This is a genomic window from Actinomycetota bacterium (assembly GCA_030019255.1).
Lineage (GTDB): Bacteria > Actinomycetota > Geothermincolia > Geothermincolales > RBG-13-55-18 > Solincola_A.
Genome location: JASEFK010000001.1, coordinates 1 through 170,719, shown reverse-complemented (window position 1 = coordinate 170,719; position 170,719 = coordinate 1). Strand labels below are relative to the sequence as shown.

General features: G+C 63.9%; 154 protein-coding genes, 1 tRNA gene, 1 other RNA gene, 1 pseudogene and 1 riboswitch. Of the genes and pseudogenes, 15 read left to right on the top strand and 142 right to left on the bottom strand.

Annotated features, from left to right (window positions below; translation table 11 throughout):
- The 34 genes from QME84_00785 to pdxS all read right to left on the bottom strand — a co-directional run.
- Positions 1-2,259, bottom strand: a 2,259-nt coding sequence (locus QME84_00785; protein ID MDI6872811.1) for a DUF4388 domain-containing protein, incomplete at its 3' end; no start/stop codon positions are given.
- A gap of 293 nt (positions 2,260-2,552) precedes the next feature.
- On the bottom strand, positions 2,553-2,951 hold the full coding sequence (locus tag QME84_00780) for a roadblock/LC7 domain-containing protein (GenBank protein MDI6872810.1): 399 nt from the start codon (positions 2,949-2,951) through the stop codon (positions 2,553-2,555).
- A gap of 58 nt (positions 2,952-3,009) precedes the next feature.
- A complete protein-coding gene (locus QME84_00775; GenBank protein MDI6872809.1) occupies positions 3,010-3,384 on the bottom strand; it encodes a roadblock/LC7 domain-containing protein in 375 nt (124 codons plus the stop codon).
- 54 nt (positions 3,385-3,438) lie between these two features.
- On the bottom strand, positions 3,439-3,792 hold the full coding sequence (locus QME84_00770) for a roadblock/LC7 domain-containing protein (GenBank protein MDI6872808.1): 354 nt from the start codon (positions 3,790-3,792) through the stop codon (positions 3,439-3,441).
- A 468-nt stretch (positions 3,793-4,260) separates the two neighbouring features.
- Complete coding sequence (locus QME84_00765) at positions 4,261-4,530, bottom strand: 4Fe-4S binding protein (protein MDI6872807.1); 270 nt, start codon at positions 4,528-4,530, stop codon at positions 4,261-4,263.
- Positions 4,531-4,550: 20 nt separating this feature from the next.
- Complete coding sequence (locus tag QME84_00760) at positions 4,551-5,861, bottom strand: nickel-dependent hydrogenase large subunit (protein MDI6872806.1); 1,311 nt, start codon at positions 5,859-5,861, stop codon at positions 4,551-4,553.
- A 59-nt stretch (positions 5,862-5,920) separates the two neighbouring features.
- Positions 5,921-6,808, bottom strand: coding sequence for a hypothetical protein (locus QME84_00755; GenBank protein MDI6872805.1), 888 nt, complete (start codon positions 6,806-6,808; stop codon positions 5,921-5,923).
- A gap of 3 nt (positions 6,809-6,811) precedes the next feature.
- Positions 6,812-7,300 (bottom strand): hypothetical protein, encoded by a 489-nt coding sequence (locus tag QME84_00750; protein MDI6872804.1) that lies wholly within the window; start codon positions 7,298-7,300, stop codon positions 6,812-6,814.
- A 212-nt stretch (positions 7,301-7,512) separates the two neighbouring features.
- Complete coding sequence (gene mltG / locus QME84_00745; GenBank protein ID MDI6872803.1) at positions 7,513-8,487, bottom strand: endolytic transglycosylase MltG; 975 nt, start codon at positions 8,485-8,487, stop codon at positions 7,513-7,515.
- Between the two features lie 199 nt (positions 8,488-8,686).
- A complete protein-coding gene (ruvX, locus tag QME84_00740) occupies positions 8,687-9,115 on the bottom strand; it encodes a Holliday junction resolvase RuvX (protein ID MDI6872802.1) in 429 nt (142 codons plus the stop codon).
- Positions 9,108-11,756: an alanine--tRNA ligase gene (gene alaS / locus QME84_00735; protein ID MDI6872801.1), complete on the bottom strand. Its 2,649-nt coding sequence runs from the start codon at positions 11,754-11,756 to the stop codon at positions 9,108-9,110. The genes ruvX and alaS overlap by 8 nt, the downstream gene beginning before the upstream one ends.
- Positions 11,757-12,078: 322 nt before the next feature.
- Positions 12,079-12,462 carry a DUF948 domain-containing protein gene (locus QME84_00730; GenBank protein ID MDI6872800.1) on the bottom strand — a complete coding sequence of 128 codons (384 nt, stop codon included), beginning with the start codon at positions 12,460-12,462 and terminating at the stop codon, positions 12,079-12,081.
- 12 nt (positions 12,463-12,474) lie between these two features.
- On the bottom strand, positions 12,475-12,861 hold the full coding sequence (gene nifU, locus QME84_00725; GenBank protein ID MDI6872799.1) for a Fe-S cluster assembly scaffold protein NifU: 387 nt from the start codon (positions 12,859-12,861) through the stop codon (positions 12,475-12,477).
- Positions 12,862-13,164: 303 nt separating this feature from the next.
- A complete protein-coding gene (locus tag QME84_00720; protein ID MDI6872798.1) occupies positions 13,165-14,526 on the bottom strand; it encodes a replication-associated recombination protein A in 1,362 nt (453 codons plus the stop codon).
- Positions 14,527-14,591: 65 nt separating this feature from the next.
- Positions 14,592-14,770: non-coding RNA, 6S RNA (gene ssrS, locus QME84_00715), on the bottom strand.
- Between the two features lie 355 nt (positions 14,771-15,125).
- On the bottom strand, positions 15,126-16,013 hold the full coding sequence (gene ispH / locus QME84_00710; GenBank protein MDI6872797.1) for a 4-hydroxy-3-methylbut-2-enyl diphosphate reductase: 888 nt from the start codon (positions 16,011-16,013) through the stop codon (positions 15,126-15,128).
- 44 nt (positions 16,014-16,057) lie between these two features.
- Positions 16,058-17,827 (bottom strand): aspartate--tRNA ligase, encoded by a 1,770-nt coding sequence (gene aspS / locus QME84_00705; protein MDI6872796.1) that lies wholly within the window; start codon positions 17,825-17,827, stop codon positions 16,058-16,060.
- 146 nt (positions 17,828-17,973) lie between these two features.
- Positions 17,974-19,272, bottom strand: a complete 1,299-nt coding sequence (gene hisS, locus QME84_00700) for a histidine--tRNA ligase (GenBank protein MDI6872795.1) — start codon at positions 19,270-19,272, stop codon at positions 17,974-17,976.
- Positions 19,273-19,448: 176 nt separating this feature from the next.
- On the bottom strand, positions 19,449-20,081 hold the full coding sequence (locus QME84_00695; protein MDI6872794.1) for an MBL fold metallo-hydrolase: 633 nt from the start codon (positions 20,079-20,081) through the stop codon (positions 19,449-19,451).
- Complete coding sequence (locus QME84_00690; protein ID MDI6872793.1) at positions 20,063-20,422, bottom strand: hypothetical protein; 360 nt, start codon at positions 20,420-20,422, stop codon at positions 20,063-20,065. Before QME84_00690 ends, QME84_00695 begins: the two co-directional genes overlap by 19 nt.
- 111 nt (positions 20,423-20,533) lie before the next feature.
- Positions 20,534-20,983 (bottom strand): D-aminoacyl-tRNA deacylase, encoded by a 450-nt coding sequence (gene dtd / locus QME84_00685; protein ID MDI6872792.1) that lies wholly within the window; start codon positions 20,981-20,983, stop codon positions 20,534-20,536.
- A 79-nt stretch (positions 20,984-21,062) separates the two neighbouring features.
- Entirely contained in the window at positions 21,063-23,225 is a 2,163-nt protein-coding gene (locus QME84_00680) for a bifunctional (p)ppGpp synthetase/guanosine-3',5'-bis(diphosphate) 3'-pyrophosphohydrolase (protein MDI6872791.1), read from the bottom strand.
- A gap of 557 nt (positions 23,226-23,782) precedes the next feature.
- On the bottom strand, positions 23,783-24,979 hold the full coding sequence (gene secF, locus QME84_00675) for a protein translocase subunit SecF (protein MDI6872790.1): 1,197 nt from the start codon (positions 24,977-24,979) through the stop codon (positions 23,783-23,785).
- Positions 24,979-26,367 (bottom strand): protein translocase subunit SecD, encoded by a 1,389-nt coding sequence (secD, locus tag QME84_00670; protein MDI6872789.1) that lies wholly within the window; start codon positions 26,365-26,367, stop codon positions 24,979-24,981. The genes secF and secD overlap by 1 nt, the downstream gene beginning before the upstream one ends.
- 265 nt (positions 26,368-26,632) lie before the next feature.
- The gene (yajC, locus tag QME84_00665; GenBank protein ID MDI6872788.1) at positions 26,633-27,010 is read right to left on the bottom strand and encodes a preprotein translocase subunit YajC; all 378 of its coding nucleotides are present in this window, start codon (positions 27,008-27,010) and stop codon (positions 26,633-26,635) included.
- A 41-nt stretch (positions 27,011-27,051) separates the two neighbouring features.
- Positions 27,052-28,176 carry a tRNA guanosine(34) transglycosylase Tgt gene (gene tgt, locus QME84_00660; protein ID MDI6872787.1) on the bottom strand — a complete coding sequence of 375 codons (1,125 nt, stop codon included), beginning with the start codon at positions 28,174-28,176 and terminating at the stop codon, positions 27,052-27,054.
- Positions 28,177-28,248: 72 nt separating this feature from the next.
- Positions 28,249-29,307, bottom strand: coding sequence for a tRNA preQ1(34) S-adenosylmethionine ribosyltransferase-isomerase QueA (gene queA, locus QME84_00655; GenBank protein MDI6872786.1), 1,059 nt, complete (start codon positions 29,305-29,307; stop codon positions 28,249-28,251).
- Between the two features lie 300 nt (positions 29,308-29,607).
- Positions 29,608-30,228 (bottom strand): epoxyqueuosine reductase QueH, encoded by a 621-nt coding sequence (locus QME84_00650; protein ID MDI6872785.1) that lies wholly within the window; start codon positions 30,226-30,228, stop codon positions 29,608-29,610.
- 210 nt (positions 30,229-30,438) lie between these two features.
- Positions 30,439-31,491, bottom strand: a complete 1,053-nt coding sequence (gene ruvB / locus QME84_00645) for a Holliday junction branch migration DNA helicase RuvB (GenBank protein ID MDI6872784.1) — start codon at positions 31,489-31,491, stop codon at positions 30,439-30,441.
- Positions 31,492-31,727: 236 nt separating this feature from the next.
- Positions 31,728-32,327 carry a Holliday junction branch migration protein RuvA gene (gene ruvA, locus QME84_00640; protein ID MDI6872783.1) on the bottom strand — a complete coding sequence of 200 codons (600 nt, stop codon included), beginning with the start codon at positions 32,325-32,327 and terminating at the stop codon, positions 31,728-31,730.
- Positions 32,328-32,523: 196 nt separating this feature from the next.
- Positions 32,524-33,063, bottom strand: coding sequence for a crossover junction endodeoxyribonuclease RuvC (gene ruvC, locus QME84_00635; protein MDI6872782.1), 540 nt, complete (start codon positions 33,061-33,063; stop codon positions 32,524-32,526).
- Positions 33,064-33,076: 13 nt separating this feature from the next.
- Positions 33,077-33,832 carry a YebC/PmpR family DNA-binding transcriptional regulator gene (locus QME84_00630; protein ID MDI6872781.1) on the bottom strand — a complete coding sequence of 252 codons (756 nt, stop codon included), beginning with the start codon at positions 33,830-33,832 and terminating at the stop codon, positions 33,077-33,079.
- Positions 33,833-33,855: 23 nt separating this feature from the next.
- Complete coding sequence (pdxT, locus tag QME84_00625) at positions 33,856-34,452, bottom strand: pyridoxal 5'-phosphate synthase glutaminase subunit PdxT (GenBank protein ID MDI6872780.1); 597 nt, start codon at positions 34,450-34,452, stop codon at positions 33,856-33,858.
- Between the two features lie 255 nt (positions 34,453-34,707).
- Positions 34,708-35,592 (bottom strand): pyridoxal 5'-phosphate synthase lyase subunit PdxS, encoded by an 885-nt coding sequence (pdxS, locus tag QME84_00620; protein ID MDI6872779.1) that lies wholly within the window; start codon positions 35,590-35,592, stop codon positions 34,708-34,710.
- A gap of 814 nt (positions 35,593-36,406) precedes the next feature.
- On the opposite strand from pdxS, the gene QME84_00615 reads away from it, so the two are divergent.
- From QME84_00615 to QME84_00600, 4 genes are all read left to right on the top strand, one after another.
- The gene (locus QME84_00615; GenBank protein MDI6872778.1) at positions 36,407-40,042 is read left to right on the top strand and encodes an SNF2-related protein; all 3,636 of its coding nucleotides are present in this window, start codon (positions 36,407-36,409) and stop codon (positions 40,040-40,042) included.
- Positions 40,043-40,065: 23 nt separating this feature from the next.
- A complete protein-coding gene (locus QME84_00610; protein ID MDI6872777.1) occupies positions 40,066-40,641 on the top strand; it encodes a hypothetical protein in 576 nt (191 codons plus the stop codon).
- Between the two features lie 197 nt (positions 40,642-40,838).
- Positions 40,839-41,243 (top strand): HEPN domain-containing protein, encoded by a 405-nt coding sequence (locus QME84_00605; protein ID MDI6872776.1) that lies wholly within the window; start codon positions 40,839-40,841, stop codon positions 41,241-41,243.
- Positions 41,209-41,547 carry a nucleotidyltransferase domain-containing protein gene (locus tag QME84_00600; protein MDI6872775.1) on the top strand — a complete coding sequence of 113 codons (339 nt, stop codon included), beginning with the start codon at positions 41,209-41,211 and terminating at the stop codon, positions 41,545-41,547. Before QME84_00605 ends, QME84_00600 begins: the two co-directional genes overlap by 35 nt.
- Before the next feature lie 225 nt (positions 41,548-41,772).
- On the opposite strand, the gene QME84_00595 is transcribed toward QME84_00600, so the two are convergent.
- The 48 genes and pseudogenes from QME84_00595 to QME84_00360 all read right to left on the bottom strand — a co-directional run bounded on the left by QME84_00595 (position 41,773) and on the right by QME84_00360 (position 91,382).
- Positions 41,773-42,747 (bottom strand): M48 family metalloprotease, encoded by a 975-nt coding sequence (locus QME84_00595; protein ID MDI6872774.1) that lies wholly within the window; start codon positions 42,745-42,747, stop codon positions 41,773-41,775.
- 333 nt (positions 42,748-43,080) lie between these two features.
- Positions 43,081-43,644: a LemA family protein gene (locus QME84_00590; GenBank protein MDI6872773.1), complete on the bottom strand. Its 564-nt coding sequence runs from the start codon at positions 43,642-43,644 to the stop codon at positions 43,081-43,083.
- Positions 43,645-44,029: 385 nt separating this feature from the next.
- Positions 44,030-44,665, bottom strand: a complete 636-nt coding sequence (locus QME84_00585; protein ID MDI6872772.1) for a LysE family transporter — start codon at positions 44,663-44,665, stop codon at positions 44,030-44,032.
- A 10-nt stretch (positions 44,666-44,675) separates the two neighbouring features.
- Positions 44,676-45,638, bottom strand: coding sequence for an inositol monophosphatase family protein (locus QME84_00580; GenBank protein ID MDI6872771.1), 963 nt, complete (start codon positions 45,636-45,638; stop codon positions 44,676-44,678).
- A gap of 17 nt (positions 45,639-45,655) precedes the next feature.
- Positions 45,656-46,900, bottom strand: coding sequence for a glycosyltransferase family 4 protein (locus QME84_00575; protein ID MDI6872770.1), 1,245 nt, complete (start codon positions 46,898-46,900; stop codon positions 45,656-45,658).
- Between the two features lie 156 nt (positions 46,901-47,056).
- A complete protein-coding gene (locus QME84_00570) occupies positions 47,057-48,025 on the bottom strand; it encodes a phosphatidylinositol mannoside acyltransferase (protein MDI6872769.1) in 969 nt (322 codons plus the stop codon).
- A gap of 203 nt (positions 48,026-48,228) precedes the next feature.
- Positions 48,229-48,876 carry a CDP-alcohol phosphatidyltransferase family protein gene (locus QME84_00565; protein ID MDI6872768.1) on the bottom strand — a complete coding sequence of 216 codons (648 nt, stop codon included), beginning with the start codon at positions 48,874-48,876 and terminating at the stop codon, positions 48,229-48,231.
- Between the two features lie 106 nt (positions 48,877-48,982).
- Positions 48,983-49,324: a cupin domain-containing protein gene (locus tag QME84_00560; protein MDI6872767.1), complete on the bottom strand. Its 342-nt coding sequence runs from the start codon at positions 49,322-49,324 to the stop codon at positions 48,983-48,985.
- 51 nt (positions 49,325-49,375) lie between these two features.
- A complete protein-coding gene (locus QME84_00555; protein ID MDI6872766.1) occupies positions 49,376-51,106 on the bottom strand; it encodes a proline--tRNA ligase in 1,731 nt (576 codons plus the stop codon).
- On the bottom strand, positions 51,103-52,254 hold the full coding sequence (gene ispG, locus QME84_00550) for a flavodoxin-dependent (E)-4-hydroxy-3-methylbut-2-enyl-diphosphate synthase (GenBank protein MDI6872765.1): 1,152 nt from the start codon (positions 52,252-52,254) through the stop codon (positions 51,103-51,105). Before ispG ends, QME84_00555 begins: the two co-directional genes overlap by 4 nt.
- A 2-nt stretch (positions 52,255-52,256) precedes the next feature.
- Positions 52,257-53,357: a site-2 protease family protein gene (locus QME84_00545; GenBank protein ID MDI6872764.1), complete on the bottom strand. Its 1,101-nt coding sequence runs from the start codon at positions 53,355-53,357 to the stop codon at positions 52,257-52,259.
- 127 nt (positions 53,358-53,484) lie between these two features.
- Complete coding sequence (locus QME84_00540) at positions 53,485-54,681, bottom strand: 1-deoxy-D-xylulose-5-phosphate reductoisomerase (GenBank protein MDI6872763.1); 1,197 nt, start codon at positions 54,679-54,681, stop codon at positions 53,485-53,487.
- Positions 54,624-55,088 (bottom strand): SDR family NAD(P)-dependent oxidoreductase, encoded by a 465-nt coding sequence (locus QME84_00535; protein ID MDI6872762.1) that lies wholly within the window; start codon positions 55,086-55,088, stop codon positions 54,624-54,626. Before QME84_00535 ends, QME84_00540 begins: the two co-directional genes overlap by 58 nt.
- 419 nt (positions 55,089-55,507) lie before the next feature.
- Positions 55,508-56,389 (bottom strand): phosphatidate cytidylyltransferase, encoded by an 882-nt coding sequence (locus tag QME84_00530; GenBank protein ID MDI6872761.1) that lies wholly within the window; start codon positions 56,387-56,389, stop codon positions 55,508-55,510.
- A 1-nt stretch (position 56,390) separates the two neighbouring features.
- Positions 56,391-56,948: a ribosome recycling factor gene (gene frr, locus QME84_00525; protein ID MDI6872760.1), complete on the bottom strand. Its 558-nt coding sequence runs from the start codon at positions 56,946-56,948 to the stop codon at positions 56,391-56,393.
- A gap of 76 nt (positions 56,949-57,024) precedes the next feature.
- Positions 57,025-57,780, bottom strand: a complete 756-nt coding sequence (pyrH, locus tag QME84_00520) for a UMP kinase (protein ID MDI6872759.1) — start codon at positions 57,778-57,780, stop codon at positions 57,025-57,027.
- Between the two features lie 125 nt (positions 57,781-57,905).
- Positions 57,906-58,511 (bottom strand): translation elongation factor Ts, encoded by a 606-nt coding sequence (gene tsf / locus QME84_00515; protein ID MDI6872758.1) that lies wholly within the window; start codon positions 58,509-58,511, stop codon positions 57,906-57,908.
- Between the two features lie 51 nt (positions 58,512-58,562).
- On the bottom strand, positions 58,563-59,363 hold the full coding sequence (gene rpsB / locus QME84_00510; protein ID MDI6872757.1) for a 30S ribosomal protein S2: 801 nt from the start codon (positions 59,361-59,363) through the stop codon (positions 58,563-58,565).
- Between the two features lie 252 nt (positions 59,364-59,615).
- Positions 59,616-60,389 carry an RNA polymerase sigma factor WhiG gene (whiG, locus tag QME84_00505; GenBank protein ID MDI6872756.1) on the bottom strand — a complete coding sequence of 258 codons (774 nt, stop codon included), beginning with the start codon at positions 60,387-60,389 and terminating at the stop codon, positions 59,616-59,618.
- 90 nt (positions 60,390-60,479) lie between these two features.
- Positions 60,480-61,385, bottom strand: coding sequence for a tyrosine recombinase XerC (locus QME84_00500; GenBank protein ID MDI6872755.1), 906 nt, complete (start codon positions 61,383-61,385; stop codon positions 60,480-60,482).
- Positions 61,386-61,517: 132 nt separating this feature from the next.
- Positions 61,518-62,723 (bottom strand): DNA-processing protein DprA, encoded by a 1,206-nt coding sequence (dprA, locus tag QME84_00495; protein MDI6872754.1) that lies wholly within the window; start codon positions 62,721-62,723, stop codon positions 61,518-61,520.
- Positions 62,713-64,260, bottom strand: coding sequence for a YifB family Mg chelatase-like AAA ATPase (locus QME84_00490; GenBank protein MDI6872753.1), 1,548 nt, complete (start codon positions 64,258-64,260; stop codon positions 62,713-62,715). The genes dprA and QME84_00490 overlap by 11 nt, the downstream gene beginning before the upstream one ends.
- A gap of 200 nt (positions 64,261-64,460) precedes the next feature.
- Positions 64,461-65,033 carry a hypothetical protein gene (locus tag QME84_00485; GenBank protein ID MDI6872752.1) on the bottom strand — a complete coding sequence of 191 codons (573 nt, stop codon included), beginning with the start codon at positions 65,031-65,033 and terminating at the stop codon, positions 64,461-64,463.
- Between the two features lie 213 nt (positions 65,034-65,246).
- Positions 65,247-65,618, bottom strand: a complete 372-nt coding sequence (locus QME84_00480) for a YraN family protein (protein MDI6872751.1) — start codon at positions 65,616-65,618, stop codon at positions 65,247-65,249.
- Between the two features lie 32 nt (positions 65,619-65,650).
- Entirely contained in the window at positions 65,651-66,280 is a 630-nt protein-coding gene (locus tag QME84_00475; protein MDI6872750.1) for a ribonuclease HII, read from the bottom strand.
- A 13-nt stretch (positions 66,281-66,293) separates the two neighbouring features.
- The gene (lepB, locus tag QME84_00470) at positions 66,294-66,926 is read right to left on the bottom strand and encodes a signal peptidase I (protein ID MDI6872749.1); all 633 of its coding nucleotides are present in this window, start codon (positions 66,924-66,926) and stop codon (positions 66,294-66,296) included.
- Between the two features lie 99 nt (positions 66,927-67,025).
- Complete coding sequence (gene rplS, locus QME84_00465) at positions 67,026-67,373, bottom strand: 50S ribosomal protein L19 (protein MDI6872748.1); 348 nt, start codon at positions 67,371-67,373, stop codon at positions 67,026-67,028.
- A gap of 221 nt (positions 67,374-67,594) precedes the next feature.
- The gene (gene trmD / locus QME84_00460; protein MDI6872747.1) at positions 67,595-68,323 is read right to left on the bottom strand and encodes a tRNA (guanosine(37)-N1)-methyltransferase TrmD; all 729 of its coding nucleotides are present in this window, start codon (positions 68,321-68,323) and stop codon (positions 67,595-67,597) included.
- A 318-nt stretch (positions 68,324-68,641) separates the two neighbouring features.
- The gene (gene rimM / locus QME84_00455) at positions 68,642-69,160 is read right to left on the bottom strand and encodes a ribosome maturation factor RimM (protein MDI6872746.1); all 519 of its coding nucleotides are present in this window, start codon (positions 69,158-69,160) and stop codon (positions 68,642-68,644) included.
- 6 nt (positions 69,161-69,166) lie between these two features.
- Positions 69,167-69,397 (bottom strand): KH domain-containing protein, encoded by a 231-nt coding sequence (locus tag QME84_00450; GenBank protein MDI6872745.1) that lies wholly within the window; start codon positions 69,395-69,397, stop codon positions 69,167-69,169.
- A gap of 22 nt (positions 69,398-69,419) precedes the next feature.
- Positions 69,420-69,692 carry a 30S ribosomal protein S16 gene (gene rpsP / locus QME84_00445; GenBank protein ID MDI6872744.1) on the bottom strand — a complete coding sequence of 91 codons (273 nt, stop codon included), beginning with the start codon at positions 69,690-69,692 and terminating at the stop codon, positions 69,420-69,422.
- A 49-nt stretch (positions 69,693-69,741) separates the two neighbouring features.
- A complete protein-coding gene (gene ffh / locus QME84_00440) occupies positions 69,742-71,070 on the bottom strand; it encodes a signal recognition particle protein (protein ID MDI6872743.1) in 1,329 nt (442 codons plus the stop codon).
- A gap of 158 nt (positions 71,071-71,228) precedes the next feature.
- Positions 71,229-71,423: an MjaI family restriction endonuclease gene (locus QME84_00435; GenBank protein ID MDI6872742.1), complete on the bottom strand. Its 195-nt coding sequence runs from the start codon at positions 71,421-71,423 to the stop codon at positions 71,229-71,231.
- 3 nt (positions 71,424-71,426) lie between these two features.
- Positions 71,427-72,680 (bottom strand): annotated as a pseudogene (locus tag QME84_00430) (DNA methyltransferase).
- A gap of 318 nt (positions 72,681-72,998) precedes the next feature.
- Entirely contained in the window at positions 72,999-74,552 is a 1,554-nt protein-coding gene (locus tag QME84_00425; protein ID MDI6872741.1) for a PAS domain-containing sensor histidine kinase, read from the bottom strand.
- A 725-nt stretch (positions 74,553-75,277) separates the two neighbouring features.
- On the bottom strand, positions 75,278-76,567 hold the full coding sequence (gene ftsY / locus QME84_00420) for a signal recognition particle-docking protein FtsY (protein ID MDI6872740.1): 1,290 nt from the start codon (positions 76,565-76,567) through the stop codon (positions 75,278-75,280).
- 367 nt (positions 76,568-76,934) lie between these two features.
- On the bottom strand, positions 76,935-80,483 hold the full coding sequence (gene smc, locus QME84_00415; GenBank protein ID MDI6872739.1) for a chromosome segregation protein SMC: 3,549 nt from the start codon (positions 80,481-80,483) through the stop codon (positions 76,935-76,937).
- Between the two features lie 661 nt (positions 80,484-81,144).
- Positions 81,145-81,984 (bottom strand): DegV family protein, encoded by an 840-nt coding sequence (locus QME84_00410; GenBank protein ID MDI6872738.1) that lies wholly within the window; start codon positions 81,982-81,984, stop codon positions 81,145-81,147.
- 329 nt (positions 81,985-82,313) lie between these two features.
- Positions 82,314-83,051, bottom strand: coding sequence for a ribonuclease III (gene rnc / locus QME84_00405; protein ID MDI6872737.1), 738 nt, complete (start codon positions 83,049-83,051; stop codon positions 82,314-82,316).
- A complete protein-coding gene (gene plsX, locus QME84_00400) occupies positions 83,048-84,055 on the bottom strand; it encodes a phosphate acyltransferase PlsX (protein ID MDI6872736.1) in 1,008 nt (335 codons plus the stop codon). The genes rnc and plsX overlap by 4 nt, the downstream gene beginning before the upstream one ends.
- A gap of 63 nt (positions 84,056-84,118) precedes the next feature.
- Positions 84,119-84,295, bottom strand: a complete 177-nt coding sequence (rpmF, locus tag QME84_00395; protein ID MDI6872735.1) for a 50S ribosomal protein L32 — start codon at positions 84,293-84,295, stop codon at positions 84,119-84,121.
- 194 nt (positions 84,296-84,489) lie between these two features.
- A complete protein-coding gene (locus QME84_00390) occupies positions 84,490-85,065 on the bottom strand; it encodes a DUF177 domain-containing protein (protein MDI6872734.1) in 576 nt (191 codons plus the stop codon).
- A 450-nt stretch (positions 85,066-85,515) separates the two neighbouring features.
- Complete coding sequence (locus tag QME84_00385; protein ID MDI6872733.1) at positions 85,516-85,998, bottom strand: ATPase; 483 nt, start codon at positions 85,996-85,998, stop codon at positions 85,516-85,518.
- Entirely contained in the window at positions 85,999-86,508 is a 510-nt protein-coding gene (coaD, locus tag QME84_00380) for a pantetheine-phosphate adenylyltransferase (protein MDI6872732.1), read from the bottom strand.
- Between the two features lie 16 nt (positions 86,509-86,524).
- Complete coding sequence (gene rsmD / locus QME84_00375) at positions 86,525-87,100, bottom strand: 16S rRNA (guanine(966)-N(2))-methyltransferase RsmD (protein ID MDI6872731.1); 576 nt, start codon at positions 87,098-87,100, stop codon at positions 86,525-86,527.
- 135 nt (positions 87,101-87,235) lie between these two features.
- Positions 87,236-89,368 (bottom strand): ATP-dependent DNA helicase RecG, encoded by a 2,133-nt coding sequence (recG, locus tag QME84_00370; GenBank protein MDI6872730.1) that lies wholly within the window; start codon positions 89,366-89,368, stop codon positions 87,236-87,238.
- A 38-nt stretch (positions 89,369-89,406) separates the two neighbouring features.
- Positions 89,407-91,005, bottom strand: coding sequence for a DAK2 domain-containing protein (locus tag QME84_00365; protein MDI6872729.1), 1,599 nt, complete (start codon positions 91,003-91,005; stop codon positions 89,407-89,409).
- Between the two features lie 20 nt (positions 91,006-91,025).
- Entirely contained in the window at positions 91,026-91,382 is a 357-nt protein-coding gene (locus QME84_00360) for an Asp23/Gls24 family envelope stress response protein (GenBank protein ID MDI6872728.1), read from the bottom strand.
- Between the two features lie 144 nt (positions 91,383-91,526).
- On the opposite strand from QME84_00360, the gene rpmB reads away from it, so the two are divergent.
- Positions 91,527-91,715 (top strand): 50S ribosomal protein L28, encoded by a 189-nt coding sequence (gene rpmB, locus QME84_00355; protein MDI6872727.1) that lies wholly within the window; start codon positions 91,527-91,529, stop codon positions 91,713-91,715.
- 54 nt (positions 91,716-91,769) lie between these two features.
- On the opposite strand, the gene QME84_00350 is transcribed toward rpmB, so the two are convergent.
- From QME84_00350 to QME84_00300, 11 genes are all read right to left on the bottom strand, one after another.
- Entirely contained in the window at positions 91,770-92,798 is a 1,029-nt protein-coding gene (locus QME84_00350) for an aminotransferase class III-fold pyridoxal phosphate-dependent enzyme (protein ID MDI6872726.1), read from the bottom strand.
- A gap of 4 nt (positions 92,799-92,802) precedes the next feature.
- Positions 92,803-93,033: a hypothetical protein gene (locus tag QME84_00345; protein ID MDI6872725.1), complete on the bottom strand. Its 231-nt coding sequence runs from the start codon at positions 93,031-93,033 to the stop codon at positions 92,803-92,805.
- Between the two features lie 232 nt (positions 93,034-93,265).
- Complete coding sequence (locus QME84_00340; protein MDI6872724.1) at positions 93,266-93,508, bottom strand: hypothetical protein; 243 nt, start codon at positions 93,506-93,508, stop codon at positions 93,266-93,268.
- Between the two features lie 12 nt (positions 93,509-93,520).
- Positions 93,521-93,928, bottom strand: coding sequence for a hypothetical protein (locus QME84_00335; GenBank protein MDI6872723.1), 408 nt, complete (start codon positions 93,926-93,928; stop codon positions 93,521-93,523).
- A 6-nt stretch (positions 93,929-93,934) separates the two neighbouring features.
- Entirely contained in the window at positions 93,935-94,210 is a 276-nt protein-coding gene (locus QME84_00330; GenBank protein MDI6872722.1) for a hypothetical protein, read from the bottom strand.
- Between the two features lie 324 nt (positions 94,211-94,534).
- Entirely contained in the window at positions 94,535-95,092 is a 558-nt protein-coding gene (gene yfcE / locus QME84_00325) for a phosphodiesterase (protein MDI6872721.1), read from the bottom strand.
- Positions 95,089-95,925 (bottom strand): bifunctional hydroxymethylpyrimidine kinase/phosphomethylpyrimidine kinase, encoded by an 837-nt coding sequence (gene thiD, locus QME84_00320; GenBank protein ID MDI6872720.1) that lies wholly within the window; start codon positions 95,923-95,925, stop codon positions 95,089-95,091. The genes yfcE and thiD overlap by 4 nt, the downstream gene beginning before the upstream one ends.
- A gap of 40 nt (positions 95,926-95,965) precedes the next feature.
- A complete protein-coding gene (thiL, locus tag QME84_00315; protein ID MDI6872719.1) occupies positions 95,966-96,946 on the bottom strand; it encodes a thiamine-phosphate kinase in 981 nt (326 codons plus the stop codon).
- Positions 96,947-97,253: 307 nt separating this feature from the next.
- The gene (gene thiC, locus QME84_00310; GenBank protein MDI6872718.1) at positions 97,254-98,567 is read right to left on the bottom strand and encodes a phosphomethylpyrimidine synthase ThiC; all 1,314 of its coding nucleotides are present in this window, start codon (positions 98,565-98,567) and stop codon (positions 97,254-97,256) included.
- Positions 98,568-98,634: 67 nt separating this feature from the next.
- Positions 98,635-99,297 (bottom strand): thiamine phosphate synthase, encoded by a 663-nt coding sequence (gene thiE / locus QME84_00305; protein MDI6872717.1) that lies wholly within the window; start codon positions 99,295-99,297, stop codon positions 98,635-98,637.
- A gap of 126 nt (positions 99,298-99,423) precedes the next feature.
- Positions 99,424-100,215: a sulfide-dependent adenosine diphosphate thiazole synthase gene (locus tag QME84_00300; protein MDI6872716.1), complete on the bottom strand. Its 792-nt coding sequence runs from the start codon at positions 100,213-100,215 to the stop codon at positions 99,424-99,426.
- A 272-nt stretch (positions 100,216-100,487) separates the two neighbouring features.
- Positions 100,488-100,583: riboswitch (TPP riboswitch) on the bottom strand.
- Between the two features lie 613 nt (positions 100,584-101,196).
- Here QME84_00300 and QME84_00295 point away from each other — a divergent pair.
- Positions 101,197-101,547 (top strand): DUF1844 domain-containing protein, encoded by a 351-nt coding sequence (locus QME84_00295; GenBank protein MDI6872715.1) that lies wholly within the window; start codon positions 101,197-101,199, stop codon positions 101,545-101,547.
- 65 nt (positions 101,548-101,612) lie between these two features.
- On the opposite strand, the gene QME84_00290 is transcribed toward QME84_00295, so the two are convergent.
- The 15 genes from QME84_00290 to QME84_00220 form a co-directional block, all read right to left on the bottom strand.
- Complete coding sequence (locus QME84_00290; GenBank protein ID MDI6872714.1) at positions 101,613-101,837, bottom strand: hypothetical protein; 225 nt, start codon at positions 101,835-101,837, stop codon at positions 101,613-101,615.
- Positions 101,838-101,841: 4 nt separating this feature from the next.
- Positions 101,842-102,408: a tetratricopeptide repeat protein gene (locus QME84_00285; protein ID MDI6872713.1), complete on the bottom strand. Its 567-nt coding sequence runs from the start codon at positions 102,406-102,408 to the stop codon at positions 101,842-101,844.
- Between the two features lie 19 nt (positions 102,409-102,427).
- Positions 102,428-102,502 (bottom strand) — tRNA-Arg (locus QME84_00280).
- A gap of 50 nt (positions 102,503-102,552) precedes the next feature.
- Positions 102,553-103,575 (bottom strand): MBL fold metallo-hydrolase, encoded by a 1,023-nt coding sequence (locus tag QME84_00275; GenBank protein MDI6872712.1) that lies wholly within the window; start codon positions 103,573-103,575, stop codon positions 102,553-102,555.
- Positions 103,572-104,072 carry an HNH endonuclease gene (locus QME84_00270; GenBank protein MDI6872711.1) on the bottom strand — a complete coding sequence of 167 codons (501 nt, stop codon included), beginning with the start codon at positions 104,070-104,072 and terminating at the stop codon, positions 103,572-103,574. Before QME84_00270 ends, QME84_00275 begins: the two co-directional genes overlap by 4 nt.
- Before the next feature lie 234 nt (positions 104,073-104,306).
- The gene (locus QME84_00265) at positions 104,307-104,948 is read right to left on the bottom strand and encodes a DUF3786 domain-containing protein (protein ID MDI6872710.1); all 642 of its coding nucleotides are present in this window, start codon (positions 104,946-104,948) and stop codon (positions 104,307-104,309) included.
- Positions 104,949-105,065: 117 nt separating this feature from the next.
- Positions 105,066-105,905: a 7-carboxy-7-deazaguanine synthase QueE gene (locus QME84_00260; protein ID MDI6872709.1), complete on the bottom strand. Its 840-nt coding sequence runs from the start codon at positions 105,903-105,905 to the stop codon at positions 105,066-105,068.
- A gap of 243 nt (positions 105,906-106,148) precedes the next feature.
- Positions 106,149-107,480: a class I SAM-dependent methyltransferase gene (locus tag QME84_00255; protein MDI6872708.1), complete on the bottom strand. Its 1,332-nt coding sequence runs from the start codon at positions 107,478-107,480 to the stop codon at positions 106,149-106,151.
- A 201-nt stretch (positions 107,481-107,681) separates the two neighbouring features.
- Entirely contained in the window at positions 107,682-108,269 is a 588-nt protein-coding gene (locus tag QME84_00250; protein MDI6872707.1) for a DUF366 family protein, read from the bottom strand.
- Between the two features lie 31 nt (positions 108,270-108,300).
- A complete protein-coding gene (gene queC / locus QME84_00245) occupies positions 108,301-109,005 on the bottom strand; it encodes a 7-cyano-7-deazaguanine synthase QueC (GenBank protein MDI6872706.1) in 705 nt (234 codons plus the stop codon).
- A 95-nt stretch (positions 109,006-109,100) separates the two neighbouring features.
- Complete coding sequence (gene queD / locus QME84_00240; GenBank protein ID MDI6872705.1) at positions 109,101-109,505, bottom strand: 6-carboxytetrahydropterin synthase QueD; 405 nt, start codon at positions 109,503-109,505, stop codon at positions 109,101-109,103.
- Position 109,506: 1 nt separating this feature from the next.
- Positions 109,507-110,271: an acyl-CoA dehydratase activase gene (locus tag QME84_00235; protein ID MDI6872704.1), complete on the bottom strand. Its 765-nt coding sequence runs from the start codon at positions 110,269-110,271 to the stop codon at positions 109,507-109,509.
- 126 nt (positions 110,272-110,397) lie between these two features.
- The gene (locus QME84_00230) at positions 110,398-111,405 is read right to left on the bottom strand and encodes a 2-hydroxyacyl-CoA dehydratase (protein MDI6872703.1); all 1,008 of its coding nucleotides are present in this window, start codon (positions 111,403-111,405) and stop codon (positions 110,398-110,400) included.
- A 296-nt stretch (positions 111,406-111,701) separates the two neighbouring features.
- Positions 111,702-112,871 (bottom strand): acyl-CoA dehydrogenase family protein, encoded by a 1,170-nt coding sequence (locus QME84_00225; protein MDI6872702.1) that lies wholly within the window; start codon positions 112,869-112,871, stop codon positions 111,702-111,704.
- A gap of 103 nt (positions 112,872-112,974) precedes the next feature.
- Positions 112,975-113,766: an enoyl-CoA hydratase-related protein gene (locus QME84_00220; protein ID MDI6872701.1), complete on the bottom strand. Its 792-nt coding sequence runs from the start codon at positions 113,764-113,766 to the stop codon at positions 112,975-112,977.
- A 583-nt stretch (positions 113,767-114,349) separates the two neighbouring features.
- Here QME84_00220 and QME84_00215 point away from each other — a divergent pair.
- The 3 genes from QME84_00215 (at position 114,350) to QME84_00205 (ending at position 118,679) form a co-directional block, all read left to right on the top strand.
- Complete coding sequence (locus QME84_00215) at positions 114,350-116,020, top strand: Na/Pi cotransporter family protein (protein MDI6872700.1); 1,671 nt, start codon at positions 114,350-114,352, stop codon at positions 116,018-116,020.
- A gap of 104 nt (positions 116,021-116,124) precedes the next feature.
- On the top strand, positions 116,125-117,105 hold the full coding sequence (locus QME84_00210) for a DUF523 and DUF1722 domain-containing protein (GenBank protein MDI6872699.1): 981 nt from the start codon (positions 116,125-116,127) through the stop codon (positions 117,103-117,105).
- Between the two features lie 212 nt (positions 117,106-117,317).
- Complete coding sequence (locus QME84_00205; GenBank protein ID MDI6872698.1) at positions 117,318-118,679, top strand: deoxyribodipyrimidine photo-lyase; 1,362 nt, start codon at positions 117,318-117,320, stop codon at positions 118,677-118,679.
- Positions 118,680-118,852: 173 nt separating this feature from the next.
- Here QME84_00205 and QME84_00200 read toward each other — a convergent pair whose 3' ends face one another.
- The 14 genes from QME84_00200 to QME84_00135 all read right to left on the bottom strand — a co-directional run bounded on the left by QME84_00200 (position 118,853) and on the right by QME84_00135 (position 135,323).
- Entirely contained in the window at positions 118,853-120,919 is a 2,067-nt protein-coding gene (locus QME84_00200) for a L,D-transpeptidase (GenBank protein MDI6872697.1), read from the bottom strand.
- A gap of 649 nt (positions 120,920-121,568) precedes the next feature.
- Complete coding sequence (locus QME84_00195; protein ID MDI6872696.1) at positions 121,569-122,621, bottom strand: L,D-transpeptidase/peptidoglycan binding protein; 1,053 nt, start codon at positions 122,619-122,621, stop codon at positions 121,569-121,571.
- A gap of 636 nt (positions 122,622-123,257) precedes the next feature.
- Positions 123,258-124,097: an FAD/NAD(P)-binding protein gene (locus QME84_00190; GenBank protein ID MDI6872695.1), complete on the bottom strand. Its 840-nt coding sequence runs from the start codon at positions 124,095-124,097 to the stop codon at positions 123,258-123,260.
- Positions 124,094-125,119, bottom strand: a complete 1,026-nt coding sequence (locus tag QME84_00185) for a 4Fe-4S dicluster domain-containing protein (GenBank protein ID MDI6872694.1) — start codon at positions 125,117-125,119, stop codon at positions 124,094-124,096. Before QME84_00185 ends, QME84_00190 begins: the two co-directional genes overlap by 4 nt.
- A 12-nt stretch (positions 125,120-125,131) precedes the next feature.
- Complete coding sequence (locus QME84_00180) at positions 125,132-126,115, bottom strand: 4Fe-4S dicluster domain-containing protein (protein MDI6872693.1); 984 nt, start codon at positions 126,113-126,115, stop codon at positions 125,132-125,134.
- Positions 126,109-126,549: a hydrogenase iron-sulfur subunit gene (locus QME84_00175; protein ID MDI6872692.1), complete on the bottom strand. Its 441-nt coding sequence runs from the start codon at positions 126,547-126,549 to the stop codon at positions 126,109-126,111. Before QME84_00175 ends, QME84_00180 begins: the two co-directional genes overlap by 7 nt.
- Before the next feature lie 3 nt (positions 126,550-126,552).
- Positions 126,553-128,586, bottom strand: coding sequence for a CoB--CoM heterodisulfide reductase iron-sulfur subunit A family protein (locus QME84_00170; protein MDI6872691.1), 2,034 nt, complete (start codon positions 128,584-128,586; stop codon positions 126,553-126,555).
- 94 nt (positions 128,587-128,680) lie between these two features.
- Positions 128,681-129,646: an electron transfer flavoprotein subunit alpha/FixB family protein gene (locus QME84_00165; protein MDI6872690.1), complete on the bottom strand. Its 966-nt coding sequence runs from the start codon at positions 129,644-129,646 to the stop codon at positions 128,681-128,683.
- Complete coding sequence (locus tag QME84_00160) at positions 129,647-130,441, bottom strand: electron transfer flavoprotein subunit beta/FixA family protein (protein MDI6872689.1); 795 nt, start codon at positions 130,439-130,441, stop codon at positions 129,647-129,649. It lies immediately after the preceding gene.
- A 60-nt stretch (positions 130,442-130,501) separates the two neighbouring features.
- Positions 130,502-131,638, bottom strand: coding sequence for a (Fe-S)-binding protein (locus tag QME84_00155; GenBank protein MDI6872688.1), 1,137 nt, complete (start codon positions 131,636-131,638; stop codon positions 130,502-130,504).
- A gap of 188 nt (positions 131,639-131,826) precedes the next feature.
- Positions 131,827-132,216 (bottom strand): cobalamin B12-binding domain-containing protein, encoded by a 390-nt coding sequence (locus tag QME84_00150; GenBank protein MDI6872687.1) that lies wholly within the window; start codon positions 132,214-132,216, stop codon positions 131,827-131,829.
- A gap of 48 nt (positions 132,217-132,264) precedes the next feature.
- Positions 132,265-133,902 carry a methylmalonyl-CoA mutase family protein gene (locus QME84_00145; protein ID MDI6872686.1) on the bottom strand — a complete coding sequence of 546 codons (1,638 nt, stop codon included), beginning with the start codon at positions 133,900-133,902 and terminating at the stop codon, positions 132,265-132,267.
- 69 nt (positions 133,903-133,971) lie between these two features.
- Entirely contained in the window at positions 133,972-134,481 is a 510-nt protein-coding gene (locus QME84_00140) for a cob(I)yrinic acid a,c-diamide adenosyltransferase (GenBank protein MDI6872685.1), read from the bottom strand.
- A complete protein-coding gene (locus tag QME84_00135; protein MDI6872684.1) occupies positions 134,478-135,323 on the bottom strand; it encodes a zinc ribbon domain-containing protein in 846 nt (281 codons plus the stop codon). The genes QME84_00140 and QME84_00135 overlap by 4 nt, the downstream gene beginning before the upstream one ends.
- Positions 135,324-135,595: 272 nt before the next feature.
- Between QME84_00135 and QME84_00130 the strand changes: the two genes are divergently transcribed.
- Entirely contained in the window at positions 135,596-136,471 is an 876-nt protein-coding gene (locus QME84_00130) for a 3-keto-5-aminohexanoate cleavage protein (protein MDI6872683.1), read from the top strand.
- Between the two features lie 289 nt (positions 136,472-136,760).
- Here the strand turns inward: QME84_00130 and QME84_00125 are convergent, their stop codons facing one another.
- Together QME84_00125 and QME84_00120 are read right to left on the bottom strand one after the other, a co-directional pair.
- Positions 136,761-138,293: an NAD(P)/FAD-dependent oxidoreductase gene (locus QME84_00125; protein ID MDI6872682.1), complete on the bottom strand. Its 1,533-nt coding sequence runs from the start codon at positions 138,291-138,293 to the stop codon at positions 136,761-136,763.
- 527 nt (positions 138,294-138,820) lie between these two features.
- The gene (locus QME84_00120; protein MDI6872681.1) at positions 138,821-140,755 is read right to left on the bottom strand and encodes an acetate--CoA ligase; all 1,935 of its coding nucleotides are present in this window, start codon (positions 140,753-140,755) and stop codon (positions 138,821-138,823) included.
- A 307-nt stretch (positions 140,756-141,062) separates the two neighbouring features.
- Here QME84_00120 and QME84_00115 point away from each other — a divergent pair, with 307 nt between their 5' ends.
- From QME84_00115 to QME84_00105, 3 genes are all read left to right on the top strand, one after another.
- Positions 141,063-142,061, top strand: coding sequence for a CoA-transferase (locus tag QME84_00115; GenBank protein ID MDI6872680.1), 999 nt, complete (start codon positions 141,063-141,065; stop codon positions 142,059-142,061).
- 5 nt (positions 142,062-142,066) lie between these two features.
- Positions 142,067-142,834 (top strand): CoA-transferase, encoded by a 768-nt coding sequence (locus QME84_00110; GenBank protein ID MDI6872679.1) that lies wholly within the window; start codon positions 142,067-142,069, stop codon positions 142,832-142,834.
- 472 nt (positions 142,835-143,306) lie between these two features.
- The gene (locus QME84_00105) at positions 143,307-145,871 is read left to right on the top strand and encodes an MEDS domain-containing protein (GenBank protein MDI6872678.1); all 2,565 of its coding nucleotides are present in this window, start codon (positions 143,307-143,309) and stop codon (positions 145,869-145,871) included.
- Between the two features lie 212 nt (positions 145,872-146,083).
- Here QME84_00105 and QME84_00100 read toward each other — a convergent pair whose 3' ends face one another.
- The 15 genes from QME84_00100 to QME84_00030 all read right to left on the bottom strand — a co-directional run bounded on the left by QME84_00100 (position 146,084) and on the right by QME84_00030 (position 161,857).
- Complete coding sequence (locus QME84_00100) at positions 146,084-146,770, bottom strand: acetate--CoA ligase family protein (protein ID MDI6872677.1); 687 nt, start codon at positions 146,768-146,770, stop codon at positions 146,084-146,086.
- A gap of 293 nt (positions 146,771-147,063) precedes the next feature.
- The gene (locus QME84_00095; protein MDI6872676.1) at positions 147,064-147,942 is read right to left on the bottom strand and encodes an amidohydrolase family protein; all 879 of its coding nucleotides are present in this window, start codon (positions 147,940-147,942) and stop codon (positions 147,064-147,066) included.
- Positions 147,943-148,096: 154 nt separating this feature from the next.
- The gene (locus QME84_00090; protein MDI6872675.1) at positions 148,097-149,209 is read right to left on the bottom strand and encodes a saccharopine dehydrogenase NADP-binding domain-containing protein; all 1,113 of its coding nucleotides are present in this window, start codon (positions 149,207-149,209) and stop codon (positions 148,097-148,099) included.
- Positions 149,210-149,471: 262 nt separating this feature from the next.
- The gene (locus QME84_00085; GenBank protein MDI6872674.1) at positions 149,472-150,089 is read right to left on the bottom strand and encodes a TetR/AcrR family transcriptional regulator; all 618 of its coding nucleotides are present in this window, start codon (positions 150,087-150,089) and stop codon (positions 149,472-149,474) included.
- A gap of 301 nt (positions 150,090-150,390) precedes the next feature.
- A complete protein-coding gene (locus QME84_00080; GenBank protein ID MDI6872673.1) occupies positions 150,391-150,618 on the bottom strand; it encodes a hypothetical protein in 228 nt (75 codons plus the stop codon).
- A gap of 727 nt (positions 150,619-151,345) precedes the next feature.
- Positions 151,346-152,482 (bottom strand): acyl-CoA dehydrogenase, encoded by a 1,137-nt coding sequence (locus QME84_00075; protein ID MDI6872672.1) that lies wholly within the window; start codon positions 152,480-152,482, stop codon positions 151,346-151,348.
- 175 nt (positions 152,483-152,657) lie between these two features.
- On the bottom strand, positions 152,658-153,848 hold the full coding sequence (locus QME84_00070; protein MDI6872671.1) for an acetyl-CoA C-acetyltransferase: 1,191 nt from the start codon (positions 153,846-153,848) through the stop codon (positions 152,658-152,660).
- Between the two features lie 113 nt (positions 153,849-153,961).
- Positions 153,962-155,110, bottom strand: coding sequence for an acyl-CoA dehydrogenase family protein (locus tag QME84_00065; protein ID MDI6872670.1), 1,149 nt, complete (start codon positions 155,108-155,110; stop codon positions 153,962-153,964).
- A gap of 541 nt (positions 155,111-155,651) precedes the next feature.
- The gene (locus QME84_00060; protein MDI6872669.1) at positions 155,652-157,148 is read right to left on the bottom strand and encodes a class I SAM-dependent methyltransferase; all 1,497 of its coding nucleotides are present in this window, start codon (positions 157,146-157,148) and stop codon (positions 155,652-155,654) included.
- Positions 157,149-157,213: 65 nt separating this feature from the next.
- Complete coding sequence (locus tag QME84_00055; GenBank protein ID MDI6872668.1) at positions 157,214-157,441, bottom strand: hypothetical protein; 228 nt, start codon at positions 157,439-157,441, stop codon at positions 157,214-157,216.
- Positions 157,442-157,915: 474 nt separating this feature from the next.
- On the bottom strand, positions 157,916-158,389 hold the full coding sequence (locus tag QME84_00050; GenBank protein ID MDI6872667.1) for a Zn-ribbon domain-containing OB-fold protein: 474 nt from the start codon (positions 158,387-158,389) through the stop codon (positions 157,916-157,918).
- A 4-nt stretch (positions 158,390-158,393) separates the two neighbouring features.
- Positions 158,394-158,915 carry a Zn-ribbon domain-containing OB-fold protein gene (locus tag QME84_00045; protein ID MDI6872666.1) on the bottom strand — a complete coding sequence of 174 codons (522 nt, stop codon included), beginning with the start codon at positions 158,913-158,915 and terminating at the stop codon, positions 158,394-158,396.
- Between the two features lie 11 nt (positions 158,916-158,926).
- A complete protein-coding gene (locus tag QME84_00040) occupies positions 158,927-160,090 on the bottom strand; it encodes a thiolase domain-containing protein (GenBank protein MDI6872665.1) in 1,164 nt (387 codons plus the stop codon).
- 16 nt (positions 160,091-160,106) lie between these two features.
- Positions 160,107-161,258 carry an acetyl-CoA acetyltransferase gene (locus QME84_00035; protein MDI6872664.1) on the bottom strand — a complete coding sequence of 384 codons (1,152 nt, stop codon included), beginning with the start codon at positions 161,256-161,258 and terminating at the stop codon, positions 160,107-160,109.
- A gap of 107 nt (positions 161,259-161,365) precedes the next feature.
- A complete protein-coding gene (locus QME84_00030; protein MDI6872663.1) occupies positions 161,366-161,857 on the bottom strand; it encodes a gamma carbonic anhydrase family protein in 492 nt (163 codons plus the stop codon).
- 691 nt (positions 161,858-162,548) lie between these two features.
- Here QME84_00030 and QME84_00025 point away from each other — a divergent pair.
- Positions 162,549-163,283, top strand: coding sequence for a zinc ribbon domain-containing protein (locus QME84_00025; GenBank protein MDI6872662.1), 735 nt, complete (start codon positions 162,549-162,551; stop codon positions 163,281-163,283).
- Between the two features lie 105 nt (positions 163,284-163,388).
- Here the strand turns inward: QME84_00025 and pcrA are convergent, their stop codons facing one another.
- Positions 163,389-165,578, bottom strand: a complete 2,190-nt coding sequence (gene pcrA, locus QME84_00020; protein ID MDI6872661.1) for a DNA helicase PcrA — start codon at positions 165,576-165,578, stop codon at positions 163,389-163,391.
- Between the two features lie 570 nt (positions 165,579-166,148).
- On the opposite strand from pcrA, the gene QME84_00015 reads away from it, so the two are divergent.
- The gene (locus QME84_00015) at positions 166,149-167,387 is read left to right on the top strand and encodes an acyl-CoA dehydrogenase family protein (protein ID MDI6872660.1); all 1,239 of its coding nucleotides are present in this window, start codon (positions 166,149-166,151) and stop codon (positions 167,385-167,387) included.
- A gap of 78 nt (positions 167,388-167,465) precedes the next feature.
- Here QME84_00015 and guaA read toward each other — a convergent pair whose 3' ends face one another.
- Positions 167,466-169,007: a glutamine-hydrolyzing GMP synthase gene (gene guaA / locus QME84_00010; protein MDI6872659.1), complete on the bottom strand. Its 1,542-nt coding sequence runs from the start codon at positions 169,005-169,007 to the stop codon at positions 167,466-167,468.
- A 135-nt stretch (positions 169,008-169,142) separates the two neighbouring features.
- Positions 169,143-170,303: a GuaB3 family IMP dehydrogenase-related protein gene (locus tag QME84_00005; protein ID MDI6872658.1), complete on the bottom strand. Its 1,161-nt coding sequence runs from the start codon at positions 170,301-170,303 to the stop codon at positions 169,143-169,145.
- Positions 170,304-170,719: the final 416 nt, after the last annotated feature.

Sequence of the window (170,719 nt, the reverse complement as noted above, 5' to 3'; positions counted from 1 at the left end):
CTCCGCGGGGAGGTCCTCGAGCATGACCCTCTCCAGGACCTCGGCTCCCGCCCCGGCCTCCCTCTCCTCCGGCCGGGCCTCCATCCCCAGGCCCGCACGGGGGGTCTCGGCGACGGCCTCCGCGTTCACCGCCTCCTCCGCGGGGAGGTCCTCGAGCATGACCCTCTCCAGGACCTCGGCTCCCGCCCCGGAAGGAGTGGCCTCCTCCTCGGGAGCATATCCCGTTCTTCTCTCCAGCTCCTCGAGGGGTATCCTCACCGTCGAAGCGCTCTTCTCTCCTTTCGGGCCGCCCAGACCGGCCAGGATCTCATCCAGGCTCCGTTCGCTCATCGCGCGGAGGGAGACTTCCTCGGAAGGCGCGGAAGTCACGGCGGCAGACGCTTCCTCTCCGACACCGGTCCCGCGAGCGTCCTCCACTTCTTCCTCGGCGGGTTTTGATCGGGTACGGAACGTGCTTCCCAGTATCCTGGAGGGATCCAGCGCGGGGGTTACCGGACCCCTTATGGTGAACGGTTCCTCTGTCCTTTCCCCGGAGGTCTTCCTGAGGTGGCTCTTCCATTCCTCGGGAATCTCCTCGGGTTCCAGCTCCGGTATCTCCTCCTCCCTGGCCAACCTGGCTATCTTCCCGTACTTTTTCTCCAGGTAGGCTCTCTTGGCCGCCCGCGCCTCGGCGCTCTCACGGGTCATGCGTTCCAGTGTAGGCGAAGGCCTCTCCAGCGGAGGGAAAGGCCTCTCCCCCGGTTCCTCCAGGCCCACCCCTTCCGGCAGCAGGGCGCTTATCTTCCGCTTCAGCTCCTCAAGCTCCGCTTCCTTGCTCTCGATCTGAAGCGCCTTTTCCGCCTCCTCGCTCTCCTCCAGGGCGGCTTTCTTCATCTGCTGGATGACCTGCTCCTCCCTTTTCCTTTCCTCCTCCAGGAGGCGCAGGGAGCCCTGTTGGGCACCTACGTCCGCGGTTTCAGGTCCGGGAACCGCTTCGGTGGATACCCCGGCGATTTCCTCCTCGATGAGTATCTCTCCCTCGGAATCCCCGCCGATCTCTATCTCCAGGGGCTCGATCTCCACCGCTTTCGGAGGTCCCCCGGGGACTGCCTCCTCTGGGGACTCCTCGGGCTCCGTGCCAACCTCCATCGCGGCTCCCGACTCCATCACCACGGAAATTTCGGGTGGAAGCGCGGGCTCTTCAACGGCTTCCTCCAGGACGACCGCCTCCGGTTCGGGAACCGCCTTCTCCGGGGCCTCCTCCGCGGCCGAACGGTCCATGACCGTGCCTACCGTCTCCTCGACACCCGTGACCGGTCGGCCCTCGAGGACCTCCTCCCTCTCAGGCACTGGCGTGGAGGCGAGTGAATCGGTCACAGCAACCCCGGCGGGAAGGGCCCCTTCCTTCTCCGTCCCGGAGACAGCTTCCTCGGGAGCGGAGATCTCCTCCAGCTCGGGAAGCTCCTCCAGGGGTGGTACCTCCATGACCCTCTCCTCGCCCCCTGCCGCCTCCAGCTCTCGAGCCAGCCTCTCCAGGCGGCTTTCGGCCTCCTTCTCTTCGCGATCCGGGGTGACGTTTTCCAGCAGCCCGGAGCTGATTAGCCCGTAGAGGATCTTGCACGTGTGCAGGGTGCTCATGCCGGTCAGTTCCACTATCTGGCGCACCGTCTTCTCGCCGTCCACGTGGGTCAGGACCATCCACTCCTCGGGAGTGAGGCTTATCTGGGCGGCTTCCCTGCCCTGCATGGAGGTCATCTTGAAGACCGCGTCGAGGTTGGGGATCTTCTTCTCGATGCGGTTCCACTCGTCCAGCCGACGCGAGCCCTCCATGATCAGCTCCTCGGTGCTGATGGAGAGCCCTATGTCCTCCTCGGGAAAGACCACGCCCGGCTGGAACTCGAACTCGCCATCCGTCCAGCGGAGCATCTCGAAGACGGCGTCCTGGATCTGCTCCTCCACGAAGACTTCCAGCTGCTCCTTGGTGATGTAGCCCAGCCTTATTAGGAGCTGGCCCAACCGCTGCCCCCTGGCGGTGGTCTTCTGCAGCTCCAGGGCCTCCTCCAGCTGGGCTCGGGTGATGATCCCCGCCCCCAGCAGTTTCATGCCCAGGGACTGCCTTTTCCAGTTGGTGGTGGCGAAGAAGACCTCGCCGTTACGGAAGCATATGTAACCCCTGGCCTGCCCTCGGATGAGGTTGAGGGTACCGTTCTTCTTTCCAAAATTCAGGAGCTGAAACAGGTCAGGAAGGCTGAAATCCTTTAAACTTCCTTTTAGAGCCATGGCTCAACTCCTCTCGCCGGATTATCCCTGATCCTCCGGCGATACCGTTTCCGAACTTTCCAAGTGATCATCCATTTATATTTATTCGTACAACGTTGCCCTTTTGATAACTCCCCTTGCCGCCAACCCACCTCCGGTTCGCTTCCTCTTTCGGATTGTCCAGGAACCAAGGGGACGTGTTTCCCACCAGGAAGGGAAACTCCCTCCATAAATAACAATATATAACCGATGCCCCTTTTCTGCTTGCTCCCCTCGGCCGCCCCCTGCGGGCTTCGCCCGCCCATTTATTCGTATTATTCGTATTCGATGCGGAACTCGGACTTGATTATCTCGGCGATCTTTTTCGCCGCCCCCTTGACGTCGTAGAGCACCAAGCCCAGCTTGCTCCCCTTGCGCACCAGGGCTGTCAACACCGCGTCCTCTCCCGCGGCCATCAGGAAGACGTATCCCTCCTTGCCCTCCACGAAAACCTGGGCCAGCTCGCCCCGCCCCAACTCCTCCGAGGTCCTCTCCCCCAGGCTGAGCAATGCGGCGGACATGGCGCCCAAGCGGTCCTCCTCCAGGGTATTGGGAAGCACCGAAGCCATGACCAGACCGTCCATGCTCACCACTGCAGCCGCGTCCACCTCCGCGGACTTGGAAACCAGCTCGCTCAGCGCGCTGCGCAGCTTTGCCTCCCTTGATTCTGCCAAGTATCCGACCTCCCGAAGTGACTACGATCTCCTGCCTTGAATTTTTCGGGCCCCGGCTTCACTGGAACAGGGCGGAGAGTTCCTCCGCCGTGCGCTTAGCCTCCATGAAGACCACTCCCAGCTTGGCCTCCGGCCTCACCAGCAGGGACAGCAGGGCATCGGGACCGCAGTGCACCAGAAGCAGGTAACCCTGGTCCCCCTTTACGTAAACCTGCTCCAGGGAGCCGCGCTTCAGGTCCCGGGCGGCCCTCTCGCCCATGCATAGGACAGAGGCGGAAAGGGCGCCGATCATCTCCTCGTCCGCCTCGTCGGACATGTCCGAGGCCAGGGCCATGGCATCGGAGCTTATGAGCACCGCCGCCTCTATCTCCGGCAGGTTGGACCTCAACTGCCGGAGCACGGAGTTCATCTTCTCGATGCGGTCCGATACCAAGTCAACCTCCCGTAACGGTTTGTATCCCGCCGCCAGGCTTCAGTCACCCACGGGTCACAGAGAGCTTTCGATGACGGGAAGGAACTTGCGGATGTCGTACCTCGCCTTCCCCAGGTTGGCTCCCGCGGGCAGGATGGATACCAGTATGGCATCGGTTCCCACCGCGCTCATGAGGATGGCGCCCTTCTCGAACTCGAACATGGCCTGGGACATGGGGCCCTGGGCGAGCTCCAGCCCGATAACCTCTGCGGCCCCCAGCGAGCTGGGGGCTATGGCGCCCACGGCCTCCAGGTGGGAGGCGTCTTCGCCCGCGGTTTCGATGATGAACCCGTCCCTTCCCACCACCAGCGCGGCCCGAACCGTACCAGTGGCCACCAGTTCCTCCAGAACCTTCCTTAGATCGGGCAAACCGCACCACCTCCTGCCCCGGGAATAACCCTCTTAGGCTCCCGTCAACCTTCCATCCGTTTTCTCCTTCACGGGTTCGTGGGGTCTAACCGAACCCGGAAGCCCCCCGTGTCCGTTAATACTGTTGTTTAATTATAGTAAAGTTAACTTCTTACTCCAATGGTTAAGTATCGACATTTCCACCTTTTTCTTAACGAGATGGCCGCCTCATTTCCGTATTTTATCCCTATCTTCACGCCCGAGGTAACCTGGGCACCCCTCGCCGTCTTCCGTGTCACCTTCCGTGCCGCCGAGGCCCTGCCCCCGACGTGCCCAGGCTCTACCCCGGCCGCAAATCGACGCCAAAGCGCCTCAAGCCCCCGGCGCCTTTCTGCCCTCGCCTTTGCCTCCGCCCGGTCCCGCTCCCTTTCTCGCTAGCCTACCGGTTCTCCGGTGAGGCTTTCAGGGTATTCCGCGCCGGCATCGCCCTCAATAGATGACCTCCTCCTTGCTCCTGGCCCTCGGGTCCACGTACCCCTCCCACCGCCTTCGGCCGTCGACGGTCAATGCCTGTGAGCGGCATCCCTCCACGCAGGTAAGGCAGGCCAGGCAGCTGCCTGGATTTACCACCCGCGGTACCCTTTCCCCCTTCTCGAAGACCGGAAACTGGGTCCCCCGCGTCTGCGGGCAGAGCTCCACGCATTCCCAGCAGCCTATGCACCGGGCCTCGTCTACGACTATCCGCCGTCCGTCCGCCATCCCGGTCCTCCTCCCGGCAATCAGTGCACCCCGCAGGGGATGCAGGGGGCGTAAGCCCTCACCACCATCTGCAGGACGTCGGCCACTTTCTCCCCGCCCTCCCTTCCGGTGCCGGCAAAGGCCTCCGCCAGCGACCTCTCCAGGCTCCGGAGGTTGAACTGCAGGGGGGAGACGATGGAAAGCCTTTCCACCAGGCCATCCTCGCCGAGCTCCAATCCGTACACCAGCCCCCCTTCCGGGGCTTCAAGATATACCCGTGCCTTCCCCGCCCCCGGATTCAGGTTCTCGCCGAGTGAGCCCTGGGACGGCTCCCTCAAGAGTTCGAGCATCCTCTCCCAGGCATGGATCATCTCCAGCATCCTCAGCGCGTGGGCCACCATGGGATACCGCACCGGGAAACCCCAGGTCTCCTTCACCTCGGCCAGCTCCTCGTCCGCCCTGGGGGTACCGTAGCTCCCGTTCACGTTCAGGCGCGCCAGGGGACCCACCCGCAGTTCCTCCGCCCCCTCCAGGAAGGCATAGACCACGTGGCCGTGGACCGAGGGTTCCTCGCGCAACCTCTCCCCCAGATCTTCCATGGGCTGCGGGGCCACTCCCTCTACTCCGGGAACGTACAGCGCTGGTCCACCCCCGGTTATCTCCATTCCACCCGGATAACGCATGGCTAGATAGGAACCGTCGATGCTTCCCGCCGTCCTCACCGTCTCCTCGCTCCTCCTCAGGAGAAGTTTCACCAGCCTGGCCGTCTCCAGCAGGAGGGGCTCCCCGGACCTCAGCTTGTCCGCCAGCCTCTCCCTGGACTCCGGCGGGAGGTCGCGGACCACGCCCCCGGGCCGGAAGTTCACCCCGTGCACCGGCGTCCCTCCCGCTTCGCGAAGCACCGCGGTACCCAGGGATTTCAGGGACATCAGCCTCCTCACCACCTCCTCGTCCACGCGGTAGATGCTCACCAGGTTGCGCAAGCCGGGATCCGAGGAGGGGAACAGGAGGTCGGGCAGGCTGTGCACGGAAAGCGAGACCGCGTGGCGCTCGAAGAGCTGGGCCCAGAGTGCCAGTTCGCGCAAGGACCGGGCCGCGGGAGGCGCCTGCACCCCCAGAGCCCTTTCCACCGCCAGGCAGGCGGCCGCCTGATGGAACAGTGAATCCGGCCCGCAGATCCGGGAGACCAGGGGCACCAGGTTGTCCACGTATACCCCCCGGGCCATCATCTCGAAACCCCGGTATCCGAAGGCGGAGAACCGGGCCCGCGGCGACGAGCCCTCCTCCGTCTCCACCCTCAGGGAAGCGTTGCCGTATATCCTGGTCAGTGGCTTTATAACCAGCTCGGCCATATCCTCAACCGCGTCCTCTCATCTCCCATGGACGATCCTTCTGCCACCTGAAAACCACCTTACTCCCCCAGGCGGTGCAGGTAAGGGGAGGTTCCTCCTGAACGGCGCCTCCGCAGCAGCGGTTCCGCGAGGCAGAAGAGGTAATAGGTGTGGGCGGGATCGGGCACCTCGGCCCTGATCTCCTCCTCCTTCCTGCCCGTGGCCCTGGCCAGCCTCCTCGACGTCTCCGCCTCAACGTCGGCGCGCTCCAGCACCCGTCCGGCGGGCCCCCGGCATCCCCGGCAGGGAACGCCCATCCCCGAGGGGCAGATCGCCCCGCAACCGTCCCGGGTCAGGGGGCCCAGGCAGATGAATCCGGATTCGAGGAGGCATTTCCCGGGCTCGCCCGAGCCGTCCGTAAGACGCCGCGGCCCGGGCTGCGGGAGGGGCGGTGAGGTCACCGGACATTCCGCGCATACCGTCGCGCCCTCCCTCGAGAGCCGGTCCCCCGAGACCGCCGCCCGAAGAAATCCCTCCATGAGCGCGGCGGGAGGGGGACAGCCGGGAAGATAGGCATCCACCCGGATGAAGGAATCAAGGGGCAAAAGCCTCTTAACCCCCTGAGGCCCGCCCTCGAAGGCGGTGTCCCCGAAGCGAGATTTGATAAGGCGGTACTCGGGATAGAGATCCGCCAGCCCCTGGACCCCGCCGAAACAGGCGCAAGTCCCCAAGGCCACCACGCGGTCCGCCTTCTCCCTGATCTCCCGGGCCCGGAGGAAATGCTCCGTGTTCCTCACCGTGCCCTCCACCAGGGCCAGGTCGGCGTGGTCCAGCTCCTTCCGGTCCATGATGAAGGGGGCGTACACCACCCGGTTTTCTCCGATGAGGCCGTAAAGGTACTCCTCCAAGCTGAGGAAAACCATCTGGCACCCCAGGCAGGAACTCAGCGAGAGAAGGGCGATGTCCATGTCTCACCCCAGGGTAGTCTTGAGGACCACCAGGCAGGCCCCGGGCCCGGCGTGCTGGGTGTGCAGGTCCACGCGGCGCCCGAAGATCTCCTGCAGCATCCCGGCGGCGTAACCGTGCACCGCCTGGCAGGCCACACCCCCGAGAGGAATCCCCGAAGCCAGGCAGGAGCGGCGCAGGGGGCATTCCTCGAAGAGGAGCCTCACCAGCATCTCCTCGGCCTCAAAGACCCAGTAGTCCTCGTCTTCCTGATTCTTCCAGAGGGAGACCTTCCACACCTCTTCCCGGCCCGGGAATACCCACCTCAGGGCGCGCTCCAGGTCCTCCGTGCGGTCGTGGGCGGCGGATTCCCTCTTCCCCAGGTCCTTGCCGGCGAAATACATGAGCTGGGCCGTGGACCTCCCGGTCACCTCCCCTCCGGCCTGGTCCAGGACGGCGAGAACCTCGCTCAGGGCCCTCCACCTGCCGGTCAGTATGTCCAGTTCCTCTTCCATCCTCACCCGCCCTTGAGACCCGCGCTGCACGGCGGCCACCCTCGCGGCGGACCCTCGACGCCTCTTCCCCCGCGCAAGCCGCCCCCGACCCTTTCCGCCGCTCCCCCGTCTTCCTTCAATTATTAAACATGAAAGGCCTCATGCGCGCCACCGGGGACCTGGTGGAAATTGCCATACGGGACCGGGCTTCCGGGAGAGCTCGAGCGGGCTGCCTACTTGCGCTGCACCTCTTCCTTGACCCTCAGGAACTCCTGGTAATCGGCGGTGAAGAAATGGCCCCCGCCTCCCGTGGCCACATAGTAGAGGTAGTCCACGTCCGCCGGCTCCAGGGCCGCCCTGATACTGGCCAGGCCCGGGCTGCAGATGGGCGCCGGCGGCAGCCCCTTGTGGAGGTAGGTGTTATAGGGGGAAGGCGTCTTGAGGTCCTCGTAGGTGAGCACCGCCTTCCATTCCGGCAGCGCGTACTGCACGGTGGCGTCGATCTGCAGCAGCATCCCCAGGCGCAGGCGGTTGTAGATCACCGCCGCCACCAGCGGCCTTTCTTCCTCCAGCGCCGCTTCCCTCTCGATGAGGGAAGCGACGATGATCACCTGGTAGGGGGTCACGCCCAGTCTTTCTGCCCGCGACCAGTCCAGCCCCGCCGTCTCCACCTGGAACTGCCGGAGGAGGACCTCCACCAGCTCCCGGGGAGCGATATCCGCGGGCAGCTCGTAGGTCTTGGGGAAAAGCAGGCCCTCCAGGTTCCCCTTCTGTTCCTCGGGCAGGATCTCCAGCTGGTAGTCGCCCGCCGCGGCAGCTTCCAGGAATTCTCCGGCCTCCATGCCCGTCGCCCGCGCCGCCAGTTCCGCCGTCTGCTCCACGGTGAGCCCCTCGGGGATGGTCAAGCGGACCTGGTAATTGGGTCCCGCCTCGAGGATGGAGAACACCTCGCCGTAACGCATGCCGGGGTATAAGAGGTAATGCCCGGCCCGGAACCTCCCCTGCCGGCCCTGAAACCAGGCCAGTATCCGGAAGAGGGTGGCGGAGGTGACCACCCCCTCCGCATGCAGCTTCTCTCCAATGGAGGAAGCGTTCTCGCCCTCCTCTATGACCACGCGTACGGGTGTCTCTCCACGGGTGGGACAGAAGTAATGGCGGAAGAGAAGGATTCCGGCCATCAGCAGGAGGACCGTCAGCGCCGCCAGCAACGCGTATTTCCTGCGGTGGTGAGCCACCCGGAACGCCCGCGCCCCGGCTCTTCTTCCCGGAAGCGCGCCCTCCGCATCCCCTGAAGGGCGCGGCATTGCTGAAAACCGCGGCGTTTCCTTCTCCCCCTCCGGCGGTGGCTCCTCCGCGGAGAGGATCCCGTCATCCTTGGGGATACCGTCTCCGGGTCTCTCCGGGAAATTACTCATCTCCTTCCGTCTCTCTCCCTCTTCTCCCGGCATCCAGATAGGACTGCAGGATGACCGCCGCCGCCTGGGCGTCCACCTTCTTGCCCCGTTTTAGGCGTCCCGCTTCCCGCAGCCTCTTCTCGGCCTCCACGGTGGACATCCTCTCGTCCCAGATCACCACGCGCAACCCGGCCAGGGAAGCGAGCGCCTTGGCGTAGGCGCGCACCCTTTTCGCTTCGCTTCCCTCGTGACCCCGAAGGGTCCGGGGGAGCCCGAGGACCACCGTGTCCACCCCTTCCCCGGCCCTTTTTTCCACGTAAGCGCGCAGCTCCTCGGGGGGCATTCCGGGCAGGGTCTCGAGGGGAAAGGCGTATATTCCCAGCGGGTCGGAAAGGGCCACACCTATGCGGCGCCTTCCGATATCCAGCCCCAGGCTACGCATGGGTTCCTTCCAGCTTCCGCCTTATCTCCTCGCCCACTGCGCGCAGGGCCTCCTCCGCCCTGTCCACCCGGGAACCTCCCCCTACGGCCATGTCCGGGCGGCCGCCCCCTCCGCCTCCCAGCAAGGAGGCGCCCCTCCTCACCAAGTCCACGGCGCTCAAGCCCGCCTCCACCAGGTCCCTGGACAGGTTCACCACCAGGCCCACCTTATCCTCCCTCACCGAGGCTATGGCCACCGCCGCTGCGCTGCGGCGGGCTAAGGTCCTCTCCGCCAGCTCCCTCAGCCCCTGGGCGTCCAGCCCGGGGACCTCCGCCCAGAGCAGGCGCCTGCCGTTCACCTCCTCCTCACGCCAGGCGCCGCTTCTCTCCGCCAGGGAAGAAACCTCCTCCCTCTCCCTCCTCTTGAGCTCGTTCTCCAGCTCGCGCAGGCGCTCCCGGAGGCGTTCCACCCTTTCCGGGAGCCTGTCCACTTCCACCCGCAGCGAGGAGGCCATCTCCTCCAGGATATCCTGCCTCCGGCGGAAGAAGCGGTAAGCCGCCGTGCCGGTGAGCGCCTCGATCCGCCGCATATTGGCCCCGATGCCTCCCTCGCTCACCACCACCAGGAAACCGATTTCTCCCGTCCTGGCCACGTGGGTGCCCCCGCACAGCTCCCGGCTTATGTCGTCCACTTCCACCACCCGCACGTACTCACCGTACTTCTCCCCGAAGAGGGCCACGGCGTCGATGCTCACCGCGTAATCGTAGGTGGTCACGTAGGCGCGCACCGGGTAGTCCTCGATTATCAGGCGGTTGGCCAGCTCCTCCACCCGCTGGAGCTCCTCCCGGGTCAGGGGCGCGTAATGCGTGAAGTCGAAACGCAGCCGGTGGGGTTCCACCAGGGAACCGGCCTGCTTGGCGTGTTCCCCCAGGACCTGGCGCAGCGCGTAGTGGAGGATGTGGGTGGCGGTATGGTTGCGGCGGATGGCCAGCCGCCTCTCCCTGTCCACCTCCGCCTCCACCGCCTGTCCCACCGAAAAAGCGCCCCGCCTTATTTTCACCCGGTGGGAGGTCAGGCCCTGGGCTGGATGATAGGTGTCCATCACCTCCGCCTCCCCGGAATCGGAACGGATGACCCCCCGGTCCCCTACCTGTCCTCCCTTCTCGCCGTAGAAAGGCGTGCGGTCCAGGAAGAACTCCACTTCCTCCCCTTCCACGGCCTCCGCCACGGCCCGGCCCTCCCTGACCACCGCCACCAGGCGGGCCCTCTCCGCGAGGGTCTCATACCCCGTGAAGAGGGTCTCCCCGTAGTTGTCCAGCACCTCGCCGTAAATCTCCTGCACCTGGGCGGCATATCCCTCCTCCACCCTTGCCGCCCGGGCCCTTTCTCGCTGTTCCTCCATCAGGGTCGCGAAACCCTTCTCGTCCAGGGAAAGGCCCTGCTCCCGGGAGAGCTCCCGGGTGAGCTCGAGGGGGAAACCCAGGGTGTCGTGGAGGTGGAAGGCCACCTCCCCCGGGATGGTATTGCCGCCCCTTTCCCGCAGCTCCTCCACCGCCTGTTGGAAATAGGCCAGTCCGCTGCGCAGGGTCTGGGTGAACCTCTCCTCCTCGCTGCGCACTATGGAGGCGATGAAGGCCCGGTTCTTGACCAGTTCCGGATAGGCCTCTCCCATGGTTTCCACCACCACCTCCACCAGGTCGGGCAGGAAAACGCGCTCGATGCCCAGGAGCCTTCCGTGACGCACGGCGCGCCGGATTAACCGGCGCAGGATGTAACCCCGGTCCTCGTTGGAGGGGAGTATGCCATCGCCGACCATGAAGGTGAAGGCCCGGGAGTGGTCGGCCACGATCTTCAGGGATACGTCGCTCTTCTCCTCCGCCCCGTACCTCACCCCGGAAAGGGAGGAGACCGCCTGGAGGACGGCGGCTAGGGTGTCGGTCTCGAAGTTGTTGGGCACCCCCTGCAGCACCGATGCCAGCCTTTCCAGGCCCAGCCCGGTGTCGATGTTCTTGGAGGGGAGGGGGTGCAGCTCGCCCTTCTCGTCCCTCTCGAACTGCATGAAGACCAGGTTCCACAATTCCAGGTAACGGTCGCAGTCGCAGCCCACCCGGCAATCCGGCCTTCCACACCCGAATTCCTCCCCCTGGTCGTAGATGATCTCCGAGCAGGGGCCGCAGGGTCCCGTGGTGCCCATGTCCCAGAAGTTGTCCTCCTCCCCCAGGCGCACCAGGCGCTCCTCCGGGATTCCCACCACGTCCCGCCATATCTCGTAGGCCTCGTCGTCCTCGCGGAAAACGGAGCAGTACATCCGGCCGGGGTCCAGCCCCATCTCTCCTACCAGGAATTCCCAGGCCCAGGGTATGGCCTCGCGCTTGTAATAGTCCCCGAAGCTGAAATTCCCCAGCATCTCGAAGAAGGTGAGATGGCGCGCGGTATGGCCCACCTTGTCGATATCCGTGGTGCGCACGCATTTCTGGCAGGTGGTGGCCCGGGTGAACTCCGGTTTCTCCAGCCCCAGAAAATAGGGCTTGAACTGCACCATTCCCGCGTTGGTGAGCAGGAGGGTGGGGTCATCGGGGATGAGGGACGAGCTCTTCACCACCCGGTGACCCTTCTCCCGGAAGTACTCCAGAAACTTCCTCCTTATCTCCCCGCTCTTCAAGTCCTCCTCCCTTTCGCCTCGTGCGTCCCGACCAGGGACCGTCTCCACCGGAGGCGACCGGCTGACTCCGCTTCCGGCCCGTTCCCGTCCTTCCGCCCGCCGGTCACTGCAGGCGCACGAGGGTCCGGGCCATGATGGCTTATTTTATCCGATAGCGCACCCCGCCCTGAACCCTGCCAGCGGCTTCCGGGGGAAAGCTCCTCCGTGGGGACCACGCCGTGGAAGGCAGTGCTCTAAGCCTCTTGGCCGTGCCAGGGCGTCCGCCGGACTAAAGACCAGGATCCCTTTTGTCCGTGGGGTCTTCACGGTTCTCCCGCCGGGATCAGACCTCCCGGGCCTCTCCGTTCTCCCCGCCGCCTCCCGCCCGGGAGAGATTCCCCAAGGCCCTGCGGGCGCCGATTCCCAGGCTCAGGAACCTGACCAGCGGCGAGCTAACCAGCTGCTGGGCAGCACTGGTCATGGAGTCCAGCCTGGATGCCAGAGACTCCACCGCCTCCAGGACCCCGTCCACGTATTCCATCTCCCGGTTCACGTGGTCCATGGTGGTCTGCAGCTTGCCCAGCAGGGGGAGGGTTTCCCGCCGGATATCGTCGAGTATGCGGTTGGTCAAGGCCATGGTGCGGGATAGCTTCCAGGCCACCGTGGCCAGGGAGAGCATGAAGAGGGCGAAGGACGCGGCACAGATCAGGGCGGCTACTCCACCCAAGGATGGACCTCCTCAGCCTTCACCGCCCCGTCCCTCCCGGCGGGAAAGATAATCCCGAATGGCGGCCTTTATGCCGTCCGCGGCGAGGTTAGAGCAGTGCATCTTCTCAGGCGGTAGGCCATCCAGCGCCTCCGCCACCTGTTCGTCGGTTATCCGCAGGGCCTCCTCGATGGTCTTCCCCTTGACCATCTCCGTGCCCATGCTCCCGGAGGCCACCGCCGCACCGCAGCCGAAGGTCTTGTACTTGACGTCCACTAGGCGGCCGTTCTCCACCTTGATATAGACCTCCATCATGTCCCCGCAGACCTCGCTGCCAACTTTTCCCATCCCGTCGTAATCGGGTATGGAGCCCACGTTGCGGGGATTCTGGAAGTGTTCGATGACCTTGTCGCTGTACATCTTCTCGCTCCTGGTCAGTTCTCCGGGCTTTTCGAGGATAGCACCCGCTCATTCGGGGTGTCAACGAAACCGGGAGCTCACGCCCCCCTCCCGTGTGTCTTGCTCGTTTCGCCGGGATGAAAATGAGTTCAATCGATCTTTTTCCATCTGCCGGTGATTCCTGCAGGTTCGCAGCATCGTCATTGGTAACGGGGAGGCGTCTTCTTTAAAAGCCGGCCGTTCCTCACGCGGCTCCGGGCGAGAACCCCGGTGAGCCTTTCAATTCTCCCCGCATAGCCCTTTCTTTACGTGGAACCGGCCTCCTCAATCACCTCGAGGCGGATTATGGTCCTCTCCTCTCCCGGAACCCTTCTCCCTTTTCCGCCTCCTCCACTCCTCCACCATGCGGGCTTCCTCTCCCGACCCCCCGGGTCGGTAGAACTCCCTGTCCTCCATCCCCTCCGGGAGATAGGACTGCTCCACGTAGCCGCCGGGGAAATCGTGCGGGTAGAGATAGCCCTTGCCATGCCCCAGGGCGGACGCCGCCGGATAATGGGCATCCCGGAGGTGGGCGGGTACCGGGGGGGTCATGCCCTCGGCCACCTCGCGGTCGGCGGCGGATATAGCCCTCAGCGCCGAGTTGCTCTTGGGGGCCAAGGCCAGGTACAGGGCGGCATGGGCCAGGTTGAGGCGGCATTCCGGCAGGCCCACGAACTCCACTGCTTGAGCGGCGGCGGTAGCCACCTGCAGGGCCCCGCTGTCCGCCAGGCCCACGTCCTCGGAGGCGAAGATGACCATGCGCCGGGCGATGAAGCGCGGGTCCTCGCCGGCCTGGAGCATGCGGGCCAGCCAGTACACGGCGGCATGGGGATCGGAACCCCGCAGGGACTTGATGAAGGCGGAAATGATGTCGTAGTGGGCGTCGCCCCACTTGTCGTAGAGCAGGGCCTTGCGCTGCGCCGCCTCCTCCGCAGCCCGCAGGTCAACATGCCTTCGTCCCTCCCTCTCCCGGGAGAGGAGGGCGGCCGCTTCCAGGGTGTTCAGGGCTACCCTGGCGTCCCCTCCGGAGATGCGCACGATATGCCTCAGGGCCTCCTCGTCCACCTCCAGGCCCAAGGATCCCAGCCCCCTCTCGCGGTCCCGCAGGGCTCTTTCCAAGATCTTCCTGATCTCCTCCTCCCCCAGGGGGCGGAGGCGGAAGACCTTGCTCCTGGAGACCAGCGCGGAGTTAACCTCAAAATAGGGATTCTCCGTGGTGGCCCCGATGAGGACGATGGTGCCGTCTTCCACGGCGGGAAGCAGGGCGTCCTGCTGCGCCCTATTGAAGCGATGAATCTCGTCGATGAAGATGATGGTGCGCTGCCCGTGCATGGCCCGCCGGTCCTCCGCCTCCCGGATGAGCCTGCGCACCTCGGCCACACCGCTCTCCACCGCGGATATCTGCTGGAAGTGGGCCTGGGTCATGCGGGCGATGACGGCCGCTAGGGTCGTCTTCCCCGAACCCGGCGGCCCCCAAAAGATGGCCGTCTGGAGCTGGTCCTCCTCCAGGGCACGGCGGAGGTAAGTTCCCTCACCCACCACCTCCTCCTGGCCCACGAACTCCTCCAGGGTACGCGGCCGCATGCGGAGGGCCAGGGGTGCCTCGGACTCCCTCAACTTCTCCCTCGCCGCCTCGAAAAGGTCCATCACCATCCCCCGCTGTCCCGGGAATTCATCTGTATTATCAACCCATGGGCCCAAAAAAATAAATCGGACCCCACCTTGCCGTCTGCGCCGCTATCTTGAACCTGCACCCACGCACGTGGGCACCTACCGCGGGTCTCCGTAGTCCCCCACCCGGGTTGGGGGCATTACGTCCACCGGCGGAAAGCGGTTCCCTTTATCGAAGTGTTGGCTCAACGATAATCCACGGCGCACAACGCACAAGGTCGAGCCCGACAACCGCTGTTTACATTTTAGCATAAGGTTAAGGAGTCGGGATATGTGTCCATCAATCTTCCGGTTGCCGGACGGGACGACTATCGGTGGAAAAACGGTTTCCGGTGTTCCTTTGGTCACGAAATCCGCATCGCGTCTCTCATGCGGTCCTCGAGGAGCATCGACGGGCCGAGTTCCCGTTTCTTTACACGGCGTTGAGCCCACACCCCCTACCGGATGGCGGTTCGAAAAGCTGGAGCCTCATCATCACAAGATCCTCGGTGTTCCCGGGAAAAGAGACTCCGCCAACTGATGGTCATGGTCTTGAGGCCCGGGGAAGGGACTGCCGGAGCGGCACGGGTACGGGACTAACGGGAGGCCAGCAGGCGCCTGACCTCCTCCAGCCTCTCCCGGGGCGTGGAGGCTCCTCCCACCACCGCCGCCCGGGAGACCCCTTCCAGGACGGAGAGGTCCAGCTCCTCCGCGGTCTCCACCTTCACGGTCCGGGCACCCGCCGTCTCGCAGATCTTGCGCAGGAACTCGGTGTTGGAGCTGTTCCTTCCCCCCACCACCACCACCAGGTCGTGGGCCAGCGCCAGCTGCAGGGCCTCCGCCTGGCGGGCCAGGGTATTGCGGCACAGGGTGTTTATGAGCTTCATCTCGCTCACCTCCCGGATCATCTCCGGGACCTCGGTTATCAGGCCCTCCACCAAGCTCCGGAAGGTGAGCAGGTCCACGGTGGTCTGGGCGATGATACCGACCTTCCTCACCATGCGGGTCTGCCCTTCCCACCACTCCTTCAACTCCTCTATCTCCTTGATGACCACGGCGTCCCGGTTCACGTGTCCCAGGATGGCTTCCACCTCGGGATGCTCACGGTTACCGACGATGAAGAGGTGGTACCCCTCACCCACCAGGCGCATGGCCGCCTTCTGGGCCTTCTTCACCGTGGGGCAAGTGGCGTCCACCGTCTCGGCACCCAGGTCCGCCAGCCTCTGCGCCAAGTGGGGCGGGATGCCGTGGGACCTGATGATCACCCGCGAGCCGGCCAGCTCGGCCGCCTCCCACTCTTTCGGGTCCTCGGGAAGGACCCGCAGGCCCCTCCTCTCCAGCTCCTCCACCACCTGGGGATTATGGATGATGGGGCCTACGGAAAAAGCCGGCCTCTCCGGGTCCCGCAGGACCTCCTTGGCCATACGTATGGCCCTCCTCACCCCGGGACAGAAGCCGGCGTACCTGGCCAGGGTTATATCCATCGCCCCTCCCTCGTGCCGGAACCGATCGGCGGACCACCCGCCTTTCAAATCGGCCGCAGGCGCAGTTCCCTTAACTGCTGGGGATAGACGGCATCCGGGGCTCCGGTGAGGGGATCGGAGCCGGACTGGGTCTTGGGGAAGGCGATGACCTCCCGTATGGACTCCCTGCCAGCCATGATCATCACCAGCCGGTCCAGCCCGAAGGCTATCCCCCCGTGGGGCGGCGGGCCGTAGCGGAAAGCTTCCAGCAGGAAACCGAACTTCTCCGCCGCCTCCTCCTCGGAGAGGCCGAGGATGCCGAAGATCCTGGATTGCAGTTCCGGGTCGTGGATTCGAATGCTCCCCCCACCCAGCTCCACCCCGTTGAGCACCAGGTCATAGGAATCCGAGGTCACCTCCAGGGGCCTTTCCTCCAGATATTCCAGGCACCCGGCACTGGGGGCGGTGAAGGGGTGGTGGTTGCTCTTGTAGCGCTTCTCCTCCTCGTCCCAGTCGAAGAGGGGGAACTCGGTAACCCAGGTGAAGGCGAATCTCTCCTCCGGAGGAGGGGCATAACGTTCCGCGCAGTAGGAACGCAGGCCGGCGAGGACGTCGTTCAGTTCTTCGCCCCCGGCGGCCAGGAGCAGCACCTCGCCCTCCTCCAGCCCGGCGCTGCGTACCACGCCCTCGGTCTCCCGCGAGGACAGGAACTTGGCGGCGGGGGACTTCAACCCCTCCCCCTCGCGGACCATCCACACCAGCCCGCCCGCTCCCAGGCGGCGCGCCTCGTCCACCAGCCCGTCCAGCTCGCGCCGGGCCGGTGACCGCATGCCCGCTACCTTGAAGCCCCTTACCTTCCCCCCGGCCTCCAGCACGGAGCGGAAGACCTTGAACTCCGTCTCCCGGAAGAGGGGAGAGAAGTCCCTCATCTCCATCCCCCACCTCGGGTCCGGGCGGTCGGTCCCGTATCGTTCCATGGCTTCCCTCCAGGTCAGCCGGGGGAAGGGAACGGCGAGCTCTACTCCCAGCACGGACCGGAAGAGGTGGGCGAACATCTCGTCCATGAGGGACATCACGTCCTCGGGGTCCACGAAGGACATTTCCAGGTCTATCTGGGTGAACTCCGGCTGCCGGTCGGCGCGCAGGTCCTCGTCCCGGAAACAGCGGGCTATCTGGAAGTAGCGGTCGAAACCGGCCACCATCAGCAGCTGCTTGAAGAGCTGCGGGGACTGGGGAAGGGCGTAGAACTTGCCCGGCTGCAGGCGGGAGGGGACCACGAAGTCCCTCGCCCCCTCCGGCGTGCTCTTGGTGAGCATGGGGGTCTCGATTTCCAGGAAATTCCTGGAAATCAGGAAATTGCGCACTTCCTGGGTCACCCTGCTGCGCAGCACCAGGGCCTCCTGCATGTCGGGACGGCGCAGGTCCAGGTAACGGTAGCGGAGGCGCAGCGTCTCCTCCACCCCGCTTCCCGGCTCGATCTCGAAGGGTGGGGTGAGCGAGGAGCTAATGACCGTGACCTCCTCGGCCATGACCTCCACCTCTCCCGTGGCTAGGCGCGGGTTGACCGACTCCGCGGGACGGGCGCGCACCACCCCCCGGCAGGAGAGGACGTACTCGCTGCGCACCTGACGGGCGGTGGCATGCGCCACGGGACTTACCTCCGGGTTGCAGACCACCTGCACCAGGCCGGTTATATCCCGCAGGTCCAGGAAGATGACCCCCCCATGATCCCTCCTGGTCTGCACCCAGCCGTTGAGGACCACCTCCCGTCCCACGTCCGCGGGACGCAGCGTGCCGCAGTAACGGGTCCTCTTCTCCCAGCGTCCGTCCTTCATATCCTCCATGTCCTTCCTCGTCGCCGTCTTAGGTTTTTCGCCGTTTCGAGACCCGACCGACGATGACCATTACCGTGTCCATGCTCCCGACCGGATGTTTCCATACCGCGCCTCGCGCTGACCCCTTCGGGTTTATTTTCCCGCCGTTACCTCCCCAGCCTTTCCTTTACCGCCTCCAGCCAGCGGTTCCCGCCCGCCTCCAGCCTCTCCTGGGCTCCTTCCTCCAGGTCGCGCAGGGTCAGGTAATCCCCCTTGAGTTCGTCCTCTCCCAGGATCAGGCAGTACCGGTAACCCTGGCGGTCGGCCTCCTTCATCTGGGCCTTGGGGCTCCTGTCCATGTGGTCGAGGTCGCAGCGCAATCCCTCCGCCCGCAGCCCGCGGGCCATCAGGAAGGCGCGCCTCCGTGCCTCCTCCCCGATGGCCACCAGGTAAACCCCTTCCCGGCCACCCTCGGGAAGCACCGGCCCGGCGTTCATCACCCTCTCCAGGCCGACGGAGAACCCCACCGCGGGGACGGGCTCCCCTCCCATCTCCTCCACCAGGTGGTCATACCTCCCCCCAGCGGCCAGGGCATTCTGTCCGCCCAGCTCTGGGTCTTGGAACTCGAATACCGTCCGGGTGTAATAGTCCAGGCCCCTCACCAGCCTCTCCTCGCGGGAGAAATCCACCCCCGCGGCGCCCAGGATTTCCTCCACCGCGCGGAGATGCGCCCGGCAGGCCCCACAAAGGTAGTCCCCCAGTCCGGGAGCCCCGGCGATCACCGGGGCGCATGACCTCTCCTTGCAGTCCAGCACCCGAAGGGTGTTTACCTCCATCCTGCGGCGGCAGTCCGGGCAGAGCTCCCCCGCCCTTCCCTCGAGGTAGCCTCGCAGGGCCTCCACGTAGGCCGGACGGCAAGCCGCGTCACCCACGCTGTTCACCACCAGGCGGGAGGCGATGCCCAGGGAGCCCAGGAACTCGTGGCAGAGGAGGATCACCTCGGCGTCCGCGCTGGGGTACGGGGAACCGATGAGTTCCACTCCCAGCTGGTGGAACTGGCGGTATCTCCCCGCCTGGGGCCGTTCGTGGCGGAACATGGGACCGCAGTAATAGAGCTTCACCGGCAGCCCCCCCTTGTCCAGGCGGTGCTGCACGAAGGCCCTGGCCACCCCGGCGGTGGCCTCCGGGCGGAGGGTCAGGCTCCTGCCCCCCTTGTCCAGGAAGGTGAACATCTCCTTGCGCACGATGTCCGTCCCTTCCCCCAGGCCCCGGGCGAAGACCTCCGTGTATTCCATTACCGGAAGGATGATCTCCCGGTACCCGTAGGCGTGGAAAAGCCGGTGGGCCAGGTCCAGTACCCTGCGCCACCGCTCGCTCTCCGGCGGCAGTACGTCCTGGGTTCCCCTGGGAGCCCGGAAGTCCGCGCTATTCCTACGCCGCGCCTTCTCTTCGCCCCACACCTTCATCCTCTCCCGTCTCAAGGCCCCGCGTGCTGCAGCCCTTGCCGACCGCGTATAACGTCGGGGCGCGGTCCGCTCCCTGCGACCCCGCGGCGGCCGTCCTTTGACTCAACACACCGTTTCCCCGCCACCTCCTCTCGGAACCTGGCGTCCTCACCGCCTCCGTCTCCCGCCCGCCCGGTTCAACCCAGCCCCATGAGGAAGGGGTTGTGGGCCTTTTCCTCCCCCAGGGTGGTGGCCGGACCGTGTCCTGGTAGAATGTGGGTGTCGTCGGGAAGGTCCCAGACCTTCTCCCTCACCGACCGCAGCAGGGTCTGCAGGGACCCTCCCTTGAGGTCCGTGCGGCCGATGGAACCCTGGAAGATGAGGTCGCCGCAGAAAAGGTATCCCGGGAGGTAGAAGCTGACCCCACCCCGGGTATGGCCCGGGGTGTGCAGTACCTTCAGGGCCAGCTCCCCCACGCGGATAATGTCGCCGTCATTCACGTAGCGCACCTGCCGGGGGCGGGTGGCCATGACCCCTCCCACCAGCCCCACCAGCCTGGTACGGGGACTGGCCAGGGCTCCGGCGTCCTCCTCGTGGATGAAGACCGGGGCTCCCACGGCGTCGCTCAGGGGGCCGGCCCCCGCCACGTGATCCACGTGGCCGTGGGTGCAGAGGATGGCCACGCATTCCAGCTCGTCCTCGTGCAGGCGGGACACGATGGACTTCACCTCCCCCGCCGGGTCTATCACCGCGGCGGGCGAACGCACGTCCGACGCCAGCAGGTAACAGTTGGTGGCCAGCATTCCGATGGTCAAGGTCTTGAGATACATGTATCCTCCGCGTCCCGCTCTTCTTCTTCCGGAATGGTCTCCTCCGGAATCTCCGGAATCCCTTTTTCGACGGCGTGGTCGGTAGAGGGCCTTCCCGCTCTCCGGCGATCGACCTGCCCAGGCACGCGGCCCGGGGTCCGGAATCTCTTCTTCGCCGGTCCATACATGATATCCCATGTTATCCCAAATATCTCAACCCTTGGCCGAGTTTCCCGTAAAAAGGGCCGGTAAATTCCGCCGTTCCGATGGGGCTTATCACAAAAGGAGCACCTCGCTTCAACCTTCACCGGGGAGCTGGTGAGCAGGGTTACCGGGCCATCGTTTTCCGGCGCCGCCTTCATGGGCGTGCCCGCCAGGCTTCAGGGGAGGCCCGGCATGAGGAGGAAAAATCCGGTACTTGGATGGAGGGGGTATGGATGAAATCTCGAGGTATCAAGGGCAGCCCGGCGCCCCTAATCCTTCCGCGGGGACTCGATGAGCAAGGTCACCGGGCCGTCGTTCACCAGTTCCACCTCCATGTGGGCGCCGAAAACCCCCCTGGCAGGGGGGAACCCGGCGTCGGCGAAGACCTCGCAGGCTTCCTCGTAAATCCTTTCCGCGACCTCGGGTGGTGCCGCCTCCACGTAGCTGGGCCTCCTCCCCTTGCGCACGTCACCGTAGAGGGTGAACTGGGAGACCACCATCACCTGACCCCCCTTCTCGACCAGCGAAAGGTTCAGTTTGCACTCGTGGTCGTCGAAGATGCGCAGGTTAACCGTCTTGCGCACGATGTACTCGATGTCCTCGCGGGTATCCCGGGTAGAGATGCCGAGGAGCACCAGCAAACCCGGCCCGATGGAGGATACCTCCCGTCCATCGACCCGCACTGTACAGCGAGATACCCTCTGGATAAGAGCCCTCATCCCTCCTCAGCCTCCCGTTTCCCCTCCACACTAAAAGGCTCCGGCTTCCGCGAGATCATCCCCGAAGGGCGAGGCCCCTTCAGGCCCCGGGGATCACGCGGTAGGCGCTGAATACCGAATCCACCTTGCGGATGTTGCGCAGTATGTCCTCCAGGTGGCTGATGTTGGCCAGCTCGAAGACGAACCGGCTCACGGCCACGTTCTCCCTGTTTATGTTCATGGTGGCGGTCAGGATGTTCACGTGGAACTCCCCCAGAACGGTGGTGATGTCCCTCAGAAGCCTCGGCCGGTCCATGGCCTCCACCCTTATCTCCACCTGGAAGCTGGTGGGCTGCCGGGTATCCCAGCTCACCTCTATCCTGCGGTATCCGGTCTCCAACATGTGGCGGGCGTTGGGACAATCGGCGCGGTGGACGGAGACCCCGCGGCCCCGGGTGACGAAGCCCACGATGGGGTCGTAGGGCACCGGGTTGCAGCAGTGGGCGATGCGCACCAGCACGTTGTCCACCCCTTCCACCCTCACTCCCTTGGTGTAGGCGGGCGGCTTGCGCCGGCGCCGGGGTGCCGGAGCCGGCGGCGCCTCCTCGCTTATGCCCAGCTTGTTCTGGAGGTGGTTCACCACCTGCTGGGCGGATGTCTTACCGGCGCCGATGCTGGCGTAGAGGTCCTCCGTGGAGGTGAAACCGTATTCCTGGGTAGCGATCTCCTCCAGGAGGTGGGAACCCAGGACCTTCTGGACCGGGAGGCGGGCCTTGCGCATGGCCTTGATCAGCACCTCCTTCCCCTCCTGGGCATCCTCCAGGCGCCGCTCCTTGGAGAACCACTGGCGGATCTTGGTCCTGGCCCGGGGGGTCTTGACGATGTTCAGCCAGTCCTTGGAGGGTCCGGGGGAAGTGCTGGAGGTTATGATGGTCACGATGTCCCCGTTGCGCAGGTTGTATTCCAGGGGCACCAGGCGGTCGTTGACCTTGGCCCCCACGCAGCGGTGGCCCACCTCGGTATGGATGGCGTAAGCGAAGTCGATGGGAGTGGAGCCCCGCGGGAGATCGATGACGTCCCCCTTGGGGGTGAAGACGAAGACCTCGTCCTGGAAAAGGTCTATCTTCAGGTTTTCCAGGAATTCCCTGGGATCGGAAAGCTCCCTCTGCCATTCCACGATGCGCTTTATCCAGGCCAGCCTCTCCCGCACCCGGTCCTGGGAGCGGCCGGCTTCCTTGTACCGCCAGTGGGCGGCGATACCGTATTCCGCGGTACGGTGCATGTCATGGGTACGGATCTGTATCTCCAGGGGCCGACCCTGCGGTCCTATGACCGTGGTGTGCAGGCTCTGGTAGATGCCGAAGCGGGGCTGGGCGATGTAATCCTTGATCCGCCCGGGAACCGGCTGCCAGAGGGAGTGCACCATCCCCAGGACGGTGTAACATTCTTCCTTGGTGTTCACCAGGATGCGCACGGCGAAGAGGTCGTATATCTCGTCGAACTGCTTTCCCCGCTCCTTCATCTTGGTGTAGATGCTGTAGTAGTGCTTGACCCGCCCCTCTATCTCCGCCTTGATGTGCGACTGGCGCAGGTGGGCCTGAAGCTCCCTCTTGACCTCCTCGATGTACCGCTCCCGCTCGGGCCGGCGCTGGTCCACCATCTGGACGATCTCCTGGAAGCGCAGGGGATAGAGGGTGGCGAAGGCCAGGTCCTCCAGCTGCCACTTGAGCTGGGATATGCCCAGGCGGTGAGCCAGGGGAGCGTAGATCTCCAGGGTCTCGCGGGCTTTTTCCTTCTGCTTCTCCTCAGAAAGGTGCCCGATGGTCTTCATGTTGTCCAGGCGGTCGGCCAACTTGATGATCACCACCCGGATATCCTGGGCCATGGCCACGAACATCTTGCGGAAGTTCTCCGCCTGCATCTCCTCGCGGTTGCGGAAGGTGAGCCGGTCCAGCTTGGTCACGCCGTCGATGATCCCGGCTATCTCCGTCCCGAACTTATCCCGCACGTCGTCCAGGGTGATCTCCGTGTCCTCCACCACGTCGTGCAGGAGGGCCGCCGCCAGGGTGATCTCGTCCATCTGAAGGTCGGCCAGGATGTGGGCCACCCCCAGGGGATGGAGGATGAACTCCTCCCCGCTCTTCCTCACCTGTCGGGCGTGGTGAAGGCGCGCGAACTCGTAGGCTTCCCGGATGAGCCGGGTGTCGCCCCTGCCGTTGTAAGACTTGACCTTTTGGACCAGCGAATCGATGGATGGCGACAAGTCTTTCCTCCCGTTTCTATCCTGCTCTTCCGTGCCCTGGAGGGAACGGAGGCTCCGATTTGATAGTGCCACAAGCCGGAGGGATAAGGGAAGGCGTGGGTTGCTCCAACTGAACCGCAGGATGGCCCCACCAAGTCAGCTTAGCGTAGAGAAAGGGCACCCGCCGCCCGCCAAAAGCGTACCTTGCTTTGGGGGATACGTCATTCGAGCGGCCACGGGTACCGACGGCGTGTGAAACGGAAGCATCCGCGCGCCCGGTCACCGGGTTATTGCCTCCTGTCGCGCTTGTCGCCGGCCACGCGGAGATCGCCATCCCGACGGCGGTCGGGTTCCGTGGTGTTGGTTCGGTTTACGACCGACAGAAAGGTAGCCCTCGCCCTCCGGTACCGTGCGAGACTACCCTGCGCCCGTGGTCGGAGGGGACCGGTGATGCGTACATCTCCCATACGCCCCTCGGAAAACTGCCTTCGCCGGAGGAAAGGCTCCTTCCGGTTCCCCGCCTTCCTCCTCCTCCCGACGTCCCGGAAGGGGTGGGGCAGAACCAAGCTTGCTCGCGCCTATTTCTTCTTCTTTTTTTTCTTTTTACCGCCCGAGGGGCCCTTGGTGGTGGCCTTCTTGCGCTGGCCGCTGCCTCCCTTGGCCGGGGCTGGCTTCCGCGCCTGCGCGTTCGTGCCTTCCCTGGACCGGGCTCCTGCCGCCTCGGGCTTGGCCTCCGCTTCCCGGGGCGGGGGAGCGGGTTCTTCCCCGGAACGCGTCGCCGCGGGCCTGGTGATAAGGATGGCTTCCCGGGCCCCCTTGACGTCCACCCTTTCCCGCACCGCCGCGTAGCGGGGTTCTCTCTCCTTCCACATGGCCAGGAGAGGGCTGGCGATGAAGGTGGAGGAATACCCTCCCAGCAGGACGCCCAGGAAGAGGGCGAAGGCGAAATCCTTGAGCGTCTCCCCTCCGAAGACCAGGATGGTAATGATGGGCAGCAGGGTGGTCAGGGTGGTGCCGATGGAACGCATGAGCGTCTGGTTGACGCTCTCGTTGACAATGCCCGAGAAGGTCATCCTTCCGCTGCGCGCCAGCAGATTGGTATTTTCTTCCACACGGTCGAAGACCACGATAGTGTCGTAGAGGGAGTAGCCGAGAATGGTCAGAAAGGCGATAACCGTGACCGGCGTCACCTGGCGGCGGGTCAGGGCGTAGATCCCCACGGTGATGAGGGTATCGTGGATGAGGGCGACAATGGCCGTCACCGCCATCTTGAACTCCAAACGGAGAGTTATGTACACCAGGATGACGGCCAAAAAGACTGCCAGGGCGATGATGGCCTTTTGGCTCACCTCGCGCCCCCATTCCGAGCCCACCTGCTCCTCCTGGAGAACCTCATCAATGCCGTAGATGCGGTCCAGCTCCAAGTTGATGGATTCGATGGCTTGCTGGCGGGCCTGTGAATCCTCGATGTAGGGCATGCGCAGGATGAGCACCCGGTTGTCTTCCGCGGCCTGCACGATGGACTTCTCCAGGCCCGGGGTCCCCGTCCCCGCCAGTATGCCGCGCACCTCGCCCACGTCGGCGGGCTTCTGGAGGCGCATCTTCACCAGGTAGCCGCCCTTGAACTCGATGCCCAGGTTGATCCCCAGGACGGCCAGGGCCGCCACCGAGATGACGATGAGCGCGGTGGAGAATCCGATCCAGTAGACATTGGGAGGAGAGAAGGCCTTCCCACCGACCAGGTTGTACTTTATCTCCCTGCCCCGGATGAACATCAGCCCTCACCCCCCAGGACTTCCTTCCCCACCCCCACAAGGCGCGGCCGGTTGTAGGCCTTCAGTCTGGAGAGCAGGGAAACGGCGTGGTGGGTGAAGAAGTAGGAGATGAACACGTCCAGAAGGGTGGCCAGCCCCAGGGTGAAGGCGAAGCCCTTAACCGGGCCCATGGCCAGTATCCAGAGGATGAAGGCGGTAATGAAGGTGGCCGCGTCCGCGGCCACGATGGTGCGGAAGGCGGACCTGTAAGCGCGGTCCGCCGAGGAGCGCACGGACTTTCCCTCCCGCACCTCCTCCTTGAGCCTCTCGAAGAAGACCACGCTGGAGTCGGCAGAGATGCCGATGGAGACCACCACGCCGGCGATGCCCGCCAGGGTCAGGGACCAGTGTAGGTAGCGCCCCAGGAGGGAGATTATCCCGAACATGAGGAGTCCGAAGAACACCAGGGAGAAGCAGGTGACGATGCCCAGCAGCCGGTAGACAGCGAGCATGAACACGGCCACCAGGACCAGGCCCACCAGCCCGGCGATGAGCCCCCGTCGGAGGGAATCCCGCCCCAGGGTGGCGCTGACGTTCTCCACCAGGGGATTGGGGTCGAACTCCACCGGGAGGGCGCCCATCTTGAGGACCAGGGCCAGGTCCCGGGCCTCCTCGCGGGTGAAGTCGCCGGTTATCTCCCCCCGGCCGTCGGTTATTTCCGACTGCACGGTGGGAAAGGACTCCAGGTTGTAGTCCAGGACGATGGCCAGCTGCTTTCCCAGCAGCTCCTTGGTGAGGGTGGCGAACTCCGGGGCCGCCTCCGAGGTGAGCTGGAAAACGATCTTGTAGCCTCCCCGTTCCTGGTCCACGGCGGCGTCCGCGGTGTCGATGATGTCCCCGGTGAGGCGGGTGGGCCCCAGACGCACCTTCAGCCTCTCCCCGTTTTTTCCCTCCTTCTCCAGGACGATCTCCTGGTCCTTGAGGGCCTGGTAGGCCTCCGGGTCATCGGGGTTGACCGCGGTGACCTCCGTGGTCTCGTAGTTCTCGCTCCCCGGGTAGATGATCTCCAGGACCTCACGGAACTGGAGCTGGGCGGTGCTGCCGATGATCTTGAGCACCCGGTCGGGGTCCTGTTCCCCGGGGATCTGGACCAGGACCCGGTTGTTTCCCTGCGGCGCCACCACCGGTTCCGTGAGGCCCAGGGCGTTCACCCGGCGCCGGACGATCTCGGCGGCCTTCTCCATCTTGGCCCCATCCGCCTCCCCCAGCGCCTGCAGGGTCACGCTGATGCCGCCCTGCAGGTCGAGGCCCAGCCGCGGTCCGTACCCCCCCACCAGGATGGGCACGTACATGGCCACCAGGACCAGGGCCACCACCGCTAGCATCCACAGGGACCTTCCGGTCTTCACCGTTTACCTCCCCACATAATGAAGTCCTTTTCCGCTTACGGCCGAAAATACGCCTTCCACCCGTTTAGGCTCCAGGGACTCATTCCACGCGGTAACGCCGGGACGTGTTTTTCCTCTGCGGCACAAGCGCCACCGGCGCCCGGAAAGCACCCGGGCCCGGGATATGTGAACCTCACCTCGGATGTATTCGCAACTTCTAACCGGTTCCCTTCGTGGTGTCCCTAGGGTTCAATCGTGCCGGCTGGCTACCCGGCCTGGAAATCACCTAATCCTCGTCCTCCGCCCGCTTGTCCGCCTCCTCCTCGCCGGACAATCCTTCTTCCGCCTCCTCCTGCTCGTGAGGGGTGAAGATCTTGACGATGGCGCTCTTGGCCACCCGGATATCCACGTCCTCGGCCACCTCCAGGAGGACGGTATCCTCCTCCACCTCGCTGATGGTCCCGTAGATTCCCGCCGAGGTCATCACCTCGTCCCCCACTCGAAGGCTCTTCATGAGCTCCATCTGCTGCCGCATGCGCTTCTGCTGGGGACGGATGAGCATGAAATAGAAGAGCACGATCAGGCCGACGATAAAGAGGATGGAGATCCAACCCGTCGAACCTTCCTGCGCCGCCAGGGGGATGGACGCGTACCAGACGTTCATTTTCACCTTCCTTCCCAGAAATTACCATATTCGCACCGGGTTCACGACGGCTGCCTCTCGCTCCAGCCCTTCCATTCCCGGATTAACTCCAACATTCTACCAGCCTCTATCGCCCGCCTGCAATCGAGGAGCAGCCGCTGCATGAACGCCAGGTTGTGCCAGGTGAGCATGCGGTGGGCCAGCATCTCGTTCACCCGGTGCAGGTGGCGGAGGTAGGCGCGGGTGAAGTTGGTGCAGGCCGGACAGGCGCAGCCCTCCTCGAGGGGGCGGGGGTCATGTGCATAACAGGCATGGCGCAGGTTGAGCTTTCCCTCCCGGGTGAAGGCCAACCCGGTGCGAGCCATGCGGGTGGGGAGCACGCAGTCGAAGAGGTCCATGCCCAGGGCCACGGACTCCAGGAGCCCCTCCGGGTCGCCAATGCCCAGGAGGTGGCGTGGCCGGTCCTCGGGAAGGATGGCCGACTGCACCTCCAGGCAGCGGAGCATCTCCTCCCTGGGTTCCCCCACCGACAGGCCCCCGATGCCGTACCCAGGGAAGTCCAGCCCGGCGGTCAACTCCGCGCTACGCGCCCGGAGGTCCGGGTAGGCGCCCCCCTGCACGATACCGAAAAGGGCCTGTTCGCCGCGGGTGTGGGCCTCGAGGGACCTCTCCGCCCAGCGCAGGGTGGTCTCCACCGACCTTTCCACCTCCTCCCGGGAAGCGGGATAGGCCACGCAATGATCCAGGATCATGGCCACGTCCGAGCCCAGGTCCTCCTGTACACGCACCGCCGTCTCCGGGGTCAGGAAGTGCTCGCTGCCGTCGTACACGGAGCGGAAACGTACCCCGTCCTCCTCTACCCTCAGGGTGGGCGACAGGGAGAAGACCTGGAAGCCCCCGCTGTCGGTGAGGATTGGTCCCTCCCATCCCATGAAGGCATGCAGGCCGCCCGCCTCCTTGATCACCTCCACCCCGGGACGGAGATAGAGATGATAGGTGTTGGCCAGTATCATGCGGTAGCCGATATCCGCCACCTCCCAGGGGGCCATGGACTTCACCGCCCCCCTGGTCCCCACGGGCAGAAAGGCGGGGGTGAGCACCTCGCCCCGGGGGGTGGTAAGCTTTCCCAGGCGGGCCATGGTATGGGGGTCCCGCTTCAGGATCTCGAACCGCAAGGAGGTTTCCATCCTCTCTCCTCGATCCCGTACCTGCGGCCGGCCAAATATTATCGGGCCTGCCCAGCCGGATTCCACCGGACTTCAATCGCCGGGTGGACGCCACCCGTGGGGATAGTGGAAGTAACAAACGTCGCCGAAGCTGAGGAAACGGTAGCCCCGTTCCACCGCCCGGCGGTAGGCCTCCAGCACCAGCTTTCGCCCGGCGAAGGCGCTGACCATGACCAGCAGGCTGGAGCGGGGGAGATGGAAGTTGGTGAGCAGGCAGTCCACCACCCGGAAACGGTATCCGGGATAGATGTAAAGATCGGTCATGCCCCGGAAAGGCTGTAGCTCCCCCGAGAGGGCGGCGCTCTCCAGCGCCCTGGCCACCGTGGTCCCCACGGCGATGACTTTCTTCCCCTCCCGCCGCGCGGCGCCGACCTGTCGGCATACCTCCTCCCCAACCTCCACTTCCTCGCTATGCATGCGATGCTCCTCCACTTCCCGGCAGGCCAGGGGCCGGAACGTGTCCAGGCTCACGTCCAGGCGGAGGAAGGCCAGGCGCACCCCCCGGGAGCGGAGGGCATCCAGGGTAGCGGGGGCGAAATGGAGCCCCGCCGTGGGCGCGGCAGCCGAACCAATGCGGCGGGCGAACACGGTCTGGTACCTCTCGGGATCCTCCAAGCGGGCCCGGATGTAGGGGGGCAGGGGGACCTCTCCCAGCCGCTCCACCGCCTCCTCCACACCCCCGGGGTGGCTGGTCTCCAGCCTCACCCGCACCAAGCCCTCGCCCTTTCTCTCCACCACCTCGGCCAGGAGCTTTCCGGAGCCGAAGGATATCCTGCTTCCTTCCCGCAAACGCCGGAAGGGCCGGGCCAGGGCCTCCCAGGCACCGTCCTCCGCGGAGCGCAGCAGGAGGAGCTCTGCCCGCCCGCCGTTCCCCTCCTTGACGCCCCTCAAGCGCGCTCGCCGCACCCGGCTCTCGTTGAAGACCATGCAGTCCCCTTCCTCCACCAGGGTGGGAAGGTCGCGGAAGACCCTATGCTCTATGGCCCTCGATTCACAATCCACCACCAGCATCCGCGAGGCCTCGCGGTCCTCCAGCGGTTCCTGGGCGATGAGCTCCTCCGGCAGATGGTAGTCGAAAAGATCCACGCGCATCTCAGTCCTACATCCTTATCTCACCTGAAGATCATCTCACCTGAAGATCATGATCCCCGGACGAGGCACGACTGCGTTGACGCCCGGGTATGGACATCCATTCACCATCGCCGCTCTCCCGGCTGCCCCGTACGCGCAGGATATTCCGCCACGGGCTGGTGACCGTGCTCCAGCCGGGTGATATTCCGCCCTTGACCTCAACCTGGTCGGCCGCCTTTCCTGCCCCCCCTGCCCAAGCAGACCATTCCGGACAGGCCGGGAAAGGCGGTTGCGGATGACGGGCCGGTCGCGGCCCTGTCCTTACGCCCTCCCGCGATCCGGGCTCCCGTTCGGGCCCTCGCCCGTCGCCGGCGACCTCTCTTCTGCAGCCTTCAACCTCTCCCGGAGGGAACGATCGTACCTCTCGCGCTCGCTCAGGAGGCAACCGCAGTAGGGCTGGGTGTACATGCCCCTCCCCCGGGCTTCCGAGAGCACCTCGCGATAGACCTCCCTGCCGTCCCACACCACGAACTCCAGGCCCCGGCTGCGGGCTATGGAAGTGCCCAGGAGTTCCAGCAGGGCGTGGTCCTGGTGAGGGCTGGCGAAGAGGGTGGTGGAAAGGGCTTCCATCCCCTCCTCCAGGGCGAAATCCGCCGCCCGCCTCAGGCGCAGCCGGTAACAGATCTCGCACCGGCTCTCCTCCCGGAAGGCCACCGCCCTCAGCCACTCCTCCGGCTCGTAGGCCAGGACGGTGTATTCCGAGCCCGTCACCGCCATGAGCTCCTCAAAGGTTTCCAGCCGGTTCCTGTATTCGCGGTAGGGGTGGATGTTGGGATTGTAGAAGAGATAGTGAACCCTGCGGCCCGCGGTATCCAAGAGGCGCTGCGCCACCAGGGCGCAGGGCCCGCAACAGGTATCCAGGAGCAGTTTTCGCTCGGGCATGCGCTCGGCACCCCTTTTTCAAGCCGCTTCCGTCCTCGAACCGGGACCCGTGCCTCCCCGCAAGTCCCGGCACCAGATTACCGGATGACCGGAACGGCGAAGCCGGGGCGAAGATCAACCGTTCCTCCCCGTCATTCCCGACAACAGCTTACCGGAATGCGGCCGTGCATGTCAGGAGGTCAAACCGCCACGGCGGAGCGCCCCCGGCAATCAGAACAGGGTCTCGCCGCGCCGGGAATCCAGCCCCAGGTGGCGGTAGGCGTGCTCGGTGGCCACCCGTCCCCGGGGCGTGCGCTGCATGAAACCTATCTGCATGAGATAGGGCTCGTAGACCTCCTCGAGGGTGTCGATCTCCTCGCCTACGGAGACGGCCAGGGTGTTCACCCCCACAGGCCCGCCGTTGAACTTCTCGATGATGGTGGTGAGGATGAGCTTGTCCACCTTGTCCAGGCCCATCTCGTCCACCTCAAAGAGGGCCAGGGCGCGCCGGCTCACCTCGTAGGTGATGCTTCCCCCCGCCCGTACCTGCGCGTAATCCCGCACCCGGCGCAGGAGGCGGTTGGCGATGCGGGGGGTCCCCCGGGAGCGACGGGCCAGCTCATAGGCCCCCTCCTCGTCGATCTCCACCTCCAGGATGCGCGCCGAGCGCAGGACGATGGCCTTCAGCTCCTCCACGCCGTAATAGTCCAGGCGGCACTGCACCCCGAAGCGGTCGCGAAGGGGGGAGGTGAGCAGTCCGGCCCGCGTGGTGGCCCCCACCAGGGTGAAGGGTGGAAGGTCCAGGCGTATGGAGCGCGCCGCCGGTCCCCTGCCTATGACGATGTCCAGCTGGAAGTCCTCCATGGCTGGGTAGAGGACCTCCTCCACGGCGCGGTTGAGGCGGTGTATCTCGTCGATGAAGAGCACGTCCCCGGGCTCCAGGTTGGTGAGTATGGAGGCCAGGTCCCCGGCACGCTCCAGCGCCGGGCCGGAGGTCTGGCGGAAGGAGACCCCCATCTCGTTGGCGATGATCCCGGCCAGGGTGGTCTTTCCCAGTCCCGGCGGGCCAGAGAGGAGCACATGGTCCAGGGGCTCATTCCTCTCTCGGGCGGCCCGAATGAAGATTTCCAGGTGTTCGCGTATGCGGTCCTGTCCTACAAACTCGCTTATCCAACGCGGACGCAGGGTGAGGTCCAGCTCCCGCTCGTCCTCCCGGGGTTCCGGATCCAGAAGACGCTCCTCACTCGGAGCCGCGTCCTTCCTATCGTCGCCGTTGTAAGCCACTTTCCTCACATCCCGACCGAGCTTCCATACGCCTTAACATTCCTACTTTAAGCCCTGCCGCCGACAGGTCCGCTCCCGCACCGGAATAATTCCCTAATCCTCTTCCCCTCTTCCACAGGAGAGACACCAAACCAAGCATCCATCGCCCCGACCCGGTATCACCCCGAACCCCATTCCAGGGGGGACATCCTTTCCCTCATCGCCGCTTCCTCTGCGGGGCAGGAAAAACATTTCCTTCAGCTCTCCTGACCTCCCAGCCGCCGCAGGGCGTACTTGATCATGTCCTCCAGCCTCGGGTTGTCGGAACGGTACCCCTCCAGGGCGCGGCCGGCCTCCGCGGCGGTGTAGCCAAGTCCCTTAAGGGCATCGCGGGCTTCCCGCAGGAGGTCCCCTCCCTCCGGGCCGGCTACCACCGTGGCCAGGTCTCCGGCCAGGGGTGCCAGCTTGTCCTTGAGCTCCAGAATGATGCGCTGCCCACTTTTCTTTCCCACCCCGGGAACAGCGGTAAGGGCCTCCAGGTCGCCGGTGGCCACCAGGCGCACCAGGGTATCGGGGTCGTAGGCGGAGAGCAAGGCCATGGCCGCCCGGGGACCTATGCCGGTGACCCCCAGAAGGTGCAGGAAGATCTGTCTTTCCCGGCGATCGCGGAAACCGAAGAGCTGCAGTACCTCTTCCTTGACATAGAGGTGACCGTAAAGGCGCACCTTCTTCCCCGCCGGGGGAAGCGCCTTGAGGGTGTTGGCGGAGACGTACATGGTGAGCCCAATCCCCCCCACGCCCACCACGGCGTGGTCCTCCGCCTTCTCCACCAGGACTCCCTCCACGAAATCGATCATTTTCCCTCCGCCATGTCCTAACTTTATTTCTCCACCCCACCGGCCTCGACCTGCCCTCCCGGCGGCTAACCCTACGGAATTGCTGAATTGTAACGCAACGAGAAAAGGAAAGGCACAAGCTCTCAATATTTCTGAGCGGCCAAGCCTAAGAAATGGGCGAAGGGCACACAGCAGCCGATAACCCCTCGACCAGGTATTATTTCCAGTCCGCCTTGCCTCGCTTCCCGCCCCTCCCCTCACCGGCGAGCCTTTCCACGTGCTTTTCGAGCTTCTCGCGGTGGGCGTGGCAGATGGCCAGGGCCAGGGCGTCGCTGGCATGGGAGGAACCCACTTCCTCCTCCAGGCGGAGGAGGGACCTGACCATGTACTCCACCTGCCGCTTCTCCGCCCTCCCGTGCCCTACCAGGGCCTGTTTCACCTGCAGGGGGGTATATTCCTCCACCGCCACCCCGCAGTGGGCGGCGGCCAGGATGATACCTCCCCGGGCTTCACCCACTACCATGGCGCTGCGGGCGTTGGCGTTGAAGAACAGCTCCTCGATGACCACCAGGTCCGGCCGGTACTCCGCTATGAGCTCCTTGACCCGGCGGTAGATCTCGTCCAGGCGGGCGGACAGGTCGTCCCGGGAGGAAGTGGTTATGGCCCCGAAGCCCAGGGCCCGAAGGGTATTTCCCCTCTTCTCGATGACCCCGTACCCGGTGGAGGTGAGACCGGGGTCGATGCCCATGATGATCATTGAAAAACCGGCCCTATTCCTCGGCTATTTCCGCCAGGATGTCGTCCGGGATGTCGAAGTTGGCGTAGACCTCCTGCACGTCCTCGTAATCCTCCAGGGCGTCCACCAGCTTGAGGACCTTCTTGGCCGCCTCCTTGTCCAGTTTGACCGTGGTCTTGGGGAGCATGGTCACCTGGGCGGAGGCTATCTCCACTCCCGCTTTCTCCAGCGCCTCCACCACCCCCCGGAAGGATTCGGGGTCGGTGATGATCTCGTAGTGGTCGTCCTCGGTGTTCATGTCCTCGGCTCCCGCCTCCAGGGCGGTCTCCAGGAGGGCGTCCTCGTCCACGCCGCTATCCTTGTTGACGATGATGTTCCCCTTCTTCTCGAACATCCAGGCCACGCAGCCGGTGGTCCCCAAGCTCCCCCCGGTGCGGCTGAAGATGCGGCGGATGTCCGAGGCCGCGCGGTTGCGGTTGTCGGTCATCACGTCCACCATTATGGCCACACCGTTGGCGCCGTAGCCCTCGTAGGTTATCTTCTCGAACTCCTCCGCGGTCCCCTCCCCGGTCCCCCGCTTGATGGCTCGCTCTATGTTCTCCTTGGGCATGGAGTAGCTCTTGGCCTTCTCGATGGCGTTGGCCAGGGCGATGTTGGTCTCGGGGTTCCCTCCCCCCTCCCGGGCGGCCACGATGATGGCCCGCGAGAGCTTGCTGAAGAGCTGCCCCCGCTTGGCGTCCTCCGCCGCCTTCTTATGTTTGATGGTCGACCACTTGGAATGTCCGGACATCTCCTCCTCCTATCCCCGGATCCTCAACCCGCTACTTTCTCCTCCACCAGCCGCAGGAAATAGCGGTGTATCCTGTCGTCCCCGGTCAGCTCGGGGTGGAAGGCGGAAACCACCATGCGGTCCTGAACGGCGAGCACCGCCCGCCCTTCGAACTCGCCCAGCACCCTCACCGCGGGACCCACGGACTCGATCCACGGGGCGCGGATAAAAACGGCACGGAAGGGCCGCTCCGGCTCCTGGATATCGCGGATCATGATATCCGTCTCGAAGCTGTCCACCTGCCTCCCGTAAGCGTTGCGCCGCACGGTGATGTCCATGAGTCCCAGAAGGGGCTGGTCGCCCTCCACCAGCCGCCGGGCCATCATGATCATGCCCGCGCAGGTCCCGTAGATGGGCATGCCCTCCGCGGCCAGGGACCTTATCTCCTCCAGGAAACCGTAGGTGGTCATCAGCCTGCCCATGGTGGTGCTCTCCCCCCCGGGGATGATCAGGCCCTGGCACAGGTGGAGCTCGGGGGGATATTTCACCGGGATCCCTCGAGCTCCGCACCTTTCGATCATCTGGAGATGTTCGCGTACCGCGCCCTGGAGGGCCAGAACGCCCAAGGTCGGTTTCTTCATCGGTCCCTCGACGCTCCTCTTCCCGCTTAACGTCCCCTGGATCCCGTAAAAAGTCATTCGCTGCCGCGTCCCGGGGCCTTAAAGCGCCCCTCGCCGGCCAAGGGAGAATCCCACTCCCCTGCGCCGCCTTTCCCGAAAACGGAGAGCCGGACTCCATCCTTCCGCGATGGAGAGCGGGATGGCCGTGGTTGATACCGCCGCCTCCATCCCACGCCGGGAAAGGTTATGGCGACGTCCTGGTTTCCGCGATCCCGTTCACCAGCCACGGAACTGGATCAGGTTCTCCCGCCCGATCTCGGAGATCTCCTTGCCCACCATGGCCTTGCCCAGGCCCCGGGATACTTCGGCCAGTATCTTGGGGTCGTTGTAGTGGGTGGTGGCCAAGACGATGGCCCTGGCCCGAGCCGCCGGGTCCTCGGACTTGAAGATCCCCGAGCCCACGAAAACGCCGTCCGCGCCCAGCTGCATCATGAGGGCAGCGTCGGCGGGAGTGGCTATGCCGCCGGCGGAGAAGTTGACCACCGGCAGTCGCCCGTTCTCCGCCACCCAGCATACCAGGTCGTACGGAGCTCCCATCTCCTTGGCCACGGACATGAGCTCCTCCTTGGGGGTCACGGTGAGGCGCCTTATTTCCTCGTTGATGGTGCGCATGTGGCGCACGGCCTCCACCACGTTGCCCGTGCCCGCCTCCCCCTTGGTGCGGATCATGGCCGCCCCCTCGCCGATGCGGCGCAAGGCCTCCCCCAGGTTGATGGCCCCGCAAACAAAGGGCACGGTGAACTGCCACTTATCGATGTGGTGCTTCTCGTCTGCGGGGGTGAGCACCTCGCTCTCGTCGATGTAGTCCACCCCCAGGGCCTCCAGTATCTGCGCCTCCACGAAATGGCCGATGCGCACCTTGGCCATCACCGGGATGGTCACCGCCTCCATGATGGCCTCGATGACGCTGGGATCGGCCATGCGGGCCACGCCCCCGGCGGCACGGATGTCCGCGGGGACCCTCTCCAGGGCCATCACCGCCACCGCACCTGCCTCCTCGGCGATCCTGGCCTGCTCCGGGGTGGTGACATCCATGATCACCCCGCCCTTGAGCATCTCCGCCAGACCGGTCTTCACCCGCAAGGTTCCTTTCTCTACCATCTCTCGGGTCCCTCCAGACCAGTTTTATCCCCAGAACCCCCTCCGGGTTCATCCTGCTTGACCGTTTACGATTTAAATATAAACCATGCGCTAGGCCATCCGGAAGGAGACCGTGGACCGCGGCGGCCCATCGGACCCTTTTGAGGAGGACCACCTTCGGAGATGTTGAGCTTGCCTTGCCGAACGACACGGGGAATTCATCGCCCTTCTCGGGTCTGCTGCCTACCGGGAGGCACCATGGAGCCCTCCTCACGGATTTCACATCCCGACCCACACGGTGAACGGCAAGCTGCATAGCTGCGCACATGATAACCCTACCTTCCTTCCAATTTCTTCCAACATGTGCTTCTGGGGTGAGCGGCAGGCTGTATAAGCTGTGCGCGTGATAAAGCTGGCGTGATAACCCCAGCCTTGGATAGAGGCCTGTAGCGCGTGGTGCAAACGCTCATTGATGCACACCGGTATTAACGGAAAAGGGTTCACGATTCGAAGCGTAACGACCCCGCCTTCCCCTCCTTCGCCTTTCCCATGGGGCTGGGACACCGCGTCCGTCGACGTCGGAGTTGGAGAGTAGTATGTTTAAGGGTGGAGGCCACGGGAACGGGAGCTCATTCCCCGTGGTCCAGCCGGATAATGCGTGCCGATGATGTCCGGCCCCGACGCCGTGAGGAATCGGGCCGGGTTGTTTTTCATGGACATCCCGGTTAGTTGAAAAAGGGGCATGCCCGGGCCCGAAGGACACAGGGTGACGGTGGTGGACCGTGCGCATCCCGGTTCCTTTCCCTAAACGAAGCAGGATAGCACGGAGGTTTCCTTGCCGCCGCGGAGGGATTTCGGAAGGACATGGTGGGGCCGAGCCTGGATGGAGGCCCTGGAAAGGATAGACCGCGACACCAACCGCCTTCCCCGCGGAAGGACCTACGCCCGCAGCGGAAGGGTCCTGGAGATAGGGTTGGCGGAGGGAAAGGTATGGGCTTCCGTGCAGGGAACCAGGCCCAGGCCCTACCGGGTGAGCATCGCCTTCAGGGAATTTACACCGGAGGAAGGATCCAAGATCGTGCTCCTTCTGGCCAAGCGGCCCTCCATATCCTGCGACCTGAGCCTGGGCAAGCTGCCGGAACAGATGCTCGAGGCCCTCGAGGAGGCGGGGGTCCCGCTCTTCCCCTCCTCCTGGAAGGACATCCGGGCTAGCTGCTCCTGCCCGGACTGGGCCAATCCCTGCAAGCACATCGCCGCCGTCTATTACCTCCTGGCCAACGAAATCGACAAGGACCCCTTCATTACCTTCGCCCTGCGCGGGCTGCCCGCGCCGGAGCTGCGCCTGGCGGCCGGCATCCCCGCCTCCCTGGCGGAGCCCGGGGGTGAGAACACCGATCACTTCGTCCCCTGCCGCAGGGTATGCCCTTCCCCCGTTCCCGAGAACCCCGGCGACTTCCACCTCGCCCTCCAGCCCTACGACCTAGACGGGATCTTCGCCCTCCTTCCCGACCGGCCCCTCTTCTGGGAAGGCGGCGACTTCAGGAAGCTCCTGCGCCAGGTCTACCGGGCGGTGGCCGAGGGAGTCCAGGGCCTGGAGATACGCGAGAAACACCCCTCGCTGAAGGAAGTCGACTTCCACCTCATAATGGGGAGGGGCGGGAAGGCACCGCGTTTCTTTGCTTCCCACCGCCGTGGAGATACCGCGGCCCTCAGGAAGATACTGGAGTCCCTCGGCATGACCCGGTCGTTGTCGGGATACCCCCGCCCCCGCACCCTGAAGGTGCCCGTCGAGGTGAAGGGAGGCCTGCTTCCGGCCGGGCGCCCCGGATTCAAGCTCGCGGCGGAGGAGGCTCTGGACCTGTTCCTCTCCCTGCCCCCCGCCGCTAACCTGGAAAGGCACTCCCCTTCCTCGCGCTTCCTCGTCCTGGCCGCCTCCACCGCCGTGGCCCTGGCTTCTACCTACCATTTCCTTCCTCGACTGGCCGGGTATGGAAGCGGGCGCTTCAGGGTGATATACGTACCCGCCGCGAGCGGAAATCCCGACCAGGACCCCCTCCTCACCCTGGAGAAGACGTTTCCTCCCTCCCTGGCCTGTCGTCCCGGGGGACGCTCGGTGATGATTCCACGGGGAGTTCCGGAGATCGTCTCCCTCTTCCTTACCCGGCTGGTCCAACTCTTCTATGACATCCCGGAGCCGCTTGTGCACGACAAGCTGGTATCCGCCTTCTTCCGGGGAACCACGTTCCAGCCGGAGCGTTTCGATGAGGTCCGTACATCTTCCGCCCTGGCCAACTGGCTGGAAAGACTCAGCGCGCGCACCAGGTCCGTTTCCCCGGTGATCCGCGTGGAGCCTTCCGGGGACAGCACTTTCCGCCTCGGGGTGGAGGTGGAGGACCGTCGCGACCCCATGGCCCCCTACATCTCCCTGGCCGAGCTTTTTACCGCCTCCGGGCCCGTATTCTCCTCCCCTCCCGAATGGGTCAGGTGGGAAGCCTCCCGGCAGCTGGCCCTGGCTGCGGAGTACCTACCCCGCCTGCGGGAGGTCCTCGATTCCCGCGGTCTCCAGGAACCCGAGGTCTCTTCCGCGGAAATGGCGGAATTGCTCACCCGCCACGCCACCACCCTCGAACTCCTGAGCATCCGCCTTATGCTCCCCCGAGAGCTCGCTGGCCTCCTCAGGCCCCGGGCTGCCATCCGGGCTTCCCTGGGCAGCGGGGCACGCCCGCCGGGATTCCTGGACCTTGCGGACCTCCTGGATTTCCAGTGGGAGATAAGCCTGGGGGATTATTGGCTCTCCGTGGAGGAGTTCCGCCGCCTGGCCACCGCGGCGGAGGGAGTGGTGAGGTTCAAGGACGGCTACGTGCTCCTCAGGCCGGATGAGGTAAAGGCGCTGCTCAGAAAGGTTTCCCAGCCCCCACCGCGTCCCGAGCCCGCCGAGTTTCTCCACTGGGCCCTCTCCGGAGAGAGGAAGGGCATACCGATGCGGACCGACCCTCGCCTCCGGGAGTTCCTGCGCGGACTCTCGCGCGCCGAGAAAGTCGACGTGCCATCCTCCTTCCGGGGTCGGCTGCGCCCCTACCAGAAAAGGGGTTATGCCTGGCTGTATACCAACGCCGCACGGGGACTGGGCTGCTGCCTGGCCGACGACATGGGCCTGGGAAAGACGGTTCAAGCCCTGGCCCTGTTGCTCATGCTCAAGGAAAAGGGAAGGCTCCGGCGCCCGGCTCTGGTGGTTTGCCCCACCACGGTGTTGGGAAACTGGGAAAAGGAGGCCCTCCGTTTCGCTCCCTCGCTCCGGGTGTGCGTGTACCACGGCACGGGCCGCCAGCTCCACTTCGAAGACAGGGACCTGGTGATAACTTCCTACGGCACCCTGCGCCGGGTCGAGGCCAGATTCCGGAGCCAGGAGTGGGGCGCCGTGGTGGTGGACGAGGCCCAGTGCATAAAGAACCCGAACACCGGCCAGGCCCGGGCCGTGAAATCCCTGCGGGCGGAGGTGCGGGTGGCTCTCAGTGGCACTCCCGTGGAGAATCACCTGGGAGAGCTGTGGAGCATCTTCGACTTCCTGAACCCCGGCTTCCTGGGATCCCTGGAGAGCTTCCGCCGCCACTTCGCCCTGCCCATCGAGCGCTACCGGGATCCGGAACGCCTGGAGGTACTGCGGAAGGTCACCGGACCCTTCATCCTGAGGCGCCTGAAAACGGACCCCAGGATAATCGCCGACCTTCCGGAAAAGATCACCGCGGAGGAGTACTGCTATCTCACCCCCCAGCAGGCCGTCCTTTACCAGAAAATCGTGGATCGGGCCATGGAGGAAGTGGAACGAAGCAGCGGCATCCAGCGGAAGGGCCTCATCCTCTCCCTGATCACCCACCTCAAGCAGGTCTGCGACCACCCCCTGCTCTTTACCAAGCGGGGGAAGGCGGAATCGAAGCTCTCGGGTAAATCCGTCCGCGCCCTGGAGCTCCTGGAACGGAACCTCCGAGCCGGGGAGAAGACCCTGGTCTTCACCCAGTACGTGGAGATGGGTGACTGCCTGGTGGGGATGATGCGGGAAGAGCTGGGGGAGGAGGCCGCCTTCTTCCACGGAGGACTACCCCGCCCCGCAAGGGACCGGATGGTTGCCGAGTTCCAGGAAATGGAGAAACCGCGCATCATGGTGGTCTCCCTTCGCGCCGGGGGGACCGGGCTGAACCTCACCGCTGCCACCTCGGTCATCCACTACGACCTGTGGTGGAACCCGGCGGTGGAGGACCAGGCCACCGACCGCACCTACCGCATCGGCCAGACCCGTAACGTCTACGTTCACCGCCTGATAACCCTACATACCTTCGAGGAGAAGATCGACGACCTCATGCGGGAGAAGAGGGATCTGGCCGAGCTCACCGTGAGCAAGGGCGAGAAGTGGATAACCGAGCTCCCCGACCGCGAACTGCGCACGATCTTTGAACTCCGCCCCGGATTTTCTTAAAGTACAAGTAAGGAGGTTAAAGCATGCTCATCTTTATCGGGGTGACGCTTTCCCTGCTCCTCTACGGCACCTATCGAAGCGTAAGAGAGGGCAACCTGGTTTTCTTCCGTCGGCTGGGAGGCATGCTCCACTACACGCTGTTCAAGGGGAACAAGACCGTATCCGCTCTCCTCTGGACTACGGTGGGATGCAGCGTTTTCCTGTCCAACCTGTTGGGAGCCAGGGATATTAACCTGACCATCTTCAACCCCATCTCCCACTTCCTCTTCGGCTACCTTTCCCGCGAGCTCCTCGCCCTGTCCAACGAATACTATCCCTACCTGGACAGGCTGGCGCAAAGGCTTCCGGATAGGGTGGGTAAACACGTCAACCCCACCACCGTGGCCTTCGTCCTGTGCATGGGCAACGGTGTCCAGGAGGAGATACAGAAACTCATCCCCAAGCTGAAGTCCCTGGTCTGGACCAACCTCAAGGACCAGATCACCGACGCCTTCATGGACACCGGCGGAATTCTTTTCTCTGCCTGGCGATCCCGCTCCCGCACGGCGGCCGCGGAGCGGAAAGTGGCCCGGGAAGACGAGGCCGGCGACGCCGTCTGAGGGTTCCCGGACAGGACGCAGCGTGCTTCGCTCTCTATCAACCCGGACACGACTCCGTCTCTACCTCATACCGAGGCGGAACGACAAAAAGCCGCCGGTATTCCTGCGGGAATGACTCCGGGCAACTCCCGTGGGTATGGAACCGGGGGCGACATCCTCTCCGGCCCGACACTGCTATAATCGAAACGGTGATGGTTATGGCTTCCAGGCACGCCGACTGGCTCCGCCAGGCAAGAAGGGACCTCGAGCATGCCCGTCACGCCCTGCGGGACGGCGAGTATGAATGGTCCTGTTTCGCCGCCCATCAGGCGGCGGAGAAGGCGGTCAAGGCCCTTTACCAGAAACTGGGCGCGGATGCCTGGGGACACTCGGTGAGCATCCTCCTTTCCCAGCTCCCCTCCGAGCTGGTCCCGCCGCCGGAATTGCTGGACAGAGCCCGGGAGCTGGATAAACACTACATCCCTCCCCGTTATCCCAATTCCCATCCCCAGGGAGCGCCGATGGACTACTATACCCTCGAGGAGGCGGAAAGGGCGGTAAGCCATGGAGAAGAGGTCATCTCCTTCTGTGAGGATAAGATATCTGGACCGGGCCGCCATTGAAGATGCTCTACGTTCCTACATTCACCGGCTGGCCTCGGAATTCCCGGAGGTAAGAAGGGTGGTCCTCTTCGGCTCGTTCGTCCGCGAGGAGGGAGTCCCGGGAAGCGACGTGGACATCCTCATCGAGCTCTCCGGCAGTAAACTGCCCTTCCTCGACCGCATCCCCCGCTACCTCCCGCGTCGTTTCCCGGTGGGGGTGGACGTCTTCCCCTATACCACCGACGAACTCAGGACCCTCCTCGAGGAGGGAAACCACTTCCTGCGTCGCGCGCTTGATGAAGGAAGGGAGATCCTCTCCCGTTGACGACCCGGTAGCGAGGGGAAAGCGGGACCCATACCGGACGCCTCACTGAAGACCCCAAAACCCCCGACCACTCGATTCGCAGGTACGGGGCTGGGTCACCTCAAGGCCGCCGCTCACGTGCGGCAGGCTAACACGTCTTGTTCTCCCTCAAGGGAGTGCGTGGGTATTCCTCCGAACGGTCGCGGAGTCCGCCACAGTTCGATATCCCTCGCCGGCGACCGGGGCTCAGGCCCTTGATTCCATCTGGGCCTGGGTGTACATTCCCTCCATCCCGGCCATGGCCCGCAGGCGGCGGATGCGCTCCTCCACCGGCGGATGGGTGTCCCAGATGCTGGAGCGCCGGTGGATGCGCTCTCCACCCTCCTTGCGGAAGGGCTGCACGATGAAGAGGTGCGCGGTGGCCTTGCTGGCCCGCGGGAAGGGCCTGGCTTCCCGGGTAAGCTTCTCCAAAGCGCTGGCCAGACCCTCCGGGTAGCGGGTGAGCATGGCCCCGTTGGCGTCGGCTAGGAACTCCCTCCGCCGGGAGATGGCCAGCTGCAGGAGCTGGGCGATGATGGGGGAAAGGATGAGGAAAATAAGCCCCAGGATCATGATGGCCAGGTAGATGATGCCTGCCCCCTCGCCATCGCCGCCCTCGCGGCGCCTGCCCCCTCCCCCGAAGAGGAACATGCGGAAGAGCACCTCGGAGAAGATGACCACCAGCCCCACCAGGACCACCACCATGCTCATGAGACGGATGTCGTAGTTCTTGATGTGGGACATCTCGTGGGCGATGACCCCCTCCAGCTCCAGGCGATTGCACCTCTCCAGGAGACCGGTGGTCACGGCGATGGCCGCATGCTCCGGGTCCCTCCCGGTGGCGAAGGCGTTCATGGCCGGGGTATCGATGATGTAGGTTCGGGGCATGGGAAGCCCGGCGGCGATGGCCAGCCCCTCCACGGTGTTCACGTAATAAGGGTATTCCTCCCTGGTGACCGGCCTGGCACCCGCGGCGGCCAGGGCCACTTTGTCGCTATGGTAATAACTGGTAAAGGCCATGACGGTGGCCACCACGGTGGCGATGATAAGTCCCACCATGGCCCGCTCGGGCCCCCAGATGTAGCCCACCAAGAACCCTAGCAGCAGGATGAAAGCTATGAAGATGGACACCAGGAGGGCCGACTTCCACTTGTTCCTGCTTATCTGGTCGTAAAAGGTCACTTTCCATCACCTCGAACCCGCTGGCACCCCGGCAGGCCCTTTATTCCCGCCGGCTTTTCCTCCACGCCAGATCCCGCTCATCCCTGCAGGCCGCGCAAGCCCTGTCGCCCGCGAGGCCCGCGCCTATGGCCTTCACCCCTTTTGACGTTAGTCATATCCACATATAGCCCGATCACCGGGTTGCTCCCCACCGGCCACCCTCCAAGGCCGGACCGGTGAGAATGCCGGGTTTAAACCGGAATACCTCACGGTAATAAACCTCCGTTAAAACTCGTTCTTTCCCACCGATGAACCTCCGTCCCTTGCCATGACCGGCTAATGGACGCCTCCGTTTCAGAACTGCACCCTGGGGGCTTCCCTCTCCGCGGCGATCTCGATCTCGAAATATTCCCGCGGCGTGAAGGTACCCGAAAACATTCCGGCTACGATGTTGCCGGGGAACTTCTGGCGCGCCGTGTCATAGGCCATCACGCTGTCGTTGTAGAACTGGCGCGCGAAGGCGATCTTGGACTCCGTGCCCGCCAGTTCCTCCTGGAGCATGAGGAAGTTCTGGTTGGCCTTGAGGTCGGGGTAGTTCTCCGCCACGGCGAAAAGGGTTTTCAAAGCCTGGGTGATGGCGTTCTCCGCCTGGGCCTGCTCGCCCACGGTGCGGGCGTTGATGCCCATGGCCCGGGCCTGAGTGACCTTCTCGAAGACCTCCTTCTCGTGGGCCGCGTATCCCTTGACCGTCTCCACCAGGTTGGGTATCAGGTCGTACCTCCTCTTCAGTTGGACATCTATCTGGTGCCAGGCGTTATCCACCCGGTTGCGGTCGCGTATCAGCTTGTTGTAGTAGTACACGAACCAGGCGATGACCAGGAAAACCAGCACCGCGATCGCTATCAGGAAAGCCACCATGGGATACCTCCTTCCCTCTCGCCGTGTGTCCGCAGACCTGCCTCACCCGACCCGAAGAACCTCCTTACCGCGCGCCGCTGCCGCTATTATAATATCCGTCGCCGACGGGCGCCCACGTCCGCCCACAGTCCTTTTTTCGGAAGGGCCAGGGACATCCTTTTCCACGGCCGCACCGGTGATATCTTACATCGGAAGGACGCCTTGAGTCCCGATAAAGTTCCGGCATCCTCCTGGAATAACTTACCAAATCCCGATCCTCTCCAGCCGGCTGGTGGTGTAGATGTAAGGGCGTACCTCCTCGGGGTACTTTAGAAACACCGCGAGGTGGGTAAAGTTCTCTTTCCAGCAGCGTACCAGGGAGGGATGGCGCTTCTTCCAGCGCCCCTCAAAGGAGGTGGGCCAGGCCGTCCCCGGCAAAGCGGGCCCCCAGGATGATGAGGAAGGCGCCGCATCCCAGTATCACGTAATTGTAAACCCGGTCGGAGATGAACCTCTTCCCGGTGACCACCAGTAAGGCCACCAGGAAATACCATAGCACGTCGGCCATGATGTGCCCGGTATAGAAAGAGAGGACGCCCGCCACTCCTCTTTCCATGGAGCGAAGCAACCAGCTGAGTCCGAAGGTGGCCCACCACAGCGACCAGTAGGGGTTGGAAAGGCTGGTGGTGAGACCGGCGGCAAAGGGGCCGATGCGCGCGGTTCCCAGGTCTCGAAGATCGAGATGCAGCTTCCCGTCCCTGACTTCGAGGGCCATCCCCAGCCCCATCCAGAAGAGGAAGGCTCCACCCGCCACTCCCACCAGCCCGAAGAAGAGGTGGTTCCCGATTACCTTGTCCAGGCCCAGCACCAGGAGGATGACCAGGGTGCCCTCCAGTATCACGTGCCCCGCCACCAGCAGGGGACCGGCGATAAATCCCCTGCGGTAGGACTCGGTGATGGTGACCGTGAGCAGCGGCCCGGGCATCAGGGCACCGGAAAGGCCCACTCCCAGGGATATGAAGAAGATGGAGATCAGGTTCACGGAAGCCACCTCACCAGCCGTAGTGGGCGCGCATGCGTATCATGCCCCGCTCTATGCATTGCAGTATCGCCGCGTGCAGGTCGGCGCACACCGCGGCCACGCAGGATAGCTGTCCGGCCCTCCCCGAAAGCAGCAGGGGATAACCCTCGAGGGGATTCCCGAAAGCATCGGTTATGACCAGGCCGGCCTCGCGGGCGATGAGGGCGGCGGCGGCCAGGTCGTAGGAGGAGTTATTTAGAGGATGGCCGTGACCCACGCGAAGGAACATCTCCTCCAGCTCCGGGACCTCGCGAAGCATGCGGTCTCCCACGTCCACGTAGGCGTCGAGCTGCCCGGTCAGCAGCCGGGTGATGCAGAAGGTGGCGCTTCCCAGGTCGAAGAGCCCCCCATCCACGCTGGAGGTGTCGATGAGCTCCTCCAGGACCAGGACAGTGGGCAAGGCGGGTCGGCCCCGGAAGCCCAGGGTCCAGAAGAGGGTGGATATATCGTGGTGGGGATGGATGACCATCTCCTTCCTCTCCCCCTCCAGGTACATCGTGGCCCCGCCGCCGCGGCGGGCCTCGAACCGGGCGTCGTTCTTTATCTCCCTTACCAGGCCGTAGACCACGTCCCCCAGGACCGCCGACTCCCTTTCCCCGCGTCGCAGGGGAGCCGCGGCCACCGACACGCAGCAGGCCTCCAGGCCGGCGGCTGCCGGACGGGTACCGTCGATGGGATCCACCACCAGAACCCACTCCGCCCCTTCCTCCCCCACCAGGCCCCGGTCCTCGGAAAAGAAGGCCACCCGGGGATAATCCCCGAGCCTGGCCTCCACGAGGCTCTCCGCTTCCTCGTCTATGGAGAAGGTGGAATCCCCGCTGGCTCCCCTCCCTTCCATGCTGCGCGAGGCCTTCATGCCCAGGCGCGGGCGCACCAGGTTACGGATCTCCTCGGCCAGTTCCCGGCACAGCTCCTCTATCTCCTGTACCCGCATGTCCCTTCCTTCCCGCTTCAGCCCTCACGGAGGGCCTTGGTCTCCAGGGCTTCCCGGTAGGCCTCCTCCACCTTGGCTACCAGCCTCTCCCAGGAATATTCCTCCGCTCGTTCCCTGCCCGCCTCCGCCAGCCTCCTCCTCAGGTGCGCGTCCTCCACCAGGGCAAGGATGGCCGATGCCAGCGCCTCCGGGTCGCCGGGGGGCACCAGCAGGCCCTGTACCCCGTCCTCCACCACGGAGCGGTAACCCGGTATATCCGAGGCCACCACGGGGACCCCGCAGGCCATGGCCTCCAGGAGGATGATGCCGAAGCTCTCCCGGCCCAGGGAAGGGACGACCATTACCTGCGCCGTGCGGTAGGCGGCGGGAAGGAGCTCGTCCGGAAGCCGACCCAGCCAGGTTACCCCTTCCTCCCCGCGTCTCCCCCCGTCGGTTCCCACCACCAGGAGCCGCACCTCGGGATGCTCCCTCCTTACCCGCGGGAGGGCCCTCAGGAGGACGTGCAAGCCCTTCCGCGGTTCCTTCCGCCCCACGAAGAGGAGGTGGAAGGCCGCGGGGTCCAGACCGGAAATCCTCCGCTTCAGCCCCCCTTCCGCCGGAGACGGGGACCCGCGCGCCCCCTCCCAGTGAACCGTTTCTGCGTCCTCACCGGCACCCCATCCGCCCCCGACACATTCTCCCAGCCTTTTCGACGTCCCGTGGGGCCCGATTATCTCATGGAAAAGGTTCCCACCCCGCGGATTGAAGCGTTGCGTGTCCACCCCGTTGGGCAGGAGGCGGTACTCGCCAGGGAAGTAACGGGAGACCAGCTCCACGGCCGCCGGACTCACCGCCGCGCGCAGATGCAACCGCCTCACCAGGGGCTCGAGAACGGGGCGGGCCAGAAGGTAGCCCAGGCTCCCGCCTTCCCGGGCGGCGTGGAAGGTCCCCACGTTGGCCGCCCGGGAGTACAGGAGGGCCAGCATGGACACGCTGGGAATGAGGGGCTCGTGCAGGTGCAGGACGTCGAACCTCGAGGCGGCCAGGAAACGCCTCACCCGGGCCGCCGCCCCGGGACCGAAACAGATGTTGGCCACCGAGCGGTTGGCGGGGACGGGGACGGTACGCCCGGCGGAATAGAATCCTTCCCCCGCTTCACCCCCGGGGGCGATGATCGTCACCCGGTGTCCCCTCTCCCTGAGATAGGCAGCCAACCGTTCCACGTGGCGGTTGACCCCGCCCGGAACGTCCCAGGAATACGGCGAAACCAGGCCGATGTTCATGGCTCCGTCGTTCTTTCCTCCCCTCTACCGGGTATTTCCCGGTGAGCCCTTTACTTACAATCCCAATCCTCCGCCGGAAACTTCTGCTTCCCGAGAGCCCGCAGCGGGGTCGTAATCACCGCCTCCGCCCATTCTCCCGCCTGCCGTAAGAGGCGATCAATTGTCGCCTTTCCCTTCTCCCCCTCCAGCCTGGACGCCGGATCCGCCCTTCCCGAAGATGGGCTGGAACATGTGCCACTGGGTGGGGTCCCGGCGGATGAAATCCTCGAAGACCCGGGCCAGCTTCTGGGTGTTCACCTGGACGTCGCGGCGGGTGTCCCCGGTGATCTCCACGTCCAGGGGAGGACCCACGTAACCGTGGTACTTGCCGTCCTGGAGGATTATCTGGCAGGGGATGACCGGCGTGCCCAGCTTCACCGCCAAGAGGGCGGGACCCACGGGCATGAGGACCTTCTCCCCGAAGAACTCTACCTCCACCCCGGCCCCAGCTATCACCCGGTCCGAGAGGAGGGCCACCATCTCGTTCCGCATCAGCACCTCGATTACCTTCTCCACCGTGTTCTCCCCCAGGGGGATGATCCGGATGCCCATCCTCCTGCGCAGCTCGGTATGGAACTCGTACATGGGCCGGGGCTTGAGGCGCTCGGCCACCGCCCAGAAGGGAAACTGGTGTCCCACCCAGCCGCCAATCATGTCCCAGCTCCCGTAGTGGGGCAGGGCCAAAACGGCGCCCCGCCCCCGGGAAAGGCAGCGGGTGAACCACTCCACTCCGTGGGGGACCACCAGCTCGTAAAATATTTCCGGAAAGGTGAGATGGTAGCAGCGGAGGAAATCCACCCAGTAGCGTGCGTACTCCCGGAAACAGCCCCGCGCCAGGCGACGCCACTCCTCCGGCCCTGCCTCCGGCCTCACCCGCCGCATGTTCTCATATACCACCTCCCGCTTGCGCCTGGACAGCCGGTAGGTGACCTCTCCCACGCTGAGGGCCACGGCATGGGAGACCCTCGCCGGGACCGCGCCCACCAGGTAACAGGCGCCCCGGAAAAGGAAGTACTTGACGTATCCCGGCGCCTCCTCGCGCGCCCTTCTCAACCCCTGCTCCGCCAGCTCCCGGAACCGTAACATGAACCTTTCCCTCCCCGGATCATCCATCCATTTTCCAGACATTCCTGCGCCGCGCGGCCGCCGTCCGAACCCACCCCTTCCATTTCCTTCCTTCCGCCTCCTCCCCCGCGCGGCACCCGGCTTCCTTTCCGGCCGCTCCCGTACTTCGACATCGACGAACCCCGCGCCGGTTTCGAGTTTCATTGTCCGCGGGCCCGGGGCGATCATGCCCGCCCGGTGGACGGCGGATTTTCCTTGTCCTTTTCCCGGGCCCCCCGGTAGACGACCACCACGCGGTGCACCAGGGTTTCCAGGCCCAGGGCCAGGACCAGGTACAGGGAACCCCGGAAGGTCCACAGGTTTCCGGTGAACCCGTAGACGAAGAGGGGAATGCCGAACAGCACCATGCGCAGCGGCCTGGCCAGAAGTCCCACCCCGCAGGATATGCCCAGGCCCTCCGCCCTGGCTTTCACGTAGCTGATCAGGGAGGAAAGGACCATGTAGCCGACCACCATGAAGGCCACGTCGAAGATGCGCTCTACGGTGAAGTAGTACAGGGCTCCCAGCGAGTACAGGAAATCGGCCACCCGGTCGGCGGTGGAATCGTAGAAGGATCCGAAGGTGGTGACTCGCCCGGTCAGCTTGGCCACCTGCCCGTCCCAGATGTCGAAGAGGCCGGCTAAAAACATCAGCCAGGCCCCCAGGAAAAAGCGTCCCCGGGCGAAGAAATAACCAACCGCCGCCGAGGTGAGCACCGAAAAGGTGGTGAGAAGGTTGGGGCTGAGGAGGTGCCCCAGTATCCATCCCAGGGGATGGAAGACGGCGCTGGAAAATCTTCTCAACCCGGCATCCACGCTCCAGGATCTGCCCATTCCTTCCTCCTCGTTCACTCCGTCCTGCCCGAACGGTAAGGAGACGAGCCGACTTCGCGAATATCGCCCGCAAACCGCCACCAGCTCCGGGCCGCTCATCCGCCGGTCAACGCAGGGGTCCGTAGAAGACGCTGATGATGGTGCAGCCCTCCTCCCCGGCAAGGAAAGGGCCGTGTCTCATTCCGGCCGGCAGGAAGACGAAATGTCCCTTGCGGAATGTCTCCTCCCCGCCCTCCGGAAGCGGTTGCCGCAGCTCGCCTTCCAGCACGTAGGCCGCCTCGTCGGAGGCGGCGTGGGCGTGCTGGGGCATCTCGCAGTGGGGTTCGAAGCGGACCAGCAGTATCTGTCCCCCGCCCCGGGGATCCATGTACAGGACCTTCATCTGGGCGCGGGGGAAATCGGCGGGCACCCACTCCAGCCCGTCCTCGTGTACCACGAACCTTTCCATGACCACCTCTCCGTCCTCTTCTCCCGCGAAGCAGGGACGCCATCCCCGGGCCTAAAGGTCCCCACGCTCGGCGAGGTCCCGGAAGCTCTCCCGTGCCTCCTCCAGGCGGCGGAACAGGTCCTCCGGACTCAACCGCGCCCGCTGGCCGGTGGCCCTCTCCTGAAGCTCCAGGGTCCCGTCCTCGTCGTATCCCCTGCCGATCACCGCCCGGAAGGGGATGCCCAAGAGGTCGGCGTCGGCGAATTTAACGCCGGCGCTCTCCTCGCGGTCGTCAAGCAGGACATCCCAGCCCCTCCTCAAGCAATCGCGGTAGAGGTCCTCGGCGGCTTTCCTCCTCCCCTCCCGCTGGTAGTCCAAGGCCAGGATGTGCAGGAAGGCGGGTGCCACGGAGAGGGGCCAGATTATCCCCCGCTCGTCGTGGTGCTGCTCCACCACCGCGGCCATGAGGCGGGTGACCCCGATACCGTAGCAGCCCATGTACATGGGCCGGGCCTCCCCTTTCTCGTCGTGGTAATAGCAGCGCATGGCCTCCGAGTACTTGAGGCCCAGCTGGAAGACCTGTCCCACCTCTATGCCCGCCTCCACCCGCATGGGCTCCCCGCAGCGGGGGCAGGGGTCGCCCGTCCGCGCCGAGGTCACGTCGGCGAAGCGGTCGGCCCGGAAATCGCGTCCCTCCTCCACGTTTACCAGGTGATAATCCGCCTCGTTGGCCCCGCAGGCCAGGCCTCCCGCTCCCCGCAGGGACTCGTCGGCGATCACCTCCGCCGCATCCAGTCCCACGGGCCCCACGAAGCCCTGAAGGTAACCCGGATGCCCCCTCCAGTCCGCCTCGTTGAAGAGGCGAAATTCGTCGGTGCCCAGCACCCGGGCCAGCTTGACCTCGTTGGCCTCCCTGTCCCCCGGGACCAGCACGGCCACGGGCCTGCCCTCCACCAGGTACATGAGGCACTTTATCATGCGCCGCGGCTCCAGCCCCAGGTAGCCGCTGACCTCCTCTATGGTGCGCCGTCCGGGGGTGGAAACTCTTTCCATCGGCTTCCCGTCCCCCTCCGGGGGCTTGGTCCTCCGGTAGCTGGCCAGCTCCACGTTGGCGGAGTAGGAACAGGAATCGCAGAGGACGATGTGGTCCTCCCCCACCTCGGCGGGGACCATGAACTCGTGGGAGACGTCGCCCCCTATGAGCCCGGTGGCCGCCTCCACTGCCCTCCAGGTACATCCACAGCGGGTGAAGATGCGCCCATAGGCCTCGTACATGGTGCGATAGGAAATACGCATACCCTCCTCGTCGCGATCGAAGCTGTAAGCGTCCTTCATGAGGAATTCCCTGGCCCGCAGCAGGCCGAACCGCGGCCGCACCTCGTCCCGGAACTTGGTCCCTATCTGGTAGAGGTTGAGGGGGAGGTCCCGCCAAGAGGAGACGTTGGAGCGCACCAGGTCGGTGATCACCTCCTCGTGGGTGGGCCCCAGGCCGAAATCTCGCCCGGCACGGTCCTTGAGACGCATCATCTCCGGACCATACTTGGCCCACCTCCCGCTCTCCTCCCAGAGCTCGCGGGGCTGCATGATGGGCAGGATCACCTCCTGGGCGCCGGCGGCGTTCATCTCCTCCCGGATGATCCGGCTGATGCGCTGTACCACCCTGGCTCCCAGAGGTAGAAACTCGTAGATACCAGAGGCCACCTTGCGCAGGTAACCCGCCCGCACCAGCAGCCGGTGGCTGGCTATCTCCGCGTCCGCCGGGCTTTCCCGAAGGGTAGGGATGAAGGTACGTGACTGTCTCATGCCCTGTCCTCGCCTGGTTCCTCGTCTTTTCCTTCCTGCCCGTCCTCCAAGGAAACGCGGCGCGTTTCCTTCTCCATTTCCCTTTCCATTCTCCGGGCTTCCTGCAGCAGGACTTCCAGGAGCTCCTCCTTGGGATACCACCCCACCGGCTCTCCCTTTCGAAAGAGAAGCCCCCTGTCACGACCGCCGGCGATGCCCAGGTCTGCCTCCCGGGCCTCCCCCGGCCCGTTGACCGAGCAGCCCATTACCGCGATGCGCAGGGAGGCGCGCATGTCCTGGAGCCTCCTCTCCAGCTCTCCCGCGATTCCGGCCACGTCGATGCGGCACCTGGCGCAGGTGGGGCAGGCCACGATGTCCGGGCCGCGACGGGACAGCTCCAGGGCCTTGAGGATGGCCAGGCCCACCCTCACCTCCTCCACCGGGTCGCCGGCCAGGGAGACCCGGATAGTATCCCCGATACCCTCCGCCAGGAGGGCACCGATTCCCACCGCCGAGCGTATGGTGCCCGACCACGGGGGACCCGCCTCGCTCACCCCCAGGTGCAGCGGGTAGTCCACCGCCTTTGAGAGCATGCGGTAGGCCGCGATGGTCAGCGGGACCGAGGAGGCTTTCACGGACACTTTTATATCATAAAACCCGTGCCTTTCCAGGACCGCAATCTCCCTCAGGGCGCTTTCCACCAGCGCCTCGGGCGTAGGGTGCCCGTGCCGGGCCAGGATGTCGCGGGGCAGGGAGCCGGCGTTCACCCCCACCCGGATGGGAACCCCCTTTCTTCCCGCTGCCCGGGCCACCTCCCGGACCTTCTCCTCGCCTCCGATGTTCCCGGGATTGATGCGCAGCCCGTGCACTCCCGCCTCGAGGGCCAGAAGGGCCAGGCGGTGGTCGAAGTGGACATCGGCAATCACCGGGATGGGGGATCGCTCCGTTATCATCCGCAGGGACTCCCGGAGGAGGTCCCTCCTTTCCCCCTTGAGGGCGGGCACGGCCACGCGGACGATCTGGCAACCCGCCTCGTGCAGCCGGAAAATCTGCCCCAGGGTGGCCTCGGCGTCCTCCGTTGGGGTATTGGTCATGGACTGCACGGTGACCGGGGCCCCTCCTCCCACCGGGACGTCCCCGATCATCACGCGCCGGGTCAGTTTGCGCACGCTCATGGCAGGGAAATGGGGTTGGTGATGTCCAGGCGCAGGGTGAGCAGGAAGAGGACGGCGAAAAAGGCCAGCACCGCGGCGGCCACGGGGTAGAGCTTCCGCAGGTCCACTTCCTTGCCGGTAATTTTTTCCACCAGGAGGATCAGGATGTGTCCTCCGTCCAGGGGTGGCAGGGGCAGGAGGTTGATGTAGGCCAGGAATAGCAGGATGAAGGCGATGAAGTTGAAGAAGTAATACATCCCCTCGCCGGCCAGTTCCCCGGCCACCCTGGTGATGCCCACCACGGTCATGGGCCGGTCCTCGGTGGGCCTGGAGATACCCAGTAACTGCTTGAAGGTGGAGAGGTTGAAAACCCGGTAGATGCTGTAGAAGACGCCACCCGAGTAGGTGAGGAGCCACCTCCCGGTCTCGCCCAGGGAGGCGGCGAAGGAATAATGCCTTTCGCCGACTGAGGGGCTTATGCCCAGAAATCCCCGCCCCCCGGGCAGCTCGGCCAGCCTGACGGTAAGGGTGAGGGGCTGCCCCTCCCGCAGGACGACCACCTCCACCTCCTGCCCGGGATGGGCGGCGATGAAATCGCGCACCTCCTCCCAGTCGCGCGTTTCCCGACCTCCCATGGAAACGATGGTGTCCCCGGGCTCCAGGCCCGCCCGGTGGGCGGGGGTCTCCTCCCCGGTCTCCTCTATGTACTCCCCTACGGACCCGATGGTGCTGGTGAGCACCGGGATCCCCATGAGCCAGATGACCAGGAAGGCGATCAGCAGGGCCAGGAACACGTGGGCCAGGGAGCCGGAGATGATGATCCAGAAGCGCCGCCACCGGGACACCCCCTTGTAGGAATGGGGCCAGTCCTCGGGACTCACCTCCTCCTCCGGATTCATCCCCAGTATCTTCACGTAGCCGCCCACCAGGATCCACTTTATCCCGTATTCCGTGCCTCCCTTCCGGGTGCTCCAGATGCGGGGGCCGAAACCGACGAAAAACTCCGTGGCCCTCACGCCCACCGCGCGGGCGGCCAGGAAATGCCCCAATTCGTGGGTGAGAACCAGGAAGAAAACCACCCCCAGGGCTCCCAGGACGTAGAGGACCCCGCTCACCACCGTTCACCTGCCTTCCAACCAACTACCTCTTTACCGTGGCCCGCCGGCCCCCCGCAATTCACGGAAGCCCTTGAGCCCGCGCCCGCCGCCCGCTCCTCGAGCCTTGCCGTGGTCACCGGAACGAGCTTTATTCGTTTACGGGTCTCCTTCTTCCTCCCGCCTCGCTTACGGCTTCCTCCGCTTCCTCGCGGGCCCATCCTTCTGCCTCCTGCACGTCCTGCAGGGTGCGCACCGGGTGGGGGCGGTGCTTGTCCAGGACCCTCGCGATAACCTCCTCGATGCCTAGAAAGGGAAGTCTTCCCTGGAGAAAAGCCTCCACCGCCACCTCGTTGGCCGCGTTGAGAACCGCGGGGGCCGTTCCCCCCGCTTCCCCGGCCCGGTAAGCCAGGTCCAGGCAGGCGAAGGTCTCCCGGTCCACTTCCTCGAAGGTAAGTTTTTCCAGTTTGGGCAGCACCGTCCTGGTGAAGGGCGGACCCCATCTCTCCGGGTAGGAAAGGGCCAGGGATATGGGCAGGCGCATGTCCGGGAGGCTCAACTGGGCCGCGAAAGAGCCGTCCACGAACTCCACCAGCGAGTGGATCACGCTCTGGGGATGAATGACCACCTTGATCCTCGAATAGGGCAGCCCGAAAAGGAAGTGGGCCTCGATGACCTCCAGCCCCTTGTTCATCAGGGTCGCCGAGTCCACGGTTATCTTGCGCCCCATGCTCCAGGTGGGATGAGCGAGCGCTTCGCGCACCGTGACCGATGCCAGCTCATCCCGCCGGCGACCGCGGAAGGGCCCCCCCGAGGCGGTGAGTACGACGCCCTCCACGAACCGCATTTCCTCCCCGCGCAGGCAGTGGAAGACCGCCCCGTGCTCGGAGTCCACGGGCACGATCTCCCCTCCTTCCCGCAGCGCCTGCAGGACCAGTTCCCCCCCGGCGACCATGCTCTCCTTGTTGGCCAGGGCCAGGCGTTTTCCCGCTCCCAGGGCGGCCAGGGTGGGAGGGAGTCCCGCCGATCCAACCACCGCGTTGAGGACCACCTCCACCTCGGGATGGACGGCCGCCTCCAGGAGGCACTCCGCTCCCGCGCTCACCCTGATGCCCGTTCCCTCAAGGCGCCGCCGCAGCTCTCCCGCCGCCGCCTCGTCCACCATGCCCACCATAAGGGGGTGAAAAAGCCGCGCCTGCTCCTCCAGAAGGCGGTGGTTGCGGTGTGCGGTGAGAGCCACCACGCGCAGGCGCTCGGGGTGGGCCTCCACCACCTCGAGGGCCTGGGTGCCTATGGAGCCAGTGGAGCCCAAGATGGCCACGCCCCGCTTCCCGCTTTCCTTTTCCATATGAACATTATAAGGGCTGGAGGGGCGGTAGCGGCCATGTCCGCGCTTGGCACGAACATGAGCCACGTCATTAGCGCCGGAGAGCGGCCCGTGGCCACGGTGTTGGGACACACGTAGGTGAACCTTATGTCCCGGAGGCCTCTCAACTTGGACTCCTGCCGCAAAGACTCTGTCAGCCCCACTACCGCGAACTTGGCGGCGCAGTTATCCACTAAATGGGGAACGCTCGACAAGCCCCCGGACGAGACCATGTTCACCACGTGGCCGGCACGCCTGGATACCATGTCCGGAAGGAAAGCCTTCATGGTCCAGAAGAGGGCCAGCAGGTTCACGGCCACGGTGCGCTGGATGGATTCGCCGGGTTTTTCCAGGAAAGGACTGGAATTGACCACCCCGGCATTGTTCACCGGGATTTCCAGAAAAGCACTTCTGAATAGTTATTCCAGCTCCCGGATGCCATGTCTTCAAGGCAAGCCATCCGAGGGTAGAAGTCGAAGACTTTTCCTGCTGGGTAGTTTCACAACCTGTTTCAATCATTTTCTGGATCAGTGCAATAAACTCGTGGGGTCCATTTCCTACCATGTATGTTATACCGAGGATTATGGGTTGTTTGCCTTCACCTCCCGCGTCGCGACCACGAGACCCTCGGGTAGGGTTGGGAATAAATCCTGATCCCATTTATTCGCTCCATGATGCAACTTCTGCTTTGCCCCGTTCATAGCCAGCCACCCGTACAGGCCGCTTTTTACGCAGCCGCAAAAGACTACAACTCTTTTTCTAACGGGGAAGGTTTCGGAAATGGAAAGGGACCGACCCCAAGGTGTGGTTAGAGGATGAGGTAGCGGAGGAAGTAGTAGGAGACGGCGGCGGTGAGGAACATGCTGTCGAAGCGGTCCATGATCCCCCCGTGCCCGGGGATGAGGGAACTCATGTCCTTTATCTCCAACTCCCTTTTGACCATGGACTCGGATAGGTCGCCCAGGGGCCCGAATACGCACACCAGGGCGGCGAGCTCCATGCTAACCCCCAGGGTGAGCCAATCACGGTTGAGGGTGAGGTGGAGGACGTAGGCGGCGATGAAGGCACCCGCCGACCCCGCCAGGGTCCCCTCCCAGCTCTTGCCCGGGCTTATGCGCGGCGCCAGCTTATGCTTACCGAAGGCCGAGCCGGCGAAATAGGCCACCGCATCGTATATCCAGACCATGACGATGACCGCAAAGGGGGCCGTCCAGCTCACCGTGTCGAAATGGAGCATGAGCACGAAGTGGGAGAGACAGAACCCCACCAGCACCACTCCCAGAAGGGAGACGGCGACGTCGGTGGTGGGGGACTCGGAATGCGGCCCGAAGAGACACCAGGCAAGGACGAGGGGCATGTAGAGGGCCAGCGCCGCGACCATGGGGGTCAGATCGGCGTTCTCCCCCCTCTGCAGGAAATAGGCCATCACCGGAAAGGAACAGCCGGCGGCCAGTGAAAGCCATCCGGCGGGGCGGTATCCGTGGCGGCGGTAGGTGGAATAGAGCTCCCAGAGACCGCCCGCCACGAGCAGGGTGATCCCCACGGTGAAGGGTATCTCTCCCCACCATAGGAGGATGACCACCACCAGGACCAGGATGACCGCGCTCACCACCCGTGCCGCCAGGTCGGCGAAGCGCTCCCGGAGGGGTTTCCCGGTCGGCGCGGCCCCTTCCCTGCCCCCTACCGCCAAATCAGACCTCCATGAGCTCCTTTTCCTTTACCTTGAGCATCTCGTCCGTCTCGGCTATGTAGCGGTCGGTGAGCTTCTGGACCTCTTCCTGTCCGCGGTGGAGGTCATCCTTGGTGATCTCCCCCTCCTTTTCGAAGGCCCGCAGGTCCTCGATGGCGTCCCGTCTGATGTTGCGGATGGCCACCCTGCCCTCCTCGGCCCTCGCGCGCACCATGCGGGTGAGCTCCTTGCGCCTTTCCTCGGTCAACTTGGGAATGGGCAGGCGGATGACGTTCCCGTCGTTCACCGGGTTCAACCCCAGGTCCGAGGCCAGGATGGCCTTCTCGATCTCGTTTATGACGCTCTTGTCGTAGGGGGAGATAACCAGCAGGCTCGGTTCGGGAACGGCGATGGAAGCTATCTGGTTGAGCGGGGTCTGCTGCCCGTAATAGTTCACGTAAACCCGGTTGAGGAGCGAGGCACTGGCCCTTCCGGTCCGGATAGCCGCGAAATCGTCGCGGACGTGCTCCACCGCCTTCTTCATCCTTCTCTCCGCGTCCCTCAACACGTCCTCGACCACTTGCCTTCCCTCCTCCTTCTCCGAAGATATGACGGGTCTCGATGAAAACCTGCCCCGGTAGTCGGCGACCCTTAACTTACCTTCCCTCCTCCTTCTCCGAAGACACGATGGTCCCGATCTTCTCCCCGAAAAGCACCTTCTTGATGTTGCCGGGTACGGTCATGTTGAAGACCACTATGGGCAGGCTGTTGTCCATGCACAGGGATACCGCGGTGGCGTCCATGACCTTGAGGCCCTGCTGGAGAACCTCGATATAATTGAGCGAGCTGTACATCACCGCTTCAGGGTTCTGGAGTGGATCGGAATCGTAAACCCCGTCCACCATGGTGGCCTTGAGGATGGCCTCCGCCCCGATCTCCAGGGCCCTCAGGGCGGCGGTGGTATCGGTGGTGAAATAGGGGTTCCCGGTCCCGGCGGCGAAGATTACTATCCTGCCCTTTTCCAGGTGGCGTATGGCCCGCCGACGTATGTAGGGCTCGGCCACCGCCTGCATCTCGATGGCCGACTGCACCCGAGTGAATACCCCCCTTTTCTCCAGGGCATCCTGCAGGGCCAGGGAGTTCATAACCGTGGCCAGCATGCCCACGTAATCCGCAGCGGCCCGGTCCATCCCCTTGGCGCTGGCCGCCACCCCTCGGAAGATGTTCCCGCCGCCGACCACGATGGCTAGCTGGACCCCCAGGCGGTGAACCTCCGCAAGCTCGTCGGCGATGGCGTTCACCGTGTCCGGGTCTATCCCATATTCCTTGCTGCCCATGAAGGCCTCGCCGCTGAGCTTGATGAGCACCCGCTTGTAGCGGGGCCGGGCTTTTTCCTCCCCTTCGGCGTTCATCCCCACCTCCGCCCTCGGCACTTTTCCGTACGGTAATTTCCTAAGTTGTATTCTATCCTCTATCTGCGGCTACCTTCCCCTTCCCCCCGCGGCGGCGGGGTTCACCGAAGCGGCCCGCCCGGCCTTCATTCGGAGAGGGTCTCACCCAGCTGGTAGCGGACGAACCGGCGCACCACGATGTTCTCGCCCACTGCGGCTATGGTGCGCTGCACCAGCTCGCCTACGGTGATCTCCGGCTCCTTTACGAAAGGCTGGTCCAGGAGGCAGACCTCCTCGTAGAACTTCTTCAGCCTGCCCTCCACGATCTTGTCCACCACCTTCTCCGGCTTCCCCTCCTGGAGGGCGCGCTTGCGGTAGATCTCCTTCTCCTGCTCCAGGACCTCCGGGGGTACGTCTTCGGCGGACACGTAAAGGGGTGCGGAGGCGGCGATGTGCATGGCGATGTCGTGGACCATGGAGCGGAAGGTCTCGTTGCGGGCCACGAAATCGGTCTCGCAGTTCACCTCCAGGAGCACCCCGACTCGATTGTTCAGGTGTATGTAGGCATCGATGATGCCGTCCGCGGCGCTGCGGCCTGCCTTCTTCTTGGCACCGGCCAGGCCCTTCTCCCTCAGGATGCGCAGGGCCCTATCCATATCCCCTTCCGCTTCCTGGAGGGCCTTCTTGCAATCCATTACGCCGGCCCCGGTCTTCTCCCTGAGGGCCTTCACCTGTGCGGCGTTGATCTCCATGACTCCTCCTTCAATCGACGTATATCACCGGCGTGCTGCCGCGGGCGTGGCTCATTCGGCCGCCGCTCCCTCCTCCACCGGGGAATCCTCCCCCCCAGGTCCGGCGGTGACGGCGGAGGAATATGCGCCCTCTTCCTCCTTGCCACCCGAGCTCGCCTGCATGATCTCCCGTATCTGCAGGCCTTCCAGAACCGCGTTGGAGATGATCTTGCAAATCAGGTTGGCCGCCCGGATGGCGTCATCGTTGCCGGGGATGACGTAATCCACCAGGTCGGGGTCACAGTTGGTGTCCACCACTGCGACCACGGGTATCTCCAGGCGGCGCGCCTCCATGAGGGCTATGCTCTCCTTGCGGGGATCGATTATGAAAAGGGCGTCCGGCAGGCTCTCCATGTTCCTCAACCCTTCCAGGTTGCGCCGCAGCTTGGCCAGCTGGTGCCGGACGCGCGTGGCTTCCTTCTTGGGCATGGCCTCGATCTCTCCCGAGGCCTCCATCTCCTCGAGTTCCCTCAATTTTTCGATACGCTGCTTGATGGTCACCCAGTTGGTGAGGGTCCCGCCCAGCCAGCGGTTGACCACGTAGGGCATTCCACAGCGTTGGGCGTTCTCCCGAATGGCTTCCTGGGCCTGTTTCTTGGTGCCCACGAAAAGGAGGGTCCCCCCGTTTCCCACCAGGTCCCGGATGAAGTTATAGGCCACCTCTATGAGGGCCAGGGTTTGCTGCAGGTCGATGATGTAGATCCCGTTGCGTTCGGTGAAGATGTACCGGGCCATCTTGGGATTCCAGCGGCGGGTCTGATGCCCAAAGTGGAACCCGGCCTCCAGGAGATGCTTCATGGATACGACGGTCATTTTACCTCCCATGGTTCTTCCTCCGCCCGCTTCCCTCCCGCATCCCCACCCCGGAGGGCACCCGGGGACCGGGTCCGCGGACGTGCGTGATGTGACGGCTAAAAAAAATCCCGCTCGCGGCGGGCCTTCTGCACCCGGCTATATCCCTGGACTTTTGGCCCACCTCCTTCCTTCAACGTCTGGGTGCGCCATAAATATAGCACAGGTTCGTGCCGGGTCAAAGAAGCTGCATCCTGAAAGGACAAACGGTCCCTATACCTCGAGGAGTCCCTTGGCGTTGGCCAGTCGGCCCCGCAGGCGGAGGATGGCCTTGGTGTGCATCTGGCAGACGCGGGATTCGGTGACCCCCAGCACCTCCCCTATCTCGCGAAGGGTCAGGCCCTCGTAGTAATAGAGGGTGATGACGATCTTCTCCCGCTCCGGAAGGCGGTTGATGGCCTCGGCCAGGATCTGCTTCATCTCCTCGATCTCGTAGGTCTTGGAGGGGTCCTCGGCACGGGAGTCCTCCAGGGTATCCACCAGGCTGACCTTGTCCCCCTTGTCCCCTCCCACGTTCCACAACTCGTCCAGGGCCACCAGGGAGATAAAGCTCATCTGCTGCAGGAGCTGGTTGTATTCGTCCAGGGAGATGTTCATGTGCCTGGCGACCTCCTCGTCGGTGGGGAGGCGCTTGAGCTCGTTCTCCAGCATGACGTAGGCCTTCTCGATCTCCCGGGCCTTGAAGCGTATGGAGCGCGGCACCCAGTCGATGGAGCGCAGCTCGTCGATGATGGCCCCCTTGATGCGGGCTATGGCATAGGTCTCGAACTTGATGCCCCTCTCGGGATCATACTTCTCGATGGCGTCGATGAGTCCGAAAATCCCGTAGCTTACCAGGTCGGCGTATTCGATGTTGGGGGGCAAACTTGAGGACACCCTACCGGCAACGTACTTGACCAGGGGTGCATAGTTGAGAATCAGCTTTTCCCTGGCCTCCTGTGAACCTTCCTCCTTGAACTGCTTCCAGAGTTCGCCTACTTCCTCTATGCCTTCCAACCTCGCCCCTCTTTTGTAAAAATCTGCCGTGTTCAACATTCTCCCTGTCCCGGTTGCCGGACGCTCGCTTTTGCAGTTGTTTCACGCGCGGGGATGGGCCTGGAAAAAAGCTTCCTTGAGTTTCTTTCTGCTCAGTTGAGTATATATCTGGGTGGTGGATAAATCAACATGACCCAGCAGCTCCTGCACGGACCTGAGGTCGGCTCCACCCTGAAGGAGATGGGTGGCGAAGGTGTGCCTCAGGGTATGCGGGCTCACCCTCTTCCCTCCCTCCAGGTTGCGGAAGAAGCGCTCCACCACCCGGCGCACCCCCCGGTCGCTGAGCCTGCCGCCCCGCACGCTCAGAAAAAGGGGGTCGCCGACCGTTTCCCCGTCGCTCCGATTAGCGGCCAGGATGGGCCTCTCCCGTTCCATGTACGCCCGGAGCAGCTGAAGCGCCGCCTGGTGCACGGGAATCACCCTTTCCTTGCGCCCTTTACCGAGAACCTTCACCTCCCCTCTTCGCATATCCAGGTCCCTCACCTCCAGGCCGGCGAGCTCGCTCACGCGCATCCCGGTGGCGTAAAGGAGCTCCACCAGGGCCATATCCCGCAAAGACGTGCGGTACACGTGCAGCCCATGTCGCCTCTCAGCCTCCTCTATTTCCCTCAGGCTCAGAACCCGCGGCAACCGCCTCTCGCGGCGTGGCGGGGAGAGGGCCAGGGAGGGATCGGACCTCAGGCTTCCGCTCCTCACCAGGTAGCGGAAGAAACTCCTGACCGCCGCCGTCCGGCGGGCGATGGTGGTGCGGGCATAACCCCTGGTCCGCAGGTGAGCCAGGTAGCGCCGCAGCAGGCGGTGATCCACCCGGGAAGGGTCTTCCACCCCCGAGCGCTGACAGAAATCGACAAAGAACTCCAGGTCCGAACGGTAGGCGCGCAGGGTCTGGGGCGAGAGCCGGCGCTCGGCCCTGAGGTGCCTGAGGTATCCCTCAACTTCCTCCCGCATCATTCCCCCTCCGGGACGCCAAGCTGTTGAAGCATAATATAATAGTATATTAAATTACACTATTGTCAACATCTGAAATTAAAGTTGAATAATATTATTATTGTTAAAAGGTTTGACGCGTATTATCCGGACTCAGGATAAAAGGCCGCGGGGAATGAAGGGTGACAGGTCGTACCGTCCTCCCGCGTCCTGGCGCACCCACCCCTTGAGGACCAAGGAGGTCAGCGCCGCCAGGAGTTCCTGCGGTTCCTCCCCGGCGTGGAGGGAGAGACGGTCCAACGTCCCGGGTTCCTCGCCCAGCAGGCGGAGGACCTTCTTCTCCAGGGGAGACATCTCCATCCCGGCAAGGACAACCCCGTTCCTTTCCTTCCCCTCCCCGGGACGCAGGTGCCGGACGGCTTCCGGGGGCAGCTCCTCCAGGATATCCTCCACCCCGGTGACCAACTTGGCCCCCTTCTTGATCAGGTCGTGGGTGCCCTCCGTCAAGGGATGGCCGATGAGACCGGGAACCGCCATTACCTCGCGACCTTCCTCGAGGGCAAAATCGGCGGTGATGAGGGCTCCACTCCTGGCCGAGGCTTCCACCACCACCACGGCCAAGGAGAGCCCGGCTATGATCCGGTTCCGGTGGGGAAATTTCCAGGGCTGTGGGTCCTCTCCCGGCGGATACTCGCTCAAGAGGCATCCGCTCTCCGCTATCCCGGCCAGGAGCCCGGCATGCTCCGGTGGATAGGCCCTGTCGATACCGCAACCCAGCACCGCCACCGTGAACCCTCCCGCCTGGAGGCAGCCCCGGTGAGCATGGGCGTCGATGCCGTAGGCCGCGCCCGAGACCACCACCACCCCGCTCCGGGCGAGCCCGGCGGCAAGCTGTTCAGCGCAACGGCGCCCATAGGATGTGGCCTTCCGCGCTCCCACCACGGCCACGCACACTGAGCACCGGGGTATCTCCTGGCCCCTAGCGAAGAGCAACGCCGGCGGATCGTAGATCCCCCACAGGATCTCGGGCACGGCGTCCTCCCCGGGCAGGATGACCCTGATGTCCCGCCGGGCCAGCCCCTTTAGCGATTCCCAGGGGTCCGTCCGGCGGCATATCTCCTCCCATTCACCGGCCCTCTCTCCACCCACCAAGGCCGCCGCCCTCTCTCCTCCCCTCCGGAGCAGCTCCCACAGCTCCTCCGCGCCACCCGCCATCCGTATCATCCGGGGGAGGGAGATGGGGCTCATGCGGGGAAGGAGGGCCAGGGCTGCGCGGTAAGCCCTCTCCCTCTCCCTCGCGTCAACGCCCGCGCGCACCTCTCCCGCCGGCGAGGCCGCCCTCCCTTCCTCAACCCGCATGTCCCACCTCCTGCAGGGCAAGCGAACCCCTTATCCTTTCCAGGGACCGGTACTGCACGGCCTCGGCCAGGTCCGCAACGCCGACCCTGTCCCTGCCCGCCAGGTCGGCTATGGTGCGCGCCACCCGCAGGCAGCGGTCGAAACCCCTTGCGGTGAGCCCCATTTTCTCGGAAGCCAGGTACATGAAGCGCCTCTCCTCCTCCCCTAGTCGGCAGGCCTCGTACAGCCTGTTTATCTCCACGTCGGCGTTGGTGGCGGAACCGTCTCCCCAGCGTTCCCTCTGCCTCTCCCGCGCCGCCATGACCCGCTCCCGTACGGACTCCGACTTCTCGCCCCTGGGAAGTTCTACCAGTTCCCGGGGGGTCAACCGGGGCACCTCCACCTGGATGTCGATGCGGTCCAGGAGGGGACCAGAGACGCGTTGGTAGTAATTTCTTATCCTTCCCGGGGGACAGCAGCAGGGACGCACCGAATCGCCGAGGAAGCCGCAGGGACAGGGATTCATCCCCGCCACCAGAAGGAAACGGGCCGGGAAGGTCGTGGTGACCAGGGACCTGGACACGGTGACCCTCCCGGTCTCCAGTGGCTGCCGCAATACCTCGAGCGCATCGCGACGGAACTCCGGCAGCTCGTCCAGGAAGAGCACGCCGCGGTGGCTGAGGGTTATCTCCCCGGGCCGGGGAAAGTTCTTCCCGCCTCCCACCAGTCCCACGTGGGATATGGAATGATGGGGAGCGCGAAAGGGTGGAGACGCGGACAGCGCCGAGCCGGGATCCAGCAGGCCGGCGATGCTGTGGATGCTGGCGACCTCCAAGACCTCCTCCGGGAGCAGGGGCGGCATGATCCCGGGAAGCCTTTCCGCCAGCATGGACTTCCCGGACCCGGGAGGGCCGATGAAGAGGATGTTGTGGCCCCCAGCGGCGGCCACCTCCAGGGCTCTCTTGGCGTGCAGCTGCCCCTTGACCTCTGAGAGACAGGGGAAGGATTCCTTCCTCTCCCTCCTGGAGATAGGGGGCTGGGGCACGGACTTTCCCTGCAGGTGGTCCAGGGCTTCCCTCAGGTTCCTCACCCCCACCACGCGGATGCCGCCGGGCAGGGAGGCCTCGGCCAGGTTTTCGGCGGGAACCATCATCTCCTCCCAGCCCCTCCGCCGGGCCCAAAGGGCCATGGCCAGGGCGCCGCGCACCCCCCTCACCTTGCCGTCGAGGGCCAGTTCCCCCACCACCACCCTTCCCCGCAGGGCGGACGATTCGAGCGTGCCGCAGACCGCCAGCATGGCCAGGGCGATGGGCAGGTCGAAGTAGGAACCCTCCTTTCTCAGGTGCGCGGGAGCCAGGTTGACGGTTATGAGCTGGCGCGGAAAGGGGAGTTCAGAGTTGGCGATGGCCGCCTTGATGCGGCGGTAGGACTCCCGGACCGCTGCGTCGGGAAGCCCCACCATGTGAATACCCGGGAGGCCGCCCGAAGTGTTTATCTCCACCTCCACCCCGATGACCTCCATGCCTAGTATGGAACAGCTTTCCACCCTGGCGTACATCCCATCACCTCCTTTATATGTTAATCATATTATATAAGTTATATATGACATGTAAATCACTGGCTCGGGCACCGCACGTATATAGGTGCGTCAGGCGGGGAAAAGCCATCTTTCACATCCAGAGGAAGGAAGGGGTACCCTACAGTGGCGTCCGCAGTGGCGATCAGTAAAATCCCGGCGTGCGGCCGATGTTTCCTTCTTCACGGGGAGGCCGTCTCCGCGGACGCCCTCCTCCCGGAGAGCCAGGCTACCAGGCATCCCAGAAGGAGGAAGGCAACCGGGAACCACCAGGTGCGGAGCATGAAATCCTTCATCCCCGAGATGTATCCGCGCCGTTCGAGGAACCACAGCCCCGGCGGAAGGACTGCGGCCAGAAGAATCGCGTTGGAGAGCAGGGACACCAGCACTCCCCTGGTTCCCACCTTCCTCGAAAGCCGGGCATCGGGGTAATAGACGGCCGCCAGGAGGGCCAGGCAGAGAAAGGCCAAGGCCGCCAGGGCCACCGTGGAATTGTCGTAGCTGATCCAGATGGCCAGGAGGGCGAAGATGAAAAAGGCCCCCAGGGCCAGGATGCCCAGGACGACCTTTCGCACCAGGGAGGAGACGATCAGCCTGACCAGGGAGGGCGGCCTCCGTACCCGGATGCGGCGGAGCTCGCGTTCCAGCTCCAGCTCCTCGTCGGGTTCAGGAACGGCATTGAGGTCCCTCTCGCAGTTGAAGCAGTACTCGTCGCTGTCCAAGTTGTTCCTTCCGCACCAGGGACAGGTCTTCATGCTCCCCACCTTTCCGCGTGGTGATGGGCAAGCTGATTTCTTTCGCGTCCTTCGCGACGGGTACGGGTCTTCATGCTCGGCTACTTCTCCTCTCTATCCCGCTCCCGTTTCCTCTGCCCCATCCCATCCCTTCCGGTCCCGCCGTTTCCCAACCCCTTGGGCGACAAACCCGCGCGTCAGAGAAGCAGCGCTCCGCGACCCCCGTGAGGACTTTCAACAGTCTCCCACCTCGAAGGCGTCCCGGACGTGCATTATTTTCCACCCATCACGCCCGTTCAGCAAGGCAATGACGTCGAAACGGCAGCGCCTGCCCTCTATCCCCTCCCGCAGGAGATAATAGGCCGCCGCCTTGGCCATCCGTTCCCTCTTCTTCTCGTTCACCGCGGACAGCACCTCCTCCAGGTCACCTCCCGTCCTCGACTTCACCTCGCAGAAGGCCAGGTCCCTCCCCTTCAGGGCCACGATATCCAGCTCCCCGAAGGGGGTGCGGAAATTGCGTTCCAGGATACGGTAACCCCGGCGCTTGAGGAAGCGGACCGCCGCCTCCTCCCCCGCCCTTCCCTTGGCCAGGTTTCCTTCTCCCATGATCCTTTTTATACGAACCGGCGCGGACAGTCCTATTCCATATCCATTTTCATTTGCAGGACTCCCCGGAAGGAGGAACGGTGGCAGGGCGCAGGCCCCCTTTCGGCGATGCGCCGCAGGTGGCTCGGAGTACCGTAACCCTTGTGGGAATCGAAGCCGTATTCCGGGTACAGCGTCCACCAGGTAAGCATCAGGCTGTCCCTTATGACCTTGGCCAGCACCGAGGCGGCGGCCACGCTGGCTGAGCGGCTGTCGCCGTGAACCAGGCACCACTGGGGAAGGCCCAGGTTCACGACGCGATAATAATCCACCAGTACCAGGTCGGGCGGGGGACGCAAGGCCAATACCGCCTCCCGCATGGCCGCCAGGTTGGCCTCCTGGAGGCCGTGGGCGTCTATCTCCCAGGGGGGGACGCAGGAAAAGGACCAGGCCTCGGCGACCTCGATGATGCGGGGGAAGAGCTTTCTCCTGTGGACGGGGGTCAGGACCTTGGAATCGGCGAGCCCCTCTAGCAGTCCGAGGTCTTCCCGGCTCGGGAGGATGACCGCTGCCGCCACCAGGGGACCGGCCAGGGCACCCCGTCCCGCCTCGTCAACTCCGGCCACCCTACGGAATCCCATGCGGCAAGCCCATTTCTCCGCAGCCAGGAAGGGGCTTTTCACGGCTACTTCCCGTCTAAAGGCCGGACCAGCGGCCCGGCGGCCACCAAATAAAAATCGCCCTACCCACGATGGAACCCAGGGGCACGAACCCCCAACGCCGGCTGTCATTGGAGTTGGGCCGGTTGTCACCCATGACCATGACCGTGCCCTCCGGAACCTCCGTGGGCCCCCAGTCGCTGCCGTCGGAGATGAAATCGTAGTCCGCGGGGTAGGGAGCGCCGTTGACGTAGAGCTGCCCGTCCCGTAGCTCCACGACGTCACCCTCCACGCCCACCACCCTCTTGATGAAGGGGACAGCTTCCTGGTGGGTCACGTTGAGCACCTCGGCCAGAAGGTCCAGGGACCGGGATAGGGGGTTGGCGCCCTGGGTGCGGTTACCGGGGTCATTGGGGTTGAAACGGAATACGATAATCTCCCCCCGGCGGGGTTTGCGGAAATGGTAGGTCAGGCGGTCCACCATAACCCGGTCCCCCTCCATGAGGGTCGGTTCCATGGAGGGAGAGGGGATCATGTAGGGCTTGATAATAAAGGCCTGGAGGAAGATGGCAAGAACCAGGGCGGTTATGAAGAGCACCGCCACCTCCAGGAAGGCCCCCAGCCACTGGGGACCCCTCCCGCCCTTCCCTTCCCTCGTCTTGGTGGTCACCTCCCCCGGCGCCCCGGGGCGCCCTCCACGTGTCTCCTCCTCTTCCTCACCCGTGAATGTCTGGGGCAGGTGACCTGGCATGCTGACGACCTCGGCCTTTCAAGTACGGCGCTTTTCCTTTATCCTGGCCTTTTTCCCAACCCGGTCCCGGAGGTAATAGAGCTTGGCCCGCCGTACCTTGCCCTGGGAAACCACCTCGATCTTGGCGATAATAGGCGAGTGCAGGGGGAAGGTGCGTTCGACCCCCACTCCGAAGGAGACCTTGCGCACGGTGAAGGTCTCCCGGGTGCCGCCTCCCTTACGGGCGATGACCACGCCCTGGAAGACCTGGATGCGCTCCCGGTTTCCTTCCACCACCCTAACGTGGACCCTTACCGTATCTCCGGGACGGAAATCCGGTATGTCGTCCCGAAGGTATTCGCTCTCCACGACGTCCGTCTTCTGCATCCCTTGTCCTCCTTTCCGTTATATTACAAACCATCGGCCCTTCCCCCGGCAAGGAGAAGCACCGGCGCGCGATCCCCGCTATTTTAGCGTATGGTAGTGTATTTTCCTATGCCTTTCGGTCCTTCCCCGTCGAGGGGAAACGCCGGTAAGAACTCTACGCCATTTTACGGCACTGAAGGTCGAGCGGCCGTGGCGTAACTGATGGGCGCCTTGCCTTGAAGTTATTCCCCTTTCCCTTCCCCTTCTTCCCCCTCCTTCAGGAATTCCGGCCTCATGCGGCGGGTCCACTCCAGGGCCATGCGGCGGCGCCATCTCTCCACCTCCCCGTGGTTTCCGGAGAGCAGGACCTCCGGTACCTTCCATCCCAGGTATTCGGCCGGCCTAGTGTACTGGGGGTACTCGAGCAGCCCGCCGCTGAAGGATTCCTCGCGCAAGGACTCCAGGTTGCCCACCACCCCGGGTATCAGCCGGGTCACGGCCTCGATGATCACCAGGGCGGCGAACTCCCCGCCGGAGAGCACGTAATCCCCGATGGAGATGGCTTCCGTGCACAGGTGCTCGAGGACCCTCTCGTCCACGCCCTCGTAACGCCCGCAGATGAGAGCCAGGTGGGACCGGGAGGCGAGCTCCGCCACCCTTGCCTGGGTCAGCCTCTCCCCCCGGGGGGTGAGCAGGATGACCGAGACCTCCCTTTTCAGGCGATCCAGCTCGTCCAGCCGGTACCCGAGGGTGCGGGTCACTGCCTCGAACACGGGCTCCGGCTTCATGACCATCCCCGGTCCCCCGCCGAAGGGGGCATCGTCCACCTGGCGGTGCTTGCCGGGAGCGTATTCCCGTATATCGTGGACCCTGACCTCCACCAGCCCCCTACGGATGGCCTTCCCCAGCAGTCCCTCCTCGAGGGGGGACTCGAAGATACGGGGGAAAATGGTGTACACGTCTATGCGCAACCGGTACCTCCCTGTCGTGGTGGAACGTTCACCTTGGAGCGCCCCATCCGACTTCCTTCCCGCGCAGGGAGTATCTCCAACAACCCTGAATGAGGCGCCGACCACACCTCCGCTTCCCCCGCGCGTGGATCCCCCCTCCAGCCCATCCGGGAGCACCATGCCCTCCACGCTCCCCCGCGCGGTAAAAGTTCACCCCTTATTTGTCCGCTCAGGAAGCGACCCTCATCGCGCTTCTCCGCCCCGGGGGAACCTCCCGCGGCACCCTATTTCGGGTTTTCCGGAAACCGGTATACCCGGGGAAACAGGAGGGCCCGTTGATCAGAACAGTCCGGGGAGGGGCCGGATGACCATCCTCTCCCCGGGGAGGTCTATCTCCACCACCACCTCCTTCAGGAGGGGGATGAGGCGCTCCTCCCCGGCCTCGTCCCGGACCACCAGGACGTCATTGGCCCCCGTCTCCAGGACCTCCACCACCTCCCCCAGGAAGCCGCCCTCCACGTCGTACACCCGCAGGTAAAGGAGGTCATGTTCCCAGTAGGAACCCGGGGGCGGCTCACCCATCTGCTCCGGGGTGATCATCAGGTACTCGCCCGCCAGTTCCCCCGCCCTTGAGCGGTCGTCCACCCCCTCGAACTTGACCAGCAGGGACCCGTGCGCCTGGCGGGAAGCTTCCAGGACCAGGGCCTCCTCCCTTCCTTCCACCAGGAAGATGTTGCCCGGGAGGAAACGCCTGGGGTTGGCGGACAGGACCTCCACTCTCACCCAGCCCAGTATCCCGTAGGGCTTGATGACCCGGCCGGCTATCACCCTGGACGGCTTGCGGGAACCGGACGGCATGGGTCCTCAGTCGATGATCTCTACGATGGCGTTGCGACCCTCCTTGGTGGCGGAGGCCTTTATCAGGGTGCGCATGGCCTGGGCTATCCTGCCGTTCTTGCCGATCACCTTGCCCAGGTCGGAGGGATCCACCCGCAGCTGCAGGATCACCGATCTCTCCCCTTCTACGGAGGTGACCTCAACGCGGTCCGGGTTATCCACCAGAGCCTTAGCCAGGTATTCGAGGAGTTCCTTCATCGCCGACCCCCGGCCCTTCCCGTCATCGCCTGCCACTTTTTTCCTCCTGGAACTTCTGCCAAATGCCCTTGATCTCCATGAGCTTGCGCACCTGGTCGGTGGGCTGGGCGCCCTTGCGCAGCCAGTCCAGGACCTTCTCCTCGTCCAACTCTATGAGGGAGGGTTCCTGCCGGGGGTCGTAGCGCCCCAGGGTCTCGATGAACCTGCCATCGCGGGGGCTGCGGGCGTCGGCCGCCACCACCCGGTAATAGGGCTTCTTCTTTCCTCCCATGCGCCGCAATCTGATCCTGACCAACGAACATGCACTCCTTTCCTGAATCCTTCCCGCTTCGCTCGCGGATCCGCTAGGACTGGAACGGGAACATCTGCCCCAGCCGGCGCGGGGACATCTTCCCGAACTGCTTTATCAGCTTCTGCATCTGCTGGAACTGCTGCAGGAGCCGGTTGACGTCCTGGGTGCTGGTGCCGCTCCCCCGGGCGATGCGCTGTTTGCGGCTGGCTCCGATGATCTGGGGCTTCCTCCTTTCCTCCGGGGTCATGGACTGGATGATGGCCTCCACCTTCTTGATCTGCCTCTCGTCCACCTGGAGCGAGCGCAGCTTGGATGAGGAGATTCCCGGGATCATGCCCAGGATCTGGTCCAGGGGACCCATCTTCTTCAACTGCTGCATCTGCTCCAGGAAGTCCTCCAGGGTGAACTGCTGCTTGCGCAGCTTCTTCTCCAGCTCCCGGGCCCGCTCCTCATCGTAGGTGGCCTGGGCCTTCTCGATGAGGGTGAGCATGTCCCCCATGCCCAGGATACGCGAGGCCATGCGATCCGGATGGAAGGGCTCCAGGTCCCCGATTTTCTCCCCCACGCTGGCGAACTTGATGGGCTTGCCGGTGACCGACTTGATGGAGAGGGCGGCGCCTCCCCGCGCGTCGCCGTCCAGCTTGGTCAGGATCACCCCGTCGAAGCCCACCTCCGAGGCGAAGGCCTGGGCCACGTTCACCGCGTCCTGCCCGGTCATGGCGTCCACCACCAGGAGGGTCTCGTGGGGGTTGAACTTCTTCCGGATCTCCACCAGCTCCCGCATCATCTCCTGGTCTATGTGCAAGCGGCCGGCGGTGTCGATGATCACCGTGTCTAGCGCCTCCTTCTCCGCCTTGCGTATGCCGGCGGCAATTATCTCCACGGGTTTCGCCCCTCGCTCGGAGTACACCTGGATGCCCGTCTGCTCCCCCAGCTTCTCCAGCTGGTCTATGGCCGCGGGGCGGTAGATGTCGGCGGCGATCATCAGGGGGTGTCGCCCCTGGTTTCGCAGGTGGTGAGCCAGCTTGGCGGTGGCTGTGGTCTTGCCGGAGCCCTGCAGGCCCACCAGCATGATCAGCGAGGGGGGCCGCCCAGCGAAGTTGATGCGCTCGTTGGTGCTCCCCAGGAGCTCGGTCAGCTCCTCGTTGACGATCTTTATCACCTGCTGGGCGGGGGTGAGGGAGCGCAGCACCTCCTGGCCCACCGCCCTCTCGCGCACCCGGGATATGAAATCCTTGACCACCTTGAAGTTCACGTCCGCCTCGAGGAGGGCCAGGCGGATCTCCCGCATGACCTCCTCCACCTGCTTCTCGGACAGCTTGCCGTGCCCGCGCAGGCGGCGGAAGATATCCTGCAGCCGGTCGCTGAGGGCGTCGAACATCTCTTTCTCCGTCGTCCGGTGGCATCAACGCGGCCCCGCGCCTTCCTCCCATTCCTTCCCCGGAAAAGGGAGCCGCGGGAGGGTCCTTACCTCCACCAAACAGTTTAAACTACCGGAAACCCCTGCGCATGTCAAAAACCCTCCGCTAGAGGGGTCGTCTACCTCTTTCCGGGTTCCTTTGGATTCAGCCGGGATGAAGAGGTGGCTCTCTGCCTTTGTGGCAAATACGGGTACCCTGCAGGCTTTACCTGAATACCAATGAACTTTTCGCCCACCCTTATGAAGAAATCCACATTATACCGGCGGTCCCATTCGTGAATCCCCAGCGCATGTTGGCCTGGTAGAGTATCCATTCCTTAGGCACTTCTTCCCCTTTCAAGGTCGATAAACCTTTCGCGCATCGAGTAATGGGATGTATGGTCCGCGCTCGCAAATCCCTCCTTTATCAGCCGCATGTTGATGAAAGTCCTGTTCTTCAGGTAAAGATAGACCAGAAGATTACCGCGCGCATCGAACTTCCGTTCATCGTATCTCACGAACACCTGTTGGCCCTGCAACTTTTCCTCGAGAAACCGGATGGCTTTTTCCCTCCTGCCAGGAATTTCTTTCACGCCGATAAGCCGGATCCTTGCCCCGCTGTCCAGGACCATTTCCTCTGGAGTCAGTATCTTGGCCACCTTGAAGAAAGAATCGCGCTTGCTTTCCAGGCCATCGACCTTGGACCCGAAACTCAACTTTTTCGGGTCCATCTTTCTATCTATCCTCACCGGGTCCTGGAACACGTAGGGAAGTTCAAGAATTTTCCTCTTGAAATCTTCCTCTATCCCTTTTTGCCTCAGGATTTGGAACTCTTGTTCTTCAAAGTGGGTATTCTGCTCCATTCCCAGCTTATCCTTGATGATTTCCAGGTATTCTTCGTTTATTTCATAGCCTATGGAATTTCTGTCCAGCCGCATGGCCGCCAGGGTAGTGGTTCCACTTCCCAGAAAGGGATCCAGCACCGTGTCGCCCACGAAGCTGAACATCTTTATCAGGCGTCTCGGAAGTTCCTCCGGGAACATGGCCAGGTGGTCATTCTGTTTCTCCCCGGGGAAGTTCCAATGCCCGAAGAAATAACGGTTCCATTCCTCGAGGGTCAGCCTGGAGGCCTCCTTTCTCTCCTTGCTCACCGGTGGGGCTTTCCCGTACTTCTTAAATAACAGTATGAACTCGTAATCCAGTTTCACCATTCCATTCCTTGGGTAAGGGAAAGAACCCATAACCGTAGCCCCTCCCGTGGTATTACAGGTGGTAGCTTTCTGCCATATAATGGAACCCATGTAATCGAAGCCTATGGTCTCACAAAATTTGATGATTTCGGTGCGAATCGGAATGACCTTATATCTCCCGTAATAAACGGAGCGGGCGAACTGATCCCCTATGTTTACGCATAAACGGCATCCCTTATGCAGTACACGGTGACATTCCTACCACACCAGGTTAAGGTTATTGATGTAATCCTCATAAGTATCGTTGTACCCTATCTGCCGCTTGTTTCCGTAATCCTTCAACTGCCAATACGGTGGGGAGGTGACCACCAGGTGAACGGATTCGCTTTCAACCTCTTTCATGCACCTCGAGTCTCCCAAAATTATCTTGTGGATGGTTTTCCTGGCTCGCCTCTTCCCCCAAGCCGTTCAATCTTTCGCCGCTCCTTCCGGTTTTCTCGGATGAATTATATCCTCACACAACGACAGAACTCCGTAAAGCGGTTTCCGTTCCTCGGTCGAAAGGCGGGTATGGGATCGGGCCCTCGCGCGCCGCGGCACAGGGAACCTGACCGACCGGGAAAAGAACAGCGGGTTGCGTGACCGGTCTTGGAAAATTTCGAGTATCGCATCCCTGGAAACGGCCCGACTCAGGCCGGCGGGTATTTGATCACCTTGGACTCAGGCCAGGGGGACGGTGAAGAAGAAGGTGCTGCCCTCTCCGGGCGTGGATTCAACCCATATCTCGCCTCCCCAGTTGTCCACGGCGCGCTTCACCGTGGCCAGCCCGATGCCCATGCCCAGGGAGGGGTGGTCCCCCACGCGGGTGAAGGGCTGGAAGATATTCTCCCGGTCCTCCGGGGAGATGCCTATCCCGTTGTCCCGCATCCACAGGATCGCCCGTTCCCCTTCCAGGCGGCAGCCGAGTTCGATGTGGGGTTTCCTCTCCGCGGGACAGTACTTCAGGGCGTTGCTCGCCAGGTTGTAAAGGACCTGGTAGAGCAGGACGTGGTCGGCTAGCACGGCAGGGAGGGGGCCCACGATGTCCATCCTGGCCCCGGCCCTCTTCATTTCCTCCCGCAGGGTCTCCGCGACCTCCCGGACCACGAAATCCAGCCTGGTTTCCTCCATAAGCTCCTGCCGGTGTCCGGCGCGGGCATAGGCCAGGAGACTCTCGATAAAATGTTCCATGCGCTTCCCGGCCTCCATGATCATCTGCAGGCACTCGGAGGCCAAACCCTCGTCTCCTTCCCGTAGAGCGGAAAGCGCGCTGCGGGCGAACCCGTCCACCACCGAGACGCTTCCGCGCAGGTCATGGGCCACGGAGTGGGCGAAGGCGTCCAGCTCCAGGTTACGCATCTGCAGCTCCCTCTCCACGCGGGCCCTCTCCTCTATCTCCTCGCTCAGCCTCCGGTTCGCCTCCGCCAGCTCCCGGGTTCGCTCTTCCACCATCTCCTCGAGTCGTTCGCTGTAGGCCTCCCTCTCTTCCTCCCATCTCTTCCTTTCGCTGATATCCACTGCCGTGGCCGCCAGGTATAGGGGATTCCCTTCCTCGTCCCGGATGACCACGGCGTTCATGAGCATGGGAAAGGGGGAGCCGTCACGGTGGACGTGCCATACCTCGAGGTTGGAATAACTTCCCTCCTCCAGGAGGCGCCGGTTAATCTCCATTATCTCCTCCCGCTGTTCCGGGCTATGGAAGACTAAGAGGTTCTTCCCAACTAAGTCCCTTGGAGAATAGCCGTGCACGGCGGCGAAGTAGGGGTTCACGTAGAGGAGGTAGCCGTCGGGATCGGCAATGGCCACCCCGTAATTGGCGGTCTCCACGATGGTCCTGAACTCCCGCAGCTCCTCCTCCTTCCGCTCCAGTTCCCGGCGCATCTCCACCATCTCGGCGACGTCGCACAGCTCCACCAGGAAGCCGTCCAGGGGCGGCCGGCCTCGGAAATCGGCCGCCCTCACCCGGACGTGGCGCAGGGCGCCGTCATGGGCACGCAAGCGGAGTAGCGTTTCCAAGCATTCGTCTCGCACGACTTCAGGGGAAAATATTTCCTCCCAGAGCGGGAGGTCCTGCCGGTGAACGAAATCCTGGAATTTATTGCCTTTTCTTGCGCAGCCTGTGAGGGCGAGGAGTCGTTCCGCGGCTGGATTGGCGTAGCGGATGCGGCCCTGCGCGTCCAGTATCATCACCGCGTCCCCGAGGGACTCCACTAGGATGCGGTGCAAATCCTCCATCTCACGCCTTTTCCCCCGCCCTAAAAGACGTATTCCGTAAAGGGCATGTGTGATCTCCCCCGCTACCGCTCATCACGCGCCGAAACCATCCCTGAAGGAGCATATCCCATACATTGATGCCCCTGCCCGTTTCCCGCAAACCCCGCACGAAGCGCGCACCGCGCTCAGGCCCTTGAAATGACCTTGCTCCTCTCCTTTCATCCCTCCTTACCCGTTAAGGTAAACCTCCATAAAGCGACATCTGAAAAGTTACCATTAAAACGGGCGCATGCCCATATATCCTTCAAGGGGCGGAGAATTCCATTCACCAAGACCCCCTGTGCGACGGTCCCCGCCTTTCTCGGTAAACGGAACTTTCTCTTATGCGCGTCCGGGGGGCTCTGGTACGCAGGGAATATGGTGACCGTTCATGCCGGATCACGGAATGAGCCAAAAGTATGAATATTTCCCCTCAAGGTGTCTTTTTCGCATCTTACCCAAAGTAAATTGGCGAACACTTGTAAATACTAATAATTTCCACCCCTTCAAGATTCCATTACCGCCGTTAGCCCTGGGTATTCGGCAAACAAACGTATACTTCACGGACAAACGTATACCTAACGGACATACATACGCAGCCTCTAAACAGCCCCACCCTGTGGTAATCTAACCCCTAGCCTTGGGTTTTGTCAATCGGCGCGCGGGCTTGACCCGTCGTTACCCGGGAGTCTTGCGGCACGCCGCGCTCAGGAGAAGAGGGCTTCGGCGAACTCCCGGGGGTCGAAGGGATGCAGGTCATCCAGCTTCTCCCCCACGCCGATGAACTTGATGGGGATGCCCAGCTCGTGGGCGATGGCCACCACGATCCCCCCCTTGGCCGTGCCGTCCAGCTTGGTGAGGACCACGCCGGTCACCTCCACCGCCTCCTTGAACTGGCGGGCCTGGATGAGGCCGTTCTGACCTGTGGTGGCGTCGATGACCAGGAGGGTCTCGGTGACCGGGGCCCGGCGCTCCGCCACCCGCTTTATCTTCTTCAGCTCCTCCATGAGGTTCACCTTGGTGTGCAGCCGCCCCGCGGTATCGGCGATGACCACGTCCATGCCTCGGGCCAGGGCCGCTTCCACCGCGTCGTGGACCACGGCGGCGGCATCGGCACCCTGGCGGTGCTTCACGGTATGCACGCCCACCCGCTGGCCCCAGGTTTCCAGCTGCTCGATTCCCGCAGCGCGGAAGGTGTCCCCCGCGGCCAGGATGACCCGCTTGCCCTCCTTTCTCAACAGGTGGGCCAGCTTGGCGATGGTGGTGGTCTTGCCCGTACCGTTCACCCCCACCACCAGGAACACGCTGGGACCGGAAGCGGCGTAACGCAGGGTTCGATCCCCCTGGTCTAGGAGCTCGGCCACTTCCTCCCGGAAGGCGGCCATAAGTTCCTCCGGCTCGCGGAGGTCTTCCCGGACCACGCGTTCCTTCACCCGGTCCACCAGGTGAATGGTCATCTCCATGCCCACGTCGGCCCCCACCAGGATGTCCTCCACCTCCTCCCAGAAGGCCTCGTCGAAACGCCTCGAGGCCATGGCCCTGGCCAGGGGAGCGAAGATGTTGGTCCGGCTCCTGGAGAGTCCTCTGCGGAGGCGGGAGAGCCACCCCTCCTTCCCCTCGGCCCCCTCCGGGAACTCCCGGGCGGCCTCCGATTCCGGTACCACGACTTCTTCCGGAGCCTCTGGCAGGGGAGCCATGGCGGCCTGCGTCGCTTTCGTGGCTGGCTCAGCGCTCTCCGCCGTGGTTACTGCATCCGGCAACGGCGCGGCCTCCTCCGCACCCTCCCGGGTGGCGGTGATGGACGCGCCCTCTACCGCCGCCTCCAGGTCGGGGAGTTCCAGGAGTTCCTCGGCAGCCTCCCTCTTCTCCCTCTTCCTTCTCTCCCGGAGCTCCTTCTTCTCCGCTTTCAGGCGGGCCTTTTCCTCCTTTTCCCTTCTCTTGCGCTCCTCCTTCTCCCGCCTGCGTTCCTCCCTCTTCAGCTTCCTCTCCTCTTTCATGTCCCTTCCTCGAAGACGGGTCAATGATTACGGCCTTGGTCGCGTTATCCCACTCCTTTCCGCGGTCCGGCATCTATAATACCCCAACTCCGGGAGCCCGGTTCCACATGATATCTTTGCCCCCCCGCAGTGGGGTCTTGGAAAACAGACATTGTATAACCATATATTTCCAGAAAGATCGCCGGCGGACTCCCTCGCTGTTTACGGAATGGAACTCCTCCCCGGCCTATGCGATCGGAAACCCGTTTTATCCACCACTTTCTCGTGTGCAGTTACATCCGGCAAAAGTCAAGAAAAAGAGGACTTTTTGCGTGAAGGAAGAGGTGGAATCCATTTCCGGCCCCACTCCCGGCAAGGAGGGAATGCCTCAGGCGGTGCCCGTCTGGGCCAAGCGCTCCGCCTCCTCCAGCCTCTGGCTGACCACCCGGGAGATGCCCGAGGCCTGCATGGTCACCCCGTAAATGACCTCGGCGATCTCCATGGTCCGCTTCTGGTGGGTGATCACGATGAGCTGGGAGTCCTTCCTCAGATCCTTGAGCAGGTTCAGGAAGCGGTGCAGGTTCACGTCGTCCAGGGCGGCCTCCACCTCATCAAGAAAATAGAAAGGGCTTGGCCGGGTTTTGAAAATGGCGAAGAGGAAAGCCAGGGAGGTGAGGGCGGTTTCCCCTCCCGAGAGCAGGGTCAGCTTCTTGAGCCTCTTTCCCCTCGGCTGGGCCTCGATGTCCACCCCGGTGTTGAGGAGGTCGGTGGGATCGGAGAGTATAAGCTCCGCCCTCCCCTGGGGGAAGAGTTTCTCGAAGAATTCCTGGAAATGCCCGTTGACCTCCTCGTAGGTCTGCTGGAAGATGCGGATGATCTCCCGGTCTATGGCCCGCACCACCTTGAGCAGGGAGGCCTTGCTCTCCCGCAGGTCCTCCACCTGAGCGAGCAGGAAATCGTGCCTCTCCTTGAGGGCCTGGTATTCCTCCACCGCGCGCAGGTTGACCTGCCCCAGCATCTCCCTCCGCCTCTCGAGGTCTGACAGCCTGGACTTCATTTCCGGTAGGGGCTCGCTGGGCCGGTAATCCGAAAGGGCCGTCTCCAGGGGAATCTTGTGCTCCTCGAGGAGACGCTGGACTAACAGGTCCACGCGGAGCTTGAGCTGGGCGGTGGCCAGGTCCCGGTTGTGAGCCGCCTCCTGGAGCTCAGCGCGGCGGGACTCCAGCTCCTCCAGTTCCGCCCGCAGCCTCTCCAGTTCCTCCTCCCTCTCCTGCAGCCCGCGGCGCAGACCCTCCTCCTGCTCCCTGGTCAGCGAGGTAAGCCGCTGATGTCTTTCCTGCAGCCCTTCCACCAATTCGAGGAGTTCCTCCTGGGCCCGGCTGCGTCCAGAGAGGTCGTCCGGTAGCACGGGAGCGGCTTGCGCTTCCTCCGATTCCAGCTCCTCAAGCCTCCTGCGGAGGTGGAAAAGCCTTTCCTCCAGCGAGGCGCGCCTGGCGCGCAGGTCCTGCTGCCTCTCCCGCAACTCGGCTTCCCGGCGACGGAGGTCTTCCCATGCGGACTCCGCTTCCCTCAGGGGAACTTCCGCCTCCTCTACGGCCCTCTTGCGCCGCGCTTTCTCTTCCTCCCCTTCCTTTATCCCCGAGAGCAGCCGCTCTTTTTCCTCCCTCAATCGCCGGGATTTCTCCTCCAAGGCCTGCGCCCTGGCCGTCCGGTCCTCAACCTCCCCGAGCATGGACCTCAGGGCGACCTCGGACTCCCGCACCGCGTCTTCCAGCACCTTCTTCTCCCCGGCCAAGGCATCCAGCTCCCGGCGCAGGGAGGAAACGGTGGTCAGCACGCTCTTGCGCCGTGCCTCCAGGGTCACCGATTCCTCATCGCAGAGGTCCAGCATCTCCTGGAGCTCCTCGATCTCCCTCCTCCTGGCTATGAGGTGGAATGGGTTGCGCGGACGAGCCCCACCCTTCACCAGCCGGCGGGGAGCCACCACGTCGCCCTCGGCGGTGACGAAGGTGAGCTTGGGATACAACTCCGCCTTCCCCTCCGCCTCCTCCAGGTCGGTACAGAAGACGACGTCCCCCAGGAGGTAGGTCACGGCCGGCCTTATCTCGGGCGGGCACTCCACCACCGAAAGAGCGGCCGTCCCCCCGCAGCGGTTCGCCAGCTCCGCGGCCTCTTCCATGGCCGACAGTTCCAGCTCCGCAAGGGGTAAAAAGAGGCCGAAGCCCTCTTCCTCCTTCTTCAACCGGCGTACCGCCTCCAGGGCATCCTTGAGCTCCCGGGTGAGCACGCAGAAGAGCCAGGGGCCGAGATAGGATTCCAGGGCCTTCTCCCATTCCTCGGGGACCCTCAGGTGGTGGAGGAGCATGCCCAGCACCCCCGGACGGCCGGCGCTCTCCTCCAGCACCCTGGCCGCCGCCGCGGCATAATCGATGCGGGAGGAAAAAACTTCCTGGAGGGCGCGGAGCCTGGCCACCACCAGGGCCTCCTCCTGATAGGAGCGCCTCTGCTTACGGCTCACGGACTCCAATTCCTCCTCGAAACGGGCCAGGTCGGCCCGGAGGGCGTGGATCCTCTCCTCGACTTCCCTCCGCCGCATTCTCAATTCTCCCAGCTCTTCCTCGCGAGCTCCAATCCTTTCTTCCAGATTATCCCTTTCCTCCTTGAGGGAGCGGCGCTCATCCTCCAACTCCTCCAGCTCCTTGTCCAGGTCGGAAAGCCTCTCCTTTTTCCGCGCCGTTTCGGAGGCCAGGGACTTCAACCGCTCGCGACCTTCCTGGAGGACCCGGCGCAAGCGGTCCAGGTCCGCCCGCTGCGCCTCCCTGCGCCGGGACAACTCTTCCTCCTCGACCCGGAGCGCGCCCTCCTCTTCCTCCGCCCGGCGGGCGGCTTCCTCTGCCTCCGCGAGCTCCTCCCTGAGGGCGGCCATCCTTCCCAGCCGTTCCTCCCTACGGGAGACCCACCCTTCCCGCAGCGAAGCCTCGCCCAGCAGGGCGGCGAAGAGCTTGAGCCTCTCCCGTCCCAGTTGACGGCAGGAGATCAGCCTCTCCCCCAGCGCCAGCAACCTCATCTCCCGGCGCCGGCAACCCTCCAGATCCTCCCTGAGGTCGCGCAGGAGGTTTTCCAGGACGCCACGGCGCTCTCTGACCTCTTCCATGCGCTCCTCGACGGCCTTAAGGTCCCCGAGCAGCCGTTCCTCCTCCTGACGCCGGTTGTCCCACTGTCCCTTGAGTTCCTCCAGCTCGGCCACCAGGATGCGGATGGAAAGGTCCCGGATCTCCGAGGTCAGGGCCTGGTATTCCCCCGCGAGGCGGGCCTGTCTCTCCAGGGGTCGCAGCTGCTTGTTCACCTCGGAGATGATGTCCTTGATCCGGACCAGGTTGCGCTCCATGCCCTCCAGCTTACGCAGCGCCTTCTCCTTGCGGCGTCGGTGCTTGCGCAGGCCGGCGGCTTCCTCGATGAAGGCCCGCCTCTCCTCGGGCCCGCTGCGGATGATGGCGTCCAGCCGGTTCTGGCCGACGACCGCGGTCAGCTCCCGGCCCACACCGAGGTCGGAGAGGATCTCCTGTATGTCCACCAGGCGGCAGGGGACGTTGTTCAGGAGGTATTCGCTCTCCCCGGTGCGGAAGAGGCGGCGGGTTATGATCACCTCGGGAAAATCCACCGGGAGACGGCGGTCTGAATTGTCCAGGGAGAGGGAGACCTCGGCCATGTTCATCGCCTGCCGGGTGGCGCTCCCGGCGAAGATAACGTCCTCCATGCGGCTGCCCCGCAGGTTGCGGGGGCTCTGCTCGCCCAGGACCCACAGGACGGCGTCGGCGATGTTACTCTTACCGCTCCCGTTGGGCCCCACGATAACCGAGATGCCGGGCTCGAAATCGAGGGATATGCGATCGGCGAAGGACTTGAAACCCCGGGCGGTCAAAGTCTTGAGATACATATCCCTTGCTCTCCTCGCTCATCGTTCCGAAGGGAATTTCCCGTAAGATTTCTCTTTTCCGCTCCCTTATTCCTTCAACGGCAAGCATCGAACGCCACCAGGGTGACGAGCACACAGATACAGGTTATGACTGACATGACCGCACCGCTCACCTGTGCGCCGGCGCACGAGGCGGTGCGTCTCCCCATGATAGCTTGACCCCCCGCCGGCCCGCCCGGTGCCCGTCGGAACCTCAGGTGCATGTTCGTTATATCTATCAATTAAGGGAGGGGTGGGGGAGCGTGAATTCCGGACGGCAAGGCCTGGATAACTGGATAAATATTCGAGATGCTTATCACGGAAACGGCCGCCGTCCAACCTCCGGCGACCGAGAACCTCCGGGGGAAACTGGGGCCACCCGGCGAGCTTTCCGGACCATCCCTTTTTTCGCCTATAATGCTTCTTTCCCGGCGCCATTAACCCAGCTCCCCAACCGGTATAATGCGGGATGGAAAGGGGAGGCCCTTTCGGCTAGGCACCACTATTCGAACCATTGCCCGGGAGGAAAGGGATCCGCGAAGGTTCCCGTGTCCCGCCCCGGCTGGTTCTTCCCCTCATACCGGAACAAGTTTGACCGCGCCCCGGCGCAACCCGTGGGCCTCGGACGCTTTAGAATACCCTTTTAAAAGAAGCCGACCCCCACCGTGCCCGGGCCCACGTGGGCGCCGATGACCGGCCCGGTCTCGTTCCAGGATATCTCCTCCGGGTCGCAGTTGAGGGTCTTCTTCACCTTCTCCATGAGTTCGAACATGCGCTCCTCGTCCTGTACGTGGGTCAGTCCCACCCGGACCCTGCGACCCCCGGCCCTTTCCGCCGCCAGTTCCACCAGGCGGTCCAGGGCTTTACCTGACCCCCTCACCTTCTCCAGGGCGTCGATGGTTCCGTCTATGTACAGGATGGGTTTGATACGCAGCATGGAACCCATGAGGGCCTGGGCCCCGCCGATCCTCCCTCCCCGGTGCAGGTATTCGAGGGTGGCCACCATGAACAGGAGGCTGCTCTGCCTTATCTTCTCCTCCACCATGGACACCAGTTCATCCAGGCCCATGCCGGCCTCCCTGCCCTTCACCAGCTCGTCGACGAGCATAGCCAGCTGTATGCCAGTAAAGCGGGAATCCACGATGCGGATGGGATAATCTCCCATCTCCACAGCCGCCGAGCGCGCGGACTCGCAAGTGCCGCTGATGCCGGCCGAGATATGGATGCTTACGAGGGAATCATACTTGCCGGACATCTCCTTGTAAGCCTCCAGGAATTCCCCCGCCGAGGGCTGAGAGGTGGTGGGAAAAACCCCGGGCTGCTTCAGGCGCCGGTAGAACTCCTCATTGCTGATGTCCACACCTTCCCGGTAGGAGACGTCGTCCAGGATGACCTTCAGAGGGACCACCTTGATGTCATGTTTGCCCACATACTCCGGGTCGAGATAGGCGGTGGAGTCGGTGACGATACCGATAGCGGCCATTTTCGCTTCCCCCTTTCCCTGTTGATGGAATCCACACCCTCCGTTGAACTCGCTGAGATATATAAAAATTAACCGATAACGAGGTCTTTGGTTACCGGGACCGTCGTAATCCCCCCATTCGCGGAACCCCGGTGCTCACCGGCGGCGCTGCCCGGATTCCTTAGCCCCACACCCAGGTATCATATCCCCCGGCTGCCGTTCCGGGACCCAGGTGCATCTTTATCCTTCTCCAGACGGGCCTCCCCGCGGAGCAGCGCTCTAAGACCTGCATCGGACCCCTCACGCCTTTTCCTGCCGCCCCATTGACCGACGGAACCGGATGGTCGGCCTCACTTCCTGCCGGGCTTTCCGCGTCCTGCCCCCATATCCTTGTGGCGGCGGAGGGCGTCCCTGGCCGCCGCCTGCTCGGCCTCCTTCTTGGAGCTGCCGCTCCCCGAGCCCATCCTGCGGTCCCCGACGTAGACCACGGCATGAAACACCTTGCAGTGGTCCGGCCCCTCCTCCCGCAGGCGATAGCGGGGAAGGACCCCCTTCTCCTTGACCGCCAGTTCCTGGAGCCGGGACTTGTAATCGAAGTCCAGGTCACCGCTGGCCGCCTCCTCCAGGCGTTCCCTGAAGATGCGCAGCACCATCTCTCGTGCCGCCTCCAGCCCCTGGTCGAGATAAACGGCCCCGATCAGCGCCTCCAGGGCGTCGGAGATGATGGAGGATTTTTCCGCTCCCCCGTCGGCGCGCTCGTCCCGGCTGAGCAGGAGGTGTTCGCCCAGGCCTATCTCCCGGGCCAGCTCGGCCAACGAGCTCATGTTCACCAGGTAGGAACGGATGCGGGTCAGCTTCCCCTCGTCCAGGTCGCGGTAATGGCGGAAGAGGTGGTCGGAGATAACCAGGTCCAGCACGGCATCCCCCAGGAACTCCAGCCTCTCGTTGGTCTCCCCGGTCTCCAGGGAAGCCTCGTGAGCGTAGGAGCGGTGAGTCAGCGCCTGGGAGAGAAGTTTCGGATCCCGGAAGGTGACGCCCAGAAGTTCCTCCACCGGCAGCCTCTTCCGACGTCTCCTCCGCAGCCTCATCCCTCATGCCCCTTTCCCGCCAGGAGGAGTTCCGTCCGCTCCACCAGCCCCATCTCCACCGCCTCCGCGGCCACGCGAAGGGAATTCTTGATCGCCAGGGCATCGGAGCTGCCGTGGGCGATGATGCACACCCCCTTAACCCCAAGCAGCGGCGCCCCTCCGATGGTGCGGTAATCCAATTCCTCCCTCAGCTTCAGCAGGGTGGGCAGGACGGGCTTCATTTCCTCCTCGCTCAGCGAGCTCAAGCCGGCGAGAAGCCTCCGGGTGATGAAGGAGGCCACTCCCTCCACCACCTTCAAGGTGACGTTTCCAGTGAACCCGTCGGTCACCACCACGTCCGCCGCGTCACCGGCGATATCCCTCCCCTCGAGATTGCCCACGAAGTTTATCCTCTCCTCGGAGGAAAGCAGCTCGTAGGCCTCTCGGGCCAGCTGGTTGCCTTTCCCCTCCTCCGAGCCGATGTTCAGGAGACCTACCCTGGGCCTCTCCAGCCCGAAGCGCAGGGAGGCGTAAGCGCTTCCCAGGAGGGCGAACTGCCTCAGGTGCTCCGGGCGGCAGTCGGCGTTGGCTCCGGCATCCAGGAGCAGGGTGGGGGAATCGGGGGGCGGAAGGACTACCGCCACCGCAGGCCGCTTCGCTCCCCTGATCCTTCCCCAGCTCAACAGGGAGGCGGCCATGGCCGCGCCCGTGTTGCCCGCCGAGACCATGGCCTGGGCTTTTCCCTCCCGGACCGCCGTGGCCGCCACCACCAGGGAGGAATTCTCCTGGCTCCTGACCGCCAGCGCCCCTTCCTCTTCCATGCCGATGACCTCGGGGGCATGGAGTATGGGCAGTTCTCCCCTCCCCTCCTCCTCCAGGCTGCGCTGCAGAACATCCCGGTCACCAACCAGGAGGACCCGTATGCCCAGCTCATCGCGAGCGTCCAGGGCCCCGCGCACGGTAGCCTGGGGCGCATGGTCCCCGCCCATGGCGTCCAGGGCTACTACGACCTGCGGTCCGGACATCTTCAACTCCGGTACTCCTCACCCGGGACGGTCAGGAGGCGGAAAGAACGGCATCGAACCCGTTCACTCCGTCTCCAGGATCTCCCTGCCGTTGTAGGTCCCGCAGTTGGGGCAGGCGCGGTGGGGGAGCTTGAGGGAATGGCACTGTGGACATATGGACCTGGGAAGCGGACGGGAAGTCCAGCGCGCCCGCCTGGAAGCGGTGCGGGAGCGGGATTTCTTCCGCTTGGGTACCGCCATGTCGACCTCCGTCTTTCTGCCTTGCTACCTTCCATCGAGAAATCGCGAAATACCATCCGAGTATAATTAGCTCCTGGAAGGGAGGTCAAGGATACGGTTGCTTCGACGCTGCACACAGGTCCCGGGGTCCCCGGCGCGAACGTCCCGGGGAGGGCGAAAAGCACGCGCTATCCCCGCAGGCCCTGGAAGGGGGTTCAGGCCTCCTCCTCCAGCAACTTGCGCAGGACCTCCAGGCGGGGGTCGATTTCCTCCACCCGGCACCCGCAATCGCCCCGGTTGAGATTGGCCCCGCAGTAGGGGCACAGGCCCCGGCACTCCGGGCTGCACAGGTGCTTGATGGGGAGGTTGAGGATGACGGCGTCGTTCACCAGCACGTTTAGGTCGATGGTCCCTTCCTCTATGAGGTACTCGTCATCCTCCGGGACCTCCATTTCCCGGGGCAACGGCCTGCCCTCCGGGGAGACCGCCCCGATGCCCGGGCGCCGGTAAAACTCGTCCACCCAGATGTCCAGCTCCTGCCGGTATTCCTCCAGGCAGCGCGTGCACTCCAGGGCCATGGAACCCCGCAGGGTGCCCTTGACCCGTATCCCGTCGGGGCTGCTCTCCAGCCAGAGGTCGAGCCTCAATCCGCCTCGGCCGCCCCTCTCGAAGAGGCCTTGTTCGCCGAGCCCCACGTCGAGATCGGCGCCGAACCTCTCCCGGGTGAACAGCTTCTTCATCAGGCCGGCCACGGGGACCTTGAGCAGCCTCGAATCGAGGGTCTTGCCCATGCGCTCCACTTCCTCTCTCCCTCCATTCCTCGCCATCCTGGACGAGCGCCCGGAAACCCGGTTATCACCGGGGCAACTCCCTCTCCGATCCGGGGGGAGGCGTTTCCTCGCGAGACCTCCATCCCCCACTTCCCGTTAAGCCACTGCCAGGTTCTTGCCCGGAGCCTGGATCGATACGGGTTTACCCTCCTCCAGGCCGGTGAGCCATCGTCCGAGCGGTGGTCCGGGCACCAGGGCGAGTGTGGCCGGCGCTCGTCCCCGCTTTCTAATGTGAGCCATGTCGCGAGGAATGGCAAGTTCGAGGAACATCCTCCACCCCGGGAGGCCGTTTCCTCGAGGATCGCCTCCCCTCCGGAGGAATCCGAAAGGCATTCCCTTGAAGCGCGAAAGGCGCGAGGCAGCCCGGCCTCGCGCCATGCGGAAAAGCTCAGCGGACGGGGAACCCAAAGCTCAGTCCAAATCCATTTCCTCCCTTTCCCCGGACTCCTCCCCGCGGCCCTGCAACCTCTCCCTGGCCCGCTTGATCACCTCGAGGAGCTTGTAGCAGGTGACCTCCAGGTTGGCCAGGCGTTCGTCGGCGTAGTCCTCCGCCTCCAGGCGTATTTCCCGCGCCTGGGCCTGGGCCTCCTCCACGATCCTCTCCGCCTCCGCCCTGGCTGCCTTGATGATCTCCGTCTCCTCGATGAGGCGCCTTCTCTCCTCCTGAGCCTCCTCCCGGATACGCTCCGCCTCCTTGCGCGCTTCCTCCATGATCTCCTGCTTTTCCTTGACCATCCAGCGGGCCTGCTTCAGTTCCTCAGGAAGGGAGCTGCGAAACTCGTCCAGGAGCTCGAAGAGCTCCGCCTCGTTGACCATCACCGAATTGGAGAAGGGAACGTGTTTACTGGAGACGATGAGATCCTCGATCCGGTCCAGTTGCTGAAAGACGTCCATCTACACCGCCCCTTTCCCCATACGGCTGAATTTTTTCTTGAACATCTCCATCAACTCCCCCTCTATATTTTCCGGCACCAGGCCGGTTACGCAACCCCCGTAGCTGGCCAGTTCCCGCACCGCGCTGGAGCTTATGAAGGTGTACTGGGGATTGGCCATGACGAAGAAGGTCTCGATGTTCTCCGAGAGGGCCTGGTTTATCTGGGCCATCTGGAACTCGTACTCGAAATCGCTAAGGGCGCGCAGGCCCTTGATGATGGCCGTGGCTCCCACTCGGCGGGCGAAATCCACCAGGAGGCTCTCGAAGGCGGCGACCTCCACGTTCTCCAGTCCCTCCACCGCTTTCTCCAGCAGATATATCCTCTCCTCCAGGGTAAACAGGGGACGCTTCGCAGGGTTGGCGGCCACGGCCACGATGAAGCGCTCGAAGAAGCGGCTCGCCCTGCGTATCACGTCCAGGTGACCGCTGGTTATGGGATCGAAGGTACCGGGACAAACGGCTACGGTCATCTTCCGCCTTCCCATCTCACTTCTTTACATCATTTTCCATCCGCACGTAAACGTCCACCGCGGTCTCCCCGTACTTCCTCCTCTCCCGGAACTCCAAGCCGGGCGGAGGCTCCGGAGTGGGACTACGCAGTGGAGCCTCCATTATGACCACCGAAGACGGCCCCAGGAAGCCGCCTTCGATTAACTTATTCAACACTTCTTGCCTGTAGTTTACACCAATTCTAAAGGGCGGGTCTATAAAAATCAAATCGAAGGGCTTCTCCGGCGGGGCATAACGGCGCAGGAAATCCAGTATTTCCGCCCTCACCACCCTGCCCCGCCCCTGCATGCCAAGTATATCCAGATTTTCCTGGATTACCCTTGTGGGGTCCCCTCCCCGGTCCACGAACACCGCCTCGGTGGCGCCCCGGCTCAGGGCCTCCAGGCCCAGGGAACCACTCCCGGCGAAGAGGTCCAACACCCTGGCCCCCCGTACCCGTCCACCCAGCATGTTGAAGACCGCCTCGCGCACGAAGTCCCGCATGGGCCGGGTGCCCCTTCCCCGCGGAGCCCTGATGCGCCTGCCCCTCGACTCGCCGCCTATGATCCTCATGCCCCGATTGTATCCCATGCCGCAGCGGAGGGCGCGCCTGGGAAAGCGCCGCGATGGACGAAGGTCGCACCTCAAGTAGGCCCGGCACGGTCCGCTTCCGCGCCGCAACGCCCGAACCGCCCGCCGCGCCTAAGGTCAAGCCTGGAAGAGCCAGCCCAGGCTTTCCCCGTAGCGTTCTCTTACCTCCCGCCGCAGGAAGAGGTGTTCGGGCCTCTCCAGGTGGGGGTCGTTCTCCACCAGGGCCGTGGCGTCCTCGCGCGCCGCACGGAGTATATGGTAATCCTTGGTAAGCCGGGCCACCCGGAGGTCGGAGATCCCGGACTGCCGGGTGCCGAAGAGGGAGCCTTCCCCGCGGATCTCCAGGTCCGCCTCCGCCAGCTCGAAGCCGTCGCTTATCTCCGCTATGGCCTTCATGCGCCTCTCCGCTTCCTCGGTCTCCCCCTCAAAGATGAAGATGCAGTGGGAAGGATGCTCCCCCCTCCCCACCCTTCCCCGGAGCTGGTGAAGCTGGGAGAGGCCGAAGCGGTCCGCGTTCTCCACCAGCATCACCGTGGCGTTGGGCACGTCGATTCCCACCTCGATGACCGTGGTGGATACCAGGATGTCCACGTCCCCCCGCCGGAAGGACTCCATGACCGCGTCCTTCTCCGCCTTGTTCATCTGCCCATGCAGCAGCCCCACCCGGCGGGCGGGGAAGACCTTCCGCAGCTCGCCGGCTTCCTTCTCCGCCGCTTTGGCCTCCACGGCGGGCGAGGGGTCCACTAGGGGACAGACCACGAAGGCCTGCCTTCCCCGACGCAGCTCCTCCTCCATGAGCCGGTAGGCCTCCTCCCTCCGCTCCGGGCCCATGACCAGGGTCCGGGTTCCGGCCCTTCCGGCCGGAAGCTCGCGCAGGACGGACACCTCCAAGTCCCCGTAGAGAGTGAGGCTCAGGGTGCGGGGTATGGGAGTTGCGGTCATGATCAGGGTATCCGGGTGCGCTCCCTTTTCCTTGAGAAGTATCCTCTGGCGCAGCCCGAAGCGGTGCTGCTCGTCCACCACCACCAGGCCCAGGTCTTGGAACTCCACGTCCTCCTGGATGAGGGCGTGGGTACCCACCAGGATGTCCAGCTCCCCCGTGGAAGCGGCCCGCAGTATCTCCCGCCGTCGCGCGGGCGGGGTGCTGCCCGTGAGCAGCTCCACGCGCACCTGCAGTTCTTCGGGCAGAAGCTGGGTGAGGTTGCGGAAATGCTGTTCGGCCAGGATCTCCGTGGGAGCCATGAACACGCCCTGGTGACCGCTCTCCCGGGTGAGCAAAAGGGCCAGGAGGGCCACCACCGTCTTCCCCGAGCCCACCTCCCCCTGCAGGAGGCGGTTCATGGGTCGGGGGCTCACCATGTCCCGGGCGATCTCTTCGAAAGCCCTCCTCTGCGAGGAGGTGAGGTGGAAGGGCAGGGCTTCCAGGAAGCCGCCTATCAGGGCTCCGGGCGGGGCGTGGGCTATCCCCCTGGTCTCCTCGCGCAGGTGACGGCGGTTGAGAGCCAGGGCCACCTGCATGAGCAGGAGCTCCTCGTAGGCCATGCGCTGGCGGGCGCGGTTCAGCCTCCCCTGCGAACTGGGAAAATGTATCTCCCTCAGGGCCTGGGAACGGTGGGGGTAGGCGTAGCGGCGCCGCAGCTCGTAGGGCACCGGGTCGGGAAGGTCGCCGTACTGGTCCAGGGCGCGCATGACCAGGCGCCGCAGCATGGCCGCACTTAGCTTCTGGGTGGCCGGGTGTAGCGGTATGATGCGCGCCGTGTGCACGGTCCTGGCGCTCACCTCGTCCGAATCCTCGAGGATGTCGTAGGCGGGGTTGATCATCTGCAGCCTCCCGAAGCGGTACTGTACTTTTCCGGAGAAGACCACCTCCGTGCCCGGGGTGAGCCGCTCCGCCTGGTAGGGCTGGTTGAACCACACCCCGTAGAGGTAAGCCGTTCCGTCGTAGAGGACCACGCTGAGCACCGAGCGGCGCGGGTCCGGGCGGCGCAGCTCCACGGACCGCACCCTTCCCACCACCGTGGCCTCCTCGCCTATGCGGACCTCGGAAATGCGCGATATCCTCCGCCGGTCCAGGTAACGGCGGGGAAAATGGAAGAGTAGATCCTCGACGGTCTCGATCTCCAGGGCTCGCAGCTGCCGCAGAAGGCTGGATCCAACCCCGCGCACCGCGGTAACCGGACGGCGAAGGGATTCCCAGCACGCGGCCAGCTCCTCCGCCCTTCTATCCGCCCTGTTGCCCGTGGAGGTCACTTTCCGGAAACCGCCTCCTCCGCGGTACGAGGACCGCGTCACTCCAGCCCGAAGATGTAATGGTAGACGGGCTGCCCCCCGTCGATGACCTCCACCTCCAGGCCCTTGTCCTCCAGGAAGCGGACGATATCCCCCTGGTCCCTGCCCGCGGCCCCCTCGCCGACGATGACGGTGGCTATCTCCCCGCCCTCCTCAGTCATCTTCCGCAGGAGAAGCAGGGCCGCTTCCTTCAGATCCTCCGACTTGGAGACTATCTCCCCTCGGAAGAGCCCGATATAGTTGCCCTTCTTGATCTTCCCCAGGCCGCACCTGCTGTCGCGTACCGCGGTGGTCAGCGCTCCTGTCCGGACGCTCTTCAGGGCCTCGGTCATGCGCCTCCGGTTCTCCTCCCACCCGGCGCGGGGATCGAAAGCCACCATGGCCGCGAAACCTTCGGTTATGGCCGTGGCCGGGATGACCGCCACCTCCTTGGCGGTCAGGGACCTGGTCTGCTCCGCGGCAGGTATGATGTTCCGGTTGTTGGGGATGAGGAGCACGCGGTCCTGGGGAAGGGCGTCCACGGCCTCCAGCAGCTCGGCGGTGCTGGGGTTCATGGACTGCCCGCCGTCCACGATGCGGTCCACTCCCATGGAACGCAGGACGTCCTTGATGCCCTCTCCCACCGCCACCGCCACCACGCCCACCTGCTTCTCCACGGCGGCCGTCCGCCTCTCCGAAGCCGCCCCGCGTATCCCGGTTTCCTCCACCTGTTCGCGCAGGTCGGTTATCTCCACGTCGCTCAGGCGGCCCACCCTGGAGGCCTCCTCGATGACCCTTCCCAGCTGGTCGGTGTGCACGTGCACCCGGTAGAGCTTATCTCCTCCCACCACCAGCACCGATCCGCCCAGGCGGTGCAGGGTTTCGCGGAACTTCTCCACCCTGGAATCCTTGCAGTGCAGGATGAACTGGGCCTCGTAGCGAAAATCCTCCACCCGCGCCCCGGAGGGAAGGCCGGCCTGCTCCACCTCCTCGATCTCCCCCAGTTCCTCCCCGGTGAGGAAGGCCAGGAAACCCTCGAAGATGGCCAGAAGCCCTCGCCCTCCGGCGTCCACAACTCCCGCCTCCTTGAGGACCGGGAGTAGCTCCGGGGTCTGGTCCAGGGCCTCCTTGGCCTTGCGGGTTACGCCGGAAAGCCATTCCTCGAGCGAGGAACAGCCGTCCTTGATCCTCTTCCCCTCGTCGGAGGCCGCCTTCACCACGGTGAGGATGGTGCCCTCAACGGGCTTCATGACCGCGCGGTAGGCCACCTCGGCGCCGCGGGAAAGGGCCTCGGCCATGGTCTCCACGTCCAGGCTCTCCTTGTCCTCCATGACCTCGGTCATCCCCTTGAGGATCTGGGAGAGCACCACCCCGGAGTTGCCCCGCGCCCCCATGAGGGAACCCCTGGAGATGGCCCGGCATATGGAGGCCATATCCTGGTGGTCGGCTCCACCCACGGCCTCCTTCACCGCCTGCATGGTGAGGAGCATGTTGGTGCCCGTGTCCCCGTCGGGAACGGGGAAGACGTTCATGGCGTTTATCTCTTCCTTGTGCACCCGCAGGGCATCGATGGCGGCGTCCACCATGCCCACGAGGTCCCCGGCGTGCAACCTCTCCACCAAGCTTCACACCCCCGAGCTCAGGACTCGCGCACGCCCTGCACGTGGACCTGAACGTCCTCCACCTTCAGCCCGGTGCAGGTCTCCACCACGTACCTCACCTGCTCGATGAGGTTGTGGGCCACCTCCACGATGTTCAGGCCCGCCTTGACTATCACGTAAAGGTCGAAGCTCACGGCGTCCTCCCGGCGCTTGAGGCGCACTCCCTTGCGTAGGGACTCCTTTCCCAGGAGTTCGGCCACTCCCTCGTGGAAGCTCTGGCTGGCCATCCCCACGATGCCATAGCAGCGCGTGCAGGTGAGGCCGGCGAGGTCGGCCAAGACCTCGTCCTTGATGGTAATCTTTCCCAGCTCTCCGGCTGCAGTCTCTTCCCTCAACCTCTTCCTCCATGCTTCCCGGCCGGAACGGTATGATTATAGCAACCGGCTATGACCGGCAACCAGGCGCCTCGGGAAGGCGTTCGGGTTGCCCGCAGAAAACACTTCTGGTAACATACACCCGAATGTTCGGAGGAGGTTGACATGTCCAGAGTATGCGAGATATGCGGTAAACGGCCCGGGTTCGGGTTCAACATAAGCCATTCCCACCGCAAGACCAAGCGCCGCTGGAACCCCAACGTCCAGAGGATACGCGTGGTGGTGGACGGTAAGCCCGCGCACATGAACGTGTGCACCAAGTGCATGAAGGCGGGCAAGGTCACCCGTCACTGAGAGCCGCCGACCGTTTTCTTCGCTCCACACCCCGATTACCTCAGGGGGTTGCCTTTATCCTCCTGAGGAGGCGCCGACCACCTTTTCCACCTCGGAGAGCATGCCGTCCAGGGCCTCGATGACCGTCTCCGCCTCTCCCACCTCCATGACCAGGGGCGGCAGTATCTGGCTCACCGAGGGGTCGTTGTTGGCGTAGATGGTGAGCACGCCGTGCCGGAACCCGGCCAGGGTCATCAGCGGGCCGCAGGTTTCGTTCACCATCCTCAGGCCCATCATCAGGCCCCTCTGCCTGGTCTCCACCAGCACCTCCGGGTGCGCGGCGCGCAGTTCTCCGAATCCCCTTTCGAAAACCGCGGCCAGCTCCCGCACATGCTCCAGGAACCCCTCCTCGGTGACTATCTTCAGCACCTCAAGGGCCACGTGGCAGCCCACCTCGGACCCCCCGAAGGTGGAGACGTGTATGAAGGGGTTGGCGTCCAGGAAGGGATTCAGGCGGTCGGCGTAGACGTTGGCGGCGATGGGGTAGACGCCCCCGGAGAGGCCCTTGGCCGTGACCAGTATGTCCGGGGCCACCCCGAAGGTATCGATACCCCACACCTCCCCGCAGCGACCCAGGCCCGCCTGGACCTCGTCTATGATCATCACCGCACCGTACCGGTCGCAGATTTCCCTCACCCCGGCGAAATAGTCCTCGGGAGGGATGACTATCCCCAGGGTGGCGGGGATGGTCTCGAAGATAACCCCGGCCACGGTCTCGTCCATGGCCTCCTCCAGGGCAGCGAGAGCACCGAAAGGCACCTGCCGGAATCCAGGAGGCAAGGGCCGAAAGGGGTCGCTGTACTTGGGATCCCCCGCAGCCAGGGCGAACCCGGTGTGCCCGTGATACCCTCCCCGGGCGGAGATGACGCCCGGCCTGCCGGTATGCGCCCGGGCCAGTTTGATGGCCGTGTCCACCGCCTCCCCTCCCCCCACGCCGAATACCACCCGGTTGAGGTCCCCCGGCGAGAGCTCCGCCAGCCGCTCGGCCAGGAGAGCGCGGTGCTCGGAGATGAGGTGGTGATTGCCGATGTCCAGCTCCTCCAAGGCCTCACGGAGGACGGCCACGATGCGGGGATGACGGTGACCCAGGTTGAAGACCCCCTTTGCAGTGGCAGTTTATCAACCGGTTGCCTTCCAGGTCCCAGATGTAGATACCCTCGCGGCGCTCGAAGATAAAATCAATGCCCGCCTTCCGGAAGAACCTGGCCTTGCCGCTGGATACGTGGCGGGCGAACCTCTCGATTATTTTCTCCTTCTCGTCCCGGCCGACCAGGGACATTGAGCCTCACCTCCCTCCTTTCCCGGCTGCGGTTGCGTGTACTTCCGCCGCCATGGATGTTCGCCTCCGCCGCCTAGGGTACTTGCTTGTCGCACTATCGATCGTTTCCGCCGGTCCCCTCCCCGACCTCCCCTTTTTTCACCGTCGACCGGAATAGCACTCGCCTTAATGAAAAGCCGGCCGCAGTGCCGAAGATTTCGCGCTATTTCCTCTTTATCCTCTCCGGGAGTATTTAGGGATAATCCCGCCTCAGCAAGCGGGTGCGCAGGAAACGGTCCAGCCGCCTGAGGTTCAGGTAGAGGGACCAGATCAGGGCGTCCTCCCGGTAATAGGAATCCACCTCCTTCACGCTTATGGGTTCGACCCCCAGGTCGGGGGTCTCCTCGGCGAAGAACCGGTTGGCCTCCTCCACCAGGTCGGGGATGAGCTCCGCCCGCTGTTCCTTGTAGAAATTGGCGATGAGATCGATGGTCACGGAACGGAAACGTTAATAGCGGGTCATGACGTCCTCCAGGAAGAGGAGGCGGATTATCCACACCAGGAAGGAGGGGGCGCTGCGCAGGAAGAGCTCGGGGTCCAGCTGCTCCACCCCCTCCACCCGGAAAAGCGGCGTGCTGGTATCCAGGTAGAGCAGGCGCATGCCGGGCTCCAGGCGCGGATCCCAGGGGTCGAACCCCACGAGGGACCAGTTGGATATCTGGCCGTCCACGGCCACCTCCAGGCCCTCCCGCTTCCGGTTGAAGTCCCATACCTTGCGCAGCTCCCGCAGAACCAGGCGCACCAGTCCGATCACCCCCTCCCGGTCCAGCGCATGGATGGCCTGGTTGCCTATGGACTCCGGGGGAACCTTCTCCTGGAGGATATAAAATACGGGGCGGCCGCCGGAGGTGATCACCTCCGCTTACCCGTAAGCCGGCAGCTCCAACCCCACCTCCTCTTTAAGGAGGCGGTTGTATTCCAGGTAGATCCGGCGGTAGGAGTCTATCTCCTCCCGGTCCCTGAAGATGGGCATGCGCTTTACGGCCAGCCCCTTCAGCCCCTCCGCCTGGATCTCGAAGACAGTGCTTATCTCCCCGTATCCCGGTATGCGGGCCGGTATCCGACCCGCCTCCGGCCGCCTCGGGTCCAGCCCTTCCTCGAACTCCCTCAAGGCAGCCGCATCAACGTTCAGGTCCATCTCGCACCACCCTAGGCCGTTTCGCTGACCCGCCAATCGTATCTCCAATTCTGCCACAAACCACCCCGGACAAGCATTTCCGTCCCGGCAGGTAAGGAGGGTTGAAGACTACGACCGGGCGGCGTGGTCGACCGCAGCGAGCGTTTCAGCGAGCGAGACCACTACCACCGGCTTTCCGGAAAAGCACCCTACCGGCCTTTCGGAAGAATGGATCTATGGCCAACCAATCACAAGATGGCCCACCCATCAGGGGCCGGTGGTTGGTCGCAGCGAACGTTTCAGCGAGCGAGACCATTAACCCCGGCCCCCTTGGGTAACCCCGCCTTACTTCCCGGGGAACCCCTTCTCCACCAGCACGGTCCCGTCCCGCAAGTTCAGTATATGGACCTTCCCGTCCTCCAGCACCCCCACCGTGGGTATGCCCTCCCCCTTGGGCAGAGAGGGGCTTCCCGGGTTGCACACCAGGAGCGGGCCGTGTTCCCATATCCCGGGCACGTGGGTGTGCCCGCGCACCAGGAGGTCCATGCCGTACCTGGAGGCCATCTCCGCCAGCTCCTCCTCCCCCATGGCATCCCCGTGGGTGAGCATCACCTTTATCCCCTCCAGCCGGCAGACGACGTAAGGGGAGAGGATGGGGTCGCGGAGGGCCGCTTGGTCTACCTCCGAATCGCAGTTCCCGCGGGCGTGCAGGATGGGGACGGGACACTCGTTAAACTCCCTGGCCATCTCCCTGGGGTCGTACTCGGGGAGGACGGGGTTGAAGGCCCCGTGATACAGGTGGTCCCCCGCGTGGAGGATGAGCTCGCAGTCTCCCAGATGTTCCATGGCTTTCCTCCAGGCGACAGGATCGCCGTGAGTGTCGCTGACCAGGCCTATCCTCATCTCCCCTCCTTTCTCTCCCGATCCTTTACCCATGCGCCGTTGGCCGTGTCTGCCGCGCAGGCCGGGTTTACCGGTCCCCTCCCCCTCCCCAGGCGGAGCGAACGGGCAAGGGCGCGGGTGACGAAATCCTTGGCCCCGCGTACCGCCTCCAGGGGTTCCCTGCCCAGGGCCAGGTATGCGGCGACGGCCGCCGAAAAGACGCAACCCGTCCCATGGTCATCCGCGGTGTTCACCCTTGTAGTCCTGAGTTCATGGTAATCCTTTCCATTGAAGAAGACGTCCAGCGCCTCGTTCCCTCCCAGGTGGCCTCCCTTAACCACCACCGTGCGGGCTCCGCGGGAATGCAGGATGCGGGCCGCTTTCCTCATCTCCCCGGGACCCACGACATCAATGCCGGTGAGAAGGGAAGCCTCCGCCAGGTTGGGCGTGAAGACCAGGGACCGCGGAAGTAGCTTCTCGAGCAGAACCCCTATACCGGAATCCTCCAGCAGGGGGTGGCCGCTGGATGAGATCACCACGGGGTCGACTACCAGTTTTTCCCATCCCAGACTCTCCGCCAATCCGGCCACCGCGCGGACCACCTCCGCGGTGGCCAGCATCCCGGTCTTCACCGCCGCCGGCTCCAGGTCGGAGGCCACCGCCTCCACCTGGGAGACCACCACCTCCGCCGGGAGGTCGAAACGGGAGATCACCCCTGAGGTGTTCTGGGAGGTGACGCTGGTCAGAGCGCAGGTGCCGTGCACGCCCAGGGCGAAGAAGGTCTTTAGGTCGGCCTGGATACCCGCTCCCCCGCCGGAATCGGAGCCGGCGATGGTCAGCGCCACCGGCCGGATCGACCCGCGCCCTTCTCCCATCCCGCCCCGTCCGGCCACCTCATGCCTCCCGGAAATGTTCATAGCCCGTCTCCGGCGCTGCAAAAGGCCTGCCTTCCGCGTCCACCAGCACCACCCCTTCCCCCTCCGTCACCCGGCCGATGATCGTGGCCGGGAGCTTCTCCGCTAAAAGCGGCGCCAGCCGCTCGTCCACCGTGATGACCAGCTCGTAATCCTCCCCGCCGGCCAGGGCGGCCCGCAGGGGATCCATCCCCAGCTCCACGGCCAGCCGGCGGGCGTCCTCCGAGATGGGAATACTTTCCATATATATCTCCATCCCCACCCCGCTCTCCTCGCAGATGTGCCCCGCGTCACGCAGGAGGCCGTCGCTCACGTCGATGGCCGCCGTGGCCCCCAGGCGGAACGCCGCCAGCCCCTCCTCGAGGCGCGGCTCGGGATAGAGGTGGCGCCGGGCGCAGGGGTCATCCGTCCCTCCCCCCCGCATCAGCAACTGCAGTCCCAGCCAGGAATCTCCCAGGGTCCCGGTGATCAGCACCGCCTGTCCCGGGCGTGCCCCGCTCCGGGCCAAAAAACCTTCCCCCTCCAGGGTTCCCACCAGGGAAACGGACAGGAAAGTCCTCTCCGGGGAATGCACCACGTCCCCGCCCGCCACCCGGCAGGAAAAACGACGGGCGCAGTCCGAAAGCCCCCGGTACATCTCCTCCATCCGGGAGACCTCCTCCTCACCCCGCAAACCCAGGACCACCAGGGCATAGGAGGGTCCGCCTCCCCCCATGGCGGCCAGGTCGGAGAGGTTGACGGCCAGGGCCTTGAAGCCCAGGGAATACCAGGGGGTATAGGCGGGCATGAAATGGACCCCCTCCACCAGGGCATCGGCGGTATAGGCCCACAGGCGGCCGGCGCTGTCCCGGAATACCGCGGCGTCGTCGCCCGCCCCGCAGACCAGGTCCCCCTCCGCTCCTTCCAGCAAGCGGCGCAGGGCGTCGATCAGGCCGAACTCGCCGCTCTCCGAGACCTTCATTTTCCACCACCTTTGATATAACGCCGCATGCCAGGGAACTTGCGAGTCCCCGAAAGGTCTCCGGCAGGTCTTAGTTCCTTCACTGGCGCGCGGATACCGGCCGACCTTACCTGCCCCATCTCCCAAGAAATCCCGGCCGGATTCCTCGCTCCCGGTTCCTGCACCCGGTTCGCCCACGGTTACCGGCGACCGGCAATCCTTTCCGCCCCTCTTGCTCGAACCGAATACCGCTCCCGGTCACCGCACCTCATGCGCCCGCCCCGAAAAAGGCGCCTGGAAACACCTTCCATCTCCGCTCCCGCGGCGCTCACTCGCAGACCGGGACCTCCTCCTTTCCCAGGAACTGGGAGATGAAGCGCATGGCGCAGAAGTCCCCGCACATGGTGCAGGCTTTCTCCCCTTCCACCTGCCTCTCCCCGAAGAGGCGCCGGGCCTTGCTCCGGTCGAGGGCTAGGTCGAGCTGCTGGTCCCAGTCCAGCGCCTTGCGGGCCCGGCTCATGCGCAGGTCCCACTCCCTGGCCCCCGGAACGCCGCGGGCTATGTCCGCAGCGTGGCCGGCGATGCGGGTTACGATGACCCCTTCTTTGACATCCTCCGCAGTGGGAAGGCCGAGATGCTCGCGGGGCGTCACGTAGCACAGGAAATCGGCGCCCGCCATGGCCGCCAGGGCACCCCCGATGGCCGCGGCCACGTGGTCGTGTCCGGCCGCCACGTCGGTCACCAGGGGCCCGAGCACGTAGAAGGGGGCCCCGTGGGTCACCGCCTTGGCCAGCCGCACGTTGGCCTCCACCTGATGCAGGGGGATGTGTCCCGGACCCTCGACCATGCACTGCACCCCCGCCTCCCGGCAACGCTGCACCAGCTCTCCCAGCACTACCAGCTCCGCCACCTGGGCGGCGTCGGTGGCGTCCTCGATGCACCCCGGCCGCAGCCCGTCGCCAAGGGAAAGGGTGACCTCGTGGCGGCGGGCGATCTCCAGCAGGCGGTCGAAGTGCTCATACAAGGGATTCTCCTTCTCGTGATGGAGCATCCAGCCGGCCAGGAAGGCGCCGCCGCGGCTGACGATATCCGCCACCCGCGGGTTAGCCTTCAGGGTCTCCAGGACCCGCTGGGTGACCCCGCAGTGGACGGTAATGAAGTCTACCCCCGTAGCGCAGTGGTCCTCCACGGCCCGGAACATGTCCTCGGGAGTCATGGCCACTATGCTCCCACGTTCCTCCTGGGCCCGCACCGCCGCCTGGTAGATGGGCACCGAGCCCACCGGGACCGGGGAGGCGTTCACTATGGCCTCGCGCACGCGGTCCAGGGGTCCTCCCGTGGAGAGGTCCATGACCGCGTCCGTCCCCGCCTCCACCGCGGCGCGCAGCTTCTCCAGCTCCTCTTCCAGGCCCGCGTAATCGCTGGAGGTTCCCAGGTTGGCGTTGACCTTCACCCGCGACCCGCCACCGATGATGCAGGGTCGTTCCGGCGTGCGAGCCCGGTTGGAGGGAAATACCGCCGTGCCCCCGGTCACGGCCCGGATCACCTCCTCCAGGGGCAGCCCCTCCTCGCGGGCCGCCCTCTCCAGGGCGGGCGGGATATCTCCCCTTCGCAGTTCCTCGATCAAGGTCTTCTCGTCCATCGGCTTACTCTCCTTCCCCCCGAGGGGGTCCATCGCTGTAGGGCATCTTCCCGGACCGGTCGGACCTTCATCCGCGGCAAGCGTCCACGGCCCGGCGCAACCGCCTTACCGCCTCCTCCATGTCCCAGGCGGAGGCCACGGCGGAGATGACCGCGATGCCATCCGCCCCGGCCTCGAACACCCCTTCCAGGTTCTCCTCGTTTATGCCTCCGATGGCTACCAGGGGAAGGCCCACCGCCCGGCGTATGGCCCGCAGGCCCTCCAGGCCCAGGGGCTCCCCAGCGTCCGGCTTGCTGGGGGTGGGAAATACCGGCCCCACCCCCAGGTAATCGGCTCCCTCCCTCTCCGCGGCCAGGGCCTCCTCCACCGAGCCCGCCGAGACACCCAGAACGGCCCCCGCTCCCAGGATGTTCCGAGCCACGGAAGCCGGCAGGTCTTCCTGCCCCAGGTGGACGCCGTCGGCTCCCGCCGCCAGGGCCACGTCCACCCGGTCGTTGACCAGGAAGAGCGGGCCTCCGCCGCTCTCCCTTACCAGCTCCAGCGCCTCGAGGGCCAGCCGATAGAGCTCGCCACCCGCCGCTTCCTTGTCCCGCAGCTGCACGGCGTCCGCCCCGCCGGCGAGGGCGGCGCGCACCACGTCGATGTGATCCCTTCCCCTACCGGCGTCGGCGGCGGTTATGACGTAGAGGCCCAGTTCGAGCCCTCTTTCTTCCTTCAGTCCGGCTGCCATTCTCTACCAGGACCTCCCGACCATCCCACGTGCGCCGTAAGCGGTACCCGTCCGGACTGCCATCCTTCCCTCCCGCGAGGGCCGAGTAATCGTCCCCGCCTTCGTGGAGAGCGAACCACCCGTGTTTCAACCTTTCGAACCCAGGAGTTCGAGGGCCAGTTCCGCGGCCCTCCGGCCAGAAAGGAGCATGCCCCCGAACACGGCCCCCATGCGGTGGGAACCAAAGACGGCGTTGGCGGTCATCCCGGCCACGATGAGACCCGGGTGGACCTCCCGCGTGTTGCCCACCAGGGCCTCCTCACCCTTCGCCGCCCACATGGGCCTCTCGCCCATCACTCCCCCCGATTCCGTGGGAAGGCGAAGCCCGGGCACCTTGCGCAGCAGGGTTCGGCAGACCTCGGCGTCGTGGCCGGTGGCATCGATGACCAGCCTAGACCTCACGGCCATGGGATCTACGTGCAGCCCGGCTCTCTCCACGGCCATCCAGTTGAGGACCACCCCGCACACCCGGTCGTCCTCGCGGAGCACCAGGTCCTCCACCCCCATGCCCACCCAGATGCGGGCCCCGGCATGCAGGGCGGCGGCGGTGCAGCAGGAAACCGCCTCCACGGAGTCCGCCACGTAGAGCCCCGAATCCGCGGGCTTAAGCGCAACTCCCGCTTCCTCCAGTATGGGCGCGGCCTCCTCCTGAACCACGATGCGGGGAAAGAGCATTCCGCCTCCCCACATCCCTCCTCCCACGTAGAGGTTCCTCTCGAAGACGGCCGTCCTCAGCCCCGCCCGGGAGAGATAGCGGGCGGCGGTTATCCCCGCCGGCCCCGCTCCGGCGACGGCCACGTCCAGCTCCAAGTCGACCAGGAAATCCTCGCAGAAGGAGCGGGTGATCAGGGCAGTTATGGTGGTCTCCTCGATGGCCATGGCACCTCCTTCATCCTTCACGTCCGCCGACAATTCTTCAGTCCACCGACAATAATTCTCCTGCAATAATTCTCCTGCCGTGCGCCTCCTCGCATCGTGGCACCTTGAATCCGGGTCGTGCCTCTCCGCCTTGAGGCTCGCGCCTGCCACGCGTCCGCCGGCGCCCGCCCTCTTCACCTTCCCTTCGCTCCATGACGTCCGGTCGATATAAACCTCCGAATAATCGAAGCGCCGCCACCCGAAGGGGGTAAGCGGCGCGAATAGTATCTCCCATACCGTCCGGCCATGTTCCCTTCGCTGGCATTACCCAGATCAGGTTCCAAGGGTATGCTCTCAGCCCCCGCTCGGGAGCACCCCTACATGGCAACATTTTCAAGGTACCTCTCCGGGCCTTGAGGCCCGATGCGCTCGCCTGGCGAAAAGGCGCTCCGGTGCTTTCTTTCCGGTCACATCTTCATTTTGTGCCTTTCATCTTACCACCATAAGCTCCGTCATGCCATGATTGATAACACCGATGCCGGGAAGGGAGAATCCGTGGTCGCGGACTGCATACCCTGGCAAGGGTGCCTTACAGCTAGAGTTCGGAGTTCAGCCCCGGGATAAATTCCCGTTATGTCCTGGTGATAAGGAGAGCGATCCCGGGCGTCGTCTATAATAAATACCGAAAGGAGCGTGGGGACCATGACCGAGGAGAAGAGGGATAAGCGGATGGAGAAGTCCTCGAGCGACGAGGGCGCCAATTCCCTCGGGGAAGGAGCGGATACCACTTCATCTTCCGTATCGGGAAAGGCCGGCGGGAAAGAGGCCGGGGGGGCCGCGGGGCGGACCCGTGGTGGGGGCCGGAGCGGCCCGCAGGGGAAGGGCGTCGCGGCCGCAAGGGCGAAGCGGGAGAAGGTGGAGGATGCCACATCTCCTCCGGAGCAAGAAAAAGGGGTAAGCGCGGCACCAGGCGAAAGCGAGACGGCGCCCAGGGAGACGGAGATGACGGAGGGAAAAACGGCTTCCTCCCCGGGTGAAGCCGAAAAGAAGGAGATGGGCGAGGAGGAGTTCCGCCGCCTGGTGGAGGAAAGCCTGGAACGGGTCACCGTGGCAGAGGTAACCCTCACGGTGATGAATCAGTTTGCCAGCCTGGGTTACCTGAAGATGGGCCTTCCGGAGAGCGTGAACCTCAAGTACCGGGACCTTTCCCAGGCCCTGCTGGCCATAGACATGCTAGAGGCCATGATCAAGGGCGCGGAGGGCAAGATTCCGGAGGACAGCCTTAAACCCTTCCGCGGTACCCTAGCCAACCTCCAGCTGAACTACGTGCAGTTGAAGAAGCGCCTGGGTTGAGGGTGGACGCCGGGGCATGCGGACTGTCGCCTCCGCTTTCCGAGAGGCGTGAGACCTCCGAGAAATCACTCCCAGGAAACGGCATCCACGGCCTCGGGGGAGAGGTAAACTTTTTCCCTTTCCTGCCTCTCGCCGGCCAGGGTGCAGCTCACGTCCCTGAGCACCAGAAGCCCTGTTTCATCCACCTTTTCCAAGTTCCCACGGAAGTAATGTCCTCCCCTGGTCCACACCATGAGCTCGCCACCCTCGCGGGCGCTCAGCAAGGACATGAAAGCCTGCGTATCCTGCATGATTTCACCCACCCCCCTTCAAGCTCTCCAGGCGCCGGCGCGCCCTCTTATCGTGGGGCTTGTAGAAGAGGTAGTCCTCGAGATCCTGTGCTGCTTCCTCCGTCTTTCCCAGCTCCATCCAGGCCAGGGCCCTCTTGTAATAGGCCTGGGCGTAATCCGGGTAGAGCTCGATAGCCATGGAATAATCTTCCACGGCCGAAGCGTGGTCGCCGGCGGAAGCGCGCACGTCGCCGCGGGCCGTATAAGCGGCGGCGAAATCCGGCTTCAGGGCGATGGCCCGGCTCAAGGGCTCCATGGCTTCCTCGTGACGTCCCGCCTTTCCTAGGGCCACTCCCAGGTTATACCAGGCCACAACGAATTCCGGGTAAAGCTTCACCGCGCGCCGGTACATGGGAATGGATTCGCCGTACTCGCCCCTCGAATCATGCAGCTGGGCCCGGGAGTTGAGCTCGGTGGCCTCCTTGATGGCTTCTATGCGGCCCCCGGAAAGCGCGAATCCGCAGACGGGACACCTCTCCACCCCTACGGGGATCTCCTTGCTGCAGTTAAAGCAGCGCGTCGACTCGGACAAGTCCCTCCCCCGTAAAAAATGGTGCCCTTGGGGAGATTCGAACTCCCGCACGTGGCTCCGGAGGCCACTGCTCTATCCGCTGAGCTACAAGGGCACCGTCATCCTCGAACGCCACCAAAATATTATCAACCCCGGGGTTCCTTTTCAATCAGGCCGAACGGGGGCGGGTTCGAACCTCCACACGCCGTCCGTTTCCCGGCGTCTCACCCTTCCTCCCTCCTCCAGGATGAGCAGGTGGCCCAGGGCCTCCTTCAGGGCCAGGAAGTGGTCCACATCCGGAGGCTTGTCCCGCACCTGCGGAAAGAGGCTCAGGGCCACCTCCCACACCGTGCGCCCGCCCTCCAACACCGCCTCTTCCGTCTTTTCCAGCCTCTTGCGGTGGTGGAGGATGTTGAAATCTATCCTCCTCCTCACCTTCCCTATGGGTCGGCCGTGCCCTGGATAGGCCGTATCCACGGGCAGTTCCCTGAGGCGCTCGAGGGAAGCGATGAACTGGGGGAGGCCGGTGAGGCGGCCGCGCCGCGGCGGGCAGTAGAGCTCCGGGTTGGGCGTGATGGAGCGCATGAGGTGGTCGCCCGAGAAGAGGAGGCCCTCTTCGCGTTCGTAAAAGCAGAGGTGACCGGCGGTATGTCCCGGGGTATGCACCACCTCGAGGAGACGATCGCCCGCCGGAACCGTTTCCCCTCCCTTGAGCTTCAGTCCCAGGGGGCAGGGTTCAGAGAGCTCTATCCACCGGTGGGCGAGGGAGAAAATGGCATCCGAAAACTCCTTGGGGAAGCCGAGCGCGGCACTCAGGTCGGCATAGCAGCAATACTCGCGCCTTAGGCGGCTGCGGACCCTCTCGATGCGCGGCGCCTCCTCCCGGTGCGCCACCACTACCGCGCCGGTGGAGCGCCGTATCCTCTCCGCCAGACCGAAGTGATCGATGTGGGAATGGGTGAGGTAAAGGCGGGACAGCCGGCGGACCCCTGCGTATCTGAGGGCCCCCTCCACCACCTCCGCCAGCAGGGGGTGGAAGGGCCCCGCGTCGATGAGGGCCGGCTCCCTTCCCAGGAAGAGGTAGAGGTTCACGTTGCGGAGGACGTGGGGGATGGGTATGTCGATATGGATTATGTCGTCCCTTATGGGGTTCACCAGCCCAGCGTAATCGAAGTCCGAGGAGATCATCCCACCATGGCCGTGTCCAGGTAGGGTTCCCAGGTGGGGTGTATATCCCCCGCCAGGGCCAGGAACCAGATGTGATCGTGCGGCTCGAAGGGCTTGCGCAGCAGCTTCAGGCCCGCCTCGGCGGGCAGGCGGTTCATCTTGCGAGTGTTGCATTTCCGACAGGCGGCCACCACGTTTTCCCAGGTGTGCTCCCCACCCCGGCTGCGCGGCACCACGTGGTCGATGCTCTCCGCCCTTCCCCCGCAATACTGGCAGGTGTGGTTGTCTCGGGCGAAGACGGCGCGGCGGCTCAGGGCCACGGAACGGTAGGGCACGCGCACATAATGGGCCAGCCGGATAACCGTGGGAAAGGGCATGGTCAGCTTCTCCGAACGCAGGGTCCCCTCCCCCTCTTCGATGATCTCCGCCTTCTTCTTGAGGACCAGGACCACCGCCCTCCTGAGGTTCACCAGGTTAAGGGGCTGATAGGAAGCGTTCAGAACCAGTACCCGTGTCATGCCGTCCATCGCCGCCGCACACACCAAACCAAGCTCACCCGTTCGCCGTGTGCTACCAACCTCCTCCGCGCTTTCGTAAAATGATAACTTGCCCTTAATAATACCCTATGTCCCCGGCCTTGAACAGCTGGCGTCCTCATCAATCGCTTGGGCTTTAGCCAAGTCGTTTAAGCACGAAAACCGGTCACCAGGATATTCCAGCCACCGGGATGGTCGTGTGCCCCACCGGCGACCCTAACCTCTTCCTCCTCCCAGGGCGCCCACACTCTCCAGTATGCGCAGGGCGGCTATCTCCGCCAGCACGGAAAGGTCCTCGGTGGGCAGATAATTGGGAGCGGTGGCGTCAAAGAAGATCCGCGCCGAGGCGGGGAACTCCTCGTCAGCCTCGTTGAAGACCAGGAGCAGGGGAACCCGAGGTAGGACATCCCAGGCGGCGGAGATGTCCCCCGGGAGGTCCACCTGCCGGGCCGCGGTTGCAGCCCACGCCCTCAGGGCCTCCAGTCGGCCGGCCAGACCCAGGGACAGGGGCCTCTCCACCTCGGTCGCGAAGGCCGGTTCATGATAGCGGGCTCCCGGAAGGTCCCGGTAGGCTATCCACCGGCCGCACACCCGGGTCCCGTCGGCATGTACCAGGTAATGGAGGATGATGAGCGCCTCCCGGGCCCCGGCGGCGCTTCCGTCATCGCGGGAGACAGACCCCTCGGGGTAGGAGACAGTGTACCTCTCCCCGAAGAAGGGCACGACGAAAAGCCGCCGCGGGTAGGAATAGAAGGTGCCCGAGCGGGCGGCCATCCAGGAGGGGTCCAGCAGTCGGAACTTGCGCAGCGCAGCCTCGCGGGCTTCCTTCAACTCCTGCGGAGAATGTTCCAGGGCCATCTCCCATAACCTCCCCGTCCATCGCTTGCAGAGGAATATAGCATAGATCCTCCATCGCTCCCATGATGCGCGCCGGAGGACGTCTCCTTCCCGGGGTCATGCCGGGGACTCAAGAGATTACCTCATGCCCCAGGCGCGGTGGAGCTGGGGTATGACCCTGACTTCACGGAAATAGGCAGATGCGATGGCTTGTAGGCGGCCCGCCCGTGTCGGACTTATCCCCACTCTCCAGCCCCACCGATAATCCCTGCCGGACTCCTGCAGGCGCCTGCCGGCGCCGGTCTTTTTCTCCCCTCTCGGTGCCTGCCCGGTCCCTTCACGGGATCCGGTTTTCAACCGCCCTCCCTCTGCGAGTACACTTTTCGGCTGCAAAACCAGGGGTACGTCCCGGTTCACCTCGGCCGTTCCCCGGCAGAACTTCTCCAGTTCCTCTTCCGGGGTGTCCTCCTCCACCACTACCTTGAGGAAGACCTTGCGGCGGGAGGCCAGGCGCAGGAACTCCCTGTGGTCATCCAGAAAATCCTTCCCTTCCTGGGAATAGGGAAGCTTGAGGTCCATGGCTATCCAGTCCACCCAGGGGATTATCTTCTCCAGCTCGGCGGGAAGGGTCCCGTTGGTCTCCAAGTAGATGGCCATCCCCCCATCCCTCAGGAGCGGCAGCAGATCCGCAAGGCCCTCTACCTGCAGCAGGGGCTCACCGCCGGTTAGGCTCACCGAGTGCATGCCGTGACTCCAGAGGGAGGCGATCTTTCCCGCCAAGTCCTTGGCGGCCAGCGGGTTGGCAACAGTTTCCAGGAACTCCTCCCTGCCGTATACCCGGCAAGCCTTAGCTTCCCCCCTGGCTTCAGGCGTATCGCAATATGAACACCTCAGGTTGCATCCACCCAGACGGACGAAGACCTGGGATACGCCCACCAGCAATCCTTCGCCCTGGAAGGAGGGAAAGATTTCCACCACGTTCAAGGCATCCATAATCCATGTCCGCACATCCCCGGACCCGGGCCATCCCGGATACGCGTCACCGAACGTTATCGCCGGGCCGATGCCCCGCCCATGCCGGAGGACCGCCCCCATCGAAACGGGCCGCCCATCCCGCCCTCGTACCGAACCCCAAGCCCGCGGAACGGCCACCGGAAGAACGGCCAAAGACTCTCTTTTAACGGCCACGGCCGCAGACGATCCGTCGAATATTCACCGCCTTCACGTCTCTTTGCCGAGTGGGGTGTAGAGGGCGGACAGGGGCCTGCAAAGAGCTCCGGGCCCTGGTTCCAGTCGCAGGATGATTTCTGCATCACCGTCCACGGCGCAGACCAAGGATGTCTTAAACGCGCCATTTCCCCGTTTTCCGGGCAACTCCCTCTTGGTGACCAGGCGCTGGGCATGAATCCTCTCCCCATCCTTGGAGAGGCAAACCAGGGAAAGCAACCGTTCATCGACAGGTCTTACGCGGCCCACTCCCGGCATGTCCAGCTCCACGCTCAGGCAGTAAATTCCCCGGGGAAGCAGGTGGGTTAAACTTTCCCACCTTCCGCCGTGGTGGACGAAATCGCCTTCTTCCAGACGCAGGGGCTTCACCCCCTCCCCGCCGGGCTCCACCTTTTCAAATAAGTAGCAGCACCATTTCCCCTCCCTGGCCAAAACGAGCCTCCGGTTGATCTCCCTTTCCAGGTCCCCCCTCCTCTGGAATCCATAGCGGGTAAAAAGGGACGTCCACCAATCGTAGCTGGCGATGAGCATATGTCCGTGCTGGGGCAAGCCCTGGGAATCAACGATGAGGTGTTTCATCTCCGCGAGATCGATGAGATGATCCCGATAACGAGGTATCTTCCGGGGATTTATTTTCTCCTCCAGCCACCCGTCCATCCCGTACGGATTGGGTCCGAAGGAAGGGATGGTCGCCAGGACAAAGCGAGAGGTGAAAAAATACAGCTTGCGAATCACCTCCTCTATGTCGGTTAAGGGGATGTGCTCCAGAAGTTCCATGGCCAAGACCAGTTCGAAGGAACCTGCGGGGAAATCCGCTTCCTGGATGCTGCAGACCTTCAACCAAGGCCTGACTTCATCGGGAGCCGTACTTATAGCGTACTCGCTCAGGTCGATACCCCAGGCGTCAATTCCTTCCAGGCGCAGTGCCTTAACCTGGAATCCCTTGGCACAGCCAATATCCAGCGCGCTTTTCACCTCCAGCAGTTCCTTGGCCAGGAGGGCCAACCTCCCGAAATCCTCTACCTCCGGGTAGCCTCCGATGCACCCGCTTTCCTTCCCGGACTTGTCGCGGGCGTCGAAATAATCGGCCCCGTAGAAATTTTGGTTCTGGATCTGGGATTGCGCCCATCGGTAGGCTGTGTCCCGGGGCAACAGGCAGAGCAGGATTTTTCTATAGAGGGCATGGAGGGCCACTCTTACCCCTCGCCGGGGAAGGGAATGTCTAACCTTCTGCGCGATTCTCCAAACGACGGTGCCGCCGAAAACCCTTTTGGCCCAGGCCTTGATGACTCCCCTCAACCACACCCTGCTTCTGGAGATATCCATTCTTGTTCACCTCCGGCGACTCCTTTTCCCGCCGGGTCGATCCCTTCCCGGAGATCCCTGGGCAGAAGTGCCGTCTTTAACCGGCCATACTTTCCATCCGCCTGGTGCCATTCCGGTCAAGCACGCTCTTCCCGCGCCATGTCCGAGTTTTACGCGCCAGTTCTTTGAAACAAGGTCGCATGGGCGGCGAGCCGAAACAGGTCAGCTCACGCCGCGGACCTTGCAGCGGGCCGACTCCATGCCCTTCATCTCGTTGATGAAGCCCTGCATCACCTTGAGGATAAAGTCATCCACCGGGATCTCCAGGTCCTCCAGCCCCAGGGTGGGCACGGGGGTGTTGCGGCTGGAGACGTTGATGCCGACATGGATGAGGTTGGAAACCGGGCTGGCGGTGGCCACGGAGACGGTGAGCTTGCGGTTCTCCTCCTGGCCTTCCTCCACCTCGACCTCGATGTAGAGATCGTCCCCGCGCCTGCTTATAAAGAGCTCGGGCTTGAGCTCCTCGATGACGTCCTTGATGACGCACAGGAAGAGCCTCTGCAGGGCCAGGGTGCGAGGAAGGTCGGAATCGAAGAGTTCCACTATGAAGTGGACCATGTCCTCACTGTAGATCTCCGCCCCCTTCTTGCGGTCCTCCACGTCCACCAGGTTCTCCGCCTGTACCCGGCAGGGACCGCGAAAGGCAACTACCGAGTCGCCCTGTACGTCGTGCTCGGTGAAGGCGTAAAGGGAGCGCAGCTGCGTACCGTCGTAGGTGATGCTCCTCCCCTTGATGTACTTGCCCTTCATGTATCACCCCTGCCGAACCCACCCCTGCGAATCATCCCGGTGAAAAGAGGCCCTTCAACCTATGCTCCTCGCCCAGCGCCTCCGCCGCCGCCCGGAAACGCAGGCAGGATTCACATTTTCCGCACCACAGGTCGCCCCCATTATAGCACGGCCAGGTAAGCTCCAGGGGCAGCCCGAGCTGCAGGGCAGCGCGCATGATCTCCCGCTTGTCCCAGTGCAGGGTGAAACTCCTAAGGCGCACCCGCCCCCGGGTGGAATATCCGAGGGCACGGTTCATCTCCCGCACGAAGCCGGGGGAATTGTCGGGAAAGGCCGCGCCCTCCTCGGCGTTCAGCCCCATGACCAGGTAAGGTATCCCCAGGGCCTCGGCCAGGCAGGCTCCCATGTGTACCAGCAGACCGTTGCGGTTGGGCACCCATACCGCCCGCGCCGCCTCCCTCCTCCAGCCGGGGTCCTCCAGCTCCCGTCTCCCCGGTCGGGGAAGCTCCTTTTCCAGATTGGTTAGCGCATCCTTGGAGAACTTCGCCACCCAGCTGGCCCGAAGTATCTCGTGTTTCACTCCGTGTATCCTACATAGGGCGGCGGACTTCTCCTCCTCCCTCCGGGCCGCCCTCTGGCCGTAATCCACGGTGAGTGCCAGGGCCACGCCGCCCCTTCTCAGGGCCAGGAGGAAGTTGACCGCCGAATCCAGGCCTCCGGAGAGGAGGACCAGGTTTTCCTTTTTCTTCCTCCTCATTTCTTTCCCCATGCCCTTCCCGTGACCGAGATTCCCGCCCTGCGGGATTCTGCCCTCCGATCGCCTATCTTCGGGCCGGAAGACCACACCCCTTGTTATCCTGGCCGCTCCCGATCTCCTTCGCGGTAGACCACGCGGGTGTCCGGCGATTCGGATACCGCCACCCAGGAGACGCGGATATCCTTTCCCAGTCCCCTTACTCGCTCGGAGAATCTCCGGTGGATGTGCCAGGCCAGGTTCTCGGAGGTGGGGACGACGCGCGTGAAGGGCTCCACCTCGTTCAGGCAGCGGTGGTCGAATGGGGCCACGATCTCGCCGAGGATGCGCTTGAGAACCAGGAAGTCCACCACCATCCCTCCCTCCCCCGGCTCGCCCCCGGCGACCGCCGCTTCCACCCTCCAGCGGTGTCCGTGCAGCCTGGAGCAGGGCCCGGGATATCCGGGAAGGCGGTGGGCGGCGTCGAAATGGGTTCCCACTACGATCTCGTAATCGGCGGCCAACTCAAACCTCCTCCAAGAGCAGGCGGCAGCATCCCACGGCAGCGACGAAGTCGGGGGGCTCGGGGACCACGGGTTCCACACCCAGTCGGTCGGCCAGCATCGCTCTCAGGGCCCGGTTGCGGGCCACGCCCCCGGTGAGGACCAGGGTTCTCCTGGGGAAACGGGCCAGGAGGGGAAGGAGGCGGCCGAGGATGGCCCGGTTAACCCCCGCGGCCAGCCTCTCCACCGGCCATCCCTCGCCCAGCAGGCCCACCAGCTCCGTCTCCCCGTACACGGCGCAGGTGGAGGAAAGCTCCACCGGGTCCTCCCGGTATCTTCCCAGTTCCTCCCAGTCCATCCCCAGCACCCTGGACATGTTCTCCAGGAACTTCCCCGCCGAGGCCGCGCAGCGGTCGTTGGCCTCGAAATCGGCCAACCTTCCATCCCTCACCAGCAGGGCCTTGGAATCCTGGCCCCCCACGTCGAGGATGACAGCTTCCCTTATGCCGGTCATGGCCGCCACCCCGGCGGCAATGGCCTCCAGCTCCGGGAACATCACCGCTCCTCCTCCCAAGCGGGCCCTGCCGTAGCCGGTGGCACCCACGCGCACTTCCTCCCCCAGGCCGAAATCCTTCTTCCGAAGCGCTCCGCCGTCCTTCCCGGCCTCGATGTGCTTCCGGTAGAACTCGGCGGTGTCGAAAGGGCCAAGGAAGCGTCTATCCCCGTCCACCTCAACGGCTATCTTGACGAAGCGGCTTCCCAGGTCCACCCCGCACCGCGCGTCCACTGGTATACCTACCTCCTCTTCAACCTCCGGGCGGCACCCCGGGTGCGCTGTCCCAACTTTATGTTACCCCACGCCCGCCCGAAAACCGCGGAAACGGGACGCCGCTGCGGGGACACGGCCGGGAACTTACCCGTGCTTCTCGCGCCGGAGCATGGAGACGAAGTTCTCTAGGCGCATCCTGGTCCTGGCGTCCAGGCGGGAGGAGCGGTCCAGCTCCAAGGTGAGCATGGGGAGGGACAGGGAACGGCGGAGGATAATGTCCTCCACCTGGCGGAAGCAAAAACTCTGCACATAGTGGATGAGACCGTCCAGCCGCCTGCGGCGCGCCTCCCTCCGGATATCCCTTAAACGGTAAAATATGGAATAAGGGTAACTGTAGCGGCGGTACTTCTCCACCAGGTCCGCGGTGCGGAAGGGCAGGCTGAACTGGCGCTGGACCTCGTTGTACACCACCCTGGCCCCCAGGGTCTCCAGGTAATCGTAGAGCTCGGGGGCCATGGGGGGAACGCCCAAGTAACCCAGGCGCACCATGTCCCCGGCACGGGGAAAGCCGGGGTCCCTTTCCCTCTCCCCGACGCGGGCCAGCAAGTCCTCGAGCTTCCGGCCGTAGGCATCGGGATCCCCCTCCATGTCGCTGCAGCCGACCAGGACAAGGTGGTTCTCCAGTCCGGTCACCAGCCCCTCCTTCCAGGTCAGCTCGTCCAGGCGGTGCGCCCGCCGCCGCACCCGGTCCAGGCGCCTCAAGGTATCCTCCACCTCGTGCCAGTCCACGGCCAGGCGGCGCATGAAGGCCTCCACCTGGGCCCGCAGCAGGACGTAATCCCTCTCATAGGGATAGGCGAAGGGGATGACCTCCATCCCCTCCGACTGCAGGGTCTCCATGAGGCCGTGGGTGTTGGAACAGTCCCCCTGGGTCACCGCCACCACGGCACCCAGGTCATCCATCTCCCTTGCCGCGCCGTAGATGCCCTTCACCCAGGCGCAGAAGGAACGGGGGAAACCGGCCAGTTCCGCCTCCTCGATGAGCCGTTCCCTCTCCGGGTGGGAGACGAAGACGTTGTTCAGGTCCACCGGGATATGTCCGGCGGCGTAGATGACCTCTACGGGCACGGTGGTGGTGATGCCGATCTTCATCTCCAGTTCATGATAGCATCCCCGTCCCTTTCCGGGACGCCGCGCCTTTCGGGCTTACGGTCGCCGAGGGGCGGGGATACGTGAAAAGGTAGGGCGGCCCCTGGAAGATGCCCGAACGAAACCTCTTCGCTCGCCCCGGCCCGGGATAACAGGAATATGTCGTGAACTTAACGGGCAAGGCTCACCTCTTCCCATATGATCCCGGGGTAAGACCCAGGCCCGGAAAGCGAAGGGGGCGCCGGGAAGCGCCCCCTTGTTCTCTTCCGACCTCGTGGCAGTGCCGATCGGCGTCGATATTAACCCCAGGGGTAAGTGTCGGTGACGCCCATCAGGTTGGCGCTGATGACCACCCTCTGGATCTGGTTGGTGCCCTCGTAGATCTGCATGATCTTGGCGTCGCGCATGAGCTTCTCCACCAGGTACTCCTTCATGTATCCGTACCCGCCGTGGATCTGCACCGCGTCGGTGGTCACCCGCATGGCCATGTCCCCGCAGAAGGCCTTGGCGTAGGAGGACTCCAGGGAGCACGGCAGTCCTTTGGAGGCCTTCCAGGCGGCCAGCAGGTAGAGCCGGCGTCCCGCCTCGATCTGCATGGCCATGTCCGCCAGCATGAAGCTGATGGCCTGCTGGGCGATGATGGGGCGGCCGAACTGTACCCTCTCCTTGGCGTACTTGAGGGCCTCCTCGAAGGCGGCGCGGGCGATGCCCACCGCCCCCGCGGCCACGCTGGCGCGGGTCATGTCCAGGGTGACCATCACGTTGTAGAAGCCCTGGCCCATAGGCACGAAGAGGTTCTCCTTGGGGACCCTGACGTTGTCGAAGATAACCTCCGTGGTGTTGGAGGCCCGGATCCCCATTTTGTCCTCCTTCTTCCCGATGGAGACCCCCTCGTACTCCCGCTCCACGATGATGGCCGCGATGCCGCCGTACTTCTTCTCCTTGTCGAAGGTGCAGAAGACGCTGTAGAAGTCGGCTATCCCCCCGTTGGTGATGAAGCACTTCTGCCCGTTCACCACGTAGTAGTCACCCTCCTCGCGGATGGTGGTGGAGATGGAGGCGGCGTCGGAACCCGCCCCCGGCTCGGTCAGGCAGAAGGCGGCGAACTTGGGGTTCTCGGGGTCGGTCAGCCGGGGGAAGTACTTCTTCTTCTGCTCCTCGTTGGCGGCGATGAGCATGGGGGTGGTGGCCAGGCTATTGGCCCCCAGGGTGGTGGCGATTCCAGCGCAACCCCAGAAGAGCTCCTCGCTGACCATGGCCGCGGTGACCTGGTCCAGGCCGCCGCCGCCGTATTCCTCGGGGATGGCCATGGCCGTTAGTCCCGCGGCCGCCGCCTTCTTGATCAGCTCATCGGGGATCTTGCCCTCCTTGTCGCACTCGAGAGCGATGGGGCGCATCTCGTTGAGGGCGAAGTCGTGGGCCATTTTCACTGCTGCCTTCTGTTCTTCGGTGGGTTCGAAATCGATCATCCAACTACCTCCTTGACTCTTCGAACTCCTCGGCGTACGTTACCGCTTCCTATCCTGCCGGCCCGGCGGCCCGGGCCTTCTTATATGGTTAAAGCATGCGAGCCTACCTGCCCACGAACTTGGCCTTCCCCGGCCCCTCGGCCAGGAAGGTTCGCATGCCTATCTTCTGGTCCTCGGAGGCGAAGCACAGGGCGATGCCCTGGGCCTCGATGATCAGCCCCTCCTCTATGGAGCACTCTATGCCCTTGTTGATGGCCCGCTTGGCCATGGCCAGGGCCACCGCCGGGCCGGCGGCGTACTTGGCGGCCACCTTCTGGGCGTACTCGATGACCGATTCGTCCCCGGTGACCACCTTCTGGACCAGCCCCATCTCCAGGCACTCCTGGGCGCTGTAGAAACGGCCGCTGTAGATCATCTCCTTGGCCTTCGCCGGACCTATGAGGCGGGGGAGCCTCTGGGTCCCGCCCGCCCCGGGAATGATCCCCAGGAGAATCTCCGGCTGCCCTATCTTGGCGTTCTCATGGGCGAAGCGGAAATCGCAGGTGATGGCCAACTCACACCCCCCGCCCAGGGCGAAGCCGTTGATGGCGGCGATAACCGGTTTGGGAATATTTTCCACCTTGGTGAAGCTCTCCTGGGCGATGCCTATGAACCTGGCGATGTCCACTGCCCCCTGTTCCACCATCTCCTTGATGTCCGCCCCGGCGGCGAAGTTCTTCTCCCCGCCGGTGATGACCACCGCCCGCACCTGGTCATCCAGGGTGAGCTCCTCCGCGCATTTCCCGATCTGCAGGAAAAGGTCCGCGTTCAAGGGATTGAGCGGAGGACGGTTCAGGGTCACCGTAGCCACGCCGTCCTTAACCTCCACGATGAGCAGGTCGTAGTCGTAGGGCATTTTTCACCTCTCTTTCCTGTCGCGAGGAGACCTAGCGAACGGACAGAAGTTCGGTTCTCACCTCCTCCTGTGATCCCGGGCTCTCCCGGTGTCTGCGTCCCGGGGTGAGAATCCCATTCCTTGGAGTATCAGGTCTGGGGAAAGGCCCATTGCGACCCTTCACGCGGTTCCAACCCAAAACAGATTAACACCAACCTACTGCTCCGTCAATAAACGCCGCTTCGACGGGCACCGAGGGTCGTACCCTTCCCGCACACCGGGAGGAACCCTTGAATCGCCTGCTCGCTGGCTCAATACGCCATTTATTTCGTGGAGTGTAGAAATCTACCCGCTTCTTCTCGTGTGGTTCCGCGCGTTCACGCTGACTCGCCGGTAGAGCATACAAGTTAGATTTCCTTGTATGGATAATGCATCATTTCACCGAGGTGGAGCGGTCTCGGCCCTCATTTCGCACCCCACTTCCAGGCCTACCGGAAAGCTCGTCCTAACCCTTGTTCCCATGCGCCATGGCTAATATAATTGCGCTTTGGGTGAGGATGAGAGCCGCATCGAAAGCAACGGTTCACCCGGGGAGAAAAGAACGGTGAAATTAGAGGCCACCTCCGTCTGGTTCGGGATACTGGTCCTCTTCGGAGGTTTGGGCCTTTTCCTTTTCGGCATGTTCCTCATGAGCGAGGGGCTGCAGCTGGCGGCGGGTGACCGCCTGCGCCGCATGCTGGAGAGCCTGACCCGCAACCGCTTCCGCGGCGTGCTGGTGGGCACTGGGGTCACCGCCCTCATCCAGAGCTCCTCGGCCACCACGGTCATGCTGGTGGGCCTGGTCAACGCCGGGCTCATGAAGTTCTCCCAGTCGGTGGCGGTCATCTTCGGGGCCAACATCGGGACCACCATCACCGGCCAGATCGTGGCCTTCAACGTGAAGACCCTTTCCTTCCCCTGCATCGGGCTGGGCTTCGTCCTTTATCTCCTGGCCCGCAGGAAGGTCTGGAAGTACACCGGTCAGATCCTCCTGGGATTCGGCATACTTTTCCTGGGGATCGAGCTCATGAAGGGGGGCCTGGCCCCCCTGAGCAACTCGGGGACCTTCGAGAACTGGTTGACCAAGTACGGCGCCAATTGGTTCCTGGGTCTCCTCCTGGGCATTGTAATCACCAGCCTGGTGCAGAGCTCCTCGGCCACCACCGGGATGGTCATCGCCATGGGAGCCGCCGGGGTTCTCTCGGTCAACGGAGCCGACCCCCTGCGCATCGCCATTCCCATCATCCTGGGATGCAACATAGGCACCTGCATCACCGCCCTCATCGCCAGCCTGGGAGCCAGCCTTCCCGCCAAGCGGGTGGCCATCGCCCACTACCTGTTCAACATCTCGGGAACTCTACTTTTTTTGCCCTTCCTGGCCTGGCTGCCCAAGCTGACCCTGCGCATCTCCGAGCTCTTCGGTGCCGGCCCGGACAACATCGCCCGCCAGGTAGCCTGGTTCCACACCTTTTTCAATCTGACCATGACCCTTCTTTGGCTACCCTTCATCAACCAGTTCATATGGTTGGTGAAAAAGATCAAGCGGGGCGAGGAACCCGTTGTGGAGCGCGACCCGCTCTTCCTGGACCCTCGCATCTTTCACAACCCGGCCCTGGCCCTGGAGATGGCGCGCAAGGAGATCACCCGCATGGGGCGCATCACCCTGGACATGCTGCGCACCTCGGTGGGCTACCTCAAGAAGATGGACCGGGGAGGCAAGAAGCATCTCTTGGAGATGGAATCCATCGTGGACGGGCTGGCCCATTCCATCATCGAGTACCTTTCCAAGCTCTCCCAAGAACCCTTGGCCGGCGACCAGTCCGAGCGCCTGGTGGGCTACATGCACGCGGTCAACGACATCGAGCGCATCGGCGACCACGCGGAGAATATCATGTACCTGGCCATCAACAAGTCCGAGGACGGCCTCTCTTTCACTGAAACGGCCAAGCAGGAACTGGAAGAGATATCCAGCACGGTCTTCGACATGTACGAGGGTATCATCGACGCCTTCGAGAAGGAAAACCAGGACGAGGCCCGGCATTACCAGTCCTTCGAGCACCTGGTGGACGAGATGGCCAGCCGCTTCCGGCGCAACCACCTGTCTCGCCTCAACCGCGGCGAGTGCGACGGGTCCGCGGGGGTGGTCTTCCTGGACACCCTCAGTAACCTGGAGCGCGTGGGCGACCTGGCCAACAACGTGGGCCACGTGACCACCGGCGCCCTAGAAAAACTGTGAACCCCGAAGGACCCAAGGCCGCTGGATATGCCGACCACAGGTCAGCAACGGAGGTGGTCGGAAAAGGCATAGGGCCTTTAACCCGGAAGGTGAAGTGAGCGGACGTGGGCGTTGACGCAGGGGAGGAAAAGCCGGTACTGGTCATCAGCAGATGCCTGGGATTCGAGGCCTGCCGCTGGAACGGGGAGATCATCCGGGACGACTTCGTGGAGTTGCTCGCCCGCCGCGTGAAATGCCTGACCGTATGCCCCGAGGTGGAGATAGGCCTCGGGGTTCCCCGTGACCCCATCCACGTGGAATGCAGGAAGGGAGAGCTGCGGCTGGTGCAACCGTCCACCGGGCGGGACGTCACCGGGGAGATGAAGGACTTCTGTCGCGGCTTCCTCGATTCCTTGGGGGAGGTGGACGGCTTCCTGCTCAAGGCGCGCTCGCCTTCCTGCGGGTTACGGGACGTGAAGATATTTCCCTACGGAAAGAGTGACGTCGGTGCCATGGACAAAGGTCCCGGTTTCTTCGGGGGAGAGGTCATCCGGAGGTTCCCCCTGCACCCGGCGGAAAGCGAGGGCAGGCTCAAGAACTTCCGGCTTCGGGAACACTTCCTGGTGCGCATCTTCACCCTGGCCCGGTTCCGAGAGGCTGCGTGCAAGGGGACCGTGGGGTCCCTGGTGGATTTCCACTCCCGACACAAGTTCCTCCTCATGTCCTACAACCAGAGGGCGCTCAAGGAACTGGGGCGACTGGTGGCCAACCCCGACCGGCATCGCACGGAAGAACTCTTCGAGTCTTACCGGGAGGGACTGCTGCGGGCCCTGGCCAGGCCGCCCCGATATACCAGCAACGTTAACGTACTCATGCATGCCCTGGGATACTTTTCCAACCATCTCACCAAAGGTGAAAAGGCCCATTTACTGGACGCCTTGAGGCGCTACGCGGAAAAGAGGATTCCCCTGAGCGTGCCAGTGAAGATCGTCAATTCCTGGATACGCCGCTTCGACGAAAAATACCTGGCCGGGCAGGCCTACTTCCGACCCTACCCGGAGGAGCTAGCCATGATCGGCGATTCCGGGAAGGAGGGGGACCTGTGAGTGGAGCAGTCCGCCCCGGGGAGTGCCGCGGGGGTGGCGAGAGCACAGGGTGGAGATGGGAAACCGGGGAGGGTTCCCCCTGCATCCCGGTGATCACGAGCGTCATGCGTGTACGAAGGGGAAGAAGTGGGTTTCATTTCCCAAAGCCTGGCTCCTTGGCCGAGGAACGGGGGATAACGGCCAGCGTGTAAAGAAGGAAAGAGTTACCTGATATGATCCAGCCCGAAAGGTTGAAGGTTCTCAAGGGCGGGGGCTTCGTCCCGGGGCGCTACGTGCTCTACTGGATGCAGGCCTCCCAGCGTGTGGTCTACAACCACGCCCTGGAGTTCGCCGTGGAGCGGGCCAACGAACTGAACCTACCCCTGGTGGTCTTTTTCGGAATCGCCGTACGCTTCCCCGGAGCGAATCGGCGCCATTACCTGTTCATGCTGGAGGGGCTGCGGGAAACGGGCGAGATGCTCGCCGAGCGGGGCGCGCAGTTCGTGGTCCGGGAGGTCTCCCCGGAAAAGGGAGCCCTGGAACTGGCCCGCGACGCCTCCCTCCTGGTGGTGGACAGGGGATACTTGCGCCACCAGCGGGCCTGGAGGGAATGGGTGTCCCATCGCTCCCCCTGCCCGGTGATCCAGGTGGAGAGCGACGTGGTGGTGCCCGTGGAAACGGCTTCCCGCAAGGAGGAATACGCGGCGGCCACCTTCCGACCCAAGTTGGGACGCCACCTCCCCCGTTTCCTGAGTCCCCTCTCCATGCGCGATCTAAAAAGGCCTGACCCGGACCTGGACCTGGAAGGGTTGAACCTCTCCGATCCCGCCCGACTGTCCAAGGAGATCCGTACGGCGAAGGCTCCCGATTCCCTGCTGATACCTCCCGGCGGGACCTCGGAGGCCCTGGCGCGGCTGCGCTCCTTCGTCCGGGAGAAACTTGACCGATACCACCTTCTTTCCAAACATCCGGAACTGGACTATACCTCGGGACTCAGCCCCTACCTCCACTTCGGGCAGGTGTCCCCTCTTCAGGTCGCCCTGGAGGTCAAGAAGGCAGGGGGGCCGGGAGCCGAGGCCTTCCTGGAACAGCTCATCGTGAGGCGGGAACTGGGCGTGAACCTCGTCCATTACCGCCCCGCCTACGACTCCCTGGAAGCCCTGCCCGCCTGGGCTCGGCGGACCCTCCAAGAGCATGCGGGCGACCGGCGGGAATACCTGTACTCCCTCGAGGAGCTTGAGGGGGCGCATACCCACGATCCTTTCTGGAATGCCGCCCAGAAGGAGATGCTGGCCACGGGCCGGATGCACAATTACATGCGCATGTACTGGGGAAAGAAGATCATCGAATGGTCAGCAAGCCCGGAGGAAGCGCTGAAGAGGATCCTTTACCTCAACGACCGGTATGAGCTGGACGGGAGGGATCCCAACGGCTATGCCGGCGCGCTGTGGTGTTTCGGCAAGCACGACCGTCCCTTCGCCGAAAGGAAGGTCTTCGGCAAGGTACGCTGGATGAGCTCGGAGGGTCTGCGCCGTAAGTTCGACATCGATGCCTACGTTCGGAAAGCGAATAGCCTATCCGGTGACAAAACGTGATCCGCATCCGGAGCTTTGGCTTTTTATCCCGATTCCCGCCGCATGAATGTTTTCCGGCGCTTGAAGATGCTCATGGCTGGAACCCCAGCGCTTCTCTACCGGGACTAAAGGCCTTTCACGGGTAGAAATATAGTTGAATACCCCCTGGGGTATCAAAATTCAAGACCTGACCCTTAATATCCCCTCGGCATGACGAAGTACATGGCACGTTCCGCTACCACCGGTTGGTCGGCGTGGACGTTCATGGAGAAGGAGGTCCTGTCCATCCCCGGCAGGTCGTCCACGTGCACGGTCACCCGGCGGTGCGGCTGCACCAGGTAACCGGCACCGAAGGTGGAGCCGTCCTCGCGCAGGAAGACCACGTTCACGAAGGCGGGCGAGGAACCGGGGTTGGAGAGCAGGAGATAGGTGTCGAAAGCGCCGTCGGTGTATCCCTCGGCGAAATACCAGTTATTGGAAGCTTCCCTGGAGCCCATGGCGGCATGTCCGCCCCAGTGGCTGTCCAGGTTGTAGTACACGGCCCTTTCGGCGACGATGGGGTGGTCGGAATGCACGGCCATGGCCACGTCCTGCCCGGAAAGACCCCCCTGGGAGCCCACGTCAACGGTAACCCGGCTTCCCGCCCTCAACAGGTAATCATAACGGAGGTTACCATCCGGAAGCAGGTACTCCACGTGGACAATGGTATCCTGCCCCGTAGGGTTTCCAAGGAGCAGGAAAGTGGAGAAGAAGTTCCTGGTGCATCCCTCCGCGAAATACCAGTCCCTGGAAAGCTCCGGAGCGCCCACCGAGGCATGGCCTCCCCCTATGTATCCAAGGTTGAAATACATGGCCCGTTCGGCCACGATGGGCAAGTCGGACTCCACTCGCATGCAAAAGGACGCCGAGGCTACCGCGGGTAGGGAATCCACGGAGACGGTATGGCGTGAGCGAGGAGGCAGGAGGAAGTCGTACCGCGCGTTCCCTCCCCCCTCCAGGTAGAAGAATACCCGGGCCGTGGTCGGCTCGCTTCCGGGATTGGAAAGGAGAAGGAAGGTGTCGAAGGAGTTGGCGGTGAATCCCTCGGCGAAGTACCATTCCTTGAAAGGAGCCGTCGCCCCCACGGTCACCGTGCCGTCGTCGCGGTTGCCCATGGTGAAGTACATAGCGCGCTCGGCCACCACCAGTCCCGTGGCCTCCACGCGGATGGCAAAGGATGCGGCCTCCAGGCCGGGAAGCTGGTCCACGGGAACGGTAAGCCGGGAATGGGGCGGAAGGTACCTGTTCTCCGTAACCGTGATCCCGTCATCGCGGTAAAAATCAACCCGGGCCGCGAACCCCCCGTCTCCGGGGTTGGAAAGCAAGAGGAAGGTGTCGAAGCCGAAATCCGTGCATCCCTCGGCGAAATACCATTCCTTGGAGGGAGCCTCGGCCCCCTGCGTGTCATGGCATCCCGACACCACCCTCCGGGCCAGCGAGGCGTAGGTGATGGTAAGGGGAGTGCCGTCGGGTGCCCAGTAGTAGGGCCAGTAGGCCTCCAGGGGATGCAGGCGGATGCAACCGTGGGAGGCCGGCGCGCCCAGCCCGGCCTCGTAGCGGCTCGATCCGCGGGGCCAGGAATGCATGCCGTGGCTGGAGGTGAAGGACATCCAGTAGTCGCACACCGCGCCCCCCAGGCCACCGTGCACGCGGTAATGGGCCAGGATACGGAAACTGCCCATGGGGGTGGCGTTGTTAAGCCCGGTGGAACAGCGCATGACGTTGACCAGCTGGTCCCCCTCGTAGAAGTAGATGCGCTGGTCGCTCAAGGAACAGACCATGCGCTTGGGACCCCCCGCCGCAGCCACCTCCGGCTCCAGGGATGCCGGAACCCGCGGCGAGAGCGGTCCCTGGCGCAGGCTCTCGTCCACCGCGGCCACGGCGTAGAAATAACTCCTCCCGGGCACCGCGGTGTCATCCAGGAACACCGGGTAATCCCGCATGGAATCCGCGGCCCGGCCGCCCACCGGCACCAGTTCCCCGTCGGCCGATTCCGAACGGTAGACCAAGTACCCGAAAGCCCCCGCCACCGGCCGCCAAGTGAGGGCGATGCGTTTTCCCACGTCCTCCGGACGATGGAGAACGGCGATACCCTCGGGCGGGGAGAGGGTCCCCCCTTCCGCGAGTTCCACCGGTGGAGGCTCCGCCGCGGCTTGCAGGGTGAAGAGGACCAGGAAGCAGGCCAAAAGCATGGCCACCAGGGCCCTTTTTCTGGTGATCACCTTCCTGGATACATCTTTCATCTTCCCTATCCGCTCCGGAACCGAATCTCCGGCTTGCGCCTCCGTGGTCGTCTTCCCGGAAACATCCCCCATCCTTTCCCCCTCGGCTTCATTTCCAAAACTTATCCATCCCGTTTTCCGCCTTCCCTCCATGAAAGCGCCCTCATTATCCCCCGTCTCTCCGCGGGAGCGTCCGCCGGGGCGACCTTCACGTCCTGCGCCCCTTCGCCGTTCCCGATATTCCCGGCGCGAGTCATTTTTCCCCAATCACTTGACGTCTTCCGTAGGATTACCCTTCGCCTCCATCGCTAACCTTCTCGAAACCGATTCTCACCTTCCACCTCCGTCCCGATACTAATGATTCGTCTCCTGGCCCCACGTGGTTTAGGAAAAACATGGTATGCCTTCAGGTCCAAGACATCGCCTCTCTCCCTGCAGGTCGGCACGAAGAGAATCACGCCCGGCAATTTCTGCCTCCTTGCCCCCGTGCCCGCTGGCACCTTGAGCCTCCTGAACAGATAGACCGAAACCCGCCGCGGCCCTAAAACCGCTTGGTTGAAATGCCCTTCGCCTACGGGTATATCCTGTTGGTTTCGGGCATGCCTGTCCCTTTATGTTTCCCTTTATGATCTCAATATACGGTCGCCGTTCAGTAGATGAGGACCGGGGTGCCGACCTCCACCCGCTCGAAGAGGTCCTCCGAATCCCTTATGTACATGCGGATACATCCATGGGAAACGGAATAACCTACGGACCACGAACTGTAAGTGCCGTGGATGAACACTCCCGGGGCGCTGGTGCCCAGGGCCCGGGTGCCCAGGGGATTTCCGGGACCGGGGGGGATATAGGGAGGCATGTTGGCGGCCCACGAAGTGCCCGGGTTCACCCAGGTGGGGTTCTTCTGCTTGGAGATGATCTTGAAGGTTCCGCTGGGGGTGGGCCAGGAAGGCATTCCCACCGCCACCGGGTACTGCTTCTCGATCTCCATGTTGTTGTACAGGGTGAGACGGTGGTTGGTCTTGTCCACCACGATCACCTTTCCCACCTGGTCGTCGGTCACCTCGGGCCTGGCCACCTCGATCCGCAGGTGAATCGTCCTTTCCGTGGAGGCCAGGGCTTCCACGATGGCCTCCCTGGCCAGGTCGGCGTCCAGGTCCCACCCCTCCCGTGACCTCTGGAATACCAACTTCCTTCCCTCCAGGCGGATCTCGGCGTTGAGCGGCGGGCGGTCCACCGTGGCTTCCAGCTCAGAGAGGAAGGAATTCAGCTTGCGCGCGTCGTAGCGGACCACCAGGCCGACGTCCCTCTCCAGACCCCGGAAGGCGGCCCGGTTGACCCAGCGCTGGTAGAAGGGTATCTGGCGGCTGGCGGCGATGGCCCGGTCCACCGTCTCCTCGAGGTCCACGCAGGCGTCTATCTCGTAGAGGGGCAGGGGCCAGGTGTTGCCGTCGAATTCGAGAATCAGGTCACGGTTCAGGGCTTCCAGGTCCAGCTCCGCCCGGAGCTTCTCCAACGCTTCCTCCCGGCTCAGCCCCCCGAGGGGAATGCCCTGCACGTATACGCCCCGGAAGACGCGGCCAGCGAAGGCCAGGTCCAGCCCCAGGAAGGAGAGGATCAGCAGCAGGAATATGGTAAGTATTACCAGCCCCAGGACCAGCAGGAAGTGGCGGATTATGCTCCAGGCCCGCATCCGGAAGATCATTTCCGCAAGCTCCCCTTCGCGTTACCGACGACCCCCCGAAACGGGTTCCAGTTTCCCTGCCCGGGCACTTGCCTTCCCGGGCCGTCATACAAGGGCTTTCCCCCGGGTCCTTTGCCGTTCCCGTCGAGAAATGCACTCCCAGCTCTGGGCGAATTCCCAGGTCTTTCCACCATCCTCCGGCGGATGGCAACTCTACCCATCTCGACCCGTTTTCCTCCCTTCTCCTCACGCCCGTGCCGCAACCCGGCTCGCCCGAGGTGACGAAGGCTGCCCCCGTTCCGGTACTATTCTTCCCCGCCGGTGGATTGCTTCCCTTCCAAAGGCCATACCCGCCGTCCGCCGGGGACCCCCATAAAGCATGCACCGCAGCCGTCCCGGTTACCGGGATGGGTTCCCGGTGCAGGCTCCTCTCCCCTGCCGGTGAATCATCCTCCACCCACCCCCACGCCACCGTTGGATGCGGGTGCCGCCCCCGCGGATCCCTGCAAAAACCGGTCGGTCCCACTTTCCCCTTGCTCATCCGCAGGGGGAAGGCTTTCCCCCTCATCCTCAAGGCCGGCGCCCCCGAACCCAAAACGCGCGGGGCGGGGGAGATGCCCCGCCCCGGATGAAAGATTTCGGCCGCCGCCTCAGACATCAGGCGAAGGCTTCAGGTATGTCCTTTATCTGCGCGTAGGAGAACACCGGGCCGTCCTTGCACACGTAGAGGTGCCCCACGTTGCACCGACCGCACTTCCCGATGCCGCACTTCATGCGGTTCTCCAGGGTGGTGTACACCTGGTCGGGGGTGAAGCCGAGCTTTTCCAGGTTCTGGAGGACGAACTTGATCATGATGGGCGGTCCGCAGGTCACGGCGATAGCGTTCTCCGGCGAGGGGGACACCTCCATGAGCAGCTGGGGCACGAAGCCCACGAAGTGGGGCCACCCCTCTTCTTCCACGTCGATGGCCAGGTGACAGCAGGCATCCCCGCAGGAGTTGAGTTCCTCGAACTCGTCCTTGAAGCAGTGGTCCGCGGAAGTGCGGGCCCCGTAGATCACGGTGAGCTCCCCGTAGTCGTCCCGGTTGTCCCGTATCCACTGGATGACCGGGCGCAGGGGAGCCTGCCCGATGCCGCCGCCGATGGTGATGACGTTCTTCCCCTTCCACTCCTCGAGGGGGAAGTTATTGCCCAGGGGGCCGCGGACGTAGAAGGAATCCCCCGCCTCCAGCTCGTGCAGGGCGGTGGTGTTCTTGCCCATCTTCATGATGCTGAAGCGCAGGTACCCCTTCTCCGTGGGCGAGGAGGAGATGCAGAACATGGACTCCCCCACCCCGGGTATGCCCACCATGGCGCACTGGCCCGGCAGGTGGCTCCAGGTGTCCCAGACCTTCTCGTCGGCGAAGGTGACCTTGAAGGTCTTGATGCAGCGGTCACCCGGCGTCTCGTAGCGGGCTTCCAGGATCTTCACCTCGTAGGGAATGTAGGGGTTCTTCATGAGGCATCCACCACCTGTTCCAGGATCTCCAGGATGTCGATGTTCACCGGGCAGAGGTTGATGCACCGCCCGCAGCCCACGCAGGCGATGACCTCGAACCGCTTCGGGTAGTAGGAATACTTGTGGCTGATGCGGTTCCTGGTGCGCTCCCGGCGGGTGGGCCGGGGGTTATGCCCCGAGGCGTGCAGGGTATACTCGCTGAACATGCAGGAGTCCCACATGCGGGCGCGCCTCCCCTCCCCCATCTCCTCCACCTCGTCCTGGATGTCGAAGCAGTGGCAGGTGGGGCAGAGGTAGGTGCATATCCCGCAACCCAGGCAGGCGGCGGAGACCTTCTTCCATAGCTCGTGCTCCCACAGGGTGGGCAGCTTCTCCGGGATGCCCTCCGTGTTTATGGAGCGGGCGATCTTCCCCTCCGCCCGGGCGGCCATCTCCTCGGCCTTCTTCTCCTCCTCTGCGGGGGCGTCCTCCAGGTGGGCGGAGAGGGTCTCCTGGAGCTTCTCCCCCTTCTCGGTCAGGGCCCGCACCAGGTAGTGGTCGCCCATGTCCGCGAGGAGCATGTCCAGGCCCTCCGTCCCGAAGGGGCTCCCTCCCAGGGAGGTGCAGAAGCAGTTGATGGATGGCGGCTCCACGCAGGCCAGGCCAACCAGGGTGGTGAGCTCCCGGCGCTTGAGGTAGTAGGGGTCCTCGTAATCCCAGCTGAAGAGCCGGTCCACGATGGACATGGCCCGGGCATCGCAGGGACGCAGGCCGAAGATCACCGTGGTCCCCTCCTCCTCCACGTTCTTCTCCCGGAGCTCCGGGTTGCCGCGCTGGAAGCGGAAGAGGGTCTCCGTCTGGGGGAAGACCACCTTCTTGGGCGGAACGGTGGAGTTCCCGTACTCCAGGAAGGCCTCCCCGGGATCGGTTATCTGCTTAAAGATGACCACCTCGTCCGACTTGGCCGGGGCGATGAGGCGGAACTTGGTGAGTTCCTGGAGGGCCTCCTTTTCCTTGTCCTTGTTCAACTTCTTAACTGCCATGGCCATCACCCTTTACAGTATGAAGTCTTCGCGGTCGTCCACCTTGAAGGTGGCCAGGAGCGGAGGCGCCTCGGCGTCGGTCCCCGGCTCGTAATCGTAGAGCTCCTCCACGTCCTTGTAGAACTTGCGGTTGAGCTCCATGAGGGGAATCTCCACCGGGCAGACCCGCTGGCACTCCCCGCACTGGATGCAGCGACCGGCCAGGTGGTAGGCCCGCGCGATGTGGTAGGCGGTGTTCTCGCTGATGTCCACGCTGCGCCGCATCCACTGGGGGTTCAGGCGGTCCAGCACGCAGTCCTCGCAGTAGCACATGGGACAGACGTTGCGGCAGGAATAGCAGCGGATACAGCGCGAGAACTTCTCCTCCCAGTAGGCCCACTTCTCCTCGGCGGAACGCTTCTCCAGCTCCAGCACGTCGGAGTAGTCGTCGTCGGCGAAGCGCTCCACCGCCTCGTCCAGGAGCTGGTCGTAGACGAGGGGGGTGGGATAGCGGCACCGCTTGCACTTGTCCGCCAGGAGCTCCTCCTTGGGCACCTCCTCCCGCTGGCCGTCGAAGGAGAGGACGAACTTGTCCCCCTCCAGGGTAATCTCCCCCCGGGAGAGGACGTCGGGGAACCTCTTCTCCACCTTGTCCATGTCCACCACGCCGGTGCAGGGGATGCCCAGGACCACGATGCGCTCGCGCTCGTAGGCCTTCTCCTCCATCTGCTGCACCAGGGCCCGGGAGTCGCACCCCTTGACCATCACCGCCACCTTGCGGAGGTCCGGCTCCTGGCCCCGCGGGACGGGGAGCTTCTCCTCCAGGGTGAGGTAGGTGGCCAGGTTGTTCACGCAGGCCGGGGAGAAGATGAGCTGGTCCACCTCCTCGGGGGAGGTGATGAAGGCGGGGCGGGCCCGGAACCCGTAGGTACCCTGGCGGTAGCCGATGAGCTGGCGGACGTCGTCCCGGGAGATGACTTCCCTGGCGATCTCTCTGAGTCTTTCTACGTCTACCAATTTAACTGCCTCCGTTGGAACTTGTTCATGGGCCCGACGGATTTCACGCCGCTCACGACCTCCTCGATGACCTCCTTCCACTTGGCGCCCTCGGAGGCCGACACCCAGCTCATGCGCACCCTCTCCGGCTCCACGCCGAGGTACTCGAGGAAGTTGCGCATGAGGGCGAAGCGGCGCCTGGCGTAATAGTTGCCCTGCATATAGTGGCAGTCACCGGGGTGGCACCCGGAGATGAGCACCCCGTCCGCCCCCTGCTGCAAGGCGTTCATCACGAACAGGGGGTTCACCCGGCCGGAGCACATGACCCGGATGACCCGCACGTTGGGCGGGTACTGGATGCGGGAGGTGCCGGCCAGGTCCGCCCCGGCGTAGGAACACCAGTTGCAGAGGAAGGCCACGATGTTGGGCTCGAAATCGTTGTTCTTCTCCGCCATGGTTCACTTCACCCCCAGGGCCTGTATCTGCGGGAGTATCTGGACGTCCTTGAAGGAACGCTGCTGGATGGACCCCGAGAGGCAGGCGGCAGCGCAGGCGCCGCACCCCTTGCACAGCGCCTCGTTGACCCGGGCCACCTTCACCGGCCAGCCGTTGCGGGTGGTCTCCACCAGCTCGATGGCCGCGAAGGGGCAGACGGCCACGCAGAAGCCGCAGCCGCGGCAGGTGGCCTCGTTGACCTCCGAGGTCTGGGCCTCCACTTTCACCTTCCCAGAGGCCATGGGGATCATGGCCGCCGACGCGGCGCCCTTGGCCTGGGCCACGGCGTCGGGGATGTCCTTTGGACCCTGGCAGACGCCGGCCAGGAAGACGCCGTCGGAGGCGGTGTCCACCGGGCGCAGCTTGGGATGGGCCTCCAGGTAGAAGAGGTCCGAGGACTGAGAGAGCTTGAGGAGATCAATTATTTCCCGGTTGTCGGAGCGCGGCACCAGCCCCACGGAGAGGACCACCATGTCCGTCTCGTGCTCCAGCGGGGTAGTGGTCAGGGTGTCCTCGGCCTTGACCACCAGCTTGTCCCCCCGCTTGAAGATCTCCGAGGGGTTGCCCCGGATGTAGCGCACCCCCTCGCGGCGCACCCGGTCGTAGAACTCCTCGAATCCCTTCCCGAAGGCGCGCACGTCCATGTAGAAGATGGTCACCTCGCAATCCGGGATCTTGTCCTTGGCCAGGTGGGCCAGCTTGGCGGTGTACATGCAGCACACCCGGGAGCAGTACTCGTTGCCCACGCTCTTGTCGCGGGACCCCACGCACTGGATGAAGGTGATGCTCTTGGGGACCTTGGGGGGCTCGGCCTCCTCGCCCTCCTTCTTCTTTTTCTTCTTCCCCCGCTCGAGCATGACGATCTTCCCGCCGGTGGGCCCGGAGGCGTTCACCAGGCGCTCGAACTCCAGGGCGGTGAGCACGTTGTCGTAGACCCCGTAGGCGTATTCCGGCTTCTTGCGGGCGTCGAAGACGTCGTACCCGGTGGCCACGATGATGGTGCCCACCTTGAACTCCACGATCTCGTCCTGGAGGTCGAAGTTGATGGCATCCGCCTGGCAGGCGTCCTTGCACCTGGGGGATTCCCCGCACTTCCCCTTGGAGAGGAAGAGGCAGTTCTCCTTGTCGATGGTGTACTTGGCGGGAACCGCCTGGGGGAAGGGGAGGTAGATGGCCCCCCGCATGCCGATGCCCTCGTCGAACTCGTTGGGGATGCGGCCGGCCATGCGGCAGACGTCGGCGCAGGCCCCGCAGCCCGTGCACTTGTCCATGTCCACGAAGCGGGACTTCTTGCGCACCTTGACGTCGAAGTTGCCGATGTAGCCAGAGATTTCCTCCACCTGGGAGTAGGTCATGAGCTCGATGTTGGGGTGGTTGGCCACGTCCACCATCTTGGGGGTGAGGATGCAGGCCGAGCAGTCCAGGGTGGGGAAGGTCTTGTCCAGCTGGGCCATGTGTCCCCCCACGGTGGGGGACTTCTCCACCAGGTAGACCTTGAACCCGGCGTCCGCTATGTCCAGCGCCGCCTGGATGCCGGCGATCCCCGCCCCGATGATCAGGCAGGCGGGCTCCACGTCCACTTCCTTGACGTCCAGGGCCTCCAGCCGGCGGGCCTTGACCACCGCCGCCTCCACGATGCGCTTGGCCTTCTGCGTGGCGGCTATGGGGTCCTCGTGCACCCAGGAGCACTGCTCCCGGATGTTGGCCATCTCCAGGAAGTAGGGGTTGAGGCCCCCGGAGAGGAGGGTCTTGCGGAAGGTGGGCTCATGCATGCGCGGGGAGCAGGAGGCCACCACCACCCGGTTCAACCCGTACTTCTCGATGTCGTCGGTGATCAACGCCTGCCCAGGGTCGGAGCACATGTAGGAGTAGTTGCGGGCTACCACCACGTCGGGGAGAGTGGAGGCGAACTGCACCACCTCCTCCACGTTCACCACCCCGGCGATGTTGGTGCCGCAGTGGCAGACGTAGACTCCGATCTTCGGCTTACCGTTCATGTTTCCAGTTTCCTCCTCGTGCCGTAGGCTACGGTCGTAAAGATCCTGCTATCTCATTATGGGCACCGGAGGAGCCGGGGCTCCATGACGATTATTAAAGCCCCTTCAACTCCTTGATCTTCTCCGTGAGCTTGGGCACCACCTTGAAGAGGTCGTCCACGATGCCATAATCGGCGATGCCGAAGATGGGGGCATCGGGATCCTTGTTGATGGCCACGATGACCTCCGAGCCCTTCATCCCCGTCACGTGCTGGAAGGCCCCGGAGATGCCCACCGCCAGGTAGAGCTTGGGCTTCACCGTCTTCCCGGAGATGCCCACCTGGCGGTCGGCCGGGAGCCAACCGGCGTCCACCACGGCACGGGAGGCGGCGAGGTCGGCGCCCAGCACCTTGGCCAGCTCCTCCACGATGGGGAGGTTCTTGTCCTCGCGTATGCCGCGTCCCACGCCCACCAGCATGGTGGACTGGGTGATGTCCACCTCGCCCACCTCGGGCTCCACGTATTCCACGAACTTGCGGTAGGTGATCTCCTCCTTGACCGGGTTGTCCACCTTGACGATCTCGCCGGACTTGGAGGGTTCGCCGGCCTGGAAGGTAGCCTCGCGCACAGTGAGGATGTACAGGTCGGCGTCCTTCATCACCATGTGGGCGTCCAGCTTGCCCCCGTAGAACTGGCGGGTGGGCTTGGGCTTGTCACTGTCCATCTCCAGGGCGGTGATGTCGGTGACCAGGGGCGCTCCCAGCTCCACGGCCAGCGCAGGTGCCAGGTCGATGCCCTGCGCGGTGTTGCCGATGAGCACCAGCCCCGGGTTGTGCTCCTTGATGAGGGCGGAGAGGGCCTTCTGGTAGGCCTCAGAGTTGTAGTTCTCGAACATGGGGTCGTTGACGTAGAGAACCTTGTCCGCGTACCCAGCGGCCTTCTCCGCGAAGGCGTCCACATCCTTGCCGAAGAGGACGGCCACCACCGTGCCGCCCAGGCCGGCGGCGCCGCACAGCATCTCGATGGATACGTCGCGCATCTCGCCGCGACGGTGCTCGATGAGAACGAAGATGTCCTTCATTTACACCAGCCCCTTCTCCTTTAGGATGGCGGCCAGCTTGGCCGCGGTCTCCTCCGGGTCGCCCTCCAGTATCTCCGCCATCTCGCCCACCACCGGGGGCGTGAACTTCTCCAGTACGGCCCACGAACCGGCCTCCCCCACCTCGGAAGGGTCCAGCCCCAGGTCGGCGGCGCTCTTCACGGTGATCTCTTTCTTGGCCGCTTGCTTGATGCCCTTGAAGGAGGCGTAGCGCGGCTCGTTGATGCCCGTCTGGATGCCCAGCACGCAGGGCAGCTCGATCTCCAGGAACTCCAGGAGGCCTCCCTCCAGCTCGCGGCCCACCCGGGCCCGCTTGCCGTCCTCCAGGATCTCCACCTTCTTCACGTAGGTGGCGTGGGGCACGCCCAGGAGCTCGCCCAGGGCCGCGGGGACCACACCATACCCGTCATCGTCGGCCAGCGCCCCGGTAAAGACGATGTCGTACTCCAGGTCCTTGATGGCCGCCGCCAGGGCCTTGGCCACCGCGAACCCGTCGCTGCCGTCGAAGGCCTCGTCCTCCAGGCGGATGGCCTCATCGCCACCCTTGGCCAGGGCCATGCGGATGACCTCGTCGTTCTCCTTGGGCCCCAGGCTGATGACCGTCACCGTGCCCCCGAGCCTCTCCTTGATCTGTATGGCCTCCTCCACGGCGTAGTTATCGCACTCGTTGATGCCGAAGGACAGGCGGCTCTTCTCGATGTCCTTCCCGGAGGCATCGATGTGGACCTCGGACTCCGCGGTGTCCGGGACCCTTTTCACGCACACCACCATGTTCATACCCTTATCACCTCTTCCCTTTCCTATCCCTTTTCTTTCCGCCGGGGAAACGGGGTCTATCTACAAGGCCTCGGCCAGGAGCTCGAGGATGTCCGCCACCCGCATCTCCTCCTCGATACCCTTCACCTTGGTGGCGTCCTCCAGGGTGAGGAGGCAGAAGGGGCAGGCGACGGCGATTATTTCCGCTCCCAGCTCCTTGGCGTCGGTGACCCGTATCTCGGCCAGCCTCTCTTCCTTGGACTCACTCTCCACCCACATCTTGCCGCCGCCCCCTTCGCAGCACAGGCTGCGCTCCCGGCAGCGGTCGAACTCCCGGAAGTCCACCCCGGGGATGCGGGTGATGATGTACCTGGGCTCGTCGTAGATGTCGTTCTGCTTCCCCAGGAAGCAGGGATCGTGGTAGGTGACCACCTTGGGGAGCTCCCCCTTAAGCTGGAGCTTGCCGTCCTCTAGGAGCTGGGCCACCAGCTCCGTGTAATGGAGGACGGGGTGCTTGAGGCCGTGGTACTCCTTCTTGAGGGTGTTGTAGCAGTGGGGACTGATGGCCACGATGCGGTTGATGTTGAAGGAATTGAGGAGCTCCACGTTCTCCTCGTCGCACATCTCGAAGAGGCCCTCCTCGCCCAGGCGGCGCACCTCGCTGCCGCAGCAGCTCTCGTCCTCCCCGATGAGCCCGAAGTCCACCCCCGCCGCGTCAAGCACTTTGACCAGGGCCTGGGCCACCTTCATCACCCGGGGGTCGTAGGCGTCGGTGCAGCAGATGAAGAGGAGGACGTCGGTGGTCTCCTCCGCCTCGGGCTCCAGGATCTTGACCTCCAGGTCCTTGGTCCAGTCCAGGCGCTTGGCACGCGGCGAACCCCACGGGTTGCCGTCCTTGAAGATGGACTCTAGGGCGTCGCGCACCGTGGGCTGGACCCTCCCCTCCTCGATCTGGATGCTGCGCAGTCCAATGAGCACCTCCAGGGGCTCCAGGCCCTTGGGGCAGCGGGCGGCGCAGGTGTAGCAGGTGGTGCAGTCCCAGATCTCGGGGCGCTCGGAGAGCTCCTCCAGGCGCTCCTCGTTCTGGGTGTCGTACATGAAGCACCTGACCCGCAGGGGAGTCCGCATGGCCACGGGACAACCCCCCGTACATCGGCCGCACTGGATGCATCCGAGGAGGTCATACTTGGTGATGAAATCGAGTTCTTCGGCGCACATGACAAACCCCGCTTCGTTCCTTTTTCCGTCCCGTATAACTTGCCTTGCTCTATCTCTAATGCCGGGCTCCACCCGTGGAAAGCAGGGCTTTCCCGGCAAGGGCCAACTAATTATATTAAATGTATTTCCGGAGTTTCAAGGTTGATCGAACAACCCCCTCAACGGGATTTTTCTCGAGGGAGGAACGTTCAACCGAGCCTTCTTTTGAGGAAGGACACTATCTCCGAGATGGAAGTGCCGGGACCGAAGATCTCCGCCACCCCCATGCGCTTGAGCTCCACGGCGTCGTCCATGGGGATGATGCCTCCCCCGAAGACCATGATGTTCTGCCCGCCCTTCTCCCGGAGGAGCTCCATGACCCGGGGGAAGAGGGTCATGTGGGCCCCGGAGAGGATGGAAAGTCCCACAGCGTCCACGTCCTCCTGGATGGCAGCCTCGGTGATCTGCTCCGGGGTCTGGTGAAGGCCAGTGTAGATGACCTCGAAACCGGCGTCGGCCAGGCCCCGGGCCACCACCTTGGCCCCCCGGTCGTGGCCGTCCAGCCCTGGCTTGGCGATGAGAATGCGCGGCTTCTTCATCTTACCTCCTGTCGAAAGTCCGGTTGGGGGTCAGATCCCGGTCCGACCCTAGTAGATGGGCTTTTCCCGGTATTCCCCGAAGACCTCCTTGAGGGCCCCGATTATCTCCCCCTCCGTGCAGTAGGCGCGGGCGCAGTCGATGATCAGGGGCATGAGGTTGGCATCCCCCCGCGCCCCTTCCTTTAGGGCCTCCAGGGTCCTCTCCACCTCCGCCGCGGAGCGCTCCGCGCGCAGGCGGGCCAGCCTCTCCCGCTGTCTCCTCTCCACCTCGGGGTCTATCTTGAGGATCTCGATGTCCAGGTTCTCCTCCGGGTCCTGGAAGCGGTTCACCCCCACCACTATCCTTTCCCCCCGCTCGATCTCCATCTGGTAGCGGTAGGCGGCGTCGGCTATCTCCCGCTGAAAGAAACCGTTCTCGATGCAGGCCAGTACCCCGCCCTGCTCCTCGATGCGCCGGAAGTACTCCTCGGCCTCCCTCTCCATGCGCTCGGTGAGGGCCTCGATGAAATAGGAGCCGCCCAGGGGGTCGATGACGTTGGTGACCCCCGTCTCATGGGCGATGATCTGCTGGGTGCGGAGGGCGATCTGCACCGCCTTCTCCGTGGGGAGGGCCAGGGTCTCGTCTAGGGAGTTGGTGTGCAGGCTCTGGGTGCCTCCCAGCACGGCGGCCAGGGCCTCGAAGGCGGTGCGCACGATGTTGTTCTCCGGCTGCTGGGCGGTGAGGGAGCAGCCCGCGGTTTGGGTATGGAAGCGCATCATCCAGGAACGCGGGTCCTTGGCCCCGTATTTCTCCTTCATGTGCCGGGCCCAGATACGGCGGGCGGCCCGGAACTTGGCGATCTCCTCGAAGAAGTCCAAGTGGGAGTTGAAGAAGAAGGAGAGGCGGGGGGCGAAGGAGTCCACGTCCAGCCCCGCGGCTATGCCTGCCTCCACGTAGGCGAAGCCGTCGGCCAGGGTGAAGGCCAGCTCCTGCACCGCGGTGGAGCCGGCTTCCCGGATGTGGTATCCGCTGATACTTATGGTGTTCCAGCGGGGGACCTCCGCCGAGCAGAAGGCCAGGATATCGGTGATGATGCGCATGGAGGGGCGGGGAGGGAAGATCCAGGACTTCTGGGCGATGTACTCCTTCAGGATGTCGTTCTGGATGGTCCCCCCCAGCTCCCGGAAGGAGGCCCCCTGCTTCTCCCCCACGCACAGGTAGAAGGCCAGGAGCACCGCCGCCGGTCCGTTGATGGTCATGGAGGTGGTGATCTCCCGGAGGGGGATGCCCTCGAAGAGGATCTCCATGTCCTGGAGGGAATCGATGGCCACCCCGCAGCGTCCCACCTCGCCCTCCGAAAGGGGATCGTCGGAGTCCCGGCCCATGATGGTGGGCATATCGAAGGCCACCGAGAGCCCGGTCTGCCCCCGCTCCAGGAGGAACTTGTAGCGCCGGTTGGTGTCCTCTGCGGTGCCGAAGCCGGAGAACTGGCGCATGGTCCACAGCCGCCCCCGGTACATGGTGGGGCGGATGCCCCGGGTGTAGGGATAACAGCCCGGGTATCCCAGGTCGTGCTCGTAGTCCAGGTCCTCCACGTCCTCCGGGGTGTAGAGGGGCTCCAGCTCGGTGCCGGAGAGGGTGGTAAATTTTTCCTTATCAAGCCCGGAGGGCTCATAGTGTTTCCGGTACCATTCTTTCTTGCCCATATTCGCTCACCACGGAATTTCAACCACGGATACCGCGTCTAGCCTGCAACAAGAAGCACGTGGTCTCGTTTAATATTCTATACCCTTGCGCATGGGCACCCCGCGCCGGTAGTGATGCTTCACCTCGCGGACCTCGCTCACCAGGTCGGCTATATCCACGAGCTCAGGCGGCGCGTAGCGGCCGGTGCATACCACCTCCATATCGGGAGGGCAGGAGCGCAGGAAATCCAGCACCTCCTGCAAGGGAAGAAGTCCATAGTCGATGGCCACGTTTATCTCGTCCAGGATGAGCATTTGGTGCTTTCCCTCCCGGGCGACTTTCTTGGCCAGCTCGAAACCTTCCCTAGCCATGCGCAGGTCCACCTCCTCCGGGGCGCCCTTCTTCACGAACTCGTCCCTCCCGGACATGACGATGGTCAGGTCCGGAAGGCACCTCTGGCAGGCCAGCAACTCCCCGTAGGTCCGTCCCTTCATGAACTGGATCATGAACACCTTCTGCCCGTGGCCCAGAGCCCGCAGGGCCTGCCCCAGGGCGGCGGTGGTCTTGCCCTTGCCGTCTCCGGTGTAGACCTGGATCATTCCCGCAACCTCGCTCCGCAATCCGGACAGAACCTGGCTTCGGGATCGCCCACCAGCTTCCCGCAAGCGGAGCATGGCAGGCTCCCCGTGGGTTCGGTCACCGTCGCTTCCTCCTTGTCCATGGGCCGGGACTCCGTTTCCCCGAAGGGGGCCGCTGCCGTCGCTCCGGGCGGCGCTCCCTTTCCCTCCGGTTTCTCTACCGTCGTCTCTCCCACCTCCGTCGCCGGTGTGGGCTCCGCGGGAGTCTCCTCCCCGGCTCCCGCGACCTCCGGCTTAGGCCTCACCCTTCTTCCACAACTCCCGCAGAAGTTGGCGTCCGGCTCCAGCACCTTGCCGCAGCCGGGACACCTCTCCGCCGCTTCCCCCGCGGTCCGCGCCGGGGGCTCCTCCGCAGGGGGGGTCGGGGTCCTCATCTCCTCCCTCACCGTGGCGGTAACAGTGCCCGGAGGAGCAGCCGCGGTCACCGTAGAGCGATGAACCGTTCCCGACGGAGGCACGGGGCCCGGGGCACCGGCCGGTGCTGGGTAACCCGTGGCCGTCGCCTGCCCGCAGTATGGACAGGTCGCGGCTCCCGGAGTGAGATAGTTCCCGCAGCGTGGACAGCGTGCCGCCGGGGGCGCCATCTTCGCCGCTCGCAGCCCCTCCAGGTAGGCCTCCCAGCGGACCGCCTGCTCCCGGATGTCCTTGAGGGTACGGTAGGCGTCCAGCATGGGGCCTTCCTCCAGCCTGCCCTCTTCCCCCGCCTGGTAGGCCAGTCGACCCAGGTAGTAGATGTATTCCTGCTCCCTCTGTCTGAGCTGCTTGAGGTATTTCCTTATCTGCCCGGGATTATAGCCCTGCATCTGCCCCTCCTTCTCATCCCGACCCCTCTACTCGAGCTCCTCTCGTCACTCATGCGTACTTCCCGCCATTCCTAACATATCAAACATCGGCCCCTCCCTGTATACCGAAACCTATCCCCCGACCGTGACCGGAACAGGACATAAGTATTAAGCGGAGATTACTAAATTGCCTCACTCGCCCTTTTGTATTAGTATTAATGTTGCTTCCCGAAAGACTAGGGGGAGCATCGGCGTGAATCGGTGTTTCAGCAGGGAAAGCAGGAGGTGTTGCCATGTCGCTCACGGATAAATGCATCATCACGGCGGCCCTGGCCGGTGCCGCTACCATGAAATCCCAAAACCCGGCCGTTCCTTACACCGTGGAGGAGTTCGTGGAGGAGGCCTACAAGTGCTACAACGCGGGGGCGGCCATCGTGCACATCCACGCCCGCGACCCGGAGACCGGGCTTCCCACCTCCAGCATCGATATCCTGCGGGATATCGTCAAGGGGATCACCGAGAAGTGCCCCATCATCATCAACCTCTCCACGGCCATCGGCATCGGGGCCACGCCGGAGGAGCGCATCAACGTGGTCAAGCAGCTCAAGCCGGAGATGGCCTCCCTGAACACCAACTCCATGAACTTCGCCCTGGGCGACTGGAAGAATTACCAGATACTGGGCGAGACGGTGTTTACCAACACCTTCCAGATGCTCGTTGATTTCGCCAAAACCATGAAGGAATGCGGCACCAAGCCGGAGCTTGAGGTCTACGACCTGGGCGGCGTCTACAACACCCTCTTCGTCCGCAACCAGGGCATCTTCGTGGAGCCCCTCCACTACCAGTTCGTCTGGGGAGTGCTGGGCGGCTGCTGGCTGGATCTGGCCAACTTCAAGCGCTTCATGGACCTCATCCCCGATGACGCCACCTGGAGCACCTGCGGGGTGGGCCCGGCCCAGTTCCGCGGGGCCTTCATCGCCGCCGTGGAGGGAGGCCACATCCGCGTGGGCCTGGAGGATAACATCAACATCCGTAAGGGTGTCCTGGCCCAGGGCTCCTGGGAGCAGGTCGAGAAGGCGGTGAAGATCGTGGAGCTGGCCGACCGCGAGCCGGCCACCCCGGATGAAGCCCGTCAGATACTGGGCCTGAAGGGCGGCCCGGAGATCTAAGAAATCACTCCCACCGGAAGAAGGGGGCCCGCATCGCGGGCCCTTTGCTTTATCCCGTAGTCCTTTCCGGCAGCTCAGCGGCCCCGGCATCCTTACCCTTCGCCTTGAGCGGGTTCCCTTTCCTTATCCCGACCAGCACTCCATGAAAGCAGATAGCTGGTCGCAGCAAGCGAGGCTCCAGGCATGGCTTTACCGGACAAAGTAGTGCCGGGATCTTATGATCTCCCTTAAAGGCCGGGGTTTGGTAGGAGCGAGCGTCTCAGCGAGCGAGACCATTAACCCCGGCCGCTCACTTTATCCCGTAGTCCTTCCCGGTTATGGCCTGGGCACAAAGGATGCCGCTGGAGCAGGCACAATCCATAGCCACCCCGTAGCCCCGCGCCGTGTCCCCGGCCAGGTAGAGCCCCTCCACCCCGGGGACCTCCACGTCCGGCTTGAGGCTTCCCGCCTGGGTGACGCTCTTGGCCACCCCCTCCAGGCGGGTGCATACCGTGTACAGCTCCCAGTCCACGCATTCCTTGAAGCCGGGGTAGATCCCCTCCAGGAAATCGGGAACCGCACGCACCACCTTCATCACCAGTTCCCGGTTGCGGGATTCTTCCTCGGTAAGGGGAAGGTATGCGGTGAAGAGATGCTTCCCCTCGGGAGCGCAGGTGGGCTCGATATAGGACTGGATGTTCCAGGCCATGTACACGTCCCAGCTGAAGCCCTTGGAACGGGACACCACGCAGGGGGTCTTCATCAGCCGGCGGGCGTGCTCCTCGGGCACCGGGAGGTCGGAAAGCCCGATGTAGGGATTGACGCTTCCATAACCGTAGAGGGACTTCACGCGTCGGGCGAATTCGCGGGGGAAGACTTCCTCCTCCGCGAAGCGGAAGAGCTCCTGCACCGGCGGGTTGAATATCACCCGGGGAGCGGAAACGAACATTTCCTCGCCGTCCTTCCTTAAGAGAACACCGCGGACGGCGTTTCCGTCCATCTCTATCCTCCGGACCTCGCTTTCCAGGAGGAGCTCTCCGCCGAAATCGCGCAGCCTTCCGGCCATCGCCTCCGACCAGGCCATCACCCCGCCCTCGGTGAAACCCCCCACGTACACCTCCCCGCCCTTGAGGATGGTGGGGGCCAGGACCTGGGCGGAATAACGCAGGATGTCCCCGACGGATATGTCGTGGGGATCGTTTATGGTGGTGATAAGGGTGCCTATGCACCGGAAGTAATCGTAGAGAACCGGGCTTTCGGCGAAGCCCAGGTTCACCAGGTGTTCGTGCAGGGAGACCCGGTCCAGCTGTTCGAGCTCCTCGGGGGAGTAGGCCAGGAGCTTGCCGAAGAAATCCAGGTAGTTTTTGCCCAGCCGGTCCAGTTCGGCCTGGATCTTCTCATCCACTCTGGTGCTTTCGCTCAAGGGGGGTTCCCGGTAGAACTTGCCGTCCATCCAGGACCCGGTGAGGAAGGGCCTGATGGTCACCGGCCGCGAGCCGTAACCCCCGATGAGGTCGCGCAGGACAGCGAAATACCCCTCCCCGGCCACGCTGACCCCGTGGTATCCCAGGTCCAGCACGTACCCGTCAAGAGTGCCTGATGAGGCCATCTCCTCCAGGCCGGGACGCGCTTCCGCCAGCCAGCAGTATTGCCCGGCGAGGAGACGCCGGTACCAGGCGGTCCCCCTTTCCCGCAGCTCCTCCCCGCGAAGGGAAAGGGCGCGACCGCCCACCCGGTCCTCTTTCTCCACCACCAGGACCTTCATGCCCTCCTTGGCTAAGAGGATCGCCGCCGAAAGTCCCCCCACCCCTGCGCCAATCACCACCGCGTCGTATCTGTCCATGACCTCCGCTCCCTCCTCCCTGATTCTTCCAATCGCTCTTTCGTATCGAGTTTTTCCTGTCAGGTATCAGGAAATGATTACCAGGTATTGAAGACGGCAGGGAGTGCACGCGGCCAACGCCTTACCTCCAGGGTTTTTCCGTTGCCGAACATTCATGGCCACTCTGGGAAACTGGGTAGAGGAAATTCGGCACTTTCCACCGCGTCACGCGGGGCTGCCGGCATCGACGGCGCGATAGAGCCTGGTCGTATCCGGGAATCACTCACCTCTTTTCGGCAACCTGGCAGGAAAACGGCGTTCCGGTTTTTCTGCGTTCACATAATACAGTTTTTGACACCAGATTTCCAAGCTCTGCCATCCATGCATGCTCGCGGATACGGGAATAGGCCGGAAGTCGCGCTCTGGATCCTCACGGCCCGAAGAACCGTAACGGGCAGATACACACACGGGCCGAGCGCCTGCCGGAAAGCCGGCGAGGACGGCCCGGGGGAGGCTACCTATCCACCAAGGCATCCAATTTCAAGGCCTTACCTTTTTTGGGGGATTTCATCCAGCGCCTGCGGGTTCTCCACCGAGGACATGTCGCCCAGCTCCTCACCCAGGTACTTGGCCTTGATCAGGCGGCGGACGATCTTGGCGGAACGGGTCTTAGGGAGGGCGGTCACGAAGTGGACCTCGTCGGGGCGGCCCACCTTGCCCAGGTACTCCGCGGCCTTGTCCTTGATGGCCTCGGCGAGCTCGGTGGATGGCTTGTAGTCCGGGCGCAGGACCACGAAGCAGACCACTGCCTCCCCCTTGATCTCGTGGGGGACGCCTATGGCCGCCGCCTCGGAGACCGCCTCGTGCTCCATGAGAGCGGCCTCGATCTCCGCCGGGCCGGTTCGCCTCCCGGAGACCTTGATGGTGTTGTCGGAGCGGCCGTGCAGGAACCAGAACCCGTCCTCGTCCACCGATGCCCAGTCCCCGTGGTACCAGACGTTGGGCCAGCGGGACCAGTAGGTCTCGATATAGCGGTCGGGGTCGCGCCAGAAGCCCCGGGTCATGGAGGGGGCCGGTTTCAGGGCCACTAGGTGTCCCTTCTCCCCCCGCACCGGCTTCCCCTCGTCGTTGAAGACGTCTATGCACATGCCTAGTCCCGGTCCCCGCAGGGTGACGGGCTTGAGGTCGGTGATGGGTAGAGGGGAGAGGAAGCAGCCCACGATCTCCGTCCCCCCGGAGATGTTGATGATGGGGAGCTTCCCCTTTCCCACCTTCTCGAAGTACCACGTCCAGGACTCCGGGTCCCAGGGCTCCCCGGTGGAGCCCAGGATGCGCAGGCTGGAGAGGTCGTGCTTTTCCACCCAGGCCTCCCCGAAGCGCATGAGCATGCGGATGGCGGTGGGGGAGATGCCGAAGATGGTGACGGCGTGCCGCTCCACCAGGTCCCACAACCGGTCCGGCTCCGGGTAGTCGGGAACCCCCTCGAAGATGAGGAAGGTGCCCCCGAAGTTCATGACCCCAATGATCATCCAGGGCCCCATCATCCAGCCGATGTCCGTGAGCCAGAAGAAGACGTCCTCCTGCTTGACGTCGAAGTAGTAGCCCACTTCCTTGCACATCTGGGCCAGGCAGCCCCCGTGGGTGTGCACCGACCCCTTGGGTTTTCCGGTGGTGCCCGAGGTGTAGATGATCATGGCGTAGTCCTCGGAATCCACCTCTTCCGTGGGGCAGTCCTCGGGGAGGCACCACATCAGCTGGTCCATCCAGATGTCCCGGGTGGCGTGCCAGGGGATGTCGATCCCCGCCCGGCGGTAGACCACCACGTGGTTGATGCTGGGGACCTGGCCCACGGCCTCGTCCGCGTTCTCCTTGATGGGGAAGACCTTGCCCCGCCGGAAGGAACCGTCGGCGGTGATGAGCACCTTGGCCTCGGCGTCCCGGAGGCGCGCCGCCACCGGGGCGGGGCCGAAGCCGGAGAAGATGGGGATGGGGATGGCCCCGATCTTCAAACAGGCCAGGAGGGAGAAGACGATCTGGGGGCTCATGGGCATGTAGATGCCCACCGTGTCCCCCTTGCCCACCTTGAGGTTGCGCAGGGCGCAGGCCATCTTGCAGGTCTCGCGGTAGACGTCCCCGTAGGTGTAGCGGCGGATGGCCCCGTCGTCCCCCTCCCAGATGAAGGCCAGCTTGTTTTTAACCGGGGTCTCCATGTGCTTGTCCAGGCAGTTCAGGACAATGTTGGTCTTCCCCCCCAGGTACCACCTGCACCACTGGATGCCCCGCGAGTCGTCCAGGACCTTCTCGTAGGGCTTGTACCAGCGGATGTCCAGGTCCTCCATGATGGCGTCCCAGAACCACTCCAGCTCCTCGCAGGACCTCCTCAGGAGTTCCTGGTAGTCGGAGATGCCGTGCTTGCGCATGAAGCGGGTGATGTTGGCCTTCTCGATATAGTCCCCGTAGGGCCTCCAGACGATTTCGCTCATCTCGCTCCCTCCTCCTTCGCGGAAAGCCGGAACGCTCGACGGAAAAAACGGGACCGCGTCGCCCGATGATGTTGCGTGAGGTGCCGTGATGAGGTTTACGAAGTTATGCCGCGAGCGTGGCTCGTCGCAGTAATAATATCTTTACGAAATTCCTAACCCTGTCAAGCCTTCGACCCGAGGATACACCAGGGTTACCGGAATAGCAAGTACCACTTAACAGATTGCACATGCAGGAGCTTGATGTTATTCTACATATCGATTCGATTCGGCGAGCCGCAGCCCGATTCGTAAAGGGAGGGAAGGAAAAATGTTCGAAGTGGTTGCCCAAGGCGAGGGACCCCTGTTCATGGATCCCGACGCCGACAAGGCCCGCGAGTTCTTCCGCACCAAGAACCGGGCCATGGTTAGCAAGGTCATGACCGTCAGCGAGGCGGTAGGCAAGTTCGTCCACGACGGCGACTACCTGGCCATAGGCGGTTTCGGCGCCAACCGCATCCCCACCGCCGTGTGCCACGAGATAGTGCGCCAGCGCAAGAAAAACCTCATCTTCGCCGGCCACACCTCCACCCATGATTTCCAGATACTGGCAGCCGGCGAGGTGTTCAATCGCTGCGACATCGCCTACATCATCGGCCTGGAGGCGCGCGGGCTCTCTCCCAACGCCCGGCGCTACATGGAAAGCGGGAAGGTGGAATGCTGCGAGTGGACCAACTACGCCATGGCCTGCCGGCTGAAGGCGGCGGCCATGGGGGTTTCCTTCCTGCCGGCGCGCAACCTCATGGGCACGGACACCTTCAAGCGCAGCGCGGCCAAGATAGTAAAGTGCCCCTTCACCGGGGAGCAGTACGTGCTCTACCCTGCCCTCTGGCCGGACGTCTCCGCCATCCACGTCCACGAGGCGGACATCTACGGGAACGCGCGCATCAAGGGCATCTCCATCGCCGACCTGGAGCTGGCCCGGGCCTCCAAGCGGCTGATCATCACCACCGAGAGGCTCATCCCCAACGAGGAAATCCGTTCCGACCCCACGGCCACGGTCATCCCCTACTACCTGGTGGACGCGGTCTGCGAGGTCCCCTTCGGGAGCTACCCCGGCAACATGCCCTATGAATACTTCTCCGACGAGGATCATCTGCGGCTGTGGCTGACGGTGGAGAAGGATCCCGAGGAGTTCAAAAAATTTCTGGACAAGTACATCTACAAGACCCGCGACTTCAACCAGTACCTGGAGCTCTGCGGCGGCCTGGAGCGCATCAACCAGCTGCGCGCCGTGGAACACCTCATCGACCTGGGAGGGAGGGGGTGATGGGAATGGCGGATTATAACACCATGGAGATGATGATCTGCGCCGCCGCCCGCAACCTGGAGGACGGCAAGGCGGTGGCCGTGGGCACCGGCGCCCCCTGCGCTGCGGCCATGCTGGCCCAGAAGGCCCACGCCCCCAACCTGGTGATCATCTTCGAGGCCGGGGGCGTGGCCCCGCTCCTGCCCACCATGCCCATCTCGGTGGGGGACTCCCGCACCTTCTACAAGGCGGTGATGGCCAGCGGCATGTGCGAGGTCATGGAGACCATCCAGCGCGGCATGGTGGACTACTGCTTCCTGGGCGGGGCCCAGATCGACATGTACGGGAACCTCAACTCCACGGTCATCGGGGATTGGGAGAAGCCCAAGGTGCGCTTCCCCGGCTCGGGCGGGGCCAACGACTTCGGGTCCCTGGCCTGGAGGATAATGGTCATCACCCCCCAGGATACCCGCCGCTTCGTGGAGAGGGTGGACTTCATCACCACCCCCGGTTACCTGGACGGGCCGGGAGCCCGGGAGCGGGCCGGGCTCCCGGCGAACACCGGCCCCTACAAGGTGATCACCAACATGGCGGTCATGGGCTACGACCCGGAGACCAAGCGCATGCGGGTGGAATCCATCCACAAGGGGTACACCTTCGAGGACGTGCAGGCCAACACCGGGTTCGAGCTCCTCAAGGCCCCGGAGGTGGTGGAGACGCCGGAGCCCACCGAGGAGGAGCTCCGCCTGCTCCGCGAGGAGGTGGACCCCAACCGCTACATCATCGGGCGATAGGCGCGAAGCGGAGACTCCCGCACGCCGGCCGGTGTGGTGCCTCCTTCCACCCCGTGGTCCTGGGGTTGCGATACTTGCCTCGGGGACCGCCCCGCCGTAACCACCGGGCTGAAGCGCATCGCGTCGCCCTTCCCGCGTTGTCCCGGTGGAGGCGAACAGCCTTAACACACGCTCTCGAAGGTTTCCACGGGCAAGGCAAGGACCGTAGGTATCGCTGTGCACTGCCTACATCGTCTTTGCGAAGGGGACATGACCTCCGCCGCGCTGGTTCCGGTGGTTTACCCAACGGTCACCCCCGGCCCGAAACGCATCATTGCGAAACGTCCCCGCTGGTGATATGTTCAACAGGTCACTCCTGCATCACCCTCCAGAGGATGCGCGGGGGAACCCGGGGGAGACCGGGTGGTCCTTGAACTTCCAGGAATCTCCTCTCGTGACGGAAAGGCAAAGGAGTGCGGTATCCTTTGTCTCCATGGAAAGGATGGATCTCATTCCCGAACTGAGGAGAGTGTCACACGGCAGGCACATCTGCCACCTCTTATCCACCGAGGAGCAGAGGCTTGAGGTGGCCTGCGATTATATCCGAACCGGGCTGGAGCAGGGGGAGAAGGTGGTATACGTGGGAAATGGATCCCGGGGGAAAGAGGTGCGGGAACTCCTCGCACGTTCCGGCCTGGACCCCGCCAACGCCGCCGCACGCGGACAGTTCCTTATCTATGACCCCCTCCGTTTCTTCATCCCCGCTGGAGATTTCTTCCCCCGTGCCGTCCTCGCCGCCTGGAACGAGGAAGCCCAGCGCGCTTTGCGGGAGGGGTGGCCCACCCTGCGCGTGCTCACCCACATGTCCTGGGCCCTGGACCGGCCCCCGGGATGGGAGGGCCTGGCGGAATACGAGGCGGAGATAAACCGGCTTCCAGAGGGTGGAAACTGCATCTTCCTCTGCCAGTACGACCGCCGCCGCTTCCCTCCCGAACTGCAGCTGGACCTGCTGCGCACTCACCCCCAGGTGATCATCGACCGGGAGATGTTCGACAACATCTATTACCTCCCACCCGGTGAGTTCCTGGAGAACATGGCCCCTTCCTTTGTTCTCGAACACCACTTCCAGCACCTGGGAGAGCGGAAGCGGTCCATCCTGCAGATGGAGGAAGCGCGCGCCTTCTCCAAGGCGGTAGTGGACACGGTGCGGGAACCCCTCCTGGTGTTGGACGTCGACCTCCGGATGGTGGCCGCCAACCGGTCCTTCTACCGCACCTTCCGCGTGACCCCGGAGGAGACGGAGGGAAAACCGATCTACGAACTGGGGAACCGACAGTGGGACATCCCCGCCCTGAGGGAGCTCCTGGAGGAGATCGTCCCCCGGAACACCAGCTTCGAGGATTACGCGGTGGAGCACGACTTTCCCCGCATCGGCAGGAAGGTCATGCTCCTCAACGCACGCCGCCTCTACCGGGAGGATGAACGCACCCAGCTCATCCTCCTGGCCATGGAGGACATCACCGAAAGACGGGCCGCCGAGGGGGAACTGCTCCGGCGCGAGAGGTACTTCCATCGCCTGATTGAGAACGCCTTCGACGCCGTCACCGTGCTCGACGCCGAGGGCCGTCACGTGTACGCCAGTCCCTCCACGGAGCGGGTGCTGGGGTGGAAGCCGGAGGAGCTGTTGGGAAAAACCGTCTTCGAGTTCATGCACCGGGAGGACCTTCCGCAGGTCACCCAGGCTTTCCGGAATGGCATCCGACACCCCGGCCAGGTAAATCGCGTCATCCACCGCTGGCGCGACCCGGAGGGGAACTGGCGCATCGTGGAGAGCTCGGGGGTGAACCTCCTGGACGACCCCTACGTGGGGGGCGTGGTGATAAACTGCCGGGATGTCACCCAGCAGACGCTGACCCAGCGACGCGTGAACCGCCTGAACCGGATGTTCCTCTCCCTGGGGGCCGATTTCCTCTCCAACATGGAGATAATCGTCCAGGCCTGCCGGGACATCCTGGAGGGAGAGGCGGCGGCCTACGCCCGCCGGGAGGGAGAAAAACTGGCCCTCCTCACTACCTTTCCCGGCGAGGAGGGCTTCCTTTTGCTCGATGACCTGGAGGTATTCGCCGGGCACCCGTTGCTGCGCGGGGAGGACGCCGGACCCCTTATCATAAAAGGGGATAAAGAGGAGGTGGTCCCGGGGAGGGACCCACTGGCCGTGGCCCATGGTTACCGCTGTTTCGCCGGCCTCCCCGTGATCGTGGGCGATATGGTCAAGGGGGTCCTCTCCGTCTACTGGCAACGGGTTCATGAACTGAACACCGAGGACCTGGAGACCTTCGCCACCCTGGCCCGAACCCTGGCCGTGGAGGAGGAGCGCCTCTCCCGAGAGGAGGGCCTCAAGGGCTTCATCGACGTGGCCTCCCACGAGCTGCGCCACCCGGTGACCATCATCCGGGGCTATGCCCTCACCCTCCGGGAACGCCTCAAGGGGAGGGGCGGAGGGGAGGAGATGGAGATGCTCACCGCCATCGACGAGGGATCCATCCGCCTGGTGCGCCTGGTGGAAAACTTGCTGGATGTCTCCCGCATCGAGCGCGGCCAGCTGGAGCTCGAGTGCCGGGAGACGGAGGTACTCCCCCTCCTGCACCGGGCGGTGGCCGAGGTGGGGATCATGGATCGCAAGGTCACCCTGCGGGCGAAGGGAGAGCTGGGGGCCTGCCGCCTGGACCCGGACCGCTTCCTGGAGGTGATGTTCATCCTGCTGGACAACGCCTTCAAGTTCTCCCCTCCGGGGTCGGAGGTGGTGGTGGAGGCGGAAAGGGACCGGGAAGGATATCTCTTTTCGGTCAGGGACCGTGGGGCCGGTATCCCGGAGAAGGAAAGGGCCCGGGTTTTCGACCGCTTCTACCAGGTGGAGAAGCCCCGCTTCCATTCCAAGCCGGGCGTGGGGATGGGGCTCTACATCGCCCGGGAGATCGTGGAGCGCCACGGCGGAAGGATATGGCACGAACCCAGGGAGGGAGGAGGATCCGTCTTCCGGTTCACCATACCCGGGTAGACCGTTCGGCCCCTGGCAAAGACACCCCGTGGAGAAATCCGGTATGATTTCACTGCACCGGTGTCCCTTATGGTGCGAATGCAATGGCAAATTGTAGAAAATTCAAGGATCTTCGCCGCGCTGGAAGTGCCGGGCTTCCAGCACATATCCTTATCTTCATACCCATACTGGACTTGGGCATGAACATCTAGGTTCGGCTCGAAAGGGGCTTTTCACTTACCCGATCCGTCGCCCAGGACCACCAGGGCGTCCACCACCACCGGGCGCGGGCCGTCCAGGATCACCGGGTTCATGTCCATCTCCCTGACCGCCTCGTACTTCAACCCGATGTCCCCGACGGCGATCAGTATCCTGGCCAGGAGATCGCGGTCCGCGGGCTCCTTGCCCCGGAAGGGCCCCAGTATGGCCTTGGCCTTTATCTCCTCCATCATCTGGAGGGCGTCGTATTTCTCGATGGGAGCCACCCGGAAGGAGGTGTCCTTGAGCACCTCGGTGAATATGCCCCCTAGGCCGAACATGACGCAGGGCCCGAACTGGGGGTCCCGAACCAGGCCGACCACCAGCTCCCTCTCCCCCTTGATCATTTCCTGGACCAGTACCCCGTCGTAATGGTCGTCGCCCAGGTTCTCGATGATCTCCCTGTAGGCCCTCTTGACCTCCTCCGGCCCGTCCAGCCCCACTTGCACCAGGTTGCGCTCCGTCTTGTGGGTGATGTCGGGGCCGCAGGCCTTGAGCACCACGGGATACCCGATCATCTCCGCGGCCTTCAGGGCTTCCTCCTCGCCCAGGACCAGTTCCTCCCTGGTTACCGGGATGCCGTGCTCGGCGAGGAACTTCTTGGCCTGGTATTCGGAAAGGGCCCTCTGCCCCCGGGCCAGCGCCTCCTCTATGATGCCCATGATCTCCTCCGTTGCGTTCTCTTTCCTTTCCCTGCGTTTCGTGAAGAAATATTATCCCAAATCCAGGAGGGTGACAACACGATGAGCCCGATAGGTAGCCTGTTATCGCTTGACAGGGGTCACTGACGTACCCGCCGTTTTATACGGCCGTTATTCAGGAAATCACCCATGGAACCACAAGACCAGCCGAAATACACCAGAGGTGCCTCCCTGTTCCCTCCGCTCTACCCGGCAAGCCCTCACTCGTGTTGCAGGTATCCGTGCCTTTCGCTTTTCTCGCCTTTCTTGACTCCCTATTCCAACAGCGCCATGATGTTCCTGCCCGTCAACTTGTTCCGTAGAATCTCATTCTTCCCTGCCGCTCTGCGCGCAATCCTCAGCGCATACTTGGAGTCGCTTTCCGGCCAGTCGGAACCGAACATCACTCTATCGTGCCCGGCCACTCTAAGGGCCTCTCTCACCACCTTGAGGGGCTGAAAAGAGGTTTCCAGGTAGACGTTTTGGTAACGTTGCGCCAACCAGATAGCTTTCTCCGGATAATATAAACCCATGTGACCGAGGATGAAAGGAATATCAGGAAAAACGGCGATCAGCTTTTCCAGACGCAAGGTGTTTCCAAAGGCAGAATAACCATCTTTTACGACGTAATAATCGAACTCGCCGGTATGGGCCATCACCGGCTTTCCGTAAGGACGGAAGGCTTCCAGGAGATTAAAGTAGAACGGGTCTTCGGGAGCAATGCGCTGGAGTATGGGGTGAATCTTGAGCCCCCGGCATCCTCCTTTCATTTGCAGGTGCAGGTCTTTCTCCCAGTCCTCCGAGGAGGGGTGGACGCTTGCGAAAGGAATGAGCCTGGGTTCACCCCGACAGAGCTCTAAATAGACATCTCCGGTGACAAACGGCGCCACGGGGTGGACTACGCTCTTTTCGATACCATTTTTCTCCATATAGCGTAGGAGGTTTTCCCGGCAGCCCATGGACAGGCGGAGCTGGTTTTCTAGTGCTAAAAGGATACGAGCGTATTCCGGGGGCTCTCCTTTCCATAAGGGATTATGGAATCTCAACCACTCGTAATTCCTGATTAAGAGCCTAGGCATCTTTTCACGCTCAGGATCTGGCGTGACCCCGGGGATGGGCAATTCCAGGTGGGCATGAGCGTCTATGACCGGCATGAAGTTCTCCCTCCTCCCAGGAACTCCGCAATTTATCATGGGTTTTCTTAAACATCAGGGCGGGGGCGAGAATGGACTTTACTCCCGCCCCCGCCGTTCGAGGAATATGGTCCCCTACTTCCGGAGCACCTCGCCTCCCTTTACTCTTCTCCCCTCACAGGGGCTCGACCATGGCGTCATCCTGGTAGAAACGGATCCCCTTCTCCTTGAGGCGCGCGATGAACTCGTCCGGCGGTAGACAGGCCTCGGGTCCCATGACCCCCTTGCCCTCCACCTTGCCCTCCCCGATGAGCTGCACGGCCACCGAGGCGGGCAGGCCGGTGAGGGCGTCCATGTGGGCGGCGGCGCCGTATACAATGTGGACCCAGCGACCCCCCTTCTTCCCGGTGACATCCACGCGACAGGCCGAGCCGGTCTGCGGTGGTTTACCAATATTCTCCAGTGAAGGAAGTGCGCGGTTGAAGAATCTACCCAGCATATCCTTCTTTTTCTCCGTGTCGGTGAGCCTCAGCTTGACCAACAGGTTGGCTAGGGCGACCAGGTAACGCTCCACCAGGCCTCCCTTCAAGGTCACCGTGCGGGCGTTGATATAGCGGGGAATGGTGATGGGCTCAGGATGTCCGGCGTGAAAGACCTCCATCTCGCCAACGGGCTCGGGGAACTTGATCCTTTCCAGTCCCGATCCCGCCGGAACCCAGGTTATGCGACCGTTGATATAAGTGGGGATCATCCCACTCACAGCATGAATATAATGAAGTGTTACCGCCTTTCCCGTCGTATCCGAGGCATGGCAACCCCAAGAAGTGGCGATCTCGTCCACCTCCTCCAGCTGGTCTGCCGCCTTGCGGGCCAGGACGTTGGTGATGCCCGGCGTCCAGCCCACCCCGGTCACGGCGATCACTCCGGCCTTCTTGGCCGCCTCGTCCAGCTCCAGGACCTCGGCGGCGGCATCGTAGTCGTCGCAGATGCTCACGTAATGCGCGCCGGCCTCGATAGCCGCCCGGGCCATCTTGGCCTCGTACTTGTAGAAGGGGCCTGCGGTGCCCAGGGCGATATCGTGGCCCCGGATGAGATCCACCAATCCGGCGTGATCGTCGGCGTCGGCCTTCACCGCCTTGCACTTGGAGCCCAGCTCCGCGGCCAGCTCCTGGGCCGCCTCCAGGTTGTAATCGGCGATGGTCACCTCAGTGACCATTTCCGCCGCCGCCAAGTCCTTCACCGCCAGCCTGCCCATGGCTCCCGCTCCTCCGATAGCGATGACCTTCATCCTCATCTCCTCCTTTCCCTTCCTTTGGTCAACATTTCCTTCAAGGGGTGCGTTTCCTTCTGAAAACCGGCATATTCATTCCGCTCTCCCCAGTAATAGCCGGGATTCCTTTCGAACTGCCCACACCTGGCATTTACAGCACTTTCTTTTCCCCGATACTTCATCCCATCCGAATTCAACCCTTCTAGGTAGCTAAATCCATAGGGTTTCAGCTTTCACCAGCACTAATTTACGGGTGCAACACGGACCACAATGCTCCGGCTCAGCGGGGCGTGGGAGGTTTTAACCCGTTCAGCAGAGCTCCGAAAACAAGTCGCAGCCCTTCTCCGATGTCGAAATTTTCCTCGTTCTCCAACCATTCCAGCTCCAGACCTTCGGCGGTTCCCAGCATAGCCAAGGCCAGCTTTTCCGGATCCATGCGCCTTAGGACTCCCTCCTCCATTCCCTGCCGCGCTAGGGCGGCGATGGCCTTCCTCATCCCCAGGTAATAGGAGGTTACCTTGCGCACATACTCCTGGTCGAAGATGTAATGGCGATCGGCCCGGAACTTCCAGAGCAGCCGGCAGTGCTCCTTCTCCAGGTAATAGAGCCTGGTAACCTCTTCCATTAGGCGGTCGAACTTCTCCCGGAAACCGCCCTCCCAATCCACGGCTTCCTCGAGCAGGGAGTGGAAGGCAGAGAGCATGTCCTCCACCAGTGAAAAGGCCAGTTCCTCCTTGGACTTCCAGTACCAGTAGATGGTGCCCTTTCCTAATCCGGCTGCCTCGGAGATCTCCGTCACCGTGGTGTTGTGGAAACCCTTCTGAGAAAAGAGGGCCAGGGCGGCTTCCTTTATCTGCTTTTCACGCTTTTCCTTGACCGGGTTAACCCTTCTGGCCAAGCAGCCATCCTCCATAATATCGACCGACCATCCGGTCGACATTATTGCAGATGGTCCTCCGCCTGTCAAGGGAATCCCCTCCTCCGCGGGGGACCCGAGGCCCACCGGAAAAGGACCGCGTGCCGCGGGATACGCATTCCACGGGGCACGGATGGAGCGCCTCTACACCCCTTTTTCGCCCTCTTTCCCGGAAAGAGACGTCTTCAGGGGCGAAGACGGGTGGGGGCGAAAATCCTGGACTGCTTCCATGTCTTTCTTCCGCGATGGAAGGAGGCAGAGGCGGTTGTCGGCCCCCGTTCCCTCAACAGCTTCCCCCGCCGACCTCCCCTGCGAAGCGGTAGTTGAGGGCCTCCTCCACCACCAGGTGTGAACCCGACTGCGCTTCCACTACCGGCACATCCGAGGAGATGGCGCAGGAGAACTCCCTTCCCGGGAGGACGTCGTCGGCCCGCAGAGTACATCGCGAGCGGGCGGGCACCGCAAGGCTGACCGTCTTTATACCCTCCCCATGTAAGAGCCGTACCTCCACGGACCCATCCCGGTCGCCCTGGTAGAGGACCAGGAAATAGGTGTCGAAGCCCTCCCCCGTGTAGCCCTCTGCGAAATACTATCACTTGGAAGGAACCTGTGCCTTTGCGGTATGCCCGTCGGTGACGTTCCCATAGTGGAAATATATGGAACGCTGCACCTCCACCCCGGAGTACGCGTCCAACCCCACTCCCACGGAGACTTCCCCGACGCGCCAGGTCATTGAGGTGAAAGGTGACCCGGAAACGGGGTGGGAGCGCCACCTCCCGCCGCAGCAGAGGTCCCTCCGGGCCAAAGAGGTCCAGGGTGGCCACCACCCGGGTCCCGCCGCCGTTGGCCAGGAGCAGGTAGGTATGGAAGAGATCGGTCCCGGGTCGGATTAACCCCCTACGGAGGTCCTATTTCCCAGGCCGGGAGGAGCATGGATGCGGTCTTTAAGGGTTTCACGCCGGGTCCCAGGCTCGGGACCCGCCAGAACTCGCCTTCCCGTGTGCTCGCTGGAGAGCTGCAACCCCTGAAGAGGTAGAGCATGCGGCGCTCATCTTAGAAAAAAGAGGGGGAATTCCTTCCCCCTCTCCATGACCAGGGACCAGATAGCCCTTATCCTATCCCCACCGACTTTCACGGCCGATCCGGGACGACGGCCCCGGCTAGAAACCCTGGGGTACCACTGCTTCCCCAAGGTCCTCCTATACCCCGGGGATATCAAATTTCAAGACCTGACCCCATCAGCCGAGGAGGTGGCGGGCGATGACCACGCGCTGGATCTGGTTGGTCCCCTCATAGATCTGGGTGATCTTGGCGTCGCGCATCATGCGTTCCAGGGGGTACTCCACCATGTACCCGTAGCCGCCCAGCACCTGCACCGCGTCCACGGTGACCTTCATGGCCACGTCGCTGGCGAAGCACTTGGCCATGGCGGAGACCGCGGAGGCCTCGCGTCCCGCCCTCTCCACCAGGGAAGCGGAGTAATACACCAGCTGGCGGGCGGCCTCGATCTGCATGGCCATGTCCGCCAACATGAACTGTATGCCCTGCAGCCGGGCGATGGGAGCGCCGAACTGCACCCTCTCCTTGGCATAGGCCACGGCGTGGTCCAGGGCTCCCTGGGCCAGGCCCACCGCCTGGGCCCCGATGGTGGGACGCGTGCGGTCCAGGGTCATCATGGCGATCTTGAAGCCCTCGCCCTCCTTGCCCAGGAGGTTCTCCGCCGGGACCTCCATGTCCGTGAAGATGAGCTCGGTGGTCTGGGAACCGCGGATGCCCATCTTGTGCTCGATCTTCCCCACTTCGAAGCCGGGGAAGTCCTTCTCCACGATGAAGGCGGAGATTCCCTTGACCCCCGCGCTCTCGTCCGTCTTGGCGAAGATGGAGTAGGTATCGGCGATGCCCCCGTTGGTGATGAAGCACTTCTGGCCGTTGATCACGTAAACGTCGCCCTTGCGCACCGCCCTGGTGCTCATGGCCGCGGCGTCCGACCCGGCCCCCGGCTCGGTGAGCCCGAAGGCGCACTGCTTCTCCCCTCGCGCCAGGGGTGGGATGTACTTGCGGAGCTGGTCATCGTTCCCGGCCAGCAGGATGGGGGTGGAACCCAGCTTGTTCACCCCCAGGATGAGGCTGGTGTTCACGCACACCCGGGCCAGCTCCTCGATGGCGATGCACACGCTGAGGAGGTCCGCTCCCGCCCCGTCGTACTCCTCGGGGAAACACAGGGCCAGGAGGTCGTTGTCCCGCAGGAGCTCGAACATGTCCCAGGGATACTCGCCCTTGGCGTCGATCTCCGCCGCCCGCGGTTCCACCTTCTCCTTGGCCAGCTGGCGGACCGTCTGCTGCAACATCTTCTGCTCTTCGGTCAGCTCGTACATCTTTCCTTCCTCCTTCCGTCCCGAGACCGGTCCCGGCGCGCGCCACGATCCCGCCCTTGGAACGATCTTACGACTACCTCCACTTAACAATCACCGTTATTATGTATCATTTTCCGTCCCCCGTTGCACGCGGTAAGGTCGTCCGCGCTTCCAGGGAACGGGTACGGGAGGGTGCTCAATCCACCCGGATGACCATGCCGTCTCCCTGGCCGCCGCCCCCGCATATCCCGGCGGCCCCGTAGCCGCCTCCGCGCCGGCGCAGCTCGTAGGCCAGGGTGGTGACGATGCGGATGCCGCTCACCCCGATGGGATGCCCGAAGGCGATAGCCCCGCCGTTGACGTTGACATTCTCCATCTCCGCGGGATCGAGGCCCAGGAGCTCCGTGGACCGCCAAACCACGCTGGCGAAGGCCTCGTTTATCTCCACCAGCTTCATGTCCTTGACCTCCAGGCCGGCCTTCTTCAGGGCGTTCAGGATGCCCAGGGCTGGCTGGGGATGGAGGTCGGCAAACTCACCCGCGCTCCAGCCGTAGCTGACGATGGTGCACAGGGGCTCTAGTCCCAGCTCCTGGGCCTTGTCCGCGCTCATGACCACCGCGGCGCAAGCCCCGTCGTTGATCTGGGAAGCGTTGCCGGCGGTAATGGACCCTTCCTTGTCGAAGGCCGGCTTGAGAGCGGCCAGCTTCTCCACCGTGGTATCCGGGCGTACACCCTCGTCCCTGTCGAAGATGACGGGTTCCCCCTTCTTCTGAGGGATCTCCACGGGGACTATCTCCTCCGCCAGCAGGCCCTTCTCCATAGCCGCAGCGGCTCTCTGGTGGGAACGGGCCCCCACCAGATCCATCTGCTCCCGAGTGATGCCGTACTTACGAGCCCAGAGGTCGGCGCCCATGCCCATGTGCATATTCTCGAAGGCGTCCCACAGCCCGTCGTGGATCATGCCGTCCACCAGCGTACCGTTGCCCATGCGGTAGCCGAGGCGCGCCTTGGGCACGTAGTAGGGAGCGTTGGTCATGGACTCCTGGCCCCCCACGACGACGATCTCCGCCTCCCCCAGCTTGATCATCTGGTCGGCCATCTCCAGGGCGGACATGGAGGAGATGCACACCTTGTTCACGTTGATGCACCAGACCTCCTTGGGGATGCCGCCCTTCACCGCCGCCTGGCGGGCGGTTATCTGCCCTTGTCCGCCGGTGAGAACCTGTCCCACGATTACGCAGTCCACGGACGCCGGGTCGACCCCGCTCCTCCGCAGAGCCTCCCGGATGGCAATCCCTCCCAGTTCCTGGGCGGTGAAGTCCTTGAGGGCCCCTGCCAGCCTGCCGAAAGGTGTCCGCGCCGAGCTTACGATGACCGTCTCCTTCATCTCCTACCTCCCTGGTGCCGCGATCGATGCCACTTTTCCTTTCCCGACCCGAACCTGGAACCGGTCTTTCCGTTCCGACTTCTCCTTGCGAGCCTCACCTGCCGCTCTCGCGGCTACAGGCCCAGCTCGCGGGAGATGACCATCCTCTGCACCTCCGAGGTGCCCTCCCCGATCTCCAGGATCTTGGCGTCCCGGAAGAACCTGGAAACCGGGTACTCGTCCATGAAACCGTAGCCACCGAATATCTGCACCGCCTGGGTGGTGGCGCGCATGCACATCTCCGAGGCGAAGAGCTTGGCCATGGAGGCCTCTTTGGTATGGGGAACCCCGGCGTCGCGCATGGCCGCCGCCTTGTAGACCATGTTGCGGGCCAACTCGATCTCCGTGGCCATGTCCGCCAGCTTGAAGGACACCCCCTGGAACTTGCCGATGGGTTGCCCGAACTGTACCCGCTCCTTGGCGTAGCGCAGGGCCTCCTCGAAGGCCCCCTGCGCGGTTCCCACGGCCAGGGCAGCGATGGCGATGCGCCCCCCGTCCAGGCAGTCCAGGAACTGCTTGAAGCCCTCTCCCCTTTTGCCGATGAGGTTGGACTCGGGCACCTTGCAGTCCACGAAATTCAGCTCCCGGGTGTCCGAGGCGTGCCAGCCCATCTTCTTGTACTTGGGGGCGATGTTGTAACCGGGAGTACCCTTGGGAATGAAGATATTGGAGATCTCCTTCTTCCCGCTGGGGCGGATGCCGGTGACCGCGGTGATGGTCACCACCCCGCTCATCTCCGTGCCGGGGTTGGTGATGAAGCACTTGGTGCCGTTGATAACCCAGTACCCGTCCTTGAGCTCCGCCCGGGTCTTGGTGTTTCCGGCATCCGAGCCGGCCTCCGGCTCGGTGAGCCCGAAGGCGCCCAGCATCTTGCCCTGGGCCAGGGGGACCAGCCATTCCCTCTTCTGCTCCTCCGTCCCGTAGTAATAGAAGGGCGCCGAGCCCAGGGAGATGTGGGCCTCCACGGTTATGGCGCAGGACCCGTCCACCCTGGCCAGCTCCTCCACGGCGATGGCGTAGGCCAAGTAGTCCCCGCCCGCCCCGCCGTACTCCTCCGGCCAGGGAATGCCCAGCAGCCCAAGCTCCCCCATCTTGCGCACGATGTCGTAGGGGAACTCGCCAGTCTCCCACAGGTGGTCTACATGGGGGCGGATCTCCTGCTCAGCGAAGTCGCGGACCGTCTGGCGAAACAGCCGCTTTTCCTCGTCCAGTTCGAACAACATGCGCATCACCTGCCTCACCTCGAGCTCCCTGCCTTACCTCATCCGCAGGATGGTTCCATAAACGGGGACCGCCGGAAGGACCGTTGAGGCCCGGCCCCCCAGGGATCGTCCGGGCGGACTTAATCCCGTGGGGGATTATATAGCAAACCACGAGATAATCCAAAGTCACCGCGTTTCCTTATCCCCGACAAAATCGAGAATCTACCTATTCTTAACCTACCCCCGGGGCCGACCGGGTCGGTCGCACCGAGCCCTCCTCAACCCGGTTTCTTCTTTCCGGGAACGTTTCGAGAAAGATCCGGGGTCAGTCCCTTTCCGTTGCCGGCTCCTAACATGGCTAGCGGTAGAGGTCTCCGGTCACGCCAGCAATAAAAGCTCCTGCCGATGATCTCCCCTTCTACAACTTCTATCCACGTGGCCGACCAGGTCGGCAGCGAGTCTTCCTATCCCTGGTTTCTTCCTTGCGGGGAGGTTTCGCGTTGGCGAGCGAGACCGCTACCCGGAGGCCCCTTCACTCATATACCCCCGGGGGTATCAAAATTCAAGACCTGACCCCACGGCAGGCGATGCCGAGGGGGCGGGAGTCGTTACCCAATCCCAGCTCCGAGGGCCGGAAGCACCCACTCCTTACCACCAGGGTGAGGGGGTAAACCCTCCTCCACCGTCCAGGAGGCACGGTGTAAGAGAAGGTGTGCCAGCCGTGACGCTCCAATCGGGCCTCACCCAGCTTTTTGCTCCCCAGCCTCAACTCCACCTCCACGGGCCGGGACCACGGAGAGGGATGGAAGGTGGCCAACTCCATGATCAACGTTGTCTCCTTCGGGGACGCGGGCATGAGCAGCCGGGAGCGCGGGCCCGACCACCGGAAGGGCCTCTCCTCCCCCGCGGGCCTTTCGGGGGCATACCACCCCGGGCCCCAGTGAGCCGGGTTTTCGGGGCGCGCTTCCCCCACCAGCCCCGTCCCGGAGAACCTCCCCCGCAGGTAGGAGACCATGTCCCCGGGAAGGGGGCGCATGAGCCGGCCCGCCACCGCTTGACGTAGCTTGCGGCGCAGGGCCTGCAGTGGCGAGAGGACGAGCAGGAGGATATAGCGCAGGACACCTGGAACCAGGCCCTTAGCCAGCGGAGCCCCTCCACCCTCCTTCACCGCCCGGAAGGCCAGCGAGGCTATCCTCCCCTTCGCCGCCCGCACCTCCACGATGTTGAACCCAGCGCGGCGCAGGAGGTGCGCCCAGGTCCAGAGCGGGTAGGATCCCTCGTGGGCTCCCTTCCTCTCCTCCTCCGGCGTCTCCCGCCAGGGCACCCAAAGGGGCTCGTTGGCCGCCACCAGCAGGCCCCCGGGCCTCAGCACCCTCCTCACCTCGGCCAGCAGGGCGGGAAGGTCCGGGGAGTGGTGCAGGGTGGCGGTGGCCGCCACCACGTCGAAGGAATCCTCCCGGAAGGGAAGTCGGTGCATGTCGCAGAGCACCCGGTGGATGCGGAGTCCCTCCGCCTCCTCGAAGAAGCGGCCGCATCCCAGGCCCATGACCTCATCCTCCAGGATGTCCACCGCCACCACCTCCGCCCCACGGCGGGCGAAGTGGGCGGAGAACCAGCACCTGCCGGCGCCCAGTTCCAGGACCCGGAGTCCCCGGAATTCGATGCCCTTACAGATACCGAAGGCCTCCCGGCCGTGTCTCCGCCAGGTCTCCAGGTCGGAGAGGGGAAGGGAGCAGCCCTCCAGCATGGGAAGGGCCAGGATGGTCCGACGGTGCTCCTCCCATTCCTCCGGGGTGGATGGCTCGCCCGGGCGGAAGCCGTGGAAGGCCTCTCGCTCCCTCACCACCTCCGGCGAGGGATCGGTCAGGAAATCGAGGATACCTCCCCGCACCCTGTATTCCCTGCCACATGAAAGGCAAACGACAGGCGGGTCCTCATCGCTCCCGCCGGTCTTGGAAGATGCCCGGAGCTCCCCCCCTGCGCAAACCAGGCAGCGCATTATCGCCAACAACCCGGAATCCTTCCTTCTGCCCGCTTCCATGGTGCTCAAACCTTCCAAGGGACAACCTCGGTGATGGCAATCGGACTTCCGCCGCCTTTCCAGGACATCGACGTCCGAACATGCTACACATCCCGCCAGGAGCAAGGCACGTATTCGATCACCAGGGCCGGTTCGTGGGTCACGAATTCCTCTGTCGGAACTTCGCCGGTGACACTGACCCTGACGCTCCTGACCATGTGCTGCCCGCCCCGGGAGGGAACCCTCTCCATGGACAGGAGGCTCCCGCCTTTCGGAATATCGAACTCGCTGCTCGAAAAGCCCCACCTGCGCTGGACCTTGTCGGAATCCATGAACATCCCTTCGGCTCGGAGTAGGGATAAACCCTCCAGGGTGCGTGCACGAACAGTTCACAGATACTTATCCTGCCCTCCTCGTCAATAAGATAATAATCGTCCCCTTCTTTCTCAGCCCGGTCGAAGATGAAGACGACATCTCCCGGCCTCCCTTCAAGGGGCCTTCCGCACAGGATGAGAAACGAGTTCTTCTTCAACACCGGCCTCAGCAGTTCCGGTGCGCGATCCATGATCATCAAATCCCTCTTGGACATGGTGCCCCCGCTGTAGACCACCGCTCCCTCGGGCCCCCTTAGAGGATAATACCTCGATGCAAAGTACGTAAGACCGGGCATGGTCCCGATGTCACCACCCAGGCAAACAACCTGTTCCCGCAAAGGGTCGGGCAGCGCGGCGACAGCGGGTGTCAAGGGGCACGACGAAAGGGGCGGGAACGTCCCGCCCCTCCATCCGGCGTCTTCGTCTCAGGCCTCAAGCGGGGGCGAAGCCCACGATGTCCTCGATGCCCCCCTTGCGGTCCTTCTTGGCCTTGAGGACCGGCTTCACCGCCATGCCCACCTCAACCTCCCCGGGCTTCACCCCGGTCAGGTAGTGGACGAAACGGCAGTCCGTGCCGTCCATGTCGATGAGGGCCAGGATGACCGCCTCCTCCTTGGGGGACTCGTCCCTGTTGCGGTGCACCACCGTGTAAGCGTACACCTTCCCCGTGCCGGGCACGGCGAAGGTGCCCTCCAGCTTGCCCAGGCACCGCTCGCAGAAGACCCGCGCCGGGAGGTAGGTGACCCCGCAATCCTCGCACCGGGAAGCCAGGAACTTGCCCTCTTCCTTCAGGGCCCGGAAGAAGGTCTCCAGCCCCAGCCCGAAGGTGTACACGTAATTGACCGGGATCTCGCCTTCCCAGTAGGTCAGGTCCACGTTGCGGTTCGTCCTCTCCGTAAGACCCATGCTCTCACCCCCTCACCGGCTTGAAGTAGAGGATGTCGGTGATGGCGCCCTCCCGTTCCTCGGGTTTCTTCCATACCGCCTGCACCCTCATGCCTATCTTGATGTCCTCCGGCTTCACCTCCCCCAGGAGGTGGAGGATGCCCATCCCCGGCGAGGCGCCGTCGATCTCGATGACCGCCGGCAGGTGGGGCTTCTCCCCCTTCTTGATGCGCGAGGCGTCCCAGTTCACGTAGCAGATGGAGAAGGTGTTCACCCGCCCCGTGTCCTGCACGTAGACCCACTCGTCGGTGGGCCGCCAGCACAGCTCGCAGAACATGCGCGGGGGAAGCATGATGCGGCGGCACTTATTGCACTTGCGGGCAATGATGCGCCCCTCCTTGAGCTCCGTCAGGTACCTCCCGATGGCCACCCCATTGTCCCAAGCATACTTGAGGTTGGGGGTCCAGGGTAGGCTCAGCAGCTTGCCCTCCTTGAGGTCGGATTCCTTGTAATGGGTGGCTCCCAGCTCGAATTTCTCCAGTTCCATGGCGCACCCCCTTATCTCCGCAGGACCACTACCGTACCCACCTGCATGAGGTCCCCCCAGGCCTGGGCCAGGCCGCAGCGTGGATTTCCCGGCACCTGGCGCTTTCCGGCCTCTCCGCGCAGCTGCAGGAAGATCTCGATGACCTTCATGAGGCCGGTGGCGGCGATGGGGTTTCCCACCCCCAGGGCCCCACCGGAGGGGCACATGGGACGGTCGCCGTCCCGCTGGGTCTTCCCATCCAGGAGCATCTCCACCGCCTTCCCCCGGTCGGCCAGGAGCAGGCCCTCCATGTGATGCAGTTCCTTGTAGTCGAAGGGATCGTAGGGCTCGGCGATCTCGATCTCCTTCTGGGGCTCCTTGATCCCCGCCATCTCGTAGGCCATGCGCGCCGCCTTCTCCACGTAGCGGGGATAGGCCAGGTCACGGGTGGCCCAGTAGGCGGTATCCAGGTTCCAGCCCACCCCGTCGATCCACACCGGCTTGTCGGTGATGCGCTTGGCCACGTGCTCCGAGGCCAGGACGATGGCCGCGGCGCCGTCGGAGGCCGGGCTTATATCCAGGCGGTTCACCGGCCAGGCCAACACCTCGGAGTTGAGGACGTCCTCCACGGTGATCTCCATGGGGAGCTGGGCCGATGGGTGGTCCATGGCATTCTTCTTGTTCTTCACCGAGACCAGGGCGATCTCTTCCTTGGTGATGCCGTAGGTCTGCATGTAGCGGTTCATCTCCAGGGCGAAGATCCAGATAAGGGTGGGGTTAAGGGGCTGCTCGGTGGTGTGGTCGAAGATGGTCTTGAAAGCCCCCTGGGGATGGGGGTGGCAGGAGCTCATCTTCTCCGAGCAGACCACCAAGCAGGTGTCGAACATTCCGGAGGCCACGTGGAACCACCCGTGGATGGGAGCGAAAACGCCCGTACCGCCGCCCACGAAGTGGCGCATGTAGGGCTTGCGCCATCCCCCGGAGCCGTCGGAGAGGTACTCCCCCTTCATGTGCACGCCGTCGAAGGCGTCCGGCGCCGTCCCCAGGCTCACGCACTCGATGTCCTTCATGGTCAGCCCGCAGGAGTCCAGGGCCATCTTGGCCGCCTGGAAGGCCAGTTCTTTCCCCGTCTCCTGGGCGCGGCGCACGAACTTGGTTATCCCGGCACCGACTATGGCAACCCTTCGGTAAGCCATTCTCTCACCTCCCCACCTAATCCGCGCACAGCACGGCCACTGCCGCCGAGGTGGAGGGGATTCCCCTCCAAGCCTGGGCCACTCCCACGCCGGCCCCGGCCACCTGGCGGGCTCCCGCCTCGCCGCGCAGCTGCAGGACCAGTTCCAGGACCTTCTGGGCGCCCGAGCACTCAAAGAGATGCCCCACGCCCAGGCCGCCCCCGGAGGTGTTCACCGGTAGGGTTCCCTCCAGGGAGGTCTTGCCGTCCTCGGTGGCCTTCCCCGCCGTGCCCTCGTCGAAGAGCCGCAGGGCCTCCAGGTGCTGCAGCTCCTTGAAGCTTATCTCGTCGTTGACCTCGGCCAGGTCGATCTCCTTGGCCGGGCACTTGATGCCGGCCATGCGGTAGGCCATGTCCCCGGCCAGTTTTACCGCCACGGCGTCCACCCAGTCCCGGCTCTCCAAGGTGGGGCTGTCCGTGGACCAGCCGATGCCGGTTATCCACACCGGCTTATCGGTGAGACTGCTGGCCAGCCTCTCGGAGCAGAGCACCATGACCACCGCCCCGTCCGCGTAGGGGGCGATGTCCAGCAGGTGCACGGGCTCCGCCACCGGCTCGGATTCCAGTACCTGGTCCACGGTCACGGAGGCCCCGTATCCCGCCAGGGGGTTGAGGAGAGCGTTGGCCTTGTTCTTGACCACCACGGCGGCGCACTGCTCCCGGGTGGCCCTGCCCTCCACCAGGAAGCGGTTCATCTCCAGCCCAGCCACCGCGTAGGGGGTGACGTCCAGGGGCCGGTTGAGGACCGGGTCCAGGGCGAAGTTGATCATCTCGGGTATGGTCTTCATGTTGCTGGCCTTGCTCAGCGCCTGGACCACCACGATGTCGAACTTGCCGGTGAGAATGTGCATGACCCCCACGGCCAGGGAGTGCATGAAGTCCCCCGGAATGGTCTGCACCGGCTTGAGCACCGCTCCCAGCTGGTCGTTGCAGTACTCGTCGGAGATGCTGTATCCCTCCAGGAAATCCTCGGAGGTGCACACGAAGGAATCCACGTCCTTGGGCTCGACGCCCGCCTCCTCATAGGCTTTCACCGCCGCCTCGTAAGTGAGCTCGCGGTAGGAAACCCCCGGGGAAACGGAGGTGAAGGCGGTGTAGCCGACGCCCGCGATGGCTACCCTTTCACGCATAAGCAACCTCCTTGCACTAAAAATCTGCCTGTCATTTTCTGGAAACAATGTGGAATTCGGACCACCTCCCCCCTTATGTCCTCCCTGCTGCTTGACGATCGTTGTCTTTACTGCATGTGGGGCCTGGCGAACTCGAAGTATACCTGGGCCGTCTGGCGCAGTTTCTCCTCGTTCTCCTCCGGAAGCTCCTTGGTCACCTTGGCCGGAACCCCCATGACCATGGAGCGAGGGGGTATCTGCATTCCCTGCGGGACCACCGCTCCCGCGGCCACCACGCTGCCGTGGCCCACCACCGCGCCGTCCAGGATCACGGCGTTCATACCTATCACGCAGTTGTCCTCCACGGTGGCCCCGTGGAGGATGGCCCCGTGCCCACAGGTCACGTAGTTTCCCACCGTCACCGGGCCGTGCAGCACGCAGCAATCCTGTATGCTAGTATATTCTCCCACCACGATTTCCCCGCGGTCGGCGCGCAGCACGGCGTTGTACCAGATGCTGGAGTGGGAACCCACCTTTACGTCCCCTATGAGCTGAGCCCCCTCCGCCAGGAAGGCGTCGGGAGACACCCGCGGCGACTTGTCACGGTAGGGCACGAGCATCGGGTCTACCTCCCCTTCCTCCGTCGTAACCTCATCCTTCCGCGGGCCGCAGGCGAGGCAAGCGCGGCACCGTCGCTCCTGGCGGCCGGAAAACGACAAGTTATTATAACATCCGCCTCGCACCAGTTTGAATGCTTGCTTCGGGTGAGGTCCGGCGGTTTTCGCCCCGGCCTCAAGACCGCCTCGGTCGCCCTCCCGACCTCCTGGAGGCTTTTCGACCCCCGGACCGGAGTTCCGACCGCCCCCTTCGAGTGCCTCACGGAGAGACCCTCCCTCCGCCCATCGACCCGCTTGTTTTCCACGAAAAACAGGGCGATCTTCCTGTTCGCTTCCAATTCCCGGGGCCTCGTTAAAACGAAACTTCCGAAGATCCTTCGTCTCCCGTTTTCCCCCGCCCAAGGTGGTGGAAATGACGTCCACCTTGTTTTCCACGATCATATTTCATGTTTTGCAGGGGCGAACGACGACGTCTCGCAAAGATCGAGGGATTGTTTTCGCAAGTAACGCGAAATGCACGATGACCGGCCCGAAACGTCCGGAACCTGCGCGGCATGACCTTTCCCTTCCTCAAGTGAGCCGGGCGCGAAGTCGATAACATGGAGCGGAATCGGCGGTTGGAGCTTACGAAGGAACCGGCGGTAACGGGGAAGGCGCGTGTAAGCGCCCCCGGCGAGCTTCTAAAGGAGGAAGATTGGCGGATAAATATTACTGTCCCCAGTGTCTCACCTACGGAGAACCGGGGGCCGAGTTCTGCACCTCCTGCGGAGCCAAACTGGTCCCTCTCATGCGCATCGTCATCATGCCCTTCGTGGAGAGCGGACAGGAGCCTGAGGACCTCGGGGAATACCGGGAGTTGGTGGTAAGGGACGGCGAACTTTCCCCGGCCATGGCCATAGGCTGCCAGCTGTACATGCAGAGCGACCTTGAGAAATCGCGTCTCATGGCCAGCCAGAAGGAGCTTTATTTCCGGGAGGCGGAACGCATGCTTCCCCGCCTGGTGAAGAGCTACCTGGAACCCTTGGTCTTCTACGACATACCGGACCTGGACGAGGTGGAGAAAATAACCGAGGAAGCGGCGGACGTGCCCACCGAGCTCTTCGTCATCATCCAGAACCGCTACGACCCCGAATACCTCTTCCTACCGGAGATCGATTACTTCTTCTTCCGCTATCCCCGCTTGCATACCTCGGGAACCGGCCAGGACGCCGGGTTTGGTTTCGTGCGACTCAGCGCCTTCCTGCTGGACAACCGGGAGAACCGCATCGTCAGCAGGGGCTCGGGTTGGGGGCTGGAACTCTACCAGGCCCCGGAAACCATGCTGGACGAGAACTTCACCGTTCCCCTCGAGGAACAGATGGAGGTCATGCAACAGGCGGCCTCCCGGGCCGTGGAATCCCTGCTGCGGACCATGAAAATGATAAAGTAAGCCCCTCGCCGCGCGGATGGGCTTGCACAAAGCGCACGCTCACCTCCCCTGGAAAGAGAAACCCCCGGGGGCCGCCCGTCGAGTCTCCCGGAAAGGAAAGCGGGATCACCCTACCTTGCGTATGGGTGCATACTGCAGGAGGAGCAGCTTCTCCCCCACCTCCCGGAAATGGACGGTTATCTCCGGGCCGCTCCTCCCCCGCGACACCCCCATGACCGTTCCCTCCCCCCATACCTCGTGCACCACCCGGTCCCCCACCCGGTAGGAGGTGGCCAGGGACTCCAGCCTCCGGTCCTCCAGGATCTCCAACGCCCTTCCCCTCTCCCACTGGAAGGTGGAGAGCACCTCCAGGCAGCGGGGAGGGATATCCCTTATGAAGCGGGACTCGGGCAGGAACCGGAGGTCTCCGTACTGGGAACGGGTGGCGGCCCCGGTGAGATAGAGGAGGTCCTTGGCCCGGGTGACCCCCACGTAGAAGAGCCGCCTCTCCTCCTCCATGCTCGCCTCGCTCTCCATGCACCGCAGGTGGGGGAAGACGCCGTCCTCCATGCCCACGATGAACACCACCGGGAACTCCAGGCCCTTGGCGTTGTGCAGGGTCATGAGGGTGACTGCACCCTCCTCCTCGTCGTAGAGGTCGATCTCCGCCACCAGGGAAGTGCGCTCCAGGAAGGCCTCCAGTCCCTCCCCGGGGTGTACGGCATGGAACTCCGCGGCCGCGTTCAGCAGCTCCTCCAGGTTCTCCAGCCTCCCTTCCGCCTCGAAAGTGCCCTCGCGGCGCAGGGCCTCCAGGTACCCGGTGCGCTCCAGGACCAGGCGCATGAAATCCGGCAGGGGCGTATCCGCCGACCGGCCGCGCAGCCCCTCCACCAGCTCCACGAACTCGCCCAGCTTGCGCCGGGCCGCCTGCCCCAGGGAGGGCACCTCCTCCGCCCGGCGCACCGCCTCCCACAGGGAGACCCCTTCCTTCCTGGCAAAGTTTTCCAGATGAGCCAGGGTGGTCTCCCCTATCCCCCGCCGGGGCTCGTTGATGATGCGGCGCAAGTTGACGGCGTCGTCAGGGTTGAGGATGAACTTCAGGTAGGCCAGGACGTCCTTGACCTCCTTGCGTTCGTAGAACTTGAAGCCCCCCACTATCTTGTAGGGGATGCCGGCGCGCAAAAGGACCTCCTCGAAGGGCCGCGACTGGGCATTGGTGCGGTAGAACACGGCAATGTCCCGGTGGCGGTAACCCCGCTCCTCCACCAGGCGGTCTATCTCCGCCGCCACGAAGGCCGCCTCCTCCGAGCCGGAGGGGGCGAAGAGGTAGCGGATGGATTCCCCCTCCTCGCGGTCTGTCCACAGGCGCTTCTCCCGGCGGCCGGCGATGCGCGAGACCACGTGGTTGGCGGCCTCCAGGATAATCCGCGTGGACCGGTAGTTGCGCTCCAAGCGGACCACCTTGGCCTCCGGAAAATCGCGCTCGAATTCCAGGATGTTCCTCAGGTCGGCTCCCCGCCAGGAATAGATCCCCTGATCGTCATCGCCCACCACGCACAGGTTGCGGTGGGCGGCGGAAAGCAGGCGTACCAGGCGGTACTGCGCTGGGTTAGTATCCTGGTACTCGTCCACGTTTATGTGGGTGAACCTCCGCTGGTAATGCTCGAGGACGGCGGGGAAGAGCTCGAAGAGGGCGATGGTGTTGAGTAGAAGGTCGTCGAAGTCCATGGCATTGTTGCGCCGCAGCTCCTCCTGGTAGGAGAGGTAGACGTCGGCGGCCACCTGGGTGAGGTCGTCGTGGACCCGGCGCCGGAAGTCCTCGGGAGAGACCATGTCGATCTTGGCCTTCTCGATCACCGCCCGCACCATGCGCGGCGGAAAGCGCTTGACGTCCAGGTCCAGCTCCCGCATCACCCGGCCGACCATGCGCAGCTGGTCCTCGTCGTCGTAGATGACGAAGTTCCTGCGGTAGCCCAGCCTCTCCGCCTCCCGGCGCAAGATGCGGGCGCAGGCGGCGTGGAAAGTGGAGATCCATATGGAGGAAGCCCGCGGCCCCACCAGGCGATGTATCCTCCCCCGCATCTCCTCCGCCGCCTTATTGGTGAAGGTGATGGCCAGGATGTTCTCCGGGGCCGCCCGCCCGGAGGCCACCAGGAGGGCCACCCGGTAAGTGAGCACGCGGGTCTTCCCGCTCCCCGCCCCGGCCAGGATGAGCAGGGGACCGTCGAAATGGAGAGCCGCTTCCCGCTGCTCCGGGTTGAGCTCCTCCAGTATCTCCGCTTCCTTCCTTCCCAGCACCGCGCTACCTCCGGACATCCGCATTTCCTCAAGACTATAATACAGCCGAGGGACATCCGCGCCGCGAACCGACAGGTCTGCACCGAAAAGCGGCCGGGCTGTAAAAGTACCCTGCGCGCCTTATACTGGGTAAAAAACCCAGGGCGCCATGCCCGGGGTATTCAAGCGGCATGCGATGGTTTCCTCCTTGACCTTCGCTACATCATGTTCCTGGCGGGACCCTAAAAATCCCCGTCGGAATAAGACCGGGGCGGGAGCGGAGGTTCTACTGACTTTCGTGATCGCTGCCACGCTCCGGAAAGGCAAAGGCGGCGAAGCCGATGGGGTTGATATCCGGCACCTTCAGGCGGACCCCGAAACGCAAAATCTATGCGCCATGAATCGTACAGGAAAAAAGAGAGCTCTGGGGCGCGAGGTTAAAAACCCGCTCCCGCCGGGTATTAGAATAACAGTGTGCCCGGCGGACCTGAACCAACGCGGCGAGGGACGGGCCGTTCAAATTCCTGTACCCCGCCGCGCACCGGCGAAGCGCGCCGGGCATTACGGGGGCCGCAGGGCGAGGTTCTTTTCGTGAAGGGAGGGTCTTGTATGGACTTCGGCTTCGACGCCTCGCAGCGCATGTTCCAGGAAAATCTGCGGGAATTCCTGGAGGGCGAGATCGCTCCCCTGGTCGACGACCAGGAAAAAAGGGGCCCCATGAACCGGGAGGAAGCCCTGGACCTCCTCCGGCGGTTCCGCAAGGTGGGAGTAGGCTTCGACCCGGAGAGCCTGCGGGAACTGGGCTCCGATCCAGTGTGCGTGGGAATCCTGGCCGAGGAGATGTTCAGGGTATGGCCCAGCGCCGCCGGCCTGGTCGGCCTCACCTTCCCCGCCGCCCTGGTCCACCTGGGATCCGAGGAGATGCGTCGCAGGTGGCTCCCCAGGCTGGAGCGCAACGAGGTCATCGGCTGCTACGCCATCACCGAGCCCGAGGCGGGGTCGGACAACCGGGCCATGCGCACCACCGCCGTCCTGGACGGGGACTATTACGTGGTCAACGGGACCAAGACCTGGATAAGCAACGCCCCAGTGGCCGACATTTGCCTGCTAGTGGCCAACGACGAAAAGGGTAACCGGATCTTCCTCCTGGTGGAGAAGGAGGTCTCCCCCTTCGAGACCGGCGAGCTGCACAAACTGGGGTGGAGAGCCGCGCCCACCGGGGAGATATACTTCGACAACTGCCGGGTGCCGCGGGAGAACAACGTCCTGGAGATGATCCAGAGGACACTCTCCGATCCGGAGAGGCTCCGGGAACTGGGGGTGAAACTCGATCCTGCCCGCCTCCAGGCCTCGGGGTTCATGGGCGTGCTGGGGAGGATGAGCCCAGAGAACATCATCTTCGCCTTCCTGCGCAGCGGCATGGCCCTGGCCGCGGCGGGAATCTCCCAGGCCGCCCTGGACGCCTCCATCAAGTTCGCCCGCGAGAGAGTGCAGTTCGGAAAGCCCATCGGGAGGTTCCAACTCATCCAGGAGAAGCTCTACAACATGGCCGCCCTCACGGAAACCTCCCGACTGCTGGGATACCGGGCCCTGTGGGCGGTGACCCACGGGGACCCCCGGGCGCGCATGCTCTCCTCGCTGGCCAAGGGATACGCCTGCGAGGCGGCGGTCAAGGTCACCTACGACGCCATCCAGGTGCACGGCGGGGTGGGCCTCTCCGACGAGTATCCCCTGGAGAGATACTTCCGGGATGCCCGCATGCTCACCATACCGGACGGGACCACGGAGATCCAGAAACTCATCGTGGGGCGGGAGCTCCTGGGACCGGGGTTCTCGGCCTACACCTGATGGAAAGGGGTTCCCCGGATTTCACCCCTCACGCGGGGCCGGGCGGAACCGACTTGTCATCGCCGTGACCCGGGCGACTCACTCCCACTCGATGGTGGCCGGAGGCTTGGAGGAGATATCCAAGACCACCCGGTTCACGCCGCGCACCTCGTTGATGACCCTGTTGGATATTCTTTCCAGGACGTCGTAGGGTAGCCGGGCCCAGTCCGCGGTCATGGCGTCTTCGCTGGTCACCGCCCTCACCACGATGGGATAGGCGTAGGTGCGCTCGTCCCCCATGACCCCCACCGTCTTGATGTCGGGGAGGATGGCGAAGGACTGCCACAGCTTGCGGTAAAGGCCGGCGCGCTTCACCTCCTCCACCACGATGGCATCCGCTTCCCGGAGGATCTCCAGCTTCTCCGCGGTGACCTCGCCGATGATGCGGATGGCCAGCCCCGGCCCGGGGAAGGGCTGCCTCCACACTATCTCCTCCGGCAGCCCCAGCTCCTCCCCCACGGCGCGTACCTCGTCCTTGAACAGGTTGCGCAGGGGCTCCACCAGGGTGAAATCCATGTGTTCGGGCAGCCCGCCCACGTTGTGGTGGGACTTGATGCGCGCCGCGTCCCGGGTCCCGCTCTCGATGATGTCCGGGTAGAGCGTCCCCTGCACCAGGTAGTGGGTGTCCTTGAGGTCCCGGGCCACCTCCTCGAAAACGCGGATGAACTCCTCCCCGATGGCCTTGCGCTTCACCTCGGGGTCGGTAACCCCTTTGAGCCGGGCCAGGAAGCGTTCCTGGGCCTTCACGTGGATTAGGTTGATGTGGAAGTGGCGGCGGAAGGTGTCCTCCACCTGTTCCGCCTCCCCCTTGCGCAGCAGCCCATGGTCCACAAAGACGCAGGTGAGCTGATCCCCCACCGCCTTGTGCACCAGGACGGCGGCGGTAGCGGAATCCACGCCGCCCGACAGCCCGCAGATGATCTTGTTGTCGCCCACCACTTCTCGGATCTCTTCCACTGCCTGCTCGATGATGGAGACCATGGTCCAGGAAGGAAGGAGATCCGCCGCGCTGTAGAGGAAATTCTTGAGAATCTCCATGCCCAGGGGGGTGTGAATGACCTCGGGATGGAACTGCACCCCGTACATCTTCCTCTGCACGTCCTCCATGGCGGCCACCGGCGAGGCGGCGGTGCGGGCGGTTACCCGGAAGCCGGGAGGCGCCTCCACCACGCTGTCCCCGTGGCTCATCCACACCGTCTGCTTGAGGGGTAGCTCATTGAAGAGGACGCTCCCCCCGATGACCTCCAGTTCCGTCTTGCCGTATTCCCGGATCCCGGTGGCTTCCACCCTCCCGCCCATCTCCCGGGCGAGAAGCTGGTGCCCGTAGCAGATGCCCAGGATGGGGAGGCCCAGGCGGAAGATCTCCGGATGGGGCCTGGGTGCTCCTTCCTGGTAGACGCTGGAGGGTCCCCCGGAGAAGATGAGCGCCTTGGCGCCCAGTCGGCGTATCTCCTCGGGAGGCGTGTCGTAGGGGACGATCTCGGAATAGACCTTGCACTCCCTCACCCGGCGCGCGATGAGCTGGGCGTACTGGGCGCCGAAATCCACCACCAGGACGCAGTCCTCAGGGCGAGCATGCAACGTCGTCTCCCTTCCTCAGAACGTGCCCCGACCGGGATGCCGTTCTCCCGCCCCGTCGGGACTGAAACATCCACCTCGCATGACCGGTAAAACAGGGCCGGCATCCCGGCCGGTAACTCCGCGGGAGGAGCCCCTCTACTTAATCATGCCCACGCCCTGCTCGTACTGGAGGGCCTTGCCCTCGGTGCGGATGGCGGGGGCCACCATGACCTCGGCGCGCTGGAAGTCCTTGATGCTCTCGTAACCGCAGGTGGCCATGGACATGCGCAGGGCGCCGAAGAGGTTCACCGTGCCGTCGTTCTCGTGGGCCGGTCCCACCAGTATCTCCTTCAGCGTCCAGCGCTGCTCCGTCTTGACCCGCGTGCCGCGCGGCAGCTCGGGGTGGAAGGTGGCCATGCCCCAGTGGTAACCGAGGCCCGGCGCCTCCTTGGCCGAGGCGATGGGGGAGCCGAGCATCACCGCGTCCGCCCCGCAGGCTATGGCCTTGGCGATGTCGCCCCCGGTGCGCATCCCTCCATCGGCGATGACGTTTACGTAATTCCCGGTCTCGGTGAGGTGCCTCACTCGGGCCGCGGCGGCGTCGGCCAGCGCCGTGGCCTGGGGCACCCCGATGCCCAGCACCCCCCTCGTGGTACAGGCGGCGCCGGGTCCCACTCCCACCAGCACCCCCACCGCCCCGGTGCGCATGAGGTGGAGGGCAGTAGAATAGGAGGCGCAACCTCCCACGATGGCCGGGATGGGAAGCTCGGCGATGAATTTCTTGAGGTTGAGGGGTTCGGTACGGGTGGAGACGTGTTCCGCGCTGATGACCGTCCCCTGGATGACCAGGATGTCCAGGCCGGCCTCCAGGGCTATCTTGTAATATTTTTCCACCCTCTGAGGGGTCAGCGACGCCGCCGCCACCACGCCCCCCTCCTTGATCTCCCGGATGCGGCGGTAGATCAGTTCCTCCTTGATCGGCTCCCGGTACAGCCTCTGCATCCCTGCCGTGGCTTCTTCCTTAGAGAAGGAGGCTATCTCTTCGAAGACCGGCCGGGGATCCTCGTACCTGGTCTGCAGACCCTCAAGGTTGAGCACCGCCAGCCCTCCCAGCTTGCCCACGGCGATGGCCATGGGAACGTCCACCACGGCGTCCATGGCCGCGGCCAGCAAGGGTAGCTTGAACTTGAACCCGGCCAGTTCCCAGCTTATGTCCACGTCGTCGGCATCCCTGGTCCGCCGCGACGGCACGATGGAAATTTCATCCAGGCCGTATCCCCTTCTTCCTGACTTTCCCATCCCTATCTCGATCTCCATGTCCACCTCCGTTCGGCCGGCCGTCCACCGGGTAGGTTTATACGAACCACTTCAATCCAAGGGTGTTTCCTCTTCTGACCAGGTCGGACCGATTCCGCGTTGCGCCGTCATCACGGCTGCTTTCCCTATATATTAGATATTCATTAATATACTCCTTCATCGGGGTGTCAAGGTTCGCATCCCCGCGCTTCCTCCTTCTAAAGCATTCTCATCCTTGCATTCGGTTAAGGCCGGGGTTTGGTCGGAGCGAGCGTCTCAGCGAGCGAGACCATTAACCCCGGCCTTTCCGGAAAGGACCCTGAAGGCTTTTCGGAAGAAGGGATCCATAGCCGGCCGATCACAAGCTTTGCCGCCCGCCAGGGGCCGGGGTTTGGTCGGAGCGAGCGTCTCAGCGAGCGAGACCATTAACCCCGGCC

Excerpts from the sequence above, each read along its gene's own strand:
- QME84_00765 (MDI6872807.1), bottom strand. The coding sequence starts at position 4,530 with ATGGCGGACGGACGGCGGATAGTCGTAGACGAGGCCCGGTGCATAGGC.
- QME84_00760 (MDI6872806.1), bottom strand. The coding sequence starts at position 5,861 with ATGGCCGAGCTGGTTATAAAGCCACTGACCAGGATATACGGCAACGCT.
- QME84_00755 (MDI6872805.1), bottom strand. The coding sequence starts at position 6,808 with ATGGACATCGCCCTTCTCTCGCTGAGTTCCTGCCTGGGGTGCCAGATG.
- QME84_00750 (MDI6872804.1), bottom strand. The coding sequence starts at position 7,300 with ATGGAAGAGGAACTGGACATACTGACCGGCAGGTGGAGGGCCCTGAGC.
- ruvX (MDI6872802.1), bottom strand. The coding sequence starts at position 9,115 with ATGCGTAGCCTGGGGCTGGATATCGGAAGGCGCCGCATAGGTGTGGCC.
- nifU (MDI6872799.1), bottom strand. The coding sequence starts at position 12,861 with ATGTACAGCGACAAGGTCATCGAACACTTCCAGAATCCCCGCAACGTG.
- QME84_00720 (MDI6872798.1), bottom strand. The coding sequence starts at position 14,526 with ATGGACCTTTTCGAGGCGGCGAGGGAGAAGTTGAGGGAGTCCGAGGCA.
- ispH (MDI6872797.1), bottom strand. The coding sequence starts at position 16,013 with ATGGATATAACCCTGGCCAGGTACGCCGGCTTCTGTCCCGGGGTGAGG.
- aspS (MDI6872796.1), bottom strand. The coding sequence starts at position 17,827 with ATGAAGGACGGACGCTGGGAGAAGAGGACCCGTTACTGCGGCACGCTG.
- hisS (MDI6872795.1), bottom strand. The coding sequence starts at position 19,272 with ATGAAGGTGTGGGGCGAAGAGAAGGCGCGGCGTAGGAATAGCGCGGAC.
- QME84_00695 (MDI6872794.1), bottom strand. The coding sequence starts at position 20,081 with ATGTATCTCAAGACCTTGACCATCGGAATGCTGGCCACCAACTGTTAC.
- QME84_00690 (MDI6872793.1), bottom strand. The coding sequence starts at position 20,422 with ATGAAGGCGGCGCCGGAAAACGATGGCCCGGTAACCCTGCTCACCAGC.
- dtd (MDI6872792.1), bottom strand. The coding sequence starts at position 20,983 with ATGAGGGCTCTTATCCAGAGGGTATCTCGCTGTACAGTGCGGGTCGAT.
- secF (MDI6872790.1), bottom strand. The coding sequence starts at position 24,979 with ATGTTCATCCGGGGCAGGGAGATAAAGTACAACCTGGTCGGTGGGAAG.
- yajC (MDI6872788.1), bottom strand. The coding sequence starts at position 27,010 with ATGAACGTCTGGTACGCGTCCATCCCCCTGGCGGCGCAGGAAGGTTCG.
- tgt (MDI6872787.1), bottom strand. The coding sequence starts at position 28,176 with ATGGAAACCTCCTTGCGGTTCGAGATCCTGAAGCGGGACCCCCATACC.
- queA (MDI6872786.1), bottom strand. The coding sequence starts at position 29,307 with ATGCGCGTGGATCTTTTCGACTACCATCTGCCGGAGGAGCTCATCGCC.
- QME84_00650 (MDI6872785.1), bottom strand. The coding sequence starts at position 30,228 with ATGCCCGAGCGAAAACTGCTCCTGGATACCTGTTGCGGGCCCTGCGCC.
- ruvA (MDI6872783.1), bottom strand. The coding sequence starts at position 32,327 with ATGATCGATTTCGTGGAGGGAGTCCTGGTGGAGAAGGCGGAGGACCAC.
- ruvC (MDI6872782.1), bottom strand. The coding sequence starts at position 33,063 with ATGATCATCATGGGCATCGACCCCGGTCTCACCTCCACCGGGTACGGG.
- QME84_00630 (MDI6872781.1), bottom strand. The coding sequence starts at position 33,832 with ATGTCCGGACATTCCAAGTGGTCGACCATCAAACATAAGAAGGCGGCG.
- pdxT (MDI6872780.1), bottom strand. The coding sequence starts at position 34,452 with ATGAAGAAACCGACCTTGGGCGTTCTGGCCCTCCAGGGCGCGGTACGC.
- pdxS (MDI6872779.1), bottom strand. The coding sequence starts at position 35,592 with ATGGTAGAGAAAGGAACCTTGCGGGTGAAGACCGGTCTGGCGGAGATG.
- QME84_00610 (MDI6872777.1), top strand. The coding sequence starts at position 40,066 with ATGCTCATCTTTATCGGGGTGACGCTTTCCCTGCTCCTCTACGGCACC.
- QME84_00605 (MDI6872776.1), top strand. The coding sequence starts at position 40,839 with ATGGCTTCCAGGCACGCCGACTGGCTCCGCCAGGCAAGAAGGGACCTC.
- QME84_00590 (MDI6872773.1), bottom strand. The coding sequence starts at position 43,644 with ATGGTGGCTTTCCTGATAGCGATCGCGGTGCTGGTTTTCCTGGTCATC.
- QME84_00580 (MDI6872771.1), bottom strand. The coding sequence starts at position 45,638 with ATGCGGGTACAGGAGATAGAGGAGCTGTGCCGGGAACTGGCCGAGGAG.
- QME84_00575 (MDI6872770.1), bottom strand. The coding sequence starts at position 46,900 with ATGAACATCGGCCTGGTTTCGCCGTATTCCTGGGACGTTCCGGGCGGG.
- QME84_00570 (MDI6872769.1), bottom strand. The coding sequence starts at position 48,025 with ATGTTACGGTTCCGGGAGCTGGCGGAGCAGGGGTTGAGAAGGGCGCGC.
- QME84_00565 (MDI6872768.1), bottom strand. The coding sequence starts at position 48,876 with ATGGGCAGATCCTGGAGCGTGGATGCCGGGTTGAGAAGATTTTCCAGC.
- QME84_00560 (MDI6872767.1), bottom strand. The coding sequence starts at position 49,324 with ATGGAAAGGTTCGTGGTACACGAGGACGGGCTGGAGTGGGTGCCCGCC.
- QME84_00555 (MDI6872766.1), bottom strand. The coding sequence starts at position 51,106 with ATGAGACAGTCACGTACCTTCATCCCTACCCTTCGGGAAAGCCCGGCG.
- QME84_00540 (MDI6872763.1), bottom strand. The coding sequence starts at position 54,681 with ATGGAAAAGGAAAGCGGGAAGCGGGGCGTGGCCATCTTGGGCTCCACT.
- pyrH (MDI6872759.1), bottom strand. The coding sequence starts at position 57,780 with ATGAACGCCGAAGGGGAGGAAAAAGCCCGGCCCCGCTACAAGCGGGTG.
- tsf (MDI6872758.1), bottom strand. The coding sequence starts at position 58,511 with ATGGAGATCAACGCCGCACAGGTGAAGGCCCTCAGGGAGAAGACCGGG.
- rpsB (MDI6872757.1), bottom strand. The coding sequence starts at position 59,363 with ATGACCGTCGTATCCATGAAGCATCTCCTGGAGGCCGGGTTCCACTTT.
- QME84_00500 (MDI6872755.1), bottom strand. The coding sequence starts at position 61,385 with ATGCGGGAGGAAGTTGAGGGATACCTCAGGCACCTCAGGGCCGAGCGC.
- dprA (MDI6872754.1), bottom strand. The coding sequence starts at position 62,723 with ATGCGGGTTGAGGAAGGGAGGGCGGCCTCGCCGGCGGGAGAGGTGCGC.
- QME84_00490 (MDI6872753.1), bottom strand. The coding sequence starts at position 64,260 with ATGTACGCCAGGGTGGAAAGCTGTTCCATACTAGGCATGGAGGTCATC.
- QME84_00485 (MDI6872752.1), bottom strand. The coding sequence starts at position 65,033 with ATGAAGACCTGTCCCTGGTGCGGAAGGAACAACTTGGACAGCGACGAG.
- QME84_00480 (MDI6872751.1), bottom strand. The coding sequence starts at position 65,618 with ATGGGAGAAGGAAACCTGGCCAAGGGAAGGGCGGGGGAGGAGGCGGCG.
- rplS (MDI6872748.1), bottom strand. The coding sequence starts at position 67,373 with ATGCAGAAGACGGACGTCGTGGAGAGCGAATACCTTCGGGACGACATA.
- rimM (MDI6872746.1), bottom strand. The coding sequence starts at position 69,160 with ATGCCGTCCGGTTCCCGCAAGCCGTCCAGGGTGATAGCCGGCCGGGTC.
- QME84_00450 (MDI6872745.1), bottom strand. The coding sequence starts at position 69,397 with ATGAAGGAACTCCTCGAATACCTGGCTAAGGCTCTGGTGGATAACCCG.
- ffh (MDI6872743.1), bottom strand. The coding sequence starts at position 71,070 with ATGTTCGACGCCCTCAGCGACCGGCTGCAGGATATCTTCCGCCGCCTG.
- QME84_00435 (MDI6872742.1), bottom strand. The coding sequence starts at position 71,423 with ATGGATACTCTACCAGGCCAACATGCGCTGGGGATTCACGAATGGGAC.
- QME84_00425 (MDI6872741.1), bottom strand. The coding sequence starts at position 74,552 with ATGGAGGATTTGCACCGCATCCTAGTGGAGTCCCTCGGGGACGCGGTG.
- ftsY (MDI6872740.1), bottom strand. The coding sequence starts at position 76,567 with ATGAAAGAGGAGAGGAAGCTGAAGAGGGAGGAACGCAGGCGGGAGAAG.
- smc (MDI6872739.1), bottom strand. The coding sequence starts at position 80,483 with ATGTATCTCAAGACTTTGACCGCCCGGGGTTTCAAGTCCTTCGCCGAT.
- QME84_00410 (MDI6872738.1), bottom strand. The coding sequence starts at position 81,984 with ATGGCCGCTATCGGTATCGTCACCGACTCCACCGCCTATCTCGACCCG.
- rnc (MDI6872737.1), bottom strand. The coding sequence starts at position 83,051 with ATGAGGCTGCGGAGGAGACGTCGGAAGAGGCTGCCGGTGGAGGAACTT.
- plsX (MDI6872736.1), bottom strand. The coding sequence starts at position 84,055 with ATGTCCGGACCGCAGGTCGTAGTAGCCCTGGACGCCATGGGCGGGGAC.
- rpmF (MDI6872735.1), bottom strand. The coding sequence starts at position 84,295 with ATGGCGGTACCCAAGCGGAAGAAATCCCGCTCCCGCACCGCTTCCAGG.
- QME84_00390 (MDI6872734.1), bottom strand. The coding sequence starts at position 85,065 with ATGGGCAAGACCCTCGATTCGAGGCTGCTCAAGGTCCCCGTGGCCGGC.
- QME84_00385 (MDI6872733.1), bottom strand. The coding sequence starts at position 85,998 with ATGGACGTCTTTCAGCAACTGGACCGGATCGAGGATCTCATCGTCTCC.
- coaD (MDI6872732.1), bottom strand. The coding sequence starts at position 86,508 with ATGACCGTAGCCGTTTGTCCCGGTACCTTCGATCCCATAACCAGCGGT.
- rsmD (MDI6872731.1), bottom strand. The coding sequence starts at position 87,100 with ATGAGGATCATAGGCGGCGAGTCGAGGGGCAGGCGCATCAGGGCTCCG.
- rpmB (MDI6872727.1), top strand. The coding sequence starts at position 91,527 with ATGTCCAGAGTATGCGAGATATGCGGTAAACGGCCCGGGTTCGGGTTC.
- QME84_00345 (MDI6872725.1), bottom strand. The coding sequence starts at position 93,033 with ATGTCCCTGGTCGGCCGGGACGAGAAGGAGAAAATAATCGAGAGGTTC.
- QME84_00330 (MDI6872722.1), bottom strand. The coding sequence starts at position 94,210 with ATGGACCTGAACGTTGATGCGGCTGCCTTGAGGGAGTTCGAGGAAGGG.
- yfcE (MDI6872721.1), bottom strand. The coding sequence starts at position 95,092 with ATGAGGATAGGCCTGGTCAGCGACACTCACGGCGATCCTGTCGCCTGG.
- thiL (MDI6872719.1), bottom strand. The coding sequence starts at position 96,946 with ATGAAGGTCTCGGAGAGCGGCGAGTTCGGCCTGATCGACGCCCTGCGC.
- thiC (MDI6872718.1), bottom strand. The coding sequence starts at position 98,567 with ATGGACGAGAAGACCTTGATCGAGGAACTGCGAAGGGGAGATATCCCG.
- thiE (MDI6872717.1), bottom strand. The coding sequence starts at position 99,297 with ATGGCAGCCGGACTGAAGGAAGAAAGAGGGCTCGAACTGGGCCTCTAC.
- QME84_00300 (MDI6872716.1), bottom strand. The coding sequence starts at position 100,215 with ATGGCCATCGAGGAGACCACCATAACTGCCCTGATCACCCGCTCCTTC.
- QME84_00295 (MDI6872715.1), top strand. The coding sequence starts at position 101,197 with ATGACGGAGGGAAAAACGGCTTCCTCCCCGGGTGAAGCCGAAAAGAAG.
- QME84_00290 (MDI6872714.1), bottom strand. The coding sequence starts at position 101,837 with ATGCAGGATACGCAGGCTTTCATGTCCTTGCTGAGCGCCCGCGAGGGT.
- QME84_00275 (MDI6872712.1), bottom strand. The coding sequence starts at position 103,575 with ATGATCTCCTCGGACTTCGATTACGCTGGGCTGGTGAACCCCATAAGG.
- QME84_00270 (MDI6872711.1), bottom strand. The coding sequence starts at position 104,072 with ATGACACGGGTACTGGTTCTGAACGCTTCCTATCAGCCCCTTAACCTG.
- QME84_00265 (MDI6872710.1), bottom strand. The coding sequence starts at position 104,948 with ATGGCCCTGGAACATTCTCCGCAGGAGTTGAAGGAAGCCCGCGAGGCT.
- QME84_00255 (MDI6872708.1), bottom strand. The coding sequence starts at position 107,480 with ATGGATATCTCCAGAAGCAGGGTGTGGTTGAGGGGAGTCATCAAGGCC.
- QME84_00250 (MDI6872707.1), bottom strand. The coding sequence starts at position 108,269 with ATGAAGGGCAAGTACATCAAGGGGAGGAGCATCACCTACGACGGTACG.
- queC (MDI6872706.1), bottom strand. The coding sequence starts at position 109,005 with ATGAGGAGGAAGAAAAAGGAAAACCTGGTCCTCCTCTCCGGAGGCCTG.
- QME84_00230 (MDI6872703.1), bottom strand. The coding sequence starts at position 111,405 with ATGAAGATCGGCATCACCACCACCGTGCCCGTAGAGGTCATCTACGCC.
- QME84_00225 (MDI6872702.1), bottom strand. The coding sequence starts at position 112,871 with ATGATCGATTTCGAACCCACCGAAGAACAGAAGGCAGCAGTGAAAATG.
- QME84_00220 (MDI6872701.1), bottom strand. The coding sequence starts at position 113,766 with ATGCCCTACGACTACGACCTGCTCATCGTGGAGGTTAAGGACGGCGTG.
- QME84_00205 (MDI6872698.1), top strand. The coding sequence starts at position 117,318 with ATGATCCAGCCCGAAAGGTTGAAGGTTCTCAAGGGCGGGGGCTTCGTC.
- QME84_00195 (MDI6872696.1), bottom strand. The coding sequence starts at position 122,621 with ATGATCTTCCGGATGCGGGCCTGGAGCATAATCCGCCACTTCCTGCTG.
- QME84_00190 (MDI6872695.1), bottom strand. The coding sequence starts at position 124,097 with ATGAAGAACCCCTACATTCCCTACGAGGTGAAGATCCTGGAAGCCCGC.
- QME84_00185 (MDI6872694.1), bottom strand. The coding sequence starts at position 125,119 with ATGGCAGTTAAGAAGTTGAACAAGGACAAGGAAAAGGAGGCCCTCCAG.
- QME84_00175 (MDI6872692.1), bottom strand. The coding sequence starts at position 126,549 with ATGGCGGAGAAGAACAACGATTTCGAGCCCAACATCGTGGCCTTCCTC.
- QME84_00170 (MDI6872691.1), bottom strand. The coding sequence starts at position 128,586 with ATGAACGGTAAGCCGAAGATCGGAGTCTACGTCTGCCACTGCGGCACC.
- QME84_00165 (MDI6872690.1), bottom strand. The coding sequence starts at position 129,646 with ATGAAGGACATCTTCGTTCTCATCGAGCACCGTCGCGGCGAGATGCGC.
- QME84_00160 (MDI6872689.1), bottom strand. The coding sequence starts at position 130,441 with ATGAACATGGTGGTGTGCGTGAAAAGGGTCCCGGACACCGCGGAGTCC.
- QME84_00155 (MDI6872688.1), bottom strand. The coding sequence starts at position 131,638 with ATGTGCGCCGAAGAACTCGATTTCATCACCAAGTATGACCTCCTCGGA.
- QME84_00150 (MDI6872687.1), bottom strand. The coding sequence starts at position 132,216 with ATGAAGAAGCCGCGCATTCTCATCGCCAAGCCAGGGCTGGACGGCCAC.
- QME84_00145 (MDI6872686.1), bottom strand. The coding sequence starts at position 133,902 with ATGGGCAAGAAAGAATGGTACCGGAAACACTATGAGCCCTCCGGGCTT.
- QME84_00140 (MDI6872685.1), bottom strand. The coding sequence starts at position 134,481 with ATGATCCAGGTCTACACCGGAGACGGCAAGGGCAAGACCACCGCCGCC.
- QME84_00135 (MDI6872684.1), bottom strand. The coding sequence starts at position 135,323 with ATGCAGGGCTATAATCCCGGGCAGATAAGGAAATACCTCAAGCAGCTC.
- QME84_00130 (MDI6872683.1), top strand. The coding sequence starts at position 135,596 with ATGTCGCTCACGGATAAATGCATCATCACGGCGGCCCTGGCCGGTGCC.
- QME84_00125 (MDI6872682.1), bottom strand. The coding sequence starts at position 138,293 with ATGGACAGATACGACGCGGTGGTGATTGGCGCAGGGGTGGGGGGACTT.
- QME84_00120 (MDI6872681.1), bottom strand. The coding sequence starts at position 140,755 with ATGAGCGAAATCGTCTGGAGGCCCTACGGGGACTATATCGAGAAGGCC.
- QME84_00115 (MDI6872680.1), top strand. The coding sequence starts at position 141,063 with ATGTTCGAAGTGGTTGCCCAAGGCGAGGGACCCCTGTTCATGGATCCC.
- QME84_00110 (MDI6872679.1), top strand. The coding sequence starts at position 142,067 with ATGGCGGATTATAACACCATGGAGATGATGATCTGCGCCGCCGCCCGC.
- QME84_00105 (MDI6872678.1), top strand. The coding sequence starts at position 143,307 with ATGGAAAGGATGGATCTCATTCCCGAACTGAGGAGAGTGTCACACGGC.
- QME84_00100 (MDI6872677.1), bottom strand. The coding sequence starts at position 146,770 with ATGGGCATCATAGAGGAGGCGCTGGCCCGGGGGCAGAGGGCCCTTTCC.
- QME84_00095 (MDI6872676.1), bottom strand. The coding sequence starts at position 147,942 with ATGCCGGTCATAGACGCTCATGCCCACCTGGAATTGCCCATCCCCGGG.
- QME84_00090 (MDI6872675.1), bottom strand. The coding sequence starts at position 149,209 with ATGAAGGTCATCGCTATCGGAGGAGCGGGAGCCATGGGCAGGCTGGCG.
- QME84_00075 (MDI6872672.1), bottom strand. The coding sequence starts at position 152,482 with ATGTACGAGCTGACCGAAGAGCAGAAGATGTTGCAGCAGACGGTCCGC.
- QME84_00070 (MDI6872671.1), bottom strand. The coding sequence starts at position 153,848 with ATGAAGGAGACGGTCATCGTAAGCTCGGCGCGGACACCTTTCGGCAGG.
- QME84_00065 (MDI6872670.1), bottom strand. The coding sequence starts at position 155,110 with ATGTTGTTCGAACTGGACGAGGAAAAGCGGCTGTTTCGCCAGACGGTC.
- QME84_00055 (MDI6872668.1), bottom strand. The coding sequence starts at position 157,441 with ATGGATTCCGACAAGGTCCAGCGCAGGTGGGGCTTTTCGAGCAGCGAG.
- QME84_00050 (MDI6872667.1), bottom strand. The coding sequence starts at position 158,389 with ATGGGTCTTACGGAGAGGACGAACCGCAACGTGGACCTGACCTACTGG.
- QME84_00045 (MDI6872666.1), bottom strand. The coding sequence starts at position 158,915 with ATGGAACTGGAGAAATTCGAGCTGGGAGCCACCCATTACAAGGAATCC.
- QME84_00040 (MDI6872665.1), bottom strand. The coding sequence starts at position 160,090 with ATGGCTTACCGAAGGGTTGCCATAGTCGGTGCCGGGATAACCAAGTTC.
- QME84_00035 (MDI6872664.1), bottom strand. The coding sequence starts at position 161,258 with ATGCGTGAAAGGGTAGCCATCGCGGGCGTCGGCTACACCGCCTTCACC.
- QME84_00030 (MDI6872663.1), bottom strand. The coding sequence starts at position 161,857 with ATGCTCGTGCCCTACCGTGACAAGTCGCCGCGGGTGTCTCCCGACGCC.
- pcrA (MDI6872661.1), bottom strand. The coding sequence starts at position 165,578 with ATGTCCGGAGGTAGCGCGGTGCTGGGAAGGAAGGAAGCGGAGATACTG.
- QME84_00015 (MDI6872660.1), top strand. The coding sequence starts at position 166,149 with ATGGACTTCGGCTTCGACGCCTCGCAGCGCATGTTCCAGGAAAATCTG.
- QME84_00005 (MDI6872658.1), bottom strand. The coding sequence starts at position 170,303 with ATGGAGATCGAGATAGGGATGGGAAAGTCAGGAAGAAGGGGATACGGC.